218 protein-coding genes and 1 tRNA gene (1 of these 219 only partly in view) are annotated in these 228,200 nt (G+C 62.0%); 103 read left to right on the plus strand and 116 right to left on the minus strand.

Going from position 1 to position 228,200, the window contains the following annotated elements; genetic code table 11:
• The first annotated feature begins 139 nt into the window (after positions 1-139).
• The 9 genes from FD715_RS22480 to FD715_RS07335 all read left to right on the plus strand — a co-directional run bounded on the left by FD715_RS22480 (position 140) and on the right by FD715_RS07335 (position 6,539).
• Entirely contained in the window at positions 140-289 is a 150-nt protein-coding gene (locus tag FD715_RS22480) for a hypothetical protein (protein ID WP_189799432.1), read from the plus strand.
• A complete protein-coding gene (gene murA / locus FD715_RS07300; protein WP_147107420.1) occupies positions 282-1,553 on the plus strand; it encodes a UDP-N-acetylglucosamine 1-carboxyvinyltransferase in 1,272 nt (423 codons plus the stop codon). The genes FD715_RS22480 and murA overlap by 8 nt, the downstream gene beginning before the upstream one ends.
• Positions 1,553-2,020: a DUF2948 family protein gene (locus tag FD715_RS07305; RefSeq protein WP_147107423.1), complete on the plus strand. Its 468-nt coding sequence runs from the start codon at positions 1,553-1,555 to the stop codon at positions 2,018-2,020. Before murA ends, FD715_RS07305 begins: the two co-directional genes overlap by 1 nt.
• 49 nt (positions 2,021-2,069) lie before the next feature.
• The gene (locus FD715_RS07310) at positions 2,070-2,513 is read left to right on the plus strand and encodes a GNAT family N-acetyltransferase (protein ID WP_370455370.1); all 444 of its coding nucleotides are present in this window, start codon (positions 2,070-2,072) and stop codon (positions 2,511-2,513) included.
• A gap of 652 nt (positions 2,514-3,165) precedes the next feature.
• Positions 3,166-4,467 carry a histidinol dehydrogenase gene (hisD, locus tag FD715_RS07315; RefSeq protein ID WP_147107428.1) on the plus strand — a complete coding sequence of 434 codons (1,302 nt, stop codon included), beginning with the start codon at positions 3,166-3,168 and terminating at the stop codon, positions 4,465-4,467.
• Between the two features lie 160 nt (positions 4,468-4,627).
• The gene (locus FD715_RS07320; RefSeq protein ID WP_147107431.1) at positions 4,628-5,107 is read left to right on the plus strand and encodes a UPF0262 family protein; all 480 of its coding nucleotides are present in this window, start codon (positions 4,628-4,630) and stop codon (positions 5,105-5,107) included.
• Positions 5,108-5,569, plus strand: coding sequence for a low molecular weight phosphatase family protein (locus tag FD715_RS07325; RefSeq protein WP_147107436.1), 462 nt, complete (start codon positions 5,108-5,110; stop codon positions 5,567-5,569).
• Positions 5,569-5,961 carry a ketosteroid isomerase-related protein gene (locus FD715_RS07330; RefSeq protein WP_370455363.1) on the plus strand — a complete coding sequence of 131 codons (393 nt, stop codon included), beginning with the start codon at positions 5,569-5,571 and terminating at the stop codon, positions 5,959-5,961. The genes FD715_RS07325 and FD715_RS07330 overlap by 1 nt, the downstream gene beginning before the upstream one ends.
• Positions 5,958-6,539, plus strand: a complete 582-nt coding sequence (locus FD715_RS07335; protein ID WP_147107443.1) for a GNAT family N-acetyltransferase — start codon at positions 5,958-5,960, stop codon at positions 6,537-6,539. Before FD715_RS07330 ends, FD715_RS07335 begins: the two co-directional genes overlap by 4 nt.
• 1 nt (position 6,540) lies before the next feature.
• On the opposite strand, the gene FD715_RS07340 is transcribed toward FD715_RS07335, so the two are convergent.
• Complete coding sequence (locus tag FD715_RS07340) at positions 6,541-6,900, minus strand: hypothetical protein (RefSeq protein WP_147107446.1); 360 nt, start codon at positions 6,898-6,900, stop codon at positions 6,541-6,543.
• A gap of 232 nt (positions 6,901-7,132) precedes the next feature.
• Between FD715_RS07340 and FD715_RS22765 the strand changes: the two genes are divergently transcribed.
• Entirely contained in the window at positions 7,133-7,258 is a 126-nt protein-coding gene (locus tag FD715_RS22765; protein ID WP_147107451.1) for an entericidin, EcnA/B family, read from the plus strand.
• Positions 7,259-7,595: 337 nt separating this feature from the next.
• Here FD715_RS22765 and FD715_RS07350 read toward each other — a convergent pair whose 3' ends face one another.
• Positions 7,596-9,056, minus strand: coding sequence for a hypothetical protein (locus tag FD715_RS07350; RefSeq protein WP_147107454.1), 1,461 nt, complete (start codon positions 9,054-9,056; stop codon positions 7,596-7,598).
• Between the two features lie 62 nt (positions 9,057-9,118).
• Here FD715_RS07350 and lepA point away from each other — a divergent pair, with 62 nt between their 5' ends.
• The 3 genes from lepA to FD715_RS07365 all read left to right on the plus strand — a co-directional run bounded on the left by lepA (position 9,119) and on the right by FD715_RS07365 (position 12,302).
• The gene (lepA, locus tag FD715_RS07355) at positions 9,119-10,915 is read left to right on the plus strand and encodes a translation elongation factor 4 (RefSeq protein ID WP_147107457.1); all 1,797 of its coding nucleotides are present in this window, start codon (positions 9,119-9,121) and stop codon (positions 10,913-10,915) included.
• 472 nt (positions 10,916-11,387) lie between these two features.
• Positions 11,388-11,906, plus strand: a complete 519-nt coding sequence (locus FD715_RS07360; protein WP_147107459.1) for a hypothetical protein — start codon at positions 11,388-11,390, stop codon at positions 11,904-11,906.
• Between the two features lie 3 nt (positions 11,907-11,909).
• Positions 11,910-12,302 (plus strand): hypothetical protein, encoded by a 393-nt coding sequence (locus FD715_RS07365; protein ID WP_147107462.1) that lies wholly within the window; start codon positions 11,910-11,912, stop codon positions 12,300-12,302.
• A 327-nt stretch (positions 12,303-12,629) separates the two neighbouring features.
• Here FD715_RS07365 and FD715_RS07370 read toward each other — a convergent pair whose 3' ends face one another.
• Positions 12,630-12,875: a transposase gene (locus FD715_RS07370; RefSeq protein WP_223274769.1), complete on the minus strand. Its 246-nt coding sequence runs from the start codon at positions 12,873-12,875 to the stop codon at positions 12,630-12,632.
• 161 nt (positions 12,876-13,036) lie between these two features.
• Between FD715_RS07370 and FD715_RS07375 the strand changes: the two genes are divergently transcribed.
• Positions 13,037-13,228 carry a CTP synthetase gene (locus FD715_RS07375; protein WP_223274770.1) on the plus strand — a complete coding sequence of 64 codons (192 nt, stop codon included), beginning with the start codon at positions 13,037-13,039 and terminating at the stop codon, positions 13,226-13,228.
• Positions 13,229-13,313: 85 nt separating this feature from the next.
• Here FD715_RS07375 and FD715_RS07380 read toward each other — a convergent pair whose 3' ends face one another.
• From FD715_RS07380 to FD715_RS07415, 8 genes are all read right to left on the minus strand, one after another.
• Positions 13,314-13,883 carry a PA14 domain-containing protein gene (locus FD715_RS07380; RefSeq protein WP_147108149.1) on the minus strand — a complete coding sequence of 190 codons (570 nt, stop codon included), beginning with the start codon at positions 13,881-13,883 and terminating at the stop codon, positions 13,314-13,316.
• Between the two features lie 120 nt (positions 13,884-14,003).
• Positions 14,004-14,483, minus strand: coding sequence for a class I SAM-dependent methyltransferase (locus tag FD715_RS07385; RefSeq protein ID WP_147107467.1), 480 nt, complete (start codon positions 14,481-14,483; stop codon positions 14,004-14,006).
• Position 14,484: 1 nt separating this feature from the next.
• Positions 14,485-15,228 (minus strand): polysaccharide deacetylase family protein, encoded by a 744-nt coding sequence (locus tag FD715_RS07390; RefSeq protein ID WP_147107470.1) that lies wholly within the window; start codon positions 15,226-15,228, stop codon positions 14,485-14,487.
• Positions 15,218-16,354: a glycosyltransferase family protein gene (locus FD715_RS07395; RefSeq protein WP_147107473.1), complete on the minus strand. Its 1,137-nt coding sequence runs from the start codon at positions 16,352-16,354 to the stop codon at positions 15,218-15,220. Before FD715_RS07395 ends, FD715_RS07390 begins: the two co-directional genes overlap by 11 nt.
• Positions 16,354-16,932, minus strand: coding sequence for a histidine phosphatase family protein (locus tag FD715_RS07400; protein WP_147107475.1), 579 nt, complete (start codon positions 16,930-16,932; stop codon positions 16,354-16,356). Before FD715_RS07400 ends, FD715_RS07395 begins: the two co-directional genes overlap by 1 nt.
• Entirely contained in the window at positions 16,929-17,996 is a 1,068-nt protein-coding gene (locus FD715_RS07405; protein WP_370455366.1) for a glycosyltransferase family 4 protein, read from the minus strand. Before FD715_RS07405 ends, FD715_RS07400 begins: the two co-directional genes overlap by 4 nt.
• On the minus strand, positions 17,993-19,234 hold the full coding sequence (locus FD715_RS07410; RefSeq protein WP_147107478.1) for a glycosyltransferase family 4 protein: 1,242 nt from the start codon (positions 19,232-19,234) through the stop codon (positions 17,993-17,995). Before FD715_RS07410 ends, FD715_RS07405 begins: the two co-directional genes overlap by 4 nt.
• Positions 19,231-20,451, minus strand: coding sequence for a glycosyltransferase family protein (locus FD715_RS07415; protein ID WP_223274771.1), 1,221 nt, complete (start codon positions 20,449-20,451; stop codon positions 19,231-19,233). Before FD715_RS07415 ends, FD715_RS07410 begins: the two co-directional genes overlap by 4 nt.
• Positions 20,452-20,716: 265 nt before the next feature.
• On the opposite strand from FD715_RS07415, the gene FD715_RS07420 reads away from it, so the two are divergent.
• Together FD715_RS07420 and FD715_RS07425 are read left to right on the plus strand one after the other, a co-directional pair.
• Positions 20,717-23,050, plus strand: coding sequence for a mechanosensitive ion channel family protein (locus FD715_RS07420; protein WP_147107481.1), 2,334 nt, complete (start codon positions 20,717-20,719; stop codon positions 23,048-23,050).
• 79 nt (positions 23,051-23,129) lie between these two features.
• Complete coding sequence (locus FD715_RS07425) at positions 23,130-25,091, plus strand: DEAD/DEAH box helicase (protein ID WP_147107484.1); 1,962 nt, start codon at positions 23,130-23,132, stop codon at positions 25,089-25,091.
• Between the two features lie 18 nt (positions 25,092-25,109).
• Here FD715_RS07425 and FD715_RS07430 read toward each other — a convergent pair whose 3' ends face one another.
• The 4 genes from FD715_RS07430 to FD715_RS07445 are packed head-to-tail and all read right to left on the minus strand — an operon-like array spanning position 25,110 to position 30,981.
• The gene (locus FD715_RS07430) at positions 25,110-26,264 is read right to left on the minus strand and encodes an ABC transporter permease (protein WP_147107486.1); all 1,155 of its coding nucleotides are present in this window, start codon (positions 26,262-26,264) and stop codon (positions 25,110-25,112) included.
• 4 nt (positions 26,265-26,268) lie between these two features.
• The gene (locus FD715_RS07435) at positions 26,269-27,297 is read right to left on the minus strand and encodes an ABC transporter permease (RefSeq protein WP_147107488.1); all 1,029 of its coding nucleotides are present in this window, start codon (positions 27,295-27,297) and stop codon (positions 26,269-26,271) included.
• The gene (locus tag FD715_RS07440; RefSeq protein WP_147107490.1) at positions 27,294-29,219 is read right to left on the minus strand and encodes an ABC transporter substrate-binding protein; all 1,926 of its coding nucleotides are present in this window, start codon (positions 29,217-29,219) and stop codon (positions 27,294-27,296) included. Before FD715_RS07440 ends, FD715_RS07435 begins: the two co-directional genes overlap by 4 nt.
• Positions 29,212-30,981 (minus strand): ABC transporter ATP-binding protein, encoded by a 1,770-nt coding sequence (locus tag FD715_RS07445; RefSeq protein ID WP_147107493.1) that lies wholly within the window; start codon positions 30,979-30,981, stop codon positions 29,212-29,214. The genes FD715_RS07440 and FD715_RS07445 overlap by 8 nt, the downstream gene beginning before the upstream one ends.
• 143 nt (positions 30,982-31,124) lie before the next feature.
• On the opposite strand from FD715_RS07445, the gene FD715_RS07450 reads away from it, so the two are divergent.
• From FD715_RS07450 to FD715_RS07475, 6 genes are all read left to right on the plus strand, one after another.
• Positions 31,125-31,622, plus strand: a complete 498-nt coding sequence (locus tag FD715_RS07450; protein ID WP_147107496.1) for a class I SAM-dependent methyltransferase — start codon at positions 31,125-31,127, stop codon at positions 31,620-31,622.
• A gap of 197 nt (positions 31,623-31,819) precedes the next feature.
• Positions 31,820-33,910: a 3-hydroxyacyl-CoA dehydrogenase NAD-binding domain-containing protein gene (locus FD715_RS07455; protein WP_147107499.1), complete on the plus strand. Its 2,091-nt coding sequence runs from the start codon at positions 31,820-31,822 to the stop codon at positions 33,908-33,910.
• Between the two features lie 3 nt (positions 33,911-33,913).
• Positions 33,914-35,113 carry an acyl-CoA dehydrogenase family protein gene (locus tag FD715_RS07460; RefSeq protein WP_147107501.1) on the plus strand — a complete coding sequence of 400 codons (1,200 nt, stop codon included), beginning with the start codon at positions 33,914-33,916 and terminating at the stop codon, positions 35,111-35,113.
• Positions 35,113-36,183: an acyl-CoA dehydrogenase family protein gene (locus tag FD715_RS07465; protein WP_147108157.1), complete on the plus strand. Its 1,071-nt coding sequence runs from the start codon at positions 35,113-35,115 to the stop codon at positions 36,181-36,183. The genes FD715_RS07460 and FD715_RS07465 overlap by 1 nt, the downstream gene beginning before the upstream one ends.
• Positions 36,164-36,586 (plus strand): PaaI family thioesterase, encoded by a 423-nt coding sequence (locus tag FD715_RS07470; RefSeq protein WP_223274772.1) that lies wholly within the window; start codon positions 36,164-36,166, stop codon positions 36,584-36,586. Before FD715_RS07465 ends, FD715_RS07470 begins: the two co-directional genes overlap by 20 nt.
• On the plus strand, positions 36,579-38,075 hold the full coding sequence (locus tag FD715_RS07475) for a class I adenylate-forming enzyme family protein (RefSeq protein WP_147107504.1): 1,497 nt from the start codon (positions 36,579-36,581) through the stop codon (positions 38,073-38,075). The genes FD715_RS07470 and FD715_RS07475 overlap by 8 nt, the downstream gene beginning before the upstream one ends.
• A gap of 51 nt (positions 38,076-38,126) precedes the next feature.
• On the opposite strand, the gene rpe is transcribed toward FD715_RS07475, so the two are convergent.
• Positions 38,127-38,816: a ribulose-phosphate 3-epimerase gene (gene rpe, locus FD715_RS07480; RefSeq protein WP_147107507.1), complete on the minus strand. Its 690-nt coding sequence runs from the start codon at positions 38,814-38,816 to the stop codon at positions 38,127-38,129.
• Between the two features lie 220 nt (positions 38,817-39,036).
• Between rpe and xylB the strand changes: the two genes are divergently transcribed.
• From xylB to FD715_RS07495, 3 genes are read left to right on the plus strand one after another with little or no spacing between them, the layout of a single operon-like run.
• Positions 39,037-40,485, plus strand: coding sequence for a xylulokinase (gene xylB, locus FD715_RS07485; protein ID WP_147107510.1), 1,449 nt, complete (start codon positions 39,037-39,039; stop codon positions 40,483-40,485).
• A complete protein-coding gene (xylA, locus tag FD715_RS07490; RefSeq protein WP_147107513.1) occupies positions 40,482-41,789 on the plus strand; it encodes a xylose isomerase in 1,308 nt (435 codons plus the stop codon). The genes xylB and xylA overlap by 4 nt, the downstream gene beginning before the upstream one ends.
• Positions 41,770-43,074 (plus strand): cytochrome-c peroxidase, encoded by a 1,305-nt coding sequence (locus FD715_RS07495; protein ID WP_147108163.1) that lies wholly within the window; start codon positions 41,770-41,772, stop codon positions 43,072-43,074. The genes xylA and FD715_RS07495 overlap by 20 nt, the downstream gene beginning before the upstream one ends.
• Positions 43,075-43,347: 273 nt before the next feature.
• Here FD715_RS07495 and FD715_RS07500 read toward each other — a convergent pair whose 3' ends face one another.
• Together FD715_RS07500 and FD715_RS07505 are read right to left on the minus strand one after the other, a co-directional pair.
• The gene (locus FD715_RS07500; protein ID WP_223274773.1) at positions 43,348-44,856 is read right to left on the minus strand and encodes a CRTAC1 family protein; all 1,509 of its coding nucleotides are present in this window, start codon (positions 44,854-44,856) and stop codon (positions 43,348-43,350) included.
• A 13-nt stretch (positions 44,857-44,869) separates the two neighbouring features.
• Positions 44,870-46,072, minus strand: coding sequence for an ROK family transcriptional regulator (locus FD715_RS07505; RefSeq protein WP_147107519.1), 1,203 nt, complete (start codon positions 46,070-46,072; stop codon positions 44,870-44,872).
• Between the two features lie 216 nt (positions 46,073-46,288).
• On the opposite strand from FD715_RS07505, the gene xylF reads away from it, so the two are divergent.
• The 4 genes from xylF to FD715_RS07525 all read left to right on the plus strand — a co-directional run bounded on the left by xylF (position 46,289) and on the right by FD715_RS07525 (position 50,373).
• Positions 46,289-47,266 carry a D-xylose ABC transporter substrate-binding protein gene (gene xylF, locus FD715_RS07510; protein WP_370455371.1) on the plus strand — a complete coding sequence of 326 codons (978 nt, stop codon included), beginning with the start codon at positions 46,289-46,291 and terminating at the stop codon, positions 47,264-47,266.
• Positions 47,267-47,411: 145 nt separating this feature from the next.
• The gene (locus FD715_RS07515) at positions 47,412-48,677 is read left to right on the plus strand and encodes a sugar ABC transporter permease (RefSeq protein WP_147107527.1); all 1,266 of its coding nucleotides are present in this window, start codon (positions 47,412-47,414) and stop codon (positions 48,675-48,677) included.
• Between the two features lie 14 nt (positions 48,678-48,691).
• Complete coding sequence (locus FD715_RS07520) at positions 48,692-49,438, plus strand: ATP-binding cassette domain-containing protein (protein ID WP_147107530.1); 747 nt, start codon at positions 48,692-48,694, stop codon at positions 49,436-49,438.
• Positions 49,438-50,373: a glucokinase gene (locus FD715_RS07525; protein WP_147107533.1), complete on the plus strand. Its 936-nt coding sequence runs from the start codon at positions 49,438-49,440 to the stop codon at positions 50,371-50,373. The genes FD715_RS07520 and FD715_RS07525 overlap by 1 nt, the downstream gene beginning before the upstream one ends.
• On the opposite strand, the gene hpaH is transcribed toward FD715_RS07525, so the two are convergent.
• From hpaH to hpaE, 5 genes are all read right to left on the minus strand, one after another.
• Positions 50,366-51,160 carry a 2-oxo-hept-4-ene-1,7-dioate hydratase gene (gene hpaH / locus FD715_RS07530; RefSeq protein WP_147107536.1) on the minus strand — a complete coding sequence of 265 codons (795 nt, stop codon included), beginning with the start codon at positions 51,158-51,160 and terminating at the stop codon, positions 50,366-50,368. The two genes, FD715_RS07525 and hpaH, sit on opposite strands and share 8 nt — an antisense overlap.
• A complete protein-coding gene (locus FD715_RS07535; RefSeq protein ID WP_147107539.1) occupies positions 51,150-52,001 on the minus strand; it encodes a fumarylacetoacetate hydrolase family protein in 852 nt (283 codons plus the stop codon). Before FD715_RS07535 ends, hpaH begins: the two co-directional genes overlap by 11 nt.
• Positions 51,998-53,395, minus strand: a complete 1,398-nt coding sequence (locus FD715_RS07540) for a pyridoxal-dependent decarboxylase (protein WP_147107542.1) — start codon at positions 53,393-53,395, stop codon at positions 51,998-52,000. Before FD715_RS07540 ends, FD715_RS07535 begins: the two co-directional genes overlap by 4 nt.
• A 74-nt stretch (positions 53,396-53,469) precedes the next feature.
• Positions 53,470-54,450: a 3,4-dihydroxyphenylacetate 2,3-dioxygenase gene (hpaD, locus tag FD715_RS07545; protein ID WP_147107544.1), complete on the minus strand. Its 981-nt coding sequence runs from the start codon at positions 54,448-54,450 to the stop codon at positions 53,470-53,472.
• A 103-nt stretch (positions 54,451-54,553) separates the two neighbouring features.
• Entirely contained in the window at positions 54,554-56,065 is a 1,512-nt protein-coding gene (gene hpaE, locus FD715_RS07550; RefSeq protein ID WP_147107547.1) for a 5-carboxymethyl-2-hydroxymuconate semialdehyde dehydrogenase, read from the minus strand.
• 89 nt (positions 56,066-56,154) lie between these two features.
• Here hpaE and FD715_RS07555 point away from each other — a divergent pair, with 89 nt between their 5' ends.
• The 8 genes from FD715_RS07555 to FD715_RS07590 all read left to right on the plus strand — a co-directional run bounded on the left by FD715_RS07555 (position 56,155) and on the right by FD715_RS07590 (position 64,762).
• Entirely contained in the window at positions 56,155-56,955 is an 801-nt protein-coding gene (locus FD715_RS07555; protein ID WP_189799433.1) for an IclR family transcriptional regulator, read from the plus strand.
• Positions 56,952-58,313, plus strand: a complete 1,362-nt coding sequence (locus tag FD715_RS07560; protein WP_147107553.1) for an aminotransferase class III-fold pyridoxal phosphate-dependent enzyme — start codon at positions 56,952-56,954, stop codon at positions 58,311-58,313. Before FD715_RS07555 ends, FD715_RS07560 begins: the two co-directional genes overlap by 4 nt.
• 113 nt (positions 58,314-58,426) lie before the next feature.
• A complete protein-coding gene (locus FD715_RS07565; protein ID WP_147107555.1) occupies positions 58,427-59,050 on the plus strand; it encodes a tripartite tricarboxylate transporter TctB family protein in 624 nt (207 codons plus the stop codon).
• On the plus strand, positions 59,050-60,540 hold the full coding sequence (locus FD715_RS07570; protein WP_147107558.1) for a tripartite tricarboxylate transporter permease: 1,491 nt from the start codon (positions 59,050-59,052) through the stop codon (positions 60,538-60,540). The genes FD715_RS07565 and FD715_RS07570 overlap by 1 nt, the downstream gene beginning before the upstream one ends.
• Positions 60,541-60,576: 36 nt before the next feature.
• Positions 60,577-61,509: a tripartite tricarboxylate transporter substrate-binding protein gene (locus FD715_RS07575; RefSeq protein WP_147107561.1), complete on the plus strand. Its 933-nt coding sequence runs from the start codon at positions 60,577-60,579 to the stop codon at positions 61,507-61,509.
• Positions 61,510-61,557: 48 nt separating this feature from the next.
• Positions 61,558-62,271, plus strand: a complete 714-nt coding sequence (locus tag FD715_RS07580) for a type 1 glutamine amidotransferase (protein WP_147107564.1) — start codon at positions 61,558-61,560, stop codon at positions 62,269-62,271.
• On the plus strand, positions 62,268-63,488 hold the full coding sequence (locus FD715_RS07585; RefSeq protein WP_147107567.1) for a cytochrome P450: 1,221 nt from the start codon (positions 62,268-62,270) through the stop codon (positions 63,486-63,488). Before FD715_RS07580 ends, FD715_RS07585 begins: the two co-directional genes overlap by 4 nt.
• 5 nt (positions 63,489-63,493) lie before the next feature.
• Positions 63,494-64,762 (plus strand): glutamine synthetase family protein, encoded by a 1,269-nt coding sequence (locus FD715_RS07590; RefSeq protein ID WP_147107569.1) that lies wholly within the window; start codon positions 63,494-63,496, stop codon positions 64,760-64,762.
• 227 nt (positions 64,763-64,989) lie between these two features.
• Here the strand turns inward: FD715_RS07590 and FD715_RS07595 are convergent, their stop codons facing one another.
• The gene (locus FD715_RS07595; RefSeq protein WP_147107573.1) at positions 64,990-65,448 is read right to left on the minus strand and encodes an Lrp/AsnC family transcriptional regulator; all 459 of its coding nucleotides are present in this window, start codon (positions 65,446-65,448) and stop codon (positions 64,990-64,992) included.
• A gap of 123 nt (positions 65,449-65,571) precedes the next feature.
• Here FD715_RS07595 and FD715_RS07600 point away from each other — a divergent pair, with 123 nt between their 5' ends.
• Positions 65,572-68,976 carry an indolepyruvate ferredoxin oxidoreductase family protein gene (locus FD715_RS07600; RefSeq protein WP_147107576.1) on the plus strand — a complete coding sequence of 1,135 codons (3,405 nt, stop codon included), beginning with the start codon at positions 65,572-65,574 and terminating at the stop codon, positions 68,974-68,976.
• On the opposite strand, the gene FD715_RS07605 is transcribed toward FD715_RS07600, so the two are convergent.
• From FD715_RS07605 to FD715_RS07630, 6 genes are all read right to left on the minus strand, one after another.
• Positions 68,963-69,628 carry a D-lyxose/D-mannose family sugar isomerase gene (locus FD715_RS07605; RefSeq protein ID WP_147107580.1) on the minus strand — a complete coding sequence of 222 codons (666 nt, stop codon included), beginning with the start codon at positions 69,626-69,628 and terminating at the stop codon, positions 68,963-68,965. The two genes, FD715_RS07600 and FD715_RS07605, sit on opposite strands and share 14 nt — an antisense overlap.
• 4 nt (positions 69,629-69,632) lie before the next feature.
• The gene (locus FD715_RS07610; protein ID WP_147107583.1) at positions 69,633-70,547 is read right to left on the minus strand and encodes a carbohydrate kinase; all 915 of its coding nucleotides are present in this window, start codon (positions 70,545-70,547) and stop codon (positions 69,633-69,635) included.
• The gene (locus FD715_RS07615) at positions 70,544-71,161 is read right to left on the minus strand and encodes a nucleoside/nucleotide kinase family protein (protein WP_147107586.1); all 618 of its coding nucleotides are present in this window, start codon (positions 71,159-71,161) and stop codon (positions 70,544-70,546) included. The genes FD715_RS07610 and FD715_RS07615 overlap by 4 nt, the downstream gene beginning before the upstream one ends.
• A 1-nt stretch (position 71,162) precedes the next feature.
• The gene (locus FD715_RS07620; protein ID WP_147107589.1) at positions 71,163-71,933 is read right to left on the minus strand and encodes an ATP-binding cassette domain-containing protein; all 771 of its coding nucleotides are present in this window, start codon (positions 71,931-71,933) and stop codon (positions 71,163-71,165) included.
• Positions 71,930-72,994, minus strand: coding sequence for an ABC transporter permease (locus FD715_RS07625; protein ID WP_147107592.1), 1,065 nt, complete (start codon positions 72,992-72,994; stop codon positions 71,930-71,932). The genes FD715_RS07620 and FD715_RS07625 overlap by 4 nt, the downstream gene beginning before the upstream one ends.
• Positions 72,995-73,174: 180 nt before the next feature.
• A complete protein-coding gene (locus FD715_RS07630) occupies positions 73,175-74,194 on the minus strand; it encodes a sugar ABC transporter substrate-binding protein (protein WP_147107594.1) in 1,020 nt (339 codons plus the stop codon).
• 144 nt (positions 74,195-74,338) lie between these two features.
• Between FD715_RS07630 and FD715_RS07635 the strand changes: the two genes are divergently transcribed.
• Positions 74,339-75,541 (plus strand): ROK family transcriptional regulator, encoded by a 1,203-nt coding sequence (locus FD715_RS07635; RefSeq protein WP_147107597.1) that lies wholly within the window; start codon positions 74,339-74,341, stop codon positions 75,539-75,541.
• Here FD715_RS07635 and FD715_RS07640 read toward each other — a convergent pair.
• The 5 genes from FD715_RS07640 to FD715_RS07660 form a co-directional block, all read right to left on the minus strand.
• Positions 75,538-76,626 carry an ABC transporter ATP-binding protein gene (locus tag FD715_RS07640; RefSeq protein WP_147107600.1) on the minus strand — a complete coding sequence of 363 codons (1,089 nt, stop codon included), beginning with the start codon at positions 76,624-76,626 and terminating at the stop codon, positions 75,538-75,540. The two genes, FD715_RS07635 and FD715_RS07640, sit on opposite strands and share 4 nt — an antisense overlap.
• A 51-nt stretch (positions 76,627-76,677) precedes the next feature.
• On the minus strand, positions 76,678-78,333 hold the full coding sequence (locus FD715_RS07645) for an alpha-amylase family glycosyl hydrolase (protein WP_147107603.1): 1,656 nt from the start codon (positions 78,331-78,333) through the stop codon (positions 76,678-76,680).
• 11 nt (positions 78,334-78,344) lie between these two features.
• Positions 78,345-79,499 (minus strand): carbohydrate ABC transporter permease, encoded by a 1,155-nt coding sequence (locus FD715_RS07650; protein WP_147107605.1) that lies wholly within the window; start codon positions 79,497-79,499, stop codon positions 78,345-78,347.
• On the minus strand, positions 79,499-80,734 hold the full coding sequence (locus tag FD715_RS07655) for a carbohydrate ABC transporter permease (protein ID WP_147107608.1): 1,236 nt from the start codon (positions 80,732-80,734) through the stop codon (positions 79,499-79,501). Before FD715_RS07655 ends, FD715_RS07650 begins: the two co-directional genes overlap by 1 nt.
• Before the next feature lie 123 nt (positions 80,735-80,857).
• Complete coding sequence (locus FD715_RS07660) at positions 80,858-82,210, minus strand: ABC transporter substrate-binding protein (protein WP_147107611.1); 1,353 nt, start codon at positions 82,208-82,210, stop codon at positions 80,858-80,860.
• 257 nt (positions 82,211-82,467) lie between these two features.
• Between FD715_RS07660 and FD715_RS07665 the strand changes: the two genes are divergently transcribed.
• Positions 82,468-83,505 (plus strand): LacI family DNA-binding transcriptional regulator, encoded by a 1,038-nt coding sequence (locus tag FD715_RS07665; protein ID WP_147107614.1) that lies wholly within the window; start codon positions 82,468-82,470, stop codon positions 83,503-83,505.
• A 2-nt stretch (positions 83,506-83,507) separates the two neighbouring features.
• Complete coding sequence (locus FD715_RS07670; RefSeq protein WP_147107617.1) at positions 83,508-84,830, plus strand: GH1 family beta-glucosidase; 1,323 nt, start codon at positions 83,508-83,510, stop codon at positions 84,828-84,830.
• An 88-nt stretch (positions 84,831-84,918) separates the two neighbouring features.
• Here FD715_RS07670 and FD715_RS07675 read toward each other — a convergent pair whose 3' ends face one another.
• Complete coding sequence (locus tag FD715_RS07675) at positions 84,919-86,091, minus strand: Gfo/Idh/MocA family protein (protein WP_147107620.1); 1,173 nt, start codon at positions 86,089-86,091, stop codon at positions 84,919-84,921.
• On the minus strand, positions 86,046-86,771 hold the full coding sequence (locus FD715_RS07680; RefSeq protein ID WP_223274774.1) for a GntR family transcriptional regulator: 726 nt from the start codon (positions 86,769-86,771) through the stop codon (positions 86,046-86,048). The genes FD715_RS07675 and FD715_RS07680 overlap by 46 nt, the downstream gene beginning before the upstream one ends.
• A gap of 87 nt (positions 86,772-86,858) precedes the next feature.
• On the opposite strand from FD715_RS07680, the gene FD715_RS07685 reads away from it, so the two are divergent.
• The 6 genes from FD715_RS07685 (at position 86,859) to dctP (ending at position 92,655) form a co-directional block, all read left to right on the plus strand.
• Positions 86,859-88,013 (plus strand): LLM class flavin-dependent oxidoreductase, encoded by a 1,155-nt coding sequence (locus FD715_RS07685; protein WP_147107623.1) that lies wholly within the window; start codon positions 86,859-86,861, stop codon positions 88,011-88,013.
• Positions 88,013-88,903 carry an aldo/keto reductase family oxidoreductase gene (locus tag FD715_RS07690; RefSeq protein ID WP_147107625.1) on the plus strand — a complete coding sequence of 297 codons (891 nt, stop codon included), beginning with the start codon at positions 88,013-88,015 and terminating at the stop codon, positions 88,901-88,903. The genes FD715_RS07685 and FD715_RS07690 overlap by 1 nt, the downstream gene beginning before the upstream one ends.
• On the plus strand, positions 88,903-89,415 hold the full coding sequence (locus FD715_RS07695; RefSeq protein ID WP_147107627.1) for a flavin reductase family protein: 513 nt from the start codon (positions 88,903-88,905) through the stop codon (positions 89,413-89,415). The genes FD715_RS07690 and FD715_RS07695 overlap by 1 nt, the downstream gene beginning before the upstream one ends.
• A gap of 92 nt (positions 89,416-89,507) precedes the next feature.
• Positions 89,508-90,092 (plus strand): TRAP transporter small permease, encoded by a 585-nt coding sequence (locus FD715_RS07700; RefSeq protein ID WP_147107629.1) that lies wholly within the window; start codon positions 89,508-89,510, stop codon positions 90,090-90,092.
• A gap of 1 nt (position 90,093) precedes the next feature.
• Complete coding sequence (locus FD715_RS07705; protein WP_147107632.1) at positions 90,094-91,566, plus strand: TRAP transporter large permease; 1,473 nt, start codon at positions 90,094-90,096, stop codon at positions 91,564-91,566.
• 30 nt (positions 91,567-91,596) lie between these two features.
• Positions 91,597-92,655, plus strand: a complete 1,059-nt coding sequence (dctP, locus tag FD715_RS07710; protein WP_147107635.1) for a TRAP transporter substrate-binding protein DctP — start codon at positions 91,597-91,599, stop codon at positions 92,653-92,655.
• An 85-nt stretch (positions 92,656-92,740) separates the two neighbouring features.
• Here dctP and FD715_RS07715 read toward each other — a convergent pair whose 3' ends face one another.
• Positions 92,741-93,208 carry a hypothetical protein gene (locus FD715_RS07715; protein WP_147107639.1) on the minus strand — a complete coding sequence of 156 codons (468 nt, stop codon included), beginning with the start codon at positions 93,206-93,208 and terminating at the stop codon, positions 92,741-92,743.
• A gap of 146 nt (positions 93,209-93,354) precedes the next feature.
• Positions 93,355-94,191, minus strand: coding sequence for a class D beta-lactamase (locus FD715_RS07720; RefSeq protein WP_189799434.1), 837 nt, complete (start codon positions 94,189-94,191; stop codon positions 93,355-93,357).
• Between the two features lie 342 nt (positions 94,192-94,533).
• On the opposite strand from FD715_RS07720, the gene FD715_RS07725 reads away from it, so the two are divergent.
• Positions 94,534-95,298 (plus strand): isocitrate lyase/phosphoenolpyruvate mutase family protein, encoded by a 765-nt coding sequence (locus FD715_RS07725; protein WP_147107645.1) that lies wholly within the window; start codon positions 94,534-94,536, stop codon positions 95,296-95,298.
• Positions 95,299-95,413: 115 nt separating this feature from the next.
• On the opposite strand, the gene FD715_RS07730 is transcribed toward FD715_RS07725, so the two are convergent.
• The gene (locus FD715_RS07730; protein WP_370455367.1) at positions 95,414-95,854 is read right to left on the minus strand and encodes a tetratricopeptide repeat protein; all 441 of its coding nucleotides are present in this window, start codon (positions 95,852-95,854) and stop codon (positions 95,414-95,416) included.
• A 30-nt stretch (positions 95,855-95,884) separates the two neighbouring features.
• Here FD715_RS07730 and FD715_RS07735 point away from each other — a divergent pair, with 30 nt between their 5' ends.
• Positions 95,885-97,195: a cytochrome-c peroxidase gene (locus tag FD715_RS07735; RefSeq protein ID WP_223274775.1), complete on the plus strand. Its 1,311-nt coding sequence runs from the start codon at positions 95,885-95,887 to the stop codon at positions 97,193-97,195.
• Here FD715_RS07735 and FD715_RS07740 read toward each other — a convergent pair.
• From FD715_RS07740 to FD715_RS07750, 3 genes are all read right to left on the minus strand, one after another.
• Positions 97,192-97,971, minus strand: a complete 780-nt coding sequence (locus FD715_RS07740) for a carnitinyl-CoA dehydratase (RefSeq protein WP_147107651.1) — start codon at positions 97,969-97,971, stop codon at positions 97,192-97,194. The two genes, FD715_RS07735 and FD715_RS07740, sit on opposite strands and share 4 nt — an antisense overlap.
• 3 nt (positions 97,972-97,974) lie before the next feature.
• The gene (locus tag FD715_RS07745; protein WP_147107655.1) at positions 97,975-99,981 is read right to left on the minus strand and encodes an acetate--CoA ligase family protein; all 2,007 of its coding nucleotides are present in this window, start codon (positions 99,979-99,981) and stop codon (positions 97,975-97,977) included.
• An 85-nt stretch (positions 99,982-100,066) separates the two neighbouring features.
• A complete protein-coding gene (locus FD715_RS07750; RefSeq protein WP_147108172.1) occupies positions 100,067-101,227 on the minus strand; it encodes an acyl-CoA dehydrogenase family protein in 1,161 nt (386 codons plus the stop codon).
• Positions 101,228-101,305: 78 nt separating this feature from the next.
• On the opposite strand from FD715_RS07750, the gene FD715_RS07755 reads away from it, so the two are divergent.
• Positions 101,306-102,313, plus strand: a complete 1,008-nt coding sequence (locus FD715_RS07755) for a GlxA family transcriptional regulator (RefSeq protein ID WP_147107658.1) — start codon at positions 101,306-101,308, stop codon at positions 102,311-102,313.
• On the opposite strand, the gene FD715_RS07760 is transcribed toward FD715_RS07755, so the two are convergent.
• Both FD715_RS07760 and FD715_RS07765 read right to left on the minus strand, forming a co-directional pair.
• Positions 102,244-105,408 carry an efflux RND transporter permease subunit gene (locus tag FD715_RS07760; RefSeq protein WP_147107661.1) on the minus strand — a complete coding sequence of 1,055 codons (3,165 nt, stop codon included), beginning with the start codon at positions 105,406-105,408 and terminating at the stop codon, positions 102,244-102,246. The two genes, FD715_RS07755 and FD715_RS07760, sit on opposite strands and share 70 nt — an antisense overlap.
• Position 105,409: 1 nt before the next feature.
• Positions 105,410-106,534, minus strand: coding sequence for an efflux RND transporter periplasmic adaptor subunit (locus FD715_RS07765; protein ID WP_223274776.1), 1,125 nt, complete (start codon positions 106,532-106,534; stop codon positions 105,410-105,412).
• Between the two features lie 247 nt (positions 106,535-106,781).
• Here FD715_RS07765 and FD715_RS07770 point away from each other — a divergent pair, with 247 nt between their 5' ends.
• Positions 106,782-108,344: a peroxidase family protein gene (locus FD715_RS07770; RefSeq protein ID WP_147107666.1), complete on the plus strand. Its 1,563-nt coding sequence runs from the start codon at positions 106,782-106,784 to the stop codon at positions 108,342-108,344.
• Here FD715_RS07770 and FD715_RS07775 read toward each other — a convergent pair.
• The 6 genes from FD715_RS07775 to FD715_RS07800 all read right to left on the minus strand — a co-directional run bounded on the left by FD715_RS07775 (position 108,307) and on the right by FD715_RS07800 (position 113,821).
• Positions 108,307-109,068 carry an aspartate/glutamate racemase family protein gene (locus FD715_RS07775; protein WP_223274777.1) on the minus strand — a complete coding sequence of 254 codons (762 nt, stop codon included), beginning with the start codon at positions 109,066-109,068 and terminating at the stop codon, positions 108,307-108,309. The two genes, FD715_RS07770 and FD715_RS07775, sit on opposite strands and share 38 nt — an antisense overlap.
• On the minus strand, positions 109,065-110,228 hold the full coding sequence (locus FD715_RS07780; RefSeq protein ID WP_147107669.1) for a Xaa-Pro peptidase family protein: 1,164 nt from the start codon (positions 110,226-110,228) through the stop codon (positions 109,065-109,067). The genes FD715_RS07775 and FD715_RS07780 overlap by 4 nt, the downstream gene beginning before the upstream one ends.
• Positions 110,225-111,268, minus strand: a complete 1,044-nt coding sequence (locus FD715_RS07785) for a pyridoxal-phosphate dependent enzyme (RefSeq protein ID WP_147107672.1) — start codon at positions 111,266-111,268, stop codon at positions 110,225-110,227. Before FD715_RS07785 ends, FD715_RS07780 begins: the two co-directional genes overlap by 4 nt.
• Before the next feature lie 93 nt (positions 111,269-111,361).
• Positions 111,362-111,437 (minus strand) — tRNA-Gln (locus tag FD715_RS07790).
• A 63-nt stretch (positions 111,438-111,500) separates the two neighbouring features.
• The gene (locus tag FD715_RS07795; RefSeq protein ID WP_147107675.1) at positions 111,501-112,832 is read right to left on the minus strand and encodes a mechanosensitive ion channel family protein; all 1,332 of its coding nucleotides are present in this window, start codon (positions 112,830-112,832) and stop codon (positions 111,501-111,503) included.
• Positions 112,829-113,821, minus strand: a complete 993-nt coding sequence (locus FD715_RS07800; RefSeq protein WP_147107678.1) for an NADPH:quinone reductase — start codon at positions 113,819-113,821, stop codon at positions 112,829-112,831. The genes FD715_RS07795 and FD715_RS07800 overlap by 4 nt, the downstream gene beginning before the upstream one ends.
• 137 nt (positions 113,822-113,958) lie before the next feature.
• Here FD715_RS07800 and FD715_RS07805 point away from each other — a divergent pair, with 137 nt between their 5' ends.
• Positions 113,959-114,291: a RidA family protein gene (locus FD715_RS07805; protein WP_223274788.1), complete on the plus strand. Its 333-nt coding sequence runs from the start codon at positions 113,959-113,961 to the stop codon at positions 114,289-114,291.
• Here FD715_RS07805 and FD715_RS07810 read toward each other — a convergent pair.
• A complete protein-coding gene (locus FD715_RS07810; protein ID WP_223274790.1) occupies positions 114,288-114,758 on the minus strand; it encodes an SH3 domain-containing protein in 471 nt (156 codons plus the stop codon). The genes FD715_RS07805 and FD715_RS07810 overlap by 4 nt on opposite strands.
• Before the next feature lie 146 nt (positions 114,759-114,904).
• Here FD715_RS07810 and FD715_RS07815 point away from each other — a divergent pair, with 146 nt between their 5' ends.
• From FD715_RS07815 to FD715_RS07835, 5 genes are all read left to right on the plus strand, one after another.
• The gene (locus tag FD715_RS07815) at positions 114,905-115,891 is read left to right on the plus strand and encodes a D-glycerate dehydrogenase (protein WP_147107683.1); all 987 of its coding nucleotides are present in this window, start codon (positions 114,905-114,907) and stop codon (positions 115,889-115,891) included.
• A gap of 70 nt (positions 115,892-115,961) precedes the next feature.
• Positions 115,962-117,743 carry a gamma-glutamyltransferase gene (ggt, locus tag FD715_RS07820; RefSeq protein ID WP_147107686.1) on the plus strand — a complete coding sequence of 594 codons (1,782 nt, stop codon included), beginning with the start codon at positions 115,962-115,964 and terminating at the stop codon, positions 117,741-117,743.
• Between the two features lie 27 nt (positions 117,744-117,770).
• Entirely contained in the window at positions 117,771-119,180 is a 1,410-nt protein-coding gene (locus FD715_RS07825; RefSeq protein WP_147107689.1) for an FAD-binding oxidoreductase, read from the plus strand.
• On the plus strand, positions 119,164-119,796 hold the full coding sequence (locus tag FD715_RS07830) for a spondin domain-containing protein (protein WP_147107692.1): 633 nt from the start codon (positions 119,164-119,166) through the stop codon (positions 119,794-119,796). The genes FD715_RS07825 and FD715_RS07830 overlap by 17 nt, the downstream gene beginning before the upstream one ends.
• A 200-nt stretch (positions 119,797-119,996) precedes the next feature.
• The gene (locus FD715_RS07835; RefSeq protein ID WP_147107696.1) at positions 119,997-122,495 is read left to right on the plus strand and encodes an FAD-dependent oxidoreductase; all 2,499 of its coding nucleotides are present in this window, start codon (positions 119,997-119,999) and stop codon (positions 122,493-122,495) included.
• Positions 122,496-122,580: 85 nt separating this feature from the next.
• On the opposite strand, the gene FD715_RS07840 is transcribed toward FD715_RS07835, so the two are convergent.
• From FD715_RS07840 to FD715_RS07850, 3 genes are read right to left on the minus strand one after another with little or no spacing between them, the layout of a single operon-like run.
• Positions 122,581-123,351, minus strand: coding sequence for a GH25 family lysozyme (locus FD715_RS07840; protein ID WP_147107699.1), 771 nt, complete (start codon positions 123,349-123,351; stop codon positions 122,581-122,583).
• Between the two features lie 17 nt (positions 123,352-123,368).
• A complete protein-coding gene (locus FD715_RS07845; protein WP_147107702.1) occupies positions 123,369-124,424 on the minus strand; it encodes an FAD-binding oxidoreductase in 1,056 nt (351 codons plus the stop codon).
• Positions 124,421-125,347, minus strand: a complete 927-nt coding sequence (locus FD715_RS07850; RefSeq protein WP_147107705.1) for an aldo/keto reductase — start codon at positions 125,345-125,347, stop codon at positions 124,421-124,423. The genes FD715_RS07845 and FD715_RS07850 overlap by 4 nt, the downstream gene beginning before the upstream one ends.
• A 292-nt stretch (positions 125,348-125,639) precedes the next feature.
• Between FD715_RS07850 and FD715_RS07855 the strand changes: the two genes are divergently transcribed.
• The 4 genes from FD715_RS07855 (at position 125,640) to FD715_RS07870 (ending at position 128,341) form a co-directional block, all read left to right on the plus strand.
• On the plus strand, positions 125,640-126,320 hold the full coding sequence (locus FD715_RS07855) for a DUF2461 domain-containing protein (RefSeq protein WP_189799435.1): 681 nt from the start codon (positions 125,640-125,642) through the stop codon (positions 126,318-126,320).
• Positions 126,321-126,374: 54 nt separating this feature from the next.
• Positions 126,375-127,250, plus strand: coding sequence for a polyphosphate kinase 2 (ppk2, locus tag FD715_RS07860; RefSeq protein WP_147107711.1), 876 nt, complete (start codon positions 126,375-126,377; stop codon positions 127,248-127,250).
• Positions 127,251-127,262: 12 nt separating this feature from the next.
• On the plus strand, positions 127,263-127,502 hold the full coding sequence (locus FD715_RS07865; RefSeq protein WP_147107714.1) for a YdcH family protein: 240 nt from the start codon (positions 127,263-127,265) through the stop codon (positions 127,500-127,502).
• Positions 127,503-127,615: 113 nt separating this feature from the next.
• Positions 127,616-128,341 carry a hypothetical protein gene (locus FD715_RS07870; RefSeq protein WP_223274778.1) on the plus strand — a complete coding sequence of 242 codons (726 nt, stop codon included), beginning with the start codon at positions 127,616-127,618 and terminating at the stop codon, positions 128,339-128,341.
• A gap of 6 nt (positions 128,342-128,347) precedes the next feature.
• Here the strand turns inward: FD715_RS07870 and FD715_RS07875 are convergent, their stop codons facing one another.
• From FD715_RS07875 to FD715_RS07930, 12 genes are all read right to left on the minus strand, one after another.
• Entirely contained in the window at positions 128,348-128,737 is a 390-nt protein-coding gene (locus tag FD715_RS07875) for a tautomerase family protein (protein WP_147107717.1), read from the minus strand.
• Positions 128,738-128,818: 81 nt separating this feature from the next.
• A complete protein-coding gene (locus tag FD715_RS07880; protein ID WP_147107720.1) occupies positions 128,819-129,895 on the minus strand; it encodes a BMP family ABC transporter substrate-binding protein in 1,077 nt (358 codons plus the stop codon).
• Positions 129,896-129,928: 33 nt separating this feature from the next.
• Positions 129,929-130,849 carry an ABC transporter permease gene (locus FD715_RS07885; RefSeq protein WP_147107722.1) on the minus strand — a complete coding sequence of 307 codons (921 nt, stop codon included), beginning with the start codon at positions 130,847-130,849 and terminating at the stop codon, positions 129,929-129,931.
• Between the two features lie 5 nt (positions 130,850-130,854).
• The gene (locus FD715_RS07890) at positions 130,855-131,115 is read right to left on the minus strand and encodes a hypothetical protein (RefSeq protein ID WP_147107724.1); all 261 of its coding nucleotides are present in this window, start codon (positions 131,113-131,115) and stop codon (positions 130,855-130,857) included.
• On the minus strand, positions 131,115-132,197 hold the full coding sequence (locus FD715_RS07895; protein WP_147107726.1) for an ABC transporter permease: 1,083 nt from the start codon (positions 132,195-132,197) through the stop codon (positions 131,115-131,117). The genes FD715_RS07890 and FD715_RS07895 overlap by 1 nt, the downstream gene beginning before the upstream one ends.
• A 57-nt stretch (positions 132,198-132,254) precedes the next feature.
• Positions 132,255-133,769, minus strand: a complete 1,515-nt coding sequence (locus tag FD715_RS07900) for an ABC transporter ATP-binding protein (RefSeq protein ID WP_147107729.1) — start codon at positions 133,767-133,769, stop codon at positions 132,255-132,257.
• Positions 133,766-134,689, minus strand: a complete 924-nt coding sequence (gene xdhC, locus FD715_RS07905; RefSeq protein ID WP_147107732.1) for a xanthine dehydrogenase accessory protein XdhC — start codon at positions 134,687-134,689, stop codon at positions 133,766-133,768. The genes FD715_RS07900 and xdhC overlap by 4 nt, the downstream gene beginning before the upstream one ends.
• A complete protein-coding gene (gene xdhB / locus FD715_RS07910) occupies positions 134,682-137,021 on the minus strand; it encodes a xanthine dehydrogenase molybdopterin binding subunit (RefSeq protein WP_147107734.1) in 2,340 nt (779 codons plus the stop codon). Before xdhB ends, xdhC begins: the two co-directional genes overlap by 8 nt.
• Positions 137,018-138,403 carry a xanthine dehydrogenase small subunit gene (gene xdhA / locus FD715_RS07915; RefSeq protein WP_147107737.1) on the minus strand — a complete coding sequence of 462 codons (1,386 nt, stop codon included), beginning with the start codon at positions 138,401-138,403 and terminating at the stop codon, positions 137,018-137,020. Before xdhA ends, xdhB begins: the two co-directional genes overlap by 4 nt.
• A gap of 131 nt (positions 138,404-138,534) precedes the next feature.
• Complete coding sequence (locus tag FD715_RS07920) at positions 138,535-138,993, minus strand: SRPBCC domain-containing protein (protein ID WP_147107740.1); 459 nt, start codon at positions 138,991-138,993, stop codon at positions 138,535-138,537.
• Positions 138,990-139,472: an SRPBCC family protein gene (locus tag FD715_RS07925; RefSeq protein ID WP_147107743.1), complete on the minus strand. Its 483-nt coding sequence runs from the start codon at positions 139,470-139,472 to the stop codon at positions 138,990-138,992. Before FD715_RS07925 ends, FD715_RS07920 begins: the two co-directional genes overlap by 4 nt.
• Entirely contained in the window at positions 139,469-139,801 is a 333-nt protein-coding gene (locus FD715_RS07930) for a helix-turn-helix transcriptional regulator (RefSeq protein WP_147107746.1), read from the minus strand. Before FD715_RS07930 ends, FD715_RS07925 begins: the two co-directional genes overlap by 4 nt.
• A gap of 123 nt (positions 139,802-139,924) precedes the next feature.
• On the opposite strand from FD715_RS07930, the gene dnaE reads away from it, so the two are divergent.
• Together dnaE and FD715_RS07940 are read left to right on the plus strand one after the other, a co-directional pair.
• Positions 139,925-143,425, plus strand: coding sequence for a DNA polymerase III subunit alpha (dnaE, locus tag FD715_RS07935; protein ID WP_147107749.1), 3,501 nt, complete (start codon positions 139,925-139,927; stop codon positions 143,423-143,425).
• Positions 143,426-143,513: 88 nt separating this feature from the next.
• Positions 143,514-144,581, plus strand: a complete 1,068-nt coding sequence (locus FD715_RS07940) for a hypothetical protein (protein WP_147107752.1) — start codon at positions 143,514-143,516, stop codon at positions 144,579-144,581.
• Between the two features lie 281 nt (positions 144,582-144,862).
• Here FD715_RS07940 and FD715_RS07945 read toward each other — a convergent pair whose 3' ends face one another.
• Positions 144,863-145,057 (minus strand): SlyX family protein, encoded by a 195-nt coding sequence (locus FD715_RS07945; RefSeq protein ID WP_147107755.1) that lies wholly within the window; start codon positions 145,055-145,057, stop codon positions 144,863-144,865.
• Positions 145,058-145,144: 87 nt separating this feature from the next.
• Here FD715_RS07945 and hisS point away from each other — a divergent pair, with 87 nt between their 5' ends.
• Genes hisS through hisG form a run of 3 tightly spaced genes read left to right on the plus strand, consistent with a single transcriptional unit; the run spans position 145,145 to position 148,520 of the window.
• Positions 145,145-146,770: a histidine--tRNA ligase gene (gene hisS, locus FD715_RS07950; RefSeq protein WP_147107758.1), complete on the plus strand. Its 1,626-nt coding sequence runs from the start codon at positions 145,145-145,147 to the stop codon at positions 146,768-146,770.
• Positions 146,767-147,837, plus strand: a complete 1,071-nt coding sequence (locus tag FD715_RS07955; protein WP_147107761.1) for an ATP phosphoribosyltransferase regulatory subunit — start codon at positions 146,767-146,769, stop codon at positions 147,835-147,837. The genes hisS and FD715_RS07955 overlap by 4 nt, the downstream gene beginning before the upstream one ends.
• On the plus strand, positions 147,834-148,520 hold the full coding sequence (gene hisG, locus FD715_RS07960; protein ID WP_147107764.1) for an ATP phosphoribosyltransferase: 687 nt from the start codon (positions 147,834-147,836) through the stop codon (positions 148,518-148,520). Before FD715_RS07955 ends, hisG begins: the two co-directional genes overlap by 4 nt.
• Here the strand turns inward: hisG and FD715_RS07965 are convergent.
• Together FD715_RS07965 and FD715_RS07970 are read right to left on the minus strand one after the other, a co-directional pair.
• Entirely contained in the window at positions 148,517-148,951 is a 435-nt protein-coding gene (locus tag FD715_RS07965; protein WP_147107767.1) for a hypothetical protein, read from the minus strand. The genes hisG and FD715_RS07965 overlap by 4 nt on opposite strands.
• A 4-nt stretch (positions 148,952-148,955) precedes the next feature.
• Positions 148,956-149,387 (minus strand): DUF1489 family protein, encoded by a 432-nt coding sequence (locus FD715_RS07970; RefSeq protein WP_147107770.1) that lies wholly within the window; start codon positions 149,385-149,387, stop codon positions 148,956-148,958.
• Between the two features lie 193 nt (positions 149,388-149,580).
• On the opposite strand from FD715_RS07970, the gene FD715_RS07975 reads away from it, so the two are divergent.
• Both FD715_RS07975 and FD715_RS07980 read left to right on the plus strand, forming a co-directional pair.
• Positions 149,581-151,869, plus strand: a complete 2,289-nt coding sequence (locus FD715_RS07975; RefSeq protein ID WP_147107773.1) for an adenosylcobalamin-dependent ribonucleoside-diphosphate reductase — start codon at positions 149,581-149,583, stop codon at positions 151,867-151,869.
• A 269-nt stretch (positions 151,870-152,138) separates the two neighbouring features.
• Positions 152,139-153,359, plus strand: coding sequence for an AraC family transcriptional regulator (locus FD715_RS07980; protein WP_147107776.1), 1,221 nt, complete (start codon positions 152,139-152,141; stop codon positions 153,357-153,359).
• Positions 153,360-153,383: 24 nt separating this feature from the next.
• On the opposite strand, the gene FD715_RS07985 is transcribed toward FD715_RS07980, so the two are convergent.
• The 13 genes from FD715_RS07985 to FD715_RS08045 form a co-directional block, all read right to left on the minus strand.
• Positions 153,384-154,673, minus strand: a complete 1,290-nt coding sequence (locus tag FD715_RS07985) for a porin family protein (RefSeq protein ID WP_147107779.1) — start codon at positions 154,671-154,673, stop codon at positions 153,384-153,386.
• Positions 154,674-154,700: 27 nt separating this feature from the next.
• Positions 154,701-155,222: a hypothetical protein gene (locus FD715_RS07990; protein ID WP_147107782.1), complete on the minus strand. Its 522-nt coding sequence runs from the start codon at positions 155,220-155,222 to the stop codon at positions 154,701-154,703.
• A 343-nt stretch (positions 155,223-155,565) separates the two neighbouring features.
• Positions 155,566-156,348, minus strand: coding sequence for a creatininase family protein (locus FD715_RS07995; RefSeq protein ID WP_147107785.1), 783 nt, complete (start codon positions 156,346-156,348; stop codon positions 155,566-155,568).
• Positions 156,345-157,265 (minus strand): isopenicillin N synthase family oxygenase, encoded by a 921-nt coding sequence (locus tag FD715_RS08000; protein WP_147107788.1) that lies wholly within the window; start codon positions 157,263-157,265, stop codon positions 156,345-156,347. Before FD715_RS08000 ends, FD715_RS07995 begins: the two co-directional genes overlap by 4 nt.
• Entirely contained in the window at positions 157,262-157,858 is a 597-nt protein-coding gene (locus FD715_RS08005) for an NAD(P)H-dependent oxidoreductase (protein WP_147107791.1), read from the minus strand. The genes FD715_RS08000 and FD715_RS08005 overlap by 4 nt, the downstream gene beginning before the upstream one ends.
• Positions 157,858-158,469, minus strand: a complete 612-nt coding sequence (locus tag FD715_RS08010) for an NAD(P)H-dependent oxidoreductase (protein ID WP_147107794.1) — start codon at positions 158,467-158,469, stop codon at positions 157,858-157,860. The genes FD715_RS08005 and FD715_RS08010 overlap by 1 nt, the downstream gene beginning before the upstream one ends.
• Entirely contained in the window at positions 158,466-159,860 is a 1,395-nt protein-coding gene (locus tag FD715_RS08015) for an FAD-binding oxidoreductase (RefSeq protein ID WP_147107797.1), read from the minus strand. Before FD715_RS08015 ends, FD715_RS08010 begins: the two co-directional genes overlap by 4 nt.
• Positions 159,857-161,128, minus strand: a complete 1,272-nt coding sequence (locus tag FD715_RS08020) for a cytosine deaminase (protein WP_147107800.1) — start codon at positions 161,126-161,128, stop codon at positions 159,857-159,859. The genes FD715_RS08015 and FD715_RS08020 overlap by 4 nt, the downstream gene beginning before the upstream one ends.
• A complete protein-coding gene (locus FD715_RS08025; RefSeq protein ID WP_147107803.1) occupies positions 161,128-161,988 on the minus strand; it encodes an ABC transporter permease in 861 nt (286 codons plus the stop codon). Before FD715_RS08025 ends, FD715_RS08020 begins: the two co-directional genes overlap by 1 nt.
• On the minus strand, positions 161,985-162,767 hold the full coding sequence (locus FD715_RS08030; RefSeq protein ID WP_147107806.1) for an ABC transporter ATP-binding protein: 783 nt from the start codon (positions 162,765-162,767) through the stop codon (positions 161,985-161,987). The genes FD715_RS08025 and FD715_RS08030 overlap by 4 nt, the downstream gene beginning before the upstream one ends.
• A gap of 83 nt (positions 162,768-162,850) precedes the next feature.
• A complete protein-coding gene (locus tag FD715_RS08035) occupies positions 162,851-163,837 on the minus strand; it encodes an ABC transporter substrate-binding protein (RefSeq protein ID WP_147107809.1) in 987 nt (328 codons plus the stop codon).
• Between the two features lie 175 nt (positions 163,838-164,012).
• A complete protein-coding gene (locus FD715_RS08040; RefSeq protein ID WP_147107812.1) occupies positions 164,013-164,513 on the minus strand; it encodes a protein tyrosine phosphatase family protein in 501 nt (166 codons plus the stop codon).
• A 14-nt stretch (positions 164,514-164,527) separates the two neighbouring features.
• A complete protein-coding gene (locus FD715_RS08045) occupies positions 164,528-164,782 on the minus strand; it encodes a DUF1272 domain-containing protein (protein ID WP_147107815.1) in 255 nt (84 codons plus the stop codon).
• A gap of 92 nt (positions 164,783-164,874) precedes the next feature.
• On the opposite strand from FD715_RS08045, the gene FD715_RS08050 reads away from it, so the two are divergent.
• Both FD715_RS08050 and FD715_RS08055 read left to right on the plus strand, forming a co-directional pair.
• Positions 164,875-165,849, plus strand: a complete 975-nt coding sequence (locus tag FD715_RS08050) for a GlxA family transcriptional regulator (RefSeq protein ID WP_147107818.1) — start codon at positions 164,875-164,877, stop codon at positions 165,847-165,849.
• Positions 165,850-165,984: 135 nt separating this feature from the next.
• Positions 165,985-167,049: a Hint domain-containing protein gene (locus FD715_RS08055; protein WP_147107821.1), complete on the plus strand. Its 1,065-nt coding sequence runs from the start codon at positions 165,985-165,987 to the stop codon at positions 167,047-167,049.
• 101 nt (positions 167,050-167,150) lie between these two features.
• Here FD715_RS08055 and FD715_RS08060 read toward each other — a convergent pair whose 3' ends face one another.
• The 3 genes from FD715_RS08060 to FD715_RS08070 all read right to left on the minus strand — a co-directional run bounded on the left by FD715_RS08060 (position 167,151) and on the right by FD715_RS08070 (position 169,187).
• Positions 167,151-168,080: a sterol desaturase family protein gene (locus FD715_RS08060; RefSeq protein WP_147107823.1), complete on the minus strand. Its 930-nt coding sequence runs from the start codon at positions 168,078-168,080 to the stop codon at positions 167,151-167,153.
• Positions 168,077-168,466 (minus strand): hypothetical protein, encoded by a 390-nt coding sequence (locus tag FD715_RS08065; RefSeq protein ID WP_147107826.1) that lies wholly within the window; start codon positions 168,464-168,466, stop codon positions 168,077-168,079. The genes FD715_RS08060 and FD715_RS08065 overlap by 4 nt, the downstream gene beginning before the upstream one ends.
• A 154-nt stretch (positions 168,467-168,620) precedes the next feature.
• On the minus strand, positions 168,621-169,187 hold the full coding sequence (locus FD715_RS08070; protein ID WP_147107829.1) for a TlpA disulfide reductase family protein: 567 nt from the start codon (positions 169,185-169,187) through the stop codon (positions 168,621-168,623).
• 24 nt (positions 169,188-169,211) lie between these two features.
• Between FD715_RS08070 and argH the strand changes: the two genes are divergently transcribed.
• The 6 genes from argH (at position 169,212) to FD715_RS08095 (ending at position 176,366) form a co-directional block, all read left to right on the plus strand.
• Positions 169,212-170,603, plus strand: coding sequence for an argininosuccinate lyase (gene argH, locus FD715_RS08075; protein WP_147107832.1), 1,392 nt, complete (start codon positions 169,212-169,214; stop codon positions 170,601-170,603).
• A complete protein-coding gene (locus FD715_RS22485; RefSeq protein ID WP_189799436.1) occupies positions 170,600-170,776 on the plus strand; it encodes a hypothetical protein in 177 nt (58 codons plus the stop codon). Before argH ends, FD715_RS22485 begins: the two co-directional genes overlap by 4 nt.
• A gap of 3 nt (positions 170,777-170,779) precedes the next feature.
• The gene (locus FD715_RS08080; protein ID WP_147107835.1) at positions 170,780-171,097 is read left to right on the plus strand and encodes a DUF2834 domain-containing protein; all 318 of its coding nucleotides are present in this window, start codon (positions 170,780-170,782) and stop codon (positions 171,095-171,097) included.
• An 89-nt stretch (positions 171,098-171,186) separates the two neighbouring features.
• Complete coding sequence (locus tag FD715_RS08085; protein ID WP_147107838.1) at positions 171,187-172,374, plus strand: sugar-transfer associated ATP-grasp domain-containing protein; 1,188 nt, start codon at positions 171,187-171,189, stop codon at positions 172,372-172,374.
• Positions 172,375-172,414: 40 nt separating this feature from the next.
• A complete protein-coding gene (lysA, locus tag FD715_RS08090; protein ID WP_147107842.1) occupies positions 172,415-173,680 on the plus strand; it encodes a diaminopimelate decarboxylase in 1,266 nt (421 codons plus the stop codon).
• Positions 173,681-173,750: 70 nt separating this feature from the next.
• Positions 173,751-176,366, plus strand: coding sequence for a TIGR02302 family protein (locus tag FD715_RS08095; protein ID WP_147107845.1), 2,616 nt, complete (start codon positions 173,751-173,753; stop codon positions 176,364-176,366).
• Between the two features lie 3 nt (positions 176,367-176,369).
• On the opposite strand, the gene FD715_RS08100 is transcribed toward FD715_RS08095, so the two are convergent.
• On the minus strand, positions 176,370-177,179 hold the full coding sequence (locus tag FD715_RS08100) for a zinc-ribbon domain-containing protein (protein WP_147107847.1): 810 nt from the start codon (positions 177,177-177,179) through the stop codon (positions 176,370-176,372).
• Positions 177,180-177,327: 148 nt separating this feature from the next.
• Between FD715_RS08100 and FD715_RS08105 the strand changes: the two genes are divergently transcribed.
• Genes FD715_RS08105 through FD715_RS08120 form a run of 4 tightly spaced genes read left to right on the plus strand, consistent with a single transcriptional unit; the run spans position 177,328 to position 180,224 of the window.
• Positions 177,328-178,005 carry a cell division ATP-binding protein FtsE gene (locus tag FD715_RS08105; protein WP_147107850.1) on the plus strand — a complete coding sequence of 226 codons (678 nt, stop codon included), beginning with the start codon at positions 177,328-177,330 and terminating at the stop codon, positions 178,003-178,005.
• Positions 178,005-178,907 (plus strand): cell division protein FtsX, encoded by a 903-nt coding sequence (locus FD715_RS08110; RefSeq protein WP_370455372.1) that lies wholly within the window; start codon positions 178,005-178,007, stop codon positions 178,905-178,907. The genes FD715_RS08105 and FD715_RS08110 overlap by 1 nt, the downstream gene beginning before the upstream one ends.
• Positions 178,904-179,635 (plus strand): 1-acyl-sn-glycerol-3-phosphate acyltransferase, encoded by a 732-nt coding sequence (locus FD715_RS08115; protein WP_147107853.1) that lies wholly within the window; start codon positions 178,904-178,906, stop codon positions 179,633-179,635. Before FD715_RS08110 ends, FD715_RS08115 begins: the two co-directional genes overlap by 4 nt.
• Positions 179,622-180,224: a pyridoxamine 5'-phosphate oxidase family protein gene (locus FD715_RS08120; protein ID WP_147107856.1), complete on the plus strand. Its 603-nt coding sequence runs from the start codon at positions 179,622-179,624 to the stop codon at positions 180,222-180,224. The genes FD715_RS08115 and FD715_RS08120 overlap by 14 nt, the downstream gene beginning before the upstream one ends.
• A gap of 39 nt (positions 180,225-180,263) precedes the next feature.
• On the opposite strand, the gene FD715_RS08125 is transcribed toward FD715_RS08120, so the two are convergent.
• On the minus strand, positions 180,264-180,764 hold the full coding sequence (locus tag FD715_RS08125) for a fasciclin domain-containing protein (protein ID WP_147107859.1): 501 nt from the start codon (positions 180,762-180,764) through the stop codon (positions 180,264-180,266).
• A 316-nt stretch (positions 180,765-181,080) separates the two neighbouring features.
• Here FD715_RS08125 and FD715_RS08130 point away from each other — a divergent pair, with 316 nt between their 5' ends.
• Positions 181,081-181,452: a hypothetical protein gene (locus tag FD715_RS08130; RefSeq protein ID WP_147107863.1), complete on the plus strand. Its 372-nt coding sequence runs from the start codon at positions 181,081-181,083 to the stop codon at positions 181,450-181,452.
• A 101-nt stretch (positions 181,453-181,553) separates the two neighbouring features.
• Here FD715_RS08130 and lpdA read toward each other — a convergent pair whose 3' ends face one another.
• The 12 genes from lpdA to sucC all read right to left on the minus strand — a co-directional run bounded on the left by lpdA (position 181,554) and on the right by sucC (position 193,883).
• On the minus strand, positions 181,554-182,942 hold the full coding sequence (gene lpdA / locus FD715_RS08135; protein WP_147107866.1) for a dihydrolipoyl dehydrogenase: 1,389 nt from the start codon (positions 182,940-182,942) through the stop codon (positions 181,554-181,556).
• Positions 182,943-183,017: 75 nt separating this feature from the next.
• Positions 183,018-183,428 (minus strand): MAPEG family protein, encoded by a 411-nt coding sequence (locus FD715_RS08140; RefSeq protein ID WP_147107870.1) that lies wholly within the window; start codon positions 183,426-183,428, stop codon positions 183,018-183,020.
• Positions 183,425-183,970: a hypothetical protein gene (locus tag FD715_RS08145; RefSeq protein WP_147107872.1), complete on the minus strand. Its 546-nt coding sequence runs from the start codon at positions 183,968-183,970 to the stop codon at positions 183,425-183,427. Before FD715_RS08145 ends, FD715_RS08140 begins: the two co-directional genes overlap by 4 nt.
• Positions 183,967-184,395 carry an MAPEG family protein gene (locus FD715_RS08150; protein WP_147107874.1) on the minus strand — a complete coding sequence of 143 codons (429 nt, stop codon included), beginning with the start codon at positions 184,393-184,395 and terminating at the stop codon, positions 183,967-183,969. Before FD715_RS08150 ends, FD715_RS08145 begins: the two co-directional genes overlap by 4 nt.
• Before the next feature lie 343 nt (positions 184,396-184,738).
• Entirely contained in the window at positions 184,739-186,259 is a 1,521-nt protein-coding gene (gene odhB / locus FD715_RS08155) for a 2-oxoglutarate dehydrogenase complex dihydrolipoyllysine-residue succinyltransferase (protein WP_147107877.1), read from the minus strand.
• A 4-nt stretch (positions 186,260-186,263) separates the two neighbouring features.
• Positions 186,264-189,221 carry a 2-oxoglutarate dehydrogenase E1 component gene (locus FD715_RS08160; RefSeq protein ID WP_147107880.1) on the minus strand — a complete coding sequence of 986 codons (2,958 nt, stop codon included), beginning with the start codon at positions 189,219-189,221 and terminating at the stop codon, positions 186,264-186,266.
• 52 nt (positions 189,222-189,273) lie between these two features.
• The gene (locus tag FD715_RS08165; RefSeq protein WP_147107884.1) at positions 189,274-189,993 is read right to left on the minus strand and encodes a sulfotransferase family 2 domain-containing protein; all 720 of its coding nucleotides are present in this window, start codon (positions 189,991-189,993) and stop codon (positions 189,274-189,276) included.
• 58 nt (positions 189,994-190,051) lie between these two features.
• On the minus strand, positions 190,052-190,936 hold the full coding sequence (gene sucD / locus FD715_RS08170; protein WP_147107887.1) for a succinate--CoA ligase subunit alpha: 885 nt from the start codon (positions 190,934-190,936) through the stop codon (positions 190,052-190,054).
• Positions 190,937-190,981: 45 nt separating this feature from the next.
• Positions 190,982-191,776 carry a bifunctional 2-polyprenyl-6-hydroxyphenol methylase/3-demethylubiquinol 3-O-methyltransferase UbiG gene (locus tag FD715_RS08175; protein ID WP_147107890.1) on the minus strand — a complete coding sequence of 265 codons (795 nt, stop codon included), beginning with the start codon at positions 191,774-191,776 and terminating at the stop codon, positions 190,982-190,984.
• Positions 191,773-191,961, minus strand: a complete 189-nt coding sequence (locus tag FD715_RS08180; RefSeq protein ID WP_147107894.1) for a hypothetical protein — start codon at positions 191,959-191,961, stop codon at positions 191,773-191,775. Before FD715_RS08180 ends, FD715_RS08175 begins: the two co-directional genes overlap by 4 nt.
• A 17-nt stretch (positions 191,962-191,978) precedes the next feature.
• Entirely contained in the window at positions 191,979-192,686 is a 708-nt protein-coding gene (locus FD715_RS08185; RefSeq protein ID WP_147107897.1) for a hypothetical protein, read from the minus strand.
• A gap of 3 nt (positions 192,687-192,689) precedes the next feature.
• On the minus strand, positions 192,690-193,883 hold the full coding sequence (gene sucC, locus FD715_RS08190; protein ID WP_147107900.1) for an ADP-forming succinate--CoA ligase subunit beta: 1,194 nt from the start codon (positions 193,881-193,883) through the stop codon (positions 192,690-192,692).
• 212 nt (positions 193,884-194,095) lie between these two features.
• Between sucC and FD715_RS08195 the strand changes: the two genes are divergently transcribed.
• Positions 194,096-195,094: a glycosyltransferase family 2 protein gene (locus tag FD715_RS08195; RefSeq protein ID WP_189799437.1), complete on the plus strand. Its 999-nt coding sequence runs from the start codon at positions 194,096-194,098 to the stop codon at positions 195,092-195,094.
• Here the strand turns inward: FD715_RS08195 and FD715_RS08200 are convergent.
• Both FD715_RS08200 and mdh read right to left on the minus strand, forming a co-directional pair.
• Positions 195,091-195,906: an adenylate/guanylate cyclase domain-containing protein gene (locus FD715_RS08200; RefSeq protein WP_189799438.1), complete on the minus strand. Its 816-nt coding sequence runs from the start codon at positions 195,904-195,906 to the stop codon at positions 195,091-195,093. The genes FD715_RS08195 and FD715_RS08200 overlap by 4 nt on opposite strands.
• A 71-nt stretch (positions 195,907-195,977) precedes the next feature.
• Positions 195,978-196,940, minus strand: coding sequence for a malate dehydrogenase (mdh, locus tag FD715_RS08205; protein ID WP_147107909.1), 963 nt, complete (start codon positions 196,938-196,940; stop codon positions 195,978-195,980).
• Positions 196,941-197,108: 168 nt separating this feature from the next.
• On the opposite strand from mdh, the gene FD715_RS08210 reads away from it, so the two are divergent.
• Together FD715_RS08210 and FD715_RS08215 are read left to right on the plus strand one after the other, a co-directional pair.
• Positions 197,109-197,861 (plus strand): sulfite exporter TauE/SafE family protein, encoded by a 753-nt coding sequence (locus tag FD715_RS08210; RefSeq protein WP_147107911.1) that lies wholly within the window; start codon positions 197,109-197,111, stop codon positions 197,859-197,861.
• A complete protein-coding gene (locus FD715_RS08215) occupies positions 197,858-198,295 on the plus strand; it encodes a GNAT family N-acetyltransferase (protein ID WP_147107914.1) in 438 nt (145 codons plus the stop codon). The genes FD715_RS08210 and FD715_RS08215 overlap by 4 nt, the downstream gene beginning before the upstream one ends.
• A gap of 109 nt (positions 198,296-198,404) precedes the next feature.
• On the opposite strand, the gene FD715_RS08220 is transcribed toward FD715_RS08215, so the two are convergent.
• Positions 198,405-198,722 (minus strand): hypothetical protein, encoded by a 318-nt coding sequence (locus FD715_RS08220; RefSeq protein ID WP_189799439.1) that lies wholly within the window; start codon positions 198,720-198,722, stop codon positions 198,405-198,407.
• A gap of 354 nt (positions 198,723-199,076) precedes the next feature.
• On the opposite strand from FD715_RS08220, the gene FD715_RS08225 reads away from it, so the two are divergent.
• The 12 genes from FD715_RS08225 (at position 199,077) to FD715_RS08280 (ending at position 207,950) form a co-directional block, all read left to right on the plus strand.
• The gene (locus FD715_RS08225) at positions 199,077-199,931 is read left to right on the plus strand and encodes a CoA ester lyase (RefSeq protein ID WP_147107917.1); all 855 of its coding nucleotides are present in this window, start codon (positions 199,077-199,079) and stop codon (positions 199,929-199,931) included.
• A gap of 3 nt (positions 199,932-199,934) precedes the next feature.
• Entirely contained in the window at positions 199,935-200,489 is a 555-nt protein-coding gene (locus tag FD715_RS08230; protein WP_147107921.1) for an NnrU family protein, read from the plus strand.
• Positions 200,490-200,493: 4 nt separating this feature from the next.
• Complete coding sequence (locus FD715_RS08235) at positions 200,494-200,697, plus strand: DUF1737 domain-containing protein (RefSeq protein WP_147107924.1); 204 nt, start codon at positions 200,494-200,496, stop codon at positions 200,695-200,697.
• Entirely contained in the window at positions 200,697-201,728 is a 1,032-nt protein-coding gene (locus FD715_RS08240; RefSeq protein ID WP_147107927.1) for a MaoC family dehydratase, read from the plus strand. The genes FD715_RS08235 and FD715_RS08240 overlap by 1 nt, the downstream gene beginning before the upstream one ends.
• A 71-nt stretch (positions 201,729-201,799) precedes the next feature.
• A complete protein-coding gene (locus FD715_RS08245; RefSeq protein WP_147107931.1) occupies positions 201,800-202,510 on the plus strand; it encodes a DUF4344 domain-containing metallopeptidase in 711 nt (236 codons plus the stop codon).
• Between the two features lie 63 nt (positions 202,511-202,573).
• Entirely contained in the window at positions 202,574-203,221 is a 648-nt protein-coding gene (locus tag FD715_RS08250) for a DUF1194 domain-containing protein (protein WP_370455368.1), read from the plus strand.
• Between the two features lie 151 nt (positions 203,222-203,372).
• A complete protein-coding gene (gene sdhC, locus FD715_RS08255) occupies positions 203,373-203,756 on the plus strand; it encodes a succinate dehydrogenase, cytochrome b556 subunit (protein WP_147107936.1) in 384 nt (127 codons plus the stop codon).
• Between the two features lie 12 nt (positions 203,757-203,768).
• Positions 203,769-204,140 carry a succinate dehydrogenase, hydrophobic membrane anchor protein gene (gene sdhD, locus FD715_RS08260; protein ID WP_147107939.1) on the plus strand — a complete coding sequence of 124 codons (372 nt, stop codon included), beginning with the start codon at positions 203,769-203,771 and terminating at the stop codon, positions 204,138-204,140.
• Between the two features lie 50 nt (positions 204,141-204,190).
• Positions 204,191-205,996, plus strand: coding sequence for a succinate dehydrogenase flavoprotein subunit (gene sdhA / locus FD715_RS08265; protein ID WP_147107942.1), 1,806 nt, complete (start codon positions 204,191-204,193; stop codon positions 205,994-205,996).
• Positions 205,997-206,003: 7 nt separating this feature from the next.
• Positions 206,004-206,831, plus strand: a complete 828-nt coding sequence (locus FD715_RS08270; protein ID WP_147107945.1) for a hypothetical protein — start codon at positions 206,004-206,006, stop codon at positions 206,829-206,831.
• Positions 206,828-207,157: a hypothetical protein gene (locus FD715_RS08275; RefSeq protein ID WP_147107947.1), complete on the plus strand. Its 330-nt coding sequence runs from the start codon at positions 206,828-206,830 to the stop codon at positions 207,155-207,157. Before FD715_RS08270 ends, FD715_RS08275 begins: the two co-directional genes overlap by 4 nt.
• Positions 207,158-207,170: 13 nt before the next feature.
• Positions 207,171-207,950, plus strand: coding sequence for a succinate dehydrogenase iron-sulfur subunit (locus tag FD715_RS08280; RefSeq protein WP_147107950.1), 780 nt, complete (start codon positions 207,171-207,173; stop codon positions 207,948-207,950).
• A 169-nt stretch (positions 207,951-208,119) separates the two neighbouring features.
• Here the strand turns inward: FD715_RS08280 and FD715_RS08285 are convergent, their stop codons facing one another.
• Positions 208,120-209,085 (minus strand): hypothetical protein, encoded by a 966-nt coding sequence (locus FD715_RS08285; protein ID WP_147107953.1) that lies wholly within the window; start codon positions 209,083-209,085, stop codon positions 208,120-208,122.
• A 172-nt stretch (positions 209,086-209,257) separates the two neighbouring features.
• On the opposite strand from FD715_RS08285, the gene FD715_RS08290 reads away from it, so the two are divergent.
• Positions 209,258-210,103: a DUF1989 domain-containing protein gene (locus FD715_RS08290; protein WP_147107956.1), complete on the plus strand. Its 846-nt coding sequence runs from the start codon at positions 209,258-209,260 to the stop codon at positions 210,101-210,103.
• Positions 210,104-210,356: 253 nt separating this feature from the next.
• Here the strand turns inward: FD715_RS08290 and deoD are convergent, their stop codons facing one another.
• The 4 genes from deoD to FD715_RS08310 form a co-directional block, all read right to left on the minus strand.
• The gene (gene deoD, locus FD715_RS08295) at positions 210,357-211,061 is read right to left on the minus strand and encodes a purine-nucleoside phosphorylase (protein ID WP_147107959.1); all 705 of its coding nucleotides are present in this window, start codon (positions 211,059-211,061) and stop codon (positions 210,357-210,359) included.
• A 300-nt stretch (positions 211,062-211,361) separates the two neighbouring features.
• Positions 211,362-211,745, minus strand: a complete 384-nt coding sequence (locus tag FD715_RS08300; RefSeq protein ID WP_370455369.1) for an H-NS family nucleoid-associated regulatory protein — start codon at positions 211,743-211,745, stop codon at positions 211,362-211,364.
• A 232-nt stretch (positions 211,746-211,977) separates the two neighbouring features.
• On the minus strand, positions 211,978-213,948 hold the full coding sequence (locus FD715_RS08305; protein WP_147107962.1) for a protein meaA: 1,971 nt from the start codon (positions 213,946-213,948) through the stop codon (positions 211,978-211,980).
• Between the two features lie 69 nt (positions 213,949-214,017).
• Complete coding sequence (locus tag FD715_RS08310) at positions 214,018-214,419, minus strand: hypothetical protein (protein WP_147107965.1); 402 nt, start codon at positions 214,417-214,419, stop codon at positions 214,018-214,020.
• An 82-nt stretch (positions 214,420-214,501) separates the two neighbouring features.
• Here FD715_RS08310 and FD715_RS08315 point away from each other — a divergent pair, with 82 nt between their 5' ends.
• From FD715_RS08315 to FD715_RS08340, 6 genes are all read left to right on the plus strand, one after another.
• The gene (locus FD715_RS08315) at positions 214,502-215,890 is read left to right on the plus strand and encodes a 1-acyl-sn-glycerol-3-phosphate acyltransferase (protein ID WP_147107968.1); all 1,389 of its coding nucleotides are present in this window, start codon (positions 214,502-214,504) and stop codon (positions 215,888-215,890) included.
• A 110-nt stretch (positions 215,891-216,000) separates the two neighbouring features.
• Entirely contained in the window at positions 216,001-217,281 is a 1,281-nt protein-coding gene (gene ccrA, locus FD715_RS08320; protein ID WP_147107971.1) for a crotonyl-CoA carboxylase/reductase, read from the plus strand.
• A gap of 215 nt (positions 217,282-217,496) precedes the next feature.
• Positions 217,497-217,703, plus strand: a complete 207-nt coding sequence (locus FD715_RS08325; RefSeq protein WP_147107974.1) for a hypothetical protein — start codon at positions 217,497-217,499, stop codon at positions 217,701-217,703.
• Positions 217,639-218,370, plus strand: coding sequence for an autoinducer binding domain-containing protein (locus FD715_RS08330; RefSeq protein WP_147107977.1), 732 nt, complete (start codon positions 217,639-217,641; stop codon positions 218,368-218,370). The genes FD715_RS08325 and FD715_RS08330 overlap by 65 nt, the downstream gene beginning before the upstream one ends.
• A 113-nt stretch (positions 218,371-218,483) precedes the next feature.
• Entirely contained in the window at positions 218,484-219,119 is a 636-nt protein-coding gene (locus FD715_RS08335; protein WP_147107981.1) for an acyl-homoserine-lactone synthase, read from the plus strand.
• A gap of 41 nt (positions 219,120-219,160) precedes the next feature.
• Entirely contained in the window at positions 219,161-220,690 is a 1,530-nt protein-coding gene (locus FD715_RS08340) for an ATP-dependent RecD-like DNA helicase (protein ID WP_147107984.1), read from the plus strand.
• A 25-nt stretch (positions 220,691-220,715) separates the two neighbouring features.
• Here FD715_RS08340 and FD715_RS08345 read toward each other — a convergent pair whose 3' ends face one another.
• The 8 genes from FD715_RS08345 to tsaB form a co-directional block, all read right to left on the minus strand.
• On the minus strand, positions 220,716-221,468 hold the full coding sequence (locus tag FD715_RS08345; protein WP_147107988.1) for a TIGR02186 family protein: 753 nt from the start codon (positions 221,466-221,468) through the stop codon (positions 220,716-220,718).
• Entirely contained in the window at positions 221,468-222,385 is a 918-nt protein-coding gene (locus FD715_RS08350; RefSeq protein ID WP_147107991.1) for a sulfite exporter TauE/SafE family protein, read from the minus strand. The genes FD715_RS08345 and FD715_RS08350 overlap by 1 nt, the downstream gene beginning before the upstream one ends.
• A 124-nt stretch (positions 222,386-222,509) precedes the next feature.
• Positions 222,510-223,484, minus strand: coding sequence for an ABC transporter permease (locus FD715_RS08355; RefSeq protein WP_147107994.1), 975 nt, complete (start codon positions 223,482-223,484; stop codon positions 222,510-222,512).
• Positions 223,485-223,488: 4 nt separating this feature from the next.
• Positions 223,489-224,613 (minus strand): ABC transporter permease, encoded by a 1,125-nt coding sequence (locus FD715_RS08360; protein ID WP_147107997.1) that lies wholly within the window; start codon positions 224,611-224,613, stop codon positions 223,489-223,491.
• Between the two features lie 3 nt (positions 224,614-224,616).
• Positions 224,617-226,212 (minus strand): ABC transporter ATP-binding protein, encoded by a 1,596-nt coding sequence (locus FD715_RS08365; protein WP_147107999.1) that lies wholly within the window; start codon positions 226,210-226,212, stop codon positions 224,617-224,619.
• A 72-nt stretch (positions 226,213-226,284) separates the two neighbouring features.
• Complete coding sequence (locus FD715_RS08370) at positions 226,285-227,280, minus strand: BMP family protein (protein WP_147108001.1); 996 nt, start codon at positions 227,278-227,280, stop codon at positions 226,285-226,287.
• Between the two features lie 200 nt (positions 227,281-227,480).
• Positions 227,481-227,927 carry a ribosomal protein S18-alanine N-acetyltransferase gene (rimI, locus tag FD715_RS08375; protein ID WP_147108004.1) on the minus strand — a complete coding sequence of 149 codons (447 nt, stop codon included), beginning with the start codon at positions 227,925-227,927 and terminating at the stop codon, positions 227,481-227,483.
• Positions 227,924-228,200, minus strand: partial view of a tRNA (adenosine(37)-N6)-threonylcarbamoyltransferase complex dimerization subunit type 1 TsaB gene (gene tsaB, locus FD715_RS08380; RefSeq protein ID WP_147108007.1) — the 3' portion only. 296 nt of this gene lie beyond the right edge of the window; only the last 277 of its 573 coding nucleotides appear in the window; its start codon lies beyond the right edge, outside the window; its stop codon occupies positions 227,924-227,926. Before tsaB ends, rimI begins: the two co-directional genes overlap by 4 nt.

Below are 228,200 nucleotides of genomic sequence, written 5' to 3' on the forward strand. Positions count from 1 at the left end.
GAACTCTCGACCTCTCCCTTACCAAGGGAGTGCTCTACCTCTGAGCTACAGCAGCATCGTGCGCGGCGGGATAGACCCAAATGCACCCCCATGCAAGCCCATTCTGGACGCCAAATGCGCCCTGCGGTACAGAAGCGCCATGGCAGACAAATCCCCTCCCAAGGCAAAGGCGTCAGATGACCGCGAAGCGCGGCTGAAACAGGCGCTCAAGGCCAACATGGCCAAGCGCAAGGCGCAGGCACGGGCGCGGGCAGAGGCAGGCAAAAAGCAGGAGCAGGACAATGGATAGCATATTGGTCAAGGGCGGGGGCGCCCTCAATGGGCAGATCCCGATTGCGGGGGCCAAGAACGCTTGCCTGACGCTGATGCCCGCCACGCTGCTCAGTGACGAGCCGCTGACGCTGACCAACGCGCCGCGCCTGTCGGACATCAAGACGATGACCCAGCTTCTGGCGTCCCTCGGGGCCGAGGTCACGTCGCTGCAGGACGGTAAGGTGCTGGCCATGTCGACCCATGGCGACATCAACACCCGTGCCGAATATGACATCGTGCGCAAGATGCGGGCCTCGAACCTCGTTCTCGGACCGCTTCTGGCACGCGAAGGGCACGCCGAGGTCTCGCTGCCCGGTGGCTGTGCCATTGGGGCACGCCCCATGGACATTCACACCGATGGCCTGACCAAGATGGGGGCCGAGATTGACCTGCGCGACGGCTACCTGCACGCCAAAGCGGATGGCGGCAAACTCAAGGGCGCGGTGATCGACTTCCCCTTCGCATCTGTTGGCGCCACCGAGAACATCATGATGGCGGCCACGCTCGCCAAGGGCACAACAGTCATCAACAACGCCGCGCGCGAGCCGGAAATCGTGGACCTCGCCACCTGCCTGCGGGCTATGGGCGCGCAGATCGACGGGGACGGGACCCCCACGATTACCATTCAAGGCGTCGACAAGCTGCACGGCGCCACGCACCGCGTGGTGACCGACAGGATTGAGTTGGGCACTTACATGCTGGCACCGGCCATTTGCGGGGGTGAGGTGGAACTGCTGGGCGGCAAGATCGACCTGCTCGGCGCATTCTGCGAAAAGCTGGACGCCGCCGGGATCAACGTTGAGGAAACGGACAAAGGGTTGAAGGTCGCGCGCAAGAACGGGCGCATCCGTGCGGTCGACGTGACCACCGAACCCTTCCCGGGCTTCCCCACGGACCTGCAGGCGCAGATGATGGCGCTTCTCTGCACGGCTGAGGGCACCTCCGTCCTCGAAGAAAAAATCTTCGAAAACCGCTTCATGCACGCACCGGAACTCATGCGCATGGGGGCCGACATCGACGTACAGGGCGGCACGGCCACGGTCACGGGCGTCGAAAAGCTCAAGGGCGCGCCGGTCATGGCGACCGACCTGCGGGCGAGCGTAAGCCTGATCCTCGCGGGCCTCGCCGCCGAGGGAGAAACACGGGTCGCCCGCGTCTACCACCTCGACCGCGGCTACGAACATGTGGTCCGCAAATTGTCGGGCGTGGGCGCCAATATCGAACGGATCGCGGGGGACTGATGCAGGACGCACGGTTTGAAGACGGGCGCGAGGCGCCCCTGAACCTTGGCGCGCTGGACGTGGACGACCTGCAGGTGATCTCGTCACTGGCGCAGGACGCGGTGTTCCCGGTGACAGAGATGACATGGGACCGCAAGGCGCACCGCTTCGGCCTGCTGCTCAACCGCTTCCGCTGGGAGGATCAGGGCACGAGCCGGCACGCCCCCGAACGGGTGCAGTCGGTGCTAGCCTTCGACACGGTGTTGCGCGTGGCAAGCCAAGGCGTAGACCGCTCGGACAAGGATGTGATCCTGTCGCTTCTCTCGGTGACCTTTGACGCGGGCGAGGACGGCAGCGGCGACATCCTCCTGACGCTCGCAGGCGACGGCGCGATCCGGCTCTCGGTCGAAGCCATCGACGTGACGCTCAAGGACGTGACGCGGCCCTACAAGGCGCCCTCCAAATCCGTGCCGCAGCACGATGACTGAGCCAGCCGTGCGCCGCCTGACCGGCGCAGATGCGCCGGACTGGCAACGCTTGCGGCTCGAAGCCCTTTCAACCTACCCCGAAGCGTTCCTGACGACGTACGACGAGGCGGCGGCGGTTCCGGTGGGCACCATCGCGGAGCGGCTGGATACGGGCCACACCTTCGGCGTTTTTCAGAACGCAGCGCTCGTGGGCATTGGCAGCCTGATCCGATTGGCGAAAGAGCAAACGAAGCACCGGGCCGAGTTGGGCGCATTCTTCGTTCAGTCCGGCGCGCAAGGCAGTGGCGCCGCGCGGTCGCTGTTCGACGGCATCGCCCAAGCTGCCGTTGAGGTGGGCATCCGCCAAATTGAACTCTATGTCGCGTCGAGCAACGCGCGCGCCATCTCGTTCTACACCCGCGCAGGTTTCCGTGAGGTGGGACAGATCCCAAACGCAACGCTCAGCAATGGCGTGTCCGAAACCGACCTGATCATGGTGCGCGACCTGTCGTAAGGCGGATCCTGATCCGCCGGGCGCACGGAACGTGCGCCTTACTCCAGCGCCCACGGAAAGCTCTGTATCTAAAGTGTGTGCCTGCCTTGCAGCAATCCAGCCAAATCGGATGACTGTTTGCAGCCGAAATTGACACGGCGATGGATAGTGGACTAGCGATTCAGCCGGTTGTTGTCTCAGTGGAGACTAAATTGGCTGGCGCCTTCGCAATTGTGCTCTTTGTTCCTGTGGTAGTGGTAGCTTTGGCATTTGCTGTTTTCCGAGGCTTGGCACTGTCGCATGGTTTTCGGCCGTTGGTCATGTCTGGAAGTCTGTGGTTGGCGGCTTTGTTTTATTGGTTGTTTCGGACCGCGAGCGGCTGTGAACCGCCGCCACAAGGTCAAAGCGATACTGGATGCGGTTTTGCCTCATCTATCGGATCACTCGAGACACTTAGTATTTGCGGCGCGATAGTGGGATCCGTTTTGGTCCTAGCATATTGGCTGTTAAGAGCGCGGACGCCTCCGTCAGACTCTGGTGAGCTTTAGCATTCGGGTTGTCCACTTCGCTGCATTTGGCCAACCTACGAAAACCCGAAGATACATCGCGGCGCGTCCCCCTTGAGGCCACCCAACCTCCCCGCTATGTCCCCCGTCAGCCGGAAAGGACGCCCATGCCCCAGTTTCTCGACCACAGCGACGCCGATTTCGAAGCGCGATTCACCGCACTTCTCAACGCCAAGCGTGAGGACAGCCCGGACGTCGATGCCGTCGTCGCAGACATCATCGCCGATGTGCGCGCGCGGGGCGACGCAGCCGTCATAGAACTGACCGAGAAATTCGACCGGATCGCCCTGACCCCGGATACCCTGCGCATCAGCGCCGATGAGGTGGCACTAGCCATCGAAGAGGTCAGCGCAGAAGACTGCGCCGCCCTCACCCTCGCCGCTGACCGCATCCGCGCCTATCACGAACGCCAAATGCCCGAAGACGCCCAGTGGACGGACACGGCGGGCGCCACCCTCGGCTGGCGCTGGACTCCGGTGTCCGCAGCCGGTCTCTATGTCCCCGGCGGGCTGGCGACTTACCCGTCCTCGGTCCTGATGAATGCCATTCCGGCCAAGGTCGCAGGGGTAGGGCGGCTCGCCATCACGGTTCCCACGCCCGATGGCGCCATCAACCCGCTGGTCCTTCTCGCTGCCCAACTGGCAGGCGTGGACGAAATCTACCGCATCGGCGGCGCACAAGCGATCGCGGCCCTCGCCTACGGCACCGACACCATCGCGCCGGTGGACAAGATCACCGGCCCCGGCAACGCCTTTGTCGCCGCCGCCAAGCGGCGCGTCTTCGGCAAGGTCGGCATCGACATGATCGCAGGCCCGTCCGAGATTCTGATCATTGCAGATGGCGACAACGATCCCGACTGGATCGCCCTCGACCTGCTCAGCCAGGCCGAACATGACGAAAGCGCGCAATCGTTGCTGATGACGACCGATCCCGCACTTGGCCGCGCCGTGGCAGAGGCGGTCAACACCCGGCTCGAAACGCTCGAACGCCGCGCCATCGCAGGCGCAAGCTGGCGCGACTTCGGTGCCATCATCACTGTGCCCGACCTCGACACCGCCGTGGCCCTGTCGGACCGCATCGCGCCCGAACACCTCGAACTTTGCGTCGCCGACCCCGTGGCGCTGTCGGAAAAGATCACCCATGCAGGGGCCATATTCCTCGGCCAATGGACGCCCGAGGCCATCGGCGACTATATCGGCGGCCCCAACCACGTGCTGCCCACGGCCCGCTCGGCGCGCTTCTCTTCCGGCCTGTCGGTCATGGATTTCGTCAAGCGCACGACGTTGGCCCAGATGACCCCCGACGCCCTGCGCGCCATTGGACCCGGAGCCGAACGGTTGGCAGCGTCCGAAAGTCTTGAAGCGCATGGGCTGTCGGTGACGGCGCGTTTGCGCAAGCTGAACGGATAGAGGGGGGCCAGCCCCCCGGCTGCGCCTCCCCCCGAGGTATTTATGGCCAGAAGAAATGGGCATGTCCGCGCTTGGAAAATGAGACGCGCGCCATTGTGTTGCCCGCCGCCAGACCCTAAGCATTGCGAAAGATTGTTTCGTTGCCGAAGGCTCGCGCGCCATGACCCGTATTGCCCGCATCACACTGGATGATGCCAACCTGCCCCCTCCAACGCCCGAGATCGAACAGGAACGCAAGGTGGCGATGTTTGATCTTCTGGAGGACAACACCTTTGTCCTGCCCGGCCGTGACGGGCGCGAGGTGCCCGCGGGTCCCTACCACGTGGGCCTGTCCATCCGTGACAAGCGCCTTGTTTTTGATGTGCTGACCGAAGCGGAAGAGAAGGCCGCAGAGTTCCACCTGTCCCTCGGCCCCTTTCGCCAAGTGGTCAAGGATTACTTCCAAATCTGCGAAAGCTATTTCGAGGCAGTCAAGAAGCTGCCGCCTTCCCAGATCGAAACCATCGACATGGCCCGCCGCGGCATCCACAACGAGGGCAGCCGCGTGCTGCAGGAACGGCTGGAAGGCAAGGCCGAGGTGGATACCGACACCGCCCGCCGCCTCTTCACCCTGATCTGCGTGCTGCATTTCGGCGGATAGATGACCGAAACGCTGCCCCAATCCATCCTCTTCTGCTGCGACCACAACGCGGTCCGCTCCCCCATGGCCGAGGGGATCATGAAGAAGTTCTATGGCACCGGCACCTATGTGCAATCGGTGGGGGTCAAGAACGACATGGAGATCGACGGATTTTCGATCGCCGTTTGCCAGGAACTGGGCGTCGAGTTGAGCCGCCACCGCTCGCGCAGCTTTGACGAGATGGAGGATTGGGGCGACGATCTGTCCTCGTTCGATCTGGTGGTGGCGCTCAGCCCGGCCAGTCAGCGTCGCGCCCTGGAGTTGACGCGATACTTTCACCTCGATGTTGAGTACTGGCCCATCCTGGATCCGACTGGCCTGGGTGAAACGCGTGAGGCCAAGCTGGAAAGCTACCGCGCGGCGCGCGACCAGATCATAAAGCGACTCACCGACAGGTGGGGCGGTGGAACGGAGGTGACGTGATGGACGTGGTGCACCGCTATTTAGAGGCGTTCAATGCCGGCGATATCGACAGGATGCTTGATTGTCTCACGGAAGACATCGCGCACCACGTGAACGAAGGGCAGGTGCGCACCGGCAAGGCGCTCTTTCGCGACTTCTGCCAGCATATGAGCCGCTGCTACGCCGAGACCCTGACCGACATGGTGGTCTTTGCGACGCCAGACGGCACACGGGCCGCGGCGGAGTACACGGTCAACGGCACCTATCTGCAAACCGACGCAGGCCTGCCCGAAGCGCATGGCCAGACCTACTGCCTGCCCGCCGGATCCTTCTTTGACATCCGCGACCGGCGCATCGCCCGGGTCACCACCTATTACAACCTCGCTGACTGGATCCGTCAGGTCCGCGCATGAAGGTCGCAACGCTCACCGGGCCCGACATCGCCGATGCGCTCGATGATCTGGCCCGCCTGCGCCTCGCCGTGTTCCGGGACTGGCCCTACCTTTACGAGGGCGACTTCACCTACGAACGCCGCTACCTCGAGGTTTACGAGCAAAGCAACCGCGCCATAATCGTGGCCGTCTACGACGGCGACTGGATGGTGGGGGCGGCCACGGCAGCACCGCTGGCCGAGCATGCGGATGCGTTCTTTGACGCCTTCGCAGGCACCGACATCAACATCGACACCTGCTTTTACTGCGGTGAAAGCGTTCTATTGCCGCGCTTCCGGGGACAGGGCTATGGGCATGCCTTCTTTGATGCGCGCGAAGAGCATGCGCAGGCGCTGGGCTATACGCAGATGTGCTTTGCCGCCGTCGTACGCCCGCCCGACCACCCGCTGAAACCCCGCGCCTACCGCTCGCTCGAGCCGTTCTGGGAAGGGCGGGGATATGTCCGTATGCCCGGTGTGATCGCGCACTTCCCATGGAAAGACGTCGATCAGGCAGTCGAGACCGAAAAGCCGCTGCAATTCTGGATCAAGGACCTGTAGCTCAGGTGCACTGGCGTGCGGCGCTGTCGCTGTAGGTTTTCCAGCGGGTCCAGAACCGCTCGTCCGCCGGACGATCGGATTGGCGCACCTCTTGGGCCAGTTGCGGGTTGCTGAAGAACCCCGCACCGCGGCGTTGTTCGTCCCCGCGTAGCGACTGGTTGGCGACGGCCTGCACGCAGCCGCAGCGCGCGCGGCTGGCCTGGCTGCGACCCCCGCTCCGACAGGCGGAATAGATCGGGCCGGTGGCAAACAGGACAGCATTGCCGGGCACAGCGCGCGTGCTTGAGTAGGAAGAGCCACCGCCGCACGCGCTCAGGCCCAACATGGCGGCACCCGCCAGGATCGTGATCGAGAGTTTCATGGTTCTGCTCGTGTCTGCTCTGGCGGGTTGTCCCGCTCTGGATGGATCAAGTTATGCCGCAAGCCGATTGCAAGGGCAATTCACACCCGCGTGCCGCCTCAACCCGTGCGCGCAGCGCTTGGGGCTGTATTTCGGAAGACTTTTAAGGAAAAACCTCGCCGATCCACGGGACGTTGATTTGACCGAACTGATCCGTCTGGCTATGTCATTTGCAAAAGACCGGAGAGCAGACATGACCCGCACCCGCCTGATCCTTCTGGCCATCGTGGCCGCAACCGCCCTGACCGCCTGTGAAACAGCCAAAGGCGTTGGGCGCGACATCACCCGTGCGGCAGATGCGGTGGACCGAGCGCTTTAAGAGGTCGCTGTAAGTTGCGTATTCACTGCGCACTGCTCGACTGGGTCAAATGCACCCGTAGGGCGGGGTTCACCCCGCCGTACTGATTAAACATCCCAAACGAACCATCGTTCTGCTCACCCCAGCGCGGAATCAAGGGCGCCAGCCCGCCGCGCATCCATTGCCCGGCAGGCGATTTGTCAAAGCGAAATCTGCCGAGAGGGGGCAGGCCCTCCCGCGGCCGGTCGATTTGGCCGATCTTGGTGCGCCGGTGAAACGGAAGATGGACCTGGCAGCCATAAAGTGCTGCCGAACAAAGGTTGGATCGACAGCCAAGGGCCTGCTGATGCGCGGCTGGTCACATTGGACCAGACGAAATCAAACCAAGCACAAATTCGACAACCTTGTGCGCCCGCAATCCAATCTTGAGCCCAGCCATTGGACCGGAACTCTCAGCAGCTTTAGCCCGCTCAGCCAAACTGATTTTTCCCGCGCGATTGCCACTTTGCTTCAGTGCATCAGCATTTGCCGTATCGCTTGATCCATCACGGAGTGTTTCGGTCGCCAAACCCAACTCAGTGTCCAGCCGACCAGTCGTCCCTTCGCGCAAATCCTCGATAAGCTGCGCACCAGCTAGCCGTTTTGCTTGGCTTAGTTCCTTGAAGCGCTGACTGGCCCGAGCATCGACGGCCTGCGCAACATCTGGATGATCCGCCCGCAGTTGCAGCGCCAACTCGTCCAAAGTGGCAACAAGCATGGTCAATTCATCGTCGCTAGCAAAAGATCCGTCTGCTACACGCGCCTTAATCATGTCGCTCGCGCGGCGCAGAAACTGTTCCAGGGCGTTGGGGTCATCGAGGCAGTTGTCCAAAGCATGGCGCAAAACTGTAGCTGCCGTACTCATGTCGTTCAGATCGCAAGCGTTGCTTCGAACAGCGAGGTCCAGGGTGAAGCGGACGCGGTTTTCGATGCTGTCAATGAGTTTCGATGGGTCGGAAGCCGTGGTGCGAACGTCGTAGCGTCCATCTGCGCTTTCGAAGACATCTTCGACTTGTGGCAGCTTCGCGAGGAGTATCTCATCTCGCATCGCGTTGATGGTTGAAGCAACTTTTGCTGGCGCATCCTCATCACGCCATAGTGTCTCCGGCAATCCTAAGACATCCGACGCAAACGGCCAGTCATTGAACTGACCTCTACAGAATTGCGTATGCCACTCTTCCCACCAATGCCAAGGACTGTCATCGTTCCTGCGCGTTGTGCGCAGGCGCATTCCAGGTCGTATGCGCGCGGGCGCCCATTCGGGAAACTGAACCGCTGACTGAATTAACACTGTGGTGCGCTCATCAACTTTGCGCTTTGTGCTCAGATTTGTTCCGGTCGTCGACTCGTAGATCTCTTCCGCCAGCAAATCAAAGGATACACGGAGTAGGGGATCTGGTTCGGGATGAATAAGTTCAAATCCCCAAGCTTCACCCATGATCGACACTGCCGGGTAGTCGCCAAATGATCGAACTGTAAAAGCGACACCGCTTCTGCCACCCCTTAGATGAAAAGTGTTGGGCTGATTGGTTGGTTCATAAGGTGCGTTTACCAACCGCCTATGTGTGACAGCGTCAGTGGTTGCCTCAAGAAGAAACCGATGCAGTTGCAGCCAGTACACAAGATGATCTGCATCACGCCTCGATTGAATTTTCTTAGATTCCGCAAGTAGTGCTGGAAGTATCCTGTGAAGGTAGCGCACCAGAAGAACCTTACGGCTGCTGGTGTTTATCCAGCCGAGCTTTTTGAGCACGTCGTAGCTTCGTGTAGCATCATGCATGTGCGACATAACAGTCAGCGATTCCCATTGCCAAACCCCAAAAACCCTTACATATCCCAACCATGACACCGCTCAGCCATATCCGCAATTTCTCCATCGTCGCCCATATCGACCACGGGAAATCGACCCTTGCCGACCGCCTGATCCAGTCCACCAACACGGTGGCCGACCGGGACATGAAGGAACAGCTGCTCGACAGCATGGATATCGAACGCGAGCGGGGCATCACGATCAAGGCCAACACCGTCCGCATCGACTACACTGCGCAGGATGGCGAGCACTACGTCCTGAACCTCATCGACACCCCCGGCCATGTGGACTTCGCCTACGAGGTCAGCCGGTCGATGCGCGCCGTCGAAGGCTCGCTTCTGGTCGTGGACAGCACCCAAGGGGTCGAGGCGCAGACGCTCGCCAACGTCTACCAAGCCATCGACGCCGACCACGAAATTGTCCCCGTTTTCAACAAGATCGACCTGCCAGCCTCCGACATCGACCGCGTCGCCGAGCAGGTCGAGGATGTGATCGGCATCGACGCGAGCGGCGCCATCGCGGTTTCCGCCAAAACGGGCCAAGGCATTCAGGAAACGCTGGAGGCCATTGTCACCCAACTCCCCGCGCCCCAGGGCGACCCCGACGCCGATCTCAAGGCCATGCTGGTGGACTCATGGTACGATAGCTACCTCGGCGTCATCGTCCTCATCCGCGTCATCGACGGACGGCTCAAGAAGGGCGAAAAGATCAAGTTCGTCTCAAACGGCACCATCCACCACGTCGACCGCGTCGGCGTCTTCCGCCCGGCCATGCAAAACGTGGACTCACTCGGCCCCGGCGAAATCGGCTTCCTCACGGCGTCCATCAAACAGGTCCGCGACACCCGCGTCGGTGACACAATCACCCACGAGCGCAAAGAGGTCGACCCGCTCCCCGGCTTCAAACCCGCGCAACCGGTAGTCTTCTGCGGCCTCTTCCCCGTGGACTCCGCCGAATTCGAAGACCTCCGCGACGCCATCGACAAACTCGCGCTCAACGACGCCTCCTTCTCCTTCGAAATGGAAACCTCCGCCGCCCTCGGCTTCGGCTTCCGCTGCGGCTTCCTCGGGCTTTTGCACCTCGAAGTGATCCGCGACCGGATCGAGCGGGAATACGGCATCGAACTGATCACCACCGCGCCGTCGGTCATCTACCACGTCCACATGCGCGACGGCACGATGATGGAACTGCACAACCCCGCTGACATGCCCGACCTCACCCATGTCGACCACCTGGAAGAGCCGCGGATCAAGGCCACCATCCTCGTCCCCGACGACTATCTCGGCGACGTGCTGAAACTCTGCCAGGACCGCCGCGGCATACAGGAAGACCTCACCTACGCCGGCACCCGCGCCATGGTCGTCTATGACCTGCCGCTGAACGAGGTGGTGTTCGACTTCTACGACCGCCTTAAATCGGTGACCAAGGGCTATGCCTCCTTCGACTACCAACTGACGGGCTACCGCACGGACAACCTGGTGAAAATGTCGATCCTCGTGAATGACGAGCCGGTGGACGCCCTGTCGATCATGGTCCACCGCGACCGGGCCGAGATGCGCGGCCGCGCTATGGTCGAAAAGCTCAAAGACCTGATCCCCCGCCACATGTTCAAAATCCCGATCCAGGCGGCGATTGGCGGCAAGGTCATCGCGCGCGAGACGCTATCCGCGATGCGTAAGGACGTGACGGCGAAATGCTATGGCGGGGACGCGACGCGGAAACGGAAGCTGCTGGACAAGCAGAAGGCGGGGAAGAAGAAGATGCGTCAGTTCGGGAAGGTGGATATTCCGCAGGAGGCATTCATCAGCGCACTCAAAATGGACGGCTAAAGCCGACCATTTTAGGCGCTGAGGAATGCCAGTGCGCGAAAGTCGTATCGCGCAGCGATGCGCGTAGCGCACTTACGCTGGCCGAGCGAGAGCAAGCTCGCTGCACTGTCAAGCCTCCGACAACGGGCTCACGGTCTGTTTTCTAACACGAACAATTTCTTTGCACAGATGAGTCTGCCAGCGATGCTAGGCCTATAGTTACACATAGGAGCGCGTCGGGTGACACCTCCGTACTGTATCTAGTGCTATTCCTTTTGCCAGCTACAATACTTTTTGGTTGCTGAACGGAGCAAATCATGCAACACCTAGACGTAGGAACAGCAGCAACCACTAAATATTGACGGCCTGCAACACAACATGATGTGTTTCCGTCTAAATGTTGTTGTGCTGCAGCCATAGCTACTATTCGCGACCGTTTTGTACTAAAAGATACTTCGAGGAGGAGTTGTCTCGATTCGTCGCGGAGGAGCGCATGCTCAGAAGTACAAGAATAGCTGCCGTTTGCTGTTTTCTTGCCTCTTTGGGCAATGCAGATGTCGACAATCAAGACGAGGCAGAATCTGTCTATGGACTGGACCTGCAGGTAAAGGCAGCTGAGCTTGAAAGCTCGTTCCCCATTCTTCTGCTTGGCAACGGACAGAAGACTCGCGATGCGCTTACCAATCACCGTCAAGCATTGGAGCGATACAGAGCACAGATTTTGGAAGGTTTTTCCAGAGAGATCGCTGCAATTTGTGATCGTGCCAAGCGTCATGAAGCAGAACTTCACAGCAACGCAAGAGAAGGGACGATATCTCGATCTTTGTATTTGAGACGTTTGGATGAAATAGAATACGCGAGATTGCAATGTGATACTAAGCATTATCGCAGCTCTAGGTACTGGCGGTTATATGACCGAATGCTTCTCCGCTATCAGAGCAGTGACAAAGAAGTTCAAAGAGCAATAAGCGATTGTTTTTCACAAAACTCATGTAGGCAAAGAAAAAATTAAAAAATGCTCGAGTCTTTGCGTCAAAAATTCGAAACTCTGGGTTTTGCGATAGGCGAGTTTCTTCCCGTATTTTTTGTGGTGATTTTTCTGGTTGTGAGCACCAAATGCGCGCTTTTTTTCTACAAATCCAGTGCTATGATAACTTGGACGCAGCTTGGTTTTTACTCAGTTTCTGGCGTTCTCGTTGGCTACGTTGAAAACATCACAGGAGCAAAAATTGGCGGACTTTTGCCTTCAGCGATTGTAATATTTGCCTTTCTAGTAAACAGCTATCTCCGTATGAGAGACGATAAAACCGCTGCCGTGACGCTTTCTTCTCCAGTATACCTATCAGCTGCAATTGCTGGTATTTCCTTTATGCTCTCGGCTAGGTATTTTACACTTCTATTTGATTGAGAGCTGCATTTGCTCGCGGATCACCCCACAACACCAAATCCATACCCACCCGAAACCGCGCATCCCAATGCACACTCGAATGCGCCCAATCCTCGGGCCGTTCCACAAACCCATGCTTCACCGGGGCTCCGCCCGTTCGCGGCTGAAACGGTCCCCCGGACCGTTTCCAAGACGCCGCTCACTCCAACAATACCGCACATGCGCACGGTAATCGGCCTCATCCCGAATGTGATGCTCCCAGAATCGAGGTTGCCACAACCCGACCCCGCCCTACGGCATGACATCGAAAACCGCGCCTTGATCGCCGGGGCTCCGCCCGTTGTCACCTCAATTGATCCCCCGGATCAATTGCCGGGCTCCGCCCGGACCGGTGCCAACCCCGCATCGTGTCGAAAAATCCCAATCCCCAACCGGCAACGTCCACACACAATGCAAATGGTCCGGCAACACAACCCACGCATCAATATGAAAGGGCCGTTCCGCCTTCGTCACCCGCACCGCCTCACGCAACGCCTCAACCTCATCCACCAACACGCGGCTTCCCCGCCGCGCCAACGCAACGGTGAAAAACACGCAAGCCCCTGACACCTTCGGACGCACATAATTCGGCATCCCCCAACCCTGCCAAACCCATGGTTAACCACCCATAAACGCGGACCAATTTGACCGACATCAATGCACCGCGCCGCACTCCCCGGCACACTCCGCTCAACCTAAAGAACCGGAGGCCCCACATGCAGCGCTACATGCTGTTCCTTGTCCTGCACATCTTCATCGGCGCAACCATGGCGGGCACGGGCGTTATCGCCGCGCTGGTCATGGGCTTCGGCACGGTCGGCCCGATCCTGATCGCCGCGGCCATCGGCTTTGTCGCCTCCTTCCCCGTCACGTGGCTGGTCGAAAAGCGGATCACCAGCCTGCGCTGACGCGGGCGCTGGGTCAGCCACTCCACACGAAAAAAGGCGCGGGGCATCGCTGCCGCCGCGCCGTTCATGATGCACTGGCCAATGGCTATTCCATATAGCCGAAGCTCTCATTTTCTATCCACACCGGCTCGCCAATACCGGCGCGCATCAGCAGGCAGGCGGTGCCCTTGCGCTGGAAATACACGCCCTCCATCTCGTACCACCCGGCCTCCGGCACTTCGACCTCGACCGTCTCCGTGGCTTCGCACGGGTGGACCCCGTCAAAGAAGGCAACCTCCTGCCCGCCGATGGACATCATCAGCCCGTCATTGCTCATGAAATCGACAAGGTAGGTGCCCGCCTCGTCAAAGCGGACATAGCCGGAGATGCCCGCCACCACCTTGTGCGCCTGACCGCTGGTCAGCGTCTCATCCCCGTCAGCAGTGTCGCGGTAGTCCATGCCCAAGAGCGGCTTGCCCGGGCGGGCGGCGTCCAACGCGTCGAGGGCATCGTCGATGCTGCGCGGGTTTTCATCCAGGTTGTAGACAACAGACAGCCCCTGGCTCAGCGCTTCGGGCTGCGGGTCGGCTGGCTCCAGTTTCAGGGGGGCGGCAAACAGTGCCGTCGCCGACACATATGAGATTGCGGCCAGAGCGGCCGTCGTCAACATCTTCATCATGAACTCCCGTTGGTCCCGACCGCTTTTGGCGCGGCCTTGAATCAGGGTGAACCATAGAAGCCGGTGCCAAGCGCTGACAACAGGGGCACCGCTAAACGTCACGAAACTTTGGCAAAACTACACGTATCGGTAGAAAAGATACCGATCCGGGGCAATCGTGTCCGGTCCGCAGATTTGTTCGAAGCCGACAAGCGGTTGCTGCGACAGGATCAGCCCGCCGGGGATCATGACCTCGGCAATCCCAGGGCTGAGGCGGGCGCCTTCCTCGATATCCTTATCCTTGACGCCGTAGCCGAAGTCATAATGCGCGAGCGCCATGCGACGCCCCTCGGTCTTGAGGCGGGCCAACATCGCTTCGGCTTCGCCTTCCAGAAAGTCCGCCTCGGGTGGGACGCAGCTGGGGTGGCATTTCAACATGCGGTCGATCACCCAGATCCGGCGGTCGGGCAATTCCTGGCGCAAGTGGTCGTAGGTGCGGCCGTTGCCAAGGCCCATTTCGAGGACGTCGCCTTCCATTCCGGCGATGCGCTCGGCCGCCCAATTGATACCGTCGATCTGCGCGGTCAGGCGCCGTCGCATCGATTCCAGTCTGCTCATCTCAAGTCGTCTCCATCGTCCAGGGGGTCGCGCCGCCTGACAGCATTTCCTGTATGTACGCGCTGGTGAAATCCCAGATCGCAGGGGTGTGGACCAGGTGGTGGGTCAGAAGCCCCAATGGCTCTGTTGCATCCTCGGCACCCTGCCTGCGTGCCCGCAGGAGGGCAGCGGTGCTTTGGACCAGGATGTCGGGTTGCACAAGATCGCGTGTGCCTTTCCACCAGATCGGGTCGATATGGGTGTTGATTTGCGTCAAGCCAGAGGCTGCTTCGCTCGTTTGTCGTGCTCCGAAGGTCGACAGCACCGTATAGCCTTGCCGTGCCAGAACCGGCAGGTGCGCCTCTTTCACACGGTTCCACGGCGGTACGAAAGCAGAGCGCAGCGACGCACCAAAGAGCTGCTGCATCCGCGCCAATCCCCGCGCGCTGTCCTCGGCCAAGCCTGTGCGGTCCGTCAGAAACTCGTTCTTCTTTTGGTCCGGCGTGCTGTGATCGCGGTGCGCCCAGCCGTGGACCAGCGGGATCATCTGCCGGGCAGCGGTGTATTCGGCCAGGTCAGGCGTGGCGTGCGCTGGGACGATCGCGAGGTGGACGGCAACGCCCGTGGCGCGCGACAGGTCGGCCAGCCTGTCCAGCGCGGTGGTCGGCGCAATCGCGTCGTCATCGCGCCACCAGAACGGCAGGGCCATGTCATTGCGACGGCAGGCCTGCAACTCCTGTCGCAAGGGGGTCCAGTCAATCGTCATGCATTCTCCGCCGATGCAGGTGATGTACGATGTCCACGGTGCGCGCGGCGCCGTTCATGCCGTGGGTGCGCCGGGGGCGATCCGGTCCGTGCGCGGCTGTTGCAATGGCGTGCAGAAGAGCGTCGCCCGACAGGTCGGATTGCCGGATGACGGACATGCCGCGCAGCTTGCTCAGCGCCTTCGCGCGCAGCGTCTGTTCCACCTCTCCCCCGTCATCAAAGGGTACAAGGACAGCCCGTACGCCGGTTTGCAGCACGTCGAGCGCGGTGTTGTAGCCACACATCGAGATCGAGACCTGCGCCTGCGTCAGGAGCGTGCGGAAGTCTGGGCGCGGCCCTTCGATGGTGACGTTCGGGGGGGCGACGCGGGACAAGGCGTTGCGCCGTTCCGCGTCCCCTCCGACCAACAGATGCCAGTGCCGGTCGGGTGCGCGTTGCGCCGCCTCAAGGGCCGCGTGAAAAAGGGTGTCGCCGACGGTTCCGCCACCCGCACTGACGATGATGTCGTTGGTGGTATCAGTGCTGCGCGGGACCGGCGCGGGCGCGACAAAGCCGGTGTAGTGCAGCTTGTCCCGCAGCGCTGCGGACACCGGCCAGCAGTCTTGCAACGCCACGACTTGCGGATCGGCATGGACGAGCACGCCATCATAGGCACCGCCGATCAGGTCGTCGGCAAACGCGACCTTTTCCGGTTTTGAGGGCGGGGCGAGGATGTCGCGGATCGAAGACAGGATCAGCGGCGGCGACGGCAGCGCCTTTACGGCAGAGAGCAAGGCCTGAAATTCGTGCTTCAGGGTGCGTCTGCCAAAGGGGAACAGCTCGGTGATCAGAACGTCGGGCGGGGAGGCTTGGACATGGGCCAGCAACGCGGCCATGCGGGCCTCCAGATAGGCGGCGTCCGCTGTAACGTTGTCGTCAGTCAGAAGGTTGGAAAAGTCCGTGCCATCCGAACGCAAGGCAGGCAACTGCAAAAGGGTGACGCCAGTCGTGTCGAAATGCGGCACGGGTCGACCGCCGCTGATTACGGTAACCGTGTCACCGGCGGTGGCAAAGGCGCGCCCAAGGGTCAGTGCGCGGGCCAGATGGCCAGTACCCAACAGGTGTGTGACGACGAAGGTGACCTGCATCAGCGCCGCTCCAGCCGTTCGGCATCGGGGGAAAGCGTCAGGTCTTGCCCATCGACATGCAGGACAAACAAGCGGTTGCGTTTGATCCGGAAAGGGGCGGGGCCGTCGAACATCCACCCGGTGGCGTGGGCCATGAGAACCCGCATCGTGCCGATGTGACAGATGGCAACGGTGTCTCGCTCAAGATTGGCGAGCCAGGGCAGCAGGCGTGCGCGCAGGGCACTTGGGCTTTCACCCTCGGGCGGGCAATAGTCCCACCCCCAGTCCTCGATATGCCGAAAACCGCTGTCGGGATTCTTGGCCAACTCGGCCCCGTGCTGGCCTTCCAGCCTGCCCCAGTTCATTTCGATCAGGCTGGGTTCGATGCGCGGCTGGCGTCCTGAAACCAGATGCGCCGTTTCCACCGCGCGGGCCAGCGGGCTCGACACCAGGTCGGCGGAGTGCCAGGCGGATGGCAGGGCGAGCACGCCCAGCTCTGCTCGGGCCATGTCGTCGAGCGGTATGTCACTGCGCCCTTGCAGCCGACCGGCGCGGTTCCACGAGGTGTGACCGTGACGGAGCAGAGCAAGCCGGATCATATCGCAGCCTCGATCCCGGTGCGCAGTGTGTGCGCGGCGGCAGGCAGAAGGTGGTCTGCCTGCACCTTGCCCCGCGCGTCTGTCGTCGCTGCCGCGTGCAGATCTGGCCGGGTGAGCAACTGCGTCAGGCGCGCGGCCATCGCATCCGGACCATCGGAGACGGGGGGTTGTATCCCTGCGACCACGTCCTGCACCCCGGGTCGATCCTGGGCCACCACGGGCACCCCGGCTGCTTGCGCCTCAAGATAGGCGTAGCCGAACGCCTCGTTTACGCCGGGCCAGAACAGCAGGCGTGCCCGCCCATAGTGCCGCTGCAGCGTATCGGCCGACAGGGCACCCAACATCCGCACGCGGGCACCGAAGGGCATCATCAGGTCCAGCACATCCGCCTGTGCAGGGCCGTCACCGGCGATGTCGAGGTGCCAGTCCAAGGCCGGGTCCAGCAGGGGCAACGTCTCGGCAATCAAGCGGTAGGATGACAGCTTGTCCCCGGCGCGCATCATGCCGACGCTCAACATCGGCCCGCTGTGATCTGAACCGACGGGCAGGTTTTCGGACGGCAGAAAGGGCGGCAGATGGATCAGGGACTGGCCCGCCGGTGCGTCACGGCGCAGGGTCTCCGCATCGCGCCGCGTCACGTAGAAAATCGTGTGGGCCTGATCGCTTGCGGCCTCTGCCGCTGCTGCAAATTTCGCCCAGGGGCCCGACAACCGTTTGCGGGCGCGCGTGCTTTCGACCTGGATGTAAGGAATGCCCAGGGCGCGCGCGACAACGGGCCCAACCAGATCGGGCGCCTTGTAGTAGTTGTGATAGGTCAGCCAGCAGCGCCAATTACGCGCCTCGTCCAGCGCAAGAAGACGCGCTACCTCTGCCTCGGCCTGATCGGTCAGATCGGCCTGCGCCGCGCTGTCCCCGCGCCCGTCATAGATGCGCAAGCTGCATGCGACGGCGACATCGTATCCGGCATGGTGCAGGGCGTGGATCAAGGCGCGCGCCATGGTGCGGTCGCCTGACGGCACCGGGTGGTCCGGCGCCTTCAGCGGCGCATAGAACGCAATGGTCACGCGGTCCCCATCAAGGCGCGCAATCGCTTTGCCAGATGGTTGATGCCCGGTTGCATGGTGAATTCGGCATGCAACCGGGCATGGGCAGCCTCCGCAAGCCTCGGACCGAGCGCGGGATCATTGGCAATATCGCCCATCGCTTTAGCCAGGGCCTCTGGCGCATCGTCGCTCAGGATACCGTGGACACCGGTGTCGATGAATTCGGGGATGGCTGACACGGGCGTGCTCAGGATCGGCAGCTTCTGGCTTGCCGCCTCCATCAGCACGTTGGGCAGGCCATCGCGGTCGCCGTCTGCGGCCACACGACTGGGCAAGACAAACAGGTCAGCCTCGCGCATCGCTGCGATCACCTCGGGCTGGTCACATGCGCCGCGCCAGGTGATGCGCCCGGTCAGTCCCAAACGCTCGGCATGCGCCTCCATCTCGTGCTTCAGGGCGCCGCCGCCGATATGCTCCCAGTGCCAGTCCAGATCCTGCGGCAGCAGGGCCAGCGCCTCAAGCAGCCGGTCAAAGCCCTTCTTTTCGACCAGACGGCCGACGGAGACCATCCGGAACGGATCGCCAACGCCACGTGTGGCACGGGCCGGTGGATCGGGAAAACGTGAGAGGTCCAGCCCGTGGTACACAAGGTCCACTGGCGTCCCGGATGACAGGTCGTTCAGATGCTCGGCACCAAATGCCGTGCACGTCGCGCCGAAATGCGCCCCTGCGGTGTCCGGCGCCAGCTTTTCGCGCAGTTCCCACTCGGGCGAGGTCCAGATGTCCTTGGCATGGGCCGAAAAGGACCACGGCACGCCGCGCAGCATGGCGGCATAGCGCGCGACCGAGGACGGGGTGTGCAGAAAGTGGGCATAAAGCGCTGCGGTGTCAGCGGGCAGTTCTCGGGCCATGACACAGGCCTGACCGAACCGGCGCACGCGGTTGCGATTGCGGTCACGCTTGAAGTCGCGCAAGAATTGCTTCAGCGCGGGCCAGAATGCGCGGGTGCCAAGCGCGGCCAAGACCCCGCGCAGGACGCGGACGGGTTCTTGATGCAGGTACTCGGGCAGATAGTGCACATGCGCCTGCAGGCGGTCATGTAGGGGATGCGTCTTGGTGTCTGTTGGATGGCGCAGCGACCAGATGGCAAAGTCTATGCCTGCTTCTTCCAACGCGACAAGCTCTTGCGCGACAAAGGTCTCGGACAGGCGTGGCCAGCCCTTGACCGCGATGGCCAGGCGAGGGGATGTCTGGGTCATTCTGCGGCGTCGTTCAGCGGTTGTTGCATGAGGGCCTGCGCGCGCGCGATCACGACCTCAAGCCCGTCCAGCAGCCCGTCGGCCCCAGCCTCGGACGGGCGTTTCTGGTTGGGCAGGGCGCGGATGGCCTCGACCATGGCGTTTGTCGTCAGACCCTCGCGGAATCGGTCGAGGTTGCGCACGAGGCCCAACTCTTCGGCCCGGTGGGCCCGGATCCACTGTTCCAGCCGCGGGCGGGTGCGCGGCACGATGATGGCGCGGCTGTCGAAGGACAGAAGTTCACAGAAGGTGTTGTAGCCCCCCATGCAGATCACGCCCTCTGCCGCTGCAAACAGCGGCTCGATCTTGCTGTCAAAGCCGGTCGAGGTGACGCGGCCCCCCAGGGCATCCACACGCGCCTCGAACCGTTCGCGCACTTCGCCGGTCAGGAAGGGCCCGTAAACAAGCACCGCGTGGGGGCCAAGGTCGGGATCCTGCTCGTAGGCGGACAGGACCAGATCAACCATCGCTGCCCCGTCGCCACCACCACCCGGCGTGACAAGGATGTAGGGCGTGTCGGGAACCTCTGCCGCGTCCACGATGCTGCGGCGCAGGTAGCCGGTCCAGACCGTGCGCGCCCGCGCTGCGTCGGACAGCGGCAGACCCTGGGTCGGGTCATAAACCGACCGCATGCCATAGACCCAGATCTCGTCATAGTACGCTTCGGCGGCGGCCACAGCGCCCTTGCGGTCCCATTCGGCGGCCAGCACGTCGGGTTCGTCCAGAACATCGCGCAGGCCCAGCACGATCTTGGTCCGGCGGTTCCGCCGCAGCCGGTCCAGCGTGTCGCTCAACTCGCCCCGAAAGCCGGTGGGCTCCTTGTCGACGATCAGCAGATCGGGTTCGTATTGCTCGATGGTCGACGTGATCAGGGCAGAGCGCAGGGCGGTCGTCGCCTCGATATCCATGCCCTCGGTCTGGCTGGCATAGGTGCCGTCGGCCAGTTTCTTGACGCCGGGCAGGCGCACGTGGTCCACCGCAGGAGGAAAGGTGAAACGGCCCGCGACCGGACTGCCTGTCAGGATGATCGCGCTTTCGGCCACACCGGATTGTGTCAGCGCCGACGCCAACGCACGGCTGCGCCGCAAATGGCCCAGGCCGAACGTGTCATGGCTGTAAAGCACAACACGGCCCGTCATCGTCATAGAGGAATTGGATTGGCCCATTACCGTCGTCATTTCCCATCCCAGCGCAGACGATGCCATATCCCGCGCCCAGAGTCCTTCCGAGCCGTATAGCACAGTGTGCCGCTGGACCAAGGTCACAATGGCCACTTCAGGCCGCATTCGCGCAACCGGTGGTGCGCTATCGCAAATATAGCGCAGTGTGCACGGCATTGCCGCAGATGGCAGATCGCGCGTGTTCAACTTTGGGTAGGCCAATTGTCAGCAGCGGTGCGGTCGCGTAGCGTTTGCGCACTCTGACAGTGCGACGGCATTTCCTATGATACATCTTTTCCTTCGGACGCTCGCGCTGGTTTTGCTGATGGGTACGCTGGCTGGTCCACATGTGGCATCGGCGCAGGGACTAGGCAGTCTGCTACCTGGTGCGGGATTGTCGGACGCGGCCAGCACGGATTTGTCCGATGCCATCGCCGAGGCGGCGGAAAACGGTGTCAGTGTGATCGTGATCGACAGTGACGGCCGGGTTGTCACGCAAAACGGACCCGCGCCTGTGGATGCAGAGGTGCCGGGCAGCGGCTCGACCCTCATGGCCATTCAGGACGACGCGGTGGCGTTCCGATCGGCGCTGGTCGACAGGCTCTTGAACCTGCCCATCGCGTTCAACGAAGTCATTTACATCCTGCGCGCCACCAGCCCGGACGGCACGATCTTTGCCTATGTTCAGGCGCTTCTGATCAGTCTGGCGCTCTTTGCGGCCGGCATGGTTTTCGAGGCGCAGGTGTTTGGAAAGCGCTTGGTCAAACGGTTCGTGGTCGCACGCATTCAGGCGGCGCCAAGCGGTTATGTCGAAAAGATGCCGTTTCTGGTCTTTCGCTTCTTCATGGGCGTGGTGGGCACGCTGGTGTCGATGGCGGTCGCCTATATCCTGGGCTGGCTGATCTTTGGCGCGCTCGAAGACGCGGCGATGCAGTTTACCGTCACGCTGATCAACATCGGGTATTTCCTGGCACGGGTCGTGGCCGGGCTGTGGCGTATGATCCTGTCGCCGTATCTGTCGCAGTATCGTATTCCGCTGTTCAATGATCACGACGCGCGCAAGCTGCACCTGTGGCTGTCGGCTGTCACGGCCTTTGGGTTCTTTGCCATCCTCTTTGGCGTCTGGATCGAAGAGCTGGGCCTGAACAGTGAAGTGCATGTCTTCCTTTTTTCGCTGCTGAGCCTGCTGGTCATGATCCTGAACATCGCCCTTGTCGCGGCCAACAGTCAGGCCATCACCGGCGCGATCCTGAACGGCAAGGCCCCGACAGACGCCACATGGACCCTTCGCACGCTTGCGCGGGTCTGGGCTCCCATGGCCGTGGTGTATTTCCTGTTTGCATGGTCCGATCAGACCTATCACCTGGTCATCGGCGACCCGCTGGGCGTGCCGCTTCTCGCGGCTGCGTGGGGCATCTTGACCACCATCCTCGTGGTCTACGGCGTCATCAATTTCTTTATCGAGCGCAGCTTTGCCCGCGCCCGGCGAGTGCGCGAACATAATACGATGGCCGAGGTCGCACCCATGCGGGACCCTGCCGCGTCGCCGGTGGCTGCACCGCGGTTGACCACGTTCGAGGGGTTGGCCCAACGGGTCGCCGGCATCCTCGCCTTTGTCGCGGGCATTTACGCGTTCGTGACCATCTGGCGCCCGGACACAGCCATGATGGGCGAACGGTGGAGCGACCGTTTGCTCGACATCATCGTCATCCTGTTCATCGGCTACATCGCCTACAACGCGTTCCGCATCTGGATCGACGGCAAGATCCGAGAAGAGCAGGGCGAGGTACAAGAGGCCGAGCTGGGCGACGAAGGCGGCGGATCGTCGGCCACGCGTCTGGCCACCTTGCTGCCGCTCTTCCGCAATGTCGTGCTGATCGTCATCGTCCTGTCGATCCTGCTGATCGCGCTGATGGAAATGGGTGTGAATGTCGGCCCGCTTTTTGCGGGTGCTGGTATCGTGGGCGTGGCCATCGGCTTTGGCTCGCAATCACTGGTGCGCGACATCTTTTCCGGCGCGTTCTTTTTGTTCGATGACGCCTTCCGCAAGGGCGAATACATCGACGTCGGCGGGGTCAAGGGCACGGTCGAGAACATCAGCGTCCGCAGCTTCCAACTGCGCCACCACCTTGGTGCACTGCACACCATTCCCTTTGGCGAAATCCAAGTGCTAACCAACTACTCCCGCGACTGGGTCATCATGAAACTGCCCCTGCGCGTGACCTACGACACCGATGTCGAACAGGTCCGCAAACTGATCAAGAAGCTGGGTGTCGCGTTGCTAGATGACCCGGTGATCGGCGAAAACTTCATCCAGCCGCTGAAATCGCAGGGCGTGATCGAGATGCAGGACAGCGCCATGATCATCCGGGTGAAGTTCATGACCAAGCCCGGCGATCAGTGGCTGGTGCGCAAGAAGGTCTACGAGGAAATCCGCGCGCTCTTTGAACGCGAAGGGATCAAGTTCGCCCACCGCGAGGTCACGGTGCGTCTGGCCGATGGCAAGGCGGCTGAGGATTTGACCGACGAAGACCGCAAGGCGGTCACCGCTGCAGCGCAGGCGTCGATCGAGGAAGAGTTGCTGGAAGATGCGGCCGAAACCGGAGACGACAGATAAAGCCTCTCGACACGGGCTGCGAAAGGGCATAGGCGCGCAGGCTTGGTGACTGCACCGCTCTATCTACAGGACATATCCCTTGATCGCTCCCCTTCAGGCCGCGCTGACCGCCCGTGGCTACACTGACCTGACACCCGTTCAAACCGCTGTCACCGATGCCGCCCTTGGTCACGCAGACCTGCTGGTCTCGGCCCAGACCGGATCGGGCAAGACCGTTGGGTTCGGATTGGCCCTTGGGCCGACCTTGCTGGGAGACGAGCCGCTTTTTGAGATGGCGGCGGCGCCGCTGGCGCTGGTGATCGCGCCGACGCGGGAACTGGCGTTGCAGGTCAAGCGCGAACTGGCGTGGCTCTATGCCGAAACGGGTGCAGTCATGGCGTCCTGCGTTGGCGGCATGGACATGCGCGACGAACGGCGCGCACTGGCCCGTGGCGCGCATATCGTCGTGGCCACGCCGGGTCGGCTCCGCGACCACATCATGCGCGGCTCCATCGACCTGACAGCGATCCGGGGCGTGGTGCTGGACGAAGCGGACGAGATGCTGGATCTCGGCTTTCGCGAGGATCTGGAATTCATCCTTGGCGAATGTCCTGACACGCGCCGGACGCTTCTCTTCTCGGCCACCGTGCCGGCCCAGATCGCGCGGCTGGCCCAGACCTATCAAAAAGGCGCTGTGCGCGTCGCCACCACGACCGGCGAACGCCAGCACGCCGACATCACATATCAGGCCATGATGGTCGCCAACCACGACGCCGAAAACGCCATCATCAACACTCTGCGCTATCACGAGGCCCCGAATGCCATCGTGTTCTGCAACACCCGTGCCATGGTCAACCGCGTCACAACCCGGCTGTCGAACCGTGGCTTTCCCGTCGTGGCCCTGTCGGGTGAGTTGACGCAGTCCGAACGCACCAACGCACTACAAGCCATGCGCGACGGGCGCGCGCGGGTTTGTGTGGCGACGGATGTGGCGGCGCGCGGCATCGACCTGCCCAACCTCGATCTGGTGGTCCATGCCGAACTGCCCTCGAACTTCGAAACGTTGCTGCACCGATCTGGCCGGACCGGACGGGCCGGGCGCAAGGGCACCAGCGCCCTGATCGTCACGCCCAAGGTGCGGTCCAAGGCCATGCGCGTGCTCAAGGGCGCGAAGCTGGAGGCCGACTGGATCGACGCCCCATCCGCAGACGCCGTGCGTGCGCAGGACGAGGCGCGTCTGCTCAGCGATCCGATGTGGACCGATGCGGTGACAGAGGCCGAGGCCGACATGGTCGCCAAGCTGGCCTCCAACTTCTCCGCCGAACAACTGGCCGCCGCACTGTTGCGCATCCACGGCCAGCGTCACTCCGCCCCTGAACATCTCTCTGACGTGCCCGGCGAAAAGGCCCCCAAAACCCGCGCGCCCTTTGGACCCAGCGTCTGGTTCTCGGTCACGGGCGGTCGTGACGACGGCGTCGAAGTGCGCCGCCTGCTCCCGATCCTCTGCAACGCGGGCGACATTACCAAGGACGACATCGGTGCTATCCGCATCACCGACGACACCTCTTATGTCGAACTGAAAGCCGACAGCGCCGACGGTTTCGTGCAGGCCCTTGGGCCGACGTTGCAGATCGAAGGCGGCGCAACAGTGACCCGGCTGGAAGGTGTGCCGGACGCCGCACGCCAACCCAAGCCTCGTTTCACCCCCAAGCCAAAGCAGCCGGACAAGCGGGTATGGGACGAAAACCGCTCTGCTGCGCCGCCCCGCAAACCGAAATCCGACGCCGCCCCGGTCCAGTGGAACGACGATCCAACCCCGCGCAAGCGTAAGCCCAAGCCAAGCGCCAAACCCGCAGCCCCCCGCAAACCCAAGGCCGAAACGCAGCTTGAAAAGGCAATCAAGGACGGCAGCGTCAAGGCCCCGAAAAAGCCGCGACACAAGGCAGGCGGCAAGGGCAAGCCCGCAGGTGCGCCCAAGGTCGGCAAGTACAACAGCAAGAAAAACAAGGCGCGCCGGGCCGCTGCTCAGGGCGGCACGCAACCGCCCAAGCGCAAATCGTAAGGCGGATCCTGATCCGCCCTAGTCGCTGTAGGGATCCAGACTGTCCCGCAGACCGTCGCCAAGGAAGTTGAACGCCAGCACGACGATGATGATCGGCAGCATCGGGATCGCCGTCCATGGATAGATCTCGATGCTGGCGAGGTTCTGCGCGTCGTTCAGCATCACACCCCAAGATACGGCGGGCGCACGCAGTCCGAGGCCAAGGAAGCTCAACGCCGTTTCCCCCAAAATCATAGCTGGGATCGACAGCGTGGCCGATGCGATCAAGTGGGACATGAAGTTCGGCAGCAGATGCCGCCGGATCACGCGGGACGGTTTTGCCCCCATCATCTCTGCCGCCCGTACATATTCCTCCTCTCTCAGCGAGAGGAATTTACTTCGCACCGCCCTTGCCAGCCCCGGCCAATCTAGTAGGCCGAGGATGATACTGATGATGAAAAAGACCGACACCGGCCCCCAATTCGACGGCACCGCCGCTGAAAGCGCCAGCCACAGGGGCAACTCTGGTAGGGAGCGCAAAATCTCAATCGCCCGGTTCACAACCCAATCAACCCAGCCGCCGAAATACCCGGCAATGGCCCCGAACCCTATGCCGAGGATGAAGGACACCGTGATCCCGATCAGTCCAACGGTCAGCGACAGCTGCGCGCCGTAGGAGATGCGCGAAAACACGTCCCGCCCCAGCCGGTCCGAGCCGAAGATGAACACCGTTGCCCCCTCGGGCGCGCAGAACAGGTGCCGGTCGGCGGGGATCAGGAAGAACAGTTTGTATTCCGTCCGCTTGCAGAAAAACTGCAACGGCATCGGGCGCGTTGTGTCAGTCTCATAGACCCACTGGAAATTCTCCAGATCGGCACTGCCCACGGTGGGATAGACAAAGGGCCCGATGAACTCCCCCTCGTGCCAGAAGTTGATGGCCTGTGGCGGATGATACAGGTGATCGGCGCTGCGTTCGTTAGGGGTATACGGCGAGATGAACCCGGCAAAGGGGATGGCCATGTAGGCGAGCAGCAGAAAAATGCCCGAGATCAGGCCCAGCTTGTGCTTGCGGAACTTGCGCCAGACCAGCAGCCAGCCCGGGGCGTCCATATCCTTGCGCTCGGGCGCTGACAGATCCACGTTGGGATCATAGGGCGCGTCGTCGATATAGCGGCCGTCGGGCAGGGTGCTCATGGTCTTATCCCTCCCTTGCGCCGTAGCGGATGCGCGGATCAAGCAGCACCAGCAGAAGGTCCGACACCATCGTGCCAATGAGCGTGAGCAACGCTACGAACATCAGAACAAAGGCGGCCAGGAACTGATCCTGCGACTTCAACGCCGTCAACAGTGCGGGGCCAATGGTCTGCAAACCCAACACCACGGACACCAGAACCGAGCCCGACACCATGGCCGGCAGTAGGTTCCCGATGTCAGCCACAAAGGGGTTAAAGGCCATGCGCAGCGGATACTTGGTCAGCAGTTTCGAGGGGGCCAGCCCCTTGGCCATCCCCGTCTCGACATAGGGTTTCGACAGCTCGTCCAGCATATTGGCGCGCAAGCGCTGCATCATGGCCGCCGCCCCCGACGTGCCGATGACAAAGGTGGGCACAATTAGATGGATCAAAACGCTCTGGACCTTTTCAAAGGACATCGGCTGGCCTTCGAACTCCGGTGCCATCAGGCCCCCGATGGGCAGGCCAAGATATTTGTTGCCGTAGTAAAACAGCATCAGCGCCAGCAGAAAGTTGGGCGTGGCAAGGCCCAGATACCCAACAAAAGCGGTGGTGTAGTCAACCCACGTGGCCGAGCGGGCCGCGGCCAAAACACCCAGAGGCAGGGCAACCATGTAGACGAACAGAACGGCGGCGAGGTTCACCAGCACCGTCAACCACAGCGCGTCGCCCACAATGTCAGCCACGGGCGCATCAAATTCAAAGGACCAGCCGAAATCCCCCTGCAATAGCCCCGAAAACCCTTGCGGGCCGGGGGCGACGCCCACCCAGATCAGGTATTGCTCCCAGAGCGGCCGGTCGAGCGCGTATTCGGTGCGCAGGAACTCGGCCTTTGCCACCCCCTCGGCCTGACCGGTGGCACGCAGCTCTGCAATCTGGTTCGACAGGTAGTCGCCGGGGGGCAGGTTGATGATGATGAAGATCAGGATCGACACCACAATCAACGTCAAAATCATCGTCAGCAGCCGGTAGGCCGCATAGCGGATGAACATCATTCGCGCACCTGTGCGATCTGTTCATCATCCGCAAAGAAAAACTCGTCGATCCGGTGCACCCCGAAATGCGCGCCGGGATCCCACGCCCATTTGCCCCGCTCCGGAACGTTGCGCAGCCGGTCCGACACGATCACCGGCTGTGGCGCTTCGCTCAGGATGCCGATGCCGTATTGGTTGTCGGCGTGGATCTTCAGCATCTCCCGCCAGATCTTCGTCCGCTCCTGCCGGTCTTCGGTCTTTTGCCATGCGGCGCTCAGCTCCATCAGGCGCTGGGCGTCGGGCATGTCCACAGGCTCGCCCGCCGCACCATGGGTCTGATAATATTGCCCCCATTTCGGCCAGGCAAAGAACACCTGGTCGGTGGGCGCCAGATATGTGGGCGGCGTGTTGGGACCGGGTATCCCATTGTCCCAGCCGAACCAGACCGATGCCATGGTCACACCGGAAAAAACGCGGTTTCGCAGGATGTCGCGGTCCAGCGGGCGCATGATCAGCTGGATGCCGATGTCGCGCCAGGTGTCGGTGATGATGGCCAGCGCATTCTCGACCTCTTGCCGCTCACCCGCCGTCTCGATCACGAATTCCATGGGCCGCCCGTCGGGCAGCAGCCTGATGCCCGCAGGCGTGCGCTGGTTCAAACCCATCTGATCCAGCATGACATTGGCCGTATCCGGATCGTAAATCGCCCATTGGGTCAGGTTTGACGGGTCAAACAGCGGGCTTTGGGCAAGAGCGGTCATCCCGCCCTCTTTGCCCAGCCCGAAATACAGCGCCCGGTTGATCATGCGCCGGTCAATACCCAGCGACAACGCCCGGCGGAACCGCGCATCGCGCATCACCTCGCGCCAGACCGGGTCGGCAAAGTTCAGGTTGGGGTAGATCGCAATCTGGCTCGCCGCCCCGTTGGACCACAGGTAAGTGCGATAGGGTGCGCCGTCTGCCTCGCCCTTCTTCAGGATTGAGGTGTCGCGAAAATCAAGTCCGCGGGCCTGCAGATCACTTTCGCCCGCGTTGGACTTCGCCGCGACAAGACCCGATCCCACGATGTCCATCTCGACCACGTCGATATAGGGCAGCTGCACCCCGCGCGCGTCCACGCGGTGAAAGAACGGGTTGCGCACAAAGAGGTTCCGCATCGCTGCCCCGGTCGAGGCGGGCTTCCACGGCTGCAAGGTCGGCAGCTGGTGGTTGTCGAACTTGTACATATTGTCGAGCTTGTTGTGCAGCGGTGCCCAGCCGCGCACGCGCTTCTTGTCAATCATCTCCTTCATCGCTTCCTTGGAATTGAAAGCGACGTGGAACTGCTTGAGGTAGTGGGACGGTCGGTAGATGAACGGCGGGCTGGCCTGTGCCAGCGTTTGCAGGAAGTTCGGGTTGGGGCGCGGGAACTCAACCACGACCGTAACCGCGTCGGGAAATGTCATGGTGGCGATGTCATTGCCCATACGCATGACCTCGGGCGGGCCATTCGGGCTGAGTTCCCGGTTGTTCGCTACATGATCCCACCAGTATTGAAAGTCGGCTGACGTGAACGGCGCACCATCGGACCAGCGATGGCCCGGACGCAGATGCAGCGTAAAGATGCGGCCCTCGTCCACCTCGACATCGCGCAGGATGTCGGGCTGCAACTCGTAGTTCTCGTCATACCCCACCAGCCGGGCGTAGCCATAGACCACCATCTGGCGCACGTCCTTGGTCCGGGTGACCATCGTGCGCAGCGTGCCGCCCTGCGTGCCGAACTGTCGGCCCTTGGCCTCAAGATCGACAATCAGCGGCACGTCCGGAATGCGGTCTGCGGCGGCGGGGATGATGCCTTTTTTGACCTCGGGCGCCCAGAAATTGCTTTCCTGAACGGGCGTGCCAGCAAGGGTGGGCAGGGCGACAAGCCCGGCAAACACAACGGCAATCAAACGGTCAAACATGGCAGCGCACCTTGTGTCCGGGGTCGATCTGGATGAGGGCCGGGGCATCCACGCCCTCGAACCGGTACATGTCCGGCCAGGAGCTTGGCGATCCCGCACCGCGCGCCACCTCGGCCAGATCAATGGGGCGGCGCACATCCGGTTCCGGCTGGGCCGCGATCAGGGCCTTCGTATATGGGTGGCGGGGGTTGTAGAACAAGGTCTCAGGCGGGGCCTGTTCCACCACTACACCTTGTCTCATAACAGCCACCTCATCGGCGATACGGGCGACGACGGCCAAGTCATGGCTGATAAACAGGTAGCTTAGACCCATCCCGTCGCGAATACGCTCCAGCAGGCTCAGGATCTGCTCCTGCACCGACACGTCCAGCGCCGAGGTTGGCTCGTCACAGACCAGCAGCACCGGATCAAGGGTCAATGCGCGCGCAATGGACAGGCGCTGTCGCTGACCGCCGGAAAACGCATGCGGATAGCGGGCCAGCATATCCGGGTCGAGACCCACCCAGCGCAGCATCTCCGCCGCCTTGTCACGGCGGGTGATCCGGTCACCGATCCGGTGGATCTCCATCGGTTCGACCAGCGCCTCCTGGACACGCATACGCGGTGACAGGGACGAGTACGGGTCCTGAAACACCATCTGCGCCTGCCGTTGAAAGGCGACCTTCTCCGCCCGGCTCAGATCATTGATGCAGACCCGTTCCGCCCCCGGCTCGGCCCGAAACAGCACCTGTGAGCCTGCGTCCGGTACCTCGGCCCCCAGAGCAATACGGGCGCAGGTGGTCTTGCCCGACCCGCTTTCGCCCACCACAGCAAGCGTCTTGCCGCGCGGCAGCTTGAGGTTCACGTCGACACAGGCATGCACCTTCTTCTTCTCACGCCAGCCACCCGCGCGCACGAGGTACGTCTTGGACACACTGTTCAATTCCAGGATCAGATCGTCTTCGGGCAGCGGCTCGGCGGGCTTTGGGTCCTTCGGGATCATCGGCGCCGCGGCAAACAGCTTCTTGGTGTACCCATGCCCCGGCGCGCCCAGCACGGCAGGGGCGGGGCCACTCTCCATCACATGTCCCTTGTTCATCACGACCACGCTGTCGGCCATGTTTGCGACGACGCCCAGATCATGGGTCACGAGAATCATCGCCATGCCGGTGTCGCGCTGCAGATCTTTCATCAGACCCAGCACCTGCGCCTGCGTTGTCACGTCCAAAGCGGTCGTCGGCTCGTCCGCGATCAACAGGTCTGGCTTAGCAACGATGGCCATAGCGATCATGGCCCGCTGACGCATCCCGCCCGACATCTCGAACGGGTAGGCGCGGAAGGCGCGGTCCGGATCGGCAAAGCCCACACGCTCGAAGGTGGCGAGCACATCGCGCCGCGCCTCCTCGGCCGTCATGTCGCGGTGCAGCGTCAGCACCTCGCTGACCTGATTGCCGATGCGATGCAGGGGCGACAGAGACCGCATCGGCTCTTGAAAAATCATGGAAATGCGGTTGCCGCGGATGCCCCGGATCTCGCGTTGCGACAGGGTCAGCAGGTTTGCGCGTGCGTCGCCAGTGCCAAACATCACCTCGCCCTGACGCAACTGCGCGGTCTTGGGCAGGATGCGCAGGACAGAGCGGCAGGTCAGCGTCTTGCCCGATCCGCTTTCGCCAACCAGCGCCAGCGTCTCGCCAGCGGCAACGGAAAAATTCACCCCGGCAACGACCGGTGGCGCTGAGCCGAACCCGATCGACAGGTTTTTGACGTCCAGTAGCGGGCCCATTCAAGGTCCTTCGTTAGCGCACACATGGCCTGAATCAGTGAAACCGATTCCATCGTTCACGTCCATACACGGGTAAGTCGCGGAAATGTGCTGTCGTTTCATCACTTTTTGCCCCATCTAGGGTTAAAGCGAAGGAAATAATCATGCCGCAAAGCCGCCTTGACCTGTTTGTCGACCGTATGGTGTCCCAACGGGCCTGTCTGGATCATGCCGCATCAGTCATCGCGGAAATGGACGGGCCGGTGTTCGAACTGGGCCTCGGCAACGGACGCACTTATCACCACATGTGCCACATCATGCCCGACCGTGACATCTACGTGTTCGAGCGCGCCATCGCCTCGCATCCCGACAGCACTCCGCCTGATGACATGGTCCTGCTGGGCGACGTTTTTGACACGCTCCCGCAAGCGCTTGCCCGTTTCGGCGCGACAGCCGTGCTGATCCACGCCGATCTGGGCGGGCACAGCCGGGAAAAGAACGACATCTTTGCGCGCAAGGTCTCTCCCGTGATCGAACCCCTGCTGGCTGTGGGTGGGTTGATGGTGTCGTCGGACAAGATGTATTTCGACGCCTTTGTCGAACAGCCGCTGCCCGAGGGCGCGGTGCCCGGGCGCTGCTTCATCTACCGGCGCGAGCGTTAAGCGCGCAGACGGCCCGGCTGAGATCGACCCTTCGGGGAGGATTTTTTTTGAAACAGGGAAGGGGCAGGGTTTTGCCACCTCGCGACCAAATGACGTCGCGGCGTTTTTTGAAATGCTTGCCCTTTTTCTGTGCACGCCTAGGCTGAAACATGTGCCGGGTGGAGGACCCGCGCGCATCTGATTTCAGCGGAGGGACCATGAGCGACAAGATTGCCTATTCAAGACAGGGCGACATCGCCATCTTGACGGTCCAGAACCCGCCAGTAAATGCGCTCAGCCAAGCCGTGCGGCAGGGTCTGTCCGAAGGCATGGACCGCGCCGAGGCCGATGATGGCGTGCGCGCCGTCCTGATCGTGGGCGAGGGCCGCGCGTTCTTTGCAGGTGCCGATATCACTGAGTTTGGCAAGCCGCCGCTTGAGCCGCATCTGCCCGACCTTATCAACCGCATAGAAGCGTCGCCCTTACTTGTCGTTGCCTCCATGCACGGGGTCAGCCTCGGTGGCGGGTTGGAGGTCGCGCTGGGCTGTCACTACCGCATCGCGGTACCCTCCGCCAAAGTGGGCCTGCCCGAAGTGCATCTTGGCCTGCTGCCTGGCGCTGGCGGCACGCAACGCTTGCCGCGTCTGACCGGGGTCGAAGCGGGGCTGAATGTGATGACCACAGGGCGCCACATCGGCGCGCAAAAGGCGCACGAACTGGGCATCATCGACGTGATCGAGGACGGTGATCCCAAGCAAAACGGCATCGCCTACGCCCAACGTCTGCTGGACGAAGGAGCCGCGCGCCGCCCAGTGTCCGAGATGCCACCACCCGCGCCCATCGACTGGGATGCGGCGTTCGAGGCAATCCTCGCCAAAGGTCGCGGTCAGATTGCCCCGGCCTGGTGCGTGCGGGCCGTGCAGGCGTCGGTCGAAAAACCCTTTGCCGAAGGGCTCAAGGCGGAACGCCATATCTTCTACGACCTCATGCAGACGGACCAGCGGCAGGGCATGATCCACGCCTTCTTCTCCGAACGCGCGGTGGGCAACCTGCCTGAGTTGAAAGGGATCAAACCACGCGGCATCCAGCACATCGGCGTCATAGGCGGTGGCACCATGGGGGCAGGGATCGCAACGGCAGCCCTGCTTGCCGGGCTCGAAGTGACCTTGCTGGAAATGAGTGCCGAGGCGGGACAAGCCGCCCGCGACCGGATCGAACGGAACCTGTCGGGCGCCGTGAAACGGAGCAAGATCACCCCGAACCAGCACGACCAGATCCTGACCCACACGCTTGTTGTCGTGACCAACTACGACAAGCTGAGTGACGTTGATCTGGTGATCGAGGCCGTGTTCGAAGACATGGACGTCAAGAAAAAGGTCTTTGCCGAACTGGACCGTGTCTGCAAACCCGGCGCGATCCTTGCCTCGAACACCTCGTATCTCGACATCGACAAGATAGCGGCCACCACCTCTCGACCGTCGGACGTGCTGGGCCTCCACTTCTTCTCCCCCGCCCACGTCATGAAACTGCTCGAAATCGTCGTCGGCGACAAAACCGCGCCCGAGGTCACGGCCACGGGCTTTGCGGTGGGCAAGATGCTGGGCAAGATCAGCGTCCGCGCGGGCGTCTGCGACGGCTTCATCGGCAACCGCATTCTCGCCTCCTACCGCACCGCCGCCGACCAGATGATCCTCGACGGCGCGTCCCCCTATGACATCGACGAAGCGCTCGAAGACTTCGGTTTCGCCATGGGCCCCTTTGCCGTGGCCGACCTCGCGGGCCTCGACATCGGATGGGCCGTGCGCAAACGCAAACGGGCCGAAGGACATGCCCCCAAACGCGATGCCACCTACGCGGATAAGCTCTGCGAAGACGGCCATTTCGGCCAAAAGACGGGCAAGGGCTATTATGACTACGCGGGCGGGCTGAAAACCCGTGTCCCCAACCCCGACGTGCTGCCCATGATTGAGGCTGACCGCGCGCGGCTGGGCATCACGCCACGCAGCTTCACGCATGAGGAAATCGTGCGCCGCTACATGGCCGCCATGGTGAACGAGAGCGCCAAGGTCGTGGGCGAAGGCATCGCCCGCCGCCCCCTCGACGTCGATATGACGCTGCTCTTCGGCTACGGCTTCCCGCGCTACAGGGGCGGCCCGCTCAAATGGGCGGACATCGTGGGGCTCGAAGACTTGCTAAAAGACATCAAATCCTACGCCGCCGAAGACCCCGACTTCTGGGCCCCCGCGCCCTTGCTCGAACGACTGGTGGCCGACAACAAAACCTTCGATGACCTGAACAAAAAGGGCTGAGATATGGACCTGAGCTATTCCCCCGAAGAACAAGCGTTTCAAACCGAAGTGCGCCAATTCCTGGCCGACGAACTGCCCAAGGAGATCGCGGAAAAGGTCCGGCTGGACCAGGACCTGACCAAGGACGACATGGAACGCTGGCACGCGATCCTGAACACGCGCGGCTGGCTGGCACAGAACTGGCCCGCGTCCTTCGGAGGGGCTGAATGGTCCGCCGTCCAGCGGCACATCTACGACACTGAAGCGGCCGCCGCACACGCGCCCCGCATCGTCCCCTTCGGCTTTTCGATGCTCGGCCCCGTCCTGCAGAAATTCGGGTCCAAAGAACAACAGGACTATTGGCTGCCCCGTATGCTGGACGGCACCGACTGGTGGTGCCAGGGCTATTCCGAACCCGGCGCAGGCTCCGACCTCGCCTCGCTGAAAACCAAGGCCGTGCGCGACGGCGACCACTACATCGTCAATGGGCAAAAGACGTGGACGACCCTCGGCCAATTCGCCAACATGATCTTCTGCCTTGTCCGTACGGATCCGGATGCCAAGCAGCAGGAAGGCATCAGCTTCATCCTGATCGACATGGACACACCCGGTGTCGAAGTGCGGCCTATCATCCTGCTAGACGGCACGCATGAGGTAAACGAGGTTTGGTTCACCGACGTCAAAGTGCCGGTAGAAAACCTCGTCGGTGAGGAAAACAAGGGCTGGACCTACGCCAAATACCTGCTCACACACGAACGCACCGGGCTTGGCGGTGTCGGGTCGAGCGAGGCGGGGTTGAAAGCGGTCAAACGCATCGCGAAGGCGGCCAACCACAACGGTAAGCCGCTGCTCGAAAACCCGCACTTCGCCGCGCGCGTGGCACAGGTCGAGATTGACTTGCGCGCCATGGCCACTACCAACCTGCGCATCATCTCCAAGGCCGCCGCAGGTGAAGCGCCAGGGCTCGAAGCCTCCATGCTCAAGGTCAAAGGCTCCATTCTGCGCCAAGAAATCAACGACCTCGCGCGCCGCGCGGTCGGCCCTTACGCCATGCCCTTCGCGTCCGAGGCGGTCGAAGGGGCCAACGACCGCATCCCCGACCCGCTCGACGCAGGCCCGGTTGCAGGCCAATACTTCAACAACCGCAAGCTGTCGATTTTTGGCGGCTCCAACGAAATCCAACGCGGCATCATCGCCAAGGTGACCATGAGCGGAGGCGCATGATGAACTTCAACCTCACAGAAGAACGGCAGATGCTGCAGGACACGCTACGCCGCTACCTGCGTGAACAATACGGAACCGAACGTCGCAGTAAAATTCTGGAATCTGAAACGGGCTTCTCTGCAGACATCTGGACCGAACTCGCAGAACTCGGCGTGCTCGGTGCGCTCTTTACCGAGGACCAGGGTGGCTTCGGCGGCGCAGGCTTCGACATCTCCGTGGTGTTCGAGGAGCTGGGCCGCGCAGGCGTGGTTGAACCGGTGCTTGACAGCGCACTCCTCGGCGGTCGCCTCCTCGCGGCAGCGGGCAAGTCGGACCTGGTCGAACAGGTGATCGGCGGTGCCTTACACCTCGCCGTGGCTCATGGCGAACCCGACAGCCGCTATGACCTCGACCACGTGAACACGACTGCCAGCGATGGCAAACTCACTGGTCGCAAAGCCGTCGTGATGAATGCCGAAGCTGCGGATCACCTGATCGTCTCGGCCAAGAACGGCGACAGCATCGCGCTCTACCTCGTGGACAAGGGGGCCACCGGTCTCGACATCCAGGGCTATCCGCTCCTCGCCGGGGGCCGCGCGGCGGAAGTCACGCTCGACAACACACCGGGCGAACCGCTGGGCCTGACGCTAGCGGACTACGAGGCCGCCAACCGCCTCGCCCTCATCGCCCAATGTGCCGAGGCGCTGGGCGCCATGGAAACCGCCACGGCCCTGACCAAAGACTACCTGATGACCCGCCAGCAATTTGGGCGGCCCATCGGCACCTTCCAGGCGCTCGCCCACCGCATGTCCGACCTGCTGATCGAACTGGAACAGGCCCGCTCCGCCGTCATCAACGCCGCAGGCTATGCCGACGACAAGGACGCCGACCTGCACCTCTCCGCCTCCAAGAACCTGATCGGGCGTATCGGTCGCCTCGTGGCCGAGGAAGCGATCCAGATGCACGGCGGTATCGCCATGACGCAGGAATACGAACTTGCGCATATCGCCAAGCGCATCGTCATGGCCGACCACCGCTTTGGCGACACGGACTATCATCTGGAGCGGTTCATTGCCCTCTCTGCCGCCTGACGGTCCCGGTATCATCCGCGACGAGACGGGTGCGCAAACCCTGCTTGGCTACGTCGTGGATATCCGCGAGGCGGACGGCGTGTCGCGCTGCTGGCTCGACATCGGCCCGCAACACGGCAACCGCCACGGCGGTCTGCATGGCGGCATCATGTCTGCGATGCTCGACAACGCGATGGGCTTTGCGGCCGCGCGCACCGGCGAGAATGATGGCAGCACCAAGGTCGCAACGCTCACCATGACCACCAACTACCTTGCCCCCGCCAGCACAGGCGTGGTGGTCGCCACAGGCGAGGTCGCGGGCGGCGGCCGAAGCACCATCTTCACCGAAGGGCGGCTGGAAGACGAAAACGGCACCGTCCTCGCCACCGCGACAGGCGTCTACAAACGGGTGAGGGGTGCCTAGCGTCTACGACCTTCTCGCCCATCAGGTTGCAACGCGACCCGATGCGCTGGCCTTGGAAGATGTGACCGGCGCGCGCCTCACTTATGCAGACCTAAGCACTGCCGCTGATGAAATTGCGGAAGTCTTGACAGCAAAAGGCATTACCCAAGGCGACCGCGTCATGATCGTCTCCGAAAACTGCGCGGCCAAGGTCGCGGCCCTCTTCGCCACATGGCTCATCGGGGCCATCGCAGTGCCCGTGAATGCGCGCCAAACTGAGGCTGAAATCGCCCGCGTTGATGCCCATGCCGAGCCCAAAGCGGTGTTCTTCACCACACAGATCTCGCCAGATGCCGAAAAGCACAGCATCACCGCACAGAAAAAAATCGCAGATTTAGACGCCAGTACCATATCCGGCGCATGGGGCCAACTGACCCTACACTGTCCCCGCGGGGACAGTTTTGCCGGGGACGAAGACGTCGCCGTTCTCCTCTATACGACCGGCACCACGGGCGACCCAAAAGGCGTCATGCTCACCCACGACAACGTCCGCTTCGGCGGTAAAACCAGCGCCGAACTCCGCGGCATGACCACGGATGACCTCATCTACGGTGTCCTTCCCACCACCCACGTCTTCGGCCTCTGCTCCGTCGTCGTCGCCGCCATCTACGCGGGTGCCCCCGTCCGCCTGATCCCCCGGTTCGTGGTCGCAGACGTCTTCGACGCCCTCCGCGACGGCATCACCCTGTTCTCCGCCGTCCCCCAAATGCACGCGCTCCTCATGGCTCATGCCAAGACGCTCGGGGAAACGTCACTCGGCTCAAAAACCCTCCGCTACGTCTCCTCCGGCGCCGCCCCGCTCGACCCAACCTGGAAACGCGAGGCCGAGGCGTTCTACGGCGTCGCAATACAGAACGGCTACGGCATGACCGAAAGCACCGCCGGAACCGCCGCGACGCGCAATGTCATTGGCGATCCAGATACATCCGTTGGCCCCGCACTGCCGGGCATAGAAATTGCCATTGATGATGACGTGCCCGGCGGCGAAGTGCTGACCCGAGGGCCGCATGTGATGAAAGGGTATTTTCGCAATCCGGGTGAGACGGCGAAGGTGTTGAGTGAGGACGGCTGGCTGCGGACCGGCGATCTGGGAGAGATTGATGCAGAGGGCAAGCTGCACATTCTCGGGCGTGCCAAGGAACTGATTATCCACGGCGGCTTCAACGTCTTCCCGCCGGAAGTCGAAGCTGCGTTAAACGACCATCCAGATGTGATCCAGGCGGCCGTTGTTGGTCGGTCAAAGGGCGGGGATGAAGAGGTGCTGGCCTTCATACAGGTGCCACAGGATGGCGGGCCGTCCGAGGATGATTTGCGCGCGTTCGTCAGGGATCGGCTGGCAGGGTACAAACGACCGGCGCGCTACGTGCTTGCCACCTCATTGCCCGCTGCTCCCACGGGCAAGATTCTCAAGCACAAATTGATCGAAACTTTCGCGGATCAGTTGGACTAGGGCGCCGGAAAACGACACGTTTTCCGGTCCGCTTTCCGTGTCGGAAAGCGGTTACGTCCAGACCCCTTCGGCTGCCGCCCGGATGTTGCGGATGTTCTCTCCGTACGGGATCGGATTGTCGACCGAGCCACCTTTGAACACCGCCGAGCCTGCAACCAGGACGTCCGCGCCAGCCTTGGCCACCAGGGGCGCTGTGTTCGCATCTACACCGCCGTCGATTTCGATATGGATCGGGCGGTCTCCGATCATCGCGCGCAGGGTCGCGACCTTCGACGTCATGTCGATGAACTTCTGACCGCCGAAACCTGGGTTCACGGTCATCACGCAAATGAGGTCGACCATGTTCATCAGCTCCTCCACGGCAACGGCTGGCGTGCCGGGGTTCAGCGCGACACCCGCTTTCATGCCCGCGCCGCGGATGGCTTGGAGGGTGCGGTGGATATGTGGACCCGCCTCGACATGGGCTGTCAACACGTCCGCACCGGCATCGGCAAAGGCCTGGATGTACGGATCGACGGGCGCGATCATCAGGTGGACGTCCATGACGCCCCTGATATGCGGGCGGATCGCCGCGCAGGTCGCGGGGCCGAAGGTGATGTTCGGAACGAAGTGGCCGTCCATGACGTCCACATGGATCCAGTCTGCGCCCTGCGCTTCGACGGCGGCGCATTCGGCGCCGAAATTGGCGAAGTCGGCGGCGAGGATGGAGGGGGCGATCTTGATCGAGCGGTCGAAGGTCATGGTGGCCTCATTGTGCGGTTGGTCGCGATATATCGGGCCGGCGGCTGTGTGGAAAGGGGCCCTTCGGGGAGGATTTTTTTGAAACAGGGAATTCGGACCTCTTACCAGCTTTCGGAGGAACAGAGGAAGAAAGCATGCCGCATTCTGAGGGGCGTACATCAGAATTAGTTTGACAAGTGAATTAATGTTCGGTCATGGTGGCAGTCTAGGGAGGATGTCGATGTATCTCGGACTTGATCTGGGCACGTCGGGTGTGAAGGCGTTGCTGGTCGATGCGAACGGGCGCGCTGTTGGCAGTGCCGACTCCACCTATGACGTGTCGAACCCGGCGGCAGGCTGGAGCGAGCAGGACCCTGCGGATTGGGTCGTGGGCATCACGGCTGCGCTGTCTGAACTGCGCGCCGTACATCCGAAGGCGTATGGCGCGGTGCGCGCGCTGTCCTTTTCCGGGCATATGCATGGTGCGGTGCTTGTGGATGCGAAGGGTGACGTGTTGCGCCCCTGTATCCTTTGGAATGACACCCGCAGCCACGCAGAAGCGGCCGAGATGGATGCAGATCCCGTCGCCCGCGCGGTCAGCGGCAATATCGTGTTTCCGGGTTTTACCGCGCCGAAGCTGGCGTGGGTGGCTAGGAACGAACCAGACATCTTCGCCCGTGTGGCGCGGGTCATGTTACCAAAGGATTACCTGCTGTGGTGGCTGTCAGGGCGCTATGCGACCGAGATGTCCGATGCTGCAGGCACGGCCTGGCTGGATGTTGGCGTGCGGGCGTGGTCGGACGATCTGCTGAGCCTTGGTGGGATGCGACGGGACCAGATGCCGGACCTTTTGGAAGGCACGGACGTGGTGGGCGAGGTGCAGGCTGCGCGTGCTGATCTGGGCCTGCCTGCAGGCTGCAAAGTGGTTGCCGGGGGCGCAGACAATGCCGTTGCTGCCTGTGGTGTGGGTGCCTTGGGTGAGGGGGACGGTTTCGTATCTCTTGGTACGTCCGGCGTCGTGTTGGCGGGGCGCGGAAGCTATGCGCCCGATGCAGACAGCGCGGTGCACACGTTTTGCCACGCTGTGCCGGGGCGTTGGTATCAGATGGGTGTGGTTCTGGCCGCAACCGACAGTTTGAACTGGTTGAGCCGTGTCACGGGGCAGGGGGCTGGCGCCTTGTCAGCCGCCTTGGGCGATACGCTTGCAGCACCAGGTAGTGCTAAATTCTACCCTTACCTGTCCGGCGAACGCACACCGCACAACGATGCGCAAATACGGGGCGGGCTTACCGGGCTCGATATCGCATCCGGCCCCACGGACCTGACCCATGCCGTCATGACCGGCGTCGGCTTCGCCCTGCGCGACAGTTTCGAAGCGCTGAAAGCCACCGGTGCGCAACTCCCCTCCGCTCTCGCCATCGGCGGTGGCAGCCGGTCCGACTATTGGACGCGCATGTTGGCCACCACCCTTAACATTCCGCTCGAACGCCCGGATGAGGGCGCCTTTGGCGCTGCCCTCGGTGCCGCCCGGATCGCCATATGCGGTGACATGGGCGCAGACCCGGCAGAGGTCATGACCAAACCGCCTATCGCCGATGTGATCGAACCGCAGGCCGATCTCGTGTCTGCCTATGATGAAGCCTACGCCGCCTTTGCAAGCGCGTATCCCAAACTGAAAGCCATGCCATGACCACTGGATTCTTCGACGCCGTTCCGCCCGCCACCTTCGAAGGCCCCGGCAGCACCAACCCCATGGCCTTCCGCCACTACAATCCCGATGAGATGGTGATGGGCAAGCGGATGGAGGACCACCTGCGCTTTGCCGTAGCATACTGGCACTCCTTTGCGTGGGAAGGGGGCGATCCGTTCGGCGGTCAGACTTTTATCCGCCCGTGGCACCCGCAGGACGACATGGGCCGCGCCAAGATGAAGGCGGACGTGGCGTTCGAGATGTTTGCGCGGCTGGGCGTGCCCTATTTCTGCTGGCATGACGCTGACATCCGGCCCGAGGGCACAACCTTTGCCGAAAGCCTCGACCGGCTGAACGAGATCACCGACTATTTCGGCCCCAAGATGGAAGAGACGGGCGTGGGCCTGCTCTGGGGCACGGCCAACATGTTCTCGCACCGCCGCTGGATGGCAGGGGCGTCAACCAACCCCGACCCGGACGTGTTCGCCTATGCCGCTGCCACGGTGAAGGGGTGCATGGATGCGACCCTCAAGCTGGGTGGACAAAACTACGTCCTCTGGGGCGGGCGCGAGGGGTACGAAACCCTGCTGAACACCGACATGGGGCAGGAGTTGGACCACATGGGCCGCTTCCTGTCCATGGTGGTCGAGTACAAGCACAAGATCGGGTTCAAGGGGCAGATCCTGGTGGAGCCCAAGCCGCAGGAACCGTCGAAGCACCAATACGACTTTGACGCCGCCACCTGCATCGGCTTCCTGCGCAAATACGGGCTCGAGGACGAGGTGAAGCTCAACCTTGAACAGGGGCACGCGATCCTCGCGGGTCACTCCTTCGAGCATGAGATCGCCGTGGCCGCCGCCGACGGGATGCTGGGGTCGATCGACATGAACCGCAACGACTACCAGTCTGGCTGGGACACGGACCAATTCCCCAACAACGTGCCGGAAGTGGCGCTGGTTTACTACCATATCCTCAAGGCCGGGGGGCTGGGCCTAGGCGGCACCAACTTCGACGCCAAGCTGCGGCGGCAAAGCCTCGATGCCGAGGATTTGATTGCCGCCCATGTCGGCGCCATGGACATCTGCGCGCGCGGGCTGAAAGCTGCGGCGGCAATGATCGAGGATGGCGGTTTGGAAGACGCTTTGAAAACGCGCTACGCGGGCTGGGACACGGCCGAGGCCCAAGCGATGCTGGGCAGCGATCTGGCGTCAATTTCGGATCGCGTCCTTGCTGACAATATCGAACCCCAGCCCCATTCGGGTCGCCAGGAGATTCTTGAAAATTATGTCTCGCGTTTCGTCTAAGGCCGCAGCCTTTGCTCTGATGGCGGCCCCGCTCTGGGCCGCCGACCTACCCTATGAAGAACCGGTGTTTCCCGAAGTGGACGCGGCACAGGTCGAACTTGGGCGGCTCCTGTTCTACGATCCGATCCTGTCGGGGTCGAAAACGGTCAGCTGCGCCACCTGCCACCACCCGAAATTCGCCACTGGCGACGGGGTGTCTCTGGGGCTGGGCGACGGGGCGGCGGGTCTTGGCCCTGACCGGGTCGCCGACCCCGAAAACCTGCCCGAACAGCGCATCCCCCGCAACGCGCCGCCGCTCTTCAACCTCGGGGCCACGGAATTCACCGTGTTCTTCCACGATGGACGTCTGGAAGAGGACGCCACCCGCCCCTCCGGTATCCGCACGCCACTGGGCACCGAGATGGAGATGGGCTTCGCCTCTGCCCTGTCCGCGCAATCCATGTTCCCCGTCCTGTCGGCGGACGAGATGGCCGGACACTACAGCGAGAACGAGATCAGCCAGGCCGTCCGTAAGGGCCTGATCACCGGGCAGGGTGGGGCGTGGGACCTGCTGTCGCAACGGATCGAGGCGATCCCGGAATATCGCGGGCGGTTCGACGTGGTGATCGGGGATACGCCGATCCACTTTACCCATATCTCGGACGCGCTTGCCGCTTTCCTCGACTTCGAATGGCGCGGCGTCGCCAGCCCCTTCGACCTCTACCTGCGCAACGGTACGGAGATGGAGCCAGCCGCCATGCGCGGGATGGACCTGTTCTATGGCAAAGCCCAATGCGCCACGTGTCACGCGGGCCGCTTCCAGACGGATCACGCCTTCCACGCCATCGCCATGCCGCAGATCGGGCCGGGCAAGGCTGCGCGGTTTGAAAGCCATGCACAGGACACGGGCCGCATGCGCGTCACAGGCGATCCGTCAGATGCCTACGCCTTCCGCACGCCACCCCTGCGCAACGTGGCGCAAACCGCGCCCTACGGTCACAGCGGTGCCTACGCGACGCTCGAAGGGGTCGTGCGCCACCACCTCGATCCGGTGGCCAGCCTGCGCAGCTACGATGTCGCCCAAGCCGTGATGCCGGGCTTCGATACCGATGACATGCGCGTGCTGAAGGATGCGGCAGAGATAGACGCCATCGCAGCAGCAAACGATCTCGCCCCCATTGCGCTCACCGATGCAGAGGTGGATGACTTGCTCGCTTTCCTCGACGCCCTCACAGACCCGCAAAGCATCCGCGGTGCACTCGGCATCCCGGCTACAGTCCCCAGCGGGCTTCCGATTGATCAATAGCGAAATACTTGGCCGGGTACGCGCTGTATTCAATCAAGCTCGTGACATGGTCCCTTCTTCTCTTTGAAAGTACGGCGGGGTTTGGGGTGGAACCCCAATAGAGAAAAGATGTCGCGCAGCGGCCTTTGGATTACCGAACGGTTCGTTAACCATTTACCCGTGGCACACAACCGGTGCACAGGTTGTGCACGTTCCGTGCACGCGCTGCGTATCGTGAATTCTTGATTTTACTCCCATGAAAACTGGGTAAATCGACGTGCGCGCGCGCAAGTTTTAACGCCGAAGCGTCACCCCCCGGTTCACCCCTGTCTCTTCCCACGCGGACCAATCACCATGCGGCCAGCGCACCCGCAGCCGAACGGTCTCGGCGGCACCCAATCCAAAATGCTGCGGTCCCGAGGCACCACCCGCATGGCCCCCGCCGACGGTGATCTCGCGCGCCTGCACAGCCACACCATCATCCACCTCAATCCACGCGCCAACCGCCTGCGTATTGGCCCCATCCTGTGTCACCGCAACACTCAACCAGTTGCCCGTATCCGCGCTCGTATTCTGCCAGATCTCAAGCGGTGCCCGCCGGTTGACCACGGCCAGATCCAGTAACCCGTCCCCATTGAAATCCACCAAAGCCGCCCCGCGCCCACGGTGCATCGAGGCGACGCCTGCCACGTCCCCGGCCTCCGCGAATGTGTCATTCTCCTGCGCGATCAACAGGTTATTCGGATCCTCCATCGCCAGACCGGGCATCTGCTGGACATTGCCTTTGGCAATGAACGCATCGTCGCGCCCGTCATTGTTCACGTCTCCGAAGGCGATATGCCACCCGGTCGAGGGGCGCCCATCACCGCCTACATAGGGCCGGTGCGCTGACGTTCCCATCTCGAACGGCACATCTTGAAACGCTGGTCCATCACCCACCTGCCGCATCAGCCGCTGGTCACCCATGGAGGACAGATACACTTCATCCCGCCCATCCCGATCCAGATCACGAGCAGCAATCCCCATCCCCCACAGCTTGTGCCGCGCCCAGCCATCCTCTTCGGTATAAAGCCGTGGCGTGGGTTCCATCGCCCACATCTGCTCCTCGCCCTCACGCACGTAATAGTGCCGATCATTCGACACCCGCAGATCGGCACGGCCTGTACGCGTCCAATCGGTGAAGAGCATGGACAGCGCGCAATACCCTGGCGCAAGCTCCGACACCTCGTAGGTGGCCCCGTCAGACCGCCATAAATGGTTGATATCGCACGCCTCAAAGGGCCCATCAGGATCGCTTCGGTCGACGTAGTGACCGAAGGCCAGTGTTGGAGCTGTCTGCCCCGCCTCCCACGTTGCAGAGAAAGCAGTGCTCCAGCGATCCTCGAACCGGAAGGGCATTGGCGTGAAGGTGCAGTCTCCGTTCCCGCGCAGAATGGCATCGGGACCGACGCGCAACATGACCAGATCGAGCAGCCCGTCATTGTCGATGTCGATCGGATAGGCTCCGGTCGTGGCTGTCATGTCCAAACCGACGTCGCCCAACTTTTCAAAGGCAACGGCGCCCTCCGAGACGTTGCGTAGGACCAATGGCGGGTTGCTTCCACCCGCCGCCACCAGATCGGGACGCGCATCGCCATCGCAATCAAGAACAGCCAGCCCGCCGCCCACGAAATGCTCCCATCCTCCGTCGTAAACATGGTGCGGCACATCCACGGGCACAAAGCGGGGCGTGTCGGCGGCCACCGGGTGTGCCGCCCCGAGGAGCAACGCGACGAGGCCCCGCCCTACGTCAGATTTTTTCAAAAATCTGGTAGCGTTACGCATCTTCCAGTGCCTCGACTGCCGTATCTTGCACAAATTCCAGCGCATAAGCCGCGGCCCCGCGCGCCCACATCAGGTTATCCCACCTGTGGACCACCACCTCCGGCGGCGGCTTGTCGATTTCCACAATGCTTTTGCGCATCTCCTCGATCACAGTATCGGCATAGAGGTGGTCGAACTGCATCTGCTCGCCCGCGAGGATCACCAGTTCGGGATCAAAGATATTCACAAGGTTGGCGAGGCCCATGGCGAACATCTTGCTTGCCCGGTCGACCACCTTTTGCGCTGTCGGGTCGCCGCCCTTTGCTGCGGTCAGGACGGTCGCCACTGCGTGGCTTGTAGGGGTGGTCAGGTTCATGCCGCCGACGCTGGATGCCTCGCGCACGAGTGCGTAGTCGGAGATGTAGGCCTCAAGGCAGCCCCTTTGCCCGCACCGGCACAGCGCACCGTCCAGATGCACCTTGGTATGGCCAAACTCCGCCCCGCAGCCGCGCGTACCGCGGTAAAGCTGCCCGCCCAGTACCATGCCCATACCAACACCGCTTTCGATGGTGATCACGATGAAGTCGGAATGCGACTTGCCCAGCCCGAAGGTCAGTTCGGCCATGGCCACGAGGTTCGCGTCGTTGTCGACATAGACCGCAATTCCGAGCGCATCGCGCAACACGTCTGCAAAGGGCGCGTTGCGCGCGTTCAGCGAGGGCGACCAATAGACCAGCCCGTGCCCGGCATCGACCACACCGGCCAGGCCCACCCCCACCGCCGAGATGTCGGACAGGGTGCGCCCGGCTTTTTCGGCAAGGTCCGTGAGCCCGGATCTGATGTGCCGGGCCAGGTCGTTCGGCGCCAGACGGCCAGTTGGGATCGCGCATTCATGGTCGGACACGTCCCCGCCGTCAAAATCCAGCAAGACCAGCGAGATTGACGCGTTCGATACTTTCAGACCGGCGATCAGGTAGGCGTCTCCGGCGATCTTCAGATCGACCCGTGGGCGTCCGCGTGCTGATTCGTCACTGCGTGATTCGCGGGGCACTTCCTCGATCAATCCGCCACGCAAAAGGTCGGCCGTCACGGCCGTCACGGTGGCCCTGCTGATGCCCGTGTGCTCTGCCAGATCAATGCGTGCCACCGGCCCGCGCTGCGAAATTTCGCGCAAAAGCAGCCGTCTGCTTTCGACCTTCTGATGACCGAATGGCATGATTTCGTTCTCTTTTTCCTCCCGTCGCGCGGCAAAGCGCGCAACCCTCACCACCGATGATGGCGGTTTTTTTGAAAGCTGTCCAATTTAATTTGCTTTTCGAATTTAATTGGCTAAGAATGGGATACCCGCTGCAAAAGGTACGACGGCGGGCATGTCTTTGGGAGGACACCTATGAAACGACGCACGCTTTTGGGCGCCCTTGCGGCTGCCACCATGCTTACTTCGCCAGCTTTGGCTGACGGTCACGCGGTGACCGTTGGTGTAAGCTGGTCGAACTTCCAGGAAGAGCGCTGGAAAACTGACGAAGCTGCCATCAAGGCCGCACTGGATGCCGCTGGCGCCACCTACATCTCGGCTGACGCGCAATCGTCCTCGGCCAAGCAGCTTGCCGATATTGAATCGCTGATCGCCCAAGGCGCCGACGCGCTGATCATCCTGGCCCAAGATGCCTCGTCCATTGGCCCGGCTGTCCAGGCTGCTGCCGACGAAGAGATTCCCGTGATCGCCTATGACCGTCTGATCGAAGACGCCCGCGCCTTCTACCTGACCTTCGACAACGTCGAAGTGGGCCGCATGCAGGCCCGCGCTGTTCTGGCGGCACAACCGTCGGGCAACTACGTGATGATCAAGGGCTCGCCCACCGACCCGAACGCGGATTTCCTGCGTGGGGGTCAGCAAGAGGTGCTGCAGGCGGCCATCGACGCCGGCGACATCACCATCGTCGGCGAAGCCTATACTGACGGCTGGGTACCTGCGAACGCGCAGCGCAACATGGAGCAAATCCTGACCGCCAACGACAACAAGGTCGACGCGGTTGTGGCCTCGAACGACGGCACCGCCGGTGGCGTTGTGGCCGCCCTGACCGCCCAAGGCATGGAAGGCATCGCTGTCTCCGGCCAGGACGGTGATCACGCTGCCCTGAACCGTGTGGCGACCGGCACGCAAACCGTGTCCGTCTGGAAAGACGCGCGCGCCTTGGGCAACGCGGCAGGCGAGATCGCCGTGTCGCTGGCCAAAGGCGAAGACGTCGATGGCGCAGCCGAGTGGACATCGCCCGGCGGCACCACCATGAACTCGATCTTCCTGGCGCCGGTTCCGGTCACAGCCGACAACCTGGACGTCGTTCTGGACGCTGGTTGGATCGAAAAAGACGCGCTTTGCGCAGGTTCTTCGCTGGCGGTTTGCCAGTAAGGCCACATGATACCCCGCCCCGGCGCATGTGCGTGCCGGGGCGGACCACACAGATTTCACCAGACATTGCGGCACGTTTCGACGGGGGGCTTTCCCACGGACGGGTGCGCTGTGCCGTAGCAACCGGGTAAAAAGGGCAGGGGACATGGACGACCAGGCCAAATCAATGATGGACAAGCTGGGCCTTGATGCCCGCCTGTTGGGGATGATCGGGGCGCTTGTCGTCATCTGGATTGTCTTCGGCTTTTTCACCGACTGGCGCTTCTTGTCGCCCCGCAACTTTTTCAATGTGAGTGTTCAGACCGCATCGGTCGCTGTGATGGCGACGGGCATGGTGTTCGTGATCGTGACCCGCAACATTGACCTTTCTGTGGGCTCGCTTCTGGGCTTTATCGGCATGACTGTCGCGGCCCTCCAAGTGCAGTGGCTGCCATCGGTGCTGGGCCTTGGTCATCCGATGATCTGGGTAATTGCTGTATTTGCAACCATCCTGATGGGTGCTGTGCTGGGTGCGATGCAGGGCTGGGTGATTGGTTATCTGACCGTCCCCGCCTTTATCGTGACGCTGGGCGGCTTTCTGATCTATCGCGGTGCGATGTGGTGGGTTACCAAAGGCCAGACCCAGGCGCCGCTTGATCCCGTCTTCCGCCTATTGGGTGGTGGGGCCGAGGGCACGTTGGGCGAGACGCTCAGCTGGGTGTTCGGCACCGTCGCAGCTCTTGTCGCAGTGGGCATCATGCTGATGAGCCGCCGCCGCAAGGCCACGCATGGCTTCACCGTCAAACCGGTCTGGGCCGAGGGTATCCTGATGGCTATCGCCGCCGGGCTGATCATCGCCTTTGTCTGGATCATGAACAGCTACCCCATCCCGCGTGGTGCCATGCGCCGCATGACGGAAGCGCGCGGGATCGAGTACACTGATGGCATGGTCTGGAACCACGGTGTCGCCATTCCGGTCGTCATTCTGCTGGCCGTCACCATCGTGATGACCATCATCGCCACGCGCACCCGCTTTGGCCGCTACGTCTATGCCACCGGCGGCAACCCCGAGGCGGCGTCGCTGTCGGGCATCGACACGCGCCTGCTGACGGTCAAGGTTTTTGCCCTTATGGGTGCGCTGACCGGCATCGCGTCGATCATCGCATCGGCCCGCCTGAATGCGGTGGACGTGGGCCTTGGCACGCTGGACGAGTTGCGCGTGATCGCGGCGGCCGTCATCGGGGGCACCGCCCTGTCGGGGGGCGCGGGCACGATCTATGGTGCCGTCATTGGTGCGCTGATCATGCAGTCGCTGCAATCGGGCATGGCCTCGGTCGGGGTGGATGCGCCATTGCAGAACATCGTCGTGGGCTTCGTTCTGGTCCTCGCCGTGTGGATCGACATCGTTTACCGCCGCCGCGCCGGCGTCTGAGGGAGGACTTTGACATGACGACACCTCTTGTCGAAATGAAGGACATCTCGATCAGCTTTGGCGGGATTAAGGCGGTGGACCACGTGTCGGTCGACTTGAAACCGGGCGAAGTTGTGGGCCTCTTGGGCCACAACGGTGCGGGCAAGTCTACGCTGATCAAGATCCTGTCGGGCGCCTATGCCATGGACTCGGGCGAAATCCGGATCAACGGCGAAAAGGCCACCATCAACAACCCCCGCGACGCGCGGACGTATAACATCGAGACGATCTACCAGACGCTTGCGCTGGCCGATAACCTTGATGCCGCATCGAACCTGTTTCTGGGGCGGGAGTTGGTGGGACCAACCGGCTTTGTCGATGATGACGCGATGGAGGCCGAGACGCGCAAGATCATGGCGCGCCTCAATCCCAACTTCAAAAAGTTCAAAGACCCGGTGAGTGCCCTTTCGGGTGGTCAACGTCAGTCCGTCGCCATTGCCCGTGCGGTCTACTTCAACGCGCGCATCCTGATCATGGATGAACCGACCGCGGCCCTTGGTCCGCATGAGACACAGATGGTGTCGGAGCTGATCCAGCAGTTGAAAGCCGAAGGTATCGGCATCTTCCTGATCAGCCACGATATTCACGATGTCATGGAACTGTGTGACCGCGCATCCGTTATGAAGAACGGAAAGCTGGTGGGGACGGTTGACGTGGCGGACGTGACGGATGATGACCTGCTCGGAATGATCATCTTGGGTAAGACACCGGGCGAGGCGTAATGCAAGACACGAGCAAGCAGGACCAGGCCGTTGGCCTGGTCGCCGATGTGGGTGGAACGAACACGCGCATGGCCTTTGTCGATCGGGACGGGGTGATTGCGGATACCGTAGTGAAGTGTCCGAACGCCGACTTTGGCAGTTTTCTGGATCTTGCGACCAACTACCTTGACGGGCGGGATGTGCCCTCGCGCGTTGTCATCGCTGTGGCGGGGCCCGTTGCCGGGGACAAGGCGAAGCTGACGAACCGGAACTGGGATTTTGATGCGGGCGCTTTGGCCGCTGCCTTTGACGCCGAAGAGGTTGTTCTGATGAACGACCTTGAGGCGCTGGGGCAGGCGGTGCCCACCGTGCCGCAGGATGCGGTGGAGCCGTTGCACATGGGCGCTGAACTCGGCGGGCGCGGGCAGGCCTTGGTTGTGGGCCTTGGCACAGGCTTCAACGTCGCGGCGGTGAATATGGAAAGCGGCACGGTCTTTACCGCCGAGCAGGGCCACGCCAGCCTGCCGTCGAGCGTGATGTCGATCCTGCAGGCGCGTATGCAGAATACGTCGCGTTTTGACAGTGTCGAGAACCTGTTTTCCGGTGTGGGACTTTTGCGGTTGGCCCATGTGATCGGTGTCGATGTTGACAGTGCCGAGGAGTTGGCAAAGTCCGACGATCCCCGCGCGGTCGAGGCGCTGGATCTGTGTACCGAAGCCTTCAGCCTGATGGTGCGGGAACTGGCCTATTCCTATTTTCCGCGGGCCGGGTTCTATTTCAACGGCTCGCTTGCCAAGTTCCTGATGGCCCCTGAACGCCGCGAACGGGTTCTGGCGCCCCTGCGGGCCGATGACAGTTTTGACGGACAGTTTGCCCGCATCCCGGCGTTTCTGTTCGTGTCGGACACGGTAGCGTTGGGGGGCTGTGCTGCGCGACTGCTTGCGCGGCTCAGCTGAAAGATAAGTCGACGCGGCCGAAGGAGCCGAAATCGGCGCTGATGTCGGTGCCGGGCGGGCATTCGATGGGCCGGATGAAGCTGCCGGACAGGATTATCTGGCCTGCCTTGATTACATTGCCATAGAGCGCCATGCGACGGGCGAGCCAGACGACGCTTTCCACCGGATCGTTCAGAACGCCCGCGCCAAGACCTGTTTCCTCAACCGTGCCGTTGCGGCTGACGATGGCACCGACCCAGCGCAGGTTTTCGGGTTGGTGCCGTTCGCTGCCCATGACGATGCCTGCATTGGCGGCATTGTCGGCGATGGTGTCGAATACCTTGCGCGGCTGGCCTGTTGCGGGGTCGGCGCGCAGGATGCGGGTGTCGAGGATTTCGAGGGCCGGAGCTACGTAGTCTGTGGCCGCCAGCACGTCGTCGCGCGTGACCGTGTCACCACCGATGTCTGACTTCATGACAAAGGCGATCTCGGCCTCGATCCGCGGTTGGATGAAATGGCCCGCGGGAATGGTTGCACCGTTTTCGAACAGCATCGACCGGGTCAGCACGCCGCTGTCGGGGATGTCGATGTTCAGCGCCATCTGCATGGCGCGGCTGGTCAGGCCGATCTTCCAGCCGATCACCGGGTCGCCCGAGGCGACCTTGGCTGCGACGAACTGGTCCTGGATAGCGTAGGCGTCATCCATGGTGATGTCTGGATGGGCCACCGAGAGAAGGCCGATTTGTTCGCCGGTTTGCTCTGCTTGGATGAGCGCGTCTGCGGCGGCTTTGTGCTGCTCAGCTTTCATCGGCCACCTCGCTGCGCAGGGTGCCGATGCCTTCGGCGGTGACTTCGACGATGTCGCCGTGTTCCAGGAACTTCGGCGGATCGAAGCGTGCGCCCGCCCCGGTGGGCGTGCCGGTGACGATGATGTCTCCGGGCGCTAGGGTGGTGAAGGTCGAGATGTAGGCGATCTGGCGGCGGATCGGGAACAGCATGCGGCTTGTTCGGTCGTCCTGGCGGAGTTCGCCGTTCACGTGTGTCGTCAGGCGGATGTCGTCGAGTTGGGCGGCGTGGGTGAAGGGGACTAGCCACGGGCCCATGGCGCCGGAGGCGTCCCAGTTCTTGCCTTGGGTGACGTTGAACTTGGCGTGGCGGACCCAGTCACGGATTGTCCCTTCGTTGCAGAGGGTGAGGGCGGTGATGTGGTCATAGGCGTCGGCCTCGGCGATGCGCCGCCCGGTTTTGCCGATGACGATGGCGATCTCGCCCTCATAATCCAGTTTTTCGCTTTCCGGCGGGCGGATGACCTGCTGGTTGTGGCCGGTGAAACTGCGCGGGAAGCGGGGGAAGAGGGACATGTTGGGCGGCGCCTCTTGCCCGTCTTTGTATTCCGCGTTGCGGTCGGGAAAGTTGACGCCGACGCAGATGATCTTTTCTGGGTTGGGGATTGGGATCTGGTAGGTGATGTCAGTATGGGTGGCCGTGCGGCCTTGGGCGGCTTTGGCCAGATCGTGCAGGCCGTCGTTTTCGATCACGTCGCGCAGGGTCGGCCAGTGGGAAAAGTTGGGTGAGAGAGGGATCATCCCGCCTTCGCTCACGGCTCCGTAATAGGCGGCGCCGTTGGTGGTGTAGGCCGCGAATTTCAAAGGGACCTCGCAATCTCGGTGATTGTGTCGAAGGCCGTGTCGAAATCGCGCTCTTCGCAGTCGAATTGGCCGGCTTGAAAGCGGATGACTTTCTGCCCGTCCACGATGGTCTGGGTCAGGTAGATGCGGCCATCGTTGTTGATCGCGTCAACCAGCGCCTGCGTCTGCTCATCGCTGGCACTCGTCGCCTTGAAGGTCCAGAGCGACAGGATGGGTTCTGTCACGATCTCGAAATCGTCCTCGGCACGCAGGCGCTCGCATAGCGCTTGGCTCCACGTCACATGATTGCGGATCCGGTTGCGTAGCCCCTCCATCCCGTAGTGGCGCATCAGAAACCACAGTTTCAGCGCGCGGAAGCGGCGACCAAGCGGGATCGACCATTCGGAATAGTCGATGATGTCCTCTGCCCCGTGGGTTTTCAGGTATTCGGGGCGTATGGCGAGCGTTTGCCTCAACTGATCCGGGTCGCGCAGGAAGTGGGCGGCGCAGTCGAATTGCGCGCCCAGCCATTTGTGGGGGTTGAAGACGATGCTGTCGAAACGCTCGGCCCCGGTCCAGAGCGTGCGGAATTCGGGGCAGATCATTGCAGTGCCTGCCCAGGCCGCATCGAGATGCGAATAGAGACCGTGTTTCTCGGCCACGGCGGCGACGGAGTCCAGATCGTCGCACGCGCCCATTCCAGTGGCGCCCGTGGCGGCAATGACGCCCGCCGGGATGCGACCGGCCATTTTGTCCTCGGCAATGGCGGCTTCCAGATCAATGGGGTCCATGTGGCGCAGATCACCAGTCGTGCGGATCTTGACCAGATTGTCCTGCCCGATGCCCGCGACCCAGATCGCGCGGTCGATGGAGCTATGGACCTGATCCGAGCAGTAGATGCGGAGTTGCGGCTGGCCGTGTAGCCCTTCGATGTTGCCGCGGAAGTTCAGCGCGCGTTCGCGCATCGTGAGCACAGCGGCGAGCGTGGCGGAGGAGGCGCTGTCCTGGATGACGCCTTGATAGATGTCCGGCAGGCCAAGGCTCTGCCGCAGCCAGTCCATCATGCGGGTTTCCATCTCGGTCGCGGCCGGTGACGTTTGCCAAAGCATGCATTGGGGCGCGATGATTGAGGTGAGGAATTCTGCCAGGACCGAGGCAGGGGCGGCGTTCGAGTTGAAGTAGGCAAAGAAGCGTGGATGCTGCCAGTGAGTGATGCCCGGCATCACGATGCGGTCGAAGTCTTCCATGATCGTGGCAAGGTCGGTGCCATCTTCAGGCGGAGCATCTGCGAGTTGTTGGGCAATGTCGCCCGGCGCAGTTTGCGCCCGCACGGGACGATCGCGGATGGTCTTGTGGTAGTCGGCGCCCCAGTCGGCTGCATCCTTGGCATGTTTGGCAAAGTCATCCCAACTCATGGTCTTCCTTTCGGGCGGGGCGCATCAGGATGCGCCTTACGGGTGTCGTAAGGCGGAGGTGTCCTCCGCCATGCTCAGGGTGCCACGATGGGCTGGGCTTTGAGAAGTGGCTCGGATGTTTCAACGCCGTCGAATAGGCTGCCTTCCTCGAACCAGCTCTGCGGGGCTGGTGCGCCCCAGAGCGTCTGGCGTTGGGGATCCTTGAGGTCCCATTTGATCGGCTCGTGGTCGGGGTCCACCGTTTGGTAGTCGGAGCAGTAGATTTCGATCCGGTGGCCATCGGGGTCGCGTATGTAGAGGAAGAAGGCGTTGGAGATGCCGTGCCGCCCAGGGCCGCGTTCGATGTTTTCGCGGTAGCCTGTCGTGCTCATCAGATCGAGCAGGTCGATGATGTTGAGCGGGGTGGGCACCCAGAAGGCGGTGTGGTGCAGGCGCGGGCCAATGCCGTTGGTGAAGGCCACGTCATGCACGCCGCCCTTGCGGTGCATCCATGCGGCCCAGGTTTTTCCGGTCTCTGCATCTTCAGTGTATTCCGTCGTGCGGAACCCCATTTGCGTGTAGAAGTCAACGGCGCCGTCGACATCATTGGCGAACAGGTTGAAGTGGTCGATACGCAGCGGTTTGACGCCTTTGTAGAGGGCGTATTTCTGTGCGATCGACGGCAGGCGGTCCATCTGGACGTAGAATTCCAGTGGGACGTCCCACAGGTCGGTCGTTTGCAGGACGCGGCCCATGAACGGGCGTTTGGTCCAGGTGACAGGTCTGCCTTGGGCCTTGAACCAGTCCGCAGCGTTGTCGAGGTCGGGGTCATCGTAGAGCTTGAAGCCAAGGCGCGCGACGTTGGGCACCTCTGCTTGCCTCAGTATCATGCAGTGGTGGCCGCGTTCCTCCATCGCGCGCAGATAAATGGTCTGCGCATCCTCATGCGTCACCTGCAGGCCCAGCGTATCGATGTAGAAGGCGCGCGATGCGGCGAGGTCCGTAACCCGATATTCCACGTGGCTGAGCCGCACGATGTTGAAGGGCGGGTAAAGTTCTGGCGGTGGGATCGGCATGGGCTGTTCCTAGATAGAGCGGCTTTGCCGCACACGATTCAGTGTTGGGAATGAGGGGTTCCACCCCTCAAACTCCCCGCCGTATTTGGAAAGAGAAGAAGCATCAGACACCCAGGCGTGGAATGTTCGGGTCGCCTGTGGCGATGCCGATGTGCTTCTGTTCCATGTAAAACTCGAACGACCAGTCGCCGCCGTCGCGCCCGATGCCGCTGGCTTTCATGCCGCCGAAGGGGGTGGGCAGGTGGCGGACATTGGCAGAGTTGACCCAGATCATGCCCGCTTCGAGCTTTTCGGTGAAGCGCATGGCGCGGGTGACATCCGCGGTCCAGACATAGCCTGTGAGGCCATAGGCGGTGTCATTGGCGATGTTCAGCGCTTCTTCCTCGGTCTTGAAGCGGATGGAGGTGAGCACCGGTCCGAAGATTTCCTCTTGCGCGATTTTCATGTCGTTGGTGGCGTTGGTGAAGAGCGTTGGGGCGACGAATTGGCCTGTCTCGCCGACGCGTGTGCCGCCCGCAGCGATGGTGGCGCCTTCGGTCTTGGCGGTGTCGAAGCTGGCCATGACCTTGTCCCGGTGCCCTTCGTGGATGAGGGGGCCGACTTCGGTTGCCGGATCCAGCGGGTGGCCGACCTTGATCGCTTTGGCGCGTGCGGCGAGTTTGGCTTCGAATTCTTCCGCAATCGTGTCTTGCACCAGCAGGCGTGAGGAGGATGTGCAGCGCTCGCCGTTGAGCGAATAGATCATGAAAATTGCGGCATCGAGGGCTGCGTCGAGGTCGGCATCATCGAAAACGACGACCGGGTTCTTGCCGCCGAGTTCGAAGTGGACCCGTTTCAGCGTCGGGGCGCCTTGGGCCATGATCGCTGAGCCCGTCGCACTTTCACCGACAAAGGCGATGGCCTTGATGTCAGGATGTTCCGTGAGGGCCTTGCCGGCCTCTTCGCCCAGGCCGTTGATCACGTTCCAGACGCCGGGGGGCAGGCCGGCCTCTTCCGCAATCTCGATCAGGATGCGGGCGGTCCATGGGCTCAGCTCAGCCGGTTTGTGGACAACCGTGCAGCCTGCGGCGAGTGCGGGTGCGATTTTCCATGTCGAGAGCATGAAGGGCGTGTTCCACGGGGTGATCACACCCACCGGACCGATGGGCACGCGTGTGGTGATGTTCATTAGCGTGGGCGAGGGCAGGGCCTGGCCGTCGCGGGCGGAGGGCGCACGGTCGGCGAAGAAGCGGAAGTTTGCAGCGCCGCGCAAGGCTGCCTTGGACATGAAGCGTAGGGCTTGACCCGTGTCCCAGCATTCGCAGAGGGCGATTTCCTCGGCGCGGGCTTCGATGCCGTCGGCGATGGCGTGCAGGATGCGCTTGCGTTCGGCTGCGGCCATGTCGCGCCAGGCCGGGAAGGCGGATTTGGCTGCCTGCGCGGCGGCGTCGACGTCGTCTGCATCGCTGCGCGCCACGCGTGCGATCAGGCTGTCATCCACCGGGGAGGTCGTATCGAACCACATGTCTGACGCGGACGGCACCGCTTGTCCGTTGATGTGGTTTAGGATGCCAGTGTCGCCGATGGCAGCCACGTATGGCGCGAGTTTTGCGATATTGCTGTTTAGCTCAGACATGGTCAATTTCCAGGCAATGGTTCAAATAATGAACCATGAGATGCAAAAATATATTGCAAGGCGTTTCGGAGTGCGTCAACCTTTGTCGCATGTCGACCATCGCCAAGGCTCTTGGTCTTTTGGACCTGTTCAGCGAAGCGCGGCCTGCGCTCGGGCTTTCGGATGTGCAGCGCTTGGCCGGGCGCGACAAGGCCACCGTGCACCGCCATCTGGTTGCGCTGGAGCTGGCGGGGTTTCTCGAGCAAGACGCCAGCACACGCGCCTACCGTCTTGGACCTGCGCTGACCCGGCTGGCGGGTATGCGGGTGCGCACCGTGCCCGAGGTCGAGATGCTGCGCGGCGTCATCGAAAGCCTGAGCCGCGCGGCGGGTGAGTTGGTGCATGTCAGCCGATTACAGGGCTTTGATCTTGTGCATGTGCATCACGCCGAAGAGCATGAGCATCCGGTCCGGGTCAGTTTCGATCCCTATGGCCTGCCACCCCTGTTCGCGACGGCGTCGGGCAAGGCATATCTGGCTTTTTCTCCCGGCGGATTGCTCGATCTGGCCCTGGCGGACCCGCGGACACGCTTGCCGGGCGCGCCCGCCCCAAACCGCATCGAGATTGAGGCAGAGCTGAAACAGATCGCGACCCGTGGCTATGCCCGGAACCGTGATGCGCTGCGTTTGGGCGTGTCGTCGGTGGCCATCCCGGTCTTTGATGCGGCAAGCCGCGCCTTTGCCACCTGCTCGATTGCGTTTCCGACGGGTCGGGGTGGCAAGGCGACCGAAGCCCACCTTGCCCGTCTACTGATGGCGCAGGGGGAAGAGATCAGCCAGACCATGGGCGGCACCGTGCCCCCTCATATTGTCCAGCTTTGGACCCCGCCACAGGAAAGGGCAGCGTCGTGAAAGACAGCAACTTTCTGAAGGAGCACAATGCCCGCCAGTTCTGGCACCCGATGGCGCATCCGGCTGACAGCATGGCGAACCCGCCGACGATCTTGACGGGGGGCGAGGGTGTCTACATCACGGATGTGGATGGGCATCGCAGCATCGACGCGGTGGGCGGCCTGTGGAACGTGAACCTGGGCTATTCCTGCCAGCCGGTGAAGGATGCGATTGCGGGGCAGTTGGATGCGTTGCCCTATTATTCGACCTTTCGCGGCACCTCGAATGACAAGGCCATCGAGCTTGCCTATCTGCTGGCCGAGTTCTTCGGTCCTGACGGGATGACGCGCAGTTTCTTCACGTCCGGCGGTTCGGACAGCATCGAGATCGCTCTGAAACTGGCACGGCAGTATCACCGCATCCGGGGCGAGGGGACGCGGACCAAGTTCATAAGTCTGGACAAGGGGTATCACGGGACGCATTTCGGCGGTGCATCGGTGAACGGGAACGCCAAGTTTCGAAATGCCTATGAACCGCTGATGGCGGGTTGTTACCACATCCCCGGCCCGTACCTGTATCGCAATCCGTTTGGTGCGGATGACCCTGCGGAATTGGCGCAACTGAGTGCCGGGATGCTGGATCGTGAGATTGCATTTCAGGGCACGAACACCGTTGCCGCTTTCATCATGGAGCCGGTGCAAGGCGCGGGCGGTGTGATCCCGCCGCATCCGTCATTTATGCCGATGGTGCGCGACATCTGCGACAAGCACGGCGTGCTGCTGATCGCGGATGAGGTGATCACTGCCTTTGGACGCACCGGGTCCGAGACGGGATCGCGTCACTGGGGCGTGCAGCCCGACCTGATGTGCACGGCCAAGGCCATCACCAACGGGTACTTCCCATTCGGTTCCGTGATGATTGCGGGTCATGTTGCGGCGGTGTTTGAGGATGACGACAGTGGGGTCGGGTCGGTCGACTCCGGTTACACTTATTCCGGGCATCCGGTCGGTGCGGCAGCGGCTGTGGCTGCTGTTAAGGAAACCATGCGTATCAAACCGTGGGAAAACGCGCGTGCACGCGGGCCCGAGCTGAAGGTCGGTTTGGAAGCGTTGGCTGCGCGCTACGACCACATCGGTGATGTGCGCGGCGAGGGTCTGATGTGCGCCATCGAGTTGGTCAGCGACCGTCGCAAGAAGACCCCTGTGGGCAAGGCCCTGCCATTGGTGTTCCAAAAAGCTGCTTATGAAGACGGGGTTATGATCCGGGTGTCGGGGAACAACGCCATATTCTCTCCGCCCTTGGTCATTGACGCGGGCCATGTGCAGAAGATCCTGTCTGCCGTTGAAACCGGCCTGAAGGCCATGGCCGAGGCGGCTTGAAGAGCCGGGCCGCATCCCCCGCACTGAAAAGTGCCACGGCGGTGCGGCCCATCCGGTCAAGCACCACCAGGCAGGGTTTCGCCAGCGCCTGCCCGCCCGACAAGAAGATCAACGTGACCGACATCACCGACTTTCGTCGGGGACGAGGGGATCTGATCTTTTCCCTGTTCATGGCGGGGCTGGCGCTGTTTTTTCTTGTGTTCTTCTTCACCCAGACGGGGTGGGAGGACCGCAAGCTGCCGCACAACATGGCCCGTTACTGGATGGAGCAGTTCGGTGTGACCACGCCCGAGGGGCGGACGGCGCGATTGGGGCGCATCCTGAAACAGGGTTGGGTGGCGCCGCTGATCTGCCTGTGCGTGCTGGTGCCTGCCGCATTATGGAACCTGCGTGGGGCATGGCGCGCGCATTTGTGGCGGCGGCGGTTCAAGCAGCCAACCGCGGTGACCCATGAACTGGTGCAGTGGCTGCGCGCGCTGGAATATGTGGTTTGGTTCGTGGCCTATACCCTGTCGGTGCCTTTGCTCGGATATCTTGTCTCAACCCTACTGCTGGGCACGCTCTTGCCGTGGCGGCTGGGTTATCGAGGTGTGCGGTGGATGGGCATCTGTCTGGCCGCCAGTTTCGCCATCGTTCTGGTCTTTCGCACCGGATTGCAGATCAAGACACCGGTCAACATCTGGCTCTATGACCAGCTTCCGCAGGGCATGGAAACCTTCATGCAGGTGTGGTTTTGATGGAAGCCTTTTGGATCGGCATCGACAACCTCGCCAGTTGGCCAGTGCTGGTGGCGATCCTGATCGGGTCGGTGGGTGGTTTGGCCATCGGAGCGGTGCCGGGGATTGGCCCTGCGATTGCGATTGCTATTCTGTTGCCCGCAACCGTATTTCTGGATGATCTGGTGTCGCTTGTCCTGCTCTTGGGCGTCTATGGCTCATCCATGTATGGCGGCGCGATCCCGGCCATCCTGATCAACACGCCCGGCACGCCGGTCAATGCGCTGACCACCTATGACGGCTACGCGATGACACGGCGGGGAGAGGCGGCGCGGGGACTGTCGCTGGCCTATTCCGCGTCGTTCTTTGGCGGGTGCTTTTCGATCCTGCTGGGGCTCGCAGCGTTGATGCTATTCGGGCCCTACCTGCGGGATTTGGGCGCGCTGTTCGGTCAGCGGGACATCTTCATGGCTGCGGCTTTGGGGGCTGTCCTGCTGATTGCCGCTCACCGCAAGACTATGGGGATTGCGGCGCTGTTGTTTGGTCTCGGCTTCCTGATTGCACTGATCGGGCGGCAGTCGTTGAAGCAGATTGACCGCTACACGTTCGGGATTGAATACCTCTATCCCGGCTTCAACCTGATCGTCGTGATCGTGGGTATCTTCGCCATCTCGCAGGCGCTGTTCCTGCTGACGGGCAAGGATGCCGACCCGCCAGAAGCGCGGCTGAAGGGCGGCCTGCTGCGCGGTTTCAGTGAGTTGAAGAAGCACCCGGCCGTTGCCACGATCAGCGCGGGCTACGGCACGATCATGGGGATCATCCCCGGCGTCGGCGAGTTCGTGGCGCAGTTCTTCAGCTACTCCACCGCGCGGGCCATGTCGAAGGAGCCGGGGCGCTTTGGCCGCGGCGCACCCGATGGGCTGATCGCGTCCGAGGCGAGCAACAATGCGGTACCTGCCGCTGCCATGGTGCCATTGCTGGCGCTGGGTGTGCCGGGAGAGGCGCTGACCGCGATGATGATGGTCGTGTTCTTCGATGCAGGGATCAAACCGGGGCCGGACATCTTCGAGAATAACCCGGATTTCCTGTTCTCGCTCTTCATCGCGCTGTTGATCATCAACGTGCTGGTGATCCTCACGTTGCTCTTGTCGACCAAGTGGATCGCCAAGATTATCTACGTGCCCAACCGCTTGCTCGGCGCGTTCATCCTGATCCTCGCCTTTGTCGGCGTGTTCTCCATCCGAAATTCCTTCGCCGACTGCATGTTTGCCGCCGGATTCGGCTATATGGGCTTCATCCTGCGCCGCCTCGACTGGCCGCTGGTGCCCATCGTGCTGGGCCTCGTCCTGGGGTCCATCATGATCGAAAAGCTGACGGCTGGGGCGGGTCAGATCAAGACCGTCTTTGACCTGATCAACCGTCCTGTGTCGGGCACGCTGTTTGCCGTCATCCTGATCGTGATTGCCGTTACGATCACCCAAAGCCTCCGCACCCGGAGGTTTGAACATTAACCACAAAAGCGAACACAAAACTCAGGGAGAGTGACCATGAAAGAGCTTTTGACCTCGGCCGCCTTTGCGCTGGCCGCCCTGACCGGCCCCGCGCTGGCAGACTACCCCACCGGACCGGTGCAGTTCATCGTGCCGTGGCCGCCGGGTGATTTCGAGGACATCCTGACACGCATGATCGCCGCCGATATGGCCGAAGCGACGGGGCAACCTGCGTCCGTGGTCAATCGTCCGGGCGGTGGCGATGGGCCATTTCCGGGCGCTTTGGAAGTGCTGAATGCGCCCAATGACGGGTCGGTGATCGGGTCGTTTGTGATCGGCGTGCCCATCGTCGGCCCGCAGATCGACATCGGAATCGAAGAGGACAGCTTCGTGCCTATCGGCATCTTTCTGACCTACCCGTTCGTGTTGGCCGCGTCAGGGGATGCGCCCTACTCCAACATGGCGGAGCTGGCGGAACATGCGCAGGACAACGACGTTGTACTAGGCCATTTCGGTGCTGGCCTGACGCCCACGGCTGTGTCCATGGCGGCGGCGGCCAAGATGGGGTTTGAGTTCGCGGATGACAGCGCCTTTGACCTTCTGGATTGCAACACGCTGTCGTCAGGCGACGCGGATGTGATCAACACAACGCTAGCCCTGATCGAGCCGTGCCTTGGCGACATCAATGTGCTGGGCAACATCGGCGCCGAACCTATTGCTAAGCTTGATGGCGTTGAAACCATTGCGGCCCAATCCGGCGTGAATGATGTCGAGCTGTGGAACGGTCTGTTCGTGACCAAGGGCACACCGCAGGAGGTGATCGACACCATCGCGGCCGTGGCTGCCGAAACCATGGCCTCGGACGAAGCGCAGCAGTTGATGGCCGAAACAGGTGCCGCGGTCTACTGGCAAGGTCAGGAGGAAGCGCAGGCACGTATCGAAGCGGATCGTGCCAAATCTGCCGAGATCAACGAGATCCTCGGGCGCTGAGCCAGCCGGGGGTGGCCATGGTCGCCCCCCTATAGCGAGAGAGAACGTATGTCCCGCCTGAAGCTCGGCATCCTACAAGTGAACCACGACCGGTCGGTCGAGGTCGGCGACGCCTTTCCCGACGATGCCCACCGTTTCCGCGACCTGTTCGATGCGCAGGAGCAGCGGTTCACCTACCGGGTCTACATGACCATCGGGGGCGAGGTGCCTGCGGATGTGGAGGAGCATGACGCCTATCTGATTACTGGCTCGCCGCTGAGCTTGCTGGACGATCTGACCTTTTTGCCGCCGCTGTATGATTTCATCCGGGTCTGTGATGCGGCGCGCAAGCCGCTTCTGGGGGCGTGTTTCGGGCATCAGGCGATTGCCGTTGCCTTGGGCGGTGCTGTTGCGCGGCGGGACTGGAATATTGGCATAGATCAGATCGAGATAACGGCGTCGCGGCCTTGGATGCAGCCTGTCGCCAAGTCACTGAATTTATATCAGTTTCACCATGATTCGGTGACGCAATTGCCCGCCGATTGCACCGCCTATGCGGCGTCGACCAAATGTGCCATCGCTGGCTTTACCAAGGGCAATCATATCTTCACCACGCAGGCGCATCCCGAGTTTTCCGATCCGTTCATGCGCTGCGTTCTGGACTACACCAAACCGCATCTGAGCGACGCAGAAGTGGCGGACGCCGAGGCGACGTTGGCCCGCCACAATGATGGCCCGATCTTTGCCGATTGGGCGACACGGTTCTTTGGGGGGACGCCATGAAGAACCTGGCCGATCACGACAGTTTCGTAGACGGGGTGCCGCATGACACCTTTGCCCATATGCGCGCGGATCACCCTTTGCACTGGACGGATGCGTTTGGTGGGCAGCGCGGGTTCTGGTCCCTGACACGTTACGCAGATATCATGGCGGCGCAGCGGGATGCGGCGACCTTTTCCAGTGCGCAGGGCATCCGGATCGAGGATCAGAGCCGCGAGGAATACCTCGCTCGACGCACTTTTCAGGAGACGGACCCGCCGGACCATAGGGTCACGCGCCGCGCAGTGAACCCGGCTTTTGCAAAGCCTGTCGTCGCGCAGTTTGAACCGCTGATCCGGGACCTGGCCCGCGACATCGTGGCGGAGGCGCTGGAACACGCCGAGTTCGACGCTGTGGACCTGATTGCCAAGCGTCTGCCCATGCTCATGCTGGGCCGCATTCTTGGCGTTCCCGAAAATGACCTCGATTGGCTGGTCGAGCGGGGCGATGCGCTGATCGGCAACACTGATCCGGACTTTACTGACACCGTGATCGACAAGGTCGATACCGAAGCCTACCGCATGATGCCGTTTCGCTCGCCTGCGGGCGTAGAATTGTACGATTACGCTGAAGATATCCTTACCGGCGCGCGCGAGGTGGATGAGACGGGTATTCTGGCGCGTGTTTTGCGCGCCGAGGATGGGGCGATCCGGGGACAGGAGTTCAAGAACTTCTTTTGCCTGCTGGTGGCCGCGGGTAACGATACGACGCGCTATTCCATCGCGATGGCGCTGCATCTGCTGACGCAGCAGAAGAGACTGCTCGAGACGCTGCAATCGGGTCAGGTGTGGGAGACATGTGCTGATGAGTTCATCCGGCTTGCGTCACCGACCTTGCACTTCAGGCGCACAGCCACGCGCGATGTGGCGATGCACGGCCAGACCATTCGCGCAGGCGACAAGGTGCTGATGTGGTTCGTGTCGGGCAGCCGGGACGAGGCGATGTTCGACGACCCGAATACCGCCCATCTGGACCGCAGCCCGAACAGGCACCTCGCCTTTGGTCAGGGCGGGCCGCATGTCTGTCTGGGCATGTGGCTGGCCAAGCTGGAACTGCGGTGTGTGCTGGAAGAATTGGCCAGCCGCATCAGCGGGTTGCAGGCCCTTGACGCGCCCACCTGGACCCGGTCGAATTTTATCTGCGGGGTCAAGTCCCTGACCGTCCGCCCCATACTGAAGTGACAGCCATGACGACCCGCACCCGTATCCTGTTCTGCGATCTGCTCAACCTGCCACGGGGCAAGTTTGTACCGCCGGATGTGGCTGCGGGTGGCCGGATCGGCTTTGCCCGGGGCGTGTTCGGCACGACCTTTGACCGCGATCTGATCCCGGTGCCCGGGGCGGGCGTGTTTGACGGTATCCCCGACATGGAACTGTTGCTGGACGGTGACCGCCGCCCTGACTGGCAAAGGGACAGTGAGATCGCGTTGGGAACTCTGCATGTAGACGGCGCCCCCTTTGGTCTGTGCGCTCGCGCACGGCTGCAGGCGGCTGTTGCTGTTTGGGAGGCGAAGGGGCTGACGCCGATGGTGGGGCTGGAGATGGAAGCCTATGTCTTTCAGCAGGATGCGGATGGGGTCTGGACGCCATATGACACGCCCGGCGCTTTTGTGTACGGCACAGGTCCGCAGAACGATCCCGCAGGGTTGATGGAGGCGTTGTGGTCGACGGCGGATGCTGTGGGCCTGCCCCTCGAGTCGATGAATGGGGAATATGACAATGGTCAGTTCGAGCTGACGCTGAAGTTCGAAGGCGCAGTGGCGGCCTGTGACAATGCGTTTCTTTTCAAGGCTATGGCGCGCGAGGTCGCGGCGGAGATGGGGCTTCTCCTGACCTTTTTGCCCAAACCGATCCCGGATCGCGGCGGGTCCGGCCTGCACATCAATTTCAGCTTTGCGGACGCGAAGGGGGCCAATGTGATCGCCCCGGATGGACAGCTTTCGAACGTGGCCAGGGGCTGCATGGCCGGGCTGATCCATCACCATGAGGGGTTGGCAGGACTGCTGGCTATGACGGTCAACAGCTATGATCGGCTGGGCCCTGCATCCATGGCGGGGTATTGGGCGAACTGGGCGGATGATCATCGGCTGGTGACCACACGATCCTGCGTGGCCTCGCCCCGATCTGCGCGGCTGGAACATCGCATGGCCGACTGCGCGACGAACCCGTATCTGGCGGTGGCTGCAGTGTTGCAAGCGGCGTTGCTGGGGGTCGAGAAGGGTTATGCGCTGGTCGAGGCCGAAGATCTGGATGGGTTGGAGAATGTGCGCGCGACACGGCACGTGCCGTCTGCGCTCGATAAGGCGCTTGATGCGCTGGACGCCGACACACCATTGCGTATGGCGGTGGGGGAAGAGATCTGTGATGCGGTGATTTTTCTGAAGCAGGATGAGTGGAAACGGTTGAAGGATAAGTCGGTGGACGAGGTGCGGGACTATTATTTGCCCTTTGTCTGAGTGGGGGCCTGAATTTACCTTATTTTCATTGAGGTTTGTGCCGGACGCAGGTTGTCACCCCGCGTGCACCACCTGTGCACCGCCATCTGGCAGTCATGTGGTGGTTAATCCCGCGTGCGGTGACCCGAAGGACGCCTAACGGCGACGCGATTCATTTTGCTGATGAGGGGTTCCACCCCTCAAACTCCCCGCCGTATTTTCAAAGAGAAGAAGGGGGCATGTTGGCCCTAAAGCGCGATGCCAGTGTTTTGTTTGATGTCGCGTAGCACCAGGTTGGTCTGGGCGCTGGCTACGGCGGGTAGGCGGAACAGGAAGGTTTCGAGGAAGGCGTTGTAGGCGTCGAGATCTGCACAGAGCACGCGCATCTGGTAGTCGGATTGGCCCGTCGTTGCATAGCATTCCACCACCTCGCGCCGGGTTGTGATCGCGCGGATGAAGGCGGTCAGGTCATCCTCGGAGTGTCGGGCCAGTTGGACGTGGACGATCGCCTGGAAGTTAAAGCCCGCCGCCTTTGGGTTCAGGATTGCGCCGTAGCGGTCGATGATGCCGGCCTCTTCCAGCGCCTTGACCCGGCGCCAGCAGGCCGAAGGCGACATGCCCGCCGCTTGCGCAAGATCGGCGTTCGAGATCCGGCTGTCCGCTTGCAGGTGGCTGAGAAGAGTGTGGTCGCGGTGATCGAGCTGCATTTGGGTAAATTATCCGATTCTTATCTCTAAATCGACGGAACATTTCATAAAATGCCTCATCTGGCGGATAAACAGAAACACTTTTTCACCCCTGTACGGCCACACTGTGTGCAGGAGGTAGCCATGTCCGACCCAAGCCACCGCTTTGATACATACGCCTTGTCCGACCGCTATAGCCGCACCGAAGGCTGTGTGTTTCTGACCGGCACGCAGGCGCTTGTGCGCATCATGCTGGACCAGGCGCGCCGCGACCGCGCTGTAGGGCATGGAACGGCGGGGTTCATCTCGGGCTATCGTGGCTCGCCCCTTGGCGGGCTGGACCTGGAGTTGTGGCGGGCACGGGAGCGTACACAAGCGGCCGACATCACCTTTATGCCCGCGGTGAACGAGGATTTGGGTGCGACTGCCGTTCTGGGTGCGCAGCAGGCGGTGCTGGATCCAGACTGCGCACATGAGGGCATCTTTTGCATGTGGTACGGCAAGGGGCCGGGTGTGGACCGATCGGGTGATGCGCTAAAGCATGGCAATGCCTATGGATCGTCGCCGCTGGGCGGTGTGCTGGTTGTGGCGGGCGACGACCATGGCTGTGTGTCATCGTCTATGCCGCACCAGTCCGATGTCGCTTTCATGGCGTGGTTCATGCCGACACTGAACCCCGCGTCGGTGGCGGAGTATCTGCGTTTTGGCGCTTGGGGCATCGCGCTGAGCCGGTTTTCGGGCACTTGGGTTGGGTTCAAGGCCATATCGGAAACTGTTGAAAGCGGGGCGTCGGTGGTGCTGCCGCCGGATCCCGTGTTTGTACAGCCGGATTGTACCGCGCCGCCCTGGGGCCTGCACATTCGCCCATCCGACCTGCCAAGCCCCGAGATCGAGGTGCGTATTGGCCACAAGCTGGAGGCCGTGCAGGCCTTTGCCCAGGCGAACGCGATTGACCGGCGGATCTACGATGTTGATGGTGCGCCGTTCGGGTTTGTGACGACTGGCAAGGCGCATCTGGATCTTATGGAGGCGCTGCGCCTCTTGGGTCTGGATGAGGCGATGTGCCGGGCGCGGGGCATCGACATCTACAAGGTTGGTATGGTCTGGCCGCTGGCCCTGCGTGATGCGCGTGCCTTTGTGCGGGGCAAGCGCGAGGTCATGGTGATCGAGGAAAAGCGCGGGATCATCGAAAGTCAGTTCAAGGAGGCGTTCTATGACCTGCCGCGTGACATTCCAGAGCGTATGGTGGGCAAGTATGACGAGACCGGCGCGCCCCTGGTGCCGTGGACGGGAGAGCTGAGCCCGAAGCTTCTCGCGCCTTTGATCGCGCGGCGGTTGCACCCCTTTGTCCCTGATCTTGATCTGCTTACGCGGGCGCAAGCGCTGCAAACGCCGCCGAAAGTGTTGGATGTCGCTGGGGCCACGCGCACGCCGTATTTCTGCTCGGGTTGTCCGCACAATACCTCGACCAAGGTGCCGGAGGGGTCGAAGGCTGCATCCGGCATCGGGTGCCATGTCATGGCGTCATGGATGGATCGGGAAACTGGCGGCTATGCGCAGATGGGCGGCGAGGGTGTGCCGTGGGTTGCGGCATCGAAGTTCAACGGTGGCAAGCATATCTTCCAGAACCTTGGCGAGGGGACGTGGTATCATTCCGGGTCTCTGGCCATTCGGCAGGCCGTCGCGGCGGGGACGAACATCACCTACAAGGTGCTATACAACGATGCGGTTGCCATGACCGGTGGGCAGCCTGTCGATGGTCCGGTGAGTGTCGAGGCGATTGCATGGTCCAGCCGGGCCGAGGGTGTGGACCGGATCGCGCTGGTGTCGGATGATATCGGTAAGTTCGACAGGGCCGGCTTTCCCCCCGGTACATCGTTTCATGCGCGCGAGACGCTGGATGCGGTGCAGCGCGAATTGCGCGAGATCCCCGGCGTCACCGTTCTGATCTATGAACAAGCCTGCGCTACAGAAAAGCGCCGCCGCCGCAAGCGTGGCAGCCTGCCGCCAGTCCAAACGTTCGCCGTCATTAATCCGGAGGTGTGCGAGGGGTGCGGCGACTGTTCGTTTGAAAGCAATTGTTTGAGTGTTGAGCCTTTGGAAACGCCACTCGGTCGCAAGCGCCGGATCAACCAATCGACCTGCAACGCCGATATGTCCTGCCTCAAGGGGTTTTGCCCCAGCTTCGTGACGGTTGATGGCGCGGTGCGAAAGGCGCCCGAGCCCGTGATGTTCGATGTGACCGCAGCGCTGCAGGATGTGCCGCAGCCCACGCTGCCTAGGCTTGAGGCCCCCTATGACCTGCTGGTGACCGGCGTTGGGGGGACCGGTGTCGTGACCGTGGGCGCGTTGGTGACGATGGCGGCACATCTGGAGGGGCGCGGGGCGTCGGTGCTGGATTTTACCGGGTTTGCGCAGAAGTTCGGGACGGTGCTGAGCTATATACGGTTGGGTCGTGCGCCGGAGGCGCTGCATCAGGTGCGGATCGAGGAGGCGGCCGCGGATGCGGTGATCGGCTGCGATATCGTTGTGTCCTCGGCCCCAAAGGCGTCGGCGCATTATCATTCCAACACGCGCATGGTGCTGAACCGGGCCGAGATGCCGACCGGTGATCTTGTTCTGAACCGTGATGCCAGCCTGCGCGTGGATGCGCGTGAGGCAGCGATTGCCGAAGTGGTCGGAGCCGAGAACCTATGGGCTGTAGATGCCAATGCACTGGCCGAGCGGTATCTGGGCGACAGCGTCTTTGCCAACGTGATGCTGCTGGGCGTCGCGTGGCAGAAGGGGCTGGTGCCGGTAAGTGAGGCAGCGTTGAAGCAGGCGATTGCTTTGAATGATGTCGCCGTTGATCAGAACGCGCGTGCCTTTGATCTGGGGCGGATCTGGGCGCATGATCCGGGATGTTTGACGCGTGTCGAGGCGCCGGAGGTGCCGAAGACGGCGGAGGAGGTGATCGCGCATCGCGCGGAGCTTTTGGTGGGGTATCAAAATTCTGCCTACGCCGCGCGGTATCGGGACATCTTGGCGCGTCATACGTATGCGTTTTGTGAGGCGGACCGGAGCTTGGCTGCGCGCGCGCTCTATAAGCTGATGGCCTACAAGGACGAGTATGAGGTCGCGCGGCTACACGCCGAGAGTGGTTTTTATGATTGCCTGTCCGAGCAATTCGAGGGCGATTTCAAGGCGCGCCATCACCTCGCTCCGCCGCTTGTGTCATGGCGCAAGGATGCGCGAGGGCGGCCTGTGAAGCGGGCATTCAGTCCTTGGATGCAGCGCGCGATGCGGTTGCTTGCGCGGGGCAAATGGCTGCGGGGCACGTGGGCTGATCCATTTGGCTACATGGCCGAGCGGCGTGAAGAGCGCGCACTGATTGAGTGGTATGTGGCGGGGCTTGAGCGGTTGTCGGCGGGCGTGAAGGACGCCGATGCGGCAACCGCATTTCTGGCCGCGCCGCTTGAGTTTCGGGGGTTCGGCGCGGTCAAAGCGGAGGCTGTCGCGCGGCTGAAACCTGAGGCGGACGCAGCGCTGGAGCGCGCTAGTAGTCGCTGACCAAAAGGTGTGTGGGTGCGGTGTCTTCCTCGATGTCGGAGAACCGCCCGATGGGCTCGGCAAAGATGTTGTCAGTCAAGTCGTCGTTGACGGTCGAGACCTCGTGGATCAGGCAATCGCCGCCTTCGCCCCAGAAGGCATGCCAGGTGGTGGGGGTCAGCGTGACGGACGCGCCCACCGGCAGCTTGAGGTGTCCGCCTGCGGGCAGGGTCACCGGCACGCCGTCGGTCAGCACGTGTACGTCGGTTTTGCGGTCGATCTGTCCATCGGCGTCGCAGGTAAAGAGTTCCAACACTAGCGTGGCGCCGCCGCGGTTGATGATGTCTTCGGTCTTGAGCACGTGGCGGTGCATGGGTGACAGCTGATCCTGCCGCGAGATCATCAGCTTTTCGGCGTAAAGCATCGCGCCCTGTTGTCCCATCTCGCCCAGATCGCCGTTGCGCATGGTGAAGAGGAACAGGCCCATCTCGTCAAAGTTGCCCTGTCCGTAGTCGGTGATGTCCCAGCCGAGACGGCGGTCGCGGATATGGGCGGCCTTGTCGCTGCGCATCTCATCCGGGCTCCAGGTGCCGAAGGGGGGCACTGTCCAGCCATGCTGGGCAAAGAAATCGGCACCATTGGCGAGGATGTCGTTCACGCGGGATCGTTTCATTGGGTCAGTCCAGTTCTGCTTGCCACGGTGGGTTGGCACCTGCGCGGGACACGGTGACGGCCGCCGCGCGGGCGGCGAAGGTGAGCATGTCGGTGAGTGTGGTCTCGTTCAACGTGTCGATGGCCGCGGGTGACAGTGCATCCGCGCGGCGCAGGGCAGCGAGGCAAGCCGCATTGAACGTATCGCCTGCGCCGACGGTGTCGATGACTTGTGCCTTTTCCGCTGAAACGCGCACCTCGGTGCCATTTTTGAGATGGGCGGTTGCGCCGTCTCCGCCCTCGGTCAGTAAGAGCATCTTTGCCCCCATGTCGAGGATCGCCTGTGCCTTGGCGCTCAGGTCGCCATCCGGCACCAGCCAACCGATATCGTCATCCGATAATTTCACGATGTCGGCGCGCCCTATCAGCTTGGTCAACCGCGTGCGGTAATCGTCCTGGTCCGAGACGAAACCAGGGCGGATGTTTGGGTCGGCCATGACCAGTCGGTCGGCCGGTTGGGAAAGGGCCAGAGCAAGCAACGTGTCGGCCACGGGCGGGTTGCAGAGGGAAATGCCGCCGAAGAAAACCGCCTTTGTCCCCGCGGGGACAGAAGCGATATCAATGGGTTGGATGTTCCGCGTAGCCGTTTCGGCGTCGTAGAACGTGTAGGTGGCATTCCCGTTTTCGAGGTGAACGAAGGCCAGCGTCGTGTTGCGGTCGCTGCGGACGGCGTACGCGGTTGAGACGTTGCTGGCGGTCATATGATCCTCGATCATGGCGCCGAACGGGTCCGATGAGAGGCCGGTGATCAGCCCTACATCCTCGCCCAGACGACCTAAGGCGACCGCGGTGTTCAGGACAGCTCCCCCCACATGCGGGACATATGCGTCCCTGTCGTTCGGGATCATGTCGATCAGCGCCTCGCCTGCGCAAATGATCATTCGGGGGTCTCCGTCAGGGTGATGTCGGCGCGGGCCGAGTTGTTAAGGACCGTGGTGATATTCGGCATGTCGTTGGTGTCAATCCAGGTTTGGGCATCGGGTTTGCCATGCTCGGCCCATCTGGCGTGCAGGCGGTGGGTCAGAGTGTCGATGTTCGGATGGATTGCCACCGAACAAGCCCATAGGCCATGCAGTTCATCCCACGGCGATTGGTTGAGCAGCAGGTAGTTGCCTTCAACCAGCACGGTGCGGCAAGTCGCATCGACGCGGCCTGCACCGGCGATGGCGATCTCGCGCTGGCGGTCGAAGATCGGGAATACAACGGGGTCGGGGGACTGCAGTGCGCGCACCATCCGTACGAAACCGGATGTATCGAAGGTGTGCGGCGCGCCTTTGCGCGCCTGAGTGCCATCGACTTGCAAGAGACGGTCGTCCAAATGAAAGCCGTCCATAGGCACGACTGTTGCGGATTCACCCATGTCGGTGAGACATGTTGCCAGATCTTTGGCCAGCGTGCTCTTGCCGCTGGCCGGAGGACCTACGACCGCCACAAGCCGTCGGTCGGGCGTGGGAGGGCGGTCAAGGATCTGCGTGCAGATCTGGTCGAGGGTCATCTTACGCCGCCATCTCCGGCACGGCGGCCCCGGTCATGTAGGCGACGGCGTCGGACATCGAGTGGTCCTTGGGGTCGATCACGCAGAGCCGCTTACCCAAGCGATGCACGTGGATGCGGTCGGCGACCTCGAAGACATGTGGCATATTGTGGCTGATCAGGATGATGGGAATGCCACGGGACTTCACGTCCTGGATCAACTCCAGCACCTTGCGGCTCTCCTTGACCCCGAGCGCAGCGGTGGGCTCGTCCAGGATCACAACCTTGGACCCGAAGGCGGCGGCGCGGGCGACGGCGACGCCTTGACGTTGGCCACCAGAGAGCGACTCGACCGCCTGGTTGATGTTCTGGATCGTGGCGAGGCCCAGCTCGCTCAGCTTTTCCCGCGCAAATTTCTGCATCGCGGGTTTGTCGAGTTGGCGAAAGACAGTGCCCATGATCCCCGGTTTGCGCAGCTCACGCCCCATGAACATGTTGTCGGCGATGGACAGGGCCGGGGACATGGCAAGCTGTTGGTAGACCGTTTCGATGCCTTCCTCGCGCGCTTCTATAGGTGAGCGGAATTTGACCTCACGCCCTTCGAGCCAGACCTGGCCTTCGTCCGGGACGACAGCGCCGGAGATGGCTTTGATCATCGACGACTTGCCCGCCCCGTTGTCCCCGATGACGGCGAGGATTTCGCCTGGCATCAGGTCGAAGTCCGCGTGGTCGAGGGCCGTGACCTTGCCGTAGCGCTTCACCAGGTTGCGGGCTTTGAGGATTGGCTCGGTCATGCGGCTACCTTTCTGATCCACTGGTCGACGGCGACCGCCGCGATGATGAGCATGCCGATGAGCATGAAGGTCCATTGAGGGTCGGCCCCGGCCATGCGTAGGCCAAGTTCGAACACGCCGACGATGAGGGCACCGAAGAGTGCACCCGCGATGCTTCCACGTCCGCCGAAGAGCGAGATGCCCCCGATCACCACAGCGGTGATGGACTGGATGTTGCCAATGACGCCAGTGGTGGCCGAGGGCGAGATGGAACCGAACCTGCCGATCATTACCCAGCCTGCCAGCGCGCAGATGAACCCGGCGACCATGTAAACGGACATGTATGTTTTGTGGACGTTCACGCCAGACAGTTCGGCTGCTTCGGGGTCGTCTCCGACTGCGTAGAGGTGCCTGCCCCATGCCGTAGATCGGAGGGCGTAGGCGAGGATGATGAACAACGCGATCATACCCAGCACGCCAAGGGTAAAGACTGCGCCGCCGATGGTGAACTTGGTGCCGAGGAACTGGAGGAAGGAGGCTTCGGCCTCGATATCCTGCGACCGGATCGTTTCGTTGGCGGAATAGAGGTAGTTCGCTGCCAGCACGATCTGCCACATGCCCAGCGTCACGATGAAGGGCGGCAGCTTCATGCGGCTGACGAGCCACCCGCTGATGGCACCCAGAGCTGTGCCGACCGTCAACCCAATGGCGACAGAGACGGCGGGCGGGATGCCATATTGGAAGGATGCCTTGCCCATCACGACCGTGCACAGAACTGCAATGGCGCCAACGCTCAGGTCGATGCCTGCGGTCAGGATGATAAGCGTTTGGGCTGCCGCCAGCACGCCGACGATCTGCACTTGCTGAAGGATCAGCGTCAGCGCGAACGGCGAGAAGAAGCGCTGGCCCAGCAGGAGGCCGAAAAGCGCGATGGAGAAGATGAGCACGATCAGTGGCACCAAGGACGGGGTCTGGTGCAACGTGTGCTGGATCTGCCCGACGATGCCGCGGCGGTGATCTTCGAACTCAGCGACTGTTGCGTCGGTGGAAGATGCGGATTCGTAATTGTCCGATTGGGTCATGGTGTCCCATCCTTGGGGTGGGGAAAGGGGCAGGTGTGTGGCCTGCCCCGATCTAAGCTCAAATGCTGCTCCGGGTGACGAAGATGTTTCGCGTGAGGCAACCCCCGGGGGCTCCGCCCGTGAGAACCTCAAACACTCACCCGGAGTGTTTGCCCGGGGCCTAGCCCCGGGTTCGCGTCCTCACCCCCAGCAGAGGTTCTTGCCCTCTTCGACCGAGATGCTTTCGACACCGTCAGCAGGCTGGTCTGTGACCAGCGCCACGCCGGTGTCGAAGAAGGCCTTGCCTTCGGTCGCTTCCGGCTTGGTGCCGTCCTTGGCCCAGGCGGCAATCGCCTCGATCCCCAGCGATGCCATCAGCAGCGGATATTGCTGTGAGGTGGCACCGATCACACCGTCAGCCACGTTCTGTACGCCGGGGCACCCGCCGTCGACGGATACGATCAGCACGTCATTTTCGCGGCCGATGGCCTTGAGCGCCTCGTATGCACCGGCGGCGGCGGGTTCGTTGATGGTGTAGACCACGTTGATGAACGGGTCCTTGGCCAGCAGGTTCTCCATCGCGCGGCGGCCACCTTCTTCGTTCCCGGCGGTGACGTCATTGCCGACGATGCGGGGGTCGGTCTCGTCCCCCCACTTGTTCGGATCGCCGATGTCGATGCCGAAGCCGGTGAGGAAGCCCTGGTCGCGCAACACGCCGACGGTGGGCTGACTGATGGCGAGATCCAGCATCCCGATCTTGGCGTCTGCCGCTGCATCGCCGAGGGTGGCAGCCGCCCATGCGCCGATCAACTCACCGGCCAGGAAGTTGTCGGTGGCGAAGGTCATGTCAGCCGCATCAATGGGTTCCAGCGGCGTGTCGAGCGCGATGACCAACAGGCCCGCGTCACGCGCTTGCTGGACCACCGGCACGATGCTGGCGGTGTCGGAGGCCGTGAGCAGGATGCCCTTGGCACCGTTGGCGATGCATGTCTCAATGGCCTGCACTTGCGTTTCATGATCGCCATCGACCTTGCCCGCAAAGGAACTGAGGTTGATACCAAGCTCTTCGGCCTTGGCTGTGGCGCCCTCGCGCATCTTAACGAAAAACGGGTTGGTATCTGTCTTGGTGATCAGGCACGCCGAGACGGAGTGGCCGTCAGCCATAGCCGCACCAGCCATCGTGGTCAGGGCACAAGCTGTGCCCAGCAGTAGTTTCTTCATGGTGTCCTCCCAGAACTTGCCGGACCGCAAATCGGCAATCCGAACTTCCGCAAGGGAAACGCGATTCTGTGATGGTGTCAATTTGTAAATCAACTTGATTTATTAATTGACGCGCGCGAAGTTGTGGTCAGGAGGAGCGGTCTGATGACACTGGACCACGTGCGAACCCTGTCTGGTGGGATCAACCAGACCGGCGTGCGCGCTTACAATGAACGTCTGATCCTGTCGATCTTGCAGCGCAATGGCGGGCTGCCGGGCAGTGATCTTGCACGCCGCACGGGCCTGTCGCCGCAGACGGCATCAGTCATCCTACGCAAGTTGGAGCAGGATGGGCTGCTGTTGAAAGGCGCGCCGGTGAAAGGGAAGGTCGGCAAGCCGTCTGTGCCGTATCTGCTGAACCCCGATGGTGTCTTTTCCGTCGGCCTCAAGATCGGGCGGCGCAGTGCGGACCTGCTGGTGCTGGACGCGATGGGCCAGGTGCGGCACCAGTTGCGGCATACCTACGACTACCCTCTGCCGGGTCATGTCTTTCGTTTTCTGCGCGACGGGTTTGCAACGCTGATGGACCAGATGGAAGATGCCATGCGGGCGCGTCTGTGCGGAGTCGGTATTGCGGCCCCGTTCGAGCTGTGGAGCTGGCACGAGTTGCTCGATGCGCCGCCCGAAGACTTTGCCGCCTGGAAGGAAGCAGATTTCGTGGCGGAGGTGGGCCGGATCACGGATCTGCCCGTCCGTCTGGTCAATGACGCTACTGCCGCCTGTCGGGCCGAACATGTATTCGGGATCGGGCGGGAGTATCGCGACTACGTCTACTTCTTCCTCGGTGCCTTTGTCGGGGGCGGTGTTGTGCTGGACCACACGGTGTTCGAAGGAAACCAGAAGAACGCGGGCGCGTTTGGAACGATGCCAGTGGCCGACTTACAGGGCAAACCGGGCCATCTGATTGATCTGGCGTCGATCTGGACACTTGAGACGCGGTTGATTGAGGCAGGGGAAAATCCGCGCCAACTGTGGCAACAGCCGCAGGATTGGTTGCATCTTGAGCGCTTCGTTGTGCCGTGGCTGGAGCAGACAGCCGATGCGCTGGCCATCGCCTGCGTGGCAAGCTGTGCCGTGATTGACGTTGAGGCCGTGGTGATCGACGGGGCGATGCCGCCGCCTATTCGCGCGCGGCTGGTCGAGATGACGGGCGCTGCGCTTTCGACGAAAGATATGCGCGGTCTATTCCGTCCCAAGACCGTCGAAGGTCAGATCGGCGCAAATGCCCGTGGCATCGGCGCTGCCACGGGGCCCATTATCGGACAGTTCCTGCTCGACCGCTCAGCGGCGATGTTTGAGCAGGCTTAGCGGTAGTAGAGCGACTGCCCGTTCGAGAAGATTTGTACCTTCTCGGGCGCTGCCGTTACCTTGACCGACTTGCCGCGCAGGTCCTTGTGAATCCCAGGCATCTTGGCCAGCACCGCCTGTTCACCCTCTTCCGCATGGAAGTAGAGGATGGTCACTTCGCCCAGTGCCTCGGTGAAATCGACGGTCCCCTCGAACACGGCGTCGCCATCGGTTTCGACCATGTCTTCGGGCCGCACGCCGACATTGACCTGCATGCCCTTGTCGCTGTCTTGCGTGGGCACCGCGGACGTAACGACGCCGCCACCCTTCATTTGGACCTTGGTCTGCGCGCCGGTTTCGACAATTTCGCCCGGCAACAGGTTCATCGACGGAGAGCCGATGAATTGGGCCACGAATTCGTTCTCGGGACGTTCGTACAACTCAAGGGGCGAGCCGACCTGCGCGATCCCCTTGTTCGCCAGAACCACGATGCGGCTGGCGAGGGTCATCGCCTCCACCTGGTCGTGGGTCACGTAGATCATCGTGCTGTCGGGCATCGATTCCTTGAGTTGCGCGATTTCAATCCGGGTGGCGACCCGCAGGGCGGCGTCGAGGTTCGAGAGGGGTTCGTCGAAGAGGTAGACCTTGGGGTCGCGCACGATGGAGCGACCGATGGCAACACGCTGGCGCTGACCACCCGATAGGGCCTTGGGCAGACGGTCGAGATAGGGTTCAAGCTGCAGGATGCGGGCGGCGCGATTCACCGCCTCATCAATCTCGGACTGAGATTTCTTCGCCAGTTTCAGGGCAAAGGTCATGTTGTCCCGCACGGTCATGTGCGGGTAAAGCGCGTAGGACTGGAACACCATGGCGATGCCGCGCTGGGCCGGGGGCACATCGTTGACGACGGTGCCGTCAATCTCGAGCGTGCCACCGGTGATCTGCTCCAGCCCCGCGATCATGCGCAGAAGCGTGGACTTGCCGCAGCCAGACGGGCCGACAAAGACGATCAACTCGCCCTTCTGGATGTCGAGGTTGATGTTGTTGAGCACGTTGACCGTGCCGCCATATGTCTTTTCGACATCGGTCAGTTTCAAGTCGGCCATGGTTGGTCCCTCCCTTCGGGGGGACGGTGGCCCGCCCCCCGTTCTCCTCGGTTATGTCTTCAGCGCGATGGCGACCTGCCAGCCACCAAGATGGACGTGCCCATCGGGGCCGGGGGCGGTACTGCCCAGTTCCGACCCGATGGTCACCCATGATCCTTCGGGCAGGTCCAGCGTGGCAGGTTCGTCGCTCAGGTTGATCGCGCAGAACACGGTCTGGTCGTCATGATTGCGGGTGAAGTGGACGACATCGCCCATTGCTTTCACCCCATCGTGGCTGCCCTTCGACAGCGCCTTGTGCGTGTTGCGCAGGGCAATGGCGCGGCGATAGTGGTGCAGGAGGGCAGCCGGGTCGTCCTCTTGCGAGGCGACAGCGCTGTGCAGGTGATCGCGGCTGACGGGCAGCCAAGGGTCGCCCGCGGTGAACCCGCCGTGGCTGTTCGATGGCTCCCACACCATGGGTGTGCGGCAGCCGTCCCGGCCCTTGAACTCGGGCCAGAACTCGATGCCATAGGGGTCTTGCAGGTCCTCGAATGCGACGTCGGCCTCGTGCAATCCCAACTCTTCGCCCTGGTACAGGCAGACCGAGCCGCGCAGGCACAGGATCAGCGTCGCATAGGCGCGCATGGCGGCATCCGACAGCTCCCACCGGCTGGCATGGCGGATCACGTCGTGATTGGAGAACGCCCAGCAGGCCCAGCCGTCGGCGGCGACCTCATCCACCTTATTCAGCACCTCGACGACGCGGGTTGCGGTCAGCGGGTCTTTGGCAAGGAACTCAAAAGCATAGCACATTTGCACCCGGTCATCACCGGCGGTGTATTCGCCCATGATCTCAAGCCCACGTTGCGCGTCACCCACTTCGCCTACAGCGGCAGAGCCGGGGTATTCATCCAACAGCTCACGGAAGCGGGCCAGGAACGCCAGGTTCTCCGGCTGGTTCTTGGAATAGACGTGTTCCTGATGGTTATAGGGGTTCACCGACGGCGCGATGGTCGCGTTTCGCTGCTCTTTCGGGAGGGCCGGATTGTCGCGCAGCTGCTTGTCGGCGTAGTAGAAGTTGATGGTGTCGAGGCGGAAGCCATCCACCCCACGATCCAGCCAGAACCGAGTCACATCCAAGAGCGCGTCCTGCACATCCGGGTTGTGGAAGTTCAGGTCGGGCTGCGTTTTCAGGAAGTTGTGCAGATAATACTGCTCGCGCCGCGGCTCCCACGTCCAGGCGGAGCCGCCAAAGATCGACAGCCAGTTGTTCGGCGGCGTGCCGTCGGGCTTGGGATCAGACCAGACATACCAGTCGCATTTCTCGCTGTCGCGGCTGTGCGCGCAGTCGAGGAACCAGGGGTGTTCATCGCTGGTGTGGCTTAGCACAAGGTCGATCATCACCCGAAGACCAAGCGCATGCGCCGTCTCGACGAGCGCATCGAAATCGGCCAGCGTACCGAACATCGGGTCAACGCCGCGATAGTCGCTGACATCATAGCCAAAGTCCTTCATCGGCGACGTGAAGAAGGGCGAGATCCAGATCGCATCGACACCCAACGACGCAACATAGGGCAGGCGGCTGGTGATCCCGTTCAGGTCACCAATACCGTCGCCGTTGCTATCCTGAAAGCTGCGCGGATAGATCTGGTAGATCACTGCTCCGCGCCACCAGTCCTCGTCGGTCACAAGAGTCCGAGCCATGTCGAATTCCGCCTGTTTGTTCATGTAAGGAGGTCCTATTTCACCGACCCGGCCAGCAAACCGCGCACCAGGTATTTCTGCATTGCGAAGAAGACGCACAGCGGCACCGCAATCGACACGAAGGCCGCCGTGGCAAGGATTTCCCAATTGCCCCCGCGCGTGCCCAGCAAGTTCACGATCTGGTCGGTCATCACTGTCGTCTGCCCCGTGGCGTCAATCAGGAACACCTTGGCCACCAGAAGGTCGTTCCAGGTCCAAAGGAACTGGAAGATTGCAAAGGACGCCAAGGCGGGGAACGACAGTGGGAGGATGATCTTGGTGAAGATCTGGAAATCCGTCGCGCCGTCCACCTTGGCGTTTTCGATGATGTCGCGGGGCAGGCCAACCATGTAATTTCGCAAGAGGTATATCGCGAGTGGAAGGCCAAAGCCGGTATGGGCGAGCCAGACGCCCAGGTACCCTTTGCCGATGCCAATCCCCACATGCAGCTTTAAGAGCGGGATGAGGGCAAGTTGCAGAGGAACCACGAGCAGGCCCACCACGCAGGCAATCAGGATCGCGCGGCCGGGGAAGTCCATCCAGGCCAGCGCGTAGGCAGCGAATGCGGCCACGACGATGGGGATGATGGTCGCCGGGATGGTCACCGTCAGCGTATTGAAGAACGCCTTGGCCATATTGTCGTTGGCATCCCCGCTGGTCATGATGTTCACGTAATTCTCTGTCGTGAACTCGGGCGGCGTCTCAGCCGTGACAAAGGCGCGTTGGCCCCGACCGCTGATCTGCTCTTCGTTCCCAGACCAAGCGTAATTGCCGTCGGCGTCGACGGTGAAGGTCTCACCATCGCCCAGATCGGCCACGTCGCCGGGTTGATACGCATCGACCGCACGGGACGAGGTGCCCCAACTCTTGATGTCGCCACCGCCGCCGTTTTCTTCAAAGATATTGCCCTCGACCACGAAGAGATCGCCGCGCTGCACGCGGTTCTCATCCGGGTCCGACGCGCGGAAGCGTTCGGTCTGTTCCGATGGGAACATCGATGCCCACCAGCCCGATCCGACGATCTGGTCTGCAGTTCGGAAGGACGAGACAAGGAGCCCGAAGGTCGGGAACACCCAGAGGGCAACAAGCAACACGACCGAGATGTTGACGGCCCAGCCCAGAGACGATTTGGAACCAGCAATATTGTCCATTATTTCATCTCCTTGCGGGCGTTGTAGACGTTCCAAACGAGGATCGGCGTCACCAGCAGCATGATCACGATGGCCGAGGCTGACCCCACGCCCCAATCATTGGCGCGGAACATCTTGTCGTACATGTAATTGGCCAGAACCTGCGTCTCCCACTGGCCGTTGGTCATCGCAAACACGATGTCAAAGACCTTGAGCACAACGATGGTGATAGTGGTCCAGACCACGACGATGGTGCCCATGATCTGTGGCACCTTGATTTTGAAGAAGATCTGGAACGGGTTGGCGCCGTCGATGATCGCGGCCTCGACCGTTTCCTCGGGGATGCCGCGCAGGGCAGCGGACAGGATCACCATGGCAAAGCCGGTCTGGATCCAGATCAGCACGACCATCAGCAGGAAGCTGTTCCAGAACGGGATCGTCAGCCATGTCTGCGGCTGGCCGTAGGGGAAATCGAAGGTGAACACACCGATCAGCGACGACAGCGACAGATAGACGAGGTAGAGCGCCGCAGCACCCACGAACAGGCGCAGCGGGACGTATCCCTTTCCACCACCGCGCTCTTTGCTCTCGGCAATTGGCCTTACGAAAATCCAGCCGACATAGGCGACGATCGCGGCAAAGGACAAAAGCATGATGGCGGGCAGCAGCTGCAGGAATAGGAAGGACCCGATGCCGCCTTCGAATTGCAGCCACACGGCGTTCAGCACACCGATCTGCCCTTGGTCCGCAGGGCGGGCTTCGTACACGAGCTTGAAGATCACGCCCGCGCCCACGAAGGAAATCGCCATGGGCATAAAGATCAGCGACTTGGCGGCAGCGCCCCACTTGATCCGGTCGGTCAACTGCGCAGCCAGCAGGCCAAAGGCGGTCGATGCGGCAGGCACCACGATCAGCCACAGCATATTGTTGCGCAACGCTTCCCAGAACTTGGGCTCTGCCATCATCTGGTTGTAGTTGGCAAGCCCGACAAAGGCACCGCCAGCGTCACGGTCAGTCAGCGACAGGCGCAGCGTCTCAAACACGGGGTAGGCGAGGTAGAGACCCAGCGCGAAGATGGCAGGGAACAGAAAGAGCCAGGGGCGCACCATGTTGGCGCGGTTGATGTTCTGACCGGCTTGCGGCCCGTTGGCCGGAAAGATCACTTTGTCCAGGACCTGGTTCGATCCCCAGAAATACAGAACACATCCGCCCACGCCGAGCGCGATGGTTATCAATCCCAAGAGTGCGGGGTTCATCTGGCTTCCTCCCTATGGCGTGGCCCGGCTTATGCGCAGGGTCCAGCGCGACCGGCAAAATGGCCGGTGGTGTGATCAGCCCGCAGATGCGCGGGCTGATCGGTTCTCAAAGCTTGGAAAAGCTTACTTCAGCGCGTCCCAGCTGGACTGGATTTCGCTGGCCACGGTCGCGGCGTCCTTGCCACCGGCATAGTCAACCATGCCGGTCCAGAACGTACCGGCGCCAACACCACCAGGCATCAGGTCCGAGCCGTCAAAACGGAAGGTGGTCGCACCCAGCAGAACTTCACCCAGCGCACGCAGCGTGTCGTCCTTGTAGGCGTCCAGGTTCACACCGTTATGCGGCGTGAGGAAACCGGTCTGCGCCATCATGATCTCGTGGCTGATCGGCTCTTGGAAGAACTCCATCAGCGCGTTCGCGCCATCGGACGGGTTGGTGATCGCCATCAGTGTACCGCCACCCAGAACCGGGTCGCCCAGATCTTTCTCGGCATAGGACGGGAAGTAGAAGAAGTTGGTGTCGACACCGAACTCCACGTCTTCCGGGAAGAAGGCCGGCACGAACGACGCCTGGCGGTGCATGTAGCACTGCGGGGGCGACGAGAAGAGACCCTTGGGTGAGTCGCGGAAGTCGGTCGATGCGACCGCACCGGCACCACCGGCCACCTTGGCGTCATCACGGGCAAACCAGCCAAACTCTTCGATGGCCGCCACGACACGCTCGTCGTCAAACGGGATCTCGTTCGCTGTCCACTGGTCGTATACTGCGGGCTCAACCGTACGCAGCATCATGTCCTCGACCCAGTCGGTCGCGGGCCAGCCGGTGGCCGCACCTGATCCCAGACCGATGCACCACGGTGTTTCACCGTCGGCCACGATCTGTTCGGTCAGTGCCTTGAGCTCTTCCATGGTTTCCGGCACTTCGTACTCGGCATCCTCGAAGTTCTCGGGGTTGTACCAGACCAGCGACTTGACGTTCACGTTGTAGAAGAAACCAAACACCTGGTCGTTGCCGTCGGCATCCGCATAGGTGCCCAGATCGACCCAGGACTGACCGGCGGCGTAGTTTTCCTTGACCCAGTCACCCATACCTTCGGGCAGGGGGTGCAGCTGACCCTTGCCTGCCATCACGGCAGCCAGACCAGGCTGCGGGAACACGGCGATGTTCGGGGCGGAACCCGCCTCTGCATCGATCACGATCTGCTGTTCGAAGCTGTCGGAGCCGGTGTAGACAACGTCAGCACCGGTCGCTTCCTCGAAATAGGCCAGCGCATTGTTCAGATAGCCATCTTCAGGTGTCAGCCAAGGGCCGAACACGGTGATGGTCTGACCGCTCAAGTCAGGGGCGCTTTCGGCCCATGCGGTGTAGCTGTCCCAGCTGAACGGGCCCTCGCCCGGAGCAAAGATCAACTCGGCATGTGCCGTCCCTGCGGTGATAGCCAACGCAGCCGCGCTGGCCAGAAGTGTGGTGTTCATTCTGGTCGTCCTCCCATTTATTTCAAATCCAACATGCTGATTGACCAGTTCATGCCCGCTTTCACATTTGTCAAAGCGCTTTGGAATGCCGCGAACGTTGCCGAATTTTTACCGCCTGTCAAACGGTCTCGGGTCGTCCGTGCAAAATAGTTTAACACGTCAAACGGGAGGCATGAGAAGTTTTGACGTTAGCGCAACCAGCCGTTAGCTTGCAGCTCTGAAAGCGCTTTGGAACGAAATGCCCAACGGAATGCCCTGTGAATCTTAAAGAACTGTCATCGCTGCTGGGGCTCAGCCAAACCACGGTGAGCCGCGCGCTCAACGGCTATCCCGAGGTGTCGGAGAAAACTCGCGCACGTGTGATCCAGGCGGCCGAGGCGCACGCCTACAGCCCCAACACGCGGGCGCAGGGCCTCGCCACCGGGCATTCGAAGTGCATCGGCCATGTCATCTCCGTCAGCGATTCGGCAGAAATGGTGAACCCGATCTTCGGCGACTTCATGGCGGGGGCGGGGGAGACTTATTCCGCCCATGGCTTCGACATGATGGTGACGCGGGTGGGGGCCGAGGACGAGGCCGACACCTACCGCAACCTCAAGGCCCGCGGGGCCGTCGACGGCATCGTGGTCCACGCACCGCGCCGCAACGATTCGCGTATGGCGCTGCTCGACAAGATCGGGCTGCCTTATGTGGTCCACGGCCGCTCTACCGGCGTCACGACGCCCTATTCCTGGCTCGACGTAAACAACACCCGCGCCTTTTCCGAGGCGACGTCATACCTCGTCGGCCTTGGCCACAAGCGCATCGCGCTGATCAACGGTCAGGAAACGATGGACTTCGCCATAAGGCGGCGCTCAGGTTACGAATCCTCGCTGCGCTTTGCCGGGCTGACCATTGATCCTGCCCTGATGAGCACGGGCGAGATGACCGAGGCGTACGGCTATGACCAAGCCAACATGATGCTGGACGTGGACACGCCACCCACCGCCTTCCTTGTCGCCTCCATCATCTGCGCCGCAGGTATCCGGCGGGCGCTGGATGAGCGTGGCCTGCGCGTGGGCAAGGGCGTGTCGATTGTGACCTTCGACGACTGCCTTAGCTATTTCGCCAATGGCGGCGACAGGCCCGTCTTCACCGCCTGGCAGTCTTCGGTGCGCGAGGCGGGGGCCACGCTCGCCGAGATGCTGATCCACCGCATCCGCGCCCCACGCGCCCCACACGACACGAAACTCTGGGAGGCAGCCTTTGTCGAAGGCACCTCGACCGGCCCGGCACCGGGCACATCCAAGGACTGACCATGTTCACGCACAAACGCACCGACTTTCCCGAAGGGTTCCTCTTCGGGGCCGCAACCTCTGCCTACCAGATCGAAGGGCACCAATTCGGCGGGGCAGGCCGCGCCATGTGGGACGACTTCGCCGCCACGCCCGGCAATGTCGTCCGCGCCGAAGACGGTGCACGCGCCTGCGACCACTACCATCGGTACGAGGCCGACCTTGACCTGCTGCGCTACGGCGGCTTCGACGCCTACCGCTTCTCAACCAGCTGGGCGCGGGTCATGCCCGACGGACGGACGGTAAACCCCGAGGGGCTCGAATTCTACGACCGGCTGGTCGACGCAATGCTCGAGCGCGACCTCAAACCCTGTGCCACGCTATACCACTGGGAACTGCCCTCAGCCCTCGCCGACCTCGGCGGCTGGCGCAACCGCGACATCGCAAGCTGGTTCGGAGATTTCACCGAAGCCGTCATGGCCCGCATCGGCGACCGCACTTACTCGGTCGCCACAATCAACGAATTCTGGTGCGTGTCCTTCCTGTCCCACTTCCTCGGCCACCACGCGCCGGGCCTGCGTGACATCCGCGCCACCGCCCGCGCCATGCACCACGTCCTGCTGGCCCACGGCACCTCAATTGAACGGATGCGCGGCATGGGCGTCGGCAACCTCGGCGCCGTCTTCAACATGGAATGGGCCACGCCCGCCGACGACACCCCGGAGGCTGCCGAAGCCGCAGCCCTCTACGACGACTACTACAACCACTTCTTTGTCTCTGGTGCGTTCAAGGGTACGTATCCCGACCGCCTCGTCCGTGATCTCAGCCCTCACCTGCCGGACGGCTGGCAAGACGACATGACGACGATCAAGGCCCCGCTCGACTGGGCCGGGATCAACTATTACACGCGCTCCATCATCGCCCCGAACGACGGCCCGTGGCCGCACCACCACGGCATCGAAGGACCGCTCGAAAAAACGCAAATGGGGTGGGAAGTCTACCCCCAGGGCCTGCACGACTTCCTCGTGCGAACAGCTCAGGACTACACCGGAGACCTCCCACTGTTCGTCACCGAAAACGGCATGGCCAACGCAGATACAGTCACAGACGGAGCCGTACAGGACAACGCCCGCATCGCGTATTTCCAAAGCCACCTGCAAGCCGTCCGAGACGCCATCGCCAAGGGCGTGCCGGTGCAGGGCTACATGGCATGGTCGCTCATGGACAATTACGAATGGGCGCTCGGCTACGAAAAGCGCTTCGGCATGGTCCACGTCGATTTCGACACGCTCGAACGCACGCCCAAAGCGTCATGGCATGCATTCAAAGCGATGCTGGCCGGTTGAATGGGCAGTTCCCAAAAAGAGCGGCTTCGCCGCACGCGATCCATTCTATTGAATGAGGGACGCTGTCTCGCAAACTCCCTAAGGTATTTCAGCCGGAAGAAGCAGGCATCCATTGCCGGGGATCGGTGGCTTGACCAGTCTGCGCACTTTCTTGTGCAGCCATACCCATCGCAACTGCGGCCCAGCCATCGGCCAACGTCACCTCGGGGGTTCCTTGCCCCCGCACGACAGCCGCGAATTTCTGGTGCTGATAAAATGTCGACCCGTTGTGATCGCCTGCGTCCAACAGGGTTGGGTCCACCGGAATGTCATGGGTCACGGGCCCCTGCGGATGCCGCGGAGACGTCACCAGTTTCGCCACCGGGGCAGGTCCCAGATGCTCCGGCCAGAACCGCCCCGGACCGGGGACAAAGGCTTCAATCTTACCCGTGGGCCCAACAGCAGACAGCTCCTCCTGATAGGCGGAGCCTTCGGCAAACATGCACAATTCCAGCATCGCCCGCGTGCCATTGTCGAAATCAACAAGCGCGTAGCCGCTGTCGATGATGTCAGGCACCTCGCCAGAATAATCCTCGTCCAGATGGTTCACGGCCTGCTTGGCCGAGGCCATCACCCGAACCGGCTCCGCCCCCATCGCCAACCGCATCAGGTCAAAGAAATGGCAACACTTCTCGACAAAAGTGCCGCCGGTGTACCGATTGAACCGGTTCCAGTCGCCGACCTTCTCCAGAAACGGAAAGCGGTGCTCGCGCACAGACAATTGCTTGATACCGCCGGTTGCCTCAGCGCTTCTTTCAAGAAACTGGGCAATGACGGGCATATAGCGATATTCCATCGCCACCCAGACCGGGCAGGGATAGCTGTCGCGAAACGCCGCCAGCTTCGCCGCGTCCTCGGGGTCGGTAAACAGCGGCTTTTCCACCAGCAGGGGCAGGGCGCGCGTCGCCGCGATCTCCTCCATCTGCGCCACATGGCAATAGTTCGGACTGACGATCAGCAGGCAATCCAACGCCTCGACGGCCAGCAGCTCAGCCAGTGACCCAACGCGCCGAGCGTCAGGCTCAATAGCCGCAGCCAATGCCGCCATCCCATCATCGGGTTCAAAGAACGCGGCCACGCTCGCCTCGGGCAGCAGCGCGATATTGCGCATATGTTCCTGCCCCATCATGCCGCATCCGATGATGCCATAGCGTACCTGATCCAACTTGCGTTCCTTCACTTCAGTCGTTGCACATAAACGGCCCGCGCGGGGTCGTACCATGTGCGGGAAAATTCAATGGGTGCCGCTGCGTCCGCCCAACTCAGCCGCTCGATATAGCCGACGGTTTCGCCGGGGCTGGGGCCATACGCCTCAGGCGCCCAGTCCGGGACCGGGCCAAGAGACACCCGGTCCTCGGCGCGCTGGATCCACAGACCCAACTCCTTGCGATAAGTGGCGTAAAGGGATTCGGACATCGTCGCTTCCGACACGATTCCCGCATCCGCATCCAGCCAGATCTCTTCCACGCCCATGATTGTTTCATTGAGCGACCGCAAGCGCCGGATGCGCGTGGCCCGCGCCGCTGTCCCGAACGCCGGCAGATCACCCGGCTTGTCCATAAGGTCCACCGACAGCACCTGCGCGCGCGGCAGCCCGCCGCCCTCCAGCAGTTCCAGCCGGAACATGGCATAGACAGTGCCCGTATCCCCGCCCGCCCGGATGTAGTTGCCCGACCCCTGAACGCTCTCGACCAGCCCCTTCTCGCCCATATCGCGCAGGGCCTTGCGCAGCGTGCCGACGCTCACACCCAACTCCGTCGCCATGTCCCGCTCGGGTGGCAGGCGCTCTCCTTCGATCAACCGACCGGCGACGATATCACGGGTCAGAAGTTCGGCAATCTGCACATAAATCGGCAGCGCATGGGGGGAGGGGCGGGGATCGGTCACAGGAAGGGCGAGCACGTCGAAAAACAAAATTGATACACCATTGATCTACATCAATGACAGTGTTACGCAAGTCCCAACTTGACCCAAACGGAAAGTGCGCCGATGACCATCGTCCCCATCACATCCCCTGACGTCGACGCGGCCGAAGTGTCGTGGTTTTCGGCGCTGTGCTCGGACGACTACCAATTCCTCGGCGTGCCCGACGGCGACCTGCGGTCGTCGTGGGCGCATTGCTCCGACATCGTGAAAGAGGCGGAGGCACAGGGCTTCCGCAACATCCTCTGCCCCTCATCCTATCAGGTTGGCCAGGACACCCTGTCCTTCGTGGCAGGCTGCGCGCCGATCACCAGCAAAATCAACCTGCTGGCCGCCGTCCGCTGCGGCGAAGTGCAGCCCATCATGCTCGCCCGCACCATCGCCACACTCGACCACATGCTTGAGGGTCGGCTGACGGTGAACATCATTTCCTCCGACTTCCCGGGCGAGAAAGCGGACAGCAACTACCGCTACCAACGCTCGCGCGAAGTGGTGGAAATCCTGAAGCAAGCCTGGACACGGGACGAGATCAATTACGAGGGCGATGTCTACAACTTCACCGGCCTCACCACCGACCCCGTGCGCCCCTACCAGACCGGCGGCCCGCTTTTGTATTTCGGTGGCTACTCGCCCGCAGCCCTCGAACTTTGTGGCCAGCACTGCGACGTCTACCTCATGTGGCCTGAGCCGCAGGAAAACCTCGCAGGCCGGATGCGCGACGTGAACGCGGTGGCCGAGAAGTACAACCGCACGCTCGACTACGGCCTGCGCGTCCACATGATCGTGCGGGACACGGAAGCTGAGGCCCGCGAATACGCCGATTACATCGTGTCGAAGCTCGATGACGAATACGGCCAGTTGATCCGCGACCGCGCGCTCGACTCCACATCGCTCGGCGTCGCGCACCAGGCCAAAGTCCGCGAACTCGCAGACAAGTTCGGCTATGTCGAACCGGGCCTCTGGACCGGCGTAGGCCGGGCGCGCTCGGGCTGCGGCGCCGCACTCGTGGGCTCCACCGACCAGGTCATGTCCAAGATCGAAGAGTATCAAAAGATGGGCATCCGCGCCTTCATCTTCTCGGGCTACCCGCATCTCGACGAAGCAAAACATTTCGGTGCGCGCGTCATGCCGCACTTGAAAACCTGTTCTTTGCCCCATGCTTATGGCCGGGTGCCAGACAGCGCCCCCGCAACACCACTCGCCGCAGGAGAGCGCCGCTAATGGACCGCGTCCACCTATCCGATACCCTCAACTTTTCGCGCATTGTCTACGGCATGTGGCGGCTGGCCGATGACAGCGACACCTCCGTGTCCCACGTGCAGGCCAAGATCCACGCTTGCCTCGACCAGGGGATCACCACCTTCGACCAGGCCGACATCTACGGTGGCTACGTGGCCGAGGCGGTTCTGGGCGAAGCGCTCAAGGCCGACACCGGCCTGCGGTCCAAGATGGAGATCGTAACCAAATGCGACATCGTGGCCCCCATGGGCCGCTATGCCGACGCGCCGGTCAAATACTACGACACCTCCCGCGCACACATCATGCAGAGCATCGAAAACTCGTTGCGCGATATGGCGATTGATCACATCGACCTGCTGCTGATCCACCGCCCGGATCCATTTATGGATCAACACGAAACGGGCGCAGCACTGGACGAGGCGGTGGCCTCGGGCAAAGTCGGCAGCGTGGGTGTGTCCAACTTCCGCCCGTGGGACTGGCAACTGCTGCAATCGGCGATGAAGACCCAGCTGGTCACGAACCAGATCGAAATCAGCCTCAGCGAAATCACGCCCTTCACCAATGGCGATCTTGCCTTCCACCAACAGCACGGTCAGCCACCGATGGCATGGTCCCCACTGGGTGGGGGCGGCCTGATGACAGGCAGCGAGAAACTTCATCAAGTGATGGACGATATCGCAAAAGACGAAGGTGTGGACCGCGCGGCGGTTGCGACGGCCTTCCTCTTGGCGCATCCTGCAAAGATTATCCCGGTCATGGGCACGAACAATGTCGACCGGATCAAGAAAATTGGTGACGCGACCAAGGTGTCGCTCGATCGACCGACATGGTTCCGCCTTTACGAGGCGGCACTCGGGCATGAGGTGGCCTGATGACGATGCAAAGCCTACAGCAACCTACAGTGTTTTCGCCCGACGCGAATTCCGGCCGTCAATTGCGCGATGCCTTCGGCAAGTTCGCCACCGGCGTGACGCTCGTTACGGCGCCCAGCACCGACGGTCCCATCGCGATCGTGGCTAACAGCTTTTCTTCGGTCTCGCTCAACCCGGCACTCGTGCTGTGGTCGGTGGACCGGGGCGCCCGGCGGTTCCCCTATTTCGAAGCCGCGGACCACTACGCCATCCACGTTCTGGCGGCGGAACAAAATGACGTATGCAAGCGTGCTGCCCGTGACGCGCACATTCTAAACGACCATCCCTACCAGCTGAACGCCGACGGAGTTCCGCTTATTGATCATTGCCTTGCGCGGTTTGAATGTCGCAGGGTGGCGGCGCATGACGCGGGTGACCATGTCATCATCGTGGGCCAGGTCCAGCGTACCCAAATGCGCGACGGACAACCGCTCACATTCTTTGGGGGCGACTTCGGCTCCGTCTCGTCCTAACGGACGCGTAAAACGACCCGCCCGCGGGGTTAAAGCGGAAAATGGGCCACGGTGGACAAACCGCCGGGCGACCGACAAAGGGAGGGCCCTTCATGGGTCTGTTACTGACGGTGCTTGCGCCGTTTGCATGGGTGAATGGCGCCCTGCTCAAGATCGGGCGCGCCATCGGCATCGTGGCAATTGCGGCCATGGTGATTGCGATCCTGATCCAGGTGGTCGCGCGCTACGTTTTCAACAACGCACTGCCCTGGCCGGACGAGGCCGCGCGCTTCTGCATGCTCTGGATGACAGGCCTCATGGCCCCCACAGCCTTCCGGCGCGGCGGGTTCGTGGCGCTCGACATGATTTCAGGCGTGCTTCCTCGCGTCGTAGCGGCGCTCCTCAGCCTGTTTCTGCTGCTCATCTCGCTCTCCATCCTGCTCGTCGCGCTGCCCATCGGCTGGTCCGAGGTCACAGGCTTCGGTGGCCGCTTCGCCACCGCCTCCCTCTACCTGCCCACCTTTGACGGCTGGTTCCGCATCCCGCGCAGCTGGATGATGCTGTCCCTGCTCGTGGGGGTCGTCCTGCTGATCATGGTCAATATCGAACTGATCCTGCGCAAACTGGTCGAGATGATGGGCGGCGGTGACCAACTGCCGGACCTCGATCTGGGCGACATGGCCGCGGGGAGCGAATGACATGCTGATCTGGTTCCTCCCGCTGTTCCTGCTGTTCCTCCTGATCGGCCTGCCGGTCTTCTTTGGTCTGCTCGCGGCCCCCGGCATCCTGCTGTATCTTAACGGTCAGGAACGCGACATCACGCTGCTTTACCGCAACGTTTACAACGGGATGGATAGCTTCCCGCTGATGGCAATCCCGTTCTTCATGCTGGCGGGCGAGTTGATGAACAAGGGCGGGATCACCATCCGCCTTGTCCAGTTCTCCCAGGCACTCATGGGCCACCTGCGCGGCGGTCTCGCACAAGTGAACGTCCTGTCCTCCATCCTCTTCGCGGGCCTCTCGGGCTCCGCGGTGGCCGACACCTCGGCGCTCGGCTCCATGCTGGTTCCCGCGATGGAGAAAGAGGGCTACACCCGCCGCTACGCCGCCGCCATCACCGCCGCCTCATCCGTCATTGGCCCGATCATCCCGCCCTCGGGCATCATGATCATCTACGCTTATGTCATGGGCGAAAGCGTGGCTGCCCTGTTCCTCGCAGGCATTGTGCCCGGCATCCTCGTCGGCGTCGGCCTCATGGTGATGATCCGCCTCACCGCAGACCGTTACGACCTGCCCGCAGCGCACAAGGTGCAATTCGATGGCGTCGAGCTTAGCGCGATGGAGCGCTGGGTGTCTTGGGCGCTCGTCCGGCTCAACATCGGTCTCCTGCTCTGGGCCTTCCTACCGCTGGGCGAGACGTCCCCGCTGATCCTCTGGGGCACCTTCGCAGGCGCTGTCGTAGTTGCCCACGCGCTGATGCTCGCCTTACGCACTCAAGTGAGCAGCGAATTCCGCACCATCTGCAAACGCGCCATCGTGCCCCTGCAAACACCGGTCCTGATCCTTGGCGGCATCCTCGGCGGTGTCTTCACCCCGACAGAAGCCGCAGCGGTCGCCGTGGCCTACGCCGTTTTCGTCGCCTTCTTCGTGCTGCGCACCATGCGCCTGTCGGACCTGCCCGACATCCTCAGCCGCGCGGGCCTCACCTCTGCCGTGGTCCTACTGCTCGTCGGCGCAGCACTGGCGTTCAAAACCGTGGTCTCGCTCAGCTACGCACCACAAATCCTCGCCGACTTCATCCTGACGCTGTCGGAAAACCCGCTGATCCTGCTGTTCCTGATCAACCTGCTCTTGTTCATCGTCGGCATGTTCCTCGACGCAGGTCCTGCGATCATCATCCTCGGGCCGATCCTCGGGCCGATCTTCGTTGACCTCGGCGTCGACCCGATCCACTTCGCGATTATCATGTCGGTGAACCTGACCGTGGGGCTGGCAACACCGCCCATGGGACTTGTGCTGTTCGTGGCGGCCGCCGTCAGTCGCGAGAAGGTGGAAACCATCGCCAAGGCGATCCTGCCCTTCCTCGCCATCGAAATCGCGGTGATCTTCCTGATCACCTACGTGCCCGCCATTTCCATGACCATTCCCCGTCTCACGGGGTTTGCCAACTGATCCAAGAGCTTAACGGGAGGACCTAACCACATGCTCAAAACGACCCTCAAAACCCTCACGGCGGCCGCGCTTGTCGCAGGCTCGGCCATGATGGCGGCTGCGCAGGAGTACACGATCCGCGCCACCGCCAACTCGAACACGAACGACGAAGACTATGACGGCCTCGTCGTGTTCAAGAACTATGTTGAAGCGGCCTCCAACGGTGCCATCGCCGTGGAGCTTTTCATCGGCACGCAGCTCTGCTCGAACGGTGCGGAATGCCTGCAAGGCGTGGCCGACGGCTCGATCGACGTCTTCATCTCCACCTCCGGCGGCGCCTCGGGTATCTTCCCGTATGTGCAGGTGCTCGACCTGCCCTACCTGATGGCCGACGACCGCATCGCCGAACACGTGCTGCAAGGCGATTTCGTCCGCACGATGCGTGACATGGCGCTTGAGGATTCCGGTGGCGCCATCCGCCTGATGACCATCGGCAACACCGGCGGCTGGCGCAACTTCGCCAACACCCAACGCCGCATCGCCGAGCCGGGCGATATGGAAGGGCTGAAAATCCGCACCGTGGTCGCCGACCTGCCGCAAGAGCTGGTCCGCGCGCTGGGCGCTTCGCCCACCCCGATCCCGTGGCCTGAACTCTTCACCTCGTTCCAGACCGGCGTGGTTGAGGGCTCCAAGAACGGCATCACCGACATCATGGGCATGAAGTTCCCCGATGCGGGCCTGCAATACGTCACACTAGACGGTCACGCCTACATGGGCGCGCTGTGGTGGATGTCGAACGAGAAGTTCATGGCGATGCCCGAAGACATGCGCCGCGTCGTGGTTGACGGCTTCTACGCGCTGCAACAGGCCACCTTCGCCTCGCCCAAGCGCAAGTCGATCCAGGCGTACGAAGAGTTCGTCGCAGGGGGCGGTGACCTCTACGTGCCGACGCCCGAGCAAAAAGCGGCCTTCGCCGAGGCAGCCGCCCCGGTCAACGACTGGTTCGTGGCCAATGTGGCCCGCGGTGATGAGATCCTCGCTGCGTTGCAAGAGGCCGTGGCAGCCGCCGAAGCGGACGTGAACGCGGCGCGTGATGCCGATCTGAACTGAGGCGGATCAGGATCCGCTTTACGATTGGGCCGTCCCCGCCAGGGCGGCCCTTTTCTTTTTGGCCATTGAACGGCATGTGATCAGATCACTCCGCGCCATAGTCAAACCCATTTGCCACCAAATGCTGCCACCGCTTTTGCCGATGCGCATAAAATGATCTGGCAAATTGCGCGACAAACCAGGTCAAGGCGCCCGCCTCGATGGCGACTTTGTCGGTGTACAGCGTGCCTGCACCCTCCGGCACCACAGTCACCAGATGATCCCACCGCCGGATCAGAGCGCTAGAGCCGTTGTCGCGGATCTGTCGCACGCCGTCCGCTGCCTCGGGATGCGAAATGCGAATGACCTGCCGACCCAGCGGAATGATACCGTGCCAGGTCATCTTCACCGTGTAGTCGCCTTCCGCCCATCGCTCAGGCAATTGCGGGGGATCCACAGGGTCAAATCTGAGGATTGGATGTGCCACAAAGTGCAAGAGCCGCGCGGTGCGCAACGCGCCCCAGACCTGGTCCGGCGGGGCATCCAGAAATGTCGACAGCTCAATGTTGCGCATGGCCAAATGTTAGCAAAGAACGGGCGTCTTCGGTACCGTGACACAGATGCGCGAAGATGCGGAATTGATGTTCGGACGGCTTCGCAGATCTTTCAACCCGGCGCTAAGGACGAGCGTGCAAATTCCCCCGGTCGCGCCTCAACCCGTTACCGACAATCGAATGCGCCCACCGCCTCCAAGACCGCGAATGTGGCCTGGCGCCGTAAAGGCACATGTGAGCGATCCGGCATGTCCAAATTGAACGCAAAAAGATAGGTCTCTGCGTTGCACCGCAGCCAGCCAACGTGCCAGCCGATATCCATTGCGAACCGACGAAAGCGCCACCCTGTTTTGCTGTACATGGTCCAGCCGTCACCGGCGTCTGATTGCATGATGGCCTCGGCAGCAATATATGTCGCATCTGACAGCGGCAGATCGCGTACTGCCAGCCGTTCAAGGAATTTGGTCTGTTCCCTTGCCGAAATCTGCAGCGTGTCATCCAACCAATATGTCGTCAGCGTTTCCTCGGTGCCCGTCTCGGCATTGCCGTACTCAAAACGAGCAAGCCATTCGGTCATGCCAGCCAGATCAACGCGTCTCGCAATTTCCTGATACACCCACACGACCGAGTTCGGGAACGCCGAACTCAGGCTATGATCCCGGTTCCAACTGTCAAAGGCGCGCTGCTTGCCGTCCCATTCGAACACAGTGTCCGGTTGGGCCACCCCGGCTTCCAAGGCAATCAATGTGTGTGGGATCTTGGACGTCGAGGCAGGCGAAAAGCGCTGGCTGGACCGATCTGTGTTGCTGATCCAAATCTGGTTGTCCGGTACCCGGCGCACCACAATGGTTGACGCGGCAACCTCGATGCCCGCCGCTTCGACCGCGTGGGATATGTCGATCGGATCGGCCAACGCATCCGATGCGGACAAGGCAAGACCGAACAACGCAAACAGCTGCGGCGCTGCGCCCTTACACATTTGGATGAAGGACAGACTGCTCATTTTTGGATTTCCTTTGGGAAGGGGCGTGATCAGAATTAAACATGTTTTACAAATGTATAGGATGCCCTCTGATCTACGCATTCAATGAATTGGGGCGCGGATCACGGGCTAACATGGGAGGTAAATCCGGTTCTTCTGCGCCACAAGTGGATCACCTGATATGACCTCTCCGTGAGCTTGAACTTGCTCAACGGTCGGACACGCCGGGCAACATAAGTGCTCCAGACACCTGGAAAACAAGGTGCGGCTCCGGTGGCGAACGAAACAGTGCAATACCACTTGCCGCGGCCGTGTCGTCACGCAATGCTGCGGGCGAGCCAACCAACCACATGGATGCGACCAATGTGCCAAGCTGACAAAGCCACCGCCTTCGCCGCGCTTCACGTTCCGGGCACGCCGCTGGTGATCTACAACATCTGGGATGCCGGATCGGCCAAAGCGGTCGCCGCGGCAGGGTCCGCGGCCATCGCGACCGGCAGCTGGTCCGTGGCCGAGGCGCAGGGATACGCCGATGGGGAACAGATCCCGCTTGATGTGCTGTTGCCCATCGCCCAGCGGATCGTGGATTGCGTCGACATACCTGTCTCCATCGACTTAGAAGGAGGCTATGCCGTAGACTCCGAACCGCTGGCCGCCAACATTACCGCGCTGATCGGCACCGGCGCCATCGGCCTGAACTTCGAAGATCAAGTGGTCGGCGGGGAGGGTTTGCACCCCGTCGATACCCAGGTCGCCCGGATCAAGGCCGTGCGCACCGCTGCGGAGGCAGCAGGCATTCCCCTGTTCATCAATGCGCGCACCGACATTTTCCTGAAATCGAAACCGGATGCCCACGCCGATCATGTGGCCGAGGCCATCGACCGCGCGACTGCCTATGCCGACGCAGGTGCGAGCGGCTTCTTCATCCCCGGCCTGACCGACCACGCAATGATCGAACAGATCTGCGGCGCCACGTCCCTTCCGGTCAACGTGATGATGCGCGGTGCGCTGGGATCAGTGTCGGAGGTCGCAGCCCTTGGCGTCAGTCGCGCCAGCTATGGCCCCGGTCCCTTCGCCACCGCCATGAAGAATGCCGCGGAAGGGTTCACAGCGGCAGCGGCCAGCTAAAGCGCAAGGCGGGAGTGTCGGTCCGCCAAATTGGAGTAAACGGTCGGGCCGCGTTCAGTGATGAACGTGGCGCGACGGTGATCGCACTTCCCAAGCCCAGCATCTGCTGCCAAACTCAGCGAAAGGGATACATCCACACCTTGTAATCAGCGACCAGAATATGCGCCCGTTCAATTTCGTCCTTGGTCATTTTTTTGACCACCTCTTCCAGCGAAATCGCCGCATCCGGGTCGCCGCCGATCGCACTCAGCGTGTACCACATATAGGCGCGCACCAGATCGGGCGCAGGCATCCCACGCCCGATCTCATAGTACCATCCGACCCCGGATTGGGCACCGGGATGCCCCTTCATCGACGACCGCAAATACCATTCAAAGGCCCGCTCATCGTCGCGCTCGACCCCGAGGCCCAAGGCATACATTACCCCGATCAACTCCTCGGCATCCGCATTGCCCGACCGGGCCGCAGGCCACAGCGCGTCATACGCCGCCTCATATGCGCCAGCCTCCATCAGGTCGCGCGCTTCCTCGATCTCTGCAAAAGCTGGAAAAGCCATAAAAACAAAGGCTATGGCAAGTTTACGCATGTGATCCTCCTGGCTGCGGCACCGGCTTTGGCCGACGATCTGCCGCGTCCCCTGACATCGGATGATTTCATTGCGGTCGACCCCGCGCAAGCCAAACTCGGCCAGCTTTTGTTTTACGATCGTATCCTGTCCGGCAATCGAAACATCGCATGCTCCACCTGCCACCATCCCGACCTTGGCACTGCCGACGGTCTGAGCCTGGGCATCGGGGAAGGCGGTGAGGGTTTGGGACCAAAGCGGACAGCAGGGACGGGGGAAGACCGGATTCGCAAACGCATTCCCCGCAATGCGCCGGGCCTCTGGAACCTGGGCGCCCGCGACTTGCACACCATGTTCCACGATGGCCGCCTCAGCGTCGCCGATATGTATGAGAACGGGTTCAATTCACCGGCGGAGGAGTGGCTGCCGGAAGGCTTGGACAACTTGTTGGCAGCGCAGGCAATTTTTCCGCTTGTTGCCCAGTTTGAAATGGCTGGGAACCCGAAGGAGAACGAAGTTGCGGGAGCAATCCACCAACGTATGGATTATGCTTGGCCCATCCTCACCGACCGTGTGCGGCACATCCCGGCATATGTCGAAGGGTTCGCCTCCGCTTACGACCACATCACAGCCGCCGAAGACATCGCCATTGCTGACATCGCCAATGCGCTGAGCGCCTTTATGATCTGGGAGTGGAGCAGTTTTGACAGCCCTTTCGACGCTTATCTAGCGGGCGACGGAACAGCGCTTGGTCGGGTGGAAAAGTCGGGCATGGCCCTGTTCTACGGCAAGGGCAATTGCAGCACCTGCCATGCCGGGCCGCTGATGACGGATCAGCAATTCCACGCCATCGGATTGCCGCCTTTCGGTCCGGGGCGCACGCGGCGCTTTGATCCCATGGTGCGCGATGTTGGGCGCATGGGCGAAAGTGATGTGCTTGAGGACGCTTATGCCTTCAAGACGCCAATGCTGAGAAACGTCGCTTTGACAGCACCTTACGGGCACAATGGCGCGTACCCGACTCTCGAAGGGATTGTGCGCCACCATCTGGATCCACTGCACGGGTTCGAGGCATGGACGCGCGAGTTGGCCGCCCTTCCAGACGTCCCATGGCTTGCGCACGTTGATTTCATGGTGTGGCAGGACAGCCGTGAAATTGCACGCCAACGCGCCGCTGTGACGCTTGAGCCCAACGCAATGAGCGATACGGAGGTTGACGCAATTGTCGCCTTTCTAGAGGCTCTGACAGGCAGATCAGCGCGTGATGACAAGCTGGGCATCCCGCTCTCCGTGCCAAGTGGCCTGCCTGTTGATCAGCGCATCACACCCTAGCGACCTTTCCACACCGGGTCGCGCTTCTCTGCGAAGGCGCGAGCGCCTTCCAGCTGATCCTCGGAACGATACAGCGTCTCGACGGCGGGCAATTGGCTGTTGGTGATGCGGTTCATGGCGTCCTGAAACTTCGAATCCTCAGCGTCGCGTACCACCTCCTTGATGGCAGCATAGACCAATGGCGGGCCTGAAGCGATCAAACGGGCAAGCTCCCACGCCCGGTCCATGAGGTCCTGGGCCGGAACGACTTCGTTGATCAGCCCCCAACGATGCGCTTCCTTGGCGTCGAACCAGCGCCCTGTCAGCAAAAGTTCCATGGCGATGTGATACGGGATGCGCTTGGGCAGCTTGATGCTGGCCGCATCCGCTACCGTACCCGATCGTATCTCTGGCAGGGCAAAGGTCGCGTGATCGGCGGCAAGGATCATGTCGGCACTCAGGGCAAGTTCCAACCCACCCCCGCAGGCAATTCCATTCACGGCGGCAATCACCGGCTTGTTCAGCCCACGCAATTCCTGCAATCCGCCGAAGCCGCCAACGCCGTAGTCGCCGTCGACCGCATCGCCATCTGCAGCGGCTTTGAGGTCCCAGCCGGGCGAAAAGAACTTCTCGCCAGCCCCGGTGATGATCGCCACCCGCAATTCGGGATCATCCCGAAACGCGAGGAAGGCTTCGCCCATGATCCGACTGGTCGCGAGGTCGATGGCATTCGCTTTTGGCCGGTCCAGAGTGACTTCAAGTATTGCGCCCTCGCGTCTTGTTTTTATGGGGCTCATGGTTCAGGCCTTTCTTATCAGTGCATCTACGGCAACGGCGCGGGTGGGTGTGCAGATCAACGGGTTGACCTCAACCTCGCCGACGGTGTCGGCATGGGCAAGCACGTAGTCCTGGATCGCAAGAACCGCATCGACGATGGCTTGCCTGTTTGCGGGTGGCTTGCCCCGGTACCCATCCAGCAAACGCGCGCTGCGCAAGCGGCCTAAAGCCGTGTCTACATCTGCCGCACGGACCGGCAGCAACAGGTGCGTGACGTCCTGCATAACTTCGGTCAGCACCCCGCCCGCCCCGATGGTCAGAACAAAGCCGTGCGCCGGGTCGCGCAGGACACCGACCAGCATTTCAACGACACCATCGGTCACCATTTCTTCGATCAGGACAGTGGATGTGCCTATGTCTGCCGCGATCGCGTGCAGGTCGTCCGGGGCAACGTTCAGGCGCACGGCATGCGCTTCGGTCTTGTGCGCAAGGCCAAGGCCCTTGACGGCGAAGGGGCCCTTCAGGGTTGCCGCGGCCTGCGCCACATTGTTGCTGGGCGCTATGAAATTGCGCGGAACATTAACTCCGTAGGAGGACAATGTCGCCTTTGCCTCTGCCTCTGTCAGGACCAGATCGGCATCGGACTTGCCGGGCAAACAGACCGGCGACGGATGAGGTTCACTTGTCTGCTGCGCTGCCGCAATGGCTGCCAGGGTCTCGCGCAGGCCGTGGAATGGAACGACCCCGCCTGCGGCCAATTGCTGTGCAATGGCTGGCGGCATCAATTCCGGCAGGGTTGCCACAACGCCAAAGGGCGCATCGGAAAGCGCTTTGGCTGCGATGGCCGCGTCCACCGTGCACGACCAGTCAGAAGGATCGGTTGTGGGGTAGTCCACGATTGACAGTGTCATGCCGATCCCGTCCCCGGTCATTGCCGTCCAAGCCTGCGCCATCCGGTCGGCATCGCGCCAGATGTAGGTGTGGTAGTCTAGCGGGTTAGCGAGTGCGACCATGGGCCCGAGGGTGTCGCGCAGAGCCGTCATTTGGTCGGGCGTTAAGGGCGGAAAGGTCAGGTCCAACGCGTGCGCCATATCCGCGACGAGGCTTGCCTCACCCCCCGAACAGCTGATTGAAGCAATGCCTGGGGCATGCAGAGGCCCGTGCACATGTAGCAGCGTCAGGGTTTCGAGAAGATCCGGCAAGGTACTGACCCGTGCGATCCCCAACCGATCGAGAAAAGCCTGCGCACCGGTGTCAGATCCGGCGAGGGAGGCCGTGTGCGATATGGTTGCGTTCTGCGCCTGATCTGACGCGCCGACCTTGAGGGCGACCAGAGGCACGCCCTGCGCGTGCGCCGCCGCGGCCAGCGCCTCCCACGCACGCAGGTCGCGGAACCCCTCGACGTGCAGGCCAATGGCGGTTACACGCCGGTCAGTCAGCAATTCAAGGGCCAGTTCTGCCTGGTTGATCTGCGCCATGTTTCCGCAGGTGATCGCATATGCGATGGGCAGCGCGCGTTGCTGCATCGTCAGGTTGATCGCGATGTTCGAGCTTTGGGTGAGGATGGCCACGCCCCGGTCCACCGGCGCGCAACCATGTTGATCGGGCCACAGCAGAGCCTGGTCGAGCGCATTGATGAAGCCGTAACAGTTAGGGCCAAGGATCGGCATGTTGCCTGCCGCCGCGATCAATCGGTCCTGCAATCGCGCTCCATCCGTGCGCTCGGCCTCCGCCTCAGAAAAGCCGGATGCGAAACAAACCGCACCACCGGCCCCGATCCGGGCGAGGGTGCCCACGACCCCCACTGTCGCTTCTCTGTTCACTCCGACGAATGCCGAATCTGGCGCGGCGGGCAAGTCCTCAACGGTCGGAAACGCCCCGTGTCCGCCAACCATCGCTTTGGTTGGGTGTACGGGCCACATCGCTCCGGCGAAGCCGAAGGCTTCGGCTTGCGCAATCACCGATGCACACCAAACGCCGCCGCCAACCACAGCGATGGATTTGGGGCGCAACAGTCGCTGCAACCCCATCTTCCCTGTTTCAAAAAAATCCCGGGGAGCGCGAGGGGCTGGCCCCTCGTTGCCGTCGAATGGGTGGGGTCCCTCCGAAACCAACTTAAGCGCCCAAAGGCCGCAACAGGTCGCGGCTGATGATGTGGCGCTGGATTTCGCTGGTCCCGTCCCAGATGCGTTCCACCCGTGCATCACGCCAGAAGCGTTCGATGGGAAAGTCGTCCATCAATCCCATGCCGCCATAGATCTGCAAGGTGGTATCTGTCACCCGCGCTAACGCTTCGGAGGCGTAGAGCTTGGCTGACGCGATCTCCCTGTTTGCGGGCAGGCCTTGATCCAGCCGCCACGCGGCGGCAAGCGTGAGCCAGTCCGCTGCGTCGATTTCGGTGATCATGTCGGCGATCTGAAAGCTGACGCCTTGGAACTTCCCGATGGGCTGGCCGAACTGTTTACGCCCTGCCGCATAGTTTAGAGCGTAGTCAAAGCAGCGGCGCGCGCGGCCCACGGAAAACGCCGCGACGGTCAGGCGCGTGGCGTACAGCCATTCGTTCATCACAGCAAACCCGCCATCCACGTCGCCCAGCACCTGCGCATCGGGCAGACGGCAGTCGTCGAAGTAAAGGATGCAGTTTTTGTAGCCCTTGTGGCTCACCGAATTGTAGCCGTCGCGCACTTCGAACCCGGGGGTGCCGCGATCCACAAGAAAGCTCGTGATCCGCTTTTTGGGGCCCTTAGGCGTGTCATCGACACCGGTGGCAATGAACACGATGAAAAAATCTGCGTGTTCCGCGCCTGAGATGAAATGCTTCGACCCGTTGATGACCCAATCTCCGCCGTCACGTATTGCGGTGCATTTCATACCGCGTACGTCTGATCCGGCATCGGGTTCGGTCATGGCCAGCGCATCCATTCTGTCGCCGCGCACGGCAGGTAGCAAGTAGCGTTCACGCTGTTCGCCGTTACAGGCCATCAGGATGTTCTGCGGTCGGCCGAAGAAATGGGTCAGCGCCATCGACCCGCGCCCCAACTCGCGCTCAACAAGGGTGAAATCAAGATGGCTGAGCCCTGCACCCCCGACCTCTTCGGGGAAATTGCAAGCGTAAAAGCCCATGTCGATGACCTTGCGCTTGATCTCTTCCCCCAGCGCATGCGGGACCTGGCCTGTGCGCTCGACCTCGGCCTCATGCGGGTAGATTTCGTTTTCGACAAAACTGCGCACGGTCGAAACGATCATGTCCTGCTCTTCGGTGAGGCCAAACTGCATGTGGATCATCCCTCTGTCGTTCTTGCGCAATCTGATGGCGACTTGCGCGACCATGCTATGCCGTATTAGGTCTTGATCATGCAGGATTGGCCGAAAATCCATGACGCAATGCAGCATGTGGACATCGTGTTGTTTGATCAGTTTTCCAATCATTGCCTCGCTAACTTTGTGGAGCCGCTGCGCGCGGCCAACGGCTTTTTGCAACAGCAACACTACCGCTGGCGGTTTGCGACCTTGGATGGGGCAGCTGTTCAGAGCTCAAGCGGCTTGAAGATCACGCCCGATCTGCCACTTGCCGACATCGATGGATCGGCACTGGTTTTGATGCCATCCTATGGCATCCGCCATCTTGATCGGCTTGAGGTGGTGCGGGCGGTCAAGCGCGCCGCAGGTCGCGCGCGAGTGGTCAGCGGGATCGATACGGGCGCGTGGTTGCTGGCACGCGCGGGCCTCTTGGACGGATACCGCGCAACCATTCACTGGGATATGCTCGATACCTTTGCCGAGGCATTTCCTAACATCGATACAGTGCGTGCGCGCCACGTGATCGACGGGGATCGCGTCACGTGTTCGGGTGCAATGGCGGCGTTTGATCTGGTGACGGACCTGATCGGGTCGGCCCACGGTGCCGGGGTTGCACTGGACGTGGCACAGATGTTCATGTCGCGTGATGCCGTGCCGGGCCCGGCGACCATCCCGGCGGGGCGGACTGTGAACCGGGCGGTCGCGCTCATGCAGGACCATATCGAAACACCGCTTTCGATCCCCGAACTGGCGCGCCGCGTCGGATGCACGCAAAAAACGCTGGAGCAACGCATGCAAGGCGCATTGCGCGCCAGCCCATCGGCAATTTACCGGCGGCAGCGATTGAACGCAGCGCGGCGGCTGGTGCTGGACAGTGATCTGCCCGTGTCCGAGATTGCGGGCCGCTGCGGATATGACAACGCGAGCGCCCTGACACGCGCGTTCAGGCAGGCGTTTGGTCAAAGCCCCAGCGCGATGCGCCGGGGCGAGGATCATGCCGGCTTCGGCGCCGTATCCTCGTCGGGCGACCGCATCGGAAAGACGCGGCGCAAGGCCACATAGAACACAGGCGTGAAGAACAGACCGAGGAAGGTCACCCCCGACATTCCGAAGAAGACAGCTGTGCCCAGAGCCTGGCGCATCTCGGCCCCTGGTCCGGTTGCGATCATCAGTGGCACAACGCCAAGGATAAAGGCAAAGGCCGTCATCAGGATGGGCCGTAGGCGCAATCTGCAGGCATCCACCGCAGCCTCTGCCGGGGACATCCCTTTTTCCTCCTGCGCATGTTTGGCGAATTCCACGATCAGGATGGCATTCTTGGCTGACAATCCCACAAGCACGATCAATCCCACCTGCGTCAGGATGTTGTTGTCCATGCCGCGCAACATGACTCCAGACAGTGCGGACAGGACGGCAAGCGGCACAACAAGGATGATGGCGAGCGGCAAAACCCAGCTTTCGTAAAGTGCGGCCAGAAACAGGAAAGCAAAGAGCACCGAAAACGCAAAGATGTAAGTGGCCGTGTTGCCCTGATTGCGTTCCTGCAGGGCTAGTTCGGTCCATTCATAGCTCACACCCGGCGGCATCAATTGCTCGGCCAATTCCTCCATCGCGATCAGGGCATCGCCGGTGGAGACGCCCGGCGCTGCGTTGCCCTGCAAGGGCACTGACACAAGCTGGTTGTACCGCTGCACAAGCGCGGGTCCCGCCGTGTCAACAACGGACACCAGCGTGCCCAACGGGACCAATGCGCCTGTTGCTGTACGCACCCGGAGCGCGCGAATGTCCTCCTCCTCCAGTCGGAACTGCTGATCAGCCTGTGCGCGCACCTGGAACAGGCGGCCAAAGGCGTTGAAGTCGTTGACGTAAGCCGAACCAAGGTTGATCGACAGCGTCTCGAAAATCTCTCCAATCGGCACGTTCAGCATCTGCGCCCGCACGCGGTCAATCTCAAGGAACACCTGCGGCGAACTGGCCGAGAATGTAGTGAAGACGCCGGTCACCTTGTCGGATTGTTGTGCCGCTCCCATGATTGCGTAGGCGGTGTTCAGGGCGCGCGTCATATCCGCGCTTTCGTTGTCCTGCAGCTGCATCTTGAAGCCCCCGCCGGTGCCCACACCGCTTACGGCGGGAGGTGCTATGGCGATGATGAAGGCCTCACGGATCACCTGCATCCGGCCAAAGATCTGGCCCACGATGGCATTGGCGTTCAGCCTGCTTTCAAGCCGTTCCTCGAACGGTGCGAAGGTCGTAAAGATGACGCCCTGGTTGCTGGCATTGGTAAAGGTCGCGCCCGAGAAACCTGCAAAGGCCACCGCGTTGGTCACCCCAGGTGTTTCGAGGGCGATTTCGGTCGCTTGCCGCATCACTGCATCGGTCCGGTCGAGCGACGCGCCTTCGGGCAATTGCACCACGACAATCGCGTAGCCCTGATCGGCGTCCGGAATGAAGCCTGTGGGCACTTGTTCGTTAACCCACCAAGCCGTGCCCAACAGCGCGACGAATGCGAGGAATGCAACGGCGATCATGCCCCATGTCCCGACCAGCACGCGGACAACGGCCGCATAGCCCCGCGTCATCGCATCAAAGCCGCGGTTGAACCCGTTGGCAAAGACATCGACGATCCTTGCCAGCGGGTTGCGGGACGGTTTCGCGTCGTGGGGCTTGAGTAGGACTGCGGCGAGTGCAGGCGACAGGCTGAGCGAGTTGATGCTGGAAATGACGGTCGCAACGGCAATGGTCACAGCGAACTGCCGGTAGAACTGCCCGGTGATGCCGGGAACAAGTGCAGCCGGAACAAAAACAGCAATCAACACCAGTGACGTGCCGATGATGGCGCTTTGCACCTCGTCCATCGTCCGTGCAGATGCATCGCGCGGGGACAGGCCGTTCTGAATGTTGCGCTCGACGTTTTCGACCACGACGATGGCGTCATCCACCACGATTCCGATGGCCAGGATCAATCCGAACAGCGTCAGCAGGTTGAGGGTGTAGCCCAGGGCCAGCATCACCGCGAATGTGGCGATGAGGGAGACTGGTACAGCGAGCAAGGGAATGATCGCCGTGCGCCAGCTTTGCAGGAAAACGAGGATGACGATCACGACCAGCAAAACGGCTTCGAGCAATGTGGTGTAGACGGCGTCGATAGAAGCGCTGATGAATTCGGTCGGGTTGTAAACGACGCGGTACTCCAGCCCACTCGGAAAATCCTCGGCTAGCTCGTCCATGGTGGCGCGCACTTCGGCGGCGGTGTCCAGGGCGTTCGAGCCGGGTCGCTGAAACACGCCCAAAGCCACGGCGGGACTGTTGTCGAGATACGAGTTGGTGACGTAGGACCGCGCCCCGATCTCAACCCGTGCGACGTCGCGGACGCGCACCACGCGCCCATCTTCCGATGCTTTCACGATCACCCGGCCAAACTCGCGAGGATCCTCGAGCCGACCTTGGGTCGTGATCGACACCTGAAATGCGTTGTCGGCTGCATTGGGCGGCGCGCCCAGTGATCCGCCGGACACCTGCACGTTTTGTTCGCGCAGCGCGCCCACCACGTCGCCCGCTGTCAATCCCAGCGATGTCAGCTTGTCCGGATCTAGCCACACGCGCGCCGAGAACTCGCGTTCGCCAAAGATCAGCAGACTGCCCACACCGTCTATGCGTATCAGCCTGTCGCGCACGCGTGCGCGGGCGTAGTTAGAGACATAAAGCTGGTCGAAGCTTTCGTCCGGCGACAACATGTGCACGACCATCATCAGGTCGGGGGAGGATTTGGTTGTGGTCACACCCAAGGCGCGGACTTCCTGGGGCAGGCGCGGTTCGGCGATGGCGACCCGGTTCTGCACCAGCACCTGTGCGGTGTCCAAATCAGTGCCCAATTCAAAGGTGATGGTCACGCTCACCGTTCCGTCGGCAGTCGAGTAGGAGGACAGGTAGAGCATCCCCTCGACCCCGTTGATTTCCTGTTCCAACGGGGTGGCAACGGTATTGGCGATCGTTTCCGCGTCGGCGCCGGGGTAGCTGGCCTGCACGACAATAGAAGGTGGTGCGATTGCGGGGTATTGTTCGATCGGAAGCTGGAAATACGCGATCAGGCCGACGATGGTCATTATGACCGAAACAACGATGGCAAAGATCGGGCGGGTGACGAAAAAGCGCCCCATCCTAGTTTTCCGCGACCAGGGGCAGGTCAACCCGGTCTGGGTTTACGGTCGTGCCTGGGCGTGCACTGACCAGTCCGTCGATAACGATGGTCTCGCTGCCATCCATGCCTTCGCGAATGACACGGTAGCCGTCGATGCGTGGTCCGGGGCGCACGGGCAGCGGGGTGACCACCCCGTCTTCGCCCACCGTCATGACAAGCCTGCGGTTCTGGTCCGCCACGATGGCGCGATCCGGTACGAGAATACCCTCATAAGGAAGTGAGCCGGGGACGTTCACTCGCCCGAATAGGCCGGGCGTCAACAGTTCATCAGGATTGGGTAGGATGGCACGTACGCGCATCGTTCCCGTATCGGCGTCGATCCGGTTTTCCGAGAAATCGAGCGTTCCAGTCTGGGCCGGGATACGCGCGTCCGACAGCGTCACTTTGACCTCAAGCGCACCGCCGCCCTCTTGCAGGGCACTGCCGCGAGCCCGCGCGTCGCGGGCGTAGGCCAGGAAGTACCGTTCGTCGATGTCGAAGAAGAAGTAGATGGGATCGTTGGACACGATGCTTGTCAACTCGGTCTGGTTGGCCGACACAAGGTTGCCAGGGTCGATCAGCGAGCGGTCGATGCGGCCCGCCATGGGGGCGCGAATTTCTGAAAACTCCAGGTCCAGCTCGGCCAGTTCAACCGCGGCGCGCGCCTGTTCCAAAGCACCTTGCGCCGCAAGGTACGCCTCGCGCCGTTCGTCCAGCACACTTTGCGGGATGGTGCCATTGCCAATCAGGGCTTGTGCCCGTTCCAGCTGTTCCTCGGCAAATTCATAGGTGGCGGTGGCCACGTCGATTTGCGCCCGCGCTTGTCGCAGGGCGGTCCGAAACTGTCGCTGATCAATGGTGAACAGAAGCTGGCCCTGCTCGACCAGGCTGCCGTCATCGAAGTGAACGTCTTCGAGGTATCCCGACACCCGCGCGCGCACGACAACGTCAGATTGCGCTTCAAACCTGCCAACGAACTCATCATCTTCGACGATGGTTTTGACAACCGGACTTGCGACGGTGACAGTCGGTGGCCCTTGCTGGGCCGAGGCTGCCAGGCCGTACAGTGCCAGTACGAAAAAGCATAGAATTGTAAGATTTTTCATGGAAACTGTCCTTCTGTGCGGCGCCGTCGAATCGTGCTTCACATCCGCTGTATAGCGCATGCTGCGACAAATAGAGATGACAGTATTAAACCTTGAATTGTCTGCAGTGGCGCGGGCAAAGCTCAGGGTTGCGCTGAAAGCGCTGTAATTGTTGGCTTAACGCGGGCCGGTTTCAACTTAATCTGGCATTTCGCGATGTCATGGATCATGCTCGTCGCATTCCATTCGCCAATTGTTTGAGCACATTATGTCTATTCTGCCGTATTCCGTCCAACGGGTCCTTTTCACAGTCGTTGAAGCCATTCCGCCCCTCGCCAGCCTTGTGAACCGGTGGGCGATAAATCGCGTGGTGAACCGCGCGCGCCCACGTCCGCACCCCCTTAGCACCGAGCGTGATTATGTCTGGTGGGGCGGTCTGACCGACAAGAGATGGAGTGGCCGACATCTGCCACCGCGTCCGCGCGAAAATGCGCCCGATCCGGACGTGTTGGCCGATCTGTTTCGACGCAAGGACGGCACGCAGCGCATGTGCCCCAAGTCGACATGCCTTTTTCCCGCCTTTGCCCAATATCTGACCGACGGATTCATCCGCACCGAGTCCGAAGATCTCGTGCCTGAGGGCGTCGATCCCACCCACCGTCTGAAGCGCAATACGTCCAATCACGAGATTGATCTGTGCCCACTTTACGGCCGTACGCGCGAACAGACACTTGCGCTGCGCCATCGTTCGGACACGGCGGGGGAAAAGGGACGGCTTGCCTGGCAGATGATTGATGGTGAGGAATACGCACCGTTTCTATACGAAAATGACAAGGTCAAACCGCAGTTTGACGTGCTGGACCCGCCACTGGGCTTGAGCAAAACGACTGCAGACCAACGGGCAAAACTCTTTGCTTTTGGCGGCGACCGGGCGAATTCGGTCCCGCAGGTGGCGATGCTGAACACGCTGTTTCTGCGCGAACACAACCGTCTCGCTGGTGAGATCGAGGCGGAACACCCCGATTGGGACGATGACCGCGTCTTTGAGACCGCGCGCAACAGTGTGATCGTGATGTTCATCAAGATTGTGGTCGAGGATTACATCAACCACATCTCGCCCCTGCCGTTCAATTTGCGCGCTGACCCGTCGGTGGCGTGGGACGCGGTTTGGAACAAGCCGAACTGGATCACGACGGAATTCAGCCTGCTGTACCGGTGGCACGCATTGATCCCAGATATGCTAACTTGGGGCGGACAGTCGCTCCCCCTTGCGTCCACGTTCATGAACAATGCGCCGCTGATCAAAAACGGACTGCTGTCGGCGTTTGCAGACATCAGTGCGACGCAAGCGGCGGAACTGGGGCCGCGAAACACTGCAGACCCGCTTTTGCACATCGAGGTTGCGTCAATCGAACAGGACCGGGATTGCGCGTTGGCCAGTTTCTCGGACTATTGCGACTACATGAGCCAGCGCAGGCCCTTCAACTTCGAGGCGATTTCATCCGATCCTGAGGTGGCTGTTATGCTGCGCAATTCTTACGCAGGTCCACGCGATGTGGACTTCCACGTGGGCCTGTTTTGCGAAGATCGCGTGCCCAACAGCCCACTGCCCAATCTGGTGCTGAAATTCGTTGCCCTTGATGCGTTCAGCCAGGCGCTGACCAATCCGCTTCTGTCGCGCCACGTGTTCAAGCGGTCAACCTTCTCCGGCCCCGGCTGGCGGGCCATCAACACCACTCAAACCCTGCGCGACGTGGTGGATCGGAATGTCGATGGCGGCGCGGGCGACATGTTTATCGGGATGACGCGGCAAGAGTGGCGTCCTGAATAGCAAGGCGAAAGGGCAGATCAGGGGCCAGCGTTTCGCCTGCCAGCTGTGTCATGTGCCAGGCGAGAACAAGATTGCTGGACAGGACAGGAATGCCGCGGGCCGCTTCTATCACCGGGATAGCGCGCAGCGTACGCAGATTGGTGCAGGACAGGAAAAGCGCGTCAACCTGCGCATCACGGCCCAGATCCTGCGCGGCTGCGATCACCGATTGCGACGCAATCCGCACCACGCGCTCCTCAACCGGTTCGTTGAAGCTGGTGAATGACACGACCTCTATGCCTGAGGCGGCAAGGACGGCGCGCAACCTGTCAGACACGCTTGCGATATACGGGCTCAACAAGCCCAACCGAGTGACACCGAGAGACCTGCAGACCGCGGTCAGCGCCGTCACGGGGTCAGTGACACTTGGGGTTGCGATACCGGCGTGTATCAGATCCCTGATCCGTTCGGCGCCGATCTCTGCCGCGCCCGAGGTGCAGCCATAGGCGACGCACGACAAGTCAGCGCCGCGCGGCAAAAGTCGCGCGGCTTCGGTCAGATGCGCTGCCATGTCCGCAAGTGTTTCGGGGGTGACAGAAGCGCCCGATGGCACGCGGCTGACCATGTATTCGACATGGTGCGGCAAAAGCTGGCGCATGTCCTGTTCGATTGTCTCATCGGCCTGAAGCGCGATGAGCCCAAGCTGTGCCGGGCGGTCCGTTTCAAGGTCGTAAGGCGCGTTCACGTCAGCACACGGATGGCGCTGTCTTGCGGCGCCGACAGCCACTCCGCGCCCGTCTCGCGGATGACGATGTTTTCCTCGTGCACCATGATACGTCCACCGTCCAGCGACACCGAGGGTTCGAGCGTCAGGGTCATACCGGGGACCAGTTCGGTCTGATCCGCGGCGATGATCGACGGCCATTCGGTCAATTGCATGCCCACGCCGTGCCCAAAGCGCCCGGCATCCGTAGCGCCCCCTTGGGGAGTGGCGACGGCATGCATCGCTTGGAAAAGGTCCGCTGCCGTCGCGCCGGGCCGGGCCGCGTCAAACCCAGCCCTGGTCGCGTCGATCAGGCGGGCATGCGCACTTTGGACCGCAGGGCTGGGCGCGCCGATGCTGAAATTCCTGTCGAAGTCGCAGAAGTATCCGTCGTGCACCAAACCGGTGTCGAGCATGAGGACATGCCCCTGTTGCACCGGCGCGTCCGTTGCGGGAGAGATGACATCGCTGTAGCCACCGTAGTCTAACGCGCCTGCAAGATAGGGCACCCAATCCGCGCATTCGTCGAGACAAAGCGCCTGGAAACCCCGGAACACAGTGCTGAGCGATGTGCCCGGCCGGGCAATGTCCGGCACCCGCGCAAAGGCGCGGTCGGCAATGCCGGCAGCGAAACGGATTTTGGCAATCTCTGCCTCGGATTTTTTCATCCGCACGCGTCGCGTGATCTGTTTGTCCGACACCAATCTCCGCGGCTGCAGCGCCAGTTCAAGTGCCTGAAAATCAGCGCGCGGCATCCGGACATGGCTTTCCATCGCGTCGGCCAGCCCGATGTCGCCGTCCTGCGGCACCACTTCGCGCAGCGTGTCAGCCAACAGACCAACGCCGTCGTCATCGTAGTCTGGCGATTGCCAGGTGCGCATGTCGGTGATCCATGTCTGGCCCATCAGGTGTGCGCCAATCGACGGTATAACGGCAATCGGCGGCCCGCTTTCAGGCAGCACCACATACCAAGGGCGCGTTGGGCTTTCCCAGAACCGGGTCAAAAATCCTGTGTAGTATCGCACTTCGGGCTCAGTCGTGAGCAGCAGGGCGGATAGGCCGGCCTCGGCCATCAACGCTTGGGCGTTGTGCGTCCGTGCCTCGAACTCCGCATCCGGGAAACCACGCGTAGGGGCAGTCATGCTGCCGTGTCCTCGCTCAGGATCAACAGCACGCGTGATGTGTCGTCGAGGCCCAATGCGTGGCGATGGTCCATGCTCGCCAGCAGGGCTGCAAGACCTGCTGCCCCGGACGGTGAAGAGGGCAGGCCAACCTTTGCAGCAACAGAACTGCCAGACGCCCCCTCGGCTTCACTGATCAGAACAAAATCCGTTGCGTCGCGCGCCAGGCCCTTGAGCGCAATCAGCGAGGGCTCCTTGCAATCAAGTCGACCCATGTCGGACCTTGGCCCTTCGGTCACTTGCGGAGATCCCGCCTGCACCGACGCGTAAATGGCTGGGGCGGCTTCAGGTTCCACCACGGCAATGCGCGGGGCATCTCCCCATGCAGCACGCGCAACGGCGGCGCAGGCGGCAGCCAACCCGCCGACGCCCGCCTGAAGGAAAATGTGCGTGGGCATAGGCGTCGCTTCGACCACTTCTTGCATCAGCACCGTGTACCCTTCCATCAGCCGATGAGGGACTGAGGTGTATCCGAGCCAGGAACTGTCCGACAGCAGTGCCCAATTCCGGGCACGGGCCTCGCGCTCGGCTTCGGCCATGCTGTCCTCGTAGACGGCCCCGTGGCGGCGCACATCTGCTCCGAAACTGCGCAAACGGTCCGCAAAGCTCTCGGGCACCGTTTCTGCCAGATAGATCACGGCGGTGGCGCCAAAGGCTTGTGCGCCAGCGGCAACGGACAGGCCATGATTGCCCGCACTGGCCGTCACATATGTCTGACCCCTGGCGTTGCCTGTTGCGGCGTCGCAGGCGATGACATAGGCCGCTCCGAGCGCCTTGAAGCTGCCCAGCCCCATGCGCGCGCGTTCGTCCTTGACCATCACCTCGGCGACACCGGCCATCGCGGCAAGTTCCCGCGATCGAACCAGCGGCGTCGCGGCAGCAACCGGGCAGCGCGCCAGCAAGGCGGCAGGTGCTTCTGTATTGGTGCTGGGCCAGGGAATGTCTGGCAGCGCGTCGATCACGGCGTCGGCCTGCGCGTGCGTTTGGGAAAAATGCTTCATCCCCAAGGGCTAGCAGGTTGTGACGCCAGGCCCCAAATGGAATCGCGACGCATTTGCGCCAATTGGCGGCTGCAGGCTGCTAAATCCTTGAAGTGGCTGGGATGGTAGGACTCGAACCTACAACCTACGGTACCAAAAACCGGTGCTCTACCAATTGAGCTACATCCCAACGTGCCGCGCTAATTAGAGCGGGCGTGCGGCGCGTGCAAGTCCTTTTGGGCCAAAATCCTTACTATTCCTTTGGCGCCGCATCGGTCAGCAAATCGGGGGCATCAGGGTCGCTGCGTTCGGCGTCGACCAGCTTGTCCAGTCCGGGCTCCGACATGTCGGTCACATCGGCGGCGGCCACCTCCGGAACGTCGGGCACTTTGGTTGGCGTCGCGGCGGGGCTGGGCCGCGCGGCTTCGGTTGCGGGTGCCAGGCCGCCCAGCAATTGCACGCGGTAGGTCGTATCGGGCACTTCGATCCCCGCCCCTTCGATCCGTGCCTTGACCAGCCGTAGCGCTTCACCCTTGGCGCGCACCAACGATGTCGCCTCTTGGTCGATCCAGCCCGTGACGGTAAGAAAGATTGCACCGTCCCCGATCCGTTCGATCCATGACATCGGCGCAGGTTCAGCGAGAACAAAGGGCAGTCCCGCCACAGTCTCTTCTGCCATGTGTCGCACGTCGGCCAGATCGGCGTCGGAACTCACCCCGATCTCGAAACTAAAGCGGCGTTCGGTGTTGGTGGAATAGTTCACGATCCGGCTTTTGAAAACGGTCGCATTCGGGATGCGGATATGGTTGCCGTCAAAGCTGAGCAGGATGGTGGCGCGGCTGGTCAGACGGATGACCTTGCCGATGTCGCCTTCGATTTCCACAACGTCATTGGGGCGAAAGGGCTGCCGGATCGACAACATGATTGAGGCGATGAAATTCTCGACCGTGTCCCGCACCGCAAAGCCAATGGCCAGACCGACGATCCCCGCAGCGCCCAGGATCGTGCCCAGAAGCGCGGTGGCCCCAAGGATATCAAGCGCAATGACCACGCCCGCGATGAAAAACAGGATGCGCACCACTTGTCGGTAAATGTCAGCGATGAATGCGTTGGGCGCGATCCGGTCCCACGGGTTGCGCGCGCGGGCCAAAAGCATCCCGATGGTCAAAACGCCAACGAAGGCCACCGCAGCAACGGCCAGCAGAGGCAAGAGGGCGACAGCCTGGGTGATACGGGCTTGAAACCGCTCGACCGCCGGGTTCAGGCGGGCGACCACATCGGTGGTCTCCACGACTTCGTTGTTGATTGCCACGACCCCTTCAACCCGGCCCACCAGGTCATTCAGCCGCCCGGCCGTGCTGGCATCTACGGTGGTGCCACGCAAGGTCACGATGCCGGATGATACGGACACGGTGACGCCGTCAAAACCGTCGAGCTCACCCAGAATGTCCCGGATGCGCACGGCAATGGCGGCGTCTTGCGCGGCACTGTCCTCGACTGTAATGGTGCCCTGGGGTTGGCTGGTGTCCTGTGCCCAGAGCGGTGCAGCGCTCAGGCAGATCAGCAGGGCAATGAGGCGGATCATGCCTGCACCTCAACCAGAATGCCGCCGTCGCGGCCGCCACGTTCCACTGCCTCGTGCGCGGACGCGGTTTGGGCGAGTGGAAAGGTTTGCGCGATGGGGCAGAAAAGGGCGTCATCGCTCAGCGCTCTGTGAAGATGCGCGATCGCTGCGTCCCGTTGCGCTTTCGGCAGCAGATAGATCAAGAGAATATCGAGCGTCGCCGCCTTGAACAGTAAGGGGCCAAAGGGCAGCGTTGGCGTCATATTCAGGGCGGAGCCGTAGACCGCAATCGTCCCGTTTGGGGCCACAACCTCGGCGTCAGTCTCGATGTTGTGGCCCAACTCGACTTCGACGATCCTTTCGATGGGCGCACCCCCGTTTGCATCAAGGATGGCAGGGCCGAGGTGCGGATCGGCATAGTCTAGCACGGCATCCGCGCCCGCGGACCTGGCACGATCCATTCCTGTTCCGTGTGCGGTCGCGATCACCCGGGCGCCGCCCCATTTAGCAAGCTGCACCGCCAGCAAACCGACCGTGCCCGCGCCCCCTTGCACGAGGACGGTATGTCCCTCGACCGACCCGCCGCCAAAGACGGCCTGCGCCGCCGTCAGCCCGGGAATGCCCAGCACCGCACCCGTCTGCTCCGTCACGTCGTCAGGCAAATCGACCGCTTGCTCTGCGGGCAGGCAGATATGGGTTGCCGCGGTGCCGAAGGGGCGCTGCCATTGCCCGTTCCAGACCCACACGCGCTTTCCGATCCGATCCGCAGGCACGCCCGCGCCGACGGCGGCAACGCGGCCTGCGCCGTCACTGTGCGGGATAATTTGGTCGAAGGGCGGGCGCGTCACTCCGGGCCGTGTTCCGCCGCGCGCCTTGAAGTCTGACGGATTCACGCCGGAATAGCTGAGTTCCACCAGTACTTCGCCCGGTGCAGGGTCGGGCGTTGGCAGTTCGGCAAGGGTCAGAACGTCGGCAGCCGATCCAAAGCGAGAGTATTGTATGCATTTCATTTCAATGGTCTTTTCCAGTGCGCCCAGCAGCGTTTCGCAGGATGCTACCCGAGTTAACGGCAAGAGCAAGGAGAGTTCCGATGACACGACAGGTTCTAATTCCACCTGTACTGCGTGATGCGTGTGCCCGTGCCGGCATGTCGCCCGGGATCCTATCCAATACCCACGTTTTCTTGACCGGGGTGACAGGGGCCCTCGCGGATGGCGTCATGCCAGATAGCCAACAGGCGCAGTTCCACGCCTGTTTTGACAAGATCGCCGCCGTGTTGGCCGAAGCGGATTTGGGGCTGGACGCGCTGGTCGAAATGACCAGCTATCACGTGGGGCTGCGCGCGCATTTTGACGTGTTCGACCGCGTGCGTTTGCAGCATTTGTCAGCCCCATACCCTGCCTGGACAGCGGTTGAGGTTGCGGGACTGCGCCGTCCCGGCGCTGTTGTCGAAATTCGCGTGATTGCCGCGCTGGACTAGTCGCGCAACTCGTCCATGGCCACGCCCCACAGCCGTGCTTTGGGCGCCCAGCCACGGTAGCCGCCGGAACTGATGCGGCACCATTCCGGCCCACACTTGCCCAGCCTTGCGACGACGCCGACCTCGAGGGCTGCGGTCACAGGTGCCGCGGCATCGGGTTTGCTGCGCAGGGTCAGCATGTCTTGCTCGACGATCACGGTGCGGGTGCCGGACAACAGGGAATAATGCACCCAGCCGCCAAAACCATCGCGGTCCTCGACCCGGCGCCAGTGTCCATGCTCGGCCGTGATGCGCAGGGGCATGTCGCGGCGTTTGAACACCCAGTCGATGCGGTGGGTGAGCGACGGACCACGGCGCACGTTGCCCTCGGCAGCCTTCATCGACACGTAGCGGGGCAGCGGCAGATTGGTGACGGGACCGGTATCGCGCGCCATCAGGGGCAGGGTCAGACCCAGCACCAAAGACATCGACAGCACACATCGCCACACCGCAACCATCGGGAACTTTCCGCTCATCACGCGCCTCTTGATATGGCCGAGGTTCTTGTGCCTCTTGCTCACATCCGCCACCATGCCAAAAACGCAGGCCAAGGCCAAGCACCGGGGAGGGCGCAATGCCAAAGGAACGTCTGAGTGTTGTCGTTACGCGACGGTTGCCTGCCGAGGTTGAAACACGGTTGAGCGAACTGTTCGACGTCACCCTGCGCGAAGAGGACACAGCCATGTCCCGCTCCGAGATTGTGGAAGCCATGAAAACCGCCGACGTCCTCGTGCCAACGATCACCGACGCCATAGACGGGGCGATGATCGGGCAGGCAGGCGAACGTCTGAAGTTGATTGCCAATTATGGTGCAGGCGTAGACAATATTGATGTTTCAACGGCCCGGCAGCGCGGCATTCTGGTGTCGAACACGCCGGGTGTGCTGACTGATGATACGGCTGACATGACGATGGGTCTGATCCTGGCCGTCACGCGCCGTTTGCCCGAAGGGCTGGCCGCCATGCAATCGGGGGCGTGGGACGGTTGGGCGCCCACAGCTTTCCTTGGCGGCCGCGTCGCAGGGCGGCGTCTGGGCATCCTCGGGATGGGCCGGATCGGACAGGCGATTGCCCGCCGGGCGGCGGCCTTTGGGATGCAGGTGCACTACCACAACCGGCGACGCCTGCGGCCCGAGACCGAGGAAGAGCTTGAGGCGACCTGGTGGGAAAGCCTGGATCAGATGGTGGCCCGCATGGACGTGATAAGTGTCAACTGCCCCCACACGCCATCGACCTTTCACCTGATGAATGCGCGCCGCCTGAAGCTGATGAAGCCCGACGCGGTGATCGTGAACACCTCGCGCGGGGAAGTGATCGACGAGAACGCCCTGACCCGGATGCTGCGCGCGGGCGAGATCGCGGGCGCGGGCCTGGACGTGTATGAAAACGGGACCGAGGTGAACCCGCGCCTGCGCGAACTGAGCAATGTCGTTCTGCTGCCGCATATGGGCTCGGCCACCCGCGAGAGCCGGATCGAGATGGGCGAGAAAGTCATCATCAACATCAAGACCTTCGATGACGGCCACCGGCCACCGGACCAGGTTGTGCCGTCCATGCTGTGATGCCCCGGGCGGCGTGTCGCCCGGTTTGAACCGCTAAACCGATTGCATGCCTGCGCCAAAGGAGGACCCGATGCGCTTTTCCCTGACCGTTGCCCTCACCCTCATCGCGGGGGCCGCGATGGCCCAGCAAGCGGCCGATGCCGTCCAGCCCGAAGGATCGACAACCGGCGCAGCCGTCGCAACGACCGAAGCTATTGCTGCCGCGCAAGAGGCCAAGGATGCCGGGCAACCTGTCACTGCAGACACCTACATGGTCGCCGCGGCGAACCCGCTTGCCGTTCAGGCTGGTGTCGAAGTGCTTGCCAAGGGGGGAACGGCTGCGGATGCCCTGATCGCCGTCCAGCTTGTGCTGGGTCTTGTCGAGCCGCAGTCATCCGGCCTGGGAGGGGGCGCATTTCTGGTCTGGTATGATGCCGAAACCGGGGAGCTGACGACGCTGGATGGGCGCGAAACAGCGCCGCTGGCGGCAACGCCGCAGCTTTTCCAGACCGAGGACGGCGAGCCGATGGGCTTTTTCGATGCCGTTGTGGGCGGTCGGTCGGTTGGCACACCGGGCACTCCGGCCTTGTTGGAGGAAGCGTATCTGCGGTGGGGCGGCCTGGACTGGTCCATCCTGTTTGATACGGCCATTGACCTTGCCGAAAACGGATTTGAGGTGTCACCGCGCCTTGCAGCCATGATCGAACGAGATGCCGAGCGGCTGAGCACTTTTCCGGTTACGGCGGACTATTTCCTGCCAGGCGGAACGCCGTTGGCTGCGGGAACGACCCTCAAAAATCAACCCTACGCGGACACACTCCGCCTGATGGCGGCTGAGGGGGCGGACGCCTTCTATGTCGGCAAGATCGCGCAGGATATCATGGCGGCGGTCCAGTTTGCGCCCAGCAATCCGGGCGTTCTGTCCGAACTCGATCTCGCCGTCTATGAGGTCAAGGAACGGGCGCCGGTGTGCGTCACCTATCGCGAACATGATGTCTGTGGCATGGGGCCGCCCTCGTCCGGCGCGCTGACCGTGGGCCAAATCCTTGGCATGCTCGACAGCTACGATCTGGCCGAGCTTGGTGCTGAAAACCCCGAAAGCTGGCGGCTGATCGGTGATGCATCGCGCCTCGCCTTTGCAGATCGGGGCCGGTTTATGGCCGACAGCGATCATGTGCCCATGCCCACCGCCGGTCTGGTCGATCCCGCCTATCTTGCTGATCGCGCTGCCTTGCTGGGCGGCGACGCGGCCCTAACCGAGGTTGCACCAGGCAACCCAGCCTTTGATCACAGCAGCAATTGGGCGGATGACGAGAGCCTCGAGCTGCCATCGACGTCGCACATCTCGATTGTGGACAGCTTTGGTAACGTCGCTTCAATGACAACGACAATCGAGAACGCATTCGGTGCGCGCCTCATGGTGCATGGGTTCCTTCTGAACAACGAACTCACCGATTTCAGCTTCCGCAGCCATGTGGACGGCGTGCCCATCGCCAACGCCTTGGCCCCGGGCAAGCGCCCGCGGTCCTCCATGTCGCCCACCATCGTGATGAAGGATGATGTGCCCGTTCTGGCCATCGGCTCGCCCGGCGGAAGCCGGATCATCGGCTACACCGCCAAGTCCATCATTGCCTGGATGGATTGGGACATGGACGTGCAGCAGGCGATCAGTCTGCCGCATGCTGTGAACCGCTTTGGCACTTACGATTTCGAAGAGGGCACATCCGCTGCTGACCTTGCTCCGGAACTGGAAGCACTTGGCTTTGAAGTGAACGTGCGGGGGTTGAATTCGGGCCTGCATGCGATTGAGATTGGCGAAACGCTGCAAGGTGGGGCCGACCCGCGCCGCGAAGGGATCGCGCTGGGCGACTGACGCCGACGCATTGAGGGAGGAAAAAGCATGCCGCAGGCTATAGATCTGCCACGCAACGAGAAGGGGATCGCGACCGCGCTTGGCATCCTCAAGCAGCAGTTCGGCGACCGGTTCCACACCGGGCAGGCGATGCGGGACCAGCACGCCCACTCCACCACGTGGATCCGGGCGCAGGCGCCGGATGCGGTGGTTTTTCCGACGTCGACCAAGGAGGTGTCGGACATCATCAAGGTCTGTGCCATCCATGAAGTGCCAGTGATCCCCTTCGGGACCGGAACATCGCTCGAGGGGCACGTGAACGCGCCCGCCGGCGGCGTGTCCGTCGATCTGACCCGGATGGACAAGATCCTTGCCGTCAATGCCGAGGACCTAGATTGCGTCGTGCAACCGGGTGTCACCCGAGAGCAGTTGAACACCTATCTGCGCGACCGTGGTCTGTTCTTTCCCATCGACCCTGGCGCGAATGCGTCGCTTGGTGGCATGGCGTCGACCCGAGCGTCAGGCACGAACGCCGTGCGCTACGGCACGATGAAGGACAACATCCTGAGCCTTGAGGCCGTGATGGCCGACGGGCGCATCATTCGCACCGCGCAGCGGGCCAAAAAGACCTCTGCGGGGTATGACATGACGCGGCTTTTGATCGGGTCGGAGGGGACACTTGGCCTGATCACGGAGATCACGCTGAAGCTGCAGGGCATTCCCGAGGCGATCTCTGCCGCACGCATGTCCTTCCCATCCATTGACGCAGCCTGCCAGGCGGTGATGACGACGATCCAGTACGGCATCCCGGTGGCGCGGATCGAGTTGATGGATGAATTGAACGTGAAGGCGGCCAATGCCTATGCGGGGTTGGACCTGCCGGAGACGCCGTTGTTGCTGCTGGAATTCCATGGCTCGGACAGTGGCGTGATCGAACAGGCAGAGATGTTCGGGTCCATCGCGGAAGATGTGGGCGGGACGGATTTTGCCGCGACAGCCACAGCGGAAGAGCGCAACAAGCTGTGGAAGGCGCGACATGATCTGTATTGGGCAACCCTGCAATTGCGCCCCGGCGCGCAGGGCATTTCGACGGATGTTTGTGTGCCCATCTCGCGCCTGGCCGAAGCGGTGACAGGCGCGCAAGCCAAAGCGGCCGAGCTGGATTTGTTGGCACCCATCGTCGGTCACGTGGGGGACGGAAACTTCCACTCTCTTGTGTTGATCGACATGAACAATGACGACGAGGTCCGCAGGGCCGAAGAGTTCACCGCATATTTGGCGGACGAGGCCATCCGCATGGACGGCACCTGCACCGGCGAGCACGGGATCGGGCAGGGCAAGATGCCCTATCTGATCAAGGAGCTTGGGGCGACGGTCGAGTATATGGCGGCGATCAAGACCGCGCTTGATCCGCAAAACATAATGAACCCGGGCAAGATCTTTGGTCCGCGGCGCTAGGGCCCTCATCTGTGCCATCCTGCTGGTGCTCGGCAACGTGGCCGCGGCGCAGGACACCGCACAATACCGGGTGGATGTAACATTCAACTGGTCGGACCCCCGGCTCGACGCGCATTGGAGCCGCCTGATCGCTTTCGCGCATTCGTCCCGCTACAGCCTGTTTCGGGACGGCGATACGGCATCGAGCGGCTTGGCGCTGGTTGCCACGAACGGCCGTGTCAGCGTGCTGGAGGCGGAGTTGGCGGAGGGGCGCAGGCGGGGCCGCGTCGGCGCGCATATGGTCCTGCCGGGCATTGCAAGCCCCGGTGCGTTTTCATTTGAACTGACGCTCGATTACAGGCTGGACCACATCTCCTTTGCCACCATGCTGGCGCCCAGCCCCGACTGGTTTTCTGGTGCGAGCGGCGTCAGTCTCCGCGTCGATGAGGTCTGGCAAGACAGTGTCTCGGTCACTTTGTGGCCCTGGGACGCTGGCGCGGACAGTGGTCCGGACCATACCGGACCAAATATCGACACCCAGCCGCGGCAATCGGTGCGTCTGCTGGCCCATCCGGACTTTCTAACTCCCGATGGTTTGAAGCCCATTGGCCACGCGATATTTACTCGGCTGCGGTGATCCAAAGGGCGCTGCCGGCGACACCATTGTTTAGGGGGCTTTGCCCCCGCGCGTGCCGCGCTCCCCCAGGATTTTTTTGAAACAGAGAAGGGTGGACTGGTGGCGGGCGTCGTTTTTCCGCTGTGACCGGTCGGCTTGCTGCCGCGGTGGCTGTGCGCTTTGCCTAGAACGGCATAGACGGTTTGCAAGGGAGTCGGGACATGAAAACCCATGTGAAAGCGCTAGTGGTCGGCGGTGGGGCAGTGGGCACATCGATTGCCTATCATCTGGCCCGTGCGGGCTGGGACGATGTCATGTTGCTGGAACGCGACGAGCTGACCAGCGGAAGCACTTGGCATGCTGCCGGTCTCTTGCCGTATTTCAACATGTCCTATGCGACCACCCACATCCACGACTATTCGATCAAGTACTACAAGACGCTTGAGGAAGAGACTGGCCTGAATGCCGGTTTCTACGTTGTGGGTAACCTCCGCATGGCCCAGACAGATGCGCGCATGGACGAATACATGCTCTATGCCTCGACTGCCGAGACCTGCGGCGTGCCTTATGAGTGGATGAGCCCGGCGCAGATCAAGGAGCGGTTCCCTCTGGTGCGGACCGAGGATCTGAAGGGCGCGATCTATCACCCGACAGATGGCTACATTAACCCCGCCGACGTCACTATGGCGATGGCCAAGGGCGCGCGGCAGCGCGGTGTTTTGATTGAGCGGAAGTGGCAGGTGGATGCCTATCACTGGACCGGCGACCATTGGGATGTGACCTGCACCAAGATGGTTGAGAAGGGCGGAAACCTTGTTCCTTCGGACGAGCAGATCGTGATCCATGCCGAGCATGTCGTAACGGCGACGGGCAACCATGCGCAGCGCACGGCGCAGCTGTTGGGCATCAAGATCCCGGCCATTCCGGTTGAGCATCAGTATATTGTGACAGAGCCGGACCCAGCGCTGGTCGAATGGCGCAAGACCAATCCAGAGCACCCGGTTTTGCGCGATGCGGATGCCAAATGGTACGTGCGCGAGGAGCGGGGCGGTTGGATTCTTGGCCCCTACGAGCGCAATGCACCTGCACGGTTTGAGTATGCCGTGCCGGACAGTTTCCGGGCGGATCTTTTCCCCCTCGATCTGGAGCGGATTGAGGAAGAGTACATGTCCATGATCCACCGGATTCCATCCTCGGAAACCGTTGGTTTGAAAGACGATTACAACGGCCCGATCTGTTATACTCCCGATGGCAACCCGCTGGTTGGGCCTGCGCCGGGATTGCAGAACATGTGGCTGGCCGAAGGGTTTTCCTTCGGCATCACGGCGGCGGGTGGCACTGGCTACTACCTTGCCCAGATGATGGTCGAGGGTGAGGCCGAGATCGACATGGCCTCGCTTGACCCCAAACGCTACGGGTCGTGGATGACGACCGAGTATGCCGCGCGCAAGAACGAGGAATGCTACGAGCATGTCTATATCCTGCACCACCCCGACGAAGAGCGCGAGGCGTGCCGGCCGTTGCGTACCGGTCCGGCCTATGACCGGCAGAAAGCAGCGGGCGCGCAATTCGGTTGCGTGAACGGGTTCGAGCGGCCAAATTATTACGGGCCTTTGAATGCGCCGGACAGTTTCGACCATGATGCACGGTCGTTCCGTCGTGGGGGCTGGTGGCAATACGCGGTCGAGGAGGCGAAAGCGATCCGTGAGGGAGTGGGCTTGATCGACGCCACGGCCTTTACCAAGCATCGGATATCCGGGCCGGGGGCGACAGCTTTCCTCGATTGGTTCACAACGAATAAGCTGCCCAAGGTGGGGCGTATCAACCTGACCTATGCGCTGACTGCGGCAGGAACAACGCGGACGGAATACACCATCGTGCGGCTGGCCGAGGATGACTATTACCTCGTCTCGGCGGGGGCGTGGCACGCCTATGACCAGGATTATCTCTACAAGGCGATCATGGAGAAGGAGCCCGAGTTTGGCCGCATCAATGAAGAAGATGTGACGACGAGGTGGGGTGTCTTCGCAATTGCCGGACCGAAGTCGCGCGATGTGCTGAATGCGTTGGTGAAGGATGCGGACCCGTCCACAGTGCTGTCGAATAAGCGGTTCCCGTGGCTCAGTTATCGGGACATTGAGCTGGGCATGTGCCCCGTGCGCGCGATCCGCGTGGCCTATACTGGCGAGCTTGGCTGGGAGTTGCACCACCCAATCGAGATGCAGAATTACCTGTGGGATCAACTGGTTGCAGCCGGTGAGAAGCACGGCATGAAGCTGGTCGGTGCGCGGGCGCAGAACTGGCTGCGGCAGGAGAAATCCTATCGCGCCTTTGGCACTGAGCTGGGCCGCGATGCGACGCCGATTGAGGCCGACCTGCCGCGCTTTGTTGATCTGTCCAAGGATTTCCATGGCAAGGCGGCGATGGAGAAGATCGGGGTGCGGTCGAAATGCGTGACTCTGCTGGTCGATGGGCCACAGGATGCGGACCCCTGGGGGCGGGAGGCGCTGTATGATGGCGAGACGCGCGTGGGGCGTTTGACCTCGGGCGGGTATTCGGTAGCCTTCGGCAAGTCGATTGGGATGGGCTATGTGACGCCCGGATTGGCGGTGCCGGGGACCAAGCTGAAGGTCAAGATGTTCGATCAGCTTTGGGACGCTGAGGTGGTCGAGGACAGCCCATATGATCCCAAGAACGAGGTGATCCGAAAGGACGGGTAGGAGCGGTTTCGCCGCGCTTGCGCTGCGGCGACCGGCTGGGGCTCTGCCCCAGACCCCGAAGTATTGTTAGCCAGAAGAAATGGCTTTAGCGGATGGTGCGGCGGTCCAGCCACGCCTCCCAATCCGCGGTCGAGCCGTTGAAGGCGTTGATGTCGACCGATCCCGCTGTGTTGGGCAGGGTGCCGGTCGCTGTGTACTGCCAGAAGCGCCAGGGTTGGCCGGGATAGGCTTCGGCTGGCGTTTTGGCTGTCGTTCGGAGCCAGAATTCGTAGCCTTTGAAGGTGTTTAGCTGCGCGTCCTCGTAGAAGCCGGGCGTGGTGTAGATGATTGGGCGTTGGCCGTAGTGCGCGGTCACGAGGTCAAGCCAGCGGCGCATTTCGTCCTGAACTGTGGCCGCATCCGGGCGGCGTTGGCAGGTGGGGGAGAAAGGGTTCCACTCCATGTCGAGCACGGGCGGCAGGCTGCCGCGGGTTTTGGGGGCGGTGCGGATGAAGAATTGCGCCTGCACCTCGGGTGCGGTGCAGAAATAGTAGAAGTGGTAGGCGCCGCGCTTGATCCCGGCGCGGCCTGCGCCGCGCCAGTGGTCTTGAAACGCGGGGTCGAGCAGGTCGCCGCCTTCGGTGGCCTTGAGGAACACGAATTCGATGCCGACGGCTTTGGCGCGCTCCCAATCGACGCTGGTCTGGAAGCGGGCGGCGTCCATGCCCTGGACCGGGTAAGTGGTTGGTTGGCGGCCGGAAAATCGGACGGGGTCAGTGTCGCCGATGACCATAGGGCCGGTGAAAGGGGTTGGGGCGGGGGCGCCGCAGGCGGTCACGAGGACCAGCGCGGCCAGCATCAAATGGCGTATCAACATGGGCTGAGCCTAGCCGCTCAGAAGCGGGCTGGCGACAGGGAATTGATGGTGGTGGCGTCGATCTGCGGAGGCTGGCCGAGGACGATGTCGGCGAGGAGTTGGCTGGCCGCCGGGGCCGTCTGGAAGCCGTAGCCGCCCTGGCCTGCGCACCAAATGAAATCAGGCACTTGGCGGTCGCGGCCAAGGACCAAACAGCGGTCCGGGGCGAAGCTGCGCAGGCCGGCCCAGGTGGTTTCGACGCGGGTGACGGGTTCGGTTACGTGTTGGGCGTAGCGGTCGAGACCCTCGGCCAGCACCATGTCGTCGGCCCAAGCGTCGTGAGGCTGGACCGCGTCTTCGTCGGCGGGGGAGACGAGCAGTTTTCCGGCGTCAGGTTTGGCGTACCAGGTTTCGCCCACGCCGAAAAATATGGGCCAGTTATCAACGGCTTGGCCGCCCGGCGCGGGCAGGCGGGCCATGGAGCGGCGGTGGGGTGTGATGCCGATGGGTGCGACACCGGCGAGTGCCGCGATCTGGTCGGCCCAGGCGCCCGCGGCGTTGACCAGCAGGTCGGCGGTTAAGACTTCGTTACCGCAACGGACGATCCAGCGTTTTTCATGTTTGATTTCAGTTACTTTACGATCCGTCAGAACCTGCCCGCCATTGGAGCGCACGGTCCTTGCGAAATCCTGAATCATACGGTCCGTGTCGATGTCCCATGCATCGGCATGGTAGGCGGCACGGGTGATTGAGCCGTTCAGGATGGGGACGTGCGCGCGGGCCTCGTCCACTGAAATCTCGGGGCATTTCAGGGTTTTGGCGTCCGCTTCGAACTGGGTGTCCTCGCCGGCGCGGGCCATCAGCAGAAAGCCGCGGGGGCTGAGATAGGGTTTATGATATTCGGCGCTGGCCTTGTTCAGCGCGACGACGGGCGGCAGGCCGTAGTTCTCTTCAAAGAGCGCGGCGGAGCGGCCCGAGGCATGGTAGCCGAGCGCGCTTTCGCCCTCCAGTACGGTGACATTCGCTCCTTCGGACAGACGTGCAGCGGCGGAGATGCCTGCGATGCCGCCACCGATGACGATGATGTCGGTCACGCTTCCTCGATCCGGTCGGTCGCGGGGGGCGGGGTGACGCTGAATCCTGTGATCTGGTCGTAGAGGTCCGCCGTCATATCGAAGTCGAGTGCTGCCAGCGATGGTGCCAATTGCTCTGCAGAGCGGGCGGAGATGATGGGGCGCGGGCGGGCAGGGTGCGCCATGGCCCAGGCCACGGCGAGGGTTGCGGGGCTGGTGCCCAGATCGGACGCCAGCGCAGTCAGTTTCACCGCCGCCTCGCGCATCCATTCGACGTTGTAGCGCGCGGCGTAGCGATTGTCTTCGGTGAGACGCCCAGTCCCTCCACTTGCGTATTTGCCCGTTAGCAAGCCGCCGCCCAGAGGGGAATAAGGTGCGATTTCAATGCTCTGATCGACGGCCATGGGGAAGATCTCGACTTCCGATTGCCGTTTCACCAGGCTGTGCATGGGCTGGATGATGTCGATGCGGACTTCGAATTGGTTCGCGACTGCTTGCGCCTTCATCACCTGCCATGCGGCGAAGTTTGACACCCCGATGTAACGGATGCGCCCCTCGTGTTTGAGGGTCGCGAGCGCGTCGAAGGTTTCCTGTAGCGGCGTGTCGTCGTCGAAGCGGTGCAGGTAGAGGATATCGACCATATCCATCTGAAGCCGCTGCTGCGAGGTGGCGAAGCCCGTCAGGATGTTGTCGCGGCCTGATCCGCCTTCGTAGGCCGCCTTGGTGGCGATGATCAGGCTCTCACGATACTGTCGCGCCATCTCACCCAGCAGGGTTTCGGAGGCGCCGCCGGTATAGACATATGCCGTGTCGAAATGGGTGATCCCGGCCGCGCGGGCGGCGTCAAACATCGCTCGGCTTTCGGCAGCGTCGGCGCGTCCGCCGAACTGCATGGTGCCAAAGGTAAAGGGCGAAAGCGGGGTGCCATTCAGGGACGTAATCATGGGCCAAGTCGTGGCACGGGGGCACCGTACGCGCAACGGTTAACACGGCCCACGCCGGGAATCGGGCGGAAATCCCTTAATGGCCTGCATTTGCGAGGGGCACCGGGCGCGCACCCCCTGTGCACCCCCCGTACACCCCCTGATGCACCTTGGGCGTGGTTAACGCACCATGCGGTGGGGTTTGTTACCAAAGCGTAAATGGCGGCCACTGCCGGAAACTGGCACCAGCCTGCGGTGGATTGTGCCAGACCGCGCGATAGGTAAAGCGCGGCAATAGATGGAGGGATGTGGCATGGCCGATGGGTTTGAGCAGATGGTGGACGAGGCGCTGACCTTCTTTGCCAAGCTGGAAAAGAACAACACCAAAGAGTGGTTCGAACCGCATAAGGCGCATTACAGGGAGGCCATTGCCGGTCCTGCCGGGTTCTTTGCCGATCTGATGGCCGAGGATGTCGCCCGCATCACCGGCAAGCCTCACAAACCCAAGGTGTTCCGCATCTACCGCGATGTGCGCTTTTCCAAGGACAAGACACCGCTCAACACGCATCTGCACATCATGTGGCAGCCGACGGTGCAGGACCCGCTGGCGCCATCATGGTTCTGGGGGCTGTCGCAGAATTACTTCATGTTGGGCATGGGGATCATGGGTTTGCAGGGCGAAGCGCTGACCCGTTACCGGGCTTTCGTGGACAAGTGGGGCGATGGACTCCAGGAGGCGTTGGATCGGGCTGCCGAAGGCGGTGCCGAGATCAGCGATTGGGGGCCTGAAACGCTCAAGCGGGTGCCTAAGCCCTATGATCAGGATCACCCCCATGCCGATCTGCTGAAGCGCAAGGCGCTGGCTGTGTCAGGAGCCATGCCGGACGACTGGCGCGAGACGGGGGTGGTCAAGGCCACGTTGTCCCGCGTTGAGACCTTGATGCCCGTATGGACGATCTTCGACAAAAGATTACACATTGATACACATCAATGACGGACTGAGACACATGGTGTTTGCCTTCTGACCATAATCAGAAGGAGACGACCCATGGCGCAGCCTGTTGAAGTGTTGACCACCAATTCATCGGCCGCGCAGGCCTTTGACACCGCCCAGTACCCCTATCCTGACAAGATGAGCCGCGCGGAATATGAGGCGGAAAAGGCGGCCTTGCAGGTTGAGCTGCTCAAGGTGCAGCTGTGGGTGCAGGAGACTGGTCAGAAATTCGTTCTGCTGTTCGAGGGCCGCGACGCCGCTGGCAAGGGTGGCACGATCAAGCGGTTCATGGAGCATTTGAACCCACGTGCGGCCCGTGTCGTCGCCCTGAACAAACCCACGGATGAAGAGCGCGGCCAGTGGTTTTTTCAGCGGTACGTCAAGCATTTGCCAACGTCGGGCGAGATCGTGCTCTATGACCGGTCGTGGTACAATCGCGCAGGCGTGGAACGGGTGATGTCCTTTTGTGCGGCCAACGAATACCTCGAATTCATGCGCCAGACGCCCGAGTTTGAGCGGATGTTGTCCCGGTCGGGCATACAGCTGTTCAAATACTGGTTCTCGGTCACCCGCGATGAACAGCGCCGCAGGTTTGAGGCGCGCAAGACGGATCCGCTCAAGCAGTGGAAGCTGTCGCCCATTGACCGTGCGAGCCTCGACAAGTGGGATGATTACACCGAGGCGAAAGAGGCGATGTTTTTCTACACCGACACGGCCGACGCGCCCTGGACCGTGATCAAGTCCAACGACAAGAAGCGCGCGCGGATCAATTGCATGAAGCATTTTCTGGCTGGGCTTGAGTATCCGGACAAAGATCTGACCGTGGCCACCGCGCCTGACCCGCTGATCGTGCAGCACGCCGATACCGCCGTGCACAGCGCAGAGCACATCCTGGCCGCGTCGCTGCATCCGCAATCCCGCAAGAGCTGACGGAGAACGTCGATGTCACACACGCCTCATGACCTGGCCAGCGACTTTCCCGAGCACAAGGCGCGTATCTCGCGTCTGCGCCAGAACGATGCCCATTTCGCGCGCCTGGCCGACACGTATGATGCCATCAACGGATTGGTGCACCGGGCCGAGACGGATGTAGAACCGATGTCGGATGAGCATGTGCAGGAGTTGCGCAAGAAGCGCATGGGGCTTAAGGACGAGCTTTACGCCATACTCAAGGCATCCTGAGCGGTAGATAGCATTTGATGTAAATTCCCCTCAGATCGGGGCGGCGCGGCAACCTCGTGTTTAGGTGTCGCGGCCAAAACCACCACACGCGATGATTTCAGAATGGGGTTGCGATGCGGTGGATTTGGTGTGTCTTGGCATGTGTGGCGTTGATCGGGCAGGCGGCCCTTGCGTGGGCAGATGCGCTGCCGATGGCCAGTCGGGCCAGCCTGGTGCCCCAGGCATCGCCGCTGATTGTGCGCGCTGACACGTCGCTGCCTCGGCACTCCGGTCCCAGCCTGTTTGCCGGACGATCCGAAACGGGTCTGTTTGCGCTGCCCGATCCCGAAGAGCTTGAAGCGCTGCGTAGCTATCCGGCCAAAGACCGAGTGGCCCGGCTGCGCACGCTGATCGCGCAGGCAGAGGCGGGCTCCAAGGGGTACGACGCCGTGCAGTACGGCGCTACGATCAAGCCGCCCGCCGATCCGACGCGGCTGACGATCCAGCAGATCTATGACTGGATCGATGACACACCCGGACAGCCCCACGCCATTGGACGCTACCAGTTCATCCCGCCGACCCTGCGGCGGCTGGTCAAGCAGGCAGGTGTCAATCCGCAGCAACGCTTTACGCCACAGGTGCAAGACCAGTTGGCCGATATACTATTGGCTGATGCGGGGCTGCAGCCGTTCCTTGCCGGGGAGATGGACCGCGTTGCCTTTATGAACAACCTGGCCAAGATCTGGGCGGGGCTGCCGAATGATACGGGCCGCTCGCACTACCACGGCTATGCCGGGAACAAGGCGACGATGACCTGGGCGCATTTTGATGCGCAGATGGTCCGGATTTTCGCGCAATAGGCAGGGTCACAGGCCGAGCACGGTCTTGACCGACCCCTGTGGGCCAAAGGACCAGTCAATCGCCGCATTCTCGATCAGAAAAATGATCGCGTTTTCGGGCGGGAACCCGATGCCGTCGAGCCGAGTGCGGATGTCGGCATAAAGCGCCTCTTTCTGCGCATCTGTTCGTCCGCCCAGCAGGGCAATTTCGATGACTATGGTGGCTGCCGGGTCGCGTGGCCCTAGGAAGGCGGGATGAAACGCCATATCTTCCGGCTCATACCGGCAGACCAGGCAGAAATCATCATCGGGATTGACGGCGCAGGTCTCCACAAGGGCGGCGTGCAGGTTTCGGTTGATCTGCTGGCACATCTCGGGCGTGAGGGCTTTCGGCACGTGAAGTTTGTTGAATGGCATGGTTTTGGTCCTTTCCGATCGGACGAAAAGCAAAGGCCCCCGAAACCGGGGGCCTGAGATGTTGGTCTGGCAAGGCGTGGCTTACTGCGGGATCTCGCCCTCGAGCCCTTCGACATAGAAGTTCATGCCCGCGAGCGTGCCGTCATCGGCAGTCTCGCCATCGGCGAGGAACGGCGTGCCGTCCTGCTTGTTCAGAGGGCCGGTAAAGGCGTGGTACGATCCGTCCGACAGGGCCGCCTTGAGGGCGAGCGCCTCCTCCTTCACCTCCGCCGGAACAGCATCCGTGATGTCGCCGATGCCGACCATGCCGTCACCGATGCCGTGCCACGTGTCGCCGCTCTCCCACGTGCCATCCTTAACGGCCTTGGTCCGTGCGACGTAGTAGGGGCCCCAAACGTCCAGCAGCGCGCTAACCCGTGGGAACGGTGCATAGGCGGACATGTCCGACGCCTGGCCGAAGGTGACGACATCGCCCGCCTCTTGAGCCGCAGCGTGCGGAGCGGTGGAGTCGGTGTGTTGCAGAACGACGTCAGCGCCTTGTTCGATCAGCACCTTGGCGGCATCCGCTTCCTTGGCCGGATCAAACCAAGTGTAGACCCAGACGATCTTGAACTCGACATCCGGGTTCGCCTTCTTGGCGTGGATATAGGCAGAGTTGATGCCACGGATCACTTCGGGAATCGGGAAGGACGCGATGTAGCCGATGATATTGCTCTCGGTCATCTTGCCCGCGATGTGGCCCTGCACGGCACGGCCTTCGTAGAAGCGGGCAGAGTACGTGGACACGTTGGGGTGCAGACGCTTGTAGCCAGTCGCGTGCTCGAACTTCACATCCGGAAACTTGGCCGCGACGTTGTTGGTCGCATCCATGTAGCCAAAGGACGTGGTAAAGATCAGGTCGGCCCCATCCAGCGCCATCTGCGTCATCACGCGCTCGGCGTCCGGGCCCTCGGCCACGCTTTCTACAAAGACGGTTTCGACCGCATCGCCAAACTCTGCCTCTACTGCTTGGCGGCCCTGATCGTGGGTAAAGGTCCAGCCGCCGTCGCCGACAGGTCCGACATAGACAAAGCCAACCTTGGTCGGATCATCGGCCAGTGCGCCGCCCGCCAGCCCGAGCGCCAGCGCGGCACTTGCCACAAGTGTCGTGAATTTCATTTTCGGTGTTCTCCCCATTTAGGTGTGCGCCTCTTATCCCGAGGCGTGGAATGTGCGCCCCAGTGAGCCGGGGGCGCGGGATTTGTCTGCGCTCAGAATCACCAGAACGATGATCGTCACGATGTAGGGGGACATTGCCAAATACTCGACCGGAATGGCAACGCCCGCGCCTTGCAGGTTCAACTGGAGCTGGGTAATTCCGCCAAAAAGATAAGCACCCAGCAGTACGCGCCACGGCTTCCACGAGGCAAAGACGACAAGGGCGAGGGCGATCCAGCCCACACCGGCGGTCATCCCTTCGGTCCATTGCGGTACGCGGATGAGCGAGATGTAGGCCCCGCCCAACCCCGCACAGGCCCCGCCAAAGAGGATCGCAAGCGTGCGGATGCGCTTGACCTTGTAGCCCAAGGCGTGCGCCGCATCGTGGTTTTCCCCGACCGCGCGCAGAATCAGTCCCATACGGGTGAACTTCAGAACCGCCCATGTGCCTGCGACGATGCCGAGGCCCAGATATACCATCAGGTCATGCCCGAAGATGATCGGCCCGATCACCGGAATGTCGGCCAACGGCCCCAGCGGCGTCGCCTCCGCCCGCGGCGGCTTGATGCCCACATAGGACTGCCCCATGAGCGAAGACAGCCCGAGGCCGAAGAGGGTCAGCGCAAGGCCAGAGGCCACCTGATTGGCCAGCGCCACCTGCGTGAGAAAGGCAAACAGCAGCGACAGCACCGCGCCCCCGACGGCAGCGGCGAGAAAGCCAACGGTGGGCGAGCCGGTGTTCACCGCAATGATGAACCCGCAAACGGCCCCCGTGATCATCATCCCCTCGACCCCAAGGTTCAGAACTCCGGCGCGCTCGACGACCAGTTCTCCGATGGCGGCCAGCAGGATGGGGGTGGCCGCCGCGATCATGGCTGCGATCAGGAGGATGGGGTTGATGGAAGACAGGTCCATGTCAGTCACACCATCGAAAAGAGAGTTCCGAAACTGGTCACCAGCAAACCGAGTGCTGCCAAAACCAATATGCGGCATGTCTTCCGGGGCACATTGCTTGACGCCGAAATGCCGGCGATCACGAGCACAGCAATGACCGGGAGTAACAGGTTCCAATTCATTGCTGGCCAAAGCAGAGACGTCGGATCAACCAGGAACCATAGAAGCGCCGGTACAATCACCGCACCAACGATCATCGCGACGGCATTTTCCAAGCCTTTCGCCATCACGCCACCTCCGCTCGGCCAAAACGAACGCAGTAGTTGGTTAACAGATCGAGCGCTAAAAGAAAAAACAGCAGCATCCCCTGAAACACCTGAATGGCCGCCGCTGGCAGGCCCAACTGCGACTGCGCAATGTCGCCACCGATATAAGTCAGCGCCATCAACAACCCCGCCGCCACGATCCCCAGCGGGTTCAAGCGGCCGAGGAAGGCCACAATGATGGCCGTGAACCCATAGCCCACATTGAAATCAATGCTGATCTGACCCGCGGGCCCGGCCACTTCGAACATCCCCGCCAGCCCTGCCAACAGACCCGAAGTGCCCAGACAAAACAGCACCAACCGCCCCGGATTGACGCCCCCGAACTTGGCCGCCCGCGGCGCCTCACCCGTCACCCGAATGGCAAAGCCCAGCCGGTGCCAGGTGAGCAGAACATACGCAAAGATGACGGCAATCAGCGCCGCCACAACACCCCAGTGCATGCCGGTGCCCGCAATGATCTCAGCGTTATGTGCTGACGGATACTGCTGCAAATTGCGCGAGCCGGGAAAGCCAAAACCCTCGGGATTCTTCAGCAATCCCAATGACATGGATGCCAACAACTGCTCGGCCACATAGACCAGCATCAGCGATACCAGAATCTCGTTGGTGCCAAAGCGCACCTTCAACACCGCCGGGATCATCGCCCAGGCCCAACCGCCCAAGGCCCCGGCCAGCACCATGAGCGGAAAGATCAAAACGCTCTCAGTCGGATAAAAAGCCAGTCCCACGCCCGCACCACAAATGGCGCCTACGATGTATTGCCCCTCAGCCCCGATATTCCAAATACCGGCCCGAAACCCCAGCGCCAGCCCGATCGCGATCAGCACCAGCGGCGCGCCCTTGATCAGCAGTTGAGGCCGGTAAAAGAACGCAAATTCGCCAAAGATCGGCTCCCAGAAAATCGTCGCAATGGCCTGCAACGGATCCTTGCCCAGGGCCGCAAACAGCGCGCCGCCAAAGATCATGGTCAGCACGACGGCCAGCACAGGCGTGGCATAGGCCATCACGGCCGATGGCTGCGGCCGCGCCTCGATCCGGATCATCCAAACATCCCCAGCTTCATTTCGCCAAATAAACCGCCGCCGGAGGCTCCCGCACCCTCAAACATGCGCTACCTCCATCCCGTGGGCACCCCCCAGCATCAAACCGATCTGCTCCACATCCAACCCAGCCGTGGCACGCGGCGCACTCAAGCGCCCCTCGTTCAGTGCCGCAAACCGGTCCGAGATTTCCATCAGCTCGTCCAGATCTTGCGAAATAGCGACCACTGCGGACCCATCCGCCGCCAAATCCAGCAAGGCCTGCCGAATGGCCGCCGCCGCCGCCGCATCCACCCCCCAAGTCGGCTGGTTCACAACCAGCACTTCCGGCTTCTGCAACACCTCGCGCCCGATCACGAATTTCTGCAGGTTGCCGCCAGACAGCGACCGCGCTGCGTTCTCAGGCCCCGGCGTGCGCACGTCAAAGCCCGAAATGATCCGCTCCGCAAAGCTACGGGTCTTCCGCCAGTCCAGCATCCCCCGCCGCGCCAGCCCCTCGCGCGCAGCCCCGGTCAGCATGGCATTCTCTGTCAGCGACATATTCGGCGCGGCGGCATGGCCCAGCCGCTCCTCGGGGGCTGCCAACACACCCAAACCGCGCCGCGCTTCCGGCCCTGCCTTGGCCAGATCATCCCCCTTGAACCGTACCATCCCTGGCCCGCAGGGTAACTCGCCTGACAAGACAGCCAGCAATTCATCCTGCCCGTTGCCCGCAACGCCACCGATGCCCAGCACCTCGCCCGCGCGCACGTCAAAGGACAGGTCCTTCAAAGACATGCCAAAGGCCGACGGCGATGCCACCGACAATCCCGTCACGGACAACAGCACCTCGCCTGCCGCATGGGCCGCTGCCTTTGGCGTGGCCAGCGAACTGCCCACCATCATCTCCGCCATGGCCCGGGCCGAGGTGTCACGCGGTACGCAGGTACCCACCACCTGTCCGCCCCGCAGGATTGTCGCCGCATCACAAAGCGCGCGAATTTCCTCCAGCTTGTGCGAGATATACAGGATCGCTGTCCCCTCGGCGCTCAGCTTGCGCAGGGTTTCAAAAAGGATTTCCACCTCCTGCGGCGTCAGTACAGAGGTCGGCTCGTCCATGATCAGCAGTTTTGGGTCCTGCAAAAGACACCGAATGATCTCGACCCGCTGCCGCTCACCCGCCGACAGATCGCCCACCACCCGATCTGGCGACAGGGGCAACCCATAGGTCTCCGACACCTCACGAATACGCGCCGCCAGCGTCCGCATAGGCGGCGGTGTTTCCATCCCCAGCGCGATATTCTCCGCCACGCTTAGCGCGTCAAAAAGCGAAAAATGCTGAAACACCATGCCCACACCCGCCGCACGGGCCGCACGCGGATCAGCGGGCGCAAAGCCTGCACCGTTCATCTGCATGACACCGGCATCCGGCTTCACCAGCCCATAGATCATCTTGACCAGCGTCGACTTGCCCGCTCCGTTCTCGCCCAGCAACGCATGGATTTCACCGGGTGCGATCTCCAACGATACGTCGTCGTTGGCGACAACGCCGGGATAGGCCTTGGTCAACCCGTTCAGGGACAAAAGGGGGCTCACGCACGGGTCTCCAGTCGTAGCGGTATGGTCTGCGTGGACTGTGCTAGCCGATAGGCGACCCCAATCGCAATCAAATGCGGGTCCTTGCCAAGGGAAGGATCGCCAATCGGGCAGGTGATGCGGTCAATTTCATCCGCAGCGTGTCCCAATTCCGTCAACCGCTTGCGAAAGCGCGCCCATTTTGTTTTCGACCCGATCAACCCGCAAGTGGCAAAACCACGGGTCAGCAGGGCATGGCACAGGCCAAGGTCAATATCATGGGCGTAGGTCAGGATCAGGTGATGCGCATCTCTGGGCGCATGGGCCGCCAGCGCGGGCAGGTCCACGGCAGGCACCGTGGTCACCGCGTCCGGCACATCTTCGGGAAACCGCTCAGGCCCGGTATCGGCCCAGGTCAACCGATGCCCCGGCACATGGCGAAGAATATCGACCAGCGCACGGCCCACGTGACCCGCGCCCCAGATCCAGACCTCCTGATCCTCCGGGCGCACCGGCTCGATCATCCAGCCGTCTTTCAGTTGCGATGCGGGCAGGGTGCCCTGATTGCGCGCCGCCTTCATCATCCGCTTGATGGACAGGGGCATCGGGTCCGGCCCCCGCGCCACCAGATCATGGGGCAGGGCGCGGGCGCGGTTCAGGTCGTAGATTTCCGACAAAACCTCAACGGCCCCACCACAGCACTGCCCAAGGTCCGGCCCAAGCGCGTGACGGCTGCGCGTGTCCCGCTTTAACTTGCGCCCGGCCGCCGCCAATTCAAACTCCAGCGCACCGCCACCAATGGTGCCCGACTGCCCGCCGTCCCAGACCAGCATCGCCGCGCCCGCCTCACGCGGGGCCGACCCCTGCACATGTGCCACCACGACGCGCACCACACGGCCATGCGCCGCGCAGGCGGCAATCAGACCTGCGCGATCAAACATCGCCACGCGCGGTGTGCACCGCTCTCAACACAGCTTCGGCAGTTGCGGGGGCCTGCAAGTCCGGATAGTGCGGCCCACAGGCCGCTGCCGCATCGCTCAGCGCGAGAAAGGCCGAAATCCCCAGCATCAATGGCGGCTCGCCCACGGCCTTGGATTTATAGATCGTGTCGGCCCGATTCTCACCATCCCAGAGTGCCACATTGAACACGTCAGGCCGGTCCGCACAGGCGGGAATCTTGTAGGTCGACGGCGCATGGGTGCGCAAACGGCCCGCATCGTCCCAGACCAGCTCCTCGGTCGTCAGCCAACCCGCGCCCTGGACATAGCCGCCTTCGATCTGGCCAATGTCCAGCGCCGGGTTCAGCGAGGCCCCCGCGTCATGCAGGATGTCGGCGCGCAAAATCCAGTTCTCACCCGTTAGCGTGTCGATCACCACCTCCGTCACGGCTGCGCCATAGGCAAAATAGAAAAAAGGCCGGCCCTGTCCCTTGATCCGGTCCCATTTGATGTCAGGCGTCTTGTAGAACCCGGTCGCCGACAGGCTGATGCGGGCCATGTATGTCATCTCCGCCACATCAGCAAAGCTGTACTCCTCGGCCCCCGCACGCACCCGTCCGTCGGCAAAGATCACTTCATCCGGGCGCACCTGGTGCAACTGCGCCAGATGTTCAGCCATCCGATCTCGAATGGTGTCGCAGGCGGCCTTCACCGCCATCCCGTTCAGATCACTGCCCGACGATGCCGCCGTGGCTGAGGTGTTGGGCACCTTGGCCGTGTCGGTCGCGGTGATCTTGACCATCTCTAGCGGCACGCCAAATCGGCTCGCAGCTACCTGCGCCACTTTTTGGAACAGCCCCTGTCCCATCTCGGTCCCACCATGGTTCAGATGGATCGACCCGTCTGCATAAACATGAACCAACGCACCGGCTTGGTTCAAATGCGTCAGGGTAAAAGAAATCCCGAACTTCACCGGCGTCAGCGCAATCCCCTTCTTCAGCACCGGGTTCGCGGCGTTCCACTCTGCCACAGCCGCCCGCCGCGCATCGTAGTCCGCACTCTCGCGCAATTGCGCGACCAAGGCATCGCCAATAAAGTCATCGACCTCCTGCCCATAGGGCGTTGTCTGATAAGTCTTCCCTGTTTTCAAAAAATCCTCGGGGGGAGCGCCATCGGCGCGGGGGGCAGACAGCCCCCCTTGATAAAAATTCGCAAACCGCACCGCCAGCGGATCAAGCCCCAGATGGCCCGCCACATGGTCCACGATCCGCTCCATCCCCAACATGCCCTGCGGCCCGCCAAACCCGCGGAATGCCGTTGCACTCTGCGTATTGGTGCGCAGCCGATGGCTCTCGATCCGGACATCGGGCAACCAATAGGCGTTGTCCGCATGCAACATTGCCCGGTCGGCCACGGGCAGAGACAGGTCCATCGCCCAACCACAACGCACATACTGGCGCACGTCCAGCGCGGTGATGCGACCCGCATCGTCAAAGCCCACGTCATAGTTGATCCGAAAATCATGCCGCTTGCCGGTGATGACCATGTCGTCATCGCGGTCATAGCGCATCTTGCAGGGGGCACCCGTCAGCCGCGCGGCCACGGCACAGGCGACGGCCAGCGCATTGCCCTGGCTCTCCTTTCCGCCAAAGCCGCCGCCCATCCGCCGTGTCTCGCAACGCACGGCGTGCATGGGCACGCCAAGGGCATCGGCCACCTTGTGCTGAATCTCGGTCGGGTGCTGGGTGGAGGAGATGACGTGCATGTCCCCATCCTCCCCCGGCAGAGCCAATGCGGCCTGACCCTCAAGATAAAAGTGCTCCTGCCCGCCAATCTGGAACGACCCCGTAAGGCGGTGCTCTGCCCCACCCATGGCCGCAGCGGCATCGCCGCGGGCATAGATGCGCGGGCCGTCTTCGAACCGTGTGCCTGCGGCCAGCGCCTGATCAATGGTCAGGATCGGGTCATCTTCCGCAATCTCGACCTTGCCCAACCGCGCCGCATGACGCGCTGCCAAATGCGAGCGGGCGACGATCAGAAACAGGGGCTGGCCCAGATAGTGCACCGACCCGTCGGACAGCAAAGGCTCATCATGGGCCGAGGGCGAGACGTCATTGGCAAACGGCAGGTCATCGGCGACCAGAACGGCGACGACGCCCTCTGCAGCCCGCACAGCCTCCAAATCCATCGCCGTGATCTGCCCGCGGGCGACGTCACTGATGCCAAAAGCCAGATGCAAAGTGCCCGCCGGTGCCGGGGTGTCATCCACATAACGCGCGGCTCCGGTCACATGCAGATGGGCGGCATCGTGCGGCAGAGGTTTTGCGACTGTCATGCCCGCACCTCCAAAACGTTTGTGGCCTGCCCCTGATCTTCAAGCCATGCACGCAGAAGCATGTTCTGCGCCGCCTCCATCCGATACTGGGAAGAGGCCCGCATGTCGGACATCGGCGTGAAATCCCGCGTCATTGCCTGCATCGCACTGGCCACCGTCGCGTCTGTCCATGGCATGCCCCGCAGCGCAGCCTCGGCACGCAGCGCACGTTTGGGCGTGCCTGCCATCCCGCCAAAGGCCAGGCGCACCTCGCGCACTTCTCCGTCCTCGACCTCGATCCAGAAACAGCCACAGACGGCCGAGATATCCTGATCGAACCGTTTCGACAGCTTGTAGCAGCGCAGATGATCATTCTGTCGAGGAATTGTGATCGCCTCGACAAACTCGTTCTCCGCCCGATCCTGCTTGCCATAGTCGATGAAGAAATCTTCGATCGGCATCTCTCGCACACCATCGACGGACCGCAAATGCAGCGTGGCCCCAAGCGCGATTAAGGCGGGTGAGCCATCCCCGATGGGCGAGCCGTTAGCCACATTGCCGCCAATGGTCGCCGCATTCCGCACCTGCACCGAGCCATAGCGGCGGATCAGCTCGGCAAAAGCGGGGTGATGCTCGGCCATAACACCGTGCAGGTCAGTCAGCGTGGTCGCCGCACCAATCCGTATCTCCTCGACACCGACCTCAACACCACTCAACGCCGGAATGCGGTTCAGGAAGGCCACGGGTCCCAGATCGCGGAAATCCTTCGTCACCCACAGGCCCACATCCGTGGCACCTGCAATCAGCGTGCCGCCGGGATTTTCACTCATCCACGTGGCGAGGGCCTCGGGCATGGTTGGGGGCTCTGCCCCCGGCTCCGTTGGAGCCTCCCCCGTGGTATTTTCAGTCAGAAGAAGGGGAGTGTCGTTTACATGATCGGGGACCGGCGCTGTTTCAGCGGCCTTGGCGGCGCGTATAATGGGTGCGTAGCCCGTGCAACGGCAAAGGTTGCCCGCAAGGGCCGTGTCATGGTCCGTCTCGCCGTTCAGGTGCGCCGTCGCCATCGTCGTGATGAACCCCGGCGTGCAGAAGCCGCATTGGCTGCCGTGGTGCTCGATCATGGCCTGCTGGACAGGATGCAAAGTGCCATCCGGGGCGGCGATCCCCTCGACCGTGCGGATCGCCTTGCCCTCAAGCTGCGGCATGAACAGGATGCAGGCATTGAGCGCCCGTGCGCCGCTCGCATCTGTCACCATGACCGAACAGGCGCCGCAATCGCCTTCGTTGCAGCCCTCCTTGGTGCCGGTCAGGCCGGGGCGCTCGCGCAGCCAGTCCAGAAGTGTCGTTGTCGGGGAAGTGTCCGCCGTGATCTCGCTTCCGTTCAGAAGAAAGGTCGTGCGCATGTTATATGTGCCTGCCGCGGTACCAACGCCCCTGATGCGGCCCCTCGGTCGATGCGGCGTAGACCGAAGGGCGGGCTGTCAGCGGATAAGGTAGGGCAGGCGGGCAGGCAAAGGCAAGCGGGGCCGGGCGGTTACGCCGCCATCTTGGTGGCGAGTGCCTCAAGGTTGGCCAACCCTGCCTCCCATCCCGCCTTGAACTCGCTGTCCGCGTCCGGCCCGGTGAAGGCCGACACCGCCACCGACACATCAAGTCGCGATCCGGTCCCCTGGGCTGTCACCCGGTAGGTGACCAACGTGGTCGCGATGGCGGCCCCGCCGATAATGACCGTCTCGGTAAAGGCCGCATCATGCGGCCCGTCGATCCGGTACCAGCGCGTATCCACCGTGAATTCCGGATTGTCCGCAGGCCCGCAGCGATGCGTTTCATGGCCGCCCAACCGGAAGTCCGATTTGTCCATGATCAGCACCATGCCTTCCTCCGGCGCGCCCCAGACCTCGCGCATCTGCCCATCGGTCAGCAAGTGCCACAGCCGGTCGGGGTTTAGCGGTAAAGTCCGGCTGAGGTCGAAATGTCCGGTATCTGTTGTCATGATGTCTTCTCCTTCAAAGTCATTGCGAGCTCTCCAAGCTGACGGATCACCGTCGCCCAGCCCTCGTGAAATCCCATTTCTTCGTGCCGTTTGCGGGTCGCTTCATCGCCATGCAGAACGGTGGCGCGGTACAGCGTGCCCGCGTCGCGCGGCTCAAGCTCGTAGATCGCGGTCATAAACGGGGCCGCGGTGGGGCGGTAGCCGCTCAAGAGCGCATCGGTGGTCACCAGCCGCCGGGCCGGATCCGCCTCGAGGACACAGCCCCGCAGTGGCATCTCGGTCCCGTCATCCAGCACCATGGTCAGGTCTGCCCGTCCGCCTGGCACGAAGTCATACGCGATGTCCTTGACCGTGAACGGCTTGGGCGCAAACCACTGCGCCAGAAGGTCGGGATCGGTCCAGCAGCGCCAGACGGTTTCGGGCTTTGCCCCGATCTCGCGTTCGATGCGCAGGTCCAGGTCCGGGTTGAAATCCATCATGTGCTGTCCTCTTCGTTCAATGCTTCGGCAAGTCGTGCCAAACGGTCGAGCCGCCCTTCCCACATGTCCTTCTGGCGTTTCAGCCAATCGTCCATCACGCGCAGCGGGGCTGCTTCGATATGGACGGTACGCACGCGCCCCTTCTTGGTACTTGAGACCAGCCCGCTTTCCTCCAGCACTTTCAAGTGTTTGAGGAACGTGGGCAGCGCCATGTCGTGCCCGTCATGCAGCGCGCTAACAGCCGCTGGCCCTAGGGTCAGTTGCTCGACCACCGCGCGGCGGGTCGGGTCGGCGAGGGCGCCAAAGACGATATCGAGTTGGTTAGTCATGTGACTAAGTATTACCGTCGGGCGATTCGAGTCAAGACACTTAGCCAGATAGCTAACTTATAGCCTGTGGATAACATCTTGTGGGGCTTTCCGAGCGGCGCGCCACGACATATCGTGGTCCACATGACAGACGCCCCCCGATTCATTCACTTGCGCACCCACTCCGAATACTCGCTGCTCGAAGGAGCAATGCGCCTGAAAAAGCTACCCGGCATCGTGCGGGATGCCGGCATGCCCGCCATCGCGCTGACCGATACGAACAACATGTTCGCCGCGTTGGAGTTCTCGGTCAGCATGGCGGGGGCGGGGGTGCAGCCCATCATCGGCTGCCAGGTCGATCTGCAATACGTGACCCCGCGCCCCGGTGAACGGCCTCGCGATCCCGCGCCGCTCGTGCTGCTCGCACAGACCGAGGCGGGGTACGAACACCTGATGAAGCTGAACTCGTGCCTGTATCTGCGCGACGGCTCAGACCTGCCCCATGTCACTGTCGAGGAACTGGCGGGCCATTCGGCGGACGTGATCTGCCTGACTGGCGGTCCAAACGGTACCGTCGGGATGCTGTTGCAGACGGGGCAGGTACCGGCTGCCCAAGCGCTCATGGACCGGCTCAAGGATATCTTTGCCGACCGGCTCTACGTCGAGTTGCAGCGCCACCCGGGCGAGGGTGGCCAGCCCGAAGCCGAGCGCCTTACAGAGCGCCCGCTGATCGAAATGGCCTATGGCATGGACTTGCCGCTGGTCGCGACCAACGATGTCTACTTTCCTAAACCGGACATGTACGAAAGCCACGACGCGCTGATCTGCATTGCCGAGGGCGCCTATGTTGACCAGCAGGAACCGCGCCGCCGCCTGACAGCCCAGCACTACTTCAAGTCGCAGGCCGAGATGGTGACGCTATTCGCCGATCTTCCCGAAGCCATCGAGAACACGGTCGAGATCGCACAGCGCTGCGCCTTCATGGCTTATCGCCGTGATCCGATTCTGCCAAAATTCGCAGATGACGAGGTGCAGGAACTGCGCCGCCAGTCCAACGAAGGCTTGCAGGAACGGCTCAAGGTGATCCCCCACGCCACATCGGTCGAGGAATACCAGAAACGCCTCGATTTCGAGTTGGACATCATCGAAGGCATGGGCTTCCCCGGCTACTTCCTGATCGTGGCCGACTTCATCAAATGGGCCAAGGATCACGACATCCCGGTGGGGCCCGGACGGGGCTCCGGTGCGGGCAGCCTCGTGGCATACGCGCTCACCATCACCGACCTCGACCCCCTCCGCTACGCGCTCCTCTTCGAACGCTTCCTGAACCCCGAGCGGGTGTCGATGCCCGACTTCGACATCGACTTCTGCATGGACCGGCGCGAGGAGGTCATCCGCTATGTGCAAGAGAAATATGGCCGCGACAAGGTCGGCCAGATCATCACCTTCGGCGCGCTTTTGTCCAAGGCAGCGGTGCGCGACATCGGGCGCGTGCTGCAAATGCCCTACGGCCAGGTGGACCGGCTGTCCAAGCTGATCCCGGTCGAGGGCGTCAAGCCGGTGAGCATCGAAAAGGCGTTGAAAGACGAGCCCCGCCTGCGCGAAGAGGCGCGGAACGAAGAGGTCGTGGACCGTCTCCTCACCTACGGCCAACAGGTTGAAGGGTTACTACGGAACGTCTCCACCCACGCTGCCGGCGTGGTAATCGGGGACCGCCCGCTTGATGCGCTTGTGCCGCTCTACCAAGACCCCCGCTCGGACATGCCCGCCACCCAGTTCAACATGAAATGGGTTGAACAGGCGGGCCTCGTCAAATTCGATTTCCTCGGCCTGAAAACCCTGACGGTGATCCAGAACGCGGTGGAACAAATCCTCGGCTCGGGCCGCAAGCTGCACATCGCGGCCGACGGCACGGAACTCTATACGCCCGCCGACGGGATGGAGAATGACATCGGCGGCATCCCCCTCGATGACGAGGCCAGCTACAAGCTCTACGCCGCAGGCAAGACGGTCGCCGTGTTCCAGGTGGAAAGCTCGGGCATGATCGACGCGCTCAAGCGGATGAAGCCCGACTGTATCGAGGATATCATCGCCCTCGTCGCCCTCTACCGCCCCGGCCCGATGGAGAACATCCCGAAGTTCTGCGAGGTGAAAAACGGGCTCTCCGAACGCGACACCCTGCACCCCTCCATTGACCACATCCTGGACGAAACCCAGGGCATCATCGTCTACCAGGAACAGGTGATGCAGATCGCGCAGGAAATGGCGGGCTACTCGCTTGGCGGCGCTGACCTGCTCCGCCGTGCCATGGGTAAAAAGATTCAAGAGGCGATGGACGCCGAACGACCCAAATTCCTTGCCGGGTCCAAGGAAAACGGCGTGGACGAGGATAAGGCGCTGGAGGTCTGGCACCTGCTCGACAAGTTCGCCAACTACGGCTTCAACAAATCCCACGCGGCGGCCTACGCCGTGGTCAGCTACCAGACGGCGTGGCTCAAGGCGAACCACCCGGTCGAATTCATGGCCGGTGTGATGAACTGCGATATCCACCTGACGGACAAGCTGGCGATCTATTTCGAAGAGGTGCGCAAGGGGCTCGACCTGCCTTGGGTGCCGCCCTGCGTGAACCGGTCGGACGCGACGTTCAAGGTGGTCGACGGGGCGCTGGTCTATGCGCTGGGCGCACTCAAGAACGTGGGCGTCGAGGCGATGCGGCTGGTGCAGGAGGCACGTGACGGCAAACCGTTCGTGAACCTGTTCGACTTCGCCCGCCGCGTAGACCTCAAGAAAGTCGGCAAACGCCCGCTTGAAATGCTGGCACGCGCTGGTGCCTTCGACCAGCTGGACCCTAACCGACGCCGTGTCTTTGACGCCCTCGACGCGCTTAGCGCTTATTCTGCGGCGGTACATGATCAGAAGAATTCCAATCAGGTTTCCCTGTTTGGCGACGCCGGGGACGATTTGCCCGAACCACGACTCTTACCAGTGGCAGATTGGCTGCCCGCAGAACGATTGGGTGAAGAACACAAAGCCGTCGGTTTTTACCTGTCCGGCCACCCGCTTGACGACTACATGGGTCCGCTCAAGCGCAAGGGCGTGATCACTCTGGACGAGGTGACGGCCAAGGCCGAGGGCCAGCCGCTTGTGGCCAAATTGGCTGGTGTGGTTGCCGGTTTGCAGGTGCGCAAATCTGCCAAGGGCAATCGGTTCGCCTTTTGCCAGATGTCAGATACGACCGGTGCGTACGAGGTCACCTTGTTCTCCGAGAGCCTCGAAAAATCCCAGGATCACCTTGTCACAGGTGCCAAAGTCATCGTCACGGTCGAAGCGACTATGGAAAGCGACCAGCTCAAGCTTCTGGGCCGCTCCGTCGCTCCGGTGGACACGGCGGTTGCCGATGTCGGCGGCATGGGTTTGCGCATCTTTGTCGAAGCCCCCACCGCGCTCGCCTCGGTCGCTACGGTGCTCGAAGGAGCGGCCAACTCGGCCAAGGGGGCAGGGCGCGGCCCGATCACAATCTGCCTGATGGATGACAGCCTGCCGGGCGAGGTCGAGATGGACCTCGGCGCAGAATTCCCCGTGACGCCCCAGATCAAGGGCGCGATCAAATCGCTCTCCGGCGTGGTCGAGGTGCAGGACCTCTGACGCCAACCGCCCCCGACTGGACGTCATGGCGTCTTGGGGATAAAACCGGCGCGGGGATGTGGATAAGTTCAGGGAGGATACGCGTGTGATGCGAAAGCTGTCGGCCTGCGCCTTGCTGGTTCTGCTCGGGGCCTGTGGCGATCCGCTGCGCGGCATTGACCGCGTGTCAGCCGGGGCCGTCCTGCCCCCAGAACCCGGTGCCAATGTCGTGTCAACCGAAGAAGAGCTCGCGCGCGAAGACAGCATTCTGTCCGGCGTCTTCCGCGACCCTGGCAATGGCGCGGACGAAAACGCACAAACACCTGCGCCCAACCCGGACCAGATCTACGCGGACGCCACGGTATCAGACACAGACGGAGCGTTGCCTACCGAACCAGCCCCGTCCGACGCGCTTGCAAGCGCGGGGTCTGACGCCGCCGTAACGCCGGTAGGGCCCGCTTCGCGCGGCCTCTTCGGCTGGCTGCGCCGCGTGTCGGCGGCAGACGCGGACCCACAACCACTGACCAGCCAAGATGCGGTCAACGCCGGGCCAGACGCGCAGATAGATACCGAAGCTGACGCACAACCTGTTGTTACAGCCGCCGTCTCCCCCGACGCGCTGGTCGAGCCGGAAAAGCGCCGCCGCCTCTTCGGCGGCCCTCGAAACACACCACGCAACGGTCCGGACGCCATGGACGTGGCACCCGGCACGATGGTGCCCTTCGGCCAGATCGCGCGCAATTGCGATGCAACACCGGCAAGATCGGGCGCGGTGGTGGACAAGGCCGCAGGCAAGGGCCGCGGCTACGTGCTCTATGACACAGCCCCCGACAGCACCGCACCCCGCACCTTCTACGTCACGGGTTTTGCCGACAATTGCCCCCGCCAGTTCACGGCAGCCCTTGCGCTCTTCGGCGAACCTGCCTTCCACGAACAGCTCCGTTACGGCCTGCCGGCGGACGAGTATCCCTACTCGACCACTGACGAAGCTTATGAAAAGCTGAAGCGCAAGGTGTGCAATGTGGGGCGAAACAAGCCTTGCGGCGGGCGCATCGACCGCCTGTCACGGAACACGACCTTCATCAGCGCCTATGAGAACTTCACCGACAACGGGCGCTGGGCCGACATGCTCTTGCACGACGGCGTAGTGGTGGCGGCGTCGCTCAAGACACCCTGAGGTCTTTGCTTTTTGCAACCCGACCCTTCGGGGAGGATTTTTTTTGAAACAGGGAAGACAGACCCTGTTCACCAATCATTAAGGTTAATCGCCTTTGTTAAGGGCGCACCGGGAGCAGGGATGCGAACCGGTGTAAACGGGGAAGGCCCTTGGTCCATTGCGATCAAGGGCTGGACCACCCCGCCTTTCCCCACGTTGACAGGGCGAGCGCTCCGGTCCTCATCTTCCCTGTTTCAAAAAAATCCTCCCCGAAGGGCCGACCAGCCAAGACGCCGTCCTACTCAATAATGCGGCGGCCGTTCATCCCCGATCACGACGCCACCGCCGCCATCCGCCTCTCGCTGCGCTTCGCGTTCCATCAGCATCTGCACGCGCCGGGTCAGTAGGGCAATCTCGGTCTCCTGCCGCGCCACCACGTCCGACAACTCGTCCACCGAGCGCTGCAAATGTGCGATCTCTTCTTCCAGCTTTTCCATATCCCTCTCCTGCCACTTCAAGCCCTGCTTGCCCAGCCCCCATGCCTGCGCTATCCCCGCGCCCGAACGCAAACCCGGAGCGCCACCATGGCCAAGCCCAAGAAAACCCCCCGCCCCAAGGCGCAAACGCCCAAGGGGTTCCGCGACTATTTCGGCACGGACGTCACCGACCGGGCCGAGATGCTGCAAAAGATCGCCGGGGTGTACCATCGCTACGGGTTTGACGCGCTGGAATCCAGTGCAGTCGAAACGGTCGAGGCACTGGGCAAGTTCCTGCCCGATGTGGACCGCCCGAACGAAGGGGTATTTGCCTGGCAGGAGGAAGACGGCGACTGGCTCGCCCTGCGCTACGACATGACGGCCCCGCTGGCGCGTGTCTATGCGCAACACCGCAACGACCTGCCCAATCCCTATCGCCGCTACACGATGGGTCCGGTCTGGCGCAACGAAAAGCCGGGACCGGGGCGGTTTCGCCAGTTCTATCAATGCGATGCGGACACGGTGGGCACGGCCTCCATGGCCGCGGATGCCGAGATTTGCGCGATGCTGTCGGACACGCTCGAAGCGGTGGGCATCCAACGCGGCGACTACGTGATCCGCATCAACAACCGCAAGGTGTTGAACGGCGTGATGGAGGTTGCGGGCCTCGCAGGCGAGGACAAGAAAGCCGAACGCGGCATCGTCCTGCGCGCCATCGACAAGCTCGACCGGCTCGGGCCCGACGGCGTGCACGCGCTGCTCGGCGAGGGGCGCAAAGATGAGAGCGGGGACTTCACCAAGGGTGCTGGCCTCAGCGAGTTGCAAATTGAAAAGATCATGAATTTCGTCAACTCGTATGAGCCGGTCAGCAACCGGCTTGCTTTGGAGGCGTCTCGAGCGGCGGATGAGGGCAATTCAACACGAGCGGACCAACTCACTTTTGCAAGATACTCCGTGGATGGGGCTTTCAATGATCGAGAAGGCAGGCTTCAATACAGCGAATACCGAAAAATCTGGAACCAACGGATCATTGATCACCTGCGCGAAGTCGTTGGTGGGTCTGATGTTGGCTTTTCCGGTGTAGAAGAGCTTCAACAGATCCATGACCTTCTAAGCGCGGCAGGATATTCAGACTGTCGACTTCAAATCGACCCCTCCGTTGTCCGCGGCCTCGGCTACTACACGGGCCCCGTCTACGAGGCCGAACTCACCTTCGACGTCCAGAACGAAAAGGGCCAGACGGTCCAGTTCGGCTCCGTCGCGGGTGGCGGCCGCTACGACGATCTTGTCAAGCGCTTCACTGGCCAAGAGGTCCCGGCCACCGGCGTCTCAATCGGCGTCGACCGGCTGCTCGCCGCCCTGCGCGCGACAAACCGCATCGGCACGACCGAACAAGGGCCCGTCGTCGTCACCGTCATGGACCGTGACCGCATGGCCGACTACCAGGCCATGGTCGCCGAACTCCGGCAAGCAGGCATCCGGGCCGAGGTCTACCTCGGCAACCCGAAAAACTTCGGCAACCAGCTCAAATACGCGGACAAGCGCAACGCCCCCATCGCGATCATCGAAGGCGGCGACGAAAAGGACCGCGGCGTCGTCCAGATCAAGGACCTCTACCTCGGCGCCAAGATCGCCGAGACGGCAACGCATGAGGAATGGGCCGAAAACCCCAGCCAGTTCGAAGTGCCCCGCGATCAGATGCTCGCTAAGGTGCAGGAGATCCTGAACCAATGACCCAAGCACGCGAGCGGGTCCATGCCCTGCGCGACCGCTTCATCGCGGCGGGCGCGCAGCTGGTCAAACCGCCGATCCTGCAACCGGCGGACCTGCTGCTCGATCTCTATGGCGAGGATATCCGTGCACGCGCCTATGTCACTTCCGACGCGCTCCGCGGCGAACAGATGCTGCGCCCTGACTTCACGGTGCCGGTCGTACAGATGCATATGGCCAATGGCGCCGACCCCGCCCGCTACACCTATGCAGGCAAGGTCTTTCGGCGGCAGGAGGACGACCCTGACCGGGCCAACGAATACCTGCAGGTGGGCTACGAGCTCTTCGACGGCACCGACCCTGCGGCAGCGGATGCCGAGGTGTTTGCCCTGATCGCCGACGCCGTCAGCCCGCTGAACCTGCGCGCGGCCACCGGTGACATCGGCATCCTCATGGCCGCCGTCGATGGCCTCGACATCTCCGACCGGCGCAAGGCCGCCCTGCGCCGCCACATCTGGCGCCCCCGCCGCTTCCGCGCGCTGCTCGACCGCTTCTCCGGCCGCAGCCCGGTACCGGAAACGCGGGCAGCCCTGCTCGCGGGCAAGGCCGCAACCGACGCGCCCCTCACCGGCCTGCGCCGACAGTCCGAAATCGACGCACGTATCGCAGCGCTTCAAGCCGACGCCGCCGAACCGCCGCTCTCCGGCGCGCAGATGGAATGCCTCGATGCGCTCTTGAATGTCCGCGAAACGCTGCCCTTCGCGCTGGCCCAGATGCACACGCTGTGCGCCGACCTGCCCGCCCTGCGCCCCGCCGTCAAACGGATCGACGCACGGGCCGAAGCCCTCTCCGCCCGCGGCATCGACGTCGACAACCTGGAATTCGAGGCCAGCTTCGGTCGCACCTCGATGGAGTATTACGACGGCTTCGTCTTTGGTTTTTACGCCGAACAGCGCCCCGACCTGCCCCCCGTCGCCTCAGGCGGGCGCTACGACGCGCTCACCCGCCGTCTTGGCCAAGGCCAGGAAATCCCCGCCGTAGGTGCCGTCATTCGCCCCGGCCTGATGGATGAATTGGAGGGCGCAGCATGATCAAGCTCGGCGTGCCGTCCAAGGGGCGGCTGATGGACAAGACGTTTCAGTGGTTTGAAAAGCGCGGCGTTACACTGATGCGCACCGGGTCCGACCGCGAATATGCGGGTGCAGTGGACGGCATCGACGGCGTGGCGCTCGTCCTGCTCTCCGCCGGCGAAGTGCCGCGCGAACTCGCCGGCGGGCGCATCCACCTTGGCGTCACGGGTACTGACCTGATCCACGACAAACTGCCCCTCTGGGAACAGCAGGTCGAGCCGATGGCCGAAATGGGCTTTGGCCACGCCGACCTCGTGCTGGCCGTGCCCAAAGCGTGGATCGACGTGGACCTGACCGATGATCTCGACGCCGCCGCCGCCGCCTTCCGCACGGACCACGGCTTCCGCCTGCGCATTGCCACAAAGTACCACCGGCTTGTGCGCGACTTCCTGCGGGACGCGGGCGTGGCCGACTACGCCCTTGTCGACAGTCAGGGCGCAACCGAAGGCACGGTGGCGAATGAGACGGCAGAGGCCATCGCCGACATCACCTCGTCCGGCGACACATTGCGCGCTAACCACCTCAAGATTCTGAGTGACGGCTTGATCCTCGCCAGCCAAGCCACGCTGTGGAGGTCGCGGGTTGCCGCGTTGGAAGATCAAGATCGGGTTGTGCTTAAGGAGTTGCTCGACAAGTTGCTCTAGGTGCGCAGGCGGATCATCATCCAGCCCGCAGCGATCAAACAGACCACCTTTGACACTTCGAGCGCGACAAAGATCAGGTGCCGCCCGGTCGCATCGCTGTAGGGCGCGCCCGCGATAATCAGATCGCTGCGCGCTTCCAGCATCGGCTGAACACCAAGCTGCTGAACGAGAAAAAGCGCTGTGGCGATCACGATGAGCGCTGGCGGGCGCGTGCGCGATAGGACCGTTACCACGGCAATGGCTGCCAAAAACGCCCACTCGACATACCCGATCCATGCGAACTGTGCGCGTCCCACCTGTAAGGCGAGCGGCAACTCAAGCGCGTCCACCGTGAATTTCGCGGGCGCCGCAACCAGATTTCCACCGATGCAGCCGCCAGCCCAGATCAGCACGAGTATGGTGAGAAAGCGCAGTGTGATCGCCTGCGCCATGGCCCTACAAGACCCCGATCTCGGCCAGCGCCCGGTTCAGTTCGATCGGCAGCGGCTCTTCCCGCTCGCGGCCTTTTGGCAGGTCGGGCGGGGTGTCTTCGGGTTTCAGATACCGCCATCCCTGGAAGGGCCGTTTCAGTGCCGATTGCACCCGCACCAGCTCGGGGTCCGACACGATGGCGCAGCGGCGAATGCCGTCGCTGCCAATCACCTCATCGAGCCGGATGATGCGCTGGCGGCAGGTCAGTACCCCTTTGACGACCCAAAAAATCGACCCACCGTTCAGGATTTCCTTCTCCCGCTTGGGCCACATACGGGTCACATGGCGCGGATAGCCGTCAGCGGTCTGGGCCCGTTTCGTGGACTGCCACGCGACCAGATCCTCATAGCTGTCGCTGCCCACAGACAGCTTAATGAGATTGATGTACTTATCCACAGAATCCACCTCTCGCCACACCATATAATGTAGCGCCGTCACGCCGAACTGCAACCTGTTGTGTTTATGGTACCGCTAGATTTGGTGGCTAGCAAGTCAAGTACATCTATCTGTTGTGGTTTGCGTCAGAAATGGTAGCTTAATTGCCTGCACGGCGTCCGACAGATTCGGGCGCCTACAAGGGGATGCTCTGATGACACGCTTTGCCGCGCCGATTGCCGAACAGATCTGGGACATGAAGTACCGCTTCAAAGAAGCGGACGGCACGCCCATCGACGTCACGGTGGAAGACAGCTGGCGGCGCATCGCACGCGACCTCGCGTCGGTCGAAAAAGACCCCGCGCAGTGGGAGCAGACCTTTTATAACGCTTTGGAAGATTTCAAGTTTTTGCCCGCGGGTCGCATCACAGCCGGGGCAGGGACAGCACGCTCCGTTACCCTCTTCAACTGCTTTGTCATGGGCACGATCCCCGACAGCATGGGTGGCATCTTCGAGATGCTGAAAGAGGCGGCGCTGACCATGCAGCAGGGCGGCGGCATCGGCTACGATTTCTCGACCATCCGGCCCAAGGGGGCAGGGGTCAAGGGCGTAGCCGCCGACGCCTCCGGACCCCTTAGTTTTATGGACGTTTGGGACGCCATGTGCCGCACGATCATGTCCGCAGGCAGCCGCCGTGGCGCGATGATGGCGACCATGCGCTGCGACCATCCGGACATCGAGGATTTCATCACCGCCAAATCCGACGCCGCCCGCCTGCGCATGTTCAACGTGTCTGTCCTCGTAACCGACGCCTTCATGGAAGCGGTGAAGGCCGACGGCTCCTGGGACCTGATCTTTGACGGCACCGTCTACAAGACCGTTCAGGCCCGTGATCTGTGGAACGGCATCATGCGCTCGACCTACGATTATGCCGAACCCGGCGTGATCTTTATCGACCGCATCAACGCTGCCAACAACCTGAACTACTGCGAGACCATCGCCGCCACCAACCCCTGCGGTGAACAGCCCCTGCCGCCCTATGGCGCGTGCCTCCTCGGCTCCATCAACCTCGCCCGGCTGGTTACGCAACCCTTTGAAGAAGCAGCGGAATTGGATGAAGCGGCGTTGTCCGACCTCGTCGCCACAGCCGTCCGCATGATGGACAATGTGGTCGACGCCTCACGCTTCCCGCTCGAAGCGCAGGCGCGCGAAGCCGCCGCCAAGCGCCGCATCGGCCTCGGCGTCACGGGCCTTGCCGACGCCCTCCTGATGCTGGGCCTGCGCTACGGCTCGGACGAAGCTGCGGCGCAGACCGAAGCGTGGCTCAAGGCCATCGCCCGCGCCTCCTACCTCGCTTCTGTCGAGCTGGCGAAAGAGAAGGGCGCCTTCCCGCTGTTCGATGCCGAAGGTTACCTCGCCAGTGGCACCATGCAGATGATGGATGTAGACGTGCGGGACGCCATTGCTGAACATGGCATCCGCAACGCGCTTCTCACTTCCATCGCGCCCACCGGAACGATCAGCCTCTACGCAGGCAACGTTTCATCCGGGATTGAACCCGTCTTCGCCTATGCGTACACCCGCAAGGTCCTGCAAAAAGACGGCAGCCGGACGGAAGAGGAAGTCGTTGATTACGCCGTACAAATGTGGCGCGACAAGTTCGGCGACGCAGAGCTGCCCGACTACTTCGTGAACGCTCAAACCCTCGCACCAAGCGACCACGTCAAAATGCAAGCGGCCGCGCAAAAGTGGGTCGACTCGTCGATCTCCAAGACTATCAACTGCCCCGAAGACATCAGCTTCGACGCCTTCAAGGACGTCTACATGCAAGCCTGGGACACGGGCTGCAAAGGGTGCACAACGTACCGCCCGAACGCGGTCACAGGCTCAGTCCTGACCGTGGCCGAGGAGAAGCCTGCCGAAGCGCCCGTCATGGCCAACGACGACGCAGAGCCCATGCAGCCCCATGGCGACGTCATCTACATGGCGGAACCGCTCGACCGCCCCAGCGCGCTTGAGGGCAACACTTACAAGGTCAAGTGGCCCGACAGCGAACACGCGCTCTATATCACGATCAACGACCTCGTCATCGGCGGTCATCGTCGCCCGTTCGAAGTGTTCATCAATTCCAAGAACATGGAGCATTTCGCCTGGACGGTTGCGCTGACCCGCATGATCTCTGCCGTGTTCCGGCGGGGCGGGGACGTGTCGTTTGTGGTCGAAGAACTCAAGGCAGTGTTCGACCCGCGCGGCGGGGCCTGGATGCAAGGCAAATACATCCCGTCCATCCTGGCGGCGATCGGCGGCGTGATCGAAAGACACATGATCCAGATCGGCTTTATCGAAGGTGAAGGTATGGGGCTGAAGTCCGATCCACAGGCCGAGGTCGTGGGTCTGGACACCCCGCGCGGCAAGGCGTGTTCTAGCTGCGGCAGCTACGACATGCGCATGATCGAAGGGTGCATGACCTGTGCGTCGTGCGGGTTCTCAAAGTGCGGCTAGACCCCTGAGTTTGGCGCCGCACACCTTCCGGGCACGCCCCGCATAATGCAGCCTTGGCCTCAAATGCGTTGCTCGAACGCATGCCGTCAAAACACCTTGTCGTCCTGTTCTATCTCGCCGCTGTCCTGTCCGTCCCGACAGGACAGCTTGACGCAAGGGCACTGCGTTGAGCGTTAGCGGCAAAACGCCTACATTGCGCGGGCGCGGGGTGCCCCAAGATGCGCTTCGTGTCATCTCATGCGATGACCCCAACGCAAGGACAGTGACACATGTCTCCCGACGATGCGGCGGTGTTTGGCGTCAGGCTCGCCATTATCACGGTCGGATTTGTTGCTGGCGCCGTCTATTTGTTGCAGCGCCAGCTCAGCCCCGTTTACGGCCTGTCATCCTTCATGTTTCTGGCATTTGTCGCCAGCCAGCTCGTCTATGTGGCTGAAACGCTGTGGCCCAGCTTGCCGCCGGGATGGCACCATGCCGTCCATATGGTGTCCTATGTGGCAGCCTTTCTGCTCCTGCCGACCTTCTTCATTCATCTGAAACTGCTGTCACGGGTCCCCGAACCGATCACCCGGCAAGAGCTGGCGATCCACCTTGCGCTGCCCCTGACCGTGTGCGTCTTGGCCCTTGTGACACTGTTCATCCCAAGCGACAGCATCCTTGCCCTCAAGACCGGCCAGCCCGCGCCGGGTGCAACGCCCTGGATGGACCTCACCGTCCGCATCCTTCTGCTGCTCGAGTTCGGCGGATACGCCTTTGTGCTTGTCTACATCTGGCTGCTGTTTCGATGGCAGCGCCGCAACTGCGCGCACATGCGCGAGGTCTTTGCCAACGGCAACTGTTACGAGACGATCTGGACGCTCAGCCTGGCGGCGGTGATGGCATTCTACGTGGGTCAGGTGCTGGCTTCGTACTTTATCCGCGACGCCGGGCTGGGGCATCCGGTCGGGCCCATCCAGCACAGCATCATCGCCTTGCTGTTTATCTTGCTGGTGGCCATTCGCGGCTTGCAACAGGCGCCGGGGCTTTATCGCGCGCCGGACATTGCTGTGCCGACTGAACCGCAGGACGCGCCGAAATACTCCAAAAGCGCGCTGGCAGGCGACCACGCGGCGCGGATTGCGCGGAAGCTGACCACCGCGATGGCAGATGATCTGCTCTACCGTGACGCAAACCTGTCGCTGACCAAGCTTGCCCAGCACATCGGCTCATCTCCGAACTACGTGTCCCAAACCCTGAACGAGCATCTGGACAAATCTTTTTTCGACTTCGTGAACCAGTGGAGGATCAAGGAGGCGGAACAGCTTCTGGTCGGCGGGGAGGATACGATCCTTGCCATTGCCTACGAGGTCGGGTTCAATTCGCGGTCGGCGTTCTACACCGCGTTCAAAAAGCACACTGGTCGCACCCCGACCCAGCATCGTTCGAACCACCGCCAGCTGCAGGGTGCGCGGGCTGCGCCGAACAAGGAACGGCTGCCCGCACGTCCCTGACCCAAAGCGTGGGTGTCCAAAAACTCAGAACCGGGTTGTAATCCCGAGTGTGCATTCCTCGATGTCGTGGTCGTAAAAGGCAACATTGCTGCTCGTCCGCCCGAACGTGCAGTGCAATGTCGGCATGAACCGCCCGAAGCGGACGGCCTCATGCTGCGCTGACAAGGTGATCTGCACGTACTCGTCGCCGCGCGCCACGCCCGCAAGGGGGAAGAGCGCCGCATAGCTGCGTCGCCCGACCTCAAGCCCAAGCCCGCCTTGCAGGCCACCGCGCCACGACCGCGACAGATGTGCAAACGCGCTCTGTCCGTCGTATTGCAAATGGGTCCGCTCCGGTCGGTGCGCGATCAGCCGCGTGCCAATGCTCAGCGTGCCGTCCTGCAGGGCCCGTGCAAGCCCGATCTGCAGCGCGTATAACGGTCCGTCATTGGCGTCGCCGATCAGGTTGTCCCGCTGCTCGCCACTGACCGAAAAGAACAGCGTATCGCGGGGGGTCAGCCGCCGGTCGGCGCTGAAACTGACGCCAAGGTCAAGCCGTTCATCCTCTTCGTCCTCGGTCCAAAGCCGGTGCACAAACGGCCCGACCGACCAACGCGCCTGCGCGCTTAGCCGCGCATATTGCAACCGCGCCAGCGCGGAAAAGCTGTTGTGGCGGCTGTCCTCGAATTGTCGTGTCGACAGGTCCCAATCGAGGGTCCAGCGAAATCCGTTCTCCCTCCGCCACAGATGACGCCCGGCAAGGCCCAGCTCGACACCGGTTCCCGGTTCCGCCCGGCTGGTGATATCGAATGACGGGGCGTTCGGCACACCGGGCTGAAACCGGTCCTGTGAACTGCCGCGGTTGATGTTGGTCGACGAGACGATGGCGAACCGCCCGCTCAGCGAGAACGGGCGCAGGCGGTCAATCTCGTCCAGAAAGGAAACATAGCCCCGCCGCTGCTCGGTCGAGGGATCATTGCGCAAGAGCATGCGAAAGTGATGCGCCGACGCCCCGTAGTCTCGGGCCAAAAGCAGGCTGTGCGCCAGTTCGCGGCGCGCCGCGATATAGGACGGCTCCTGCTGCAGGACATCGCGAAAAATCTGTATCGCACGGTTCAGATCGCCTTCGGCCTTCGCCACGCGTCCGTCAAAGAAGAGCCAGTCGATGTCTTCCGGCCCCTGAACCGCATACAGCGCCCGTGCCTCCGCGATCTGCCCATTGGCGATCAACGTAACAAGCGTGCGGTCCGAAGTTGCAAAGGCCGGATGCGCCAAACCGGTCAGCACACCCAGCACAACACAGACGACCGCACTTAGACGTGCAGGCTGGTCCATCACTCTCAACGCCGTCTGTTCGCGGCGCTATGGGTTCCGCTGCCGGTCCGCAAGGAACCCGCCCACCAGCGCCTGATCGTTCGTATTGCCCGCAAATGCACCCACGGCACGGGTGTTCCCGATCCGCCCTGTCAGTGGCGCGTCAACGCCGCGATAGCTGGCTGTACCGCCGAGGCTCTGACCGTTGATGCTGCCGTTGACCGACAAACCGCCCGCCTGTCCAACCAGCGTGCCCTGGTTGAAGTCAGCGTTCAGCACAATGTTGCCCGTAACGCTTTGTTCGAATGTGTTTCTGTCGGCATAGGCCAGGCTGTAGTCACCCCTGTACGTGGCGGTTGCAGATGTCGGGGCGCCGCCGACCTGACTGTTCGGCAAGACGCCCGCAACACCCAAAAATTGATCTGTCCCACGCACGCGGCCCATCTGGTAGGCAAAGGCTGCGCCGTTCGCGCTGCTGTTGAAGGTTGCCACATTGGCAGCTTTGCTTGTGTCGATACCGACGTCTGGCACCAAGCCATCGGCCGTCAGCCGGACAAGTCTGCTGTCCACCGGTGAGCCGGGCGCAATGCCGCCCGAACCACCTGATGACGATCCGGAGCAACCCGAAACTGCGAGCGCGCAGGACAAAATAGCGACCGTGGAAATTGACCCATTTGTCATAAATCTCTCCTGAAAATGTGGATGCGCCGGGGTAGGTGTCTGTCAGGTCCCGACGACACAGCCGAGATGGACGCGCGCACGGCCCCTGTCGTCCTGATGGGTACGGTCGGCATCCCGCATGTGCGTGCGGGTAGGACCGGACAAAGGCCAGGGGCGGGGAGGTGAAGCGTCGTGTCGCGTCAACTCACAAGGGCAGAAGATGCAGGGCCGTCCCCGCTATAGCACGCGGTGTCTACCGCTGTGGGGGCGCAGTGGGCGCCGGCATCTCCACCATCTGCCGGGCCAGCGCGATGCACCCGGCGGCCTGATGCCGGGCCAGCGCGTGACCCTTCTCAGCTGTGGCAAGATGCGCCTCGCCGACCACGCCGCTGTCCGACAGGTCCGACGCAATCCACCCGTACGAGATGGGACCGATGGGCGGGATAGCGGACGTTTCGGCACTCGACCGGAAATCGCGGGCTGCATCCATGTCCACCGTTTCGGGGCCAAAGGCCAGCATCAGCGACGTCTCACGGTCCCCACCATGAATGCCAAACATATCTTCCTGCGCGCTGAACATCCCCTCGGGCGCGCCGAACGATCCCCATTGCGTCTTGACCGCCAGCATGCCCGCCTGCACGCGCAACTCGCGGCTCAGGATCGAGATCAGGTCGAGATTGCCGCCATGCGAATTCACGATCATCAGCTTTTTCAAACCGGCTCGGGCGACGGACAGCCCAATCTCGGTCCACGCCCGCAGTGCGGTTTCGGCGGTCAGCGTACAGGTGCCCGCGGCCCACAGGTGCTCGTTCGACTTGCCGATGGCCTGAACGGGAAGGATCAGCAGATCAAGGTCACTAGGGCAGGCGGCGCGGACAGCGTGCAGCATGCCCTCAGCGATCAGAGTATCCGTGCCGACCGGCAGGTGCGGCCCATGCTGTTCGATGGCCGCTGTCGGCAGAAGGACAATGGTGCGCTCCGGGTCCAGGCCTTCGAACTCGGGCATGCGCAGGTCGGCCCAGTTGCGTGCAGTCATACGCTTTCCTTTGGCGCATAGGTCGCCTCCAGCCGGGACGCGAGGTAGTCGGCGGCGCGAATGGGTGGATACTTGGGCTCGCCGGTGCCGGGCAGGGCTTCGACCAGCGCATCCGGGTTCGCTTCGCAGAAAAACGCAACCGACCGCCGCTGCCGTTTGGGGGGCAACACGCGATGCGGGGTGGAGACATAGATGTCATTCGTCCAACGCATCAGGCAGTCACCGATATTGACCACATAGGCACCAGGCACCTGGGGCACATCTGTCCAGTCGCCGCCGCGTGGCTGCACCTGCAACCCCGGCTCGCCATCCGTCATCAGCAGCGTGATCGCGCCATAGTCCGTATGTGCGCCTGCGCCGATCTCATTATCGGCGCCGCTGGCAGGGGGGTAGTGCAGCAGCCGCATGGCCGACAGTGGTTCTGTGAACAGGCCGTCAAAATGCGTTGCGTCCAGCCCAAGGTCTTCGGCCATAACACTCAGCAGGGCCGAGGCCTGGGCCTGGCATGCCTCGTAGTAGGCCAACATGGCATCTGCAAAGCCGGGAATGTCTGGCCAACGGTTCACCCCGCGAAAGGCTTCGCCCGCGATGACGCGCGGGTCATCCGGCGCAAGGTCATAGCCGATGTTGAAGGTCTCCTTGGTGTCGACCTCGGGCCGGGTTTCGTCCAGCGACTCGTCCCCTGGCTGCGCCCACCCGCGGTAATGCGGGGTGTCCAGGATCGACAGCTTGGCCTTCTCCGCGCGCGGCTGATTGAAGAACCTGTCCGCCAGCGCGAACACCTCGTCCCGCAGGGTTTGCGGCACCTGAGGGTTTGCCAGCAGGAAAAATCCGGTCTCGCGCACCGCCTCGCCCAGCTTGGCGGTAAACGCGGCGCGGTCCGTCTGTGCCTCCGACCAGTCGAGAACGGGGATCATGCTGTCAGCCTCTCCATCCGTTCGGCCACTTTTCTCAGATAGCTTGCACGCGACGTATCAGTCGAACTGTCCATCAGGTAGTGGGCGGCAAAGACGGTCCGGCAGCGCTTGGCACAAATGGCGCGCACACCCCGCGTCAGCATCTTGCGCCCCGGCGCCCCGATCAGGGTCGTCAGCCACCACGACGCACCGCAGGTCGTGAACACGCCCAGGCGTTTGATATGCGTCAGGCCGGGCTGGATGTTGTCCCCCTCGCCCTTGGGCATGATGAAAGCGACACCGGGCAGTAGGACGCGGTCGAGCCACCCTTTCAGCATGGCAGGCAATCCGTACCACCATGTCGGATAAATAAAGATCAGCGCATCGGCCCATTGCACATCCGCCACGTCCTGTGCCACCGGATCAGCGTTGCAGCTTTCGTCCAGATAGCAATCCAGCTCATGGGCCGTCAGCACGGGCATGAAATTAGACCTGTAAAGGTCGCGCAGGCGGTATTCGACGCCGGCCTTTTCCAGATGGGATGTCACCGTGCCCAGCACGGCGGCGTTGAAACTGTCCTCCTTGGGGTGGCAAAAAATGATGAGCGCACGCATCAGAATGTCCTTAACTGTTCTCCGACATGTTCGAGGAAGCGGCGTCGTTTTGCGTCCGTTGCCCGGTTCATGTCGTAAAGGGCAAGGTATTTGGTCGACCTCGGCCTGCACACATGCCAGACCGCTCGGGTCACGCACTTGCGCGGCGGGTCGCCGCACAGCATGGCCCTGACCCGCGTGCCGCCATAGGTGGTGACAGCCGCCAGCCGCCGGATGCGTGTCAGGTTCGGGACGACCTTGCCATCGTCCAACCGGAAAGACACGCCCGGCAAAAACACCCGGTCGAGAAAGCCCTTGAGCATTGCCGGATAGCCAAAATTCCACACCGGAAAGACCATGATCAGCGCGTCCGCCGCGCGCAGGCGGTCCACGTAGTCTTTCACCGGCTCCACATTCTCCGGCACGTCGTGATAGCCGCGCCGGTCCGCCTCCGACATGATCGGATCGAACCCCTCAGCGTAAAGATCGCAATCATCCACATCCCACCCGCGCCCCATCAGCGTCTCAACCACCCTGTGATGCAACGCCGCGTTGAAGCTGTCGGGCACCGGGTGGGCCGCCAGCACCAGCGCCCGCTGGGGTTCTGATGGGACAGTGGGTGCTGGCGTCATTCGGCCGCCTGTATCTTCGGATAGGAATACATCTCGGAAAAATCAAAGTCCGGATCATCCCATGCAATCATCTTGCCCGGATTTAGAAGACCCTTGGGGTCCGCCTCCCGCTTGAACTTCAACTGCCGATCATCGACGGTCTGCCGCCCGCCTTCCTCCAGCGTGTAACGGTGCGGGTTGAAGACCATGGCACCCGCGTCCTCGTGGATCTGGATGATCTCGTCCAGCCGCTCCTCGGTGGTGAACTTGACGAGCGACAGCCCGGCAAACATAACCTTCCCGCCCTCTTTCAGCACTTCAAGGTGGTGCAGCACCTCGGGCGACAGCGCCTCGCGCATCTTCTCGATCAACTCCAGCTGGTTCGGGTAGCCAAAGCGCACCTGCAAATAGGTGATCGACGGATCGACCTTCAGCGCCCGCAGCGTGGTGTGATTCCAGCCGTATTCAAACACAGTGCCCGGCGACCGCTCCCAATCGTGGTCATCGCTGCGGTAAATCAGGCTCAACTCCGGGCTGCGGCCCAACAGCGTCTGAAATCCGTCCATCGAATGCGGCGCGACCATCAGCCCGATCAGATTGTCGTCGGCCTCCACATGCGGTGCCACACGCTGGAAGTAATCCTTGGCCACCGGCGCTTCGAACACGGTGGCGAGCTTGATCAGGATCCCGTCCTCATTCGCCACATCCTGCGCAAAGCGGGTGGCTGCCATGAAGTCCTTGGACGTGACGAACATCTCGACCCAGTCATAGGCAGGGGCAAGCGGCATCTCGATCTCGGTGATGATGCCGTTGGTGCCGTAAGCATGGCTGACACGCGCCAGTTCCTCGCCCCGAAACTCCAGGATGCGGGGCTCTTCCTCCATGGTGACGACGCGCAGACGGATAATGTTGCCCAGATCGCGCAAGCTGCCCCAGGTGCAGGACCCCACACCGCCCGAGCCACCAGCGATGAACCCGCCAATGGTGGCCGTCGCCCACGTGCTCGAGAACATGCGGATTTCCTGCCCCGACTGCTCCTTGCAAACGGCATCGAGGTCTTTCAACAAACAGCCCGGTTCGACAATCACGCGGCCCGGATGCACCTCCTTCACCTTGTCCATCCAGCGCAGGTGCATGACGCAGCCGCCCTCAAGCGGCATCGCCTGGCCATAGTTCCCGGTCCCTGCGCCGCGCGTCGTGACCGGCACATCGTGCTGATAGCAGACCTTCAGCACCTCGATCACCTCGGCCTCGTTGCGGGGACGCACGACAAAGTCGGCCACCACATGATCCAACCGATCCTTCAGCACGGGTGAATACCAAAAGAAGTCGCGGGAAGAAGCGCGGATACTGGCCTCTTTCTCTTCGATGTCGAGATGGGCGAGGGCGGCCTTGGCAGCGTCGAGGTTCATGTTGTCTCCCACAAATGATCGAGGGTGGCGTAGTCGGGCAGGGTCCGGTCGATGGGCGCACCATGTCGTAACACGATACGGTCGGCTTGAGGGCGCGCATAGAGCTCGGTCCATTCCCGCGCCTTGAAGATAACGATGTCGGCAGGGGCGCCAACGTCCAACCGTTGCGCAGCAAAGCAGCACGTGGAGGTGGGCTGGGTTGTGAACGATGTCACCCAATCGGCCCGCGAATGATCCAGATGCGCGATACGCGTGGCCTGCCGCATCACTTCCAGCATATCCAGATCACCATAGGCATAGAACGGATCGCGTGTGTTGTCCGAGGCGAAGCTGACCGGAATGCCCCGCGCCTTCATCTCATGCACCAGCGTCACACCACGCCCGCGCGGGGTGCGGGCCGTGCCAGCGGGCGTGCGGTCCTGAAGGTAGAGGTTGCACATGGGCAGGCTCACGACGTGCAGCCCGGCCTTGGCCACCAGATCCAGCGTATCCATCGCCCGGGCCTCGTCCTGCGTGGACAGCGAACAGCAATGGCCGACAACGATGCGCCCTTCGAACCCAACCTCAAGCGCCACTTCGGCGATCAGGCGCAGGGTCTCAGACGACGCATCCGTCGTCTCATCCACATGAAAATCCGCATCAAGTCCGCGCGCGGTGGCGAGGCGAAAAAACCCTTCGAGCCGCTCGCGCAGGTCTGGCACGGGATAGGTCACCATCCCCAAAACGCCGCCATGTTCGGCCACCAGATCGGCGGTCACGCTGAAATCACCGTCTTCCGAAAACCCATCACAGCCGATCAGGCAAACGCCTTGCAAGTCGATCCGCCCCGCCCATTCGTCGCGCAATTCGGCAAAGACCGGCCAAGTGATCTGCGGCTGCGGTGGAATGCTGTCGAGATGTGTCCGCACGGCCCGCGTGCCATGGGCGTAGGCGCAGGCCAGTCCAAACTCCATGCGCGCCCGCAAATCATCCGCTGACCAGTTGGCATGATCTGCACGCACGGTGGTGAGCGCCCCCATGAATGACCCATCAGGGTTTGCTGCACGCGGCCAGATATGCCCCTTGTCCAGATGCACATGCATGTCGGTGAAACAGGGCAGCACCATCGCGCGGCCCATCTCAACGCGCTGGCCGGGTGCGTCCGTGATCTTGCCATTACCAATATGCAGATCGGTTGTGATCAGATCGCCCTCCTGCCCCAAAAGGCAGGCAGGAATGGTAACATCTGCAAGGGTTATGTGTCCGCTGGGCAGTGCGCGAAAGTCCATCAAGTCTCCCGTTTGATGGCGCTTTCGTGCCACTTGCGCAGCAACATATGCGACAGAAGCGACAGGGCCGCAAAGATAAAAACACCCATCGCCGCCACGATGGCGAGGGCCGCAAACATGCGCGCGATGTTCAGGCGATACCCCGCCTCCTGAATGCGGAAGGCCAGCCCGGTGCCCACACCGCCCGTACCGGCCACCAGTTCGGCTACAACAGCCCCGATCAGCGAAAGCCCCCCGGCGATCTTAAGCCCGCCAAGGAAATAGGGCAGGGCCGACGGCAATTGCAGCATCCACAGCCGCTGCCAGCGGGTCGCCCCATAGATGCGGAACAGGTCACGCAGGTTATGATCGACTGAATTGAGGCCCAGCGTTGTCGAACTCAGCACCGGAAAAAACGCGACGATCCAGGCGCACATCAGCATGCCTACCGTCTTGCTTTCCACATAGATGAAAATCAGCGGTGCAATGGCCACCACCGGCGTGACCTGCAGGATCACGGCGTAAGGGTAGAGCGACAGCTCCACCATCTTGTTCTGATTGAACAGAATGGCGAGGCCCGCACCACCCACAACAGCAATCGCAAGCGCCATCAACGTGATGCGCCCCGTAAGCAGTGCACTGTCCCAAAGGATCGCCCAATCGCCTGTCAGGCTGCCCCAGACACGCGCCGGGCTCGGCAGAATGAAGTGCGGGATCTCGTTCCATACGACGATCCGGTCCCAGATCCAGATCATCAGCGCCATGACCAGCAAGGGAAGCAACCAACGCGCCGTCTTCTCGATCCGGCGGCTGCGCGCGCGACGCGCTTCCTCGGCATCGATTGTCGGAGCGGTGGGTTGGTCCAGTTCGGTGACGCTCATGCCGCCGCCTCCATCGCCTGCTCCAGCGCCTGGCTCGCTGCCCGACAATGCGCCGCGTATTCGGGCGACGTGCGGAACATCTCACCTCGGGGATAGGGTTCGTCCACATGCAACTCTTCGATCACACGACCGGGGCGGGCCGCCATCACGACGATGCGATCCGACAGGAACACGCTTTCAAAAACAGAGTGTGTGACAAAGATCACCGTGCAGCCAATCCGCGCCTGCATCTCCAGCAAATCGTTGTTCAGCTTGAAGCGCGTGATCTCGTCCAACGCGGCAAAGGGTTCGTCCATCAGGATCAGCTTAGGTTGCGTGACCATCGCGCGGGCGATGGACACGCGCATTTTCATGCCGCCCGACAGCTCTCGGGGATAGGCGTTCTGGAACTTCTCCAGCCCCACCAGCTTCAGCGCCTCCAAGATCTCATCCTTGACGGCAGCGTATGTTTTCCCCTCCAGTCGAAAGGGCAGATACACATTCTGCGCCACTGTCGCCCAAGGCATCAGCGTGGGTTCCTGAAACACCACGCCCAGATCGCCCTGCGCGCGGGGCTTGGACCATTCGATCCGGCCCGTTGTTGGCTCGGACAGGCCCGCGATCAGGCGCAGCGCCGTCGACTTGCCACAGCCCGATGGCCCCAGAAGCGAGATGAAATCGCCCTCGCGCACCGTCAGCGACATGGCACGCAACGCCTGCACGTTGCCGGGAAACACCTTGTCCACGGCGTTTACACGCATCAACTCGTCACGCTCGGCAAAAGGAGCGATTTGCGCCATGTGGCCCTCTTTGTCGTAGAAAATGCCGAACGTACGCACCACACCCCGTTCGGCATTCTGTTGCTAGGATGATAGAACGGCGATCAGGGTTTGATGTCCATCCCAACCTTCTTGTTGGTGAAGTCGAGGGTATAGGCGGCCTTCCAGTCCAGATCGTCACCGATCACACCGGCATCCACCATCTTCTGGTAGAAATCGCCGATCACCTCATCCGACATCGCGCCAATGCCCAGCTCAAGCGTCTTGCCGCTGTCCACGATGCCCTGGTCGCGCATCATGTTCTTGGCAAAGTCGATCTTGTCCTGGGTCATGTCGGCATTGGCTTCCAGGATCAGCGCATCGGCGGCAGCACTGTCGCCATAAAGGTAGTTGTACCAGCCCGTCAGGGACGCATCGACAAAGCACTCTACCTGTTCAGGGTTCTCGTCGATGGTGGACTGCATCACCTCGATCGTGGTCGCATAGGAAGAATAGCCATTGTCCGCGATCAGGAACACGTTCGGCTCAAACCCGGCCTCTTTCTGGACCAGATACGGCTCGGATGACAGATAGCCCTGCATGGCCGTGTCCGTGTTGGCGATGAACGGCGCGGGGTTGAAGGTGTAGGGCTCGCGCTGTTCTGCGGTAAAGCCATGCGCGGCGATCATCCACTGGTAATAGCTGGTGTAGCCATTGTCACCGATCAGCAGGGTCTTGTCCTTCAGATCCTCCCAGCTTTCCACATCCGGGTGGGCCACGATGACCTGCGGGTGCTTCTGAAAGATGGCGGCGACGGCGACGACCGGAATCTCCTCGGCCACGGCGTTGAAGGCCTGCAGCATGTCACCGCCCATGTGATACTGGATGCGGTCGGCCAGCAGCAGCGCGCGGTTGTTCACCTGCGGACCGCCCGACACGATGGTGACGTCCAGACCGCATTCGGCATAAGTGCCATCGGCCACGGATTGATAGAACCCGCCATGCTCGGCCTGCGCCAGCCAGTTCGTCCCGAAGGTGACGGGCGTCAGTTCCTCGGCCATCCCGGCCAGCGGTACCGCGGCCAGGGCCGCACTCAGCGCATATTTATACATCGAACTCATCTCCCCTGTGGTGTTGCACTTCCTGCGGGCAGAGGATGGCGCTTACCGTACGGAAAGAAAGTCGCGCGCCGCTCAGAGCGGGCTCACATGTGCTGAATTGGCGAAATGATGCCTAAAAATTAGGCAAAACGACAGCAAATCACACAGACGCCTGCGGCACGTGCCGTCATCGGCCTTTGTCCGGCGCCTCGTAATCCTCGCCCGCGTACCGGTTCGGCATGCCCTCCGCGTCCGGGCGGTCAATGAACGCGGCCCAATCTTTGCCGGGGCGCCAGATGCTGTCCATGTTCGCAAAAGCCTCCTCCGGCGATGGGATCCCACCCGACTTTGCATAGCGGTAGAAAAACGCGCTGACGCGTGCGTTATAGATGCAATGAACGTGCATCCGCGCGTTCGGATGCGCGTCCATGGCCCGCTTGAAGGCTTCAAAGTCGTCATCGGTGGGGGCCTCAAACTCGACCGGGATGTAGATATAGGTCATGCCCAGCCCGGCGACGGTCCCGGCCTCGTCCGCCAATGCACCATCGTTGTGATGCGGCCCAAGGTTCACGATATGCGTGACACCCAACTCGCGTATATCGGCCAGCTGCAGCTCGGTCGGCTGCCCCGATGTGGTCAGGCGGTCATTGATGCGGCGCCAGTTCAGGATGTGGGTCAGGTCGGTCATCTCGCGCTCCGTCATCAGGCCAGGCTCGCCGCGCAGGCGGCGTGGGCTTTGGTCACACGTTTGGTCGACGCGGGAAAGGCGACCAGCTTGTCGTCAGGGCGCACGGGACGCGGCACCAGACCACCGCCGCAATTGGGACAGATCAGGTGGAACCGTGTCTCGGCACATGCGGCACAGAAGGTGCACTCGAAGCTGCATATCCGGGCATCCGTAGTATCTGGTGGCAAATCGGTGTCACAGCATTCGCAGTTCGGTTTCAGGGCCAACATATCGCGTCCTCCGTCTGGTTTGGCTGTAGACTACCGCGTTTTCTGATGGCAGAAATGACAAGATGACATCAAATTCTGCCAAATCCACGGATATGACGGAACCGAGGCGGCTGGTGGTCTTCGTGGTCTATGACAACATCGTGCTTCTGGACCTCGTGGGGCCGCTGCAGGTCTTTTCCCACGCACCGGACCCGGCCACGGGTACGCCGGGATACGACTGTGTGGTCGTCTCGGTGGAGGGCGGCCCGACCACGACCAACACGGTTCTGCCGATCCCGAGTGCGGATGCCGGGACACTTGCCGGTCAGGACATTCACACCCTGATCGTGGTGGGCGGTGACGGCGCGGTGCCGGGCATGCGGGACGCCCGGCTGGTTGACCTCGTCGGGTCGCTCGCAAAACGGGCGACGCGTGTTGCGTCCGTCTGCTCGGGCGCGTTGGTGCTGGCCGCCACCGGTCTGCTCGATGGCCGCCGCGCCGTCACCCATTGGGAGGACTGCGCGATGCTCGCCGCCGAGTTTCCGGATGTGGCGGTCGAGATGGATCCGATTTTCATCAAGGACGGCCCCGTCTGGACCTCCGCCGGGATCACGGCAGGCATCGACATGGCACTCGCTATCGTGGCCGAGGATCTGGGGCGTGCCGCAGCCTTCACCGTTGCGCGGTCGATGGTGGCGCAAATGGTCCGCTCGGGTGGCCAGTCGCAGTTCAGTCCCGCGCTGGGGCGCCAGCTGCGGGATCAGGCCGGCCAGTTCGAGGCGCTGCATGCCTGGATCGCGCAAAACCTGGACCAAGACATTTCGGTCGACGATCTGGCGGCACGTGCGGGCATGAGCCCGCGTAACTTCGCCCGTGTCTACGCAAAGACCATGGGCATGACGCCGGCCAAGGCCGTGGCGGCCATGCGCATCGAACAGGCGCAGGGGCTGCTGGAGACAACGCAGCAAGGCATCAAACGGATCGCGGCCGCGTGTGGGTTTCGGGACGAAAACAGGATGCGTCGCGCCTTTGTCGCCATGCTTGGCGTGTCGCCGTCCGAATACCGGTCTAATTTCAACGTCTCCTGACCGGGCGCACAGCTTAACTTAACTTTACTTTCCGCCCGCAAGCCGCTGGAATCTGATGCGAATCCGGGCTTCACAGACCGTCCTCAGGTTGTTAACCTGCGATTAATAAAAAAAGACAAGGCAGGCATACAGGCAATGAAAACGGGCTTTCGCGGCGCGTTTGTCATCTCCTGGTCGCAAACAGAAGTGGACGGCCTCGAGGCCGCACCGTTGGCATCTCTGGCTGTTGGGGCAGCCTGGGCCTGGCGCGGCGATCCCGTGCAGGTTGACGGTCCGCAAGATGTGTTGCGCCTGGACAGGGCAGACGGGCAAGAAGACATTCGCAGGCGCGCGGCGCGCATGGTGCATCGGCTGGTCGGTGCGGCACTGGACAACACGCCGCTCACGCCGGACGTGGCAGAGCGTGATGCCCTGATGCCGGACAGCAGTTTCGTCGTCACGGACGGGGCCAAGGGCTATACGATTACGGTGATCGAGGTCGGTCGCGATGCGCCGCCGCTCCTGATGTTCCTCGACGAGATACCCCCGCGCAAGACGGATCTGTGGGTGGTGCACTACCGGATCAAGACGGCCCCGCCGGGGCCGTCATCGGACCCGTCAAGCGGTGTGATCTGCTTTACTCCGGGCACCCGGATCGACACGCCAGATGGCCCGCGTCTGATAGAAGATCTGCGCGAGGGCGACCGCGTGCAGACCATGGACAACGGCGCCCAAGAGATCCTCTGGGTCGGTAGCCGCCGCATGACCGGCGCGCGTCTGTTCGCCCTGCCGCAATTGCGGCCCATCCGCATCGCGACCGGTGCCTTGGGCATCGAACGGCCCGATCAGGAATTGCTGGTGTCGCCGGAACACCGAATGCTGGTGAAGGGAGACGCGGCCCGTGATCTGTTCAATGCGCCCGAGGTTCTTGTCGCGGCCAAGGACCTGGTGAACGGGTCGACCATCACGGTCGACGTCAAGGCCCGGTCCGCCACCTACGTGCACCTTCTATTGCCGCGCCACGAGGTGCTGCGCGCCAATGGCGTCGAGACCGAGAGCTTTCACCCCGCAAACGCGGCCCTGTCGATGCTGAAGGACGACGACCGTGCCCGTTTGATCGGGGCTGTGCCGGATCTTGCCGAGGATCCGCACAGCTATGGCAGCCATGCCCGTCGGAACCTGAGCGCGAGCGAGGCCGCGATCCTGAACCACGCCGCGTGATCCAAAGGACACGCTATCGCGCGCCGACATTGTGAGGGGGGCTTTGCCCCCCGGCTGCGCCTCCCCCCAGGATTTTTTTGAAACAGGGAAGGGGGGGGGGATCAGGTGAAGCCGGGCGTGCCCTTGTCTTCGGGCGTGCGGGTGAGGTGTTTGGCCTTGATATCCTCTGACATGTCGCGGGAGCCATCGTGGCTCCAACCCGGCGGAGCCACCGCGTAAAGCAGGCGCTGTTTCAGGGTGAGGCCGCGTTGCGTGATGTCTTTCCAGATGCCCACCCATTCGTGGAACGCGACCCGGATCGGGTTGAAGGTGCCGATATTCTGGACCAGTCCGTAGTCCGGTTTTTCGCTGTCGAGTTCAGGCACGAAGGTGCCGAACAGCTTGTCCCAGGTGATGAAGACGCCAGCATAGTTGGCATCGAGATAGCGCGCGTTGCGGCCGTGGTGGACGCGGTGGTGGCTGGGGGTGTTCATGATCGCTTCGAACCAGCGCGGCATGCGTCCGATCGCTTCGGTGTGGATCCAGAATTGGTAGATCAGGTTCAGACCGCCGACGAACAGGACCATGGCCGGGTGAAAGCCCAGCAGGATCAGCGGTGCGCGGACCACCATCATGAAGGTAAAGGTGCCCGTCCATGTCTGGCGCAGCGCGGTCGTAAGGTTGTAGTGCTGGGACGAGTGGTGGTTGACGTGGCTGGCCCAGACCCAACGGATGCGGTGCCCGAAGCGGTGGACCCAGTAGTAGCGGAAGTCGTCTAGGACGAAGCAGAGCAGGACCACCCAGACGCTGGCGCCGAGATCGAACGGCGTGATTGTCCAGAGCCACATGAAAAAGCCCCAGGCGATGAACCCCAGCAGGATGCCCGAGGCGACGTTGCCCGCGCCCATGATCAGGGAGGTAACGGCATCGCGCGTCTCGTACCGGCCGCCGCGGCCCTTGATCACGATCCATGTCAACTCGATGGCGATGGCGGCGATGAAGAAGGGGACGGCGAAATTCACGACGTCGGGGTAAGTGAGGTCTGCCATCATGTGTGAGCCATCCAGTCTTGCCACGCGCTGTGTTCCTGTGGCGTGAGGGTAAGCCGCACTTTGGGCGCGGCATAATCGTTGAGATGCAGGGTGGAGGTGTCGCCGGCGCGCGTCAGTGTCTCGCTGCCGGTGAGGCGACGTGCGCAGCTGTCGGCGCCCATCTGCCAGAGCACGCCGGGGCCCTGATCCGTCGTGATCCGGGCGGCCCTGCCGTCGGTGGTGACCGTAATCGCTTTGACCGCGTCGTCGGGGTGCGCGCGGTGCCATGCCTCTTGGGCCGTTTGGGACGTGAAGGGGGTGGCGCGGGACAGGCCCAACAGGTGCAGCGCGAGCGCGATGCCCGCGATGCCGCCAACCACCAAAATCAACAGGATGTGCAAGGGCACGGCCTGATCCTCCCGCGCGCAGTTCAGCGGACGCGGGGTTGGATCGTCAAGCGTGGCGTGGCGTCAGTTTGTTGCCCCGGCACGTGTAACGGTTACCCGTGGGTAACCTAACATATTGTTAACGCTTGTTAAATTTTGGTTGCAGCACCGCGCGCTAGCTGCTTTCGGCACCAATCAAGGAGGCGATGATGGCCTTGGCGCTGTCGGATGACCAGTCGGCATCGCCGCGCAGGCGGGCGATCTCGCGCCCCTCGGGGTCGATGATCACGGTAATGGGCAGGCCGAAGACGCCCATCTGGGCGGCCAGCTTTTGCTTGGGGTCCTGATGGCGGGGCAGGTTGGTGGCGTTGATCTCCTCCAGGAACTTGACGATGGCGGCCGGATTGTTGCGGCCGGTGGCGATTGTGACGACCTCGAAATCATCACCGCCGAACTCGGTCTGCAATTCGGACAGCATCGGCATTTCGTGCCGGCAGGGCGCGCACCACGTGGCCCAGAAGTTCACCAGGATGTGCTTGCCTTCGTAATCGGCGAGCGAACCGGTGCCCGCGCCGTCGGCCAGATCGAAGGGCTGGTTCGACACCGCCTCGGGCGTGCCGTGGAAGATCAGCTTTTTCATGTCGCCGTCGCGCAAGGCCTCTGCTGCTGAAGTGTCAGCGAGTGCAGGAATTGCGCCCACGCTCAGGGCCATGTAGAGGGCTGCGGTAACAAGCTTTTTCATGATCTTCCTCAAGGTGCCACGTTCATGTCCGACAAGACCGCAAATCAGATGTGGGGGGGCCGGTTTGCAGCAGGTCCAGATGCGATCATGGAGGCAATTAATGCCTCGATCGGGTTTGACCAGCGCATGGCGTCCCAGGACATTGCAGGCTCGCGGGCCCATGCCGCCATGTTGGGCGCCACCGGCATCCTGAGTGATAAGGATGTGGAGGCGATCCGGGAAGGGCTGCTCACGGTCTTGTCAGAAATTGAGGCGGGGACGTTTGAGTTTTCCACCGCGCTTGAAGATATTCACATGAATGTGGAGGCGCGGCTGAAAGAGGTGATTGGTGAGCCTGCGGGGCGGCTGCATACGGGGCGGTCGCGGAACGATCAGGTGGCGACCGATTTCAAGTTGTGGGTGCGCGACCAGTTTGATGCGGCTGAGAGCGCTCTGTTGTCGCTGATCGCAGCGCTGCTGGATCAGGCAGAGACGGGGGCCGATTGGGTCATGCCGGGCTTTACCCATTTGCAGACGGCGCAACCGGTGACCTGGGGCCATCACATGATGGCCTATGTTGAGATGTTTGGCCGCGATCTGTCCCGTGTGCGCGATGCGCGGGCGCGGATGAATGAAAGCCCCTTGGGCGCTGCGGCCTTGGCAGGGACGTCGTTCCCGATTGATCGGCAGATGACGGCAGAGGCGCTGGGCTTTGACCGCCCTGCGGCCAATTCGCTGGATGCGGTGAGCGACCGGGATTTCGCGCTGGAGTTTTTGGGCACGGCGAGCATTTGCGCCATGCACCTGAGCCGTTTTGCCGAAGAGTTGGTTATCTGGTCGTCGGCCCAGTTCCGCTTTGTCACGCTGTCGGATCGGTTTTCGACCGGGTCGTCCATCATGCCGCAGAAGAAGAACCCTGATGCCGCCGAGTTGATCCGGGCCAAGGTGGGCCGGATTTTTGGTGCGAACACGGGCCTGATGATGGTGATGAAGGGGCTGCCGCTGACCTATTCCAAGGACATGCAGGAAGACAAGGAACAGGTCTTTGACGCCGCCGACAACTGGATGCTGGCGCTGGCGGCGATGGACGGGATGGTGCGGGACATGACCGCCAATCGCGAGAGCCTTGCGACTGCTGCCGGGTCGGGCTTTTCTACCGCGACCGACCTGGCCGACTGGCTGGTGCGGGTGCTGGGCCTGCCCTTCCGTGACGCGCATCACATCACCGGCAGCCTTGTGGCGCTGGCTGAGGCCGAGGGCTGCGATTTGCCCGATCTGACGCTGGAACAGATGAAAACGGCGCATGAGGGCATCACCGACGACGTGTTCACCGTTTTGAGCGTGGAAAATTCCGTCGGATCGCGTACAAGTTACGGAGGCACTGCGCCGGCCCAGGTGCGCGCGCAGGTTGCCCGGTGGAGAGAGGTGATCGCATGATCCGTGTTCTTTGTGTCCTGTCGCTGTTGTTTGTCGCCGCCTGTGGCGCCGATGGCGAGCCGGTGCAGCCCACGGGTGGCGTGACCATCGGCGTGGGATCGAACGGCGTGCATGCGGGTGGCACGGTCGGCGTGCGGCGCGGGCCGCTGTCTGTCGGTGTGAGCCTGTTCTGAGCCATGGCCCCGGTACGCATCGTCTATCTCGCCCTCGCCGTTTGGGGCGCCATTCACCCGATGTACTATTTCATCAGCTGGTTTCAGGCGAACACCTGGGACATCATGGCGATGGTCGATGCGTGGCATGTGAATGCCGCCACCAGCGGGCTGGTGTGGGATCTGACGATTGCGGCGGCGGCGTTGACGGTCTGGATTATCTCGGAAGTGGCGGTGCGTCGGAACTGGCTAGCGCTGATCGCGATCCCGGCGACGTTTTGCATCGGGGTGAGTTGCGGCTTGCCCCTGTACCTGTTCCTGCGGTCGCGGCCCATTCAATAAAATCTGACCTTTTGCGGCCCTAATTTCGCCCAAATCCTCGGTATTGTTTCGACCGCAGGCACAATGCGTTCGAGCAGAGGACAGATTTTATGGAACAGACAGCGCCCAAGGCCCTTTTGGCGGCACCGGCCAATCCCATTCCCCCCGCCCCCCAGATGATTGTCGACGTGGCCCGCGCCCATGGCGTCAGCCCGTTCCGCCAGATGCGCGAGATGTGGGCGCTGCGCCGGGGTCAGAGCCGGATGCGGGCGGATGAGTATCACACGTCGGGTGTCTATGATCCTGCGCTGTCGATGGACGACAAGAAGACATTCGTGGGCGAGATGGGCAGCTTTCGGCTGAACAACCGGTTGTCGCCCCTGGATCTGACGCCGATGCGTGCGTTTATCCGTGACAAGGCGATGTATGCGGCACTGCTGGAACGTCTGGGCGCGCGGACGACGCACACGCAGGCTCTGGTGCATCCCAACCGTGCATGCGGCACCATTCCGGTGCTGCGCGATCCGCAGGCGGTTGTGGCGTTTCTGAAAAATGAAGCGGACTATCCGCTGTTCGGTAAGCCCTGCGAGGGGTCCAAGAGCGTGGGCTCCGCCCTGATCACGGGGCTTGAGGGTGACATGCTGCGTCTGGGCAACGGGCGCGAGGTGGACCTTGAGGGGTTCGCGCATGAGCTGGTGGAGGATTATCCCGAGGGGTTCATCCTGCAATCCGCCGTGCAGCAGCATCCTGATATGACAGCCATCACCGGTCCTGCCGTTGGCACGTTGCGTGTTGTGACCCTGCGGGACGAGCAGGGCGCCAAGGTGCTTTACTCGCTGTGGAAGCTGCCGTCGCCGTCGGCGATGTCCGACAATTTCTGGCAGGCGGGGTCGATGGTCGCCCAGGTGGGCGACGACGGGGTTGTGAGCCGCTGCAAGCGCGGCACGGGTCTGGCCGCCGAGTGGATCGAGACGCATCCGGTGAGCGGGCAGCCCATTGTCGGCGCGCAGATCCCACATTGGGATGCGGTGCAGAAACTGGCGACGGACAACCACATGCTGTTCCCGGATTTCGGCGTGTTCGGTTGGGACATCGCGATTGATGCGGATGGCCCGCTGGTCATCGAGTGCAACGCGAACCCGTTTCACATGCTCTATCAGCTTGCCACGGGCGAGGGGGTGCTGAACGCACGGCACATGCCCGCCTTTGACGCGGCCATCGCCTGTTCGGCGGCGATCAAGTCGAGCCGTATCGCGATGGAAAAAGCGCGTAAAAAGGCTGGCGATCTGGCGCGCTAAGCAATTGAAGCCGGGCGCCTGCTGAATTAGGCAGGCGCTCATGGATCATTTTCTCTACCGCGATGGCGTCCTGCACGCCGAGGATGTGCCGGTGGCCGATATTGCGGCTGCCGTGGGCACGCCGTTCTATGTCTACTCGACAGCGACGCTCTTGCGCCACTTCACACTGTTTGATGAGGCGCTTGATGGCATGGACCATCTGGTGTGCTACGCGATGAAGGCGGCGAGCAACCAGGCGATCCTCAAGACGCTGGCGCAGGCGGGTGCGGGCATGGATGTGGTGTCGGGTGGTGAATACGCGCGCGCAAAGGCAGCTGGCGTGCCGGGTGACAAGATCGTGTTTTCCGGCGTGGGCAAGACCGCGGACGAGATCCGCATGGCGCTGACCGGTGGCATCCGCCAGTTCAACGTGGAATCCGAGCCGGAGATGGAGGTGCTGAATCGCGTCGCTGGCGAAATGGGTGCCGTTGCCCCCATCACCATTCGCGTGAACCCGGATGTGGATGCCAAGACCCACGCCAAGATCGCGACCGGCAAGTCGGAGAACAAGTTTGGCATTCCGATTGCGCGGGCGCGCGAGGTCTATGCCATGGCGGGGGCGATGGAGCACCTCGATGTCATCGGCATCGACGTTCACATCGGGTCGCAACTGACCGAACTGGCGCCGTTTGAGCTGGCCTATCAGAAGGTCGCGGAACTGACGGTGCAGCTGCGCGAGGACGGCCACGACATTCGCCGCCTTGATCTGGGCGGCGGGCTGGGCATTCCCTATGCCCGCTCGAACGAGGCGCCGCCGTTGCCCACGGATTATGGCGCGCTGATCAAGCGCACGGTCGGGCATCTGGGCTGCGAGGTCGAGATTGAGCCGGGCCGGCTGATTTCCGGCAATGCCGGGCTGATGGTGTCCGAGGTCATCTATGTCAAATCCGGCGAGGGGCGCGATTTTCTGATCCTCGATGGGGCCATGAACGACCTCATCCGGCCCGCGATGTACGAAGCCTATCACGATATCGTGCCGGTCATCGAACCGGCGCCGGGTGCTGAACAGGCGCCTTATGACATCGTTGGCCCGGTCTGCGAATCTGGGGACACCTTTGCCAAGCAGCGGATGATGCCACCGCTGAGCGCTGGTGACCTTGTCGCCTTCCGCTCCGCTGGCGCATATGGCGCAGTAATGAGCAGCGAGTACAACACGCGACCACTTATTCCTGAAGTTCTGGTTCACGGTGATCAATACGCGGTGATCCGCGCACGCCCGACCTTTGACGAAATGATAAATCGCGATACCATCCCTGAATGGCTCTGATCCGATCAGTGCCTATATGAGGCTGAGGGCGCTATAACGTGGCCCGCGCCACCGACAAGGGACGCGACACATGGCCAGTTTTTCCAAGCACGATGTGCGGCGTGGGATGAAAACTCTGCGCTGGCCGCTTGCGTTGACCCGCGCGGGCATGTTTGCCGAGTCGTTCTGGCAAGCCACGTGGCCCTTGGCGACGGTGGTTTTGGCGGTGCTGGCGGTTCTGATGCTGGGGTTGCAAGATACCGTGATGGTCGAGCTTGTTTGGGTTGCGGCGGTGGCTGCGACGGCGGCTGGCCTTGGAACGCTGGTCTATGCGTTGCGCACCTTCCGTATTCCGACCCGCGACGCAGCCCTCGTTCGGCTGGATGAAACGCTGCCGGGGCGTCCGATCCAGGCGCTGATGGACGAACAGGCCATCGGGGATGACGATGCGGCCTCCGCCGCGGTCTGGCGCGCGCACCAGGCGCGCATGGCCGAGCGTGCCGCACGCGCGCAACCGGTGCCTGCCGATCTGAGGATCGCACGGCGCGACCCCTACGCGCTGCGCTATGTGGCTGTCTTGATTTTTGCCGTGGCGGTGATTTTCGGGTCGATCTGGCGCGTCGGCTCTGTCGCCCACATGGCGCCAGGCGGCGCCGATGGTCTGGCCACCGGCCCTGTCTGGGAGGGCTGGGCTGAAAGCCCGCGCTACACCGGGCGGCCCACGATATACCTGAACGACATTGCCGAGGGCCCGCTGGAGGTGCCTGCCGGGTCGCTGATTACCTTGCGGCTTTATGGTGAAGTCGGGGCGCTGACCGTGGCCGAGACCGTGTCCGGCCGGATTGGTGAAGTGCCCCCCGCCTCTGCGCCCGAGCAGGACTTTACCGTCAACCGCTCGGGTGAAATTGCGATCAACGGCCCTGGCGGGCGCACCTGGTCCGTCGCGGTGCTGCCGGATGAAGCGCCGCGGATCGAGGTACTTGATAGCCCCGAGACGACCGCGCTGGGCGAGATGACGCTGCCCTATGCCGCCTCTGACGACTATGGGGTCGAAGCGGGCGAAGCGCGCTTTGCGCTTGATCTGCCAGAGGTGGACCGCCGTCATGGGCTGGCCATCGAGCCGGAAAGCCGGCCTGACATCACGGTGTCCCTGCCGATGCCTTTCACCGGGGATCGGAGGGAGTTTGAAGAGGCGCTGGTCGAGGATTTTTCGGAACATCCATGGGCCAACCTGCCTGTGACGGTTGTGATGACTGCGCTTGATGCAGCCGAACAGCAATCGGAAACCGCACCGTTCCAGATGACCCTGCCGGGGCGGCGTTTTTTCGACCCGCTGGCCGCGTCGATCATTGAACAGCGGCGCGATCTGCTTTGGTCCAAGGACAACGGCACCCGCGTGGCGCAGATCCTGCGCGCCGTGGCGCACCGGCCGGATGACGTGTTCCGCCGCGAGGTGGATCAGCTGCGCCTGCGCCGTGTCATCAGTAAGCTTGAGCTCTTTGCCAGCTACGGTCTGACCGACGAAAAGCAGGATGAGATTTCGCGTGACATGTGGGATCTGGCCCTTGGCATCGAAGAGGGCGATCTGGCCGACGCGCTGGAACGTCTGCGCCGCGCGCGCGAGCGTCTGGAGCAGGCGATGCGCGATGGGGCGAGCCCCGCCGAGATCGAAGAGTTGATGCGCGAGCTGCGTCGCGCCACCGACGACTACATGCAGCAGCTGTCGCGGCAGGCCGAGTTGGACCGCCAGAACAATGAGGAAAACCCGCGCAATCAGCAGCAGTCGCAGAACCAGATGCAGATGACGCAGGACGACATCCAGCGCATGATGGACCGCATTCAGGAGCTGATGGAACAGGGCCGCATGGCCGAGGCCGAGCAGGCCCTGCGTGAGTTGCAGGAGATGCTGGAGAACATGCAGGTCACCCAAGGGCAGGGTGGCGAGGGCCAAAGCCCCGGTGAGCAGGCCATGGAAGGTCTGGCCGAGACGCTGCGCGAGCAGCAGGGGTTGAGTGACCAGGCGTTCCGCGACTTGCAGGAACAGTTCAACCCCAACGCTCAGGCCGGTGAAAGTCAGCAGAACGAGGGCCGCGATGGCGGTGCGGGCCGCGGGCAAGAGCACAGCCAGGGCGGTCAGGGTCAGGGCCAGCAAGGCGACACTGAGCAAGGCGGCGAAGGTGACCAGCAAGCCGATGGCCAAGGTCAGGGCCAGGAAGGCTCGCTTGCCGACCGTCAACAGGCGCTGCGCGATGAATTGCGCCGCCAGCAGGGCAGCCTGCCGGGTTCCGGCACGCCGGAAGGTGACGCGGCCCGTGATGCGCTGGACCGTGCCGGCCGCGCCATGGACGGCGCCGAAGAGGCCCTGCGCCAGCGCGACTTTGCCGACGCCATCGACAACCAGAGCCAGGCCATGGAGGCCCTGCGCGAAGGCATGCGCGCTCTTGGCGAAGCGATGCAGCAGGAGCAGCAGGACGCCCAGCAGGGCCAGGGCACGTCCGAGAGCGACCGCCGGGCCGAAGCGCGCGATCCGCTGGGCCGCGAGCCGGGATCGAACGGGTCGGTTGGCACCGAAGAGGGTCTGTTGCAGGGCGAAGACGTGTACCGCCGGGCCCGTGACCTGCTGGACGAGATCCGCCGCCGGTCCGGCGAAGGTGAGCGTCCGGATGTTGAGCTGGATTACCTCAAGCGTCTGCTTGACCGCTTCTAGGTCCTATTCGGGTGTGCTGGCTGTCAGGTTGTCCAGCCATGTCAGCCCGGCTGCGACCTGACCATCCAGCCAGACCCGCGCGCTGTCGACCTGCGCCACATAGGAGCTGAGCAAGGGGTCGGCCTGCGGCACGCTGCGTGCGATGTCGGGGGCAAAGACGTAGATCACCAGCAGCACGACGGCCAGCAGGATCATCAGCAGAAAGCCGCGGCGGAAGCCGGAGCGGCTCTGCGCGGCCTCGGCAGGGTCTGCTGCCATGTCTGCGGCGGGCGCGGTTTCCCTGTCCCCGGTTGAGCGCAGGGTCGAGTTGATCTCTTCGATGTCGGGCAAGAGGTCACGGCGCGACCCGATTGCGGCGGCAGTGGCTGCCGCCTCCGACACCTGCTCGGGTGCGGGGTCTTCGCCGCGCATCCGGGACATGCGTGCGCGGGCCTCGCGGGCGCGGCGGTCACCATCCGCCTCTGCGCTGTCGAGGCCAAGTTCCGGCTGACTTTCCAACGCTTCGGCCTCGCTTGCGCGGGCCTTGCTCTCGACTTCGGCCTCCTCGCGCAGGATGTCGGCGACGGATGGATCAAGCTCGCGGCGCTTGGGTTCGGGGGCCTCAGTGCGCTCTTCCTCTTCGGCGGGCTCGTCATCGGCTGGCACCTGATCGACCGGCCCCTCGTCGGCATCCGTGTCGTCGGGCATGTGATCGGGGTGGTGCTGAAACCAGGTCTGCCCGCAGTTCGAGCACTGCACGTCGCGCCCCTCAGCCGGGATAACGTCATCCACAACTTCGTATTGCGCATCGCAATTGGGACAAATCAGCCGCATTTCGGTTCCTGCCTCGACTTTTAGTACTCACCATATGTTGTAGGGCCTATTCAGAAAAGACATAACTGCGCGGGCCGCACCCCAAGCATTCAGATTGAATCCGGCATGGTGCTGAGGCACAACAGGTCGCAAAGGGGCGGGGGCGCACGTGATCGAGCTGGAAAATGTGGCGTACAGCTATGGCGGCGGTGAGCTTTTGTCCGACATCTCGGTCAAGCTGGCGCCGGGATCGTTCCATTTCCTGACCGGTCCATCGGGCGCGGGCAAGACCACGCTTTTGAAGCTGTGCTATGGCGCGCTGTTGCCGACCTCGGGCCTTGTGCGCCTGTTCGACCGCGATGTGCGCAGCCTGCAGCGCGATGATATCGCCAAGGTGCGGCGGCGCGTGGGTGTCGTGCATCAGGACGTGCAATTCCTCGATCACTTGCCGGTGTCGGACAACGTCGCGCTGCCCCTGACAGTATCCGGGCGTCAGGCTGACACCGCCAACGGCGATCTTGAGGAGCTGATGACCTGGGTTGGCCTGACCCAGAGGGCCACTGCGCTGCCGCCCGAGCTTTCGGGTGGTGAACGCCAGCGTGCGGCGCTGGCGCGCGCCGTCATCATGTCGCCCGATGTCGTCCTTGCGGACGAGCCTACGGGCAATGTCGATTGGGACATGTCGCAGCGCTTGCTGACCCTGCTGGTCGAGCTCAACAAGATGGGTAAGACGGTGCTGATTGCCACCCATGACCTGTCGCTCATCCGCGCGGCCAAGGCACAGGTGCAGGCGCGTGTCTTGCGCATTTCGAACCGGCGGGTGCAATTGGCGGGGGCAGATCTGTGATGTTCAACATGCGGACCTTGCGCGCCCTTCTGGCCGGTGATCGCTATGCCGACCGGGTCGTTCCACCCACGGGATTTACCGCACAGCTGACGCTGTTCGTGTCCGGCGCCATGGCATTCCTGGCCGTCTTTGCCCTGGCGCTGTCGCTGGCCTCTGGCCGGTTGGCCGATCGGTGGGGGGACGAACTGGCGCGCACGGCAACCATTCGCATCGTGGCCCCCGAAGACCAGCGTGCCATTCAGACGACCGCAGCGCTTGAGGTGCTGTCCACCACGCCGGGCGTGGCCGAGGCCCGCGCGCTGACCGATGAAGAGCAACAGGCGCTGCTTGCCCCGTGGTTCGGACAGGACCTGCCCCTTGATACGCTGCCGGTGCCCCGGTTGATCGAGATCGAGGCGACCGGAGAGGGATTTGACGCCACCGGCCTGCGCCTGCGTCTGGCGGCAGAGGTACCGGGCGCTGTCCTTGACGATCATGGCCGCTGGCGCGCGCCCCTTGTTTCTGCTGCCCAACGGTTGCGTCTGCTGGGCTGGACCGTTGCGCTGCTGATCATCGGGGCGGTTGCAGCGATGGTGACGCTTGCCGCCAACGCAGCCCTTGCCGCCAATGCGCAGGTGATCGCGGTGCTGCGCCTTGTGGGAGCCACCGACAGTTACATCGCCAATGCGTTCGTGCGCCGTTTCACATTGCGCGCTTTGGCAGGCTCGGCCGTGGGGGTCGGCCTGGGGGTGCTGACCGTGTGGCTGATGCCATCCGGGAGCGAGGCCCCCGGTTTTCTGACGGGCCTGGGTTTTCAGGGCGCGGGCTGGCTCGTGCCCCTTCTTCTGCCTGTGATTTGCGGGTGCGTCGCCCTTCTTGCCACGGCCTATGCCGCCAGCCGCGCCCTAAGGACACTGACATGATCCAATACATTCGTTCGCTCGTCTTTATGGGCCAGATCTATGTCATGATGCTGGTCATCGGGTTGCTTTGGGCCCCCTATGCCATCGTCAGCAAGCATGGCGCCCGGTCCGCCTGCAAGACCTACAGCCGCTATGTTTTCTGGTCGATGCGCTGGATGGTCGGGCTCCGGGCCGAGGTGCGGGGCGAGGTGCCGTCGGGCGAGGTGTTGATCGCGTCCAAGCACCAGTCCTTTCTGGACATCATGATGATCTTCACCGCGTTGCCGTCAGCCAAGTTCATCATGAAACGGTCGATCCTGTGGACGCCGGTCATCGGGCTTTATGCCAAGCGCCTGGAATGTGTGCCGGTGGATCGGGGCAAGCGCGGGGCCGCCATTTCCAAGATGGTCAAGGATGTTGAGGCCGGGCGCGCGACGCCGGGCCAGTTGATCATTTATTCCCAGGGCACGCGGGTCGCGCCAGGGGTCAAGGCGCCCTATAAGGTGGGTACCGCGGTGCTCTATGAGCAGCTGGGCCAGCCGTGCGTGCCCGTGGCCACCAATGTCGGCGTGTTCTGGCCGCGCACCGGCGTGCTGCGCAAACCGGGCACCGCCGTGGTCGAGTTTCTGCCCGCCATGCCGGATGGTATGCCCAAGGATGATTTCCTCGCGCATCTGGAACAGACGGTCGAGGTGCGGTCGGACGCGCTGATGCGTGAAGGAGGGTTTGATCCCGATGGAGTTCATTGAAAATATCCCTGCGCTCGAAGCGCTTTATGGCACGCCGGGGGCCGCCTCGCTGCGCAAGGTGGCCGATCACCTGACGCCGCTTTATGCCCGTTGGATCGACAAATCCCGCTTTGTCGTGCTGACCACCGTTGGCCCGGAGGGCACTGATGGCAGCCCACGCGGGGACGATGGCCCGGTTGTGCTGCAGCTTGACCCGCAAACCCTGGCTCTGCCCGACTGGCGTGGCAATCAACGGCTCGACAGTCTGCGCAACATCGTGGCGGACGGGCGCGTCTCGTTGATGTTCATGGTGCCCGGATCGAACACCGTGGTGCGGGTGAACGGGGTGGCGAAACTGACGGCGGATGAAGATCTGCGCGCGCGGTTCGAACAAAAAGGCCGGCATCCGGCGACGGTGATCGTGATCAAGGTAGGGGAAGTCTATACCCAGTGCGCGCGGGCTCTGATCCGGGCCGGGCTGTGGTCGCGCAATGATGCGGAGGGGCTGCCGACACCTGGCGAGATACTGGCGGAGGTGTCGCAGGGCGAAGAAGGCGGCAAGCCCTATGACGACGCATGGCCCGAGCGCGCTGCCCGGACCATGTGGTGACGTCATGCAGTCTGTCCCCGCGGGGACAGGGTGTGTGGCTTAGGGCAACAGCACCTGGTCAATGGCGTGGATCACGCCGTTCGATGCAAAGATGTCAGGCTGAATGACGTTGGCGCCGTTCACGGTCACGCCCGAGCCGAACTTGCCCACGATGCCGTTCACATCCAGCGTCCCGCCCTGAACGGTGGTCACGTTCTGACGCGTGCCCAGCACGTCGCCTGCGGTGATCTGGCCTGGCACGACGTGATAGGTCAGGATGTTGACGAGCTGGTCCTTGTTCTCTGGCAACAGCAGGCTGTCGACTGTGCCTGCGGGCAGCGCGGCAAAGGCGTCGTTCGTGGGGGCAAAGACGGTGAAGGGGCCGGGGCCCTTGAGCGTATCGACGAGGCCCGCTGCCGATACGGCGGCCACGAGTGTCGAGAAGTTCGGATCGCCCGAGGCGACGTCCACGATGTCGGGGTCTTGCGGCTGCGCGCAGGCGCCAAGGGTGACAAGGGCGGCGCCGCCCCCGATCAGTTTCAATGTGCTACGACGATCCATGGTGATGTCCTCTGTCTTTCCTAATTCATCAGGGCCTGAAAGCGGCCTCTCTATGAAAGGAGTGCCGCGGCATTGAAAACAATGGCGGTTCACGCCCTCCCGTGTGGGAAACTTTGGGTTCGGCAGAAAAGTTCCCCTGCGTATGGATTGGATCGGCGGAAATGTGCCCGATCTGGCGGATCGGATTTCTTTGTTGGACGTCGCGGGCGTCTTGCTGAGCGGGATTTACGTCGAATGCAAGGCAAGTACCGGCGCGCATTTAACGGGGTGCAAAGTTTGGTGCCATATCCGTTCGGAGCAATCGAAAGGATATTGTATGTTCAAAGTAACCAGTGCCGTTGTTATGACACTTGCCCTTGCCGTCGCGGGGTGTGCGCAAAAGGCGGAGGATGTCGGGGCGACTTATGTCTCCCCCCTGCAATTCCAGAGCCTGAATTGTACCCAGTTGCGGCAGGAAGCCACTCGGGTGAGCCTGCGCGCGTCGGAAGTGGCAGGCACGCAAGATAAGAAGGCAAAGGACGATGCCACCGCGACAGCGGTCGCACTTGTGCTGTTCTGGCCCGCCGCGTTTTTCATCAAGGGCGACAAGGCCACCGCGGCGGAACTGGGCCGCCTGAAGGGAGAGATGCAGGCGTTGGAAACCGCAAGCACGCGCCGCGGATGCGGTGTGACGTTTCGCGAAGGGTAAAGAGCGCGAGGTGTCGCGGGCCATTTTGGCCCGCGCCTTTTCCTACGCTGCGACGCGGCTGTGCTACTCCCGGCGCGCGACCGTCTAAAAGGCGGCGCCTTTTAGCTGTGGATCGGACCCAGGCCGCATGCGAGGGCGGCTTCGCGCACTGCCTCTGAATAGGTCGGGTGCGCGTGGCATGTCAGCGCCAGGTCCTCCGCTGAGGCGCCGAATTCCATCGCCACGCAGACCTCGTGGATCAGATCGCCTGCGCTTGGTCCAATGATGTGCGCGCCCAGGATGCGGTCGGTTTCGGCATCGGCGAGAATTTTGACGAACCCGTCAGCGGCGAAGTTCGCCTTGGCCCGGCCGTTGCCCATGAAGCTGAACTTGCCCGCCTTGTACGCATGGCCCGCGTCTTTCAGCTGCTCTTCGGTCTTGCCGACATTGGCAACCTCCGGGTGCGTATAGATCACGCCGGGGATCACACCGTAGTTCACGTGCCCATGCTTGCCCGCGACCTGCTCGGCGGCGGCCATGCCTTCGTCCTCGGCCTTGTGGGCGAGCATCGGCCCTTCGATCACATCGCCAATGGCGTAGATGCCGGGGATGTTGGTCTGCCAGTGCGCGTCGACGGCGATCTGGCCGCGCTCGGTCATCTTGACGCCAAGCGCGTCAAGGCCGAGGCCCTCGGTGTACGGTTTGCGACCAGTGGCGACGAGAACAACGTCGGCGTCCAGCTCGTGTTCACTGTCGTCCTTGCGCAGCTTGTAGTGGACCTTGGCCTTGTTCTTGGCAACCTCGACCGATTGGACGGCGGCGCCCATGGTGAAGCTGAGGCCCTGCTTGGTCATGATCTTCTGGAACTGGCGCTGCACTTCGGCGTCCATGCCAGGGGTGACAGCATCAAGGAATTCGATCACCTGCACCTCTGATCCCAGACGGCTGTAGACCGACCCAAGTTCCAGCCCGATCACGCCCGCGCCGATCACCACCATCTTCTTGGGGATCTTGCCCAGTTCCAGCGCACCGGTGGAGGACACGACGACTTTCTCGTCAATCTCGACGCCGGGCAATGTGGCGACGTCCGAGCCGGAGGCGATGATGATGTTCTTGGCCTCGTGGATCTCGTCGCCGACCTTGACCTTGCCCGCCTCGGGGATGGACCCCCAGCCCTTGAGCCAGTCGATCTTGTTCTTCTTGAACAGGAATTCCACGCCTTTGGTGTTCTGGCCGATCGTGTCGGTTTTGTATTCCAGCATCTGTTTCCAGTCGACCGACGGGCTTTTGCCCTTGAGCCCCATGGCGGCGAAGTTGTGTTCAGCCTCGTGCAGCATATGGGAGGCGTGCAGCAGGGCCTTCGAGGGGATGCAGCCTACGTTCAAGCAGGTGCCGCCGAGGGTTTCCCGCCCCTCGACACAAGCGACTTTGAGGCCCAGTTGTGCGCAGCGGATGGCGCAGACATAGCCGCCCGGGCCGGAGCCGATAATGATTACGTCGTAAGAAGCCATGAGTTTGGTCCTTTTGTTTTGCGGTCGGACCGGGGCGCTGCCCCGGACCCCGCCGTATTTGGAAAGAGAAGAAGATCAGATGAGCGTTGCGATGAGCATGAGGGGTGCTGCGAGAAAGCCCACGAACCAGATCAGTGACCGCCAGGGGGTCAGGCCGAAATAGTAGGCAGGGATGTAGAGGGTGCGGGCGATCAGATAGGTCCAGGCGCATGTGGCGGTGAAGGTGGTATTTGCGTCTGCGAGGGATACGACCAGCACGGCGATGGTGAATAGCGCGAGGCTTTCGAAGTGGTTTTCCCAGGCGCGGATCAGGCGGCCGGTTTTGTCCGACACCTGGTCCTGGATGTCGCCGCCGAGGCGTTTGCGGTCGCGGGGGGAGAGAGTCTTGCCCTGCGGGAGTTCGATGTTGGTCGGGATCGCCATCAGTAGGAACTGTATGAATTGCAGGAGAGCGGCGAGCGCGAGGGCGGTGAGTTCGGGGGTCATGCTGCTTGCACCGCCTCTGCGATTTGTTCTGCGCGCATGTCGTAGCTGCCGATGCGGGCCGACGGGTGGGGCGCGGTGATGTGGTCGATGCCGAAGTGTCTGAGTACTCGGGCGCTGTCGTTGCCAAGTGCGACGGGGCGACGGCCCAGGAGTTCATGCCTGCCGATGGCGTCGAAGCTGGCGCGCGCGTGGGCGACCGGGATCGTGCTGGAGCGTTTGGGGGTCAGCAGGTGGAATATAGGCGTGATGTAGATGTCGGCGCGGGTGAGGTTGAGGAGCTTGAGTACCCGGTCGATCACCTTGTTGTACGGGATGTTCGGCAGGTAGCCGGTGCTTTTGAGTTGCGCTTTGTTGGCGTTTGCCGATGGGGCATCAAGCCAGTCCTTGGACATCAGAAGGGGGCCGGTGAGGTTGCCGGAGGTCATCTGGATCGGCGAGACGTAGTCGCCATCGAACCCCGCCTCGGCCAGCGTGGGGTAACCCGGCAGGCGGAAGGCACGGCGTGCGGCGATGGCGCGGTGATATGCGGCTGTCAGGGTCATCCGTTTGCGGGTTGCAGCAGGACGGGGTCGGGCGGGTTGCCGAACATGCCCAGCACCATCATGATCAGACCGACCATCGAGATGATCCATGCGACCGAGCGGACCATCGGGATGCCGGAGGCGTAGGCTGGGACGTATGCGACACGGGCCCAGAACCAGATGGCCGCGCCGAGGGCAGTGGTCTCTGTGTTCAGGTTGGTGACCGTTAGGGCGAGGGCCATGGCGGCGAAGGCGGGAAAGTAGGTGACGTAGTTCCAGAGCGCCCGTTCGATGCGCCCTGCCACCGCGTTTGGTTCGCGTTTTTCATCCTGCGGGCCTAGTGCCCAGCCGATGCCTTTGGACAGGTCCGAGAGGGTGGCCTGGATCAGGACGTGGGCGATCAGGAGGATCACGGCGTAGGTGAGGTAGATGAGTTCTGGGGTCATTTGTCTTTGCCTCCGTAGTTTGGCGGGCCGAAGCCTACCTACAAATCTTCCATCTTCTTTAAGCACCTACGGCGAACACGAAACCAGTTTACGCCAGCCCATAGATTCAACAGTGCCAAGAACGGTAACACGATGAATGCCTTGGAAACGGTACTCGGAACGTGGCCGCCAGCCAGATAGATGAGCTGGAAGACGCCAAGCAGCGCTATCAAACCGACAAGCGACCAAAGCGAAATTACGAACTCAAGTCGTGCCTGTTTGGTCGGACTTCTATCGGCTTTCTTGGACCGTTTGGACATAGAGGCGATATATACCCTGCTTTGCATTTCAACCTTGATCTAACTTACAAATCCATCAACAACCTCCGCGGATCCTCCAGCGCCTCTTTCACTCGCACAAGGAACGTCACCGCCCCTTTGCCGTCCACGATGCGGTGGTCGTAGCTGAGCGCCAGGTACATCATGGGGCGGATCACCACCTGGCCGCCAATCGCCATGGGCCGATCCTGGATCTTGTGCATGCCCAGGATGCCCGATTGCGGTGGGTTCAGGATGGGCGAGGACATGAGCGAGCCGTAGACGCCGCCATTCGAGATGGTGAACGTGCCGCCCTGCATTTCGGCCATCGAAAGCTTGCCGTCGCGGGCGCGGGCACCCTTTTCGGCAATCTGCTTTTCGATGTCGGCGAAGGACAGGCTGTCGGCTTCGCGGATCACCGGCACGACGAGGCCCGTAGGTGTGCCCGCGGCGATGCCCATGTGGACGAAGTTCTTGTAGACGATGTCGGTGCCGTCGATCTCGGCGTTGACCTCGGGCACCTCTTTCAGGGCATGGCAGCATGCCTTGGTGAAGAAGGACATGAAGCCCAGCTTGACGCCGTGCTTCTTCAGGAAGAGATCCTTGTATTCGTTGCGCAGCGCCATGACCTCGGTCATGTCCACCTCGTTGTAGGTGGTGAGCATGGCGGCGGTGTTCTGGCTGTCCTTCAGGCGCTTGGCGATGGTCTGACGCAGGCGGGTCATCTTGACCCGTTCCTCGCGTGCGGCGTCGTCGGCAGCCACGGGTGCACGCGGTGCTGCAACAGGGGCGGATGGTGCGGGTGCGCTTGCGGCGGCGGCGACGGCCTTGGCGACGTCCTCTTTCATCACGCGGCCATCGCGGCCCGAGCCGGTCACCTGATCGGAGCTGATCCCCGCTTCGGCCATAGCTTTCTGGGCGGAGGGGGCGTTTTCCACGTCCGAGCGGCCTGTTCCTGCTGGAGCAGCTGCGGCCGTTGAGGCTGGTGTGGCAGTAGCTGCGGGGGCCGCCACTGCACCCAAGGCTGCGATAACAGCCAGCTTGGCCGAGGCGTCCACGGTTGTGCCTTCGGGCGCCGTGATCTCGGCCAGCACACCGGCAGCGGGGGCGGGGACTTCGACGCTGACCTTGTCGGTTTCCAGCTCGCAGAGCATTTCGTCTTGGGCGACGCTGTCGCCCACGGCCTTGAACCAGGTGGAGACGGTGGCTTCGGTCACGCTTTCACCCAGGGTGGGGACCATGACATCGACGCTGTCGCCCGATGGTGCCTCTTCGGCGGCTGGCGCCGCTTCTTCGGCTTTGGGGGCGGGCTTAGACGGCGCGGCTGCGCCACCCTCGGAGATGTTGGCGAGCAGGGCGTCTACGCCCACCGTTTCACCTTCGGCTGCGACGATGTCGGCGAGGGTGCCAGCGGCGGGGCTGGGCACTTCGACCGTGACCTTGTCGGTTTCCAACTCACACAGCATCTCGTCCACCTCGACACTGTCGCCGGGTTTTTTGAACCAGGTGGCGACGGTCGCTTCGGTGACGCTTTCGCCTAAGGTAGGCACGCGGACTTCGGTGGTCATGGTCTTATCCTTCGATGGTCAGCGCTTCGTTCACGAGGGCTGCTTGTTGTGCTTTGTGCTGGCTGGCGAGCCCCGTGGCGGGGCTGGCAGAGGTGGCGCGGCCGACATAGAGGGGCCGTGTGTGCTTGGCCTTGATCCGGCTGAGGACCCATTCGATGTTGGGCTCGATGAAGGTCCAGGCGCCCTGGTTCTTGGGCTCTTCCTGGCACCAAACCATCTCGGCCCCTTTGAACCGCTCCAATTCCTTGACCAGAGAGATTGCGGGGAAGGGATAGTATTGTTCGATCCGCATGATGTAGATGTCGTCAATTCCGCGGGCGTCGCGCTCTTCGAGCAGGTCGTAATAGACTTTGCCCGAGCACATCACGACGCGCTTGATCTTGTCATCCTTGGCCAGCTTGGTCTCTGAATTGCCCAACTCGGCGTCGTCCCAAAGGACACGGTGGAAGCTGCTGCCGTTGGTGAACTCCTCGGCCTTGCTGACGGCCAGTTTGTGGCGCAGCAGAGATTTGGGCGTCATCAGGATCAGCGGTTTGCGGAAGTCGCGGTGGATCTGCCGGCGCAGGATGTGGAAGTAGTTGGCGGGCGTTGTGCAGTTGGCAACGATCCAGTTGTCCTGACCGCACATCTGCAGGAAGCGTTCGAGCCGGGCCGAGGAGTGCTCCGGGCCCTGGCCTTCAAAGCCATGGGGCAGGAGGACGACGAGGCCGGACATGCGGAGCCATTTTGACTCACCCGACGAGATGAACTGGTCGAACATGATCTGCGCGCCGTTGGCGAAGTCGCCGAACTGTGCCTCCCACAGCGTGAGCGCGTTGGGTTCGGCCATGGAGTAGCCATATTCGAACCCAAGTACCGCATATTCCGACAGCATCGAGTCGATGACTTCGTACTGCGCCTGGCCGGCGCGGATATTGTTGAGGGGGTAGAACCGTTCTTCCGTCTCCTGGTTCACGAAGCCGGAGTGGCGTTGGCTGAACGTGCCGCGGGTCGAGTCCTGACCTGCCAGGCGCACCGGAAATCCTTCGGTCAGAAGCGAGCCGAAGGCCAGTGCCTCCCCCGTGGCCCAGTCGAACCCTTCGCCGCTGTCGAACATCTTTTTCTTGGCGTCGATCAGGCGGCCCACGGTCTTGTGCATGGGAAAGCCGTCGGGCGCAAAGGTCAGCGCCTTGCCCACATCGGCCAGTGTTTCGGGCGCGATGGCCGTCTTGCCGCGCTGGTAGTCGTCCTTGTTCTTGTCGAGATGGGACCACTTGCCGTCCAGCCAGTCAGCCTTGTTCGGTTTATAGTCCTTCCCCGCTTCGAACTCGTCATTCATGCGCGCCTGAAATGCGGCTTTCATATCCTCGATCTCGCCCTCGGGGATCAGGCCGTCCTTGACCAGCCGCTCGGTGTAGAGCGTGAGGGTCGTTTTGTGCTTCTTGATCTTCTTGTACATCACCGGGTTGGTGAACATGGGCTCGTCGCCCTCGTTATGTCCGAACCGGCGGTAGCAGAAGATGTCGATCACGACGTCCTTGCGGAACTTCTGGCGGAACTCGGTTGCCACCTTGGCGGCGTGCACCACGGCCTCCGGGTCGTCGCCGTTCACGTGGAAAATCGGTGCCTCGACCACCAGCGCATTGTCGGTGGGATAGGGGGAGGAGCGCGAGAAGTGCGGTGCGGTGGTAAACCCGATCTGGTTGTTCACCACGATGTGCATGGTGCCGCCGGTGCGGTGACCCCGCAGACCCGAAAGCGCGAAGCATTCGGCCACGACGCCCTGACCGGCAAAGGCAGCATCGCCGTGCAGCAGGATCGGCATAACAGCGGTGCGGTCGTGGTCGTTCAACTGGTCCTGTTTCGCGCGCGCCTTGCCCAGAACCACCGGGTTCACAGCTTCGAGGTGCGAGGGGTTGGCGGTCAGTGACAGGTGCACTTCGTTGCCGTCAAACTCGCGGTCCGAGGACGCGCCGAGGTGGTACTTTACATCGCCCGAGCCATCGACGTCTTCCGGCTTGAAGCTGCCGCCCTGGAATTCGTTGAAGATCGCTTTGTAGGGTTTCGCCATCACGTTGGCGAGAACGGACAGACGCCCCCTGTGGGGCATGCCGATGACAATCTCTTTCACACCCAGCGCGCCACCGCGCTTGATGATCTGCTCCATCGCGGGGATCAGGCTTTCGCCGCCATCAAGGCCAAAGCGCTTGGTGCCCATGTACTTGACGTGCAGGAACTTCTCGAACCCCTCGGCCTCGACCATCTTGTTCAGGATGGCCTTGCGCCCTTCGCGGGTGAACTGGATTTCTTTGCCGAACCCTTCGATCCGTTCCTTGAGCCAGCTGGCTTCTTCGGGGTTCGAGATGTGCATGTATTGCAGGGCAAAGGTGCCGCAATAGGTGCGCTTCACGATAGCCACGATCTCGCGCATGGTGGCGACCTGCAGGCCCAGCACATTGTCGATAAAGATCGGGCGGTCCATGTCGGCTTCGGTGAAGCCGTAGGATTTGGGGTCGAGTTCCGGGTGCGGGGTCTGGTCACGCATGCCCAGCGGGTCGAGGTCCGCCACGAGGTGCCCCCGGATCCGGTAAGCGCGGATGATCATCAGGGCGCGGATGCTGTCGAGCACAGCGCGCTTGATCTGGTCGTCACTGACCTCGACGCCCTTTTCCGCCGCCTTCGCCTTGATCTTGTCGCCCGCGCCTTTGACTTCGGCCGGCGCGGCCCATTCACCGGTCAGAGCCTGGGTCAGATCGTCACCGGGTTGCGGCGGCCAATCGGTGCGCGCCCAGGACGGCCCCTCCGCCTCGCGTTTGACGCTGACCTCATCATCGCCCATCGCCTTGAAGAACGCCTGCCAACTTTCGTCGACCGCGCCTGGGTTGTTGGCATAACGGGCATACATCTGTTCGAGGTATTCCGCATTGTGTCCCTGCATGAAGGACGAGGCATGGAACTGGTCGTTGGGGGATTGGTCGGTCATTGCAATCACTCCGGTGGGATGTTTGGGGTCGCGGATGGGCGAAGGTCAGATGTCATTGGGCGGCTCCAATCATGCTGGAGTTCTGTCCGATCAGGCCCGCGTCTGCCGGATCGGTGGAATAGCGGAATTGCTCGAACGCGCTGCGCTCGAGATCCAGAAACTTGCGTGTTCGGGCGGTGTTGAAGAAGTCGGCAACGGGACTACCCGCCAGCCTGTCATTGCCGGGCTTCAGATGCGCGAGCTCTGCAGACAGCGCTGGCGCCCCGATGCGGCTGAGGGCCGTGTCGACATCGCTTGCAAAATCCTCGAACCGAATGGCGAAGTCCAAGCACCACGCGCCATTAACCTTGAACATCGTCTCCTGCGTGCGCACCGGAAACTCATCCAGAAACGCGTCGAAGCGTTGCAACAAGACGTCGAAGCCCTGCTCGTCCTCCTTGTTGACCCGGAGGCGAAACAGGAACTGTGAGAGGATGCGGGAGAATGGGTTTCGGACGACCGAGAACTTGAAGTAACCCCGCCAGAGATCTGGAGGCACTTGGTCGTGTATCTCTTGCCCGGTCTGGTGATGGTACCATTTGGGTTGCACCGGCTCGTCGCCCAGACGACCGCGAAACCCGACGACACCGCATTCGGTTTCAAGCGCAGGCGTCTTGTTCGGGACGGTCTCTCCGGACGGGACGCACAAATGCTGCAACAGCCGTTCAACAGATGTGCCACCGGACTTCGGTGACTTGATAAAGATGAACTTATGACTGTGGCTGATAAGCATGGTGTTGCAGAGCCCGAGACTTGCCGCGCTGGCCCGTGCCAGCGCAGCAGATATCCGTCTAACCCTTGATCGCCTCCATCACGGCCTCACCCAGCGTCGCGGGGCTGTCGGCCACCACGATGCCAGCCGAGCGCATCGCTTCGATCTTGTCCTCGGCACCGCCCTTGCCACCGGCGACAATCGCGCCCGCGTGGCCCATGCGGCGGCCCGGAGGGGCGGTGCGGCCTGCGATGAAACCGGCGGTGGGCTTCCAGCGGCCCTTCTTCTTCTCATCGGCGAGGAATTGGGCGGCGTCTTCTTCGGCCGAGCCACCGATCTCACCGATCATGATGATGCTTTCGGTTTCGTCATCGGCCAGGAACATCTCCAGAACGTCGATATGCTCGGTCCCCTTGATCGGGTCACCGCCGATGCCCACGGCGCTCGACTGGCCCAGGCCCATATCCGTTGTCTGTTTCACGGCCTCATACGTAAGCGTGCCCGAACGGCTCACGACACCCACGCTCCCGCGCTTGTGAATGTGGCCGGGCATGATGCCGATCTTGCAGGCGTCAGGCGTGATGACACCGGGGCAGTTGGGTCCGATCAGGCGGGACGAGGAGCTTTCCAGCGCGCGCTGCACCTTCATCATGTCCAGCACCGGGATGCCTTCGGTGATGCAGACAATCAGGGGCATTTCGGCGTCGATGGCCTCGAGGATCGAGTCCGCAGCAAAAGGGGGCGGCACGTAGATGACAGAGGCGTTGGCTTCGGTCTTTTCCATCGCCTCGTGGACCGAGTTGAAGACCGGCAGATCCAGGTGCGTCTGGCCGCCTTTGCCGGGGGTCACACCGCCCACCATCTTGGTGCCGTATGCAATGGCCTGCTCTGTGTGGAACGTGCCCTGCGAGCCGGTCAGGCCCTGGCAGATCACCTTGGTGTTTTCGTCAATCAATACGGCCATTGTGGTCGTCTCCTTCGGGGGTGTCTTGGGTATGTGAGGGGCGTGTCATGCGGGGGTGGTCCCCTTGCGCAACAACGCTTTGATGTTGTCATCGACCGGCAGGCCGACCCGGTTGATCAGTTCGACGGTAAAGCCCGCGCGTCGCGCAACATCGCGCAGGCTATAGAGGGTGAAGTAGGTGACGTGGTCGGGATAGCGGAAGCCGCACCATTTGGGCCCGACAACCCGGCGGTTGAGCGAGCCGAAATTGGGCACTCGGACATAGGCCGCGCCGCCCGGCTTCAACGCGCGCCAGACGCCTTTGAGCACGCCCATCAGGTCGACCTCGTGTTCAAGGTAGCTGTGCATGACGACGCCGTCGAACATCTCGGGCTCGAAATCCCAGATGGCTTCGGCCCCGGCGCCGTGCACGCAGTATCCGCCGCGCTTGCGCATCCAGTCGTCGGCATAGGCATGCAGCGCCTTGCTGAGTTCGATGCCGTAAGGGGTCATCGGCTCGGGTACGTTCATCAGGTTGCCGCAACCGATGTCCAGCACCTTGCCGTTGTTGAACCATGCGCCCATGCGGTGTTGGTTCGACTTGTGCGTCAGCTTTAGCTTTTTGCGTAGGGACCGGATCGCCGGGGAGAGAGATGTCGACCCCTTGGTCGTGACCTTCTTCTCTTCATAGGTTTTTTCCCAGGCGAAATCCTCTTCCAGCGCAACATAGTCGACCGGATTGCGTAGGTAGGTCAGATCGCAGGTTCCGCAGCGGGCCACGATGTAAGGTGCAGGCGAGTAGTCCGGCAGGGGTGTCGCCTCGGTCGCGTCGCAGCTGGGGCAGGCGCGCAGATCGGTCATTGCTGCACCTCCTTGCCCGCTGGTGGAAGGTCCGCGCCGACACCTTCTTGCTCAACATGCGCGCCAATATGGACCGCTGCAACCTGGCTTGGCAGCAACGCGCGCCCTTCGACAAAGGTGTGGATGCCCGGAAGGACCGATGCTGCAGCCGGAGCGGTCAACGCGACACACGTGCTGATGGCCAAGGGGATATGTCGAGCGCTCAGCGCCACGTGATCCACGCTCCTGTCAGCTGCTGGCCCAGGAAATTGCGGCGAGTGTTGATCTTGAGTTCGGTACCGGCAGGCGCACCCGCGATGGCCCACGTCTGATCCGCATTCTGGGCCGCCACTTCACGCAGACTGTACCCGGCGCCGGTGACGGTGGCGACCAGTGCGGTCGCTGTCGCGGTCGGGTCTTCTTTTCGGACAGAGATCAGGCACTGGTTGATGCCTGCGCGTCCCACGCCGACCGCCGCTTCAAGCTGAATACTTCCGGGGCGTTGCCCGGTCACGAGAAAGTTCGATCCAAAGTCACTCGGCGCCACGCCGAAATCGCGCCTGCTGACCTGGCGCAGCCGTTCCAGCACGCCAGACATGGACGGAAGGGAGGCGACACACGCATCGCCAAAGGCTTGTGCTGCAAGTGCGATGGTGGTCGTGGGGCGGGCGCGTTGTGGCACGTTCGCGGTTTGGGCAACCGGCGTTGCCGCGGGCGCCCGCCCATCCACCGTTGTGCGGATCTGGGAGGTTGGAATGTCAGCGGCACGCGGGCGCTGGGCCACGGGAACTTGACGTTCCTCCAGCCAAACGGCGCTTGCGGCCAGACCCACGGGCGGGAAGTTGTCCTGCACCGGGATGTCCGGTCGGCGTTCGCTGCTGCAGGCCGCAAGGCCCGCACACAGCGTCACAATCACACCAACGCGCCGCATGGCTTAGCCCTTGACCGCTTTCACGATTTTCTGCGCGCCGTCCTTCAGGTCGTCGGCGGCAATCACATCGAGGCCGGAGTTGTTGATGATGTCCTTGCCCTGCTGCACATTCGTGCCCTCAAGACGCACTACAAGCGGCACCTGCAGGCCCACCTCTTTCACGGCAGCGACAACGCCCTCTGCGATCACATCGCAGCGCATGATGCCGCCGAAGATGTTCACGAGGATGCCTTTGACGTTGGGGTCAGAGGTGATGATCTTGAAGGCTTCGGTCACCTTTTCCTTGGTCGCACCGCCACCCACGTCGAGGAAGTTGGCAGGCTCGGCCCCGTAGAGTTTGATGATGTCCATTGTCGCCATGGCCAGGCCTGCGCCGTTCACCATGCACCCGATCTCTCCATCCAGTGCGATGTAGTTCAGGTCGTACTTGGAGGCCGCGAGTTCCTTGGGGTCTTCCTCGGTCTCGTCGCGCAGCTCGTTGATGTCGGCGTGCCGGTAGATGGCGTTGCCGTCGAAGCTGACCTTGGCATCCAGCACTTTCAGGTCACCGCTGTCGGTCACGATCAGCGGGTTGATCTCGAGCATCTCCATGTCTTTTTCCATGAAGGCTTTGTAGAGCAGACCCATAAGACCCACGCACTGCTTCACCTGCTTGCCTTCGAGGCCCAGCATGAAGGCGATGCGGCGGCCATGGTAGGCTTGGTAGCCGGTGGCCGGATCAACGCTGAAGCTCAGGATTTTCTCAGGTGTTTCGGCCGCGACTTCTTCGATGTCCATCCCGCCCTCGGTCGAGCAGACAAAGGACACGCGGCTTGTCACGCGGTCGACCAGTAGCGCCAGGTACATCTCGGTCTCGATGCCCGAGCCGTCTTCGATGTAGATGCGGTTGACTTGCTTGCCTGCCGGACCAGTTTGGTGAGTAACAAGTGTGCGCCCCAGCATCTTTTTGGCTTCTTCAGCGGCCTCCTCGACCGACTTGGTCAGGCGGACACCGCCTTTGTCTCCGGCGTCGGCCTCCTTGAAGCTGCCCTTGCCGCGGCCACCCGCGTGGATCTGTGCCTTGACCACCCACATCGGGCCATCCAATGCGCCTGCGGCTGTCTTTGCGTCTTCGGCCCGCAGGACGACGCGCCCGTCCGAGACCGGGGCCCCGTAGCTGCGCAAAAGGGCTTTGGCCTGGTATTCATGGATGTTCATGGCGGTTTGATCCCGTATAGATACGTCAACGTTGGACCTATTCGACCAACACAGAACCGTGCGTAAACGGAAAATATGTCGCACCAGCGGTTTTAGGCGTAGAAAACCGGATTTTGTGATCACTGCATGAAAACGTGTGATCACAAAATTAAATATGTTAAGGAATCAAACGTCAGATGTCGCAATTTCCTATAAAATCAAAGGAAAACGACATGCGGTGGGGAACGGTCCTTACGGCAAACGAACCGGCGGCCCTCGTTGAGACGAATGTGCGCTGGCATTTGGCGACCGGAGCCTCATTGGTTTTCGTGTTCCTGGACGACCCTGATGACCCTGCGGCCGACCGATTGTCTGCAATACCAGGTTGCGTGGTGCGACGCTGCGACGAGGGGTATTGGCGGGTGCTGCGCCCGCACAAGGGGCGGCCCGCCTCGCAGATGCGGCGGCAGACCATCAATGCGAACTGGGCGCAGAACCAATGCGACCTGGACTGGCTCTTTCACATAGATGCGGACGAGTTCATCTGGCAGGACAGCGACCTGGCCGCGGAATTGGCTGCACATGACGACCCGCAGAGCGAACTCAACTTACCGGTGTTCGAGCGTTTGTTTCCTGACCGCCCCCAAGCCACTCTGTTCGACGGACAGTTTCGCGCAACGTCAGACCTTGCGGATAAGGAGGCCGAGACGGCCTTTGGCCCCTTCACCTGCTTTATGAAGCGCGGCCAGTATTCACATGGTGCAGGCAAGAGCGGTGTGCAGGTGGGTGCCGGTTTGCGCCTTGGCGTGCACAACGCGACACGCAAGGGCTCCGAAGGGCGGCAGCGGCGCGCTGGCAAGCGGGTGTCGACGGCGGCCCGACTTCTGCATTTCGACGGCATTACGCCGCTGCATTGGCTGGCCAAGGCGCTCCGCTACCGCCAGAGCCCGCCCGAGGTACAAGCCGCGATCCTGCAACCGCACCGTGCGGCGCAAATTGAGTGGCTGCTGGACAATGCCGCTAATCCGGAACAGGCCCTCAAGGCACATCACGCGCTCTTTGGGCTTAGCGCTGCGCGGCGCACGCAGCTGGCCCGCTTTGACCTGTTGCGCGAGGTGCCATTCGATCCGGCCCTCGTGCTTGGCACGGCGTGTCCCGATCTGAGTGTCGAGGGCTTTGACGCCGATCTGATGCGGCGCAATCCCGAATTGGCTGGTGTTATCGGGGCCTAGGTCGGACTTGCCGGTTCCACCGCGTCTTTATACGCCTTCCACTTTGTATAAAGCAGGTAGAGCAGCGCAATCTGAGGTATGGCCGTGACCAAAAACGGCAAGCCGGCTGTGATATCCACCACAACCACAAAGCCCAAGGCGCCGAGGATACGATTTCGATCCTTCTTGAACTTCAGCCGGATGGGGCTTTCGTCGACCGCAAGCGCGGGCGGCGCCGTGTCATCAACCGGAGTGGGCGGTGCCTCGCTCGGCGTCACCTTCGGCCCAAGATTGTTCAGCAGGCGCGGTGCCGTGACTCCCTCGGCGATAACGGCATAGATGCCAATCTCGTCCGCGAGGTGTTTGGGCGTTGTCGGCCCCAGCGGCCGCATCTCGACCGTGCCCAGATTGTTGCGCGCCGTGTCATAAACGTATTGCGACACCAGAATGCCGCCCACCTCCGCCATCTCCTGCAGGCGTGCGGCAAGGTTCACGCCGTCCCCCAGCAGGTCTTCGCCTTCGATGATCACGTCGCCCAGGTGTATGCCTAGCCGAAACGGCAACAGATCCGGGCGAGCGTTGATGGTCCGCTGGATGTCGATGGCGCAGCGCACGGCGCCGACAACGGACGGAATATCTGCGATGAGCCCGTCACCGGACGTGTTGGCAATGCGCCCGCCACATCTGGAAATGGCAGCATCAATGATAGCGCGGGTGCCACGCAGCGCGCGCACGGTGCCTTCCTCATCCACGCTCATCCGACCGGAATAGTTCGCAGCATCTGCGGCCAGCACCGTGGTCAGCTTACGTTCTATGGGGCGCGTCTCTGGCATGTGAACCATATAAACATGAAAAGGGCCGGATGCGATGACATCCGGCCCTCAAAATCAAACCTGTTGCAGGTTTATGCGAGGCTGTCGTCGATGCCCGTGCAGGCGTCCATCAGGCCCTGGACGGCTTTGACAGATGTATCGAACATCTCTTGCTCTTCCTTGTTGAGCTTGATGTTCACGATCCGCTCGATCCCGCCCGCGCCGATCACCGTGGGCACGCCCACATACATGCCCTTCAGGCCGAACTCGCCATCGCAATGGGCAGCACAGGGCAGGACGCGCTTCTGGTCCTTGAGGTAGGCCTCGGCCATTTCGATGCCTGCCGTGGCAGGGGCGTAGAAGGCCGAGCCGGTTTTCAGCAGACCGACGATCTCGGCACCGCCATCACGGGTGCGCTGTACGATCGCGTCCATTTTCTCTTGCGAGGTCCAGCCCATGTCGATCAGGTCGGGCAGGGGGATGCCAGCAACGGTCGAATAGCGGACCGAGGGGACCATAGTGTCGCCATGGCCGCCCAGAACAAAGGCGGTGACGTCTTTCATAGACACGTCGAACTCCTCGGCCAGGAAATGGCGGAAGCGGGCGCTGTCGAGCACACCGGCCATGCCGCAGACCTTGTTCGCGGGCAGACCCGAGAACTTCTGCAGGGCCCAGACCATCGCGTCGAGCGGGTTGGTGATACAGATGACAAAAGCGTCGGGGGCGTTGGCGGCAATGCCTTCGCCCACGGACTTCATGACCTTCAGGTTGATGCCCAAAAGGTCATCACGGCTCATGCCGGGCTTGCGCGGCACACCGGCGGTCACGATGCAGACGTCCGCACCGGCGATGTCGGCATAGGACTGCGTGCCCTTCAGCTTGGCGTCGAACCCTTCGGACGGGCCAGACTCGGCGATGTCGAGGGCCTTGCCCTCGGGGGTGCCTTCGGCGATGTCGAACAGGACGACGTCGCCCAGCTCTTTCAAGGCTGCAAGGTGGGCAAGCGTGCCGCCGATTTGACCTGCGCCGATCAGCGCAATCTTGGGTCTGGCCATGGGTGAAAGTCTCCGCACTTGGGGTTTAATTGGCGCGGTGCCTAGCGCGTGACGGGGCGTCGCGCAAGGGCGCTGCACCGCAGCAGAGTGACGCTGCGGCGCTGGTCTACGGACGGTTTGCGCGCTAAGGGGGCGGAAAGAGGCTGTTTTTCGAAGGGTACGCGCCGCGTGACGCTTGATCTTTGGTTCTTTGCCATTGCCGCGCCTGCGGTGATCTTTGCCGGGATGTCGAAGGGCGGTTTCGGCTCGGGTGCGGCTTTTGCCGCGGCATCGATTCTGGCGCTTGTGGTGGAGCCGGGGCTGGCACTTGGGGTCATGTTGCCGCTCCTCATGCTGATCGACCTAGCGACCCTGCGCCCCTACTGGGGCAAATGGAACGCGCGCGCCTCACTGCTGCTGATCCTGGGCGGTTTGCCGGGCGTTGCACTGGGCGCCTTGCTCTTTGCCCGCGCCGACGCAGATGTGTTCCGGGTCTTGATCGGCGCCATTTCCATCGGTTTCGTCGCCTGGCAGATCGCGCAATCGCGCGGTTGGATTCGCGCCTCTCGCGTCGCATTGTCGAAGGGTGCCGGTGTGCTTGCGGGTGTCGTGGCGGGCTTTGCCAGTTTCGTCAGTCACGCCGGTGGCCCACCCGCCGCCGTCTACCTTTTGTCGCTGAAGCTGACCAAGACAGAGTACCAGGCCAGCACGGTCCTGACCTTCTGGGCCATCAACATCGCCAAGTTCATCCCCTACGCTTTCCTCGGCATGTTCACCACGCAGACCACCACCGCCAACCTTTTACTGGCGCCCTTCGCCCTTTTGGGCGCGTGGCTTGGGGTCAAGGCGCACCATATGGTCCCGGAAAAGCTGTTTTTCCGTCTGACCTACGTGCTGCTTGTGGTGACGGGGACCAAGCTGATCTGGGACGGGCTGACATGACGATGCGCGCACTCACGGCTGGCGACACGGAACAGGCCATGGAACTGTATCGTCATCTGGTCGGTGACGCGCCGCTTGGGGCGTATGAGGCCTTTGCCGCTGTCGTGACCCATGCCGGTACGACCGTTCTTGGCGTGTTTTCCGACACGACACTCGTCGCCATGGCGACCCTGCATATCCTGCCAAACGTGACGCAGGGCGGGCGCCCGTACGCTCTGGTCGAAAACGTTGTTACGCATCGCGATCATCGCGGCACCGGGCAGGGACGGCGGGTCATGCAGGCGGTGATTGACGCCGCGTGGGACGCTGAGTGCTACAAGATCATGCTGCTGACCGGGCGCACAGCAGAGGCACGCGGGTTTTACGAAAGGCTTGGCTTCGGCGCGGATGAAAAATGGGGCATGACCATCCGCCGCGCACCCGTGCGGCGCTGACGCTGGCGGATCAGGATCCGCCTTACTCCCTTGCGGCAAAGAAAAGGCGCCCCGTAGAGCGCCCATGTCAATCTTTGCAGTCGTAAGGCGGACGTGTCGTCCGCCCGTTTCAGGCGTCGCTACCCTTTGCAGGCAGCGCCTCGGCCAGCGCCTCGAACGCCTGACCGCTCGCCACAAGGCAGGTCATCCCGTTGGGTGTCGTCACCGTAATCGTCCACGTGCCGCTTTCTTCTGAAGCAAACACCTCGATCACCGAGTTGTTGGCACCCAGACCCATGGACTGCCGCGTCTCGCCATACCCCTCGGCCAGGCGGCTCACCACCATGTCGCGTGGACCGCAATTGCGTGCCTGTTGCGCCTGCGTTGCCTGCACCATCGCCGCGAGCGCCAGAACACCCGTTGTCATCACATTCATCATCCGTGTCATCACGTTCAGCCTTTCACAATGGAAGGCGTCACCTCTGGTCATCTGGCCCAGCCGGAACCCCGGCGATGACCGGGCGGCCCCGGTTCACACCCGACATTCTGCGCGTTCCGTGAAGTGTTCGGCGGCCCTGCCGAAACGGCCCTCCCCGCGCTGTCAGATTGGGGCAAATGTGCGGATGGAGGCTTGAATAATGGTTAACGCACCGTCCGCAGGTCGTTCCAATTTGATGAAAGCCCGCAGCATCAGACGAAAGTCGGCACGTCATTTCTGCAATGCAGCAAAATAGCGCTTGAACTATCTGGCAAAAAATGGCCCTTTCCGCGCAACTTTATGACTCGCTAAGGATCGCACGCCATGGCCCTCGACCGTCCTCTCCGCTCCGTTCTCTATATCCCTGGGTCCAAACCGCGGGCGCTGGACAAGGCGCGGGGCCTGCCGGTTGATGCCATAATATTTGACTTAGAAGATGCCGTATCGATCGAAGAAAAGGAAAGCGCGCGCGCCACGCTGGCCGAGGCGCTGGCGCAGGGCGGCTACGGTGCACGGCTGAGAATCGTAAGGATTAACGGGTTCGACACAAAGTGGGGCCGCGACGACGCGCAAGCGGCCAAGGAAATGGGTGCGGACGCGATCCTGCTGCCAAAGGTCAACAGCCCCGCTGACCTCGATGCACTTGCCGAGATCACCGGCGACACGCCGCTCTGGGCGATGATGGAGACGCCGTTGGGTATGATCAACGCACCCGCTATCGGCGCGCATCCCAAGCTGCAGGGCATGGTCATGGGCACAAACGATCTGGCCAAGGAACTGCAAACCCGCTTCCGTCCCGACCGGCTGCCGCTGCAAACGGGCCTTGGCCTCTGCCTACTCGCCGCCAAGGCGCATGGCTGCGCCATCGTCGATGGTGTCTACAATGCGTTCAAGGATGAGGACGGGCTCAAAATCGAATGCGACCAGGGCCGCGACATGGGGTTTGACGGCAAGACACTGATCCACCCTGCACAGGTGGACATCGCCAACGCCGCCTTCTCACCGTCCGAGGCCGAGATCGACCTCGCCCGCCGCCAAATCACTGCCTTCGAAGAGGTCGAGGCCAGTGGGCAAGGTGTTGCCGTTGTTGATGGACGTATCGTCGAGAATCTGCACATCGTCACCGCGCGTGAGACGTTGGCCAAGGCCGATGCCATCGCGGACATGGCAAAAGGATAAACGATGTATTGGATCATTCTGGTTGCGGGTGTCGCTCTGTGGTGGGCGGCGCATCTGTTCAAACGTATCGCGCCCGAGCGGCGAGCTGCGATGGGCGATCCGGGCAAGGGCGCAGTTGCAATCGGTGTGGTTCTGTCCATTGTGCTTATGGTGATCGGCTACCGCGGCGTAGATTTCATCAATGTCTGGTTCCCGCCCAGTTTCACGATCCATATCAATAATCTGGCAATGCTGATCGCGATCTACCTGCTCAGCCCTGCGCCAAAGCGGGGCAAGCTGGTGTCCGGCATGCGCCATCCCATGCTGACCGGTTTTTCAATCTGGGCCATCGCGCACTTGCTGGTGAACGGCGATCTTGCCTCGATCATCCTGTTTGGCGGTCTGCTGATCTGGGCCATCGCCACGGCACGCATCATCAACGCAGCCGAACCCGACTGGCAACGCGGACCCGAGGGGACGCTCGCCAAGGACGCCATGTTCTTCGCGGGCTCCATCATCCTGCTAGGCGTCATTGGCTGGATCCACAACTGGCTGGGTGTCTGGCCGTTCCCGAGTTAAGCCCATGAAACTCTACCGTTTTCTGTCCGAAGAGGACACATCCGCCTTCTGCCACAAGGTGACCGCCGCGCTGAATGCGGGCTGGGAGCTGCATGGCTCACCCACGCAGACCTGGGATCATGCTGCAGGCGTCATGCGCTGTGGGCAGGCGGTCATAAAGGACGTGCCGGGGGACTACACCCCGGACATCAAACTAGGGGAACAGTAATGGCCAAAACCAATTCGGGCCGGTTTTTCGAAGATTACAGCGTCGGTGACGTGCTGACCCACGCGGTGCCGCGCACGGTCGGGGCAGGGGAACGGGCGCTCTACCACGCGCTCTATCCCGCACGTCACGCGCTTTATTCGTCGGACACGTTTGCGCAGGCGTCCGGGCTCGCGGCCTCGCCGCTTGATGACATGATCGCGTTCCACACCGTCTTTGGCAAAACCGTTCCGGATGTGTCGCTGAACGCGGTGGCTAATCTCGGTTATGCGGAAGGGCGTTGGCTGAAGCCTGTCTGGCCCGGTGACACGCTGACCTCGGAATCCGAAGTGATCGGGGTCAAACAGAATTCCAACGGCAAGTCGGGCGTGGTCTATGTGCGCACGACCGGTCGGAATCAGCAGGGCGAAGCGGTGCTGGAATATGTGCGCTGGGTCATGGTGCGCAAAGGGAACCTCAATGCCCCCTCGCCAGAGACGGTGATCCCCGAGCTGAACAAGGTTGTCCCCGCGGGGACACTTGCCGTGCCTGGGGGGCTGACATTCGAAAACTACGACTTTGATCTGGCGGGTGAGCCGCATCGCTGGGGTGATTACGAGGTCGGTGAACAGATCGACCATGTGGACGGTGTGACCATCGAGGAAGCCGAGCACATGATGGCCACGCGCCTCTGGCAAAACACGGCGAAGGTGCACTTCGACACTTCTGCGCGCCCAGATGGTACGCGCCTGATCTATGGCGGGCACGTGATTTCCATGGCGCGCGCGTTGTCGTTCAGCGGGCTGGCGAATGCACAGATGGTCGTGGGGCTGAATGCAGGCGCCCACGCCAACCCTTGCCTTGCGGGCGATACCGTGCGCGCGTGGTCCGAGGTGCTGGACAAGGCCGAAACCTCGGCACCTGGCGTCGGTGCAATCCGGCTGCGGCTAGTCGCGACCAAGGGCGGCGCCCCCTTCCAGCTGCGCGGTGAGGACGGCAAATACTTGCCGGAAGTGTTGCTTGACTTGGATTACTGGGCCTTGATGCCAATTTAAGAAACGGTGGGTGACGCGCGTCTGACGACGACGCCCCACCCGCCGTCCCGCATGGCGCAAGGAGTGAAGTGATGTTGCGTTACGTTTTGCCCTGTTTGATGCTCGCCGGACCCGCTGTGGCCGATGACGGGCGCGAGGCGTTTGTCGAAGCCAATCTGCTCGGCATCTTCTATCACGAACTGGGCCACGCCCTGATCGACATTCTCGCGCTGCCCGTCTTTGGACATGAGGAAGACGCGGCCGATGTCGCCTCCGTCCTGCTGATCGACGGGCTTTATGACGAAGATGCCGCCCAATCGCTGGCCTATGACACCGCCTTTGGCTTTCTGGCCGAGGCGGATTTTGCAGGCGACGTCGCCTATTGGGACGTGCACGGCCCGGACGAGCAACGGTTCTACAACACCGTCTGCCTGTTCTACGGCGCCAACCCCGACGCACGCGAAGATTTCGCCATCGACCTCGGCCTGCCGGAAGAGCGTGCAGAAACATGCCCCGAAGAGTTCCAACTGGCGCTCGACAGTTGGGGCCCAGCCTTTGACGAGATCGCAGGGCGCGGCAGCTCAATTCTGTTCAATGACGGTGGCCATAACCTGCTGACGACCGACGTGATGGCGGCTGAAGTGGCCGCCTTGAACGAAGATTTCGACCTGCCTACCCCTCTGATCGTGCGCGTGGAGTCTTGTGGTGAGGCGAACGCATTCTATGACCTCGGTACCACCGAAATCATCATGTGCACCGAGTTCGAGGATCATCTGCGCGCGCTCTACGATCAATTGGGCTAGACGCAATTTTGTGACGTGCGTCGCGCCTGTCGGGCGGCTAGGCTCGGGCCTATGTGGCGCGCGGTGTGTATCTATTTTCTGATCAGTGCTCCGGTGCAGGCATGCCAGCTTGCGCTGCTGTTGGCCGTGGATGTGTCGGGCTCGGTCGACCGCGATGAATACCGCATCCAGATGGACGGTCTGGCCCATGCCTTGCGCGATGGGATTGTCGCCGACGCGTTGGTCGAGCAAGAGGCCCAGGTCGGTCTTGTCCAATGGACCGGTGCCTCGCGTCAGAAGCAGACAATTCCTTGGACGCCGATGCACTCGCACAGAGATGTCCTGGCTCTGGCCGAACGGATCGAAAACGACACGCGGATCTGGCGCAATTACTCAACCGCTATCGGAGAGGCGCTCGCCGTCTCGCGCACGGCCTTTGGGGCCGTCGCCTATTGCACCCGCAAGGTCATCGACGTATCGGGTGACGGCGTGTCGAACGAAGGCATCGAACCGGCGGAACAGCGCGTGGCCCTGAACGACGCGGACATCACCGTGAACGCCATCGCCATTGAAACCGACGACACGGATCTGACGGCCTATTTCTTTGAAAACGTGATCACCGGGCCCGGCGCTTTTGTGGTCACGGCGCAGGGATTCGAAGACTACCCGGAGCAGATCAAGCGGAAGTTGCAGCGCGAGACGATCCGGCAGGTGACTTATTTTGCAGAGTAGCGATGCTTGTGATCACGCAAATTTCCGCCGTGATCACATTTGCGCAGAATCTTGCAAATGCGCCAAAAAACCGCGCCATTCCGCGGGTCCTCGCGCGTGACTCGCGCGTAAAAAGGAGTATGAAAGGGCAGCCGAGGATAAAGGAAGCAACATGGCCGACGTAAATCGGGGCAACCGCCCGCTCTCGCCACACCTGCAAATCTATCGCCCACAATGGACATCCATCTCGTCCATCATGGTGCGGATCACAGGCATCGGCTGCCTCATTGCCTCCGTGCTTGTCGTGAGCTGGCTCTTGGCCGCAGCAACATCCGAAGCCGCCTTTTCAGCCATCGACGGTCTTTTGCGCAGTGTTCTCGGTACGCTCATCCTGGTCGCGGCCATGTGGGGCATATTCTATCACATGCTGGGTCGTTTGCGGCACGTGCTGTGGGATTTCGGCTATCTTGTGCAAGTGCCCGTGTCCGAGGACATGGCCAAAGGCATGTTCATCGGCGCCACGCTGCTCACCGTTTTTGTCCTCGTCGTGGCCTAAGGAGGGTTTGACATGCGTTTTTTGACAGATCGCAAACGCGCCGCCGGTCTCGGCTCCGGTCGTGAAGGCACCCACCACCATTGGCAGATGCTGGTCAGCTCCATCCTGCTGGTGCCGTTGGTTCCAATCCTTGTCCTGCTCTTCGCATCCGCGTTGGGCGGAAACCACGCCGAGGTTCTGGCCTTCTTCAGCCGTCCGATCCCGGCCATCCTGATGGGGCTGGCGCTGATTGTTGTCATTCAGCACCTGATGCGCGAGGCGCACGCGGCCATCGAAGACTACATCCACGGCACCGCAGGTAAGTTGACGCTGATCGCAACCACCGCATTTGCCTACATCATGATCGCGGCAGGATTGTTCGCGATTGCGCGCATCGCGCTTTGAATTGACGACGGCACGCCTCGCCAGCGTTGCTTTGAAAACAGGAGGCCAAAATGGCTGCATATGATTACGAGACGCATGAATATGACGTCGTGGTCGTCGGTGCCGGTGGTGCCGGACTGCGCGCCACTTTGGGGATGGCCGAACAGGGCCTGCGCACCGCTTGCGTGACCAAGGTGTTCCCGACCCGCTCGCACACCGTTGCGGCACAAGGGGGCATTGCTGCGTCGCTGTCGAACATGGGGCCCGACAACTGGCAGTGGCACATGTATGACACGGTCAAGGGGTCCGACTGGCTGGGCGACACGGATGCGATGGAATACCTCGCCCGCGAAGCGCCCAAGGCGGTTTACGAACTGGAACACTACGGCGTGCCGTTTTCGCGCACGGAAGAGGGCAAAATCTACCAACGCCCCTTCGGCGGCCACACCACCGAATTTGGCGAAGGCCCCCCCGTGCAGCGCACCTGCGCGGCCGCCGACCGGACCGGCCACGCGATCCTGCACACGCTCTATGGTCAGTCGCTCAAGAACAACGCCGAGTTCTACATCGAATACTTCGCCATCGACCTGATCATGTCGGATGACGGCGTATGTCAGGGCGTGCTGTGCTGGAAACTCGATGACGGCACCATGCATCTCTTTGCCGCCAAGATGGTTGTTCTGGCGACAGGCGGCTATGGCCGCGCCTACTTCTCGGCCACATCGGCCCACACCTGCACCGGCGACGGCGGCGGCATGACGGCCCGCGCCGGTCTGCCCCTGCAGGACATGGAGTTTGTGCAATTTCACCCCACCGGCATCTACGGTTCGGGCTGCCTGATCACCGAAGGCGCGCGGGGCGAGGGCGGTTACCTCACCAACTCCGAGGGCGAGCGTTTCATGGAACGCTATGCACCGACCTACAAAGATCTCGCATCGCGTGACGTGGTCAGCCGCTGCATGACAATGGAAATCCGCGAAGGGCGCGGTGTGGGCGCCGATGGCGACCACATCCATCTGCACCTCAACCACCTGCCGCCGGAAACGCTGGCCGAACGGCTGCCCGGCATCTCGGAAAGCGCGCGCATCTTTGCAGGCGTCGACCTGACCAAAGAACCGATCCCGGTTCTGCCCACTGTGCACTACAACATGGGCGGCATCCCCACGAATTACTGGGGCGAAGTGCTGGCTCCGACCAAGGACAACCCCGACAACGTCTCGCCCGGCCTGATGGCCGTGGGCGAAGCGGGCTGTGCCTCGGTCCATGGTGCGAACCGTTTGGGGTCAAACTCGCTCATTGACCTCGTGGTCTTTGGCCGCGCCGCCGCCATCCGCGCCAAGGATGTGGTGGATGCCGACGCGCCGGTGCCGACGCCCAACAAACGCTCTGTCGAGGCTGCGTTCAGCCGTTTCGACGGCCTGCGCTATGCCAAAGGCCACGTGCCCACGGCTGAACTGCGGCTGGAAATGCAGCGCACCATGCAGCAGGACGCCGCCGTCTTCCGTACGGACAAGACGCTGGCCGAGGGCGAAGAGAAGATGAAGGCGGTCGCTGAAAAGCAGTCCGATCTGCAGGTCACCGACACGTCGCTTGTCTGGAACTCAGACCTGATGGAGACGCTGGAGCTGACGAACCTCATGCCCAACGCGGTCGCCACGATCACGGCAGCCGCCGCGCGTAAGGAAAGCCGCGGCGCCCACGCGCACGAGGACTATCCCGACCGCGATGATGAGAACTGGCGCAAGCACAGCCTCGTCTGGTTCAAGGGCAATGAGGCGTCGCTCGGCTTTCGTGGCGTGCATCTGCAGCCGCTGACCAGCCACAACGATGGCGGCATCGACCTCAAGAAAATCGCGCCGAAAGCGCGGGTGTACTAAGGTCCACATGGATCAGGCGTTGCACAGCACGGATGATGCAGGGCTTGTCCCCGGACGGGTGCTGCGCATCTATGGCATGCGGCGGTCGGGCAACCACGCGCTGATCAATTGGATCATGCGCAACGCGCCCGGCGGCAACGGCCTTTTCATGAACAACTGTCGCCACGGCGGTGACCCCATCGTGACCTGCAGCAGCCTGTCGCTGTTCGAAGGTGGGTCCGAGGTGGGGCAGGGCGGCAAGTGGAAGCGGATCGACCGCGCCGGGGCCAAGCCGTTTACCGCCGTCTCCTACGAAGACCGCGTGCCGCCTGCGACACCCAAAGCGCTCTTCGCAGCCGCCGAAACGCTCGTCATCATCTACCGCAGCTTCCTGCACTGGGCCGCGTCCCTTCTGCGCAAGATCCAGGGCAACGACGGCTTCGGCCCGCTCGACCGCAACCGGATCATGGGGCGCGCCGTCAGCACCTATTCGGACATGCTGACGCGGGTAAAGGACGACGACGTGGTCCCGCTCTGCTACGACAGCTGGACCGCCGATGAGCACTACCGCGAAGAGGCGCTGACCCGCCTCAACCTGCCGGGCAAAGACCTGTCGCTCGGAACAGTCCAACGTTTTGGCGGCGGCTCCTCCTTCCAGGACGCAACCGCCGCCGCTGACCTCAAAATCGACCAACGCAGCGCGCAAATGGCAGATGACCACGAATACCAGATGCTGCTCTGGACCGCGGCGCGGGACGACAGCTTCATGACCAAGCTCGCGCAGCACTTCCCTGGCGACGCCAAAAGGCTCGAAACTCTGCGCAGCACGGCAAGTGCACAGGTGGTGCTGCCATGATCCGCGCCGCCGCCCTCATCGCCGCCCTCACGCTCACCGCCTGCGCCGAGACCACCCAAGCGGTGGACAACGTTGCCCGCCGCAGCGCCAAGGCGGCGGTGGCAGAAACCCTCGTCACCCGCTTCCCCGCCGTACCGCAACAGGCCGTGACCCCCTTCACCGACTGCGTGATTGACAACGCCTCGGCCCGCGAGATCGGTGAATTTGCCAAGGATGCCGTGATCGGCGTCTCCGAAACAACCGCCGCTCTTGTACGTTCCGTGCTCGAACGGCCAGCCACACAACAGTGCATCGTCGGGGCGGGTCTCTCCGTCCTGACCGCGTGAAAGGAGAACCGCAATGGTCCAACTGACGCTTCCCAAAAACTCCCGCATGATGACGGGCAAGACATGGCCCAAGCCCGAGGGCGCCACGAATGTGCGCAAGTTCAGCATCTACCGCTGGAACCCCGATGACGGCAAAAACCCGCAGGTCGACACCTATTTCGTCGACCTCGACGATTGCGGCCCGATGATCCTCGACGCGCTGATCTACATCAAGAACAAGATCGACCCGACACTCACCTTCCGCCGCTCCTGCCGCGAGGGGATCTGCGGGTCATGTGCGATGAACATCGACGGCATCAACACGCTCGCCTGCATCTACGGCATGGACGAGGTGAAGGGCGACGTCAAAATCTACCCCCTGCCGCACATGCCGGTGGTCAAGGACCTAATCCCCGACCTCACCCATTTCTACGCCCAGCACGCCAGCATCATGCCGTGGCTGGAAACCAAGACGAACCGTCCCGCCAAGGAGTGGAAGCAGAGCATCGAGGATCGCAAGAAGCTCGACGGCCTCTATGAATGCGTCATGTGCGCCTCCTGCTCAACGGCCTGCCCCAGCTACTGGTGGAACGGCGACCGCTACCTCGGGCCGGCAGCGCTGCTGCACGCTTACCGCTGGATCATCGACTCGCGCGACGAGGCAACAGGCGAACGGCTCGACGACCTGGAGGACCCGTTCAAGCTCTATCGCTGCCACACGATCATGAACTGTGCCAAGACCTGCCCCAAGGGCCTGAACCCGGCCGAGGCGATTGCGAACATCAAGAAGATGATGGTCGAACGCACCGTCTGATTTGAACGATTGAAAAAAGGCGGCTCCGCCGAGGCGGCTCCGCCGAGGCGGAGCCGCTTGTAGCGTGCCGCATTGGGTTTCTTGTGCATCTCATAGGACCAAGCAGGCGATCAGTTTCCAGGGTGCGACGAGGCACAGCCGCACAGCGTGGCTTCACCGATGTCTTGGGTCAAAGGTGTCTCGGCGTTGCAAACAGTTTAAAGGTATTTTGGAAAGGCGGAAATGCAGGCAGTCCGCGCGCCGCGTCCAAAGCGCGATATGCGGCAACAACTTCATGCCGCCGATGTGCAATGATCGTTCTGGCATAGAACTTCTCGTAGTCCTCGTATGTGAGCGCACCCTTTGGACTAACAAAATGCGTTGCCCACCCGTGAATTTTGATCTCATCCAGATAGCTTAGGCGCGTGCTCTCATCTTTGATGTCGTCATCAGAGGCCCGCGTTTCTGCCTGGACAAATTCAAAGAATTTTCGGTGCCTCAGGTCTTCATATTCCCTGATCTCTCCAGATGTGAAACGTTCAAAGGCTGCTCGGCCTTTTTCAAAATCTCCTTTGATGTTCGTCTGAATGATATTTCGTGTATGTCTTAGGCCGGTTTCACGGATGTCCCCCGTTTCAATGCCGCCCAGATATTCCTCCGACAATCTCTTGGTCTGATGCGCGACGAGGCGCGGAAAAGTCCGGTCGTGTTCGACAGCCCGCCACGCGTGCATCATGGCGTCAGGCGCGCGCATAATGTGTAGAAAATTGGTCTCGGCATAGAAGTCTTCAAACGCGTCAATCGGCAGGAAATGTGCCGCCCATCCAGCGATATGGCTTTCAAGTCCTGCAGAAGAGTTGTGCATTGTGAGAGGGTTGTCAGGGATATTCAGGCGCTTTGTTTCGGCGACAAGATGGCGGTAGAACGCACGCTGCATGTCTGTCGCCTCGGGGCGTGACCCATCAATGAGATCAGTATGAGACTTGAGCAGAATGTCGTTTCTCAGTGACGTCCATGCGTTGAACCGTTCGGCGCGCTCTTCTTTACTGGGCGCCTTGCTTGTCGCGCGTGAAAAGGCCCATAAAAGCCGTTCTCTGTAGCCGTAGAGTATCTCGTCCAGCGAATAGTAAAGGTTTTTCCAGAATCCGATATTCATCTGATGTCGTCCCTGTGCCGCGTTTTGGTGGGGTGTAGCGCGCGCATTGGTGCTTTTTGATGGCGACAAACGTGAGTGTTGTTGTCATCAAACAAGTGGTCAGAACCAGAAATTGGTTTGCTGCATTGGATGCAAGAGTGCTGAATGGCAGGGTCAGAATAAAGGGGCAGATATGCCAGATGCACCAAACCACGCCGCCGCCCACCGTGCCCTGCCGCCGGTGATCTGCTATCCCACCGACACCCTGCCGCAGCCGGATATGGCTGCCTATGCGCGCGCCCGTGACGGCATGACCAAGCTGTCCGAAGTGCTTGCATCGCCACGCGAGGCCGCGACATTCGCGGTTCCCGCCGGTCATATCTTCCGCATCTCGTCCATCGAAGGGCCACAGGTCGGCGATCTGAACCTTTGGAACCTGCATGACCTGACCGAACGGTTCTATTCCGGCAAAACCCGCGCCCTGCACGGCACCCATGTGAACACCGGCGACAGGCTCTGGAGCAACTTTCCAACCCTGCGCCCTATGGCCACAATCATTCACGACACGCTGGACTGGTACGGCATCGACGATTTCGGCGGCGGCGTGCATGACGTGATCGGCACGCGCTGTGACCCCTATACCGGCAACCTGCTGCAAGGCGGGCACTACCACCACTGTTGCCATTCCAACCTGACCCGCGCCCTCTCGGATCACACGGATCTGCCGCTGGCCGAGGCCGAGCCGCATATCCACGACGTCATGAACGTCTTCATGTGCACCGGCTTCACCCGCGACACCGGCCAGTATTTCATGAAAGCCTCACCTGTCCGACCCGGCGATCACATCGACTTTTTGGCCGAGATTGATCTGCTCGGCGCACTCAGCGCTTGTCCGGGCGGGGATTGCGGGTCCGAGCATTCCTCCGATGTGGCTCCCTGCCACCCGCTCAAGATCGAAGTCTTCGCACCCACAACGGGTGCGCTTGATGCGTGGCAAAGTCCGCCAGCCAACGGCTACGATCGGACCCACGGTCGCTAAGACAGCGCCCCAGTCCATCCTTCCCTGTTTAAAATAATCCCCGCCGGAGGCTCCCACCGTCGCAAGGCGCAGCGACGATGGTCTAACGCTTTGCCAATCCGGTTGAGGCCCGCTTGGCTCCGATGCGGGTGAACAAAGTGTAAAGGCACCGCACGGTCCCGGTGCGCGCGCGGTGCACAGGTTATGTACGAATAGTGTACGCAATGTGCATGCGCCGTTGTCGATTTAAGCTATTGACTAAAAATCAAAAACCTCACGAAAACGCCGCCTCTAGCGCAATTTCCACCATGTCCCCGAACGTGCGCTCTCTGTCTTCCGACGGCAACGCCTCGCCCGTCTGCAAATGATCGCTCACCGTCAGCACCGCCAGCGCCCGGCGCCCGTGCCGTGCCGCGAGTGTGTAGAGCTCCGCCGCCTCCATCTCGACCCCGAGAATGCCGTGCCGCACCATCTGCTCATCCAGATCCGGTCGCTCCGCATAGAACACGTCCGAAGAATAGATCCCGCCCACATGCGTTGTTGTCCCCTTGGCCTCCGCCGCCTTCACTGCGGCGGCGAGCAGGGGGTAGTTCGCACAGGGCGCGTAGTTGATTTCCTTGAAAAAACTGGAGGACGGCGACGTGATCGTCGTGGCCGTCATGGCAATGATCACATCGCGGATCCCAACATGCGGCTGCATCCCGCCACATGACCCGATCCGGATCAGGGTCTGTGCCCCATAGGTCGAAATCAACTCATTCGCATAGATCGACAGGGACGGCATTCCCATGCCGGACCCCTGAATGGTCACCCGGTTGCCTTTCCACATGCCCGTGAACCCAAGCATGCCGCGCACCTCGTTGACCAGTTCGGCATTGTCCAAGAACGTCTCTGCCGCCCATTTGGCGCGGTAGGGGTCACCCGGCATCAAAACGGTCTCGGCAATCTGGCCCTCGGCGGCACCGATGTGAACGGTCATGGTCAACTCCTTATGCTGAAACAGGACGCCCGCTTAACGCGCTTTCGGGGAAAGGAGAACACCATGTCGGTGAAATCACGAAACGAAAACGGAACCGGTCGTAAAAACAGGGCGCATTTCATGTCAACCCGTCCAAATGACCGATCAATGGCGCCTTGTGGATCACCAGCTAACTTTTGAAAACGGTCTGCTATCTGCGGCATTTTCGGATCAGGCGACTTGGCCGAACGCATCCGTATGCTTTTTAATCGTGCCCCTCAAAGCTAAGGGGGCACGATTCAAGAATGTGCGCGATGTTGCCTAGATTTCCAGGCTTTCCGGCGCTGTACCCGCTTCGACAGCGGCTTTGAACCAGTTTGGTTGCCGACCTTTTCCGGTCCAGGTCTGCGTCGGATTTTCCGGGTTCATGTATTTGGGCTCTGCGCTCGATGCTTTTGCACCACCGCGGCCAGCTTTTTTGCCGGTCAGTTCGTCGAGTGAAAAGCCGAACTCTGCTGCGGCCCGTTGTGCCGCTGCGAGGGCGTCCTGCTTTTCCGACTTCCGTCTTTGCACAATCGCCTCGTCGACATCAGCGCGCAACGCTTCCAGCTCTTTTCGGCTCATTTTGTCGAGTTTTATTGCCATTTGCTTTTCCAGTTCTTGTGTCAGTACCAGCCCTATTCGAAAAAAACCGCCGAGTATCAATAGTCTGGCTGCGCATTTTTTGTGTCAACGGCGGTAACTTGCTCGTTATGCGCGTTTCTTTCGACCATCAGTGGAAGGTAAAATACATATTTTTAGAGTTCCCGCCATAGTAGTAAGTTTGGCGCGGCCTTATTTTCGCTAAGGGAAAATGAAGCACGCGGGCACAGCAACCAAAAAAGAACCGCCCATTGGGCGGCTCCGCTGGATTACAGATTGATGTGGGTGTGCGTCCCTACTCCGCGGCAACGGCCTGCGGATCGGCGAGGGTCACAATGTCCATCATGATGGTGTTCAGTTCGAAATCCTTGGGCGTGTAGACACGGGCAACACCCATTGCGCGCAGCCTGTCGGCATCATCGTCAGGGATGATGCCGCCAACGATCACTGGCACGTGGTTCAGCCCTTCCGCCTGCATGCGTTGCATCAGGTCCTCCACCAGCGGGATGTGGCTGCCCGACAGGATCGACAGGCCGACCACATGCGCGTCATCCTCGCGCGCGGCGGTCACAATCTCTTCCGGTGTCAGGCGGATCCCTTCGTAGGCAATCTCCATTCCGCAATCCCGCGCGCGTACGGCAATCTGCTCGGCGCCATTCGAATGCCCATCAAGCCCTGGTTTGCCAACCAGGAATTTCAGACGACGGCCCAAACGGTCGCTGACCGCATTCACCGCATCACGCAGGTCATCCAGGCCTTCGGTCATGTTCGACCGGCCCGAGGATACGCCCGTGGGGCCGCGATATTCGCCATGGACCGCGCGCATCTGCGCCGCCCACTCGCCGGTGGTCACACCCGCCTTTGCACATACGATCGAGGCGGGCATGACGTTCTTGCCAGCCTCCGCAGCCGCACGCAGATCCGCCAGCGCCTCTGCAACCGCCGCCGGATCACGGTCGGCCCGCCACGCATTTAGCCGGTCAATCTGGTCCTGTTCCACCGCCGGATCGACAACCATGATTCCGCCATCGCCGGTCATCAAGGGCGAGGCTTCGCCCGCCTGATACTTGTTCACACCGACCACGACGGTTTCGCCCTTTTCGATCCGGTTCAGCCGTTCCGCATTCGATTGCACCAATTGCGCTTTCATATAGTCGATGGCTGCAATGGCCCCGCCCATGGCATCGAGGTTGTCCAACTCGTGCCGCGCACCGTTCTTCAATTCCTCGACCTTGGCATCGACGGTCGGGTTGCCGTCAAACAGATCGTCGTATTCCAGCAGGTCCGTTTCAAAGGCCATGATCTGCTGCATCCGCATCGACCATTGCTGATCCCAAGGGCGGGGCAGGCCAAGCGCCTCGTTCCAGGCGGGCAATTGCACCGCGCGCGCGCGCGCCTTTTTAGACAGTGTAACGGCAAGCATTTCGATCAGAATACGGTAGACGTTGTTTTCCGGTTGCTGTTCGGTGAGGCCCAGCGAATTGACCTGAACGCCGTAGCGGAAACGTCGGAATTTCGGATCGGTGACGCCATAGCGCGTCTCGCAAATCTCGTCCCACAAATCCACAAACGCACGCATTTTGCACATTTCAGTGACAAAACGAATGCCTGCATTCACGAAGAAGGAAATACGTCCCACGACAGCTGGGAAATCCGCGGGATCAATCCGCGGTTTCAGTTCGTCCAGAACGGCTGTGGCCGTCGCAAGGGCAAAAGCCAATTCCTGCTCCGGCGTCGCGCCCGCTTCCTGCAGGTGATAGGAACACACGTTCATCGGGTTCCATTTCGGCACATTCGTGTAGCAGTATTCGGCTACGTCCGCGATCATCTTCAGCGATGGTTTCGGCGGGCAGATATACGTACCGCGGCTCAGGTATTCCTTGATCAGGTCATTCTGCACCGTGCCCTGAAGTTTCGACGTGTCCGCGCCCTGTTCCTCGGCCACGGCAATGTAGAGTGACAGCAGCCAGGGGGCCGTGGCATTGATCGTCATCGACGTGTTCATCTGCTCCAGCGGGATCTGATCAAAGAGCGTGCGCATGTCGCCCAGATGCGCCACTGGCACACCGACCTTGCCCACTTCACCGCGCGCCAGCACGTGGTCGCTGTCATAGCCCGTCTGCGTCGGCAGATCGAAGGCAACGGACAGGCCGGTCTGGCCCTTGGCCAGGTTCGACCGGTAAAGCGCATTTGACGCCGCAGCCGTCGAGTGGCCCGCATAGGTGCGGATCAACCAGGGGCGGTCTTTCTGTTCAGGCTGCGACATGGGCGATCTCCTGTGAATCGGGCGCGTAACAAAATTTCGTCTGATCGGAGGTATATGTAATTTTCTGGCTCAGTCAATCCGCTGCGTTGCGGCATTTTTCCGGCGTTGGGGCCAAACCGCGACGACGAACATCAGCCAGCCCAGCACACCCACGCTGTGCGCAGCCAGGCTTTCTGGTCCGGTAAAAGTGAGCAGAGCAACGATTTCCTCCGGCGGGGGCGGTGCCTGAATCACAGATTGGGCCGGCAAGTTGTCAAAGATCATGCGGTAGTACGTGTAGTACCCCTGGGGCGAGGCCCAGACAAAGGTGATGAAGGCCACCAGCCACACCGGCACACGAATGATCAGGGGGCGTCGCTGCACCAGTACCCACGTGAACCCCAGCGCTAAAAGCGCAAACAGCGCGGACACAGCGACCAGTCCGATCTGCTCCAAGGTCGTCAGCGTGTGAATGGAATCCGCGTCATACATCCCCTCTTTTTCCTAGGAAGCGCCGCCAAAGGCCAGCCCATTTCCCTTGCCCCCGTCCCCGGCGCCTGCGAGGGTTCCCGCAATGATGACGACCGTTGAACTCCCCCTTTGGCTTTTTGTGCTGATTGTGCTGTTCGCGGCTGTGACCTTTGCCTCGCACTTCCTGTTCCCGTCCGTCCGCTGGTTCTTTCGCCGCAGGCTGGAACGGGCGGTGGCGCAGTTGAACGAACGTCTGACGCGGCCGATCGAACCGTTCAAGCTGGCGCGGCGGCACGACATGATCCAGCGCCTGATCTATGACCCGGAGGTGTCCGAGGCGATTGTCCAGCACGCCAATGACAACGACGTTCCGGAGAACGTTGCGTTCGAACAGGCTCGCCGCTACGCGCGAGAAATTGTACCCAGCTTTTCCGCCTTTGCCTATTTCAGTTTCGGCGCGCGGGCGGCGCGGTGGTTGGCAACAGCACTCTATAATGTGCGGACCGGGCTGAACAATGATCAGCAGATCCAAAGCGCCGACCCCAACGCAACGGTCGTCTTTGTAATGAACCACCGCAGCAACATGGACTACGTGCTGGTCACCTACCTAGCGGCGCAGGCGTCGGCCCTCAGCTATGCGGTCGGGGAGTGGGCGCGGGTCTGGCCGCTGTCGCGGCTGATCAAGTCCATGGGGGCTTACTTCATCCGGCGCAAATCGCGTGGCGCGCTCTATCGCGCGGTGCTGGCCCGATATGTGCGCATGGCGACTGAGGGTGGCGTAACACAAGCGATCTTCCCCGAGGGTGGGCTAAGCGTGAACGGCAAACTCATGCCTCTGAAAAAGGGGCTCTTGTCCTATGTGGTCGATGGCTACGACCCGAAGAAGCGCGATGTCGTCTTTGTTCCTGTCGCACTCAACTACGACCGCGTGCTCGAAGATCGTGTGCTGATCGCCGCCGATGCGCGCGGTGACAGGCGCTTTGGCGTGAGCATCACCGTTGTCATGGCCGAGATCCTACGCCTTCTGTGGCAATGGATCAGGGGCCGGTACCGCAAGTTTGGCACCGCATCGGTGGTCTTTGGCCCACCCGTGTCACTCGCTGCCCTCGGTGAGGACGTGGAGCTGGACGAACTTGCCGAAACGCTGCGCGACCGCATTCAAGACGTCATGCCGGTGCCATTCGTGCCCCTGCTGTGCCGCTTGTTTCTCATGTCACCGGACCCGCTGCCCGATCAGGATCTGGTGCATGAGGTCAAGGCCGCAATGCCGCCGACCCGCGGCACGCGCCCTCCGTTGCTCGACCAGGATCTGCGCGACCGCGTTCTGCGCGCGATGACGGATATGGAAACACGCGGGATGGTCAAAAAGGTGTCTGACACATGGGTTATGCTGGCGGAAGAAGAGGCGCTCGTGCGCTTTTATGCTAATTCCATCGACGATTTGTATCCCGACAGCATCGCCATCGGCAATGCTGCGCGCGCAAAGTCATAAAATTACAAAAACACCAAAGTATGTGTTGCTTTATTTCGTGACGAGCCATATTCAGCCCTAACGCGGTCGATTCTGCACTGCGGCACAGATTTTCTAACCCGGAGGCTGACATGGCACTCGACACTGGCATCGCGTCCTACGACGCACCTGAAAAAGACCTCTACGAGATGGGTGAAATCCCGCCCATGGGGTATGTCCCGAAACAGATGTACGCGTGGGCGATCCGTCGCGAGCGGCATGGTGAGCCAGACACGGCGATGCAGTTGGAAGTGGTGGATGTGCCCACGCTCGACAGCCACGAGGTGCTGGTGCTCGTGATGGCGGCCGGTGTGAATTACAACGGGGTCTGGGCCTCGCTTGGCAAGCCGATTTCACCCTTTGATGGTCACGGACAGCCCTTCCACATCGCCGGTTCCGACGCCTCGGGCATCGTTTGGGCCGTGGGTGATAAGGTGAAACGCTGGAAAGTCGGCGACGAGGTTGTCATCCACTGTAACCAGGACGATGGCGACGACGAGCACTGCAATGGTGGCGATCCGATGTATTCGGACACGCAGCGCATCTGGGGTTATGAGACGCCCGATGGCTCCTTTGCCCAGTTCACCAATGTGCAGGCGCAGCAATTGATGCCGCGTCCCAAGCACCTGACCTGGGAAGAAAGCGCTTGCTACACGCTGACACTGGCGACCGCTTACCGCATGCTCTTCGGTCACGAGCCGCATGACCTGAAGCCGGGACAGAACGTTCTGGTCTGGGGCGCATCGGGTGGTCTGGGCTCCTACGCCATCCAACTGATCAACACGGCGGGCGCCAACGCGATCGGCGTCATCTCGGACGAGACCAAGCGCGATTTTGTAATGGATCTGGGCGCCAAGGGCGTCATCAACCGCAAGGACTTCAACTGCTGGGGCCAGCTGCCCACGGTCAACACGCCTGAATATGCGGCCTGGCTGAAAGAGGCGCGCAAGTTCGGCAAGGCGATCTGGGACATCACCGGCAAGGGCGTGAATGTCGACATGGTGTTCGAACATCCGGGCGAAAGCACGTTCCCCGTTTCGTCGCTGGTCTGCAAGAAGGGCGGCATGGTCGTGATCTGCGCGGGCACCACTGGCTTCAACTGCACCTTCGACGTCCGTTACATGTGGATGCACCAGAAGCGCCTGCAGGGCAGCCACTTTGCCCACCTCAAGCAGGCCGCAGCCGCCAACCACCTAATGGTCGAGCGCCGCCTTGATCCGTGCATGTCCGAAGTGTTCGCCTGGGACGATCTGCGCGAGGCGCACATGAAGATGCTGCGCAACGAGCACAAGCCCGGCAACATGTCGGTGCTGGTGCAGGCGCCGAAGACAGGTCTGCGCACGCTTGAGGATGCGGTTGAGGCCGGCCGTTAACGCCTTACACGCAGAAGAAGAGTATAAATGCCCGCGAATCACCTCATGGTTTCGCGGGCATTTTTCTGTTCCAAGGCGCGCCTAATGCGATCAAGGGCTTAGAAAATGCTCCCTCGCTATTTCTGGGGAGGGGAAATACGTGAATTTTCAGGCAGAGTTAACACATGCTATAGTTGTGTTAACCATTCATTAACCACTCGAGAGTGAGTCTGACCATGAAAAGTGACTGGATACTAGACGTTCTGACGGACCTGAAGACCTTTGCCCGCGCCAACGAAATGCCCGCTCTAGCCGAGCAGTTGGATGACACCGCAATCGTCGCAATGGCCGAGATCGCCGCGATGAAGGAAACCAAAGATGGTCAGCGCCACGACGGCGAGGCAGCCGTTGGAACCTATTTTGGAGGATTTGGAACAAGCTGAAGGGCTCGCCGCCCTCCAGTCGGCCTCCGAAGAAATACGCGACCATTATGGTGTCGATCACGTGGTGTATCACTGGGTCGACTCCGCCGGGGATCAGTACGGTTGCGGCACATATTCGGACACATGGCGGGACCGGTATCTTGAGCAGAATTATCTGCGGGTCGATCCGGTCATTCTTGGGTGTTTTCAAAGATTTCACCCGGTCGACTGGAAGCGACTTGATTGGAGCAGCAAGCCCGCCCGCACGTTCCAGGCCGAAGCCATCGCTCACGGGGTTGGGAACCAGGGATTTTCCGTTCCAATTCGGGGGCCCAACGGGCAGTTTGCGCTTTTTACGACCAGCCACTCATGTGACGACGATACATGGGCCACATGGACAGAGGCGCATCGCCGGGACCTGATCCTCATTGCACACACGTTTAACGAAAAGGCGCTCGAATTCGAACCGGACCGGGCGCCTGAACAGTCCCAGGCGCTCAGCCCGCGCGAGGTTGATGCGATGACATTTCTGGCGATGGGATACAGTCGCGCGCAGGTGGCCGACACGCTGTCGATCTCGGAACACACTTTGCGCGTCTACATCGAAAGCGCCCGGTTCAAGCTCGGCGCGATGAATACGACACACGCCGTTGCTCGAGCCATGAGCAGGGGTTTGATCGTGGTGTAAGCCTGCGCGTTGCTCGTGCAGACAACTCTCCGTACGATTGTATTTCTGGACGTTAACGCACGTATCGGTAGTCTTTTGGTCATACCTGCCCCGGTCTGACAAGGAATACCCAAATGCTGCGTTACATTTATGCCTCCGATCTCGGTGATCACCCCAAACTTGCCCGTACGATGTTCCGCGACCGCGCGGACCAGTTCAAAACCCGGCTTGGCTGGGACGTGCATGTGGACAAGGACGGGTATGAGCGTGACGAGTATGACGATCTGAACCCGCTCTATGTCATCTGGGAAGAGCCCGACGGCTCCCACGGCGGCTCCATGCGCTTCTTGCCCACCACGGGCCGCACCATGGTAAACGAGCATTTCGATGATCTGATCTCCGGCCCCATCACCAGTCCGGTGATCTGGGAATGCACTCGCTTCTGCCTGACGCGCGGCGCGGGCAGCCATGTGGCCGCGGCGTTGATGTTGGGCGGCGGCGAGATCATGCAGAACTTCGGGATCGAGCATTTCGTCGGTGTGTTCGATGCGCGCATGGTGCGCATCTACCGCATGATCGGCTCGTCTCCGGATGTGCTGGGTAGCGCAGGCGAAGGGCGTGATCAGATCAGCGTCGGCCTGTGGCATTTTGATGAAGGTGCAGCCGCTGCAGTGGCCGAGCGTGCAGGCGTGCCCATGGAACGTTCGCGCCAGTGGTTCGACCTCGCTTTCGGCACCACATCCCGCCGGGAACTCGCCCGCATTGCCTGATCCCGCTGGCACCTGCCGCGCCCCGACTATAGGGTCGCGGCATGTTAACCGCTCTTGCCCTTTCTGATGATCAAGCGTCCGCCTATGACACCGTGACCGAGATGTTGCGCGGGGCGGGCATCGACCTGGATGATGCGCTGCTGAACCCGCCAAAATCCTCGGCTACTTCCGTGATGGCTATTACGGGCAAGGCTGGGTCGGGCAAGACACTGCTGCTCTCGGAACTCTACAAAGCGCTTGAAGCGGCAGGGGTCGAGGTCGTCTCGGGCGACTACGAATCCCGCAAGCGCAAGGACCGGCGCACGCTTGCCATTCTTGCCCCGACGAACAAGGCGGCCAGTGTGTTGCGCTTTCGTGGCGTGCCAGCAACCACGATCCACCGCATCCTCTACACACCCGTCTACGACCCCGAATACGAACGCATTGCTGAATGGCTTGCGGGAAATGGCGATCGGCCAGAGGTCGAGGGGTTGACAGACGAGGCACTCGACCGCGCGCACGCCTTCTACCAGACCAACAAGTCGATCCCGGGCGCGTTGGCGGCCGCCGGTCTGCGTGGCAGCGACTTCATCACCGGCTGGAAACGGCGCGAGGAGCCGCTCGATATCGGCTTCATCGACGAAGCCTCCATGCTCGATGACAAGCAGTTCGAGGATCTCAAGGACATCTTCCCGACCCTGCTGCTCTTCGGTGATCCCGCGCAGCTGGCTCCGGTGAACCAGTCCGGCGCCATGGTGTTCGACAAGCTGCCGGAAAAGCGGGTGATGAACCTGGGTCGCATCCACCGTCAGGCGGCCGACAACCCGATCCTGGATCTCGCGCACGCGCTGGCTGACCCGCAGGTCGATTTCTACCGTTTCGAAAAGATGGTGGAGGAAGCGGCCACAAAAGACGACCGCGTCGTTTGGGGCCAGCGGGTCGAGGTGGATCTGATGGCCCGCAGTCCTGTTCTCGTCTGGCGCAACGCGACACGCATCCGGCTTATCAATGCGTTTCGCGCCGTCTACGATGCACCCCAGGATCGCCTAATCGAAGGCGAGCCGCTGATCTGTGACGGTCTGGAATTGCCTTTGAAACACCGCAAGAAGCGGCTCGATCTTGAAGCGCGCGGGCTGATCAAGGGCGCGCAGGTTGTCTATCTGGGCGAGGGGCGCAAACCCGGGTTCTCCCGGTTGCACGTGATCGGGGCTGAAGACCCGCAAGTCTCTGCTGCGTCTATCGTGAAGATAGAAAAACCCGACGAAGAAGAGCCGTTCATCCCCTACGCGGCCCGCATGGGCGCGACATTTCTCCATGGTGCAGCGGTAACCATCCACAAGGCGCAGGGATCGCAGTGGGAAACGGTGCAGGTCTTTGCGCCGGACCTGTACGCTGCCGCGCGGATGAATCGTACAGAGGCTGGACAACCGCTCTGGAAGCGGCTGGCTTACGTCGCCATCACCCGCGCGCAGGACAGGCTGATCTGGGTGGTGCGGAACCGGCTATCGAAACCCTCTGGGCCTTTGCGCGTGGATGACCTGCGCACTGTGCCCGCAGCCAAGCTGACCCTCGCCTCAGAAGACCCAGCGTAGGGGCGCACCGACTGCGCACTTCCCCTCAGTTTCTCAGCAGCGAAAACGCAGCCGATGCGGTCCAACCCGCGGCGATGGCAATGGCCAGCGACATGATCCCGTACCAGAACGGGTTTTCGCGGCTCAGCGTGAACAACCACCGTTCCAATCCCACCTTGCGCACGTCGATAGCGGTCTCGTAGCTCGCCACGACTTGCCCTTCTCGGGTCAGAAAGATCCGCGTCTCGTAGGCGCCTTCGGTCAAGGCTGCGGGCAGTCGAATGCGTGTGCGAAACAAAGTGTCCTGATCCACGATCACCGTATCCTCAAGCAGCTGATAGGTGCCTGCACTTGTGTTGATCCGGATCAGCGCGGCGACATAGGCGCTGGCATCCAGCACGGTGTTCGGCGTGTCGACGCTGCGCAATTTGCTGGGAACCGATACCTTGTGCAACAAGTTGTCACGGATGCCCAGCACATCGTCCAGGGGCGCGTTCGTTGCCACCGCGTAGAAGCTAGGGGCACCATCCAGCTCGACCGCATCCGTGTTGACCCAGATGCCAAAGCGACGCTCCTTACGGCGGACTGTAACCGGCTCGGGCGGGCCGGCGATGGTGACGATCACGCCCAATTCGCTCTCGGGGATCGTCGTTTCGCGTTTCACCGCACCAAAGATCAGGATCTCTGATCCGTCAAAGCTGGTGGTAATCGCAACCTCGTCCTGGCTCAGCCCTAGCACAACTTCCTCGGCCCGCACGGGCAGGGCGAAGAGCAGCGCGATGAGCAGCCAGCGCAGCATCAATGCCCCTCCACCGCGCCGACGGAGTACAACTCGTACGGCGTGACCAGCAGGTCAAAGGCCAGCTTGCCGCACACCGCAAGCACCATGAGCGCCAGCAGAATGCGCAGCTGTTCAGCTTTCATCCGCACCCCGATGCGCGTGCCGACTTGCGCGCCAATCACGCCACCGATGAGAAGCAGCACCGCCAGCACCACGTCCACGGTATAGTTCGTGGTGGCGTGCAACATGGTCGTAAAGGCCGTGACAAAGATGATCTGGAACAGCGACGTACCCACAACCACCTTGGTCGGCATGCCCAGCAGATAGATCATGGCAGGCACCATGATGAACCCGCCACCGACGCCCATGATGGCGGCCAGCACACCGACGCTGAGGCCAACCAGCAATGGCGGAATGACCGAAATATAGAGACCCGAGACCCGGAACCGCATCTTGAAGGGCAGCTTGTGGATAAGCCCGTGCTTTTTGCGCGTGGGGATCGCTGTGCCCTTGGCCGTCTTGCGGATCGCGTTCAGGCTTTCGACAAACATGAGCGCGCCGATCACGCCAAGGAAGACGACGTAGCAAAGGCGCACCAGCAGATCGACCTGGCCCAGCGACTTGAGATAGTTGAACAAGAGCACGCCGAGTGCCGCGCCTATGAGGCCGCCTATCAGAAGGACGGTCCCCATCCTCAAATCCACGGTCTTGCGCCTGAGATGCGCCAGTACGCCCGAGAATGAGGAGGCGACGATCTGGTTCGCCTCGGTCGCTACGGCCACCGCCGGTGGGATGCCGATAAAGAACAAAAGCGGGGTCATCAGGAACCCGCCGCCCACGCCGAACATGCCAGAAAGGATGCCCACCATACCGCCCAGTCCCAAAAGCAGGAACGCGTTGACCGATACCTCGGCGATGGGCAGGTAGATTTGCATGAACACTGTTAGGACGGGGGCGGATGGGAAATCAAGATGTCTCGCCGCCATGCAGCTGACTGGGCTCAGGTTTGTGAAGAATCTGGACCTATCGCAGGGCGCATAATGGTCGTGCGCCTTGCGATCAGCGTTCCTTCACATAGGGCTCGCCACCCGCGCGCGGCGGAATGGCCTTGCCCACGAACCCGGCCAGGATCACGACCGTCAGGATATAGGGCAGCGCATCCAAGAGTTGCACCTGCACCCGGAAGCCCAAAGCGCCCTCGATAATGTCAGGCCGCAGCGCGATGGCTTGCAGGTATCCGAACAGCAGCGTCGCCCAAAGGGCGTGCCAGGGCCGCCACTTGGCAAAGATTAGCGCTGCCAACGCGATGAACCCGCGCCCCGCTGTCATGTCTTTCACGAACCCAGCCTGCAGACCGGTCGCCAGATACGCCCCTGCGATCCCGCACAGGACTCCACAGATGCCCACCGCGACAAAGCGCAGACCCACGACCGATACACCTGCGGTATCCACCGCCGCCGGGTTCTCGCCCACCGCCCGCAGGCGCAGGCCAAAGCGCGTGCGGAAGAGCAGCCACCACGTTCCCGGCACCGCCAAAAGCGCGACGTAGACAAGGATCGAATGGCCCGAGATCAGCTCGGCATAAATCGGGCCAATAAACGGCACACTGCGCGCCGCCTCGGCAAAGGGTAGGACAATCGGCTCGAACCGCCCGCCGCCAATCAGCGACGGGGTGCGCCCACCCTGCTGGAACCAGTCCTGCGCGATCAGCACCGTCAGCCCCGCAGCCAGAAAGTTGATGGCCACGCCAGAGATCAACTGATTGCCGCGGAAGGTGATCGAGGCCAGTCCATGGATGCCGGACAGTGCCATGGACGCAGCGATCCCGGCCAAAAGACCAAGCCAAACGGATCCGGTCAACGCAGCCACAGCCGCAGAGAAAAAGGCTGCAAACAGCATCTTGCCTTCTAGGCCAATGTCAAAAATGCCAGCCCGTTCGGAGAACAGACCGGCCAGGCAGGCCAGCAACAGCGGCGTCGCCAGCCGTACGGTTGAATCAAGGACAGACAGGTCGAAAAGGGCAAGAATATCCATGATCCTACTCCGCCGCCTGCTTGCGTTCGGGCTTGGGTGCCCGCGCGACGCGTGCGGCCAGGAACATCCGCTCAAGCGGCATCCGCACCATGTTGTCGAGCGCGCCGGTGAACAGGATCACCAGTGCTTGGATCACCACGATCAGCTCGCGCGGGATCGACGTCCAGAGCGCCAACTCAGCCCCACCCTGGTAAAGAAAGCCAAAAAGTATCGCCGCCAGAAACACCCCAAACGGATGGCTGCGTCCCATCAGCGCCACCGCGATGCCGATAAAGCCGGCGCCCTCAACCGCGTTCAGGACCAGCCGCTCCGCCTCACCCATAACGTTGTTGATGGCCATCATCCCCGCAAGCGCACCAGAGATCAGCATCGCCACCATGGTGATGCGCACGGCTCCGATGCCTGCGTATTTCGCAGCGCGTCCCGACTTGCCATAGGAGCGTATTTCAAGGCCCAGCGGCGTGCGCCAGATCAATAGCCAGACCAGAACGCAGGCGATAATGGCGATCAGCAGGGACACGTTCGCAGGCGCAGCCCGCGAGAAATCAATGCCAATCGGGGCCAATATCTGGTGCAGGTTGGGTAGGTGCACCGTTTCGGGAAAGCGCGCGGTGGCAGGGTCCATCGCCCCTTGCGGACGCAACTGGTTCACCAGCATGTAGTTCAGCACCGCCGCCGCGATGAAGTTGAACATGATCGTCGTAATCACGATGTGGCTGCCGCGCTTCGCTTGCAGATAGGCCGGAATTGCGGCCCAGAGCGCGCCAAAGACAGCTGCCCCCAGCGTTGCGGCCAGCAAGGCGACAGTCCAATGCGGCCACGGGATAAACAGCAGCACAAGGGCCACGCCCAGCCCCCCCAACATCGCCTGTCCCTCGCCGCCGATGTTGAACAACCCGGCATGGAAGGCGACCGACACCGCCAACCCCGTGAACATGAAATTCGTGGCGTAATACAGGGTATAGCCCCAGCCATAGGTCGAACCCAGCGCACCTGTGACCATCAGGTTTACAGCCGCGACCGGGTCTTCACCGATGGCGAGAATGACCAGCGCCGACAGGATCGCCGCCAGGATCAGGGAAATCAATGGGACCAGAATGACCTCGGCCCATTTTGGCATCACATCCATGTCTCAGGCCTCCTTCGACGCATCGCCATGCGCATGGGCAAGGTTGGCTTCGATCTCGGCGAAGTCATGCGGTTTGTCAGTGTCGGTTATGCCCGCCATCAGCAGCCCCAGTTCTTTTTCGTCCGTGGCATCAGTCTGGCGTTCACCCATGATCTGTCCGTCGAACATGACGGCCACACGGTCGGCCAAGCCCAGGATCTCTTCCAACTCGACCGACACCAGCAGGATCGCTTTGCCCTGATCGCGTAGGGCCACGATTTGCTGATGGATGAATTCAATGGCGCCGATGTCCACGCCGCGCGTGGGTTGGCCGATGAGCAGCAGGTCCGGGTTCCGCTCGATCTCGCGCGCCAGCACGATCTTTTGCTGGTTCCCGCCGGAAAAGTTCTTGGCCGCCAGATGCGGGTGCGGCGGGCGCACATCGAAGCGTTCCATCTTGTCGGCGGTGTCTGCTTTGATCGCGGCGTTGTTCGACAGCAGACCCGAGGTATAGGCCCCATCACGATGGTAGCCGAACGCCGTGTTTTCCCATGCGGCGAAGTCCATGATCAGCCCCTCACGCTGCCGGTCCTCCGGCACATGGGCGATGCCCCGGTCCCGGCGCGAGCGCCCGTCGGAATGCTTCCCGCTCAGATCAATCTGCGTCCCGTTCAGGGTGATCGACCCGGTGGCATCGGCATAGCCGCCCAACACTTCGAGCAGTTCCGACTGCCCATTGCCCGCAACACCAGCAATGCCCACGATCTCGCCCGCACGGACCTGTAGGTCGATGCCCTTGACGCGCTCAACGCCTTGTTCGTCCACGACTTTCAGGTTCTTGACGTCCAGAACAACCTCACCGGGCGTCGCGGGTTTCTTGTCCACCCGCAACAGCACCTTGCGACCCACCATCAACTCAGCCAGCTCTTCCGGGCTGGTCTCGGCGGTCTTGACCGTGGCCGTCATCTCGCCGCGGCGCATCACGCTGACTGTGTCGGTGATGTCCATGATCTCGCGCAGCTTGTGGGTGATTAGGATGATCGTCTTGCCCTCGTCCTTCAGCCGCCCGAGGATGCGGAACAGCTGATCGGCCTCGGCGGGCGTCAGCACGCCAGTGGGCTCATCGAGGATCAGAATGTTGGCCTGCCGGTAGAGTGCCTTGAGGATCTCGACACGCTGCTGCATGCCCACGCCAATCTCTTCGATGACGGCGTCCGGATTGACCTTCAGGTCATATTCTTTTTCCAGATCCAGCAGGGTCTTGCGGGCCTTGGATAGTGAGGGCCGGAGTAATCCACCGTCTTCGGCGCCGAGAATGATGTTTTCCAGCACAGTGAAGTTCTCAACCAGCTTGAAGTGCTGGAACACCATGCCGATGCCTGCGGCGATGGCGGCCTGGCTGTCGGGAATCTCGGTTTTCTGACCGGAAATGAAAATCTCGCCCGCGTCAGCCTTGTAGAACCCATAGAGGATCGACATCAGCGTGGATTTGCCCGCGCCGTTTTCCCCGATGATCCCGTGGATCGTGCCGGGCATGACCCGGATCGAGATGTCCTTGTTGGCCTGTACGGGGCCGAAGGCCTTGGAGATGCCTTTGAGTTCGATGGCGGGGGCAGTCATGGGCGGGCCTTCGCTTGGAAAAGGGGCCGCGCCACGGGCATGTGGCACGGCCCCGAAGTCAGGTCGCGCGGCTTAGAAGCTCAGCGCGGGGCAGCTGTCGTCCGACATGTAGTCGTGAACCGTCAACTCACCCGCCGCAATCGCGGCCGAAGCCTCGTCCACGGCGGTTTTCATTTCGGCAGACACCAGTCCTTCGTTGTGCTCGTCCAGCGCATAGCCCACGCCGCCGTTGGCCAGGCCCATGACGTTGAAACCGGTTTCCATGTCAGGACCGTCGGTGAAGGCCTGGTACACCGCGTTGTCCACGCGCTTCATCATCGACGTCAGAACTTTGCCGGAGTGCAGGTAGTTCTGATTGCTGTCGACGCCGATCGACAGGATGTCCTCGTCTGCGGCTGTCTGCAGCACGCCCACGCCGGTACCGCCCGCGGCGGCATAGACCACGTCAGCGCCCTGGGAAATCTGCGCCTTGGTCAGCTCGGAGCCCTTCACCGGGTCGTTCCACGCCGCGGGCGTCGTGCCGGTCATGTTGGCAATGACGGTGGCATCGGGGTTCACGGCCACAACGCCTTGCGCATAGCCGCAGGCGAATTTGCGGATCAGCGGGATGTCCATGCCGCCGATGAAGCCGACGGTGCCGGACTCCGACGCCTTGGCCGCCATCATGCCTACAAGGTACGAACCTTCGTGCTCGTTAAACACGACCGAACGCACGTTGGGGGCGTCCACGACCATGTCGATGATGGTGAATGCGGTGTCGGGATAGTCGGCTGCGACCTGGCCCAGCGCGTCAGCGAAGGCAAAGCCTGCCATAACGATGGGGTTGGCGCCGGATTCGGCAAAGCGGCGCAGCGCCTGCTCGCGCTGCGCTTCGGATTGCAGTTCGATCTCGCGGAAGCTGTTGCCGGTCTCTTCGGCCCAGCGTTGCGCGCCGTTGAAGGCCGCTTCGTTAAAGGATTTGTCGAACTTGCCGCCCAGATCGAAGATCAGCGCGGGTTCAGCCAGCGCAGCACCTGCGGACAGGGCCATCGCCGCGGTCGCGCCAAGGAATTTCTGCATCATGGTCATGTATCAGGTCTCCCAGTTTTTCGTGGTTGGGGCGTCGGCAGCAGGCCACCAGACGCCCGGGATCAAAAGATCATAGGGAATTAGGCCGCAGGGCAGGGGGAGCGTCAACCGCTTTTTGACCAATTGGGCAGGTGTGAACGGGGCTGACCTTGCGCAATGCTGCATGGGTGGGCAGGGGGGCTGTCTGCCCCCGCTTCGCCCTAGGGGCGAAGCTCCCCCGAGGATTTTTTTGAAACAGGGAAGGGGAGGTGTGCGCGCATGATCAGCGCGTCGATACGGATGTTCTTGCGGCGGTAGTATGCCTCGCGTTTCGCTGCAGTTTCAAAGCCATAGCGCTGATAGAGGTGAATGGCCGCTGCGTTGTCTGCAGCCACGTCCAGGAACGCTTCTGTGCAGCTCATTGTCGCCTTTTCCATCCAGTCCGCCATCAGGCGCGCACCGATCCCGCGCCTTTGTGCGGCGGGCGCCACGGCGATTGTCAGTAGCTCTGCTTCACCGGCGATTCCGCGCCACAGCGCAAAACCATGCGCCGACGTCTCCAGGCGGGTGAGGGGATTCGCGAGAAGTTCCTCGAACTCCTTGGCCGTCCACGGGCGTTCATGCGTAAAGGCGGCGCGGTGAATGGCTGCCAGGGCGTCCGGCGTCATGCGATGATTGGCGGCGGCGCATCGCGCGCCGGGGCGGCATCGGGCGCACGCACGTAAAACGGAGCGGGTGCGGCGGCCGCATCCGGGTAGTGCCGCATAGCGCAGTGGGCGATGGCGGTGGCCAGTTCTGCCGGTGAGGGGTGCGGTGCGGGATTGCGCACGCTGTCCAATGGCACCAGCTGCGGCCCGGGGCCTTGCGTAATGTATACCATGTCGCGCGGTGCGGGGATGGCTATGGTGGTGCCCACAGGCGCCAGCAAAGCCCGCGCCTCA

The sequence above is a fragment of the Tateyamaria sp. syn59 genome, from assembly GCF_007995245.1.
Lineage (GTDB): Bacteria > Pseudomonadota > Alphaproteobacteria > Rhodobacterales > Rhodobacteraceae > Tateyamaria.

Excerpts from the sequence above, each read along its gene's own strand:
- FD715_RS22480 (WP_189799432.1), top strand. The coding sequence starts at position 140 with ATGGCAGACAAATCCCCTCCCAAGGCAAAGGCGTCAGATGACCGCGAA.
- murA (WP_147107420.1), top strand. The coding sequence starts at position 282 with ATGGATAGCATATTGGTCAAGGGCGGGGGCGCCCTCAATGGGCAGATC.
- FD715_RS07305 (WP_147107423.1), top strand. The coding sequence starts at position 1,553 with ATGCAGGACGCACGGTTTGAAGACGGGCGCGAGGCGCCCCTGAACCTT.
- hisD (WP_147107428.1), top strand. The coding sequence starts at position 3,166 with ATGCCCCAGTTTCTCGACCACAGCGACGCCGATTTCGAAGCGCGATTC.
- FD715_RS07320 (WP_147107431.1), top strand. The coding sequence starts at position 4,628 with ATGACCCGTATTGCCCGCATCACACTGGATGATGCCAACCTGCCCCCT.
- FD715_RS07325 (WP_147107436.1), top strand. The coding sequence starts at position 5,108 with ATGACCGAAACGCTGCCCCAATCCATCCTCTTCTGCTGCGACCACAAC.
- FD715_RS07330 (WP_370455363.1), top strand. The coding sequence starts at position 5,569 with ATGGACGTGGTGCACCGCTATTTAGAGGCGTTCAATGCCGGCGATATC.
- FD715_RS07335 (WP_147107443.1), top strand. The coding sequence starts at position 5,958 with ATGAAGGTCGCAACGCTCACCGGGCCCGACATCGCCGATGCGCTCGAT.
- FD715_RS07340 (WP_147107446.1), bottom strand. The coding sequence starts at position 6,900 with ATGAAACTCTCGATCACGATCCTGGCGGGTGCCGCCATGTTGGGCCTG.
- FD715_RS22765 (WP_147107451.1), top strand. The coding sequence starts at position 7,133 with ATGACCCGCACCCGCCTGATCCTTCTGGCCATCGTGGCCGCAACCGCC.
- FD715_RS07350 (WP_147107454.1), bottom strand. The coding sequence starts at position 9,056 with ATGCATGATGCTACACGAAGCTACGACGTGCTCAAAAAGCTCGGCTGG.
- lepA (WP_147107457.1), top strand. The coding sequence starts at position 9,119 with ATGACACCGCTCAGCCATATCCGCAATTTCTCCATCGTCGCCCATATC.
- FD715_RS07360 (WP_147107459.1), top strand. The coding sequence starts at position 11,388 with ATGCTCAGAAGTACAAGAATAGCTGCCGTTTGCTGTTTTCTTGCCTCT.
- FD715_RS07365 (WP_147107462.1), top strand. The coding sequence starts at position 11,910 with ATGCTCGAGTCTTTGCGTCAAAAATTCGAAACTCTGGGTTTTGCGATA.
- FD715_RS07375 (WP_223274770.1), top strand. The coding sequence starts at position 13,037 with ATGCAGCGCTACATGCTGTTCCTTGTCCTGCACATCTTCATCGGCGCA.
- FD715_RS07380 (WP_147108149.1), bottom strand. The coding sequence starts at position 13,883 with ATGAAGATGTTGACGACGGCCGCTCTGGCCGCAATCTCATATGTGTCG.
- FD715_RS07385 (WP_147107467.1), bottom strand. The coding sequence starts at position 14,483 with ATGAGCAGACTGGAATCGATGCGACGGCGCCTGACCGCGCAGATCGAC.
- FD715_RS07390 (WP_147107470.1), bottom strand. The coding sequence starts at position 15,228 with ATGACGATTGACTGGACCCCCTTGCGACAGGAGTTGCAGGCCTGCCGT.
- FD715_RS07395 (WP_147107473.1), bottom strand. The coding sequence starts at position 16,354 with ATGCAGGTCACCTTCGTCGTCACACACCTGTTGGGTACTGGCCATCTG.
- FD715_RS07400 (WP_147107475.1), bottom strand. The coding sequence starts at position 16,932 with ATGATCCGGCTTGCTCTGCTCCGTCACGGTCACACCTCGTGGAACCGC.
- FD715_RS07410 (WP_147107478.1), bottom strand. The coding sequence starts at position 19,234 with ATGACCCAGACATCCCCTCGCCTGGCCATCGCGGTCAAGGGCTGGCCA.
- FD715_RS07415 (WP_223274771.1), bottom strand. The coding sequence starts at position 20,451 with ATGACGACGGTAATGGGCCAATCCAATTCCTCTATGACGATGACGGGC.
- FD715_RS07420 (WP_147107481.1), top strand. The coding sequence starts at position 20,717 with ATGATACATCTTTTCCTTCGGACGCTCGCGCTGGTTTTGCTGATGGGT.
- FD715_RS07430 (WP_147107486.1), bottom strand. The coding sequence starts at position 26,264 with ATGAGCACCCTGCCCGACGGCCGCTATATCGACGACGCGCCCTATGAT.
- FD715_RS07435 (WP_147107488.1), bottom strand. The coding sequence starts at position 27,297 with ATGATGTTCATCCGCTATGCGGCCTACCGGCTGCTGACGATGATTTTG.
- FD715_RS07440 (WP_147107490.1), bottom strand. The coding sequence starts at position 29,219 with ATGTTTGACCGTTTGATTGCCGTTGTGTTTGCCGGGCTTGTCGCCCTG.
- FD715_RS07445 (WP_147107493.1), bottom strand. The coding sequence starts at position 30,981 with ATGGGCCCGCTACTGGACGTCAAAAACCTGTCGATCGGGTTCGGCTCA.
- FD715_RS07450 (WP_147107496.1), top strand. The coding sequence starts at position 31,125 with ATGCCGCAAAGCCGCCTTGACCTGTTTGTCGACCGTATGGTGTCCCAA.
- FD715_RS07455 (WP_147107499.1), top strand. The coding sequence starts at position 31,820 with ATGAGCGACAAGATTGCCTATTCAAGACAGGGCGACATCGCCATCTTG.
- FD715_RS07460 (WP_147107501.1), top strand. The coding sequence starts at position 33,914 with ATGGACCTGAGCTATTCCCCCGAAGAACAAGCGTTTCAAACCGAAGTG.
- FD715_RS07465 (WP_147108157.1), top strand. The coding sequence starts at position 35,113 with ATGAACTTCAACCTCACAGAAGAACGGCAGATGCTGCAGGACACGCTA.
- rpe (WP_147107507.1), bottom strand. The coding sequence starts at position 38,816 with ATGACCTTCGACCGCTCGATCAAGATCGCCCCCTCCATCCTCGCCGCC.
- xylB (WP_147107510.1), top strand. The coding sequence starts at position 39,037 with ATGTATCTCGGACTTGATCTGGGCACGTCGGGTGTGAAGGCGTTGCTG.
- xylA (WP_147107513.1), top strand. The coding sequence starts at position 40,482 with ATGACCACTGGATTCTTCGACGCCGTTCCGCCCGCCACCTTCGAAGGC.
- FD715_RS07495 (WP_147108163.1), top strand. The coding sequence starts at position 41,770 with ATGTCTCGCGTTTCGTCTAAGGCCGCAGCCTTTGCTCTGATGGCGGCC.
- FD715_RS07505 (WP_147107519.1), bottom strand. The coding sequence starts at position 46,072 with ATGCCATTCGGTCATCAGAAGGTCGAAAGCAGACGGCTGCTTTTGCGC.
- xylF (WP_370455371.1), top strand. The coding sequence starts at position 46,289 with ATGCTTACTTCGCCAGCTTTGGCTGACGGTCACGCGGTGACCGTTGGT.
- FD715_RS07515 (WP_147107527.1), top strand. The coding sequence starts at position 47,412 with ATGGACGACCAGGCCAAATCAATGATGGACAAGCTGGGCCTTGATGCC.
- FD715_RS07520 (WP_147107530.1), top strand. The coding sequence starts at position 48,692 with ATGACGACACCTCTTGTCGAAATGAAGGACATCTCGATCAGCTTTGGC.
- FD715_RS07525 (WP_147107533.1), top strand. The coding sequence starts at position 49,438 with ATGCAAGACACGAGCAAGCAGGACCAGGCCGTTGGCCTGGTCGCCGAT.
- hpaH (WP_147107536.1), bottom strand. The coding sequence starts at position 51,160 with ATGAAAGCTGAGCAGCACAAAGCCGCCGCAGACGCGCTCATCCAAGCA.
- FD715_RS07540 (WP_147107542.1), bottom strand. The coding sequence starts at position 53,395 with ATGAGTTGGGATGACTTTGCCAAACATGCCAAGGATGCAGCCGACTGG.
- hpaD (WP_147107544.1), bottom strand. The coding sequence starts at position 54,450 with ATGCCGATCCCACCGCCAGAACTTTACCCGCCCTTCAACATCGTGCGG.
- hpaE (WP_147107547.1), bottom strand. The coding sequence starts at position 56,065 with ATGTCTGAGCTAAACAGCAATATCGCAAAACTCGCGCCATACGTGGCT.
- FD715_RS07555 (WP_189799433.1), top strand. The coding sequence starts at position 56,155 with ATGTCGACCATCGCCAAGGCTCTTGGTCTTTTGGACCTGTTCAGCGAA.
- FD715_RS07570 (WP_147107558.1), top strand. The coding sequence starts at position 59,050 with ATGGAAGCCTTTTGGATCGGCATCGACAACCTCGCCAGTTGGCCAGTG.
- FD715_RS07575 (WP_147107561.1), top strand. The coding sequence starts at position 60,577 with ATGAAAGAGCTTTTGACCTCGGCCGCCTTTGCGCTGGCCGCCCTGACC.
- FD715_RS07580 (WP_147107564.1), top strand. The coding sequence starts at position 61,558 with ATGTCCCGCCTGAAGCTCGGCATCCTACAAGTGAACCACGACCGGTCG.
- FD715_RS07585 (WP_147107567.1), top strand. The coding sequence starts at position 62,268 with ATGAAGAACCTGGCCGATCACGACAGTTTCGTAGACGGGGTGCCGCAT.
- FD715_RS07590 (WP_147107569.1), top strand. The coding sequence starts at position 63,494 with ATGACGACCCGCACCCGTATCCTGTTCTGCGATCTGCTCAACCTGCCA.
- FD715_RS07595 (WP_147107573.1), bottom strand. The coding sequence starts at position 65,448 with ATGCAGCTCGATCACCGCGACCACACTCTTCTCAGCCACCTGCAAGCG.
- FD715_RS07600 (WP_147107576.1), top strand. The coding sequence starts at position 65,572 with ATGTCCGACCCAAGCCACCGCTTTGATACATACGCCTTGTCCGACCGC.
- FD715_RS07605 (WP_147107580.1), bottom strand. The coding sequence starts at position 69,628 with ATGAAACGATCCCGCGTGAACGACATCCTCGCCAATGGTGCCGATTTC.
- FD715_RS07610 (WP_147107583.1), bottom strand. The coding sequence starts at position 70,547 with ATGATCATTTGCGCAGGCGAGGCGCTGATCGACATGATCCCGAACGAC.
- FD715_RS07615 (WP_147107586.1), bottom strand. The coding sequence starts at position 71,161 with ATGACCCTCGACCAGATCTGCACGCAGATCCTTGACCGCCCTCCCACG.
- FD715_RS07620 (WP_147107589.1), bottom strand. The coding sequence starts at position 71,933 with ATGACCGAGCCAATCCTCAAAGCCCGCAACCTGGTGAAGCGCTACGGC.
- FD715_RS07625 (WP_147107592.1), bottom strand. The coding sequence starts at position 72,994 with ATGACCCAATCGGACAATTACGAATCCGCATCTTCCACCGACGCAACA.
- FD715_RS07630 (WP_147107594.1), bottom strand. The coding sequence starts at position 74,194 with ATGAAGAAACTACTGCTGGGCACAGCTTGTGCCCTGACCACGATGGCT.
- FD715_RS07635 (WP_147107597.1), top strand. The coding sequence starts at position 74,339 with ATGACACTGGACCACGTGCGAACCCTGTCTGGTGGGATCAACCAGACC.
- FD715_RS07640 (WP_147107600.1), bottom strand. The coding sequence starts at position 76,626 with ATGGCCGACTTGAAACTGACCGATGTCGAAAAGACATATGGCGGCACG.
- FD715_RS07645 (WP_147107603.1), bottom strand. The coding sequence starts at position 78,333 with ATGAACAAACAGGCGGAATTCGACATGGCTCGGACTCTTGTGACCGAC.
- FD715_RS07650 (WP_147107605.1), bottom strand. The coding sequence starts at position 79,499 with ATGGACAATATTGCTGGTTCCAAATCGTCTCTGGGCTGGGCCGTCAAC.
- FD715_RS07655 (WP_147107608.1), bottom strand. The coding sequence starts at position 80,734 with ATGAACCCCGCACTCTTGGGATTGATAACCATCGCGCTCGGCGTGGGC.
- FD715_RS07660 (WP_147107611.1), bottom strand. The coding sequence starts at position 82,210 with ATGAACACCACACTTCTGGCCAGCGCGGCTGCGTTGGCTATCACCGCA.
- FD715_RS07670 (WP_147107617.1), top strand. The coding sequence starts at position 83,508 with ATGTTCACGCACAAACGCACCGACTTTCCCGAAGGGTTCCTCTTCGGG.
- FD715_RS07675 (WP_147107620.1), bottom strand. The coding sequence starts at position 86,091 with ATGGTACGACCCCGCGCGGGCCGTTTATGTGCAACGACTGAAGTGAAG.
- FD715_RS07685 (WP_147107623.1), top strand. The coding sequence starts at position 86,859 with ATGACCATCGTCCCCATCACATCCCCTGACGTCGACGCGGCCGAAGTG.
- FD715_RS07690 (WP_147107625.1), top strand. The coding sequence starts at position 88,013 with ATGGACCGCGTCCACCTATCCGATACCCTCAACTTTTCGCGCATTGTC.
- FD715_RS07695 (WP_147107627.1), top strand. The coding sequence starts at position 88,903 with ATGACGATGCAAAGCCTACAGCAACCTACAGTGTTTTCGCCCGACGCG.
- FD715_RS07700 (WP_147107629.1), top strand. The coding sequence starts at position 89,508 with ATGGGTCTGTTACTGACGGTGCTTGCGCCGTTTGCATGGGTGAATGGC.
- FD715_RS07705 (WP_147107632.1), top strand. The coding sequence starts at position 90,094 with ATGCTGATCTGGTTCCTCCCGCTGTTCCTGCTGTTCCTCCTGATCGGC.
- dctP (WP_147107635.1), top strand. The coding sequence starts at position 91,597 with ATGCTCAAAACGACCCTCAAAACCCTCACGGCGGCCGCGCTTGTCGCA.
- FD715_RS07715 (WP_147107639.1), bottom strand. The coding sequence starts at position 93,208 with ATGCGCAACATTGAGCTGTCGACATTTCTGGATGCCCCGCCGGACCAG.
- FD715_RS07720 (WP_189799434.1), bottom strand. The coding sequence starts at position 94,191 with ATGAGCAGTCTGTCCTTCATCCAAATGTGTAAGGGCGCAGCGCCGCAG.
- FD715_RS07725 (WP_147107645.1), top strand. The coding sequence starts at position 94,534 with ATGTGCCAAGCTGACAAAGCCACCGCCTTCGCCGCGCTTCACGTTCCG.
- FD715_RS07730 (WP_370455367.1), bottom strand. The coding sequence starts at position 95,854 with ATGGCTTTTCCAGCTTTTGCAGAGATCGAGGAAGCGCGCGACCTGATG.
- FD715_RS07740 (WP_147107651.1), bottom strand. The coding sequence starts at position 97,971 with ATGAGCCCCATAAAAACAAGACGCGAGGGCGCAATACTTGAAGTCACT.
- FD715_RS07745 (WP_147107655.1), bottom strand. The coding sequence starts at position 99,981 with ATGGGGTTGCAGCGACTGTTGCGCCCCAAATCCATCGCTGTGGTTGGC.
- FD715_RS07750 (WP_147108172.1), bottom strand. The coding sequence starts at position 101,227 with ATGCAGTTTGGCCTCACCGAAGAGCAGGACATGATCGTTTCGACCGTG.
- FD715_RS07755 (WP_147107658.1), top strand. The coding sequence starts at position 101,306 with ATGCAGGATTGGCCGAAAATCCATGACGCAATGCAGCATGTGGACATC.
- FD715_RS07760 (WP_147107661.1), bottom strand. The coding sequence starts at position 105,408 with ATGGGGCGCTTTTTCGTCACCCGCCCGATCTTTGCCATCGTTGTTTCG.
- FD715_RS07765 (WP_223274776.1), bottom strand. The coding sequence starts at position 106,534 with ATGAAAAATCTTACAATTCTATGCTTTTTCGTACTGGCACTGTACGGC.
- FD715_RS07770 (WP_147107666.1), top strand. The coding sequence starts at position 106,782 with ATGTCTATTCTGCCGTATTCCGTCCAACGGGTCCTTTTCACAGTCGTT.
- FD715_RS07780 (WP_147107669.1), bottom strand. The coding sequence starts at position 110,228 with ATGACTGCCCCTACGCGTGGTTTCCCGGATGCGGAGTTCGAGGCACGG.
- FD715_RS07785 (WP_147107672.1), bottom strand. The coding sequence starts at position 111,268 with ATGAAGCATTTTTCCCAAACGCACGCGCAGGCCGACGCCGTGATCGAC.
- FD715_RS07795 (WP_147107675.1), bottom strand. The coding sequence starts at position 112,832 with ATGATCCGCCTCATTGCCCTGCTGATCTGCCTGAGCGCTGCACCGCTC.
- FD715_RS07800 (WP_147107678.1), bottom strand. The coding sequence starts at position 113,821 with ATGAAATGCATACAATACTCTCGCTTTGGATCGGCTGCCGACGTTCTG.
- FD715_RS07805 (WP_223274788.1), top strand. The coding sequence starts at position 113,959 with ATGTCGCCCGGGATCCTATCCAATACCCACGTTTTCTTGACCGGGGTG.
- FD715_RS07810 (WP_223274790.1), bottom strand. The coding sequence starts at position 114,758 with ATGTCTTTGGTGCTGGGTCTGACCCTGCCCCTGATGGCGCGCGATACC.
- FD715_RS07815 (WP_147107683.1), top strand. The coding sequence starts at position 114,905 with ATGCCAAAGGAACGTCTGAGTGTTGTCGTTACGCGACGGTTGCCTGCC.
- ggt (WP_147107686.1), top strand. The coding sequence starts at position 115,962 with ATGCGCTTTTCCCTGACCGTTGCCCTCACCCTCATCGCGGGGGCCGCG.
- FD715_RS07825 (WP_147107689.1), top strand. The coding sequence starts at position 117,771 with ATGCCGCAGGCTATAGATCTGCCACGCAACGAGAAGGGGATCGCGACC.
- FD715_RS07835 (WP_147107696.1), top strand. The coding sequence starts at position 119,997 with ATGAAAACCCATGTGAAAGCGCTAGTGGTCGGCGGTGGGGCAGTGGGC.
- FD715_RS07840 (WP_147107699.1), bottom strand. The coding sequence starts at position 123,351 with ATGTTGATACGCCATTTGATGCTGGCCGCGCTGGTCCTCGTGACCGCC.
- FD715_RS07850 (WP_147107705.1), bottom strand. The coding sequence starts at position 125,347 with ATGATTACGTCCCTGAATGGCACCCCGCTTTCGCCCTTTACCTTTGGC.
- FD715_RS07855 (WP_189799435.1), top strand. The coding sequence starts at position 125,640 with ATGGCCGATGGGTTTGAGCAGATGGTGGACGAGGCGCTGACCTTCTTT.
- ppk2 (WP_147107711.1), top strand. The coding sequence starts at position 126,375 with ATGGCGCAGCCTGTTGAAGTGTTGACCACCAATTCATCGGCCGCGCAG.
- FD715_RS07865 (WP_147107714.1), top strand. The coding sequence starts at position 127,263 with ATGTCACACACGCCTCATGACCTGGCCAGCGACTTTCCCGAGCACAAG.
- FD715_RS07870 (WP_223274778.1), top strand. The coding sequence starts at position 127,616 with ATGCGGTGGATTTGGTGTGTCTTGGCATGTGTGGCGTTGATCGGGCAG.
- FD715_RS07875 (WP_147107717.1), bottom strand. The coding sequence starts at position 128,737 with ATGCCATTCAACAAACTTCACGTGCCGAAAGCCCTCACGCCCGAGATG.
- FD715_RS07880 (WP_147107720.1), bottom strand. The coding sequence starts at position 129,895 with ATGAAATTCACGACACTTGTGGCAAGTGCCGCGCTGGCGCTCGGGCTG.
- FD715_RS07885 (WP_147107722.1), bottom strand. The coding sequence starts at position 130,849 with ATGGACCTGTCTTCCATCAACCCCATCCTCCTGATCGCAGCCATGATC.
- FD715_RS07890 (WP_147107724.1), bottom strand. The coding sequence starts at position 131,115 with ATGGCGAAAGGCTTGGAAAATGCCGTCGCGATGATCGTTGGTGCGGTG.
- FD715_RS07895 (WP_147107726.1), bottom strand. The coding sequence starts at position 132,197 with ATGATCCGGATCGAGGCGCGGCCGCAGCCATCGGCCGTGATGGCCTAT.
- xdhC (WP_147107732.1), bottom strand. The coding sequence starts at position 134,689 with ATGTTTGATCGCGCAGGTCTGATTGCCGCCTGCGCGGCGCATGGCCGT.
- xdhB (WP_147107734.1), bottom strand. The coding sequence starts at position 137,021 with ATGACAGTCGCAAAACCTCTGCCGCACGATGCCGCCCATCTGCATGTG.
- xdhA (WP_147107737.1), bottom strand. The coding sequence starts at position 138,403 with ATGCGCACGACCTTTCTTCTGAACGGAAGCGAGATCACGGCGGACACT.
- FD715_RS07920 (WP_147107740.1), bottom strand. The coding sequence starts at position 138,993 with ATGACAACAGATACCGGACATTTCGACCTCAGCCGGACTTTACCGCTA.
- FD715_RS07925 (WP_147107743.1), bottom strand. The coding sequence starts at position 139,472 with ATGATGGATTTCAACCCGGACCTGGACCTGCGCATCGAACGCGAGATC.
- FD715_RS07930 (WP_147107746.1), bottom strand. The coding sequence starts at position 139,801 with ATGACTAACCAACTCGATATCGTCTTTGGCGCCCTCGCCGACCCGACC.
- dnaE (WP_147107749.1), top strand. The coding sequence starts at position 139,925 with ATGACAGACGCCCCCCGATTCATTCACTTGCGCACCCACTCCGAATAC.
- FD715_RS07940 (WP_147107752.1), top strand. The coding sequence starts at position 143,514 with ATGCGAAAGCTGTCGGCCTGCGCCTTGCTGGTTCTGCTCGGGGCCTGT.
- FD715_RS07945 (WP_147107755.1), bottom strand. The coding sequence starts at position 145,057 with ATGGAAAAGCTGGAAGAAGAGATCGCACATTTGCAGCGCTCGGTGGAC.
- hisS (WP_147107758.1), top strand. The coding sequence starts at position 145,145 with ATGGCCAAGCCCAAGAAAACCCCCCGCCCCAAGGCGCAAACGCCCAAG.
- FD715_RS07955 (WP_147107761.1), top strand. The coding sequence starts at position 146,767 with ATGACCCAAGCACGCGAGCGGGTCCATGCCCTGCGCGACCGCTTCATC.
- hisG (WP_147107764.1), top strand. The coding sequence starts at position 147,834 with ATGATCAAGCTCGGCGTGCCGTCCAAGGGGCGGCTGATGGACAAGACG.
- FD715_RS07965 (WP_147107767.1), bottom strand. The coding sequence starts at position 148,951 with ATGGCGCAGGCGATCACACTGCGCTTTCTCACCATACTCGTGCTGATC.
- FD715_RS07975 (WP_147107773.1), top strand. The coding sequence starts at position 149,581 with ATGACACGCTTTGCCGCGCCGATTGCCGAACAGATCTGGGACATGAAG.
- FD715_RS07980 (WP_147107776.1), top strand. The coding sequence starts at position 152,139 with ATGTCTCCCGACGATGCGGCGGTGTTTGGCGTCAGGCTCGCCATTATC.
- FD715_RS07985 (WP_147107779.1), bottom strand. The coding sequence starts at position 154,673 with ATGGACCAGCCTGCACGTCTAAGTGCGGTCGTCTGTGTTGTGCTGGGT.
- FD715_RS07995 (WP_147107785.1), bottom strand. The coding sequence starts at position 156,348 with ATGACTGCACGCAACTGGGCCGACCTGCGCATGCCCGAGTTCGAAGGC.
- FD715_RS08000 (WP_147107788.1), bottom strand. The coding sequence starts at position 157,265 with ATGATCCCCGTTCTCGACTGGTCGGAGGCACAGACGGACCGCGCCGCG.
- FD715_RS08005 (WP_147107791.1), bottom strand. The coding sequence starts at position 157,858 with ATGCGTGCGCTCATCATTTTTTGCCACCCCAAGGAGGACAGTTTCAAC.
- FD715_RS08010 (WP_147107794.1), bottom strand. The coding sequence starts at position 158,469 with ATGACGCCAGCACCCACTGTCCCATCAGAACCCCAGCGGGCGCTGGTG.
- FD715_RS08015 (WP_147107797.1), bottom strand. The coding sequence starts at position 159,860 with ATGAACCTCGACGCTGCCAAGGCCGCCCTCGCCCATCTCGACATCGAA.
- FD715_RS08020 (WP_147107800.1), bottom strand. The coding sequence starts at position 161,128 with ATGGACTTTCGCGCACTGCCCAGCGGACACATAACCCTTGCAGATGTT.
- FD715_RS08025 (WP_147107803.1), bottom strand. The coding sequence starts at position 161,988 with ATGAGCGTCACCGAACTGGACCAACCCACCGCTCCGACAATCGATGCC.
- FD715_RS08030 (WP_147107806.1), bottom strand. The coding sequence starts at position 162,767 with ATGGCGCAAATCGCTCCTTTTGCCGAGCGTGACGAGTTGATGCGTGTA.
- FD715_RS08035 (WP_147107809.1), bottom strand. The coding sequence starts at position 163,837 with ATGTATAAATATGCGCTGAGTGCGGCCCTGGCCGCGGTACCGCTGGCC.
- FD715_RS08040 (WP_147107812.1), bottom strand. The coding sequence starts at position 164,513 with ATGACCGACCTGACCCACATCCTGAACTGGCGCCGCATCAATGACCGC.
- FD715_RS08045 (WP_147107815.1), bottom strand. The coding sequence starts at position 164,782 with ATGTTGGCCCTGAAACCGAACTGCGAATGCTGTGACACCGATTTGCCA.
- FD715_RS08050 (WP_147107818.1), top strand. The coding sequence starts at position 164,875 with ATGACGGAACCGAGGCGGCTGGTGGTCTTCGTGGTCTATGACAACATC.
- FD715_RS08055 (WP_147107821.1), top strand. The coding sequence starts at position 165,985 with ATGAAAACGGGCTTTCGCGGCGCGTTTGTCATCTCCTGGTCGCAAACA.
- FD715_RS08060 (WP_147107823.1), bottom strand. The coding sequence starts at position 168,080 with ATGATGGCAGACCTCACTTACCCCGACGTCGTGAATTTCGCCGTCCCC.
- FD715_RS08070 (WP_147107829.1), bottom strand. The coding sequence starts at position 169,187 with ATGAAAAAGCTTGTTACCGCAGCCCTCTACATGGCCCTGAGCGTGGGC.
- argH (WP_147107832.1), top strand. The coding sequence starts at position 169,212 with ATGTCCGACAAGACCGCAAATCAGATGTGGGGGGGCCGGTTTGCAGCA.
- FD715_RS22485 (WP_189799436.1), top strand. The coding sequence starts at position 170,600 with ATGATCCGTGTTCTTTGTGTCCTGTCGCTGTTGTTTGTCGCCGCCTGT.
- FD715_RS08080 (WP_147107835.1), top strand. The coding sequence starts at position 170,780 with ATGGCCCCGGTACGCATCGTCTATCTCGCCCTCGCCGTTTGGGGCGCC.
- FD715_RS08085 (WP_147107838.1), top strand. The coding sequence starts at position 171,187 with ATGGAACAGACAGCGCCCAAGGCCCTTTTGGCGGCACCGGCCAATCCC.
- lysA (WP_147107842.1), top strand. The coding sequence starts at position 172,415 with ATGGATCATTTTCTCTACCGCGATGGCGTCCTGCACGCCGAGGATGTG.
- FD715_RS08095 (WP_147107845.1), top strand. The coding sequence starts at position 173,751 with ATGGCCAGTTTTTCCAAGCACGATGTGCGGCGTGGGATGAAAACTCTG.
- FD715_RS08100 (WP_147107847.1), bottom strand. The coding sequence starts at position 177,179 with ATGCGGCTGATTTGTCCCAATTGCGATGCGCAATACGAAGTTGTGGAT.
- FD715_RS08110 (WP_370455372.1), top strand. The coding sequence starts at position 178,005 with ATGTTCAACATGCGGACCTTGCGCGCCCTTCTGGCCGGTGATCGCTAT.
- FD715_RS08115 (WP_147107853.1), top strand. The coding sequence starts at position 178,904 with ATGATCCAATACATTCGTTCGCTCGTCTTTATGGGCCAGATCTATGTC.
- FD715_RS08120 (WP_147107856.1), top strand. The coding sequence starts at position 179,622 with ATGGAGTTCATTGAAAATATCCCTGCGCTCGAAGCGCTTTATGGCACG.
- FD715_RS08125 (WP_147107859.1), bottom strand. The coding sequence starts at position 180,764 with ATGGATCGTCGTAGCACATTGAAACTGATCGGGGGCGGCGCCGCCCTT.
- FD715_RS08130 (WP_147107863.1), top strand. The coding sequence starts at position 181,081 with ATGTTCAAAGTAACCAGTGCCGTTGTTATGACACTTGCCCTTGCCGTC.
- lpdA (WP_147107866.1), bottom strand. The coding sequence starts at position 182,942 with ATGGCTTCTTACGACGTAATCATTATCGGCTCCGGCCCGGGCGGCTAT.
- FD715_RS08140 (WP_147107870.1), bottom strand. The coding sequence starts at position 183,428 with ATGACCCCCGAACTCACCGCCCTCGCGCTCGCCGCTCTCCTGCAATTC.
- FD715_RS08145 (WP_147107872.1), bottom strand. The coding sequence starts at position 183,970 with ATGACCCTGACAGCCGCATATCACCGCGCCATCGCCGCACGCCGTGCC.
- FD715_RS08150 (WP_147107874.1), bottom strand. The coding sequence starts at position 184,395 with ATGACCCCAGAACTCATCTACCTCACCTACGCCGTGATCCTCCTGATC.
- odhB (WP_147107877.1), bottom strand. The coding sequence starts at position 186,259 with ATGACCACCGAAGTCCGCGTGCCTACCTTAGGCGAAAGCGTCACCGAA.
- FD715_RS08160 (WP_147107880.1), bottom strand. The coding sequence starts at position 189,221 with ATGACCGACCAATCCCCCAACGACCAGTTCCATGCCTCGTCCTTCATG.
- FD715_RS08165 (WP_147107884.1), bottom strand. The coding sequence starts at position 189,993 with ATGCTTATCAGCCACAGTCATAAGTTCATCTTTATCAAGTCACCGAAG.
- sucD (WP_147107887.1), bottom strand. The coding sequence starts at position 190,936 with ATGGCCGTATTGATTGACGAAAACACCAAGGTGATCTGCCAGGGCCTG.
- FD715_RS08175 (WP_147107890.1), bottom strand. The coding sequence starts at position 191,776 with ATGACCGATCTGCGCGCCTGCCCCAGCTGCGACGCGACCGAGGCGACA.
- FD715_RS08185 (WP_147107897.1), bottom strand. The coding sequence starts at position 192,686 with ATGCGGCGCGTTGGTGTGATTGTGACGCTGTGTGCGGGCCTTGCGGCC.
- sucC (WP_147107900.1), bottom strand. The coding sequence starts at position 193,883 with ATGAACATCCATGAATACCAGGCCAAAGCCCTTTTGCGCAGCTACGGG.
- FD715_RS08195 (WP_189799437.1), top strand. The coding sequence starts at position 194,096 with ATGCGGTGGGGAACGGTCCTTACGGCAAACGAACCGGCGGCCCTCGTT.
- FD715_RS08200 (WP_189799438.1), bottom strand. The coding sequence starts at position 195,906 with ATGCCAGAGACGCGCCCCATAGAACGTAAGCTGACCACGGTGCTGGCC.
- mdh (WP_147107909.1), bottom strand. The coding sequence starts at position 196,940 with ATGGCCAGACCCAAGATTGCGCTGATCGGCGCAGGTCAAATCGGCGGC.
- FD715_RS08215 (WP_147107914.1), top strand. The coding sequence starts at position 197,858 with ATGACGATGCGCGCACTCACGGCTGGCGACACGGAACAGGCCATGGAA.
- FD715_RS08220 (WP_189799439.1), bottom strand. The coding sequence starts at position 198,722 with ATGACACGGATGATGAATGTGATGACAACGGGTGTTCTGGCGCTCGCG.
- FD715_RS08225 (WP_147107917.1), top strand. The coding sequence starts at position 199,077 with ATGGCCCTCGACCGTCCTCTCCGCTCCGTTCTCTATATCCCTGGGTCC.
- FD715_RS08230 (WP_147107921.1), top strand. The coding sequence starts at position 199,935 with ATGTATTGGATCATTCTGGTTGCGGGTGTCGCTCTGTGGTGGGCGGCG.
- FD715_RS08235 (WP_147107924.1), top strand. The coding sequence starts at position 200,494 with ATGAAACTCTACCGTTTTCTGTCCGAAGAGGACACATCCGCCTTCTGC.
- FD715_RS08240 (WP_147107927.1), top strand. The coding sequence starts at position 200,697 with ATGGCCAAAACCAATTCGGGCCGGTTTTTCGAAGATTACAGCGTCGGT.
- FD715_RS08245 (WP_147107931.1), top strand. The coding sequence starts at position 201,800 with ATGTTGCGTTACGTTTTGCCCTGTTTGATGCTCGCCGGACCCGCTGTG.
- sdhC (WP_147107936.1), top strand. The coding sequence starts at position 203,373 with ATGGCCGACGTAAATCGGGGCAACCGCCCGCTCTCGCCACACCTGCAA.
- sdhD (WP_147107939.1), top strand. The coding sequence starts at position 203,769 with ATGCGTTTTTTGACAGATCGCAAACGCGCCGCCGGTCTCGGCTCCGGT.
- sdhA (WP_147107942.1), top strand. The coding sequence starts at position 204,191 with ATGGCTGCATATGATTACGAGACGCATGAATATGACGTCGTGGTCGTC.
- FD715_RS08270 (WP_147107945.1), top strand. The coding sequence starts at position 206,004 with ATGGATCAGGCGTTGCACAGCACGGATGATGCAGGGCTTGTCCCCGGA.
- FD715_RS08275 (WP_147107947.1), top strand. The coding sequence starts at position 206,828 with ATGATCCGCGCCGCCGCCCTCATCGCCGCCCTCACGCTCACCGCCTGC.
- FD715_RS08280 (WP_147107950.1), top strand. The coding sequence starts at position 207,171 with ATGGTCCAACTGACGCTTCCCAAAAACTCCCGCATGATGACGGGCAAG.
- FD715_RS08285 (WP_147107953.1), bottom strand. The coding sequence starts at position 209,085 with ATGAATATCGGATTCTGGAAAAACCTTTACTATTCGCTGGACGAGATA.
- FD715_RS08290 (WP_147107956.1), top strand. The coding sequence starts at position 209,258 with ATGCCAGATGCACCAAACCACGCCGCCGCCCACCGTGCCCTGCCGCCG.
- deoD (WP_147107959.1), bottom strand. The coding sequence starts at position 211,061 with ATGACCGTTCACATCGGTGCCGCCGAGGGCCAGATTGCCGAGACCGTT.
- FD715_RS08305 (WP_147107962.1), bottom strand. The coding sequence starts at position 213,948 with ATGTCGCAGCCTGAACAGAAAGACCGCCCCTGGTTGATCCGCACCTAT.
- FD715_RS08310 (WP_147107965.1), bottom strand. The coding sequence starts at position 214,419 with ATGTATGACGCGGATTCCATTCACACGCTGACGACCTTGGAGCAGATC.
- FD715_RS08315 (WP_147107968.1), top strand. The coding sequence starts at position 214,502 with ATGATGACGACCGTTGAACTCCCCCTTTGGCTTTTTGTGCTGATTGTG.
- ccrA (WP_147107971.1), top strand. The coding sequence starts at position 216,001 with ATGGCACTCGACACTGGCATCGCGTCCTACGACGCACCTGAAAAAGAC.
- FD715_RS08325 (WP_147107974.1), top strand. The coding sequence starts at position 217,497 with ATGAAAAGTGACTGGATACTAGACGTTCTGACGGACCTGAAGACCTTT.
- FD715_RS08330 (WP_147107977.1), top strand. The coding sequence starts at position 217,639 with ATGGTCAGCGCCACGACGGCGAGGCAGCCGTTGGAACCTATTTTGGAG.
- FD715_RS08335 (WP_147107981.1), top strand. The coding sequence starts at position 218,484 with ATGCTGCGTTACATTTATGCCTCCGATCTCGGTGATCACCCCAAACTT.
- FD715_RS08340 (WP_147107984.1), top strand. The coding sequence starts at position 219,161 with ATGTTAACCGCTCTTGCCCTTTCTGATGATCAAGCGTCCGCCTATGAC.
- FD715_RS08345 (WP_147107988.1), bottom strand. The coding sequence starts at position 221,468 with ATGCTGCGCTGGCTGCTCATCGCGCTGCTCTTCGCCCTGCCCGTGCGG.
- FD715_RS08350 (WP_147107991.1), bottom strand. The coding sequence starts at position 222,385 with ATGCAAATCTACCTGCCCATCGCCGAGGTATCGGTCAACGCGTTCCTG.
- FD715_RS08355 (WP_147107994.1), bottom strand. The coding sequence starts at position 223,484 with ATGGATATTCTTGCCCTTTTCGACCTGTCTGTCCTTGATTCAACCGTA.
- FD715_RS08360 (WP_147107997.1), bottom strand. The coding sequence starts at position 224,613 with ATGGATGTGATGCCAAAATGGGCCGAGGTCATTCTGGTCCCATTGATT.
- FD715_RS08365 (WP_147107999.1), bottom strand. The coding sequence starts at position 226,212 with ATGACTGCCCCCGCCATCGAACTCAAAGGCATCTCCAAGGCCTTCGGC.
- FD715_RS08370 (WP_147108001.1), bottom strand. The coding sequence starts at position 227,280 with ATGACCATGATGCAGAAATTCCTTGGCGCGACCGCGGCGATGGCCCTG.
- rimI (WP_147108004.1), bottom strand. The coding sequence starts at position 227,927 with ATGACGCCGGACGCCCTGGCAGCCATTCACCGCGCCGCCTTTACGCAT.